Below are 214,612 nucleotides of genomic sequence, written 5' to 3' on the forward strand. Positions count from 1 at the left end.
GAAGATCAAGACGACAGCTGCGTTCCTGCAGCAAGCGGTAACCGACCCTGTCATTGCGAGTGTTGGAGGGGAGTGGACGGTATTAGGCTTGGCGCGTTCGGGCCTTCCAGTACCGGATTCCTATTATTCCAAGTATTCCTCGAATGTCGAGCAAACCTTGAAAGAGAAGGAAGGAAAGCTTCATTCTGTAAAGTATACCGAATATGACCGTGTCATTCTAGCTCTGACGGCTATCGGCAAAGACATCCACAATGTTGCTGGCTTTGACTTATTGAAACCTCTAGCTGATTACGAGACAGTAATCAAGCAAGGCATTAATGGTCCGATCTTTACGCTTGTTGCAATGGACAGTAAGGGCTATTCCATCCCAACCGATAGCAGCGTGAAGACTCAGACGACTAAGGAGTTGCTGATCGATTTTATCCTAAACCGTGAGATTGCAAGCGGCGGCTGGGCGCTTGGAGAAAACCCTGATGAAGCGGATGCGGATATAACGGCGATGGTCCTTCAGGCATTCGCACCGTATTATTCAACTGATACGAAGGTAGAAGCTGCCGTTGACCGCGGACTTGACTGGCTCTCGAAAGCTCAGCAAGCGGATGGAGGTTATGCAAGCGGTGGTGCAGCTAATTCAGAAAGTGCAGCTCAAGTTGTTGTTGCTCTAACGGCACTCGGCTTGGATCCACAGACCGATGACCGTTTTGTAAAAAATGGTCATTCGCTTCTGGATGCATTGCTCAGCTATGCGGCAGTTGGCGGCGGATTTTACCATGTAAAGTCTGGAAATGCGAGTAATGGGGGAGCGCAGCCAGGTGAAGTGGATTTAATGGCAACTGATCAGGCCTTTTATGCGCTGGTCGCTTATGACCGCTTCAAGAGCGGAAATACCCGACTTTATGACATGTCAGACGTACAATAAGCTTGATCTCAGCAAGGGCATTCATATGCCCTTGCTTCGTTATTTTCTTCAATGAAAGGTGGAAATAGGTTGACGAAGAAAAAATGGCTTTCCGCCTTGCTCATTATCGGGATTTTGGCGGTTGCTTACTTCTGGGGAGGGGATTATGCGAAAAACCCTTCTTCCGATTCTACTGGTGTAATTGCTTCAAAGGAAGAATCGCTCATCACTTCGACTCCGATCGAAAGTGCTGATCCGGAGTCGGATTCTGAAGGTACACCAACCGTAAAAGAAACTTCGGAGGCAACAGCAACTCCGAATGAGCAGCAAACCGGAAACAAAGAGGAACCAGCAAATACCAAGCAAGACAGCCATACAGGTAAAGATCCTGTTAAGTCCAACGATGAGCCTAAAGCTTCAGCTTCGCCTTCTTCCACGAACACCCCGGCTGACAGCGAGACTGGAGCCGTGAAGGAGCAAGATCCGACTTCAACAGCGAAGCCTCCAGCAGCTTCATCAGATGAGAACAAGGATAAATATCAGACGGATCCTGTGCCCTCAGGTAAACCTAAGCCTGTTGAACCGCAGGACACCGTTATCGATAAGAAGAAAACATTAACCATTACTTTATCCGTATCGGCGGCAACCATTCTGAACAATTTGGACAGCTTCAACAAAGATAAGCTAGAGGTACTGCCGAAGGATGGCGTCATTTATAAAGCGCAGAAGGTTACCTTTTATGAAGGGGAATCGGTCTTTGATGTGCTGCTACGGGAAATGAAAAAGAACAAGATACATATGGAGTTTGAGATGACGCCTATCTATAACAGCAACTATATAGAAGGCATTAATAATATTTACGAATTTGACTGTGGGGAGCTTAGCGGTTGGATGTATAAAGTGAATGGCTGGTTCCCGAACTACGGAGCAAGTCGGTATGCTTTGAAGGATGGAGATGTAGTGGAGTGGGTATACACGTGCGATCTGGGGCGTGACGTAGGCGGTTATGTGGCTGGAGCGGGTGGCAATTCATGAACAGCGGCTTCGCGACCTTTCATCCATTTGTGAATCTGGTTTATTTTATCGCCGTGCTGCTGTTTGGAATGTGGTTCATGCATCCAGTCTTTCAAGCAATCGCACTAATTAGTGCTATCCTGTATGCCATTGTTCTTCGGGGAAGAGCAGCAGTGAAATTTCAATTGTTCTATATGCTGCCACTATTGCTTGTAATGGCGTTAATTAATCCAGCTTTTAATCACGAAGGTGTTACGATACTGTTCTACCTGAAGAACGGAAATCCGATCACATTAGAATCCATTCAATACGGGATCGCTTCTGCATGTATGTTCGTTACAGTCATTATCTGGTTCTCGTGTTATAACGCGGTGATGACCTCCGATAAGTTTATTTATTTGTTTGGCAGAGTCATACCGGTCTTATCGCTTATTTTCTCAATGGTGCTTCGGTTTGTTCCAAGATACCAGAATCAAATAAAGCGGATTTCATTCGCACAAAGAAGCATCGGCCAAGATATGAGCCAAGGAAACTTTCTGCGCAAAGCAAAGAACGGTCTAACAATTTTATCGATCATGACGACCTGGGCGCTCGAGAATGCAATCGAAACAGCAGATTCCATGAAATCCAGAGGCTACGGGCTGCCGGGAAGAACAAGCTATTCCCTATACCGGTTCGATAATCGGGATAAAGGGTTTCTGATTATTATGTTCATTCTTATCGCTGTTGTCTTGTCAGGACAGGTGAAAGGCGAGAATACGATGCGATTTTTTCCTTCTTTGAAAGTGGCAGAGGTTACTCCATTTAGTATCCTCGTCTACATCGCTTACTCTGGTCTATGTATGCTGCCGGTTACTTATCATATTTTGGAGGCAATAAAGTGGAAATCTATCACATCCAGGATGTAAGCTTCACGTTCCCGATGACGGAGAAGAAAGCGCTTGAAGGCATCAATCTTTCTATTCAAGGCGGAGAGTTTATTACGATAGGTGGAAAATCCGGTAGTGGCAAAAGCACGCTGCTTCGCCAACTGAAGCCTATTTTGTCCCCGCATGGCACAAGGGAAGGTGCACTAACCTATCGTGGAAGACCGTTCGAAGACGTCGACCAGCGAACACAAGCTTCGGATATTGGCTTTGTCCTGCAAAATCCAGATAACGGAATTGTAACGGATAAGGTATGGCATGAGCTGGCTTTTGGACTCGAAAGCTTAGGTCTTGATCAACAAACCATTCGGCTTCGTGTAGCAGAGATGGCAAGCTTCTTTGGGATTCAGACCTGGTTCCATAAGTCAGTAACGGAGCTGTCTGGAGGACAAAAGCAGCTACTCAATCTGGCTTCGATTATGGCGATGCACCCATCCGTACTTCTGCTTGATGAGCCTACCTCCCAGCTTGATCCGATTGCTGCAGCCGATTTTATTGAGACGCTTCGAAAAATCAATCAAGAGCTGGGTACAACCATTATTTTGACCGAGCATCGGCTGGAAGAAGTACTGCCGGTATCCGATAGATTCATCGTTATGGATGAAGGTCGGGTTATCGTCGACGATACTCCAAGGGAAGCTGGAGAAGCCTTATGGCGTATGGGTCATCCGATGTTTACAGCGATGCCTTCGTCCATGCAAATCTATGCTGGAATAACGAAGGACACTCAATTTCCAGTTACGGTAAAAGAGGGGCGTCAGTGGCTGGACCGGTACTTGGAAGACAAATCGTATGTTCAAGAAGAGGTTACGTTGCATCCTCAAACTTTGAATAATACCAATCGGCTGATTGCTCTGAGGTTTAAGGATGTATGGTTCAAGTATGAGAAGAACGGGGTTAACATCATTAAAGACCTGTCATTCGAAGTAGCCGAAGGCCAATTGTACTGCTTGGTTGGTGGAAATGGGACGGGCAAGACAACGGCATTATCGCTAGCTGGTGGTCTTTATCATCCATACCGGGGGAAAGTGTTGCTCGGCGGGAAAAACATTGCATCCATCAAAGGAAAAGAGTTGTTCACAAACAATATTGCCTATCTCCCGCAAAATCCACAGCACCTATTCGTCAAGAAGACCGTCGAACAGGATTTATATGAAGTCTTATCTCGATCGTCAATGTCAAAGGAAGAGAAGGCTAGGAAGATTACCGCAATGGTAGAGTTTCTAGAGCTGGAGCCGCTTTTTTCTATGCATCCATATGATCTGAGCGGGGGAGAGCAGCAGAGAGCGGCGCTTGCAAAGGTGCTTCTTCTGGAGCCGCGTATTCTCCTGCTAGATGAGCCTACTAAAGGGCTCGACAGCTTCTTCAAAGCAAAGCTTGCTTCTTATTTGAAACAGCTGAATGCAAACGGCGTTACCATTCTTATGGTGTCACATGATATTGAGTTTTGTGCAAAATACGGGGATGTGTGTGCATTGTTCTTCAATGGGAGCATTACGACAAGTGGTGCGGCGAAGCCGTTTTTTGCCGGTAATCATTTCTATACAACTGCGGCTAATCGAATGGCACGTCATGTGTGGCGTGAGGGCGTAACGGTGGAGGATGTGATTGCGTTATGCAAGAACACCAGGTAAATAGCATAAACGGATGGAGGAATAAGCGGACCCTAATATCTGCGATCCTCATTCTGCTCGTTATTCCGGCCACTATTATGTTTGGCGTATTTGCTCTTGATGACCGGAAGTATTATTTCATCAGCTTGCTCATCATTCTGTATACGATGCTGCCCTTTGCTTTGGTGTTTGAGAGGAGAAAGCCGCAAGCTCGCGAGCTGATTGTAATTGCTGTACTAACGGCTATTGCCGTTGCTGGACGTGCTGCCTTCTTTATGCTCCCACAGTTTAAACCTGTTGTAGCAATTGTTATTATTGCAGGAGTTAGCTTTGGTCCGGAGGCAGGTTTTCTGGTTGGTGCGACTACGGGGTTCGTCTCTAATTTCTTTTTCGGACAAGGTCCGTGGACGCCTTGGCAAATGTTCTGTTTTGGCATTATTGGATTTCTAGCAGGAATTCTGTTTAGACGTGGATGGCTAAAAACCAATAAGCTGGCTTTATGTACGTTTGGGGGGTTGGCGACTTTTTTCATCTATGGGGGCATCATCAATATCGGTTCATTACTAATGTTCGCACCTGTACTAACGAGAGAAGCTTTAATCGCTACTTATGCCTCTGGCTTCTGGTTTGATATGGTTCATGCCGTGGCAACCGTGATTTTCCTCTATTTTCTCTCTCGGCCGATGATCGAGAAGCTGGACCGGATTAAAGCGAAATATGGATTATATGAATCTAAATGATGTAAAAACCACTCATTACGAGTGGTTTTTTTGTATGGATAGACAAGCTGGGTGTATGGTGAGGAGCACTTGGAAATGTTGACAATGGAAACTGATTTAATTAATATCTAATTAGATACTAGTTAAAATAGTTGGAGGGGACATTAAATGTCGGAACAAGTTACAAACGAATGGTCCAAAAACGAGAAGTTGAAGAACGCCGTCCTGCGGAATTTTTTCAACGAGCAAGGCAGTATAAAGCAGCTTCCATCCCAGTTAAAAAAAAGGTTAATTGTACTCGAGCATCTTGCCAACCAGCTTAATGCCAACATTAAGTACACTGAGAAAGAAATAAACGAATTCATTAGGCCTTTCAATGAAGACTTCGCTACGATACGCAGGGAACTTTTTATACACAAATTTGTAAACCGAAATAATGATATATACGATGTAAACGAACCTGGAGAATGGCGGGATTGGAAAACTCTCAAGTAGCTGCGTGTTCTACTGGATTAATATGGTATTATGGATTGGAGATGACGATTGGGTAGGAGGATTACATGAGTATCATTTTTATTATTGCGTTCGTTGTCATTACTTTAGGCATAATTAGTATTGATGGAAAGTTGAAAAAGCGTTTAGATAATGACGAACGTATCATTGAACGGCTTGAAATAATAATTAATAATCAAAAAGATAAGGAAAAGATGGAGTGAAATAGCTCCATCGTTTTTCTATTGGATTAGTCTTAAGGAGTAATCATGATTAAAATAAATACTTTAGAAACAAAACCCTCAAGTAGATCTGATTTTAAACCAATTGATGAATCGGAGAAAAACACAAAATTTGCTGATTTAATTGTTGATGGGAAATCACTTTGTAACATGTTCATAGAGTATGACATGGTCCCTTCTCTAGGCTGGATGAGTGATGAGACTCAAAGAGAAATGATAGATTATTTTTTACTTAGAAAACGGCATGAAACGATGTGGTATAGATATCCCATAATGGTATGCTCGTGTTGCGGAGATAAAGAATGTGGATTTATCTCAGTTAAAATTGATAGGGAAAGTGATATTATTATTTGGAAAGACTTTTACCTAGAGCCTGATCAGAAAAAAATGAATATTGGGCCATTTTATTTTAAGTGGGATAACTATAAAAAGATCATTAATAGTACCTTTGGAACTGCAGGAATTCAATAATTTGTAATTCAAGGCGAAAGGAATATTTGGATTGAATATTGTAAAAGAATTGAGTGCCTATGGTACTTTCATTCGTTTTGAACTAGGGCTCGCAAATTTGAAGGATGAGGTTTATCGCCGTGAAAGTCTTCGTCGCGCGTATGCTATTTATCGTTCCATTTTCTCTGCTGAGGATGATGTGATTTTTATTCATCGGACTTACTATGGAATAGACGAAAAACGATTCAGTAAAATACGATTAAAGCGTTTTTTTATTACGCGTTTGAAAAATGTGCGATCGTGCACTTGGCCTTATGAGTTTGATGAATCGGATGAGGAGTTCTGCACGAAAGAATGGTCAGTTGAAGTTATAGCAAGAGAAATCCGTATGCCATATGTACTTGAATGTATTGTAAATGATGACTTTATGCGTAAACCGAATTCCGGCGGCCGGGTTTATCTATATAACAAAACAAAAGGCATATTATTTCACATGTATGACGATCGTGGTTGTGATGTTTTTAGTGCCGACAAAGACTCTCTATTACCTTTTTACCATTTACACCGAAAATGGATCCTGGATTATAATCGTTATCAAATTGACCATTTATTTGGTGAAGGACTTGCCGGTATTATTGAAACAGACGATGAACGAAAGGTTCGATCTGAACTTAACGATAAAAAAGTCACTGATTCAAGAATTATTCTTAGGCAAAACAATACTTGTCATATAACACATCATTTTGAGATCCCGTATGTAAACGCCGATAAGTTTGAAAAAGAGATCTCGTTTACAGCGTTTGTGACTCGGCGTATTTCCATAATAAATGACATGGTCACTTTTTTAGCTGCCAAAACGGAGGCCCTAGCTCTAATTGGTTACCAAACACATCTGATGAGTATGTACGGTAAAAAATATGGTACCTATCTAGGTTGGAGCTATGAAAGGCTCCCAGAATCATTTTAGTTACAACTCATGCTTGAAATTAACAAGGAGTAGATTGCTGCGGCAGCTACTCCTTTCTTTATTCAACTAAACTAGTCGCAGTCATAAATAGAGGATATACTGTTAATATATGGAGGTGTTTACGTCGAAAAAGCTCATTCTATTAATCGGAATAAGTATTATAGTCATTCTTTCTGCTGGTTTGTATATTGGTCAACAGTATTTATTTAATCCTATTTTATTTAAAAAAGATGATGTTGTTATTCATGATTGGTCTGATTATCGCTATCCTCTCGTCATGGAAATTTCAAATGTAGATGAAGGCTGGACATCAACGTCCATATCAAATAGGAAAGATATTAAACTTGTCTACAATGAGTTGCGTTCAGCGAAAATAGTAACAGCTAATACAGATGAAACGTCATTTGGCACTCATTTTGCGATTACCATTAAGAGTTCCGGATCCAAAGGCCATATTATCGATCAATTCGATGGTTATATGGATGGATTTGCACGCATTAATAGTGGGAGAAAGATTGAAGTAACAAAAGAACTACGTAAATACATAGAGGATTCCTTTAATTCCAATGAGAATGTAATGAAAGATTCTAGCAAAAAGTTATCCGTTGAGGAAGCGGAAAAACTTATAGCAGCAAGTCAAAATATCGCTCAGTCGAGGGATAAGAACGCTGAGATTAAAGAAATTACTTCCGCTGATATTTGGGATAAAACAAATGTTCAGATGTTTAGGATTGCTGAGGAAACTTTTTTGATAGAAAATCAAAAAGTTATTCATATTGGTAATGGCTTTGGTGGGAATGGGGTTACCAGTGCCGTGCCTTACGATGTCAATAAGGATGGAATAACGGATATTATTTATGCCTACTCATTTGGTTCGGGTATGCATAGATCTCTGATTTCTTGGATGGATTTAAAGAGTTTTGAAGAGCATATGGTTGAAGATAAGCCCAAGAAAACAGAGTTTAGATTGTATGATTTGATATTAAAAAACGAGAAGGATACAACCGTGGTTTATCAAGTCATGAATCCAAGTGAAATCGTAAATACGTATCCTACTGAACAGGAGATTAGTCAAATGTCATTAGAAAAAGATGGGGTTCTGATTTGGGAAAACAACGAATTGTATATGGGGGAAATGGAGAGTTACTCGGCACCGTCACGTTGAATGTATGTATGCAGGCGGCAAACATATCGGACAAAAATTGCTGCAATATATTGAGGATTACTGCCGGCGTTAGTTACTTATATCTATTGGATAAAAAATAAGCCTGTTCCTTTGGAACGGGCTTATTTTATATTTGTAAGTCCATATGAATGAGTCTATTTGCCAATTTCAGTTTTGAATAGGGAACCAATGTTTAAAACTTACAAATTCAATTTAAATTCTCCATGGTTTGTTTGCCGCAAAGCAGATAACATTCTATTGTAAGCGCTGTACTTTAGCCGAGACAGCCAAATTTTAAGGGGGATGTTACATATGCGGAATAGTAAATTTCTGCTCCTGTCTTTCATTCTGATTCTGCTATTTGCTTCAGCATGCAGTAGCAACGGTAGCAGTAACAAGAATAACAGCACAGGAGTTAACAGTACGCCTTCACCTTCGGAATCGGCGGCCAACGAGGCAGCTCCTGAAGCGACTGAGGAGGAGAGCGGAACCCCTGAGATGGATTTCGATATGGGCGGGAAAACGATTAAATGGGTTTCCTGGTATGATGAGTCCATTAAGGAAGATAATCCGGACAACATTCAGCGTAAGCAGAATCTAGATGAACTCATGAAAAAGCATAATTTCAAGATTGAATATGTCACGGTCGATTATGCGGAATACGCGAGTAAGGTTACGGCGTCCCTCCTAGCAGGAGAGCCTATCGGTGAAATCATTCGCATGGCTAGGCCTTGGATGATCCCATCGCTTGCAAAGCAGGATCTGTTCCACCCCGTAGATGAATATACAAAAAATGATAAGGTCTTTATTCAGCAATATACTAACGATTATTCGCAATATGAAGGAAGAGGTTACGGATTCCGCTCTGGAATTAACGGTGCAGCATCAGGAATTTTCTATAACCGTACTCTGATGAATAAATTAGGCATGAAACCGCTTCAGGATTATGTGAATGATAACGACTGGAACTGGGATACTTTCATCCAGGCAGCCAAAGAAGCAAACAAAGATACGGACAATAACGGCAAGCTGGATACATGGGGTCTAAGTACCGCTTCTATTTTGGTACAGGCATTGGCTTCTAATGACGCCAATCTAGTTGCTGGTGATAAACAGAATCTGGAGGATCCTAAAACAAAGGAAACCTTAGAATTTATAGCTAAGCTAGCAACGGAGAATATTGCAAGACCAACTGAAGGCGGAGATTGGACAGAACCTGGGCAATTCTTCCGTCAAGGCAATACTTTGATGTACGCGGGCAGTGATTATGAGATGGATTCCTTCAAAAAGGATATGCCAGATTTGGACATCGGCTTCGTTCCATTTCCCAAAGGGCCAGAGGCTTTGGAATATTATTCTCATCTGACGATTCCGAACTACTTGACCATACCAAAAGTGGTCGATCATCCAGAACAACTGGTCTATATCTACGAGAAAATTAATGATATCGATTCGATTTATGATTATCCGAAGCAAGCATCACTGGAAACATTATTCAGCAACGAGGATGATATCAATAATGCCAAGACAGCAGGGGAGATTATTAATAGAGTAGATGGTACGGATGGTTACCCCAACATGCCCTATTATGAATTAGTTGGAGAAATTCTGGACGGTGTATCGGTATCAACCGTAATTGACAAGTACAAAGTACCATTTCAATCATCTATTGATGAGGTATGGAAGAAATAATGAACGTTTAAAACGACAAAAAAAGCAGGTCCCCTTTACAGATAATGGGGACCTGCATTACTGGTAGTTCTCAAGTACAAAGTTCATTTTCTTGGCATTAGACGGAGAATATCCCTTCAACTCCTTGAATATCTTGCTGAAATAATAGATATCAAGAATTCCGCAGCGCTCTGCGGCTTCCTTTACGGTGAAATCACCGGAAGACAGCATCATCTCTGCATTATTAATCCGGATGCGATTGACATATTCCTTAAACGACAGTCCGGTATTTTGCTTGAATAACTTGCCAAAGTAGACGGGATGAAGCCCTAACCCTCCCGCCAGATCATTAATAGCAATATTTTCAGAATAATGCTCCGTTATATAGGTTGTTAGCTTCTTGATCCGAGGATCAATAGTGTTAGGAATATTTCGGTAAAAATTGCACAATAGACGGTGGAGGATTAATTCAAATATTGCGCGTGCTTGAATTTGATAATAGGGCTGCTTATTCATCCATACATGATTAAATTCATGCAAATAGCTTAGAATTTCTTTCGTGACGGCTCTTTTTGTTAATCCCCTGAAGGGGAGCTGAACATGATTATGAGGATCTGCCCAATAGAAATTAAAGGGATAGGAATGCATTGGAGATTCATTGAATGTATGAGCCTCTCGGATGCTTCCCCCGGGCACATAGATGAGATCTCCTGCCTCAGCGGTGAATTTCTCTCCGTCTATGTAATAATTAGACTTTCCCTCGACAACAAAGGTAAGATCATGGAAACTAATTCTTGATTTTTGAATGGTCCAATTCGGAAAACATCTTCTGTTAACAAACAAAAAGATATTGGGAACAAGATAGGGATGATATTCTAGTTCCATCCTGGTTCGCCTCCTATGCAGATGAAGTAAGCATACTGTCTACAATGAAAGGGAGATCATGTATGATAACGCTAACAGGTTTTGCTGATGAAATATCAACTGATTTGGAAAAACAGCTAAATGTTCTCGAATCGGAACAAATTTGTCATCTTGAGCTTAGAGGAGTATGGGGTAAAAACATTTTGCAGCTTACGGATGAGGAAGCCTTTAAAGTAAAAGCAATATTGCAGGAGAGGGGATTTAAAGTATCATCTATCGGCTCTCCTATTGGAAAAATCAACATAACGGATAGTTTTGAGCCGCATTACGAAGAGGCTAAGAAGGCAATTCGGCTGGCTGCTTTTTTTAATGCCCCATACATCCGTATTTTTTCTTTCTATATTCCTGCAGGTGAACATGTCCACTATCGATCGGAAGTGATTTCCCGTATGCAGAGTCTTGTACAACTGGCGGAGAGAGCGGGCATCGTACTGCTGCATGAGAATGAAAGCCATATTTATGGAGATACCGGAGAACGCTGCCGTGACCTGTTGGAATCCATTGCTTCATCTAATTTGAAAGCAGCGTTTGATCCGGCTAACTTTGTGCAGTGCAAGGTAATGCCCGTATCTGAGGCATATCCGTTATTGGATGAATATATTACTTATATTCATATTAAAGATGCTAAACTGAAGAACGGTTCCGTTGTCCCATCGGGTGAAGGGGACGGACAGATAAAGCAGCTTCTTCAGGTGCTGGATCACAAAGGCTACCATGGGTTCATGTCATTGGAGCCGCATTTGCAAGCCAGTGGTAAGTTTGCCGGATTTAACAGAGCAGAATTATTCATTGTTGCAACAAGAGCGATCAAGCAATTATTAAATGAACAGAATATAGCTTGGTCATAATGTTATAAAACAACAGGTAATCTGCGATAGGATGTTTTGTTTTATTTCTATTATGATATGGTTGCAGTTATAAGATTTCAACATTTTCAGGAAAACCCTATAATTGCTGAGGTGAAAAAGCTATAATTCCGCAGGTGAATGGCTCATTCTAACCCAGGCTATTGATGTTGTTGTGTTCGGAGTCTGGAAGAAAAAGGGTGAAAACTTACTTAAAATTAAAAACAGCGAACGCTTCGTAAAGCGCATCGCTGTTTTTGTGTTACACTTCGATATTGGCAGCAATGCTGTCCTCTCGGCCGTACTCACGGATGAGTGCTGCTACCTCTTGGTGGTGCGGGTTCGGGCCATATGCTTCAAGCGCTGTTTGGTCTTCAAATCTGACACGTAGCACGAGTTGGTAGCCTTTGTTGTTGTCAGAGAAATTAATACCTGCGTTTACTTCTACTACACCAGTCAAGTGTTGTTTCAATGCTTTAAAACGCGCAACGATTTCCTCCAATTGTGTGAGGGTTGTTTGCTCGCCGAATTTTACTAAAATAGTGCGATCGATCATATAAAGTCCTCTCCTTCCCCAAAAATTTATAGCCTTTAGCAATATAGCATGAAAAGTGAAAGCTTTTCCAGTTCATTGTACGAACATCTGTTAGGAACGGCCTAATCTTGAAAAACAGAATAACCATTCGTTTGTTGTTATCGATATAGATTTATTTCAATCTTTTTGGTATAACTGGGCATATGATTTCACTATGTATTGAGCGGAGAATTCAGCATGAGTATGTGGAGTGGGGTAGTCGTAGGATTGTCAATCGCAGCACCTGTAGGGCCAATTGGCGTGTTGTGTATGAAGAGAACGATTAATCAAGGCAGGCGGTATGGCTTCCTATCGGGGCTTGGAGCTGCTTCAGCAGATGCCGTATATGGTCTGATAGCTGCGATTGGATTTACAGCTTTAACGAACTTGCTAGTGGAACAGCAGATGTGGATCCGCTTGATAGGCGGGTTATTCCTTTGTTATTTAGGGTATCAATCGGTAAAGGCATTGCCGAAGACCAGTCAGGAGATTCCGTTAAACAGCGGTTTGCTTCGAGCTTATTTAACGACATTTTTCCTAACCCTAACGAATCCGATGACCATTCTATCGTTTGTAGCTATTTTTGCAGGAATCCAGCACTCGGCGGAAGCGACAACGGGAGACTCGCTGCTGCTTGTCCTTGGCATTTTCTGTGGCTCCTTGCTGTGGTGGCTGCTGCTTGCTGTTGTGATAGGGTCGATCAGACAAGCTTTAAATCAGACGATAATGAGATGGATTAATATTTTGTCCGGTATAGTTCTGTTGTTATTCGGAGTGTGGTCAATTGTGACTGCATTGGAAGTGTAGGAACTCATTGACAGTGGATATATTTTCCGATAATATCGTTATTAGGTATATAATATTAATTTAATTTAAATTAGTAAGTAAATAACGATGTGGGGGACTTATCATGGCTAATTCCAAATGGGCAGTAGACTTTACACACAGCAGTGTAGATTTCACAATCAAGCATATGATGATTGCTAAGGTAAAAGGCACGTTCCACAAATTCGAAGCTGATATTGATGCCGATCCAGCGGATCTGACTACGGCAAACATTAGCTTCAGTATCGATCTTAGCAGCATTGATACCCGTAATGCAGACCGTGATAATCATCTTCGTACGGGTGACTTTTTCGATATTGCACAATTCCCTGCATTGACCTTCAAATCAACGAATATCGTAAAGACCGATGATGATGAATATGATGTAACAGGCGAAGTGAGTTTACATGGCGTTACGCGCCCTGAGACTTTCTCAGTAACCTTTGAAGGTGCGGGCAAAGATCCTTGGGGCAATGAGAAAGCCGGCTTCAGCGGTAAAGGCTCTATCAAACGCAGCGATTACGGCCTGACATATAATGCAGCACTGGAAACAGGCGGCGTATTGATTGGTGACGAAGTGAAAATTTCGATCGAAATCGAAGTCGGAAAACAAGCATAATTTTGAATAAATGACAAGAGGATTCACCTCATATAGAGGTGAATCTTTTCTTTATTTAAGGCGTAAGCGTTACCTATTATGAGCGGTGCTGCCGTTTACGTTTTTCCTGCGAAGATCCTTTGACTTAGGCGCCTTTAAAGTGATATATTTAGCGGAGTTTGTTTTTACGTGTTAAGGAAAGGGATGCAAAACGAGTGACCACAAGCGAAGACATCACGAAACCGAAATTAATACCTACAAAAATTTTAAAATGTAAAAATCCTGACTGTAAAGCATGGATCAGGGACGAAATGGCAGCGGGAGATGCATTATGCCCGATGTGCAAAGGTCCTATGGCCCGAAGCATGAAACACTTGCCGGCTCTACAAAAGAAAGCAAAGCCAAAGCCGCGTAAACCAAAATCGGATTTTTAAGCTTTCAACTATGGGGGAAAAGCCGGACGGCTGCGTACGAGACGCAGCCGTTTGTGCGTTATGGAGGAACGATTAGTGAGTAGTCATTATCCATTTGAGTTTGATCCAAAGCTGCCGTTCATTCAGCAGGCAAGTGATTGGATTGCGGACGTCTTTTATGAACAATTGCCTGAAGCGGGATTCGAGGTTCGCGATGAACAGATCTATATGGCGTTCCAGCTCGAGAGAGCCTATGCCGAGAAACAGACGATCTTCGCAGAGGCTGGCGTTGGCACGGGGAAAACACTTGCTTATTTGCTGTATGCTATCAGCTATGCCCGTTATACAAGAAAACCGGCCATAATTGCCTGTGCCGATGAGTCACTCATTGAGCAGCTTGTGAAGCCCGAAGGGGATATCGCGAAGCTTGCTCGTTATTTGGATTTTACGATTGATGCAAGGCTTGGAAAATCACCTGATCAATATATTTGTTTAAATAAATTGGATGATGCGAGAGCTGCTTTTGATGATGATGTTGAAGCTTTTGATGAAATATTCCGTGGGCTTCCGTCTTTCGTTCATGCCCCGGTAACGATGCAAAGCTTCCATCCTTACGGCAACCGCAAACAATATCCGGAGTTAAATGATGGGCAATGGGCCAAGCTAGGTTGGGATGTATTCCAGGATTGTCTCGTCTGCAGCAGAAGACATCGCTGCGGTCAGACATTGTCGCGTGATCATTATCGCAAAGCGGCCGATCTCATTATTTGTTCGCATGATTTCTATATGGAGCATGTGTGGACGTATGAAGCACGCAAACGTGAGGGACAGCTTCCATTGTTGCCTGAACATAGTTCGGTTGTCTTTGACGAAGGACATCTGCTCGAGACGGCTGCTCAGAAGGCTTTGACTTATAAGCTGAACCATGGAGTGTTCGAGAGTATCATTACTCGACTTCTGCAGGACGAGATCCGGGAATCTCTTGCGCTGGCAGTTGAAGAAGCCATTGTACAAAGTGATCATTTATTCGCACTAATTGCTCGCCAGAGTAAGGCCGTACCGGCATCTAACCGCAAGGAAGTACTCTGGAATGATGAGTTAGTTCGCGAAGTGAATCGTCTGCAGGACATACTTAGCTCGATCGAAGAGGAGCTTGTCTTTGAGAGTGGTCTGTTCACGATCGATGATTATCAGCTTAAGATTGTTGAAGAGCATATCGAAATGATTCAATTCGCTTTATCCTTGTTCAAGAGAGATGAGAAACCGATCAGCTGGGCCTCAGAGGACAAAGATGGTTTCACACTTGTTATCATGCCGAGATGGGTGAAGGAAGTGTTGAAGGAGCAGGTCTTTGCAAAGAAAATGCCAATCGTCTTCTCATCGGCTACCTTATCCGTCGGCGGTGCATTTGATTATATCAAGGACAGCCTAGGGATTGATCAGGCTATGTCGTTCTCTGTTCCATCTCCGTATGAATACGAAGAGCAGATGAAGGTCTTGATGCCAAATGAGTCTGAAGCCGAGATGACATGGGCGGAGAAGATGAGTACAGCAACGAAGCTGCTGGAGCAAAAGGGCGGACGTACCTTGTTCCTATTCCCATCGATGGAGGAGCTGGTGAAATTCCGCGAGCAAGCGTCTGAGCTTGGTTTAACGAATGGCTACCGTATCTTATTCGAGGGTTCTGCTGAGATCAGCCATCTGATCGCAGAATTCCAGAACGACGAGACCAGCGTACTATGCGCGGTTACCTTATGGGAGGGACTGGATATTCCAGGTCCATCTTTGTCACAAGTGATCATGTGGTCGCTGCCATTCCCTCCGAATGATCCGGTCTTCCAAGCTAGACGCAGTGATGCTGCGAATCCATTCGCAGATGTGGACATGCCATACATGCTGCTGCGCTTAAGACAGGGCATAGGCCGACTCATAAGAGCGCGTGAAGATCGTGGCTCGATTGTTATTTTCGGACATGAGCTGAAGGATGAAGTCGTGCGTACGCAGGTGCTGAGTGTATTGCCAGCAGGTGTTTCAATCGAGGATGTCAATCAAATTTAACATTAAAGTGACCAAGAAGAGCCTAGTGCTGTTCTTGGTTTTTTTTGTATCTACTCGAGAGTATATCCGTATTGGGAGTTATTTGGTAAAATGTAGGGGTAAAAACAATTTAGTACGAGGTGTATATGTGCACAGTACATATAAGAAGAATGGGAACGCGTATCGGTATTTAACGGATCATGAAGAAGAAAGGACGATATACATGGTTCAATTGGAAAGAGTTTCTGCTGACCATACTGATTTTCAAGAATTAATAACGCTGCTGGATAAAGATCTATGGAGCAGATATCCAGATACACAGCAGTTTTTTGATGTACATAATAAGGTCAGTCTTGATGCAAAAGCGGTTGTTGCTTATGTAGATGGAATGCCTGTAGGATGCGGCTGTTATCGGGAGATGAGAGACGAACAAACCGTTGAGATCAAGCGGATGTTTGTGAGAGAAACAGCAAGGGGCAAGGGCATAGCTCAATCCATTGTTAGAGAGCTTGAAAAGTGGGCGGTAGAGGAAGGAAAGCAACAGGCATTGCTAGAAACGGGGACTAATCAGCCTGAAGCCATATCGCTGTATAAGAAATTAGGGTATGTACAAATCGCCAACTATGAGCCTTATATTGGCAGTGAAGAAAGTGTGTGTATGGGAAAAGATCTTATTGTTTAATGTCCCCAAGAGAGGAGTAACATCTAATGAGTATCCAGTTATCAGCAACTCTAGCCCAATTTGTGTTTGTAGGAATTCCACTCATCATTCTGGTCACGTACTTCGTTAGAAAAAGGAAGAAGCTGAAGGGTGTAACGCTATGCTTATCACTTACATATCCAATACTCAGAGCCAAGAACAACCTGTTCTTGGCTTCTTTTTTTATTTTCCATTACCTGAACTGCTCAATAAACTTCGTGGCTGCACTGGACAGCGGCATATTCCGCATATTCATCATACCTATGTGAGAAGGAGGGAGCGGGATGTCCAAGTGAATCTCGAACAGGGAGCCTTCCGCAAGCTCCTTCGCTATAAAATCACGCGTTACATACGAAATGCCAAGGCCTCTTCGTGCAAATTCGATCAGCAGATCGACGCTTCCGACCTCAATCTCCGGTTTGATCATATATCCATAATGATTAAAAATCTCTGTTATGGCCATCCGAGCCCGGCTGTTGCGGGAGAACAGGATAATGGGATATTGCAGAAGCGTGCTGAGCGACAGCACTTTATCTTTCAAGTCACTGTATACAGCCCCCGCGACAAAACAGTCCTGAAGCTGGATGCTTTCTTTTACTTCAAGCTGCGGATCGACGATTGGCATACGAACGACCCCTAGATCTATTTTGCCCTCTTTCAGGAAAGTAATTACTTCTGGCGTAGTGCCATGATTTAGATGGAGCTTAATTCCGGGATATTTCTTGATGAAATCCTCAAGATAAGGCAGCAGATAATGCTTGAACAAGGAGTCACTCCCTCCAATTCGAAGCTCACCATTGTCCAAATTTTTAAGGGCGATCATTTTTTCCTCAGCGGAATTGATCAGAATATGAGATTGCTCGATATAGGAGTACAAAATGGTCCCTTCCTGAGTAAGGGAGACGCCTTTGGAGGTCCGATAAAACAGCGTCAGTCCAAAGCTTTCCTCGAGTTGTTTAATGGCATGACTAACACTTGGCTGAGTGAGGTACAGCATCTTGGCAGCCTGAGTCAAGCTTCCTGTTTTGGCTGCCCAATAGAACACTTTGTATAGTTCATAGTTATTGGTCATAGACGTGGTCGATAGCTCCTGTAAAATATATTAATTACTTGTATAGCTCCTAAACGTATTATAGTGGAATTACAGAAAAAAAACAGAACTTTTCGTTCTGCTGGAGGGAGAAGAAACGATGGAACCCGTAACGTATGTGTTATTTGGTGCAACTGGCGACTTAGCTAAACGAAAAATATATCCTGCATTATACAATTTATTCGTTGATGGAAAGCTTCCGGATTCTTTTTCTCTAATAGGTCTTGGAAGAAGAGACTGGTCGGATGAGTATTTCCAGACTAGTGTGGAGCAATCGCTCCGGAATTTCTCTAGACGTGAACTTGTAAATCCGGAACTTGTACAATCATTTATCAGTAAATTCCGCTACTCGGTTCTTGATATCGGCCGTACAGAAGACTATAAGAAATTGCTCGGAATTATTGAAGAACGCGAGAGCACGCTGGGGCTTACGCCAAACCGTCTCTTTTATTTATCGGTAGGTCCAGAATATTTCACAACGATTGCTTCAAATATTGCCGAGAGTGGACTTGGTTCCACAGCAGGCTGGAAACGCCTCGTTATTGAAAAACCATTTGGCCACGATTTGCAGTCAGCTCGGGAATTGAATGAGCAGCTTAGCAAATCGTTCACTGAAGACGAAATATTCCGAATTGATCATTATCTTGGTAAACCAATGGTTCAGAATCTTGAAGTGTTGGAAAGTGCGAACCCGATCATTCAAGCTCTGTGGAGCAATCGATATATAGCTAATGTACAAATTACAGCAAGTGAGACCGTCGGCGTTGAAGAACGGGCGGGCTACTACGATCATGTTGGTGCTGTGAGAGACATGTTCCAGAATCACATGCTTCAAATGCTTATGATGCTCGCGATTCACCTGCCTCATAACAGCAACGCTCAAGAAGTACGGAAGCACAAGAAACAAGTCATGGAGGCACTCATTCCTTTATCGCCATCGGATGTGCGTGCGAATGTCATTCGCGCTCAATACGCAGAAGGTTCCCTTGGAGGCAATCCGGTGAAAGGATATCGTGCTGAGCCGGGTATTGCAGCTACCTCTATGAATGACACTTACATCGCGGCTAAGATTCAAATTGATGATTTCTTCTGGCGGGGAGTACCGTTCTATATCCGGACCGGGAAACGAATGAAGGAGAAATCAACTCGCATTGTGGTGGAATTCAAGGAAGCTTTAAACCAAGCCTCCTCAGTCATTAACGGCGGAGCACCAAATCTTCTTCATATTGAGATCAGCCCGAACGAAGGGATTATGCTGCAGCTCAATACGAAGGAGAACGGCGAGCTGAAGCCAGTTCAAATCCAGCTGCATGAAAGCAGCAAGGAGATCCCGGAAGCTTATGAAAACCTGATTTATGATGCGCTTGTGGGCAACCCTACGTTCTTCGCGCATTGGGATGAGGTGGAACTCGCTTGGGCTTGGGTGCAGCCGATCCTGGATGCTTTCCAGAATAACCAGGTTCCGCTTCACTCCTATGAAGCAGGTTCTAATGGTCCAGCTGAAGCTGATGCTTTATTAGCAGAGGATGGCTTCCATTGGTGGTTTGATACGAAGGATGAATCGAAGGAAAAGCAACAAACGAAACGGAAGGATGAAGAATATGCTTACTAAATTGGACATTGATCAACTATCCGTCGATACGATCCGTACTTTATCGATCGACGCGATTAACGCTGCAAACTCCGGTCACCCTGGTCTCCCGATGGGAGCGGCACCGATGGCTTACGCACTGTGGGGCAAATTGCTCTCCCACAATCCAGCGAATGCCAAATGGTTCAACCGCGACCGGTTTGTATTATCTGCAGGTCACGGTTCGGCCTTGCTTTACAGCCTTCTGCACTTGTCGGGCTACCAAGTATCTATTGATGACTTGAAGCAATTCCGTAAGCTGAACAGCAAGACGCCGGGACATCCGGAATTTGGTCACACAGATGGCGTTGATGCAACAACTGGACCGCTTGGTCAAGGGATTGCGAATGCGGTTGGTATGGCGATGGCGGAAGCTCACTTGGCTGCGAAATATAACCAGGAAGGTTTCCCGGTTGTTGACCATTATACGTATGCGCTTGTTGGAGACGGATGCTTGATGGAAGGGATCTCTTACGAGGCCATGTCTATGGCTGGACACATGAAGCTTGGCAAATTAGTTGTTCTGTATGATTCGAACGATATTTCGCTCGATGGTGATCTTAACTTGTCCTTCGGTGAGAATGTACGGAAGAGAACAGAATCTGCACAATGGGAATACTTACGTGTAGAAGATGGCAATGATCTTGCTGCGATTACGGAAGCAATCTCCAAAGCGAAGCAAAACCAATCCCAACCTACACTCATCGAGGTTCGTACGATCATTGGTTACGGCAGCAAGGGAGCAGGCACGCACAAGGTGCATGGCAATCCACTTGGCAAGGAAGAAGCGATCGCTACGAAAGCCGTTTATGGCTGGCAGTATGAAGAAGAGTTCACTGTTCCTGAAGAGGTAAAAGCTCATTTTGCACAGTTGAAACAAAATGGCAGCGAGAAAGAAGCAGCATGGAATGACCTGGTTGCTTCGTTCAAAGCACAATATCCTTCGCAAGGCAGTGAATTCGAGAAGGTGTTGGATGGTTCATTAACCCTTGAAGCAGCAGACATTCTTACCTTTGATACTTCGAAGCAAATCTCGACTCGTGTAGCAAGTGGTGAAGCGATTAATCATTTTGTGAAAATTGATCCTTCCATCTTCGGAGGTAGTGCCGATCTCTCTCACTCGACGATGACGGATATCCGTGGAGAAGGCAAATTCGCCGTTGATTCCTATGCAGGACGTAACGTTTACTTTGGAGTTCGTGAGCATGCAATGGGTGCTGCCGGCAACGGTATGGCACTGCATGGCGGTGTAAAACCTTTCGTCAGCACGTTCTTCGTATTCAGCGATTACTTACGTCCGTCGATTCGTCTTGCTGCCCTGCAAAAGCTTCCTGTCATTTACGTCTTCACACATGACTCCATTGCAGTAGGCGAAGATGGACCTACCCATGAGCCAGTTGAGCAGCTTGCTGCTTTGCGTACGATTCCTGGACTTACTGTCATTCGACCATCTGACGCTAATGAAACAGCAAGTGCTTGGGCTTATGCTCTGCAACAGCAGAATGGTCCTGTAGCTTTGGTGTTGAGCAGACAAAATCTTCCGATCTACGAAGAAACAAAGGCTAACGTTGAGTCCGTTGCAAAAGGCGCCTATGTCTTGACGGAAACAAACAGCCAGCCGGATGTCATTCTGATTGGTACAGGCTCTGAGGTCTCACTCGCTGTAAACGCGAAAAAAGAACTCGAGCAAGAGAATATTTCCGTTCGTGTCGTTGCAATGCCAAGCCGAGAGCTGTTCGACCGTCAGTCGGAAGAATACAAGCAAAGCGTGCTTCCTGATGCAGTAACGAACCGAATTGCGATTGAAGCGGGTATTTCGTTAGGCTGGGAACGCTACACAGGTAAACAAGGCAAAGTGTTATCGGTTGAAACCTTTGGTGCTTCGGGTTCAAGTGCAGATGTACTGGAATACTTTGGATTCACAACGAAAAACGTAGTAAGCTTGGCAAAAGAATTCAACTAATAATATTAATTGGAGGTTGTTCATATGAAATTTTTCATCGATACAGCAAACTTGGAAGATATTAAAAAAGCTTATAAAGTCGGCGTTTTGTCCGGTGTTACAACAAACCCTTCGCTCGTAGCAAAAGAAGGCGTGAAATTCGAAGATCGTATTGAAGAAATTTTGCTTGCAGTACCAGAAGTAGAATCGGTATCTGCAGAAGTAACACCTGACGCTTTGACAGCAGAAGAGATGATTGCGCAAGCGGATGAATTGATCAAGATCAACAACTACGATAAAAACATTACAATTAAACTGCCAATGACACTGGCTGGACTGGAAGCTTGCCGTTACTTGACACAAAAAGGCGTGAAAACAAACGTAACGCTGATCTTCACTGTTAACCAAGCACTTCTGGCTGCCCGTGCTGGCGCAACTTATGTATCGCCATTCCTTGGACGTCTTGATGATATTTCGGAAGACGGCGTTCAATTGGTAGCGAAAGTTGCTGAACTGTTCCGCGTTCATAACCTGGATGCTCAAATTATCGCGGCATCTGTTCGTCACCCGGACCATGTTACTCGCGTAGCAATGGCAGGAGCACATATCGCAACGATTCCATTCTCGGTTATCGAGCAAATCTCCAAACATCCATTGACGGATCAAGGTATGGAGAAATTCGCAGCTGACTGGAAGAAAACAACACAATTGTAATCCTTACGACATGTAAAAAAACACGCCGATCATATGATCGGCGTATTTTTATATTCTAAGCTATTAATCCACAATGACTTCTTTATTCGGATTATGTAAATATTCAAACATCAGCTGTACCTGCTCCAAGGTATTTCGTTCAACGGATAGCTCAGGCAGTTCGTCTAATCCGAAAAACCCAACAGCACTGGTTTCAACACCAGCTAATGCCTCGCCGCCTATGATCTCGCAAAGAATAAACATTTTATAGACATGGTAAGGGCTTGGCGGGTGGTTGTGAAACTTCTTGTCCAGTACGGCTAGTAAACGAACCGCAGCTGTATCGAAACCGGATTCTTCTTGCGTTTCTTTGACCGCAATCTCTTTCGGAGAGTATCCGATATCGCTCCAACCGCCTGGCATCGACCAAGCGCCGTCCACTTTTTCCCGAACAAGAAGGATCTTATTATCTTGAAAGACAACCGCACGAATATCGACCTTTGGGGTTGTGTATCCATTATCACTTGCGAAGGCAAGGGATATTTTATCATGGCTTATGGAAGTATACTCAGCCAATATTTCAATACTCATCTGCCGTAACGCTTCATAACGTTCAATATCATATACATCTGTCGCATACGTCAGCCCCGTCTGTGCCATTGCTTGCATCTGTTTGGCCCAATCTAACCATTTGAGTTCCATACTGGATATTCCTTCTTTCATCCTGGACTTTAAGTAATTGTAAAAGGGATTAACGAGCTTCTCGTATATTTATATAATAAGGGAAAAGATAGAGAGGAACAAATCATCTGAAGACTCTTTTAGAAGTACTTATCGTATCTTTTAAACTAGGATGCACATCCTTTGGCGGTCCAATTGCACATCTAGGCTACTTCCATAATGAATATATCAAGCGACGGCGTTGGTTAGATGAACAAAGTTATGCTGATTTGGTCGCACTTGCCCAGTTTCTTCCTGGTCCTGCAAGCAGCCAAGTCGGGATAGGTATCGGCTTGCTTCGTGCCGGTTGGCTAGGGGGAGTGGTAGCCTGGATTGGATTTACACTGCCGTCAGTCATTCTATTGCTGTTCTTTGCATTATTCATGCAAGGCTTTGATCTAGGAACTTCCGGCTGGATTCATGGATTGAAGATCGTAGCGGTTGCTATTGTTGCACAAGCTGTACTTAGTATGGGGCAAAAGCTTACGCCTGACCGTAATCGAGTGACAATTGCGATACTTGTAGCAGCAGTCACGTTGTTGTGGCAGACAGCCGTGAGTCAACTGTTCGTTCTCGTCGTAGGAGGGGGAATCGGATATTTCTGGTATCGGCAGAAATCTGGAGCAACCATCCATTCGTTAACGGTTCCTATAAGCAGACGTGCTGGTGCTGCTTGTTTAAGCCTGTTTTTTATTTTACTTGTTGGCTTGCCAATTCTGCGCCACAGTTATGAGGCTGATTGGCTAGCGTTAAGCGAAAGCTTCTATCGGTCGGGATCGCTGGTGTTTGGCGGAGGGCATGTTGTATTACCGCTGTTGGAAAGAGAAGTCGTGCCAACTGGCTGGATCAGTAAAGCCGATTTCTTAACAGGTTACGGTGCGGCGCAGGCTGTGCCCGGCCCTCTATTTACGATAGCAGCCTATCTTGGTGCTATGATTAACGGGGTGAAAGGTGCGATATTGGCAATCGTTGCGATATTTTTGCCAGCATTCCTGCTCATGGCCGGTACGCTGCCTTATTGGAATACGCTAAGGCAACATGAGAGATTACAAGGAGCTCTAATTGGTGTTAATGCGGCAGTTGTTGGCATTTTATTAGCAGCGCTCTATAATCCTCTGTGGTTGAGTGCAATTAATTCATCAAGGGATTTCGTACTGGGCTTATTACTATTCGGCATGCTTGTGTATTGGAAATTACCGCCTTGGATCGTTGTGTTGGTTGGGGCAGCAGGCGGGGAATTATTGACTCTCCTATAAACGAAAAAGGCGTGGAAATGTTCGCATTTCTTACGCCTTTTTCGTTTATGGGATAGAGCTTAATCATGTGTGATTTCATGACTCTCAAGCTCACCCTTCTTATTGAAATAGAGTCGCAGTAAACTGTCATCTACTCCTAAACCTGCACGTCCTAAGTAGTATACAAACTGAGGGGATGGTTCATCAAGCTTTTGCTCGGGTTCTCCTAGTAAATCAATAATCTCTGTATTCGTCATTCCATCTAGTTCATATTTATTAATCAGATTATGCACCATGTTATTTCTTTTCTCAGGTTCCTTTGACCAGGTTTCCTTATCAAACCGAGCACTACATGAACAGAGAATGAGCAGCAAAAGGAAGGATAATAGTAACTTCTTCATTTAGTCGACCTTTCTGAGAGCTCAGCGGCATAAGCCTTTAACTGGTCTCTTGATTTAATAACTTTGTTGGTTTGAGATGATCTTCCTCCTTGTACAGACACCTATCTAAAAGTATATCACCTATAATATGTAATTTCTTGTTGAGATTAAGTTTTCGGTGCATGGGACCAAGAGATGTGATAATCTTGTATTTACTGGAAATTACATGAAATTGATGGAGAGAGGAAGAGTATATGGGTAGGAAAAGAATAACCATATTGGCTGTTGTATCGTTGTTTTTAATCGTCTATGTAAGTTATGGTTTTTGGATTGCGAAGGATGTTAAATCTATTCTGACCGTTGGGATGCAGCCAGATAGCAGTTACGAGAAGTATATGAGTGATCAGGCTTATAACCGACTAAATCCGCTGCGCAATCATATGACAGCTTCATCTTATACCTATAAACCTGAGGATCACAGTGTAGGCCCTGTATTCCTGTTCCACTTCTTCTTTGTTGCAAAATCGTCGACCAAGCAAAGCTTTGAGTTTCATGATGCTTCTCCTACCTTCGGCGGAACAGAAGTTGTAAAGATGACAACGAAGCTTAAACATGGCAGATGGTATGCAACGAAGGTGTACATCGCAGCTTAATTGTTAATCGGAGAGGAAGGGAATCCGTATGAAAATGAGAGGCAGGATGGCAATCTTTCTTGGAATCGGATTTGTTTTATCGGCATTCTTATGCTTGTACCTTGTGCAAGTGGATAAGAACAATCATTATGTCAGTCCACTGATGACATTGACGTTAGTCTTGTTTTGGTTCGCACTAGGTAATGGAATGGTTTATTTGGTGAGGAAGCGAAGGAATAGAGTTTAATATGCAGGAAGGAGAATGTGCTTATGAGCAGCTTGGACATCATCAAAGACAGCTGGAACGAATGGTCAGATACCTGGTATCTGAAATATCGAACAGAGGAAGCGATAGCGAAGATTATAGCATCACCTGCGTCTGCTTTTCATCCTACGACTTATGCCATGATTAACCCCGATTTAATTGGTAAACGTGTGTTGGTTCCTTCAAGTGGAGATAACCATGCTGTCTTTGCCTTTCATCTGATGGGGGCAAAAGTCACCTCCTGCGACATAGCAGAGAAGCAATTAGTAAACGCTTCAAATATTGCAAAGAAACATGGCTGGGATATTGAGTTTCTATGTGAGGATACGATGCAATTGTCTCAGGTGAAAAGCGATGAATATGATTTCGTTTATACATCAAATGGCGTTCATGTATGGATTAATGACTTAGCTTCTATGTACAGCAATATTTATAGAGTGTTGAAGAACAATGGGACATATCTCATGTATGATATTCATCCATTCATGCGGCCATTTGGGATTAAGGCGAAAGAAGCAATTACTGTCCAGAAGCCGTATGATCAAACGGGTCCATTTGGAGACGTTCCTACCTTCAAATGGCGTGTACAGGATATTATGAATGCAATGATAGCTTCTAATTTAAATATCAAGCATATAGAAGAAATGTATGCTGAAAATGGTTGGTTCTGGGTGGATGAATCAACGGATGAAGGAAAGCTTTTGACCGAAGAAGAGGTTGCAAGCTACACCGATTGGCGTATCAATCCTTCGGCTGCTATCCCACAATGGTTGTCAATCAAGGCAGTGAAATAGAGACTAATACAAGTCGCATTAGAAAGGTTCTAGTGCGACTTTGTTTTGATGAAAAGGAGGATTTATATGTTTAATGTTTTTGAAGTTGCGGATACATTAGTGGAGCACATTAAATCCAACTTTCCAGAAGAGATTGCGATTATCGGTTATTACGGTTCTTATGCACAAGGAACGGCGACAGAGCGGTCGGACCTGGATTTCTTTTTCATTCCTGCAAGTTCAGATGGTTATCGCCACAGTGTGCAATTTATCGTGGATAACATCTGCTTTGACTTTTGGCCGATTAGCTGGGAGCGGGCTGAAAAGATGGCTGCCTTTGAAGAATTAAATGTGTCCATTATTGCAGATTGCAAATTATTATACGTTCGTTCGGACGAAGACCGGAATCGCTTCATGAAATTGCGAGAGCAAATCGCAGCCGCGCCATCGCAAGGAATGGCATTTCTTAATAAAGCTGAAGCCCAACTGAAAGATGCTTGTGTCCATCTGAGTAACATGATGAGGGTTCATACCGAGGACAAGTTAACTCAATTCCGTCATGAAGCAAGGGAGATACTTGTTTGCGTGCTGAACAGTGTTTCCTTAATCAATCGGACTTATTTTACAAAAGGCTGGGGTAAGAATACGCAGCAAATGAGAGAGTTTGTACATAAACCGGATCAGCTCGAGGAGTTGATGCAGACCATTATGCAATCTGGTTCATGTACTGTAATCGTTGAATCCTGCGAACAGTTAATTCAGAACACTTCGAGATTGTTGACTCAGCAGAAGGAATCATATGTCGATGGTCCCAACTATTCGGATCGAATGAAGGGCTTTTACGAAGAGATCAAAGGGATATTCGATAAAGTATTAACGGCTTGTGAAAGGAACGATTACACTTCAGCCTATTTTTGGGGAATAGGTGTGCAGGCAGAGATAGCACGTACTCTCTATTTTTCGGAAAAGGGATATTGGCCAATTTCTATTTATTCAGACTTAGAATATATGGATGTTTATAAAAAGTTGGGATTTCCTGACCTAGCCGCACTTCTTGATCCTAGTGACTTACAACCACTCTTCGAAGCTGTAGAACGTTTGGATACCTTGCTAGAGGAGCATCTAAGACAGCATGGTGTTGCTATTAATCGATTCCGAGATGTAGCAGAATTTAAACAGTATCTCAATTCATTCATCGTGTAGAGGAGTATGAGACTATGCTCAAATCACTGTTTGGAGTTTTGCCAACGGATAAACGTATTGCAGGAATTCATAGCATACCTGTTACAGATGAGGGATCAATCGTTATGGTTTGGGATAAATACGAGAAGAACCTGACAACGGTTGGAGGCAGACTGGAGAGTGGGGAGAAGCTTGATGAAGCACTTGACCGCGAGACAGTTGAAGAAGCGGGACTGCTGCTAGAGGCGGAGCGGTTTCCTATTGCCGCATGGTATTGGGAGAGCACAGATACGTATACCGTATTTGTAATCGCGAAGGTGAAACGGTATGTAGAGATGCCGGAAGGCTTCGAGACGACGGGCAGAGTGACGATGAATATCGAAACGGCTCAGCAGCTGGTTTATAAGCTCGAAGGCGAAGGGCTGCGGACAGAACTGCTAGAGATTGTAGAGCATGAGCTTAGAAGTGAATGGAAGTAAATCATAAGAAAAAATAGAAATAAGCAGGAGGTCACATGATTAATAACTATATTTGGGCAGGCAAGAAAGTTAGGCTGCGGCCGGTACAGCCTTCAGACTGGGACAAGTTTCATTATAATGATATGGATTCAGAAAATGCCAGACTATGTGATGAGATACATTTTCCGCGATCAGAAGAAGGGACGAGACAGTGGGCGGAGCATCAAGCTGCGAATACCTATGATGGGGATAATGTTTTCCTCGCAATCGAGACATTAGACGGCACTCACATTGGAAGTATATGTACAAATAACTGTAATCCGAGACACGGGACGTTCAAATACGGAGTATCCATCTTCCGTGAGCATTGGCGTAATGGCTATGCCACCGATGCGGTCATGATCATACTGAAATATTACTTTGAAGAATTACGATATCACAAAGTTAATGCTCATGTTTATGCTTTTAACGATGGATCTATTGCTCTACAGGAGCATCTTGGCTTTGTCCAGGAAGGCAAACTTCGGAACATGATTTATACGATGGGTAAGCAGCATGATGAATATATTTATGGCCTCACAAAGCTTGAATATGAGAAGTTAAAGTAATGGTTAATAAAGGTAAAGGCCGAAGGCTTGTAGAAGATATAGAGGCAGCTTAAATTTGTAATTCGAAGGAGATAGGTCATGAGCTTAAAGATTGAGCCTTTGGATTTGCATCAAGCGGATATATCAGGATCGAAATGGCAGGAAGTTAAGGCGGAGGAGCTCGATATTGATAATGTCAGCTTGGCCAAGACGAGAATTAATAACGTAAACATGCATGCAATGAATTTGAATAATGTAAATATGAGTGAGATTACAATCTCGGATGCGAATTTGACAGGTGTCAGCATTAAAAGCGCTAACTTAAGCCACGCCGTTATTAACTATGTTAATCTATTTGGAACAGAATTTCATAATGTTATTCTTCCAATGGAAGGGGATAGACTTCACAAACCTGACGGGCAATATAAGCCAATAAGTTTCCATAATTGCATTTTACCTTATACTCAATTCAATGGTTGTGATCTGTCCAATGTGGAGTTAACAGACTGTGACATCACGGGCCTTAGAATCAATGGGATCTTAATTTCTGACTTAATCAAAGAGAAATAAAAGGAGGAACTTATGAGCGAACAGGTGATTGCGCAGAAAGAAAAATCTAGAATTACTTTGGGAAAAGCGATCCAAGTTCGCCTAGTGTCTGACCTTGAAAGATCACAGGAGTATTACCGTGACTGCCTTGGATTTTCAGTGGACGGTTGGGGCCATGCCGAGCGTGATGAAGTGTGCTTTATTCTTCAGCAAGCAGTATCGTTGGACGATGTTAGGCCAAATGCTAATTCAGCTAGACGTACGAATTATCCAACAGAATGGGAAGGTCCAGATCGTGGCTGGGATACCTTCCTGCATATCGGATGGGATGAAATAGATATGCTAGTCGATGAAATACGCGCAAAAGGCGCTGTTATCGGACCTGAAGATTTCGAAGGGTCACATGGCGGCTGGGAATTCAAGAATGTTCATATCCTTGATCCTGATGGCTACAATATTGTTCTTGGCGCGATGCGTAAAGTAAACAACGATTAGCTCAAACTAAAGGAGAAAAGTGATGAATCCCATTTCCAATAAAATTAATGGAGTCTTTATTCCCGTCAGCGACATTGAAAATGCCCGGGATTGGTATTCTGACATTTTAGGCCTGCCGGCAAATGGTGAATTGTTTTTTGGTCACATCTATGTTTTGCCAATGGAAGGACCCGATATTGTATTGGACAGCAAGATTTACTCTCCGGAGAATGTATATACGGTGCCAGCTTTTCAATTTCATACGGATGATATTGATAAGGCCTATGCCTATATGAAAACGAAGAATGTAGAATTAGTTACAGGAATTGAAAATGGTCATTGGTTTAATTTTAAAGATCCTGATGGCAATCTGCTAATGGTTTGCAAGTAGGGTATTTGAAATAAATCTGGCTGCTATTTGCAGCCAGATTTATTTATTACGTGATGTAATAGGGGAGAAGAAATGAATAGGTTTTACATTGCTTCCAGTTTCAAAAATATAGAGCAGGTCCGTTTAGTTGCTAAAAGGCTGCAAACTTTAGGTTTTATATTGACCTATGATTGGACCTTAAACTCTGAAATCGATTCACTATCCCAACTCCGTGATTTCGGAAAGGATGAGGTGAGTGCTATAGCCGATGCAGATATCGTAATAGTTTTGATGCCTGCAGGCAAAGGAAGTCACGTAGAATTGGGACTTGCCTTAGGATATAGAAAGAAAATCTATCTGTATTCGCCAACAGAGGAAGTTAATGATCTAATCACGACAAGTACCTTTTATCAATTGGAAGAAGTCATTCAATGTATTGGCACAATAGAGGACTTAATAGAAACGGTCACAAAAAAGCAGGAGGCTACTTGCACGGAGATTAAGCAACTTGTACCGATCCTTCGTATATTTGATGAGGGAAAGGCGAAAGAGTTTTACTTGGACTTTCTTGGGTTTACGCTGGATTGGGAGAATCGATTCGAACCGGGCACGCCGTTGTATATGCAGATCTCCAAAGGTCATGTAAGGCTGCATTTAAGTGAGCATTATGGCGATTCTAGTCCTGGTACAACTATACGGATCGAAATGACGGGAATTAGTGAGCTGCATAAGGAACTGATGGAAAAGAAATATAAATACGCAAGACCTGGTCTCGAGAAGACACCATGGGAGAGTGTAGAGTGCAAAATTAATGATCCATTTGGTAATCGGATATTGTTTTGTGAATTCTAATGAAATAAAGAAATACCTATGAAAGAAAGCCGCCCCAGATGGGACGGCTTTCTTTCGTTTATTGTTTTTCCACCGTTATACTGCCATTATCGGCGGTTAGCTTAACGACTGTTTTACCTTCTCCAATAACAGTATCCTCTTTATACTTGTCGAAGAGATTAACTCTTCCGTTGTCTACATGAGTGAGAAAGGATACGTCAGTTGGTTTGGTCTCGGTTTGTATTAAAATTCTTCCATTGTCTGTTTCAAGCGTGATATTCTGATTAATTTCTTTCGTCAGCACTGTAATGGTACCGTTATTTGTATTCCCATTCAGCACTCCTGTTACATGGTCCAGTGTAATTCTTCCGTTATCAGCTCTGACTTGTACCGTTTGTGATGCCGTATCTGTTAATTCAATATGTCCATTATCTGTTGTTGCCTGTATTGAATTGACAGCAAGCTTCTGAGCCGAGAAATAGCCATTATTATTAACGATTGTTAACTCGTTGTATTGCTTTTCTGGCAGATAAATCTTAAGGTTTAACCTGTACTCATGAAAATTTAAGTTATACCATTTGTTTTGATCGTCATCCAAACTGATAAACAAGGTTGAGTCTACTACATTTGCAGTGAGTTTCGGTGATAAGTTCGCTGTTGTTTTACCGCTCAATTGAATGTCAACATTCGGATCGGCAGTTGGCAATATCTCAATACGGGAATTGTCTGAGTTAATTGTTACGCCTGAGTTGTCTGAATTAATATGGATGGCTTTAACTTGAGAGCCATTAATGGTCTTATGTTCGGAGACCTCTTTAAATTCATTAGCAGATTGGTAAGTGATCAGGCTTCCAACAAGGCCAATTACCAATAATGCTGCGGCGATAGCAGATAGTTTTTTCTTATTAGTCATGTTTCAACCCGCCTTTTACTAAAGAAACATTATATTTCAGATAACTAATCGATGCATTTTTCGCAAGCTTAGTAACGTACAGCATCCCCATCCCAAGGAAGATGCCTAAGCCGCAGGTGGCAAGGGAGAAGAAGAGATCAAATAGTAAAAACGTGCTTGGATGCACTACCGCATTAACGATGACAAGAAGAGGAGAGACTCCTAGTGCCAAGGCGGCAGCCCATCCGGCAACGATGACTCCAGCGACTCCAACTGCAGGACCAAGTACAATAACGAGGTTGAAGAAGCTTAGTCCAATGACAGCCCAAGTTGCCCGAATAATGCTGCCAGCAGACGAGCTTACTGTCGCTCGTTTTACATGATAGTTGGCAAGCAGCTCTTTGGCGATCTGGGAAGGTGAACCTAGTGCATTTGCAATTTCTTCTTCTGATTTCCCTGCCTCTATTGCGAACATAAAATGTTCCTCGTAATCGTGTAGAACATCCGCACGCTCAGCTGCGGGAATTCCTTTCAACTCGTGCTCCAATTGCTGTAAAAATATATGTTTATTCATTGTTCACACCTTCCTTTATCAATTGATTCACGCCACTGGCAAACTCATTCCATTCGGTAATAAGCTCATATAGATAGGTTCTTCCTTTGTCTGTAAGCCTATAGTATTTTCGCGATGGACCTTCTGTGGACTCTTGCAGATAAGTGGTGAAATATTCCTCATTCGTTAAACGGCGGAGGATGGGATAGATGGAGCCTTCGGAGATTTCAATCTGACTGGATATTTTTTGGACTAACTCGTATCCATAGCGGTCTTTCTTGTCTAGCATAACAAGTACACACAGCTCTAGAACTCCTTTTTTAAATTGAACATTCAAATCGTAAGCACCTCGTTTGGTTATTGGCTTTAGTACTATATATTGAACAGTACCTGTTTATGAATATTGATTCGTTGAATACAATATACCATCCAGTACTATTTATTGCAAGGTACCGTGTGATAAATGGGCAAATATGTATGACATAGTCCATGCCCGGTTAACTTCATGTCATATTCCCCCTTATTTCCTGCATACGAATAGTGAGTTGATGTATAGCACTGGGAAAGGGGACTTGGGCGCAAATGGACTGGATAAATGATCAGATTATTCGATTGGCACAATCTTCGCTGCCTCATGGTGCGGAGCTTGTCATGATGGATCATCCTTCGAATGAATATGCCATCTATCCGCAGGATTTGAGCGGAGATGGCGTTCCAGAGCTCACGGTTATCTATCGCTGGGAAAATGAGCTTTATGTTCACATTTTACAATACCGTCATATTGGTTGGATGATTGCGGCAGCGGCAAAAGGGGAAGGTTATGGCGTTGCAGAGCTGACAGCAGCTCCCGTTACAACTCGGATGGTTAATAATCTTATTATTAATTGGCGTACCGGGGAAGAGCAGACAAAAAGAGCCGTCTATGAATGGAGTCCACTTGGCTTCCGTAATGTTGTACCTGACGATCAAGAACTGGAGACAAGGGCAATATCGCTTTATCCGGGATCGGAGAAAACAACCAGCGGAACAAAATGGGGATACATTAATGGAATTGGGACGATGGCTATTCCTGTCCGTTTTAACTACGCGGAGGATTTCCAGACAAATGGGCTTGCCATTGTACAAGTGGATAATGGAAGCGGGTTAATTAATACGACTGGGGCATATTTTGTTAGGCCGAAATACAGCTATATTGCTCCTTTCTCAGAAGGAAGAGCAGTTGTGATCGACGAGAAGGGTCATTATCGACTAATGAATGATTCAGGTGATATTCTCACGAGCAAAGATTACTCCTATATGGCCGATATACATGACGGCAGAGCAATGGTCAACAACCAGCAGGCAGATGGTAAAACGATGTACGGTTATATTGACCGTTCTGGTAAAGAAGTGATTCCACTTCGTTATGAGGATGCCAGCGACTTTGCTAACCACCGCGCTATCGTGAAGGTAAAAGATAATCAATATGCCTTGATTCGTCATGACGGGTCGACTGAGGCGGAATATCATTTTCCATTCGTTGGGGTGCTTGGAGATGGATTATTGCCTTTCCAGCAGACGGTTAATGGGAAATACGGATATATCAATGAGAAGGGCAATGTGCGGATTCAACCGGCATATTCCACCGCTTTTCCTTTCCAGAACGGGCGTGCGATTGTGAATAACGCGGCTGATTTTGGCTCGGAATACGGCTTGATTGATACGAGAGGTAATGTCGTTATTCAAACCATCTACAACGATATTCAAGCTTTAGGCCAGCAGCGTTACGCAGTTGGAAAAGCGATCGACCCGGACCAGCCGTTCCTCGGATCGATGTATGCGATATTTGATGCGGACGGTAAACGGCTGACTGAGTTTGTTTATATGAATGTCATGGAATACAAGAGAGGACTCGCTTCTGCCAGTAACGGTAAAACAACCTTCTTCATTAATACAAGCGGTAACCCTGCTCCTGGCTATCCACAATTTGAGGGAAGCGGCACGCTAAAGCTGGAGGATGATCTCATACAGGTCAATATTGACCAACGTATTAAATACGCGGCTCGTAATGGGCGCATTGTATGGGAACCTAACACGGTGATTCCGCTTCGTCTTCCTTATTACGTGAGGGAGCATAAGTATAAACCAAACAAGGATTATGTCGTCTATTATCCTGCGGTTGAAGGAATTCCTGATCATGCCGCGCAGGAACGGGTGAACGAAACACTTAAAGTGCTGTCCCAAGTGAAGCCGATTCCAGGAGATGAGCAGCTTGGTTATACGTATTCGGGAGATTTTGACGTCACCTTCTTCAAGAAGAACCTGCTTGAAATCGAGATGACAGGATACAATTATCCTGCCGGGGCAGCGCATGGCATGCCAACTCAGGTGTATTCACATATCAATGTCTCGAATGGTGCGATGTATGCCTTGAAGGACTTGTTTAAGCCGGGCAGTAATTATGTAAAAGTACTCAGTGATATTGTAGGCGAACAAATTAAAACAGATCCACAGTATGACTATGTTTTCCCGGATACGTATAAGGGGATAAAGCCGGATCAGCCGTTCTTCGTTACGCAGGATGCGCTGCATTTGTATTTTCAGCCTTATGATATTGGCCCTTACGCTGCGGGATTCCCGACGTTTAAGATACCGTTCGAAGAGATTAAGAGCATCATTGATGAGCGGGGCGACTTCTGGCGAGCGTTCCACCCTTAATAGGCTTGAATGAGGGCTAGTGTGACCCATAACAAATGATACAAGTTCACGAATAAGTACAGCAGGAATAAAACGACAGCTGAGAAATGCATCCATTGACGGCTTTTCAATTGAGGAAAGAGCAGGAGAAAGAGAAGCGGCAGGATCAGCTTAATGCCATAATAAGCAGTGAAATGCCAATCATAAAGCCAAGAAACGAATGGATTCATCTCGGTAATGAGATTTAATCGAATACCAATATCGGTAAAGACAGCGTCGGTAAGGCTGAAAAAGAAGAGCCACATGAGCATGGCACGCATCGGCAGCCGATGGATGACAGACATTCCAACACATCCCGTTCTTGTAAATAATGTTATATAGCAATGATACATTTTGTATCTGATCAAAGCAAGCAAGCGCATGGAGATTCCCTTCCTATAGGGGATTTCGATGCGCTGTTTTTCATTTTGGCGCTGACTAAGTTGTGCTGGTATAATAAGGTGGTAAAAGAAATGTATTAGACACTACTCGGATGGAGCTGAGAAACGTGCAAAGCTCGCCATTATCTTCCTTTCATCCATCGCTTGCGGAATGGTTCGGAGCTAAATTTGGGGATCCGACCGATGTGCAAAAACAAGCATGGAAAGCGATTGCAGCAGGCGAAAATACGCTGATTGCCGCTCCAACGGGGTCGGGCAAAACATTGGCGGCTGTCCTTCCATGCCTTGATGCGATCGCACGAATAAAAGCACAGAAGCATGAGGCCGGAGTTCGGCTTATTTATATTACGCCACTGAAAGCATTAAACAACGATATTCACGATCATCTGGTTGCCTTTATCGAGCAGATCGACAAGCATGCGGCTTCATCGGATAGCAGCTGGCCAGGTCTTCGCAGCGGGGTCCGAACAGGGGATACGACTAACTCAGTTCGATCCACTATGTATCGGAAGCCGCCGGATATTCTGGTCACGACGCCGGAGTCACTCTATATTCTGCTGACCTCCGAGAAGGGAAGGCAGATGCTGAATACGGTCTCCTTCGCCATCATTGATGAGATTCATGATCTGGCAGCAGATAAAAGAGGATCTCATCTTTCTTTATCACTGGAACGGCTGGAGTTATGGTGCGGCCGGCGTATACAACGGATCGGCGTATCGGCAACGCAAAAGCCATTGGAGCGGGTAGCGCGGTTTCTAGGCGGCTGGCAGGAAGCGCCTGCTGGCGCTGAGGAGCAAACAGCAGAACAAGGAGACTTAGAGCTGTTCCGTCATCCGCTTGGGTACCATCCGCGTCCGGTGACAATTGTGGAGAGCCATATGGTTAAAAAGCTTGAAGTCACTTTAACGATGCCTGATCAATCGCAGCCCATGCAGACTCGTGATGCGGTCTGGCTGCCGATTCTGGACAGGCTCTTTGCGCTGATGACCGATTGCCGTTCGGTCATTATCTTCGTCAACAGCCGCCGCCTGTGTGAGCGGCTATGCCTTCGGCTGAACGACCATGCCGGCTATGAGATGGCGAGGTCGCATCATGGCAGCATTGCGAAGGAGCGCAGGCTGGAGGTCGAGCGGATGCTGAAGGCAGGCGAGCTTCGCTGCATCGTGGCCACCTCCTCGCTGGAGCTTGGCATCGATGTTGGGCATATCGAGCTGGTTATTCAGCTCGATTCGCCGATTGAAGCCGCATCCGGCATTCAGCGGATCGGCAGGGCAGGGCATGCCGTCGGCAGCGCCAGCCGCGGCGCCCTTGTTGCCCGGCAGCGAGGCGTGCTGCCGGAAATGGCTGTGCTCGGCAAGCAAATTGCCGAGCGTGACATTGAGCCGATCCGGATCCCAAGGGATCGGCTTGATGTCCTATCGCAGCAGACGATTTCTATCGTCGCTGCGGAGGACATGGCCGTGGGCGATCTGCATCGGCTGATCGCCCGTAGTGACAGCTACCGCAGCTTCCCGATTGGGCGGCTGCGCGGTATGCTCCAGGTGCTGGCGGGCTTTTACCCCTTTGCCAGGCCGCGGCTGGATTGGAACCGCGATACGGATACGCTCGTGAAGCGGAAGAACACGATGATTGGCGCGCTTACTGGCGCAGGAACGATACCCTCCAGCTCGGCTTATCCGGTACATCATGTGGATAGCCGCGTCCATCTTGGGGAGCTGGATGAAGAGTTCGTTCAAGAGAGCCGGGTTGGCGATGTGTTCCAGCTTGGCATGAACGGCTGGATGATACGCCGGATTGATAAGGATCGGGTGTACGTATCTGAGGCGGGTAATCGCTTTAGCGAGATACCGTTTTGGCGTAATGAAGGACTTGGACGTTCCTATTCCCTTGGGAAGAAGGTTGGAGCGTTTATTGCTGAGATCGAGCGGCGTTTGCTTCAAGGGGAAGATGACAAGCTTCTGGCTTGGATCACCGAGAACTACCAGATGGATGACTACACTGGTGAGCAGCTGTTGTCCCTTATTCGTTCCCAGCAAGCTATCTGTGATCTGCCGACGGATAAGCGGATTGTGATCGAGACTTACCGGGATCTCATGAACCAGACCCATGTTATTATGCATAATCCGTTTGGCAGGAGACTTAATCGAACGTGGCTGCTCGCTATCGAGCGGCAATTCGAGCTGCTTCTTCCATACCGGCTGTACGGCAATGCGAAGGATAACGGCATTGAGTTCGTCCTGCCAGAATGGGATTCCTCCTGGCTGCAGACGATCTGGCAGGTTACTCCTTCTAATGTAGAGGCACTGTTGACTGAAGCGATTACCGGGTCACCGCTGCTAGCCATTGCATTCCGGCATATTGCAGAGACTTCGCTGCTGTTATCACGCAGCTTCGGAAGGACGCCTCTGTGGCAGAAAAGACTGCGGAGTGAAGAGCTGCTTCGTGAAGCACTTCCGTATGCTGAGCATTTCCCTTATTTGACGGAAGCGATGAAGGAATGTCTGCATGATTATTTGTCGCTTGAGGATCTTCGCTCGCTATTAACTTCTATTCAAAATGATGAGATAGAAGTTGTGGTTAAGGAGACGGAATATCCTTCGCCGATGGCAACGCAGTTTCTTGCTGATTATGTAAATATGCGGATCTATGAAGGTGATGGACTTGATCCCGCCATTCAGATGCAGCTTATGAATGTAAGCAAGGATTTGGCTGGCCGATTGTTTGGTGAAATGCGTAACTCTATTCCTCAGCAAGTGCTGGAAGCAGAGCGGCAAAGACTGTCGGAGCCGGAGCTTGAGGTGCGCGAAGCTCGAGATGTCGTAAGCCTGCTGAAACGACGTGGTGATTTGGCCGCGGATGAGCTTATTCAATTGGCTGGAACAGAAGCTTTGCAATGGGCGGAGCAGCTTCAGCGAGATGGTGAACTTATAAGCTACTTGCCCTCTGAGGATATGCCTCAGGAGGAGCAGCGGTGGATTTGCAGGGACGAGCAGGAGATCTATTCGAGCTTCCCTGCTACCGATGAAGCTTCGGCTTTCATTATTCGCCGGTTTGCTGACAATCGAATCTCATTTACCGAAATGGAGCTGTGTGAACGGTATCCAAAGCTGACGCTTGCAGAGGCGAGAAGGCTCGTCGATAAGCTGCGAGAAGAAGGCAGCTTGGAGCAGGCGCCATTCGCTGCTTCTCCTGAGGAGCGGATCTGGTCGAGCCGCCGCGCTGCAGAGCGTATGATCCGCTTGTCCATAGGCGAAGCACGCAAGCAGGTGCAGCCTGCATCGCCTATAAGATGGTGCGTTCAGATTGCCCTTCGCCAGCATGCTCTGCAGGGGGCTCAGCTTCGCGGAAGCGAGGGATTAAGGCTTGTGATCGAGCGGCTTCAGGGGATTTATTTGCCGTTATCCCATTGGGAATCCATTATTTTCCCTTCTCGTGTCGCGGATTACAGGAAGGAAGAACTGGATTTGCTCTGCGCAGCTGGTGAGGTGTTGTGGCTTGGCAAAAAGCAGCCGGAGGAGAAGGAGGGAAAGGTCGCTTTCTTCCTTACAGGCAGCCGTTCGATCTATGAACCCTATTTGGCAGAAAGTAGTGAGAAAACGTCTTCACATCCCGAACTGCTGGACATGCTGCAGCGCAGCGGGGCCAGCTTCTTGACACGCCTTGCAAGGGAAACAGGACAACTTCCTACTGAATTGTTATCAAGCTTGCTTGATCTGGCTTGGGAGGGGCAGGCATCCAATGACCAATTTGCGCCGCTTCGATTGTTAACCTTGAAGAAAGGCAAGGATTGGGCTAAGACAGGCTCAGGTCTAGGAAGATGGTATCGGGCCGCAAGCTTGATCGAAGATTTGCCGCTGCAAGAGGTTCCTGCTCCCGGGAATCACAATGCAGATCCACCGGAAATGTACTGGATTCGTCACTTACTGGATACGTACGGAATCGTTACCAAAGAGCTCGCTTCATCGGTTACTCCGTACAGCTGGGATCGCCTCCAGCCCGTACTGCGCAGACTGGAGGAGTGGGGGACACTGACCCGGGGCTTATTTATCGAAGGTGCGGTTACGATGCAGTTTACAACACCGGATATGGCCGATGCTATTCGCAAGCCGCTTCCTGCAGGAGCTAGCAGCAATACGGCTCTCACCTTGCTCTCGGCTGTTGATCCAGCGAATCCGTTTGGCCTCATGATGGAATGGCCGGAGTGTCAAGGCTGTACGTTTGCACGCAAACCGGGACATTTTCTTATTATTCGCGGAGATCAGTGGCTATATTGGATTGAAAACAACGGGAAACGAATCCATTCCATACAGCCGAACGATTCGGACGCCCTCCCTGCTGCAGATGAGTTGAAGTTCATCTTTAAAACACTGCTGCACAGACAGCATCTCACTAAGATAGTGGTTGAACAATGGAACGGCGAAGCCGTTACATTAACCCAAGAAGGTGCGCTGCTGAAGGAAATAGGAGCGGAAAGTGATAAAAAGTCTCTGGTCCTATGGCAAAGTCAATTGAAATAGAAGCAGTCGAACTAGTCAGACGAAAGGGGATCTTCACGTGCGGCATATGATGAAATATGTCAAAAAATACGGACTGCTGTTCATCGTTTCCGTATTGTTAGTCAGCATCGAAGCGCTTGGTGATTTGCTGCAGCCGACCATGATGTCCCATATCGTGGACGAAGGTGTAGCTAATAAACAGATGGATACGGTGCTGCGATTTGGCGGCTGGATGCTGCTTATAACACTTGGAGGCGCGCTTGCGGCCTCTGGCCGCAATATCGTTTCAAGTATCGTGTCCCAGCGTTTTGGTGCGGAGCTGCGCCAAGATTTATTCGAGAAAATACAAGGGCTCAGCTTTGAAAGTGTGGATCGTTATGACCGCGCTTCACTCGTAACAAGACTGACGAATGATGTGACGCAAGTGCAGAACTTCGTCAACGGCATGATGCGTATTTTCGTCAAAGCACCTATGCTCTGTATCGGAGGGTTTGTTATGGCCTTCCGCTTAAATCCTTATTTGTCCATTGTTCTAATGATTGTTATTCCAATTGTCGGTTTAATGATTGTGCTGAATATGAAGGTTGGACTGCCATTATTTCTTAAGGTACAGAACGCTCTTGACCGGCTTAACGGTGTAATGCGCGAATATTTGTCAGGCGTAAGGGTGGTCAAAGCGTTTAATCGGTTTGATCTGGAAATCGGCAAATTTAATGGCATCAACAAACAATATGAATCCCGTGCGATATCCGCTCAGCGGGTGATGGCGGTATTCAGCCCAGGCGTAACGCTGACGATGAATATCGGGATTGTGGCGGTTATCTGGCTGGGAGGCATTCGAGTCAATAGTGGTCACACGCAAGTGGGACATATTATCGCGTTCGTTAACTATATGACACAAATCTTATTCTCGCTGACGACAATGACGATGATCTTCAACATGTTTGTACGGGCAAAGGCATCGACAGGCCGTATCGTAGAAGTGCTTGCTGAAGTTAATACGATGGAAAATCATTCGACGCCAACGCCAACGCCAATGCAGTCAATGCAGTCAAAGCAGTCAAAGCAAGGTAAAGGAGCTATTGAATTTGACAATGTCAGCTTTTCTTATGAAGGGCCGGATGGAGAGCCTGTTCTCAAATCCATTAGTTTTACCTGCCAGTCTGGTGAGACATTAGCCATCATTGGTTCAACAGGTTCAGGTAAAAGCACATTGGTGAACTTGATTCCGCGTTTTTATGATGTTACGGAAGGCTCTGTGAAAATAAACGGCATTAGCATTCGCGATTTGGACACGCATGAGCTTAGGGAGAAGATTGGGATCGTACCGCAAAAGTCTATTTTGTTCACAGGTCCCGTCATCGATAATCTCCGAATTGGTAAACAAGATGCTTCCGTAGATGAGGTAGTTGAAGCGGCCAAAATGGCTTCCGCACATTCCTTCATTTCTGAATTGCCAGAGCAGTACAATACGTTGATCGGCCAAGGCGGCGTAAACTTCTCAGGCGGACAGAAGCAGAGGATCTCGATAGCGAGAGCCCTTATTCGTAAGCCGGAGATTCTCATTTTGGACGATTGTACAAGTGCACTGGACAGCGCAACAGAGGCATCTATCAAACGTGCGATTAATGAATACGCCAAAGATGTCACTTGTCTATTGATCGCTCAGCGGATCTCGTCTGTGAAGGATGCCAATACCATCCTTGTTATGGATGACGGAGAGATTGTAGGCATGGGAAGCCACGACAGTCTGCTGCAGACCTGTCATGTCTACCAAGAAATTTATCGCTCTCAAATCGGCAAGGAGGTGGACAATCATGCCTCAGCCTAATTCAAATCCAGCAGGTAATGGCGGCGGAGCTCCACGTCAGGAAGTAAACGTCCCACCGATGGCTGGACGGCCAGGCGGGCCAGGTGGTCCTGGGTTCGGAGGACGCGGAGGACCTAAGCAAAAACCAAAAAATTTCAAAGGCACCTTGTTTCGGCTATGGGGTTATCTAAGCGGCGAACGCAAACAGCTGGGTATCGTATTTGGTTTCATCCTTATTGATTCGGCTATTATGCTATTAGGTCCATATCTGATTGGTGTAGCGGTTAATGCAATGGTAGGTGGAGATAACGCAGTTGATTTCAAGCTGCTGCATATCGTTCTCATCGCATTGGCAGCCGCTTATGTGGCAGATGCTTCCTTGTCCTTCCTGCAAGGATGGATGATGGCAGGCATCTCCCAGCGGATTGTTAGTCGGCTTCGCCAAACCTTATTCCAGAAGCTGCAGCGACTGCCGCTTGTCTATTTTGACACCCGAAGGCATGGGGAACTGATGAGCCGGCTGTCCAATGACATCGATAACGTCAGTACTTCCGTCTCACAGACAGCTGCGCAGCTCATGAGCGGTTCTATCGCGTTACTTGGCTCACTCATTATGATGCTTGTGCTTAGTCCGCTGCTGACGCTTGCCAGCCTGATAACGGTGCCTCTCGTATTTTTACTCGCTAAGACGATTACGAAACGTACGAGTGCGTTATTTAAGAACCAACAGGCTCAGCTTGGCCGGCTGAATGGTCAAATTGAAGAGACCATTACGGGGTTTCAGGTCGTAAAAGCATTTAACTATGAGGAGCCGTCCATTGCAGATTTCCGCAAGGATAATGATGAGCTGTGCAAAGTAAGTACGAAGGCTCAAATCTGGTCGGGCTTTATGATGCCGCTGCTCAGCGTAATTAGTAATATCGGATTTGCTGCGGTGGCGATCGTAGGTGGTGTAATGGCGGTAAAAGGAATGATTACGGTTGGTGTTATTGCCAGCTTCCTCAGTTACTCCCGCCAATTTGTCCGCCCTATGATGGACCTGGCGAATACTTATAACGTTCTGCAGTCGGGGATCGCAGGGGCTGAACGGGTATTTGAAGTATTGGATGAGAAAGAGGAAGTCGAAGATCGCCCTCATGCAGTCGAGTTAACCAATCCGAAGGGTGAAGTTGTTTTCGAGAATGTTCAGTTTGGTTATCGCAGTGATGTGCAAATCCTGAAAGGGATCAGCTTCAAAGCAGAGGCTGGCAGCAGCACAGCTCTCGTTGGACCAACAGGAGCGGGGAAAACGACGGTCATCAACATGCTCAGCCGTTTTTATGATGTGACGGGAGGACGTATCTTGATTGATGGCCGTGATATCCGGGATTATACAAGAGATAGTCTTCGCCGAAGCTTCGGAATTGTGCTGCAGGATACGTATTTATTTTCAGGCACAGTGAAAGAGAACTTGAAGTACGGCAATCCGAATGCAACAGATGAGGAAGTCCGCAGAGCAGCACGCACGGCGGGAGCAGAAGGCTTCATTCGCCGCTTGCCGCAGCAATACGATACACCTCTGACGGAAAATGGGGGGAATCTAAGCCAAGGACAGCGTCAACTGCTCGCCATCGCAAGAGCGATCCTGGCGGAGCCGTCGATCCTGATTCTGGATGAAGCAACAAGCAGTATCGATACCCGTACAGAGCTTCGGATTCAGGCAGCTATGCTGCAAATGATGGAAGGGCGTACAAGCTTCATTATTGCGCACAGACTGTCCACGATTCAGAATGCCGACACGATTCTTGTCATCGACAAGGGAACCATTGCAGAGCAGGGTTCGCATCATGAATTGATGGAGAAGGAAGGCATTTATTATGGTATGCACCGGAATTTAACGGTATAGGAGAAGAGCAGGACCAACTTAGTTGGAGTGGTCCTGTTCTTTTTTTTGCTATCCTATCACTCTACCGTCATTATTCTATCATTTGTGATCTCTAGTAGAAGTTGATATACTAGACAAATGCTAAACTTCCACTTGTTGGTAGATAAAGGATAGAGCATGGGAGGCTTGTAAGTAATGAATCAATGGGGAATCAAATCAGCAGCTGCGCTGCTGGCGCTAGCTTTGCTGACGAGTAATTTGACGACAGACCAGGCCAATGCCGCAGCTGCTGCAACAACGGCTTCAACCGTTCCAGCAAAAACGACGATTCTATTAGATGATATTGAACTGCCTTTTGACACACCACCTATTATTGTAAAAGGTGTTACCTTTGTACCGTTCCGTACGATTGGTGAGGCACTTGGCCTTCAAAAGGTCGTATGGAGTGATGCTACTCAGACGGTAACTGCAGAAGGTACAAAGCAAGGGAAAGCTATTAAGCTCTCGATGAAAATCGGCAGCAGCACAGCGGTTGTTAACGGCACTAATGTTAAGCTGCCAGCAGCACCTATGATGAAGAACAATCGTGTTCTCATTCCTTTAAGCTTTTTCAGTACGCAATTTGGCGCACAGGTAGGCTGGAGCCAAGCCACCAATACTGTAACGATTAAATCGCCGCAAAAGGCGATCCATCTTCGTACTTTCTATGCTTTATCATCATTTGCAGAACGGGATCTGGTGGATTCCGCTAACTCCGTTGCATTTGGCTGGAGCCGTATTGACCGGGATGGTAATTTCACGCTTGAGGGTTCTGAATATCGCGTGCCGCAGGCAAGCGGGGATGTTACGCCTCAGTCGCTGGTCAGTGATGCATCATCCAAATCGATTAAGCCTTACTTAATGGTGTATTCGCTTGATGGGCAAAATGAATTAACGAATATGATGAGTAACGAGACGCTGCGTACAAATTCCATCAATGGGATTACGAAAGCAATCGCCGATTATGGTTTTGGCGGAGTCGTATTGGACTTCGAAGGGTTAGGTTTTCAACTCGACAAGGTTGAGCAGCAGAAGCTTCTGAATGCCTATGCGAAGCAGTTGAAGGATGCTTTACCTCAAGGTACAGCTTTATCGCTTGTCGTTCATGCACCTAACAGCGCGTACCAAGGGTATGATTACAAGACGCTTGCTTCCATTGCTGATGATCTTATTCTAATGGCGTACAAATATAATCCATCTGGTACAGGTCCTCAGGTGCCAGAGCCTAATAACAAGGTTAATGATGCGATTCAGCAAGCTTTGAAGGCCGGTGTGCCTAAATCCAAGCTGCTGCTTGGTATCGATCTGAGAGCCGAAACACCTCAGTCTATTGATGATAAGCTTGGTCTGGTGAAACGTTATCAGTTAAAAGGTGCAGCACTTTGGCGCTTAGGCTTGTTCCGCCAATACTCTCCGGATCTAATTACAGCAATCAATAAGTCAGTTATTAAACAATAGTTTTATTGTAATCAGCGGTAGAATTGGACGAAGTTCCGACTCTACCGCTGTTTTTTTGGATAAGCCCGAACCCTATTCTGTCCTCCTCATATTAATAGAGTAGAAGAGTTGATAGGGGGGATTCCATGTTAGAAGCAGTCAAAAAGGCTCATGGTCTAGTTGTTGTGCTTAAAACCGTTTCTGGTGAAGAGATCGTTGGCAAAGTTGTTAAAGTAAAAAATGGCGTCGTTGTGCTTAAATTATTTAAAGCAACGATCTATGTTGCTATTAACAAAATTATTGCCGTAGTAATTCGTTAATAGAGCAGACAAAAAAACCGCGTATTACTCGCGGTTTTTTTGTCTGCTTAACAACCCGGATAAGGCAAGATGTCATTAATATCATTAAAGCTGTAGTGGAATGTAGCGAACTGCGTAGCATACATATATTGCATGATATAGACCTCTCCGCCTTGCACCGAACAGATGACACCGGATACGCCTTGCCCGTTGCGAAGAGAGATCCCGACAGGGCGGCCGATCATCATCATTGCTTTTTGCTGGATGGGCATTTGACCTGGCATTAACATTCCAATCAACCTCCTGATTGACTTTGATGGTATAATGTTGGATAGACTGTCAGCATCGTGAAGAATGGAGCTTTGAAGGATGAAGAAATTTAAGAAGTTTTATATCGAAATTACGAGTATCTGTAATTTATCTTGTTCTTTCTGCCCGCCGACGGAGCGCGCGAAAGGTTTCATTAGCGTAGAGGATTTTACAAAACGATTAGAGCAAATTAAGCCGCATACGGACTATATATATTTTCATCTGAAGGGCGAACCGCTGCTTCATCCGAAGATTGACCAGCTCCTCGATATTAGCCATGAACATGGCTTTAAGGTGAATATTACGACGAACGGAACATTGCTTCAGAAAAATAAACATAAGCTTTTGTCGAAGCCAGCCCTACGTCAGATGAATTTCTCCCTTCATAGCTTTGACGGACACGAAGGGTCGACAGATAAAGAAGGATATATTGGCGGAGTGTTATCCTTCGTCCGCGAAGCGATGGATCAGACAAACATGATCGCTTCATTCCGTCTCTGGAATTTATCCCAAGATAATATGACGAATGCAGAGAAGCAGCGGAATCGTGAGATATTAGAAATGATTGAGAAGGAATTTGAGCTCGATTATTTCATCGAAGAGAAGGTTGTTCCAGGCAGCGGGGTCAAAATCGCCGATCGTGTCTACTTGAATCAGGACTATGAGTTCGAATGGCCGGATCTTAGAGCGAAAGAGGATGACGGCAAAGGCTTCTGTTACGGGCTTCGTAATCAGGCTGGAATTCTAATCGACGGGACAGTAGTACCATGTTGCCTGGACGGAGAAGGCGTCATTAATTTGGGCAATATAAATGATCAGCATTTCTCAGATATTGTTGAAGGTGAGCGCGCGAACAATCTGGTAGACGGCTTCTCAAGACGAGAAGCCGTTGAAGAGCTTTGCCGCAAGTGTGGGTACCGCCAGAGATTCGGCAAATAAGAGAACATACGGACAGCCGTGAACGTTATACGTTTACGGCTGTTTTTCTTTTAACACAATGCAAATAGAATTGTAAAATCAAGTACGATACATGGCGTTAAAGATGGGAAACAGTAAGCAATTACAAAACCAAATAGATTCGTTACCGGGAAGAATAGGTAGACATCGTTAAACGTAAAAGCTAACGTCCATCGGTTGTAGCAAAAGCCAGGCAAAGCTCGATCATTGGGATTCCTTGGCCCCATAGAACCAAATTGTGCAAGCTGAAGCCCTTGTGAAAGCGATTGCGGGCGCTGTTGAATGAATGATTGCAGCATGGAAGGATTGCTTTTCAGCATATTGTACAGATTAACCATATCTTGTGGTGGTCTTGCCCCTGGACGTGGATGCTGGACTAATATATTTTGCAGATTGGTTCCTTGTAATTGGGGTGGAACGCCGCCTCCGGATGGTGGCATTGTACCGGGCTGCATAGGAGGGAATGGGGGAAGACCTCCTCCTCCGCCGCCAGGAATACCAGGAGTGAATGGCGGTAAACCGCCAGGTCCAAGAAGGCCGCCTGGACCGCCTGGAACCCCTGGCAATGGAAGGCCTGGCTGGAAGCCGCGGACCGAAGCTTTTTTGGGTGAAGTCTTACGTTTCATGAACCGAATGCACCCTCTCGTCATCATACTTCTTCATCCTATGAAGGTATTTGCCTAAGAGTGATTAGTCCATTAATTCTTTGAAGTAACGTCTTGCACGTTGAGCGGAGTAGATGGCAGGAACACCGGAACAGAGGTAACCAATGGCGCATCCGATTAGCATATACAGCCAGCCATAGCCATGCAGGCCAAACAGCTCGATACCAAGAATGAAGCTTGCAAGTGGTGTGTTAGTAGCCCCGCTGAAGACGGAGATCAGACCGATTCCAGCTAACAATGGGACAGACACAGAGAGCAGCTTCGCTAAGGCGCTGCCAAGCGTGGAGCCAATGATGAATAGTGGAGTGACTTCTCCGCCTTGAAAGCCCGTTCCAAGGGTAAGCGAGGTAAAGATAGTCTTCCAAAGGAAAGCAAACGGTGAAGAAGCCTCCTCGAAGGAGTGTTCTAACAGCGGTAAGCCAAGTCCCAAGTAGTCACGGGATCCGATGATATAGACAAGCGCAATAACAATTAGGCCGCCAACAAAGCTTTTTATCATCGGATTAGGCAGTTTCTTGGCGAACCAGGCTTTCAGACGATGCGTTAGGGTCACAAATAAGAGGGCAGCTAGTCCAAAGAGGACAGATGCGATTACCATTTTGAGCAGCAACATAGCGCTTAGAGCCGGGACATGGCCAATCGAGTAATGATGGTGATGAACACCCCAAGCTAAAGTCGTAAAGTGGCCAACATAACTTGCCAGAAAAATTGGCAGGATCGATTCGAGGGAAATAGCGCCAAGAGCAGCTACTTCTAGGGCAAATATTGCTCCGGCAGCAGGTGTTCCGAAGACTGAGCCAAAGCCGCTGCTTATTCCGCATAGCAGGATGATCTTGCGTTCGGCTGTGCTAAGATGGAATCTTTTGCTTACCAGCTCCGCCAAGCTGCCGCCCATTTGAACGGCGGTTCCTTCCCGCCCTGCCGAGCCGCTGAACAAATGCGTAAAGATAGTCCCAAAGAGGACGAGTGGCGCCATCCGAAATGGGACTGCCGTTTCACCGCCATAAATGCGATCGAGCAGCAAATTGTTTCCTTTTGCTGCGTCTTTGCCATATTGAAGATAAAGCCAGCTTACAAGCGCTCCGCCCAAAGGTAAGAGCCATAGGAGCCAAGTATGAGACAGTGAAGTTGATGTAGCCCATTCGAGAGTGATAAGGAATAAGGCGGATGCCGAGCCCGTACATATTCCAACGATAATGGCGAGTGCTAGTCGTTTGACGTTTATTTTCAGAAAGCTTGCCATGAATGATGAATCTCCTTACTAAAGGAAATATAGCCGAGAACAAGTATTTACTTACTATCGTACATTTTGAAAATAACGTCAATAAGCAGAAGAAATGTTACACTAGAGGAAGAGAACTGGACTGGATGATAAGGATAAAGGAGTCTTCATGAACCATGTTGTTTACAACCTTAGACCAACTGGATAATCAGCTGTGGCCGCTTGCCAAGGAGTTGTATCACCGTTCCTTCCCGAAGGATGGGCGCAAGCCGGATCCGATTATAACCGGGATGTTTACGAGAATGGCTTGTTATCTTCATACTCTGACAGATGGTGGTACTGTGGAGGCGATGGCGTTATCCGGGTTAACTGGCGGCGGGAGAATCCTGCTCATTGATTATATCGCTGTCTCTGAAAGCAGACGAGGAGAAGGAATTGGTTCTCAGCTCATTGAAGCGATTACGGATTGGGCTCATAATGAAAAACAGCTCGATGGGCTTCTTATTGAAGTTGAGTCCGAGCGAACACCAGTGAATGAGCAGCGTATCCGGTTCTGGGAACGGAATGGGTTCACCATTACTGATTATGAGCATCCTTACATTTGGGTGCCTGAGCCATATCGCGCGATGTACAAACAGCTGAATCAAGAGAGTGGCTGGCTTGGAGACGGAAGCGGTAAAAAGCTATTCCGGTACATAACCGCTTTTCATGAAAAAGCGTATTCTAAAAAATGAGTCATTCAAATAAAGGAGGACATTCAGATGGATACCAAATTAAATACAACGTTAAATCGGAAATATATTATAGGGCTGCTGGATGAATTGCTTCGAATCCCAAGCCCAAGCGGCTACTGTATGGCTATTATGAAGCGCCTCGAAGAAGAAGCACAGAAGTTTGGTTATACGATGGAACGAACACCAAAGGGCAATGGCATCATTACCATTCCCGGAAGCGGTCCATCAACGGAAGCCATTGCATACACCGCCCATGTTGATACCCTTGGTGCTATGGTTCGTTCGATTAAGCCCAATGGAATGCTGCGTATTACACCAATCGGCGGATATAACATGCATACCGTCGAAGGCGAGTATTGTCTTGTACATACAAGAGATGGACGTCAATATGAGGGGACGGTCCTGTCGACGAAAACCTCTGTCCATGTCTACCCGGATGCTAGAGAGTGGAAACGGGAAGAAGCCAATATGGAGATCCGGATTGATGAATTAACATCCAGCAAAGAAGAGACGGAGCGGCTGGGCATTGCCCCAGGGGATATTGTATCATGGGATCCACGGGTTCGGATTTTGCTGAACGGCTGGGTGAAATCTCGTCATCTCGATGACAAAGCTAGTGTCGCGGCTTTATTTGGTCTTCTGGAATGGCTGAAGCGTACTGGCAAACAACCGGAGCGAACAGTCAAGCTGATCATTTCAACATATGAGGAAGTTGGTCACGGTAATTCGTATGTGCCTGAGGATGTTACGGAGCTTATTGCGGTTGATATGGGCACCATAGGTGACGATTTGTCCACGACTGAAAGGGATGTCTCGATCTGTGCGAAGGATTCATCTGGCCCCTATGATTATGAAATGACATCAAAACTGATTGAACTTGCTAAGCAGCATCAGCTTCGTTATGCAGTAGATATTTATCCGCAATATGGCTCTGATGCTTCTGCTGCGCTGCGGGGAGGAAGTAATATTCGCGCGGCACTCATTGGTCCAGGTGTGCATGCGTCCCATGCGATGGAACGGACACATACGGAGGCCATCATAAATACGGCAGCCTTGCTACTCGCATATTTGGGACTCTCTGTATCCTAAATTATGATTTATTACTTTTTTGCGCTGCTGACGGCCGCGGTCATTCTGCTTGCGAATAATCCCCGGAGCGAGATGAACCGATGGGCGGCCTTTTTCTTAAGTTCAGCTGCGATTGGCGGATTGACAGATGTATTGATTGACCAAGGTTATAAAGAGCTGGCGAATATCGAGCAGCTGCTAAATCATACGTTAACGCCTTACGGCATTCTGATCTTTAGCTTCGTTTACTCGGAGCTCGTGAAGAACAGCAGGACCAGACTATATCTTAAGCTGGCCCTACTGCTTTTGCCTATATGGATGATGCTGACCACTCCTTTACAGCCAGAGATCATGGTGAATTTCAGGTTCCTGCTGGGCTGGGCTGCACCTTATTACATTACCTCATGTTTGCTGCTGGTCATTTCTCTATGGAAAGAGACGAACCGCCGCAAACGTCGAAACCGGTTTATTGCCACCATTATTATTGTGCCAACTATTCTTGCGGCGCTCTTGTTCATTAATGTAGCTGCTGTTCTTACGCCGGATATTGATGCTTTCCGATACGTCTCTTTGTTTATTATTTATTCACTTTCTGTCGCACTCATTTGCACATTCATTTATGGTGTACTTGGCGTAAAGCTGCGTTTTGAGAAGGATCCACTCGAAGGTACGATGAAGGCAGTCAGTTCAGGAGCAGTTCAGCTTAACCATTCCATTAAGAATGAAATAGGCAAAATCGCCATTAGCTCAGATAACTTAAAGAGAGAGCTGAGTGCTCAACTGCCTGGCACGGGAACGTTATCGCATCTTGAAATCATTGAAGCTGCATCCGAGCATATGCTGGGCATGGTGAACCGGATTCACAGCCAAATGAAAGATATTATCCTTGTAGAAAAGCCTGTTAGACTCGATCAACTGGTCGACAATTGTCTTCGTCTGAATCAAGGGCTGCTCGATCGGAAAGGCATCCAGATTCAAACCATTTATAACGGTGAGCCTGTTGTAAAATGTGATTCCGTACATTTATCGGAAGCAATCAGCAATGTGTTGACCAATGCGGTGGAAGCGATGTATGAAGGCGGGAAGCTGACCATTGAATTAGTACAGGTGAAGAAAATAGTCCAGCTCTCGATACAGGATAATGGCAAAGGGATACCTGCACAGCAATTGGAGCGAGTATTTGAGCCGTTCTTCAGTACGAAGAACCGTGCAGATAACTTTGGGCTTGGACTATCTTACGTATATAACGTCATGAGGAAGAGCGGCGGTTCTGTAGAAGTGATTAGCAAAGTGAATGAAGGAACTACCGTTGTCTTTCATTTTGCAGGTAACAGGAGGATCAAGGGATGACAGTAATCAAAATTTTTCTTGTCGAGGATGATCCAGACTGGATTAAAGCGATGACGGCTTATCTGAACAGCGAACCAGACCTTGAAGTTGTAGGTGCTGCGACTTCCTCTCATGAAGCAATTGAGAAAGCGAGGCAGCTCGAGTTTGATGTGGTCCTGCTGGACATCCAATTGACGGATTATAACGAGGAAGGCATCTATACCGCCATTGAATTGAATGACATTCATCCTGCGAGAATCATTATGTTAACCTCAATGAAAGATGAATCCATCATTATGCAGGCCTTTACAGCGGGAGCCGTTAACTATGTGGAGAAGTCCAACTATAAGGATTTGCCCCATGCCATCCGAAGTGCTCACCAGCATCCTCGTGCAATGGACGCCTTGTTAAAGGATTACGCCAGGCTGAAGCGGGAAGAGCAGCTCAAGGCGCTTACCTCAGCCGAACGCGAAGTGTTCGAGTTAATTGAACAGGGTTATACGCAGCCTCAGATGGAGAAGAAGCTGTACAAGACGGAAAGCACACTCAAAAACCAGGTGAACAAAATGCTGAAGAAGCTTGGCGTAACCAGCAGGAAGCAAGCGGTGGAAAAGGTCCGACGCAGAGGATTGCTTCCGCCAAAGTGATATGAGCTTAGAAATGAATGATATTAATAAACCAGAGAAAAGCGATGCAGGAATTTTTCTTGCATCGCTTTTCTCTGGTTTTAAATGTATCTTTATTTCTTTTTTTCAGTTACTTAAAAAATTATGCTTCCGAAGTAGCTTTCTTTCAGAAAGCTTGTAGAGTTCTAAAAAACTTAGAACTGCCCCGTCTCGCCTCCTCGCACTAGAATGAAAGGGAAAGGAGCGAACAAACAATGAAAAGAAAACCGATTTATGTGGAACTAAAAATGAAGACGGATATGGACCAAATCTGGGCTTGTACACAAAAGGCTGAACTTCATCAGCAATGGGATTTAAGATTTTCAAGTATTACTTATCTGCCCCGCAAGTCAGAGGAAAGTCCACAATCCTTTCGATATCAAACACGTATTGGCTTTGGACTTCATATTAGCGGAAACGGACTGACTAGGTCATCAATTAATGAAGCAACAGGCGTTCGAGTCTCGACGCTTGCGTTTGGTTCTGATCAGCCAATCTCCTTAATCCGGCATGGAGCGGGTTATTGGCAGTATCGTCCGAATCCGCAGGATGACTCTATATCGTTTATTACCAAATACAACTATGAGACAAGGTTTGGCGTGCTTGGTCAATGGTTTGATCGAATCTTGTTCCGTCCGATGTTCGGATGGGCGACCGCATGGAGCTTTGATGCGCTGCGGCTCTGGCTGGAAAATAAAATTCCACCAGCTGTTAGCATACAGCGAGCAATCATTCATTACTTGAGTGTAATCTTGCTTTGCTTCCTCTGGTTATACGAAGGTATCGTGCCGAAATGGATGTACCCAGGTGCGGGTGAGCTCGGCGTGATGCAGAGTATTGGAGTGTTCGCAGGCTATGAGCCGGTACTATTGAAATGGCTCGGAGCATCTGAGATTATATTGGCCCTCTCCCTTGTAGGTTTTCATCGTAAGCGTTCCATCTTTAACTTACAGATCGGTTTGTTGCTTGGACTAGCCACAGGTGCATTTGCTGGTTCTCCATCCTTGCTTGCACAGCCTTTTAACCCGGTAGTCTTAAGTGTTGGAATGATTGGTCTTTGCATCATTGCTCATTTAACTATACGTGATTTGCCAAGAGCGGGACATTGTATTCGGACTATGCCAACAAAACCTAAGGGGGAACAAGAACAATGACCAGATCGATCTACGAACAAGCTTTGGGCTCACAATTTGATAAGCTTCATCCCCGGATCCAGGAGCGTTTTGGATTTAGCAGTAAAGATCAGGCAGCTTCTATCGGGCAAGGTGTCATGGAGAGAATCTGGTTTGCGAAATGGGCGGTTTTGCCGCTTGCCTTAGGTGCATCACGTCATATCATGTTTCCGCAAGGCGGGAGCCATATTCCATTCACCATTGAGAACTATGCCTACCAAGATAAGTTCGGCCGAGAGACGGTAACCTGGATCCGCAAGTTTCAATTCAAACGGACAATCCGTCATTTCGATGCAACGATGATCTACAGCGAGGAGAGACGGCAGATTGTAGATTATCTAGGTAATAAGCAGCATCTGGCTGTGGACCTGGACATCACAGCAGCCAGCAATGGAGGAATCCGAATCCGGTCGGGTGATCAGCGATTTTATGAAGGAATCCTTCAATTTACTTTTCCACCGCAATTAACGGGAATCGCTGAGGTTGTGGAGTGGTATGATGATGAGCTGGGGAAATTCCGCATCAGCGTCCATGTTTCAAATCCTATGTTTGGGAGTGTTTTCCATTATGAAGGAAGCTTTGAAGCACAATTGATTTCACTAAGCCATATTCCACTTGACGCCATGCCTCTTAGACAAGAAAAAAGAGAATAATTATTTAATTTGCAAAAAACGACATTTTTTATAGTTCAAATAGAGGAGAAAATGACTAGATGTCGAATAAAACAAGGATTAAAGCTTCATGTATTCATGAGAAATAGAGGTTGAAGCATGCATAATTCGGTGTTTTTCAAGAGTGTCATTAACTCAAACTCGCTATTTGATTCAATGGGGCTTCTTGGCCAATATTTAAAAGATACGATCGGCTGCGAGCAAATTTGTTTATTTCTAATGGAAGATTCACAGCGCCAGGAGCCTGCAGCGTATTCGTATAATATGCTGCAGTTTGATATAAATCAGCTTCAGCAGATAGCTGTTCAGGCTGATTTTTTTGAGCGTGTACCGGATGGAAGGCCTCTTAGCGAAGACGACAAGTTAGACGAAGCCTGTTTGAAGGAAACGTCATTCCACACGATATATCCCTTCCATATTAATCGCAATTCAACGAATGGTACTCTCCTGCTTTGTTTTCAGTCACAACGATCGTTAACATCTGAAGAGCTTCAAATTTGCCGAATTATCAAATTACATATGGATCAGCTCGTCGACAAGATTTATTTCCGTAAGCAATTTTTGAGACAGCAATCCTACGAAAGCTTGTTTAATACCCTGCGGATGAAAGACAGCTTTACAGTGGACCATTGCTATAACGTCGCCTTTTATTCTTCTTTGTTAGGGGAAAAGGTTGGTCTAAGCTCTAATGATCTCGAGCTGCTGAAGCTGGCTGCTTTATTGCATGATATCGGAAAGCTGGCTATTCCCGATCATATTCTTATGAAGCCGGGACGTTTGACCGATGAGGAGTTTGATGTGATTCGTCAGCATCCTGCTATTGGTTATGAATTATTAAAGGATCTGCCTGAAGTACATGACATTCTTCCAATTGTCAGATGGCATCATGAACGAATAGACGGGAAAGGTTATCCCGATGGCCTAAAGGGGGATGAAATTCCGTTTCTTGTCCGGATTGTCAGCTTAGCGGATGCTTTCGACGCTATGACCTCTACCCGTGTATACCGCAGTTCCCTGCATGTGAAAGAAGTAAGGAAACAGTTGGTGACGAATGCCAATACTCAATTTGACGAACAACTCGTCCACCAGTTTCTTGACATCATCGATGAGCAGATGACGATGAGGACCTTAATCAATGGTGAATAAATCGGAGGGAAACATGTCATTGCGTGAAAAAATTCTCATCGTTGACGATGAACCGCATAATGTACAAATTCTTCGTATATTTTTGAACTCTCTAAACTACAGCATACATACGGCAGAAAACGGCACAGACGCACTTGCGATATATGATGAGGTTCGTCCCGATCTCGTGTTACTAGACGTGATGATGCCAGATATGTCGGGCTTTGATGTTTACAAGCAATGGATGAGACGGGAGGGCTTTGATACCCCAATCATCTTCTTGTCTGCCAATGTACAGAAGAAGGATATTCTTCAAGGCCTGCAGCTTGGAGCTTTCGATTATTTAACGAAGCCATATGATCTTGACCTTCTTGAGATGAAGGTGAACTTTGCTATAGAGCAGAAACAAAAGCTTGATCGGCTGATGACTGCAAAAGCAAAGTTGTCCGAGAGAGCGAATACGGATGCTTTAACAGGACTATATAATCGGATGTATCTAAATGAAGTGCTTCTTGAGTCTTCCTCTCGGTTAAACGATTTCCAGGCTATGCTCATGATCGATATGGATAATTTCAAGTCGATTAATGATACTTTTGGACATCTCGTAGGCGATCAGGTGCTTAGAGCAATCGCATCCATTATTCAGAAGGCGATAACACCAGAAAGTGATCTTGCATTCCGGTTTGGCGGAGATGAGTTTCTGGTCCTGCTGCAACAAGAAGAAGGTGCAGAAGAAATGGCACATGAGATTATTCGCACGGTGAATGAGCTGGCTATCGGCTCTCTGGTTGAACAGGGAGCGAATGCATCGGTCAGCATCGGAATAACGAAGAAAGTGAATAAGCATTCTTTTGAACATATGATAGGTTTTGCCGATCAAGCTTTGCTGCAATCCAAACAAGGTGGTAAAAATCAAATCACGATCTATTAAACGGACAGATAGGTGGATAATTTATGATGGAATTAAAGAGCTTCAAAAAATTGTTTCTGATGACGAAAGTAATCAATTCACAATTTGAGCTTTCTGACATTCTTCAAGTGTTCGTAGATGCGATTGCCAGCGAAATTACCCAAGCAGACTTGGTCGGATTTTTCCTGAAACAGCCCGACGGAACCTTTACTGGTTACAAAGGAAATAAGATGTCCATTGATATTACAGAGCTCTTGATCGACCCGCAGAAGGATGCTTTTGTCCGAGATATTCTGGAAAGAAGAGCTAGTGAATACATCGGAGATACAAGTATTGATGAGCGGATTGATGATGATAAGAAGCTGCTTATGAAGATTCAATCCATTCTTGGTATACCGGTTATTGTGAATGATTCAATCTTTGGCGTTGTATTTGTTCATGATTTCGGTAAGCCGATGAATTTGACGCGTGAGCAGATTGAAGTAACGGAAGCGTTCGTTAATATGGTCAGTGTAGCTATTCATAATATTCAGATGTTCGAAAATACGAAAAATCTCGTTGATAAGCAGCAGCTGCTGCTGGATGCGACAAAAGCATTGTCCAAATCATTGTCTGTCCGTGAAGTATTAAAGACCTGCTTCCATTATATGAAACGGGCAACAGGCTCCGACGAGGTTGGTATTCACCTCTACAACGAGAAGGATCGTACAATTGAGCCTTATCATATTTCCTCTGTCAGCGTAACGGAAGAGGAATGGAAGAATCGACATCGCGAAGAAATCAAACTTAGTATCGATAAAGACAAGCTGTTCTACGAGGTTGTAACGGAGAAAAAAGCGGTAGCTATCTCTGATGTCTATGCGGATCCGCGTCCGGACCACCGGGCTTGTGAGATGTTTAACATCATGAGTCTGCTTATCATCCCATTGGTAGCGAAGGATCGCGTATTTGGTGATGTTGTCATCCCGACTATGAGCGTATGCCGTGAGTATGAGCAGGGCGAGATTGAATTTTGCCAATCCATAGCCGATGTGACTGCGACAGCACTTGCGAATGCCATCCATACAGAGAATCTCGATTATTCTGTTAATGTTCGGTCTATGGAGCTGCAGCAGGCGAATTTTAAGCTGGAGGGTCTTGTGAAAGAGCTGGAATATTTGAATGAGCTGAAGAGCGATTTTATTGCAACGCTATCCCATGAGCTTCGAACACCTATTACGGCGGTAAAAGGCACGGTTGATATTTTGCGTAAAGAAGTACTAGGCAAACTGAATGACTCCCAGCTGGATTTGCTTGAAACGGCAGGGAAATCAATCGAACGCCTGCTTAATCAGGTAAATGAGCTGCTTGATTTCGCGAAGATGGAGAATGGCAAATTCGAACTCAGCTATTCGGAATTTGATTTCGAAGAATTGATTCGTGAAGCTACCCATATTGTGGACTCTCTCATTAATAAGAAGAAGCTGGAGCTTGCTGTAGAGATTCATGCTGGCGGGGATAAGACCATGCGTGCTGACCGTGAGAGGATCCTGCAAATTTTGCTGAATCTACTCTCAAACTCCATAAAATTTACGCCGCAGTGGGGTAAGATCACGATAAAAGCGTATATGGAAGACAACGGCATGACGATCGAGGTTGGCGATAGCGGTATTGGTATACCAATTGAGAAGCAGAAAAATATTTTCACAAAATTCTATCAAGTCAATAATCAAATTAATGGAACAGGGCTTGGCTTAGCTATTTCCAAACAGCTGATTGAAATGCATGGAGGTAAAATATCGTTTGAATCCTCCGAAGGGGAAGGCTCTGTATTCAAAATTACGGTTAATAAATAAGTGATGAGAGAAAAAGGAGAGTAAGATGAGAGCAATCGAAGCTGGATTAAGATTTTTGGTAAATCAAGGGGTCAAATATATTTTCGGAGTCCCGGCGGGCTCTATTAATGCACTGTATGATTGCTTGCATGAACTTCCAGAATTAACATCCATTGTAGCTAAGCATGAGTCAAGTTCAGGTTATATGGCAGCAGCCTATACAAGAATTACAGGTATTCCTTCCGTTTGCGTTGGTTCCAGTGGTCCTGGAGCAACAAATCTGGTAACACCTGCTGCTAATGCATGGCGCGAGAAGCTTCCGGTTATTTTCCTTACAGGTGCTATCCCTACGACAAAATTCGGTAAGGGCGGCGGTCAGGAATTACATGCTGATCCAATCTTCGCTTCCATAACTAAACTAAGCAAGACCGTAACTAATCCAGAAGACTTGCCTCGTGTAATAGCTGAAGCGTATAATACGGCAATTAGTGGAATACCTGGTCCGGTACATATTACGATTCCGATTAATATGCAAATGACAGACATCGGTACTCCTGAAGTGTTATCGGTATCGGCGGTTCAACCCGTTTCACCGGCTCAGGAAGACGTTGAAGCAGCAGCTGATGCAATTGCCCAAGCAGGCCGCCGTGGGGTGTTATTGCTTGGTCATGGCGCCAAGGAGTTTAAAGATACGATGCTGCGATTTGCAGAGCTTACTGGATGGCATGTGGCAACAACGCCACGGGGCAAAGGCGCTTTCCCGGAAAATCATCCGCTTGCACTTGGTGTATATGGTCTGGCGAGTAATGATACTGCCGTTGAATATTTGCGTGGCGATCAGCATGACTTATTAATGATTGTTGGCTCAGCCCTAGGGGAATCAGCGACAAGCAGTTGGGATGAGCGTCTGGTTGACGGCAAACAGCTGATCCACATTGATCACGACAAGCGTGAGCTTGGCAAAAACTTCGAGACGGACTATCCCGTTCATGGCGATATTGAGCTCGTTGTCTGGCAATTGCTTGACAGATTGACTATGGGCATGGGCGAAGAAGGTCTCCAAGAGATTTCTTTGGCATACAAGGAAGCTGCAGCAGCTTCTGTAGAGACTGAGCCGGCTTCAGAGGATTGGAATACTCGGACGGCAATCCGGCAGCTTAATCTTATCGCTCCGGATAATGCCCGTTATTATGTAGATATCGGCGAATTCATGACATACTCGATTCAGAATCTCGTTATCCGTGAAAATCAAGCCTTTGATATCAACATCAACTTTGGCGGGATGGGATCTGGTATCGGCGGTGCTTTAGGTGCGCAGCTTGCAGAGCCTGAACGTCCAACGATTTGTATTACAGGTGACGGCTGCTTCTTTATGCATGGACTCGAAGTATTAACAGCGAAAGAATATCATTTGCCGATTGTGTTTGTTGTTATTAATAATGCACGGCTTGGTATGGTATATCATGGGCATATGATGCAGTACAAACGCTGCTTGGACGATTTCTCACAGCAGAGGACAAGCATTGCAGATGTCGCTAAAGCGCTTGGCATTCGGTACACACAGGCCAATTCGCTGGAGGAGCTTCAGCCTGAACTGGCGAAGTCGTGGTTTGATCAATCGCAAGGGCCAATCGTTATTGAGGTTAATGTCGAGGGGAACGAAATTCCTCCGATGGGCGAGCGGGTTAAGTTTTTACAAGGTGCTACGTATTAAATAGGATGAAGCTGTTCCAAGAAATTGGAGCAGCTTTTTTTATTTTCCAGTCCCTGCGTTTAACTGCAAACCGCATAAAAAGGGAAATGACGTGAAACGTTAAGGGCAACGGAAGGGAGGCTTTTGGCAAATGAGAAGGAAAGAGATATCATCTTTTTATTTCTATATGCTGCATGGCTTACTTATTGCCGTCGTCCTGATCCTTATCCTGACTTTCGCGGAACATCCGGCTGTTGCAGGACAACGGTTCACGAAACCTGCGTCCATTATCGCTCATCGCGGCGCATCTGGGTATGCACCTGAACACACGATTGCCGCGTACCGCAGTGCAATTGACTCCGGGGCGGATTATATCGAGATAGATCTTCAACAGACGAAGGATGGCGAGATCATCGCCATGCATGATGATAGCGTCAATCGTACGACAAATGCAAATGGCAAAGTAGCCGCAATGACCCTTGCTGACATCCAGCAGCTTGATGCAGGCTCTTGGTTCAATAAGCATCATCCGATGTATGCCAGGGATGAGTTTACGAGGCAGCAAGTTCCATCATTACGAGATATATTTACTACTTTTGGCCACGACACACGTTATATTCTTGAGATCAAAGATACAGAATTTAACCCGGGAATTGAGGAAAGGCTGCTTCTTCTAATTGAGCAATTCCGCCTTGAAGACCATGTCATTATCCAGTCGTTTAATTCCAAAAGCTTGAAGAAAATTCATCAATTAAACGATCATATCGTGCTGTACCAACTGATGTGGTATAACACTCCTGCCCGAATCAGCAGTGCTTCGCTTCACAAAATTAAAAAATATGCAAAAGGGATCAGTCCGAATTTTCCAAAGATTAATGCCGCCTATGTTAAAAAAGTTCAAAAATCCGGCCTGCGGATTTACCCGTACACGGTTAATTATCAACTGAACATGGATCGTGCTTTGAATTGGGGAGTAGATGGCATCTTTACCGATTACCCGGACCGATTCCGTGAAGTTCTGCAAAAGAACAGCAGCTTTGTTTATTTGCTTCGTCATACTCTTGCCCAGTGGTTGAACAACTAGCGGCGAGAACGAAATTTAAGCGAGCGCCGAATAAGCATTGGCAGAGCCATGCTGCCGGCGCTTGCGGTTATCATCGAATGGAAGGGAATGACGAGCGCGTAATAAGCAGCTGTACTGATAATGATGTCAATCAGGATGAATTTTTTCACTTCTGCGATCGGTATAACGACTACAATAATATTCTGTTTATTCCCCATCAAAGCTCCTCCAACCATAGTAATCTCTAATTCTCATCCTATTTCAGCCCCACTTTGTCCCATTCGTTTAAACTCCGTTTAAATTCGGAGGGTATGATGATCCCAGTTAAACGAACGAGTGAGGTGCTGAATGTGAAGCAAAATAGTAAAACACTTGTCCTGATCGGCTTGCTGCTTGGCCTTATTTTTGCTGAGATGGATGAGACGGTCGTATCAACCGCTATGCCTACGATCATTAAGGAGCTGCACGGCTTATCATTATACGGCTGGGTTGCTGGCGTGTATATGCTCACCATGACGATTGCGATGCCAATCCTGGGAAGACTTGCGGATGTATTTGGGCGAAAAAAAGTCTACATGAGCTGTATGGCTCTATTCTGTCTAGGTTCCATCATTTGCGGCTCGGCTGACTCGATGGCACAGCTTCTTATCGGCAGAGGAGTTCAAGGCATTGGAGCAGGTGGTTTGATGCCAATCGCTCTGGTTATTATAGGAGAAACCTTCCCACTTGAGCAGCGTGCGAAGGTGCAAAGCCTTATTGGTCCTATGATGATACTCCCACAGCTGATCGGACCTACAATTGGTGGTTATTTTGTCGATAATTTGAATTGGCACTGGTTATTCCTGATCAATATTCCGGTAGCTGTTGTTGCTGTAGCTTTCCTGTTCAAAGGGCTGCATGAGTCTAGAGGGGAAGAGAAACACACGATTGACTGGGCTGGCGCTGGCACACTTGTTGCTGCATTGCTATCGTTCCTGCTTGCCCCCGTATTGATCGACAATCAGGGACTGAGCTGGACTTCACCTATTATTATCGGTCTGTTAGTCTTGTCGGCATTATTAATTACCTTATTCATTCGGATTGAATCCAAAGCGAAGGAGCCAATCATTCCGCTTCATCTGTTCCGTAACCGGAATGTTGTTGTCTTATCGCTTATCGTATTTACTCTTATGTTGGGCTTAATGGGCGGAATTTCGACCTTCCCGTTCTTTGCGCAAAATGTAATGGGCCTGACACCAACGGCAGCTGGTTATCTGATGTTCGCCTTTATGGCTGGAGCTATCCCATCGAGTATTCTTATCGGATTCTTAGTTACTCGAGTTGCTTATCGTAATCTGTTTATTATTTGTTTCATACTGCCGTTAGTAGGAATCTACCTGCTTTCTCAGATCGCTGTAAGTACAACCGTTCTCTACATCATTATTGCTTTCTTTATTATGGGTCTTGGCATGGGGGCACTGTTCGGCAGTGATAACCTGATCGTGCAGGAGTCCGTAGCGAAGGAGCATAGCGGGGTAGCGCTTGGTACGGTGCAGTTGTTCCAGTCACTTGGAGCTACAGTTGGACTTAGTGTACTTGGCAGTGTCCTGGCGAAAAATATTAAAGATGGTGTAAATGACTTATCAAGTGGTATTGATCCGCAAACGGTAGATACCATTCAAACAGGCGGCATACCTGCTGGTTTGTCGTCAGATCTGGTGTTAAAGATCCAAATGGTATTTGCTAATGCCTTTGACCATATCTTTGTTATTGCCTTGGGGTTTGCAGTGGTGTCATTTGTCCTCTGCTGGTTCTTGAAGAAGGAAGTGCTCACAAAGCGTGAGGAAGTAGAAGAAGAGGTAGCTGCCTAGAATGCTTTGAATAACACGATACGAAACGGTCATCTTATTCTCCGATAAGATGGCCGTTTTTTGTGCTGTTGTTACATAATGGCATTCAATCCAGGGCACATTGTAAGTATTGAAAAGCTGGAGGAACTATCAACATGAGCGAGACTACTTTATTCCGTGAACCCAAAAACCGGAAGCTGCTAATAAGCGCCGGATTCAGCTGGCTGTTTGATGCCATGGATGTGGGGCTGGTCTCGTTTATCGCAGCAGCGCTAAGCGTAGACTGGAACCTGAGCGCACAGCAGATCGGACTGCTCGCTGCAATTAATTCTACGGGGATGGCATTTGGCGCAGCTGTATCCGGATCACTCGCCGATCGATATGGCCGAAAAGCTGTTTTACTGTGGACATTGCTTTTGTTTTCCGTGGCAAGCGGGTTGTCCGCACTTGCCCCCAATCTACTCGTACTAAGCATTCTGCGCTTTATTGCCGGGTTTGGATTAGGTGGAGAGCTTCCGGTTGCTTCTACGCTGGTATCGGAATCGGTACCGGAGAAAGTAAGAGGAAAGGCGATTGTCCTTCTGGAAAGTTTCTGGGCAGGTGGCTGGATATTAGCAGCATTAATCTCCTACTTCTTTATTCCGCACTATGGCTGGCGAATGGCGCTTGTTATTGGCGCTGTACCAGCGATATATGCTTTGTTTCTAAGAAGAGCGATCGAGGATTCGCCGCGTTATAAGGAGCAGGCAGGGAAGAAGAAGCTGACCTTTAGTGAACGTATGGCATCGATCTGGTCTGCTAGATATCAACGGGCGACGATTACGCTCTGGATCTTATGGTTTACGGTTGTGTTCTCTTATTATGGGATGTTTCTGTGGTTACCTACCGTGATGGTTATGAAAGGATATACGCTGGTTAAAAGCTTTCAATATGTATTGATCATTACACTAGCACAGCTTCCGGGTTACTTTACTGCCGCCTATCTGATCGAGAAGGTAGGGCGGAAAGGGGTATTAGCCGTCTATCTGCTTATGACTGCCATCTGTGCCATTTGGTTTGGCAATGCTACTACAGCCGGGATGCTGCTGACTGCAGGCATCTTCTTGTCATTCTTTAACCTTGGGGCATGGGGAGCGATGTATGCTTATACACCTGAGTTGTACCCAACAAGCATTCGCTCTACTGGGGTTGGCTTTGCCGCAGCTTTCGGGCGGATTGGCGGAATTATTGGTCCCTATCTGGTTGGGTTGCTGATTGATAAAGGTACATCGATAACCTACGTGTTTGTCGTGTTCTTTATTGCGATTGTGATAGGCGCACTAACGATCTTATTGTTCGGAGTGGAAACCAAGGGAACGGATCCGGACCGCGCATAGTAAGCAGGAAGGAGGGGGAGTTATGACAACAGGTGAATTCGCGCCTCTCTTGCAGGCAAATGTGGAGAGAATGAAGCTAATCATGGGTTACAGCTCGGATTTTATCGTTCGTGAATTGGTCATTTCGAACAATCGGAAGACTGCGATTTTTTATTTAGATGGTATGGTTGACAAGAATGAACTTCAGAATGGTGTTATAACCGCTTTGCTTGATCGAACACCGCTGGATTCAGTTAATCTCAATGTTTTGCGAGAGCATGTCTTGGTTGCTGGAGAGGTGAGCCCGATTCGCACGGTTGAAACTGCCTTGGAGCAGATCTTCTCCGGCAGTTTATTGATTATGCTGGATGGGGATCCGGAAGGACTGGCCGTTGCGATGCCGGGCTGGGAAGATCGTTCAATTACAGAATCGAAGACTCAAGCCGTTGTGCGTGGACCGCAAGATTCCTTCACAGAGACGTTGCGCACCAATACGACATTAGTTCGACGCCGCGTGAAAGACAAGAGAATAAGGCTGATCACGCTTAAAGTCGGCAAAATGACGAAAACGGATGTGGCCGTCATGTATATGGATGGCTTGGCTAATGCTAAGCTGGTTCGCCAGCTTATCGGCCGTTTGCAAGCTTCCAAGCAGGACCGTGTGCTCGAAGGCGAGTACCTGGAAGAAATTTTGCATGAAAAGAAGCAGCGGACAATCTTCCCGACGATCTACAATACAGACCGGCCGGATACGATAGCTGCCGGCATCATGGAAGGGAAGGTTGCGCTGTTCGTCGACGGTACCCCGTTTGTTATACTGACTCCCGCATTATTCATCGATTTTATTCAATCGGCCGAGGATTATTATCAACAGCCTCTGTACAGCATTTTGATTCGGTTGCTTCGATATGTATCACTTGCCATATGTTTACTTGTGCCGTCCGCTTATATCGCACTTACCACGTTCCATCAGGATATGCTGCCGACACAGCTGCTTCTCAGTCTTGCGGCTCAGCGGGAGGGCGTACCTCTGCCGGCTTTTATTGAAGCATTGCTGATGGAGGGAACGTTCGAAATCTTACGAGAAGCGGGCATTCGAATGCCGCGAACGATTGGACAAGCCGTATCCATTGTTGGAACGATTGTAATTGGCCAGGCTGCTGTAGAAGCAAGCATTGTATCGGCCGCAATGGTGATTATTGTAGCGATTACGGCCATAGCCAGCTTTGTCATTCCAGCTTATTCGATGTCAATTCCGATTCGGATCATCCGCTTTTTGTTTATGGCCTTGTCGGCTTCGTTTGGCATTTACGGGCTAACGATCGGCATCATTATACTTGTCGTACATCTTAGCCATCTGCAGTCTTTTGGCATTCCTTATTTAAGTCCAGCAGCACCGTTTCATGCGAGCAATCAGAACGATGCCATTTTCCGTATGCCGTACTGGAGGTCTACGAAAGGACAAACGAAGCAGGATAAGTCATCATGAATGCCTTCACACGGATCGGAGCTGTAATAACGGCCATGCTGATTATGGTTATGTTCTTATCGGGCTGCTGGAATCGGCGGGAACTGAATGCCATCTCCGTTGTGCTTGCTATGGGTATAGATTGGGTGGACAACCAATATGAAATAACAGTCCAAGTATCTGATCCGTCACAGATGTCGGTAAATCGATCTACCGGCCAGCGTTCGCCAGCTATTATTTTCTCGGAGCATGCTCCAACGATCTTTGAAGCGCTTCGCAAAATTACGACGAAAGCTTCCAGAAGAATGTATCTGTCGCATATGCGAATCGTCATTATCAATGAAGAGGTTGCAAAGAGGGGAATTCATACTCCACTCGACTTTTTGTTTCGGGATCATGAGGTCCGCCCGGATTTTTACATGGCGATTGCGAAAGGCTGTTCAGCGAAGGATATTCTTGCTTTTGTTACGCCAATGGAAGTGCTGCCTGCAATGGATCTGTATAAGTCGCTTAAAGTGTCTGAGCATGCTTGGGCCCCTACTTCGGCCGTTAACGTTGTTAATATGATGCAAAAGATGACAAAGGATGGCATTGATCCCGTGCTGACAGGCATTACTATTATTGGCAATCGAAAAAAAGGGATGAAGATGGATAATGTCAAGCAGCCAACTTCTTTGGCAGAGTACAAATATACCGGGATCGGCGTTCTGCTAAATGATCGGATAGTTGGATGGCTTAATGAATCGAATAGCAAGAGCTACAGCTATATTACGAACAATGTGCATAATACCGTGGGCCATATCCCTTGTCCAGACTCGAAGGGGAATTTTGTGATAGAAGTATACAAATCAAAGGCCAAGATAACTCCTTCTATTCAGAACGGGAAACCATTCATTAAGGTTGAATTGCGGAGCGAGGCAAACATTGGAGAGTATCACTGCCAGGCTGAGCTAGCAGATGAACAAGTATTTTACCAGTTGCAGGAAGCGGTAAGAGAAGATCAGAAGAAATCGCTTGAAGATAGCATTGCTTATGTCCAGCAGAGATTTGGAGCGGACATCTTTGGGTTTGGGGAATATTTCCACGAGAAATATCCAAGACAATGGCAAGCGTGGAAGACGGAATGGCCGGAAGTGTTTAAGAATGAGCTGAAGGTTGAGGTTATCGTTAAGAGCGAGCTGCACAAGACCGGTAAAATAATCAATACCATTCACAAGCAGCCATAATAATGAGAGGGGCAGTACGGGTGGTGAACATGATTATTTTGCTGCTATTCCTGATGGGGGCTTATTTGCAATATCGTGCCTTGCTGAAGCGGCGGGCTATCCGTGACATAGCCATCAGCTCTTGTTTTCTGGCTGTTGGCGTATCGCTTGTCTTGCTGAAGCAGTTCGAGGTGAAATTGCCCAGCCCGATGATGGGAATCGATATGATGTTCAAGCCTATTGAGACATTTGTATCCAGGCTGCTTAGCTAGACTAAAGTCATAGAAGGGAGGCATGGCATACATGAATTCCGAGAAGCTTACGAGCCGGCAGATGACGATGTGGTTTATCTTATATCAGCTGGGCAGCGCATTTCTGGTTTTGCCATCCAATCTCGCCTCTATTGCTAAACAAGATGCCTGGATTTCCTTGTTCCTTGTTCTAGTAATTCAATTGCTGATGATTATGGTCTATACAAGAATTGTGAAGCACCTTAATGGTGTTCCGTTTGAGCAGTATATACAGACTCTGTTCGGCAAATGGTTCGGTAAGCTGTTCTTGCTGTTGTTTACTCTAATGTTTCCTTTCCTGATCATGAGCCTTTCCCTGCGAGATCTGGGTGAATATATTACTACGGTCATTATGCCGGAAACTCCGATGGAAGCTATATTTGTCATGATGCTTGGGGCTGTGATTTACGTCGTATACTGCGGTGTTACAAGCATTGGTCGTGCGGCTGAGGTTTTATTTTTCCTCGTGATGGCTCTGCTTGTTTTAGGCTACCTATCATTAATTCCGACGGCAAAGGTTTCTAATTTGCTGCCGGTATTCGAGTTTGGCTGGAAACCGATTGTGCATGCCTCGTTTACTAACATCGCTTTCCCATACATCGAGAGTGTATTGTTCCTCTATTTCACTACTCAGCCGGAGAAATGGAGGAACATCGTTATGAAGAGCTCGCTGTTTTCAGGCGCCTTATTTATGTATGTAACACTGATCGTAATTGCGGTTCTTAGTCAGGGCGTAGTATCAACCTTAACTTTTTCGAGTTATTTTGTCGTACGGACCATAAGCTTCAGCGATTTCTTCGAACGGTTTGAAGTTGCAGTGTCTGTTGTTTGGTTTATTGCGATTTTTTTCCGACTGTCTTTGCTGATGTACGTAAGTGCAAAGGGGCTCGCTGCGGTATTCCAATTGGTGAATTATCGCTCGTTATTAATACCGCTGGGGTTGATGGCGTATGTAATTGCGGGAGTATTATGGCCAAACACGGCTGTAATACTTACAAGCTACCGTATTTGGCCGTATTATGCGATGATCTTTGGGATCATCTGTCCAATCCTGATTTGGATTGCGGGGCAGATCAAGCGGAGTGTGTCCAATTAATTAGCTGCTGCGATGGATTTCAGCTTATCCCATTCTTCGGTATGACAGCGCAATTGCTCTAATACAGCATCCATTCTGCGGATTAGCACAGCTCTTTCTTCAGCATCCATCTCCTGCAAGGATAAAGCAGCTTCATTCGGTAAAGGAGTGAAAGCAGGCAGGGCTGCCAGCAGTTGATTCAATTTCCTATCCATGGCCTCGTAAGGGCTTACTGGTGTAGAAATGGTTTCTTCCGAAACTGCCGGAATCTCGATTGTGGACTCACTTTTGCTTGCTTTCTCACCTTTTGGAGGCTTTGGTTCCGCAGGTTTAGCTTTTTCAGCCTTATTACTCTGTTGGATTGACCAGGTTTCAAGCAATCCAGGACCAGATTTGTATAACAGCTTGTCCTTGGTGGAGGCCGAAATATCTTTGTCCTTGAAAAGCTTAGCGATCTTCTTCACATCACTTGGCGGCATTTCATCCTTGGCCATTATTAACGCCAGCGGATCACGATGCTCCATCGGTAAATCCTTAAGCGGCAGTAATTGATCTTCGGTCAAACGATCCTTGCGAATTTCTGTACCGCCAATAATTAGCTTGCGAACGGCATTGCTGAATTTCAGAAGCTCACATTTATTTTTTATGTAGGATTCCGGTTTACCGAATTTACTTGCCAGAAATTTGACTGAGCGGTTAAACTTCGGATCTGTCATCAGCTTATTAAAGGCTTCAGCTTCCTCAATTGGAGAAAAGCCCTGCCGAGTGAGATTTTCCGCGATTTGCTCCATATAAATATCCTGCTCATCGGTCATGCTCGTCACAATGCAAGGAATAGCTGGCAGGTCAAGGCGTTTGCATGCTTTATATCGACGGTTGCCATAAATGATCTTATAACGTCCGCCTTCAATGGTTCTTACTTTGATGGGAGAGAGAAGACCGATTTCTTCAATATTGCGCATCAGCTCTACAAGTGCTTCTTCGTCGAACTGATAACGCGGCTGGTCCGTATCCTCGTCAATCATGGCTAGGGGAATTTGTACAATGTCCATAACTTGTCTCCTATTCTTCTGTTCTATCTTTCTATTATACCGTAAATATTGCTCCTGTTGCTTTAAAGCTTTAAACTGTTCATTGAAGGGAGCGATGTTCAGATGAAAGTATTGTTTATCGGAGGTACTGGCTTAATCAGCCAGGCGGTATCGAAGCTTGCTGCTGAGAAAGGTATTAAGCTCTATTTGTTTAACCGTGGTAATCGGGAAGCTCTAGTCCCGGAAAGTGCAGAGATTATCGTAGGAGATATCCGCGATAAGGAATCTGCTGCAGCAGCACTAAACGGTTATGAGTTTGATGTTGTTGTCGACTGGATCGCTTTCACACCGGAACATGTACAGACTGATATTGAACTATTCCGGGGACGTACGAAGCAATATATCTTTATCAGTTCTGCATCTGCCTACCAGAAGCCGCTGAAGCATTATATCATAACCGAGCAGGCTACGCCGCTTGAAAATCCATACTGGCAATATTCACGAGATAAAATCGCCTGTGAAGAGCTGCTGATGAAAGAGTATGCGAATGCCGGCTTCCCGGCAACCATTGTCCGCCCTTCGTTTACATACGGCGATACAATGATCCCTGCCTCGCTGAACAGCTGGCCTCATCCATGGTCACTTGTTGCGCGTATGCGTAAAGGGCTGCCAATTATCGTTCATGGAGACGGCCAATCGTTATGGACAATGACGCATAACAGCGATTTTGCAAAAGGTTTTGTAGGCATGCTTGGCCAGCAGTCTGCGATTGGTGAAGCTTATCATATCACTTCAGATGAAGTGCTTACTTGGGACCAGATCTATGATGCGATTGGTGCTGCTGCCGGCGTAAAGCCTAATCTTGTACATATTTCGTCCGAATTCCTTATCTCGTATGATCCAGAGCTTGTTGGAGGATTACTGGGTGACAAAGCCGTCAGCGCTGTGTTCGACAACAGCAAGATCAAGCAGCTGGTACCAGAGTTTGTGGCTACTGTACCTTTTGCAGAAGGCATCAAGCGGACGATTGAATGGTTCGAAGCACACCCGGAGTGTTGTACGGAAGATGAAGAGTGGAATAAGCAAATGGACAATATCATTGCTGCGCACTCATCCGGTTTTAAGAAAGATTAGATAAAAAAGAGGCCGTACGGGACTTAATCTCGTACGGTTTTATTTTTGTTATTAATTTGAATAATTGTTTAGAATGGTTAAAGCCAAACGGAGCGATTCAAATGATTCTGGAGAAGCGTTAGCCGAAGCTTCCGAAGTAGCTTTCTTACAGAAAGCTTTAAGCGTCCGCCTTTGCTCGAGGATTCCGACCACTTCTAACTTGTTCAAGGAATACTCGAGCAACAGCGGTTGGAAGAACATTTGAATGCGTAGTTTATTATTTAACCTTATAAAAATTATTAAAATTAGGCATTGACCGTGTCCGATAGACTTCTGCCCCATATTTTAATGATAGTAGGGGAAGAGGGGGATCGCCTTTGTATAATGAAGCCCTTGTGGAAGTTTCTAGTAACAGCAAGCAAGGCATGAATCAAGTGGCCATAAGTCGAAGTCTTATGAATAAATGGGGATTAATTGCCTCTACAACGATAAAAGTGAATATTGGGCATCTTGCGATACAAGCGAATGTGATCCCGATTAATAGTAATACGCCAAAAATCGTGTTATCCAAGGCGCATAAAGCTAAGCTAGCTATTCCGAAACCATGCAAGCTATATGCTTACTATAATCAAAAATCTATTCGACTCGGGCCGGTCGTTGGCGTAGTTGTCAGCAGCCCGAAATTTGAAGAGGTCAGCAATCATTTTCTGCAGTCCCATACATCAGGACGTCCAATGCTGCTCTATAAGTTCAGGCCGCAGGATATTAAGTGGAGGAGTCGGAAGGTTAGCGGAAGCTTCCTGCAGCGGTCTGGTAAAGGAATGCGGTGGCATAAGGCAACCGCTCCATTCCCGAACGTCATCTACAACCAAATTATCTCTAAAAAATTCTATAGTATGCCGTTGTATAAACGGTTCTTCGAGTATGTCTACCATACGCGAAGTACCATCTTTAATCATAAATACTTCAATAAGGACGACATGTATACGTTTATATCAAATGATCCAGAATTGAAAGCACATTTGCCGCTCTTGCATATCTCTCCGTCCATTCATCAAATCGAGGAACTATTAAAAAACTCAACCTCCGTCTTCCTCAAACCACTTAAAGGAAGCGGTGGCCAGGGCATATATAAAATCAGCCGAAGATCAAGCTCACGTCCATACTATTGCGAAGCCATATTTGGTAAGACGAAGGTCAGTAAGCCATATTCCTCCCTGACGCAATTGATTCGCAATCATATTCCGAAGCTGTCGTCCTACTTGGTCCAACAAGGTGTGGAGCTGAAGCGTTACGGAGAAGATTTCTTTGATTTGCGCGTCCAGCTTAATAAGAATGGCCAGAACGAATGGGTGGTTGCAGCCATCGGGGCTAATATCAATCATCCCAGCAAAATTACGACTCATGGCGGCTGGATTAAGACAGGGGCTTATGTATTAAATGAAGTATTCAGGCAGAGAGCAGGCGTTATCGAGGATAAAATAAAAAAGGTATCGAAACGTATCGGGTATGTGCTGGAAAAAGGATATGGGCATGAGCTCGGTGATCTAGGCATTGATCTTGGCGTTGATCAGGATGGACGTGTATGGATTTTTGAAGCGAATAGCGCTCCGGGCCGACACATATTCAAGCATGAGCTTCTTAAGCCGCTTCACCGAAAATCCGATCATCTTATGATGGACTATTGCCAGTATCTGTTCAAGAAGCAGAACGATAAGTTCTTTCCAAGCATGAGTAGTACACGCTCGGCAAAGCTTCGGAAGCTGAAATGAATTTATATTAAGGCTAAACAGCAAACTACGAATTCGAATGTTCTTCCGATCGCCATTGCTCGGGGATTCCTGTGAATTAACCAAGAAGGTTGGAATCCCGAGCAAAAGCGAACGCTTTAAGCTTTCTGAAAGAAAGCTACATCGTAAGCATAATCTTCGCTTCTCCAGAATCATTCGAATTGCTCCGTCTGCCATTACCCTCTTTATTTTGAGGCGAGGTTGAGTTCCCCTTATGCTAAATCTACTGAGAAATCAGTAAGAGATGAAAAAAGCAAAAAAGCGATGCAGGGAGCATCGCTTTTTTGCTTTTGTGCTTAAGCTCTGATGTAAGATAAAGCAATTCGTTTCACCCGCTCGAGGCCTTCCCACATATCGCCGGGGCCATCGTAGATCAGTACGAAAGCTCCGTTAAATCCGACTGCAGAGACGGCATCCAGACATTTGCGGAGCTCCGTTTCATCCGGGTAGCCGTTCTCATCATATTGAGGCTTCACATGAATGGATACGCTTAATGGTGTTGTGAGTGCAAGCTCCTCATATTTATGAGCGCCATGGAAGTTTCCGAAGTCTGTAATGGTCGAGGCATGCTCACCCCAGGCATCAAACAACTTTTTGCAGCTCGCTCCGGTTGAAGTCAGTGACTTGAAATTTTCTGTTACAACCTTAACTCCAACTGTTCGTCCATAAGCAGACAGCTCTGACAGTCTTGAGGCTGATGCCAAGATTGCCTCGTCATCCGTCGGCAATGCTTCACCAGCTACTACTCGGATTTGCTTGGCACCGCAAAGGGAAGCGATATCAATCCATTCTCGAATTAGCGACAGATCGGCGGTTACACGGCGATCATTTGATGAAGTGATATCACCATAGTCCAGCAGCAGGGTGTCGAAGGACAAGCCAGCTGATTCGAAAGCTTGTTTGACTTCCGCCAAGTATGCCGGTTCCGTTGAAGGGAAGTGGAAGTGGCATACTTCAACTGCCTGATAACCACGCCTTGCCGCTTCTGCTGGGAGCTCAAGCAGCGTGTGAATCAATGGCTGTTCCTGAACAGAAGTGTTGTGCTCGCCCGTTTCTTCATTCCAAATAGTCCAGCGAAGTGGACCTAATTTCCGGTGAAGGCTCCAAGTACTTAATGATAAATAAGACATATGTAATCCCACCTTATCTAAAGATCTCCTTGCCATTATACACCAGAAGACTTACAAAACCTTTAAACATTTTTAGATTGATTAATACTCAAATTTGAGTATAATAGGCGAAGGGTATTCAAATTTGAGTACGGCTAATTGATAAAAGAAGGGAAGTTCTTATGGACGCGAAAAAAAGTAGTGTCAAATTAGTTATTGCGGGCTTGCTGCTTGGTCTGTTCATGTCGGCATTAGATCAGACGATCGTTTCGACCGCTATGACCAAGATTATTGAGAAGCTTGGCGGGATGGATAAATTCGTATGGGTTTATTCCGCTTATATGATCGCGATGGTGGTGGCAACACCAATCTTCGGTAAACTATCCGATATGTACGGACGCAAACGTTTCTTCATCTCAGGTTTAATTTTCTTCCTCATTGGTTCAATCCTGTGTGGTACAGCTACAGATATGAATCAGCTCATTATTTACCGTGCGATCCAAGGTATCGGCGGCGGTGCTATTATGCCAATCGTATTTACGATTATCTTTGATCTGTTCCCAGCGGAGAAACGTGGCAAAATGATGGGTCTGTTTGGTGCCGTATTTGGTATTTCCAGCGTATTTGGCCCAATAATGGGCGGTGCCATTACGGATAATATCAGCTGGCGCTGGATTTTCTACATTAATGTACCGATCGGCATCTTGTCGTTGATCTTCATAATGAGAGGTTATCAGGAATCGAAAAATCACCGAAAGCAAGTCATTGACTGGGCTGGTGCTATTCTTCTGATGGCCGCCGTTCTGCTTCTGATGTTTGGCCTTGAGCTTGGTGGTACAGATGGCTGGGCTTGGGATTCGGCTAAAACGATCTCTCTGCTTGCCGGAGCAGGTATTCTTGCCATCGTGTTCCTCTTTGTTGAGAAAGCGGCCAAAGATCCGATTATTCCGCTTCACTTATTCAAGAAACAGCTGTTCACAAGCAGTATGATGATAAGCATGCTCTATGGCGGCATAATGCTTGCCGTTGCTACTTATATTCCACTGTTCATGCAAGGCGTATTCCATTTGTCCGCGACAAGCACAAGTACGGTTCTTACGCCGATGATGCTTGGTGTTGTAGTCAGCGCACAGGTTGGCGGCCGGATTGCAAATAAATTCCGGTTCCGTGATGTGATGATCGTATCGTCCATCATTCTTATGGTGGGAACCTACCTGCTTGGCTATGTGATGGACACATCGTCCAGCCGCGGTTTGATTACCGTGTTTATGGTCATTGTTGGTCTCGGAATTGGTGTATCCTTCTCCTTGCTAAATATCTCGACGTTGAATTCCGTTCCACCGCAATATAAAGGATCGGCGTCTTCGCTTATTACCTTCTTCCGTACCATTGGTTCTGCTCTCGGCATTACCGTATTTGGTACCATGCAGAAGTCGCATTTCCAAAATTCACTGCAAGATGTACCAAATATGAACCCTGATATGGCTGCTCAAATTAAAGGCGGTCAGGCATTGCTTGATCCAACCGTACAAGCGAAAATGGGTCTGCCAGCAGATTTTATCAACGTATTGATCGGCAATTTGTCCGATTCTATCCTGTTTATTTTCCAATGGAACGTCTTGCTGCCAATTTTAGCTTTCGTATTCGCGATTCTTATGGGCCGTTCGCGTCTCGAATTATCGCCAACACCAAAGGCAGCACCTTCCAGTGATGAGGCTGGCAAGCCGAAACCATCCTACTCAGGGAGATAAGGGATGATGTCAATGAAGCTGTTAATTCTTGGGCTTCTGATGGAAAAAGACAGACATCCCTACGATATCAGACAAACCATCAAGCAGCGGAACTGGAATGAAAGCTTCAGGCTGCGGGATGGCTCCTTGTATTATGCGGTTGATCAACTGCGTGATAAGCAATTGATTGAAGCAGCGGAGATCGTAACGGTGCCGGGTGACAATCGCCCGGATAAGACGATTTACCGCATTACGGAGAGAGGGAGAGCTGCCTTCCATAAGCTGCTGTACGATCAGTTCAGCGAGGTATCTTATCCTCAGCATCCGGTATTTTTATCCTTGCCCTTCGTGCGTCATGGAGAGCAAGAGCAAGTTGTAGAGCTGTTGGTGAAGCAGCTGGACGCTTGCGAGAACCGCATTAAACGAATGGAAGCCGTCCTTGCTTTCAAAGGCGATATCCTTCCAAGAGGATCTGTTATGATGATCCGGGGAATCATGAAGTTTGGTGAGACGGAGAAGGAATGGCTGCTTGAATTAATTGATGAAGCAAAGAGCGGTCAACTGCTGCAAGGTACAACATGGACTCCGGAGCAGATCGAGGAGTATCTTCGAATCCACAGCAAACCGCACAAGTCGGAAGAATAATACAATTAAGGCTAGTGAACCGCACAGTTGTGCGGTTCTTTTGTTTTTCTTTTGTTTTTATTTACCTTATTTGCTCGTATAGGGTCATATTGGCGTAGCTTTTTCGGGTAAGTTACTGATCAAACGATTAGAATGGACGGCATTTGTCGATAATCCTCTTTTTCAGCCAAATTCCAACTCTTTTGTCCGACAAAGAAACAAGAAACCCGCACAGGATATTTGACACGTTTTTCAATTCCTCCTATGTACAATCTAACCTATACCGAAACACAGGTATGTCTGATTTACAAAACGATGGAAGAGGTGTAACGATGCATACAAAACTAAATCGTCAAGTGCTTGTTTATGTACTTTGTATAGCTTTGTTCATGACCTTAGGCACGCGTTTTCTACCTTCAAATAAAGTCTCAGCTGATGTGACAGACAACTTATCGGCAAGTCTTCTGACAATTACGGACGGCAATATTATCATTGGTGAGACCTTGCAGCTGTTCTCACCGCAATTACCGGAAACAACGGATTTGGTTCAGCCAGCCCTGCAAGAAGAAGTGTCGGAGCCTATTACGAATTCCTCCCTCGAAATACATAGCGCGATCGCGCCGCCCTCTGTGCAAGAACCATCGATTCATACATATGAAGTAACCGCGTTTTATCTCAATGTCCGCGAACAGCCGGATGCAAACTCCAATATTATCGAAGTACTTAAGCAAGGTGATACGATCGAGGTTGGTCAAACATTAGATAATGGATGGCTTGCGTTGAAGGATAAAGGCTTTGTCCATGGGCGTTATGCGGAAAAGATGGAAGAGAGTGGGGCCGTAGCCACTGTGGCTGCAGCAGCACCGGAAGTATTAGCGAAAGCGAATACAATAGTGGCAGAATTGCCGCTTAACGATACGTTAAAGATTAAACCGTCACAGACTCCAGAGCCGTCTGATCCAGAGAAACCAACATCCACCGTTGAGTCAGATTCCGGATTGACGGAAGAGCATATCGCCAAGTTATTTGAGAAAACAGCTCTTGCAGACCACGGATTAGAGAAAGCCGTTCTCGACATTGAACAGGAATACGGCATTAACGCGTACTTCACTATAGCGGTTATGAAGCTGGAGAGCGGTAACGGGAAGAGCATACTCGCGAAGAAGAAAAATAATCTGTTTGGTCTTAATGCAATCGACAGTGACAAATATAACAGGGCATTTTCCTTCAAGACGAAGGGAGATAGTGTCCGCAAGTTTGGACAGCTGCTGGCCAAAAACTATGTAGACAAAGGATTTACAACGATAGATAAGATAGCAAGAAAATATTGCCCGGCAAATCCCAAGTGGGCAAGTCTTGTGATGAATATTATGAAGAAGGATTACAAGAAGTTATAAGAACAACTTGCTGGGAGAGAGGAACCTTTTGGCCCATGATTCAATAAGTTATATAGTCAAATGACTATGTAACGGAGGTAACTCAATGGATAATCGTGGATTTGTTCCTTTTGGTGGCGGTGGTTTTGGTGGTGGTGGCTTTCACGGCGGATTCCGTCCTCCATTCCGGCCATTCCCGCATCCGTTCTTCCCAGGCCGTTTCTTGTTCCCGTTCTTCTTCTTCTCGCCATTCTTCTCTCCTTTCATCCGGGAAGATGACCGCAATTACTATTACGCCCATCATCAAGTGCAGGCAGGAGATACGATGGAGCAAATCGCCCATGCGTACAATATTCCAAACACACTCTTAGAAGAAGCTAATCTCCACCTCTCCAGTCCAAAATCACTAAAACATGGCGAAACAGTTGTTATACCACGTATCTCTAATATGTATTGCCACAAAACGTACATGGATCTGCCTGCTAACCAATCACCCGCTCAAAGTAATGCACAGCCAAATGTTCAGCCCAACATGGTAAACCCAAACAGTGTTGGTCCAAACAATGCTAATCCGAATATGGTAAGTCCGAACATGGTTAATCCAAATATGGCTAACCCGAATATGCATATGGGCCACTAAAAACAAATAACGACCACCGCCTTCTTACTCAGGGAAGGGAGGTGGTCGTTATTTGTTAGGAGAGATTTAATTCCTTCAGCTCCCAGGGACTAATCGGACTTGTTCTCACGAAATGAGATTGTACTTGCAGCAGCCGTTTACCACGGGTTATATGCATCGTTTCGGCTTCGAGCTGAACATCAGAGAGCAGCGATTCCTCTTGAGGCAGCTCACGGCCATCTTTCCGCCTGATGGAGCTCCAATCTTGTTTGTGCTGCAGCAGCGCTGCAGACTGCTCCTGGGACAACCCTTCTGTTAGTGTCTGGACCATCTCCGAATCGTCATGATGCAGGGCTTCAATGAGACTTTGACCTAACTGAAGAGGGGAAGAGTCAGCAAAATAATTTCTCAACATTCCCGCGGCTTTATATACCATGAGCTGATGTGGCAAATCCGGAGCATCCGATTTATGCGTGGAGCTGTTCAGGAAATGAATGCAAAAATGTCCCGAAAATCCATTTTCCGGAATCCCGTCTCCACCATGGGGCATCCCATTCATCGAGGCAGCGATTTGTTTGCCGTCTTTCTCAGCTATAATTGCTTTCCGATCCCAGGTCCAGCCCTTGTTATAAATTTGTTTCATTACTTCCGTATCTGCTTTCGTAACCGGCTGGACATCGGCATGATCATGTCCGGCTCTGCGCTGCACACGAAACGTCAAACCTGTCTCCATATCCTTAATCACAAAGATCGACTTGCGGGAAAAGAGCTTCTCTGCCTCTTGCCAATCCAGTAATTTACCGTAATGCTGCTGGTGAAGGGCGTCGGCAGCTTGTTTCAGCTTCATAACCGCCTTGCTGGGCAGTTCAAGCCTCTTCTTGTAGGTTTCGTCCCACAACTGGCCGCTCGTATCGAGACGAAGCAACGGGGCGCCTAAGCGCTGCTCGTTCACATACAGATCGCTAAAGCGTGGTACTTCGCTTGTTAGCTGCCAATTCGGATTTTGAACAGCGTTCATCATATCGGGATCCGTGATGAGCTGATGGTTCTCGAAAAGGGCAGTTGGGCTTGTTCGGACGGATAATACGAGACCTGACTCGTTCTTTGCTTCTGCCAGTAACGCAGACCTCGCATGGAGGATATCCTCCGGTAACCAAGCAAGGCTCATAATGAGCATGATCAGACCGGCAGATAGGCTGCGGCTAAGTCGAATAAACATAATATCCTCCTATTTCAAAATAATTGAAGCGTTAGCGAACCATACTATCCCTTGTCCATTATTATTCACGGCTGTAATAGCGCTTATGTGAAGATAGGAGAAGTGAGGAATGGGATTGAACGGAATATGGATAGCTGGCCTCGCTATCCTGCTGCAGCAGCCAGTAGCGCCAATAACTACTTCTGGCCAATTAACAATTGAACATCAAGGAAAGCAGCTTGCTTCTATAGAAAGGCAAGACTACGGGTTACCGGGGACATCATTCTTGGACATTACGAAATATAACCAGCTGCAAAAAAAGCTGGAGAAAATCGTGAACATTCCACCGGCTAACGCTTATATCGCTGATCGAGGGAATATCGTTCCTGAGAAGCCGGGCTATATGCTCGATCATGATCAATTTGCGAAGCTATTTTACGCTTATTTTTTCAATAATGAGCCCTCTAACATTGTTGTCCCTCTTGCTCAAGTTCATGCAAAGGTGGACAGTGAATTACTTGCCAGCATTAAAGAGAAGCCGATTGGTCATTACGTCACTTACTACAATAGCAACAATAAGAATCGCTCCCATAATATTTCACTTGCGGCTAAGGCTATTTCGAATGTTGTGGTGTTCCCTGGAGAGACCTTCTCGTTTAATCGAATCGTAGGACAGAGAACGGTGGAAAAAGGCTATTTGAGTGCACCGATTATTGTCAGGGGAGAGTTGTCAGAAGGAGTAGGCGGGGGCATATGCCAAGTATCCTCAACCTTGTTTAATGCCATTGACAGCGCTGGTCTGAAGATTGTCCAACGGTATTCTCATAGCCGTCATGTTCCTTATGTGATGCCTGGACGTGATGCAACCGTCAGCTGGGATGGGCCGGATTTCGTATTTCGGAATGAATATAACCAGCCTGTTCTTATTCGAGCATTTGCAGGCAGCGGACGCGTCTTTGTATCCGTTTATTCTTCCGAGCTTATTGAGTATAAGCATCGGGATGTCCCAAGTATGTCGAAGAAATTGCCTGAGGAAATTGTATTCAAATTGCAGCACGTTGATCGTTTTGCAGATGAAGGGATGGAGAGTATGCCATGAGAAGAAGGTTAATGGGACTCCTGCTTAGCATTACTGTTGTTGGTTTACAAGCGTTCACTTCAACAGACGTGGCGGCAGAAGGCGAGCAGGAAGCGCTGCAGGCTGCTTTTATACGGAATAATGATCTGTGGCTTGCCATCGAGGAAGTGCAAAAACCGCTCACAAAAGGGGAATATATCCGCTATCCGAATTGGTCGAGTGATGGCAAATGGCTGACGTTTCTCCGGGATGAGAATAGACCCGAAGTCTGGACATACGAAGCGGCAACAGGCGGTATGCGCAAAATTGGAGAGGGCAATGATACGAAGTGGGATCCACATAGTCATCGGTTAGCGGTATTATCAGGCAGATACCTAAGTGTGGTCTCGGCAGAAAAGCCAACAGATCACTCACAGGATCGAATTATGGACAATGTAGGCGAGTTTTCATGGATTCCGGATGGCAGCGGACTTCTTGTCTCGACGGCCGCAGAACTCATGCCTGACGGTCAATGGTCAGCTGTTGAGCTGTACATCTTGAAACAAGATGCTTCTGGCGCTTGGGTGAAACAGCTGTTTTATCGATTGCCAACCCAATCGGATGATTGGTTCGCCGTACAGACAAGCCCGTTCAAATGGTCACCTGACGGAAGATGGATCGCCTTTATTGCTAAGCCAACAGCTTCGTTGTCTGCGGATGCGAATACACTGGTCTTATTATCTACAGATGGGAAGAGCTTTCTGAAAGCCGGGCAGATGCTTGCTTATACGAACTGGTTCGAGTGGGCTCCAACTAGCGGGCAACTAGCCTTCATCGAGGGGACGGGAAGGGAAGCGACCTCGAATAAGAAGCTGACGATTGTCAAAGACATCGCCTCACTGAACAAACGAGTCATAACTCCTTCCGGATATGCAGATAATGATTTTACATGGGACCGTGATGAAGCGATCATCGTCTCCAGACGGAAAGAAGCGGATTGGTCCAGTGATGAAGAAGATAGAACGCTGCCTATATTAGTGCGTGCAGATCTTCAATCTGGCAAACAAAAAAATCTGACCCGTTCGCTTGATGGATATGGAGATTATGCGCCAACGTTGGCGAAAAATGGGGTTCTCACTTGGATTCAATCTGGACAAGGCTCTGCTGAGGTAAAATATGTTGGAGATCGAGCTAGGCGTCCGTTAACTTGGATTCCCAAGCTGACCGTTGCTTCTGATTATTACGGCAGAATGAATTGGAGCGAAGTGATCGATTATCAATAAAAGAGGAGTGGCCGGACACCTTGACGAGCAAGATGGTCCGGCCATTTGTGCATCATATTACGGATGTCTAGCCTGTAGATGGGCTGTTCGGAACATGACCTTTTTGGTTGCGGTTCCGGTCTGTTGAGCCCGCCACATTATTTTCAGCTTCTAATGAGTTGAATTGCAGTGCATGCATTTTACCTTGGAAAGACCGTCGTTTATTATGCGACATAAATTTCATTCCTCCCTGCGATAGAATGGCGCCTACATCTTGTGGCGAGATTAGATTGCCCGCTGTCCGCACGGAATATCTCGTGAAAAATCTTCTCTTTACACCTTTCTCTGGATAATTTATATTTGAACCTGTCAGCATTTCTTGAAAACGTCTTCATGAGGAGTGGGAGGAAACACATGGAAAACAGCAATAAATTTGCTTGGACTTGGAAGATCAAAGAGGAACTGCTTGAGGAATACATAGCTATGCATCTGGCACCTTGGCCAGAAATTATGGAAGAGCACACACGTGCAGGATTTCGGAATTATTCGATTTTTCAAAATGGCAACCAGTTTTTCTACTGCTTCGAATGTGATGATGTCGAGAAGGCATTTAGCATTATCGCTAAGAGCGAACCATGCAATCGCTGGAATGCAATCACCTCACAAATGGTGGAAGGCTCCTTCGATTTCAAGGAAGCTGAACCGATCAAACCTTTAAGGGAAGTCTTCTACTTGAAATAAATAAGAACCTATATGGACGGCCTGACGCGGGATGCGAAGGGCGGTCCTTTTTCATGCGTTAATGCTTCCGCTTTGCAGAAAGTCGAATTTCGTCGTATTATATAGATTAGAAATCATTCAATGTTATTTTTTAAGGTCTGAGAGGAGCATTCATACAAATGAGCGAGTTGGTTCATTACGGTATTCAATTAACGGCGCAAACGATACATGCTAAGCAGTTCGAGAAGAAGATGAGAGGCTACAACCAAGAGCAGGTTGACGAATTCCTCGATGAGATTATTAAGGACTACAGCCGGATGCAGGAACTGATTGTGAAATTTGAGGCAGACCTGGCGAATATACATAAAGAATTGATGAAGGACAAAGAAGCATTCGATTACTTTATGGTTAAACGCCGCCTTGAAGATCTGGAGCAACGTGTATTTGGTGAAAAAAGAGAGACCCTTCGTCCTCGCGTTATGTAAAAAAGAGCCGCTTAAGATCTATGTCAGTCAACATAGAGCTATAGCGGCTTTTTATTATTTATTTCCTCTGCGAACCTTTAATTGCTTGCCTTTAACCGTTGTATTCTTCATAAGCTCCAGAACAAGCGATCCTTTGCCGTTCAGAATCTCAACATCGGTCACATGGTCGAGAATGGTGATGATCCCAATATCGTCAGCGGTTACCCCTTCAAGCTTAGCTATGGTCCCCACAAAGTCTACAGCTCTAAATTTCTTTTTCTTCCCGCCATTAAAGTTCAGCTTCATAATCTGCTTGTTCAGCTGCTCGCGCCGATCTTTTTTTAGCTCAACCCCAACATTAATTTTGCGTTCAAAATCTTCCCGGCGGCGGTCAACCGCTTCTTCGGAAGGAGCTTTCACTCTCGGAATCGCAAATCCAATATAGTCTTCAATGTCGGCTAGACGTCTGCCGTCGTTAGGTGCGAGGAAGGTAATAGCCGTTCCGTTCTTACCGGCACGACCTGTGCGGCCTGTACGATGGACATAACTTTCCTTCTCAAGCGGGAAATCATAGTTGATAACATGGGTAATGTTCGAAATGTCGATACCTCTGGCCGCAACATCCGTTGCAATGAGGTAACGGAATTGACCTCTTCTGAACGCATTCATCACTTCAAAGCGTTCTTCCTGCTCCAAACCGCCGTGGATACGGTCGCAAGGATAGTCGAGCTCAGCCATCGCCCGGAACAGCTTATCGACATTCTCCTGTGTCCGGCAGAAAATAATACAGCTGTCCGGATTCTCCACAATAAGAACATCTTGCAGCAAGGCCAGCTTGTCAGCTTCTCTCACTTCAATAAGGGAATGTTCAATCGTTGCTGTCGTTAACCCGCTTGCTTGGATCTCGATCTGCGCAGGGTTGTCCATATAACGACGTGACAGCTTGGCTACATCCTCAGGGAAGGTGGCGGAAAATAACATCGTGACCCTGTCACTTGGCAGGGCTTGAATGATCGCTTGAACCTGCTCGATGAATCCCATATTCAGCATTTCATCAGCTTCATCAATCACGAGATAAGCAAGCCGTTCCAATGCAAGTGTGCCGCGCTCAATATGATCGAGAACACGTCCTGGCGTACCAACAACCATATGTGTTCTTTGCTTTAGTTCAGCTTTTTGCATATGAAAAGGGGATTTCCCGTATAGGGCTGTCGCTTTAATTCGCTTGAACCGTCCGATATTCGTGATATCTTCTGTAACCTGAACGGCAAGCTCACGAGTTGGTGTCAAGATTAAAGCCTGCGGCTTATTCTCGTTCCATTCCACAAGTTCGCAGAGCGGAATGCCGTAGGCGGCTGTTTTACCGCTGCCTGTTTGCGATTTGACGACCAGATCTTTTTTCTCAAGTGCAATCGGAATGACCTTCGACTGTACTTCTGTTGGTGTGTCAAAGCCTAAGCTAGTTAATGCCATTGTAATTTCCTTGCTTAATTCTTTAAATGCTGTCATTTTCAACCTCTTCTACACGATTTTCGTTTTACCTATACATACAGATTGCCACCGAACATTCTACATATACTTGTCCATTATACTCGGAATCGCTCCTGATAGTGTTATAATCGTTAGACGAACGGAAGGATGATAGCGATGAGCGTAATTAGGCTGGAAAATGTAACGAAGAAATATGAAGATGCCATGATCTTCCGCGATATTTATTTTCGCTTAAGTCAAGGGGAACGAGTTGGCCTGATCGGACGGAATGGAGCCGGTAAGTCGACGGTATTCAGACTTATTATGGGGAAAGAAGAGCCGACATCGGGGAAGGTAGAGATCGATCCTCAGGTGAGGATTGGATACTTCTCGCAGTTCTCGGAGCTCAGCGGCAGCTTATCCGTCCAGCAGGAGCTGGAGATGTGCTTTGAGCAAGTAGCCCTTATCGAGCGTGAGCTTCAAGAGGTGGCAGAGAAGCTGGGGACGGTCACGGATGACAGCGAGATGGACAAGCTGCTGACGAGGCAGGCGGAGCTGTTTGAGCAAATGGATCATTTGGACGGCTGGAATGTGTCTGTGGAAATTAACACCGTTCTTACGAAGCTGGGCTTTAATGATAATTCGCGTAATCAGCCGGTAGATGAGTTGTCTGGAGGCTGGAGAAACCGCGCGGCGCTGGCCAAAATGCTTATTCAATTGCCGGATGTTGTTCTGCTCGACGAGCCTACGAACTATTTGGATATGGAAGGTATTACGTGGCTGGAGCAATGGCTGTACCGGTTCAAAGGCGCGATGATTCTGGTATCCCATGATCGGGAGTTTATCGACAAAGTGGTTACGAAAACAATCGAGATTGAGAATTATCATTTCCAGGAGTACGACGGCAATTATACCGATTATGTTCGCAAGAAGAAAATGCGCAAGAAGGAGCTGGACCGCCAGTTCGAGTGGGAAGAGGAGCTTCTCCTTATGGAGTCTGAAGCCATCGACAGCCGCAGCAGCAAATCAAAATCAAAAGACCGGCTTTCTCGTCAACTGGCCGACAACAAGAAGCGGATCGAGCCGCATCCTGTTAATGTGCTCATCACCGATATTTACGAGAAGCTGCGTTTTCCAGATAAATTATGTGAAGTGAAGCAAATTAGTCAGACCTATGATGGCAGACAGATTTTCCAACATGTCAGCTTCGATATTCAGAAGGAAGACCGTCTCGTCATCGTTGGTCCTAACGGCAGCGGGAAATCGACAATGATTAAAGTACTGACAGGACAGGAAAAGCCGGAGTCGGGTGAAGTTGTCTGGGAGAGAGGCGTCAGCTACGCTTATTTCAATCGGATGTGGGAAGAGCTTGATCCGAAGGATACGGTCAGCCACGCGGTGAACACGTATGGACTAGGACTTGATGCACCACGGAAAAAGGTAAATAAATTCCTGTCCATGCTTCAATTCTCGGAGATGGATTTAAGCAAATTTATTGGCAATCTGTCTGGTGGACAGAAGGCTCGTGTGGCACTGGCCAAATGTCTTCTCTCTGGTGCTGCTGTCATTATTTTAGATGAGCCAACCAATCATCTGGATTTAACGAGTATTCAGGTGATGGAACAGGCGTTAATTCATTTCCCGGGTGCAGTAATTACGGTCAGTCATGATCGATTCTTTATCGATAAGATCGGGACGAAGATGCTCACCTTCAATCCAGAAGCTGGAGTAATCGAACAGAGTTTATAAGGAAAAGGAATGCAGATCAAGGCACTTGTGTGCGTTGGTCTGCATTTTTTTATGACTAGAGAGAAGTGCAAAGGTTTAAACAGAATGCAAAATATAATTTTGTTTTACACGAAAAAGGCATAGACATACGAACATTCGTACCCTTAAAATAAGAAAGTGTTACATTTTTCCATGTATCTCTAATAAAGGGAGATGACGAATCATATGCAGGATACGATTCACATTCATGAAGGCTGGACGAATGCCAGCCCAGAGGAATCCGGCTTCGACAGACAGAACCTTCGCCGGTTAGATGACCATTATGCCGCAATTATCTCTAACGGTACGATTCAAGCAGCAAGCTATATTATCGCGAGAAAAGGAAAAGTATTCGCTCAGCGATCGCTAGGCAAGCTTCGGAATGAAGCGGATAGTATGGAATTGCTGCCGGACTCTATCCGGAAAGTATATTCCATCACAAAAGTGTTTACGGCCGTGGCGATTCATCAACTGATTGACCGGGGACAGCTTTCATTAATGGATTCCGTAAGCCGTTTTATACCAGAATTTAATAATGATAAACATCGTGCAATTACAATCTTCCAATTACTAACCCATACTTCAGGTTTACAAGGGGATCCCGGCTTTTATCAAGAGCCTTATGGACTTCCGTGGTACGAATGGATGACTCGTGAAGCTAAGAAGGCATATCCGGATGTGAATTGGCTGCAGGTCTTATTGTCTGGCCCATTGCAGCGCATGCCGGGTAAAGAGTGGATTTACTCCTCAAGCGGCTATGTTTTGCTGGGTGAAGTGATCGCGAGAATATCCGGCAAATCGTATGAACAGTACATACATGATGAGATTTTGACGCCGCTTGGCATGACGAGCACGTTCTTTAAAGTGCCGGAAGAGCGAATGGACGAAGTATGCTGTACGAATGTCTGGGAGAAAGAGCAGATCTATAAGCCTCGAGAGCGGACGGTGGATATGCCAAATGTGGCTGGCAACGGTTTGTATTCCTCGCTCGAGGATTTATGGAAGTTTGGTCAGATGATGCTGGACGGCGGTATCGGCAATGGCAGCCGTGTCCTGTCAAAGCGTTCTATTGAGCTCCAAACGAGGAACCATCTCAACAGTATTGCTAATAAAGGCTGGGGAAGCCACCAGAAGGATTTCAAATATGGTCTTGGCTGGTCGGTTGATCATTATGATCTGTCAAGTCCGGGAACGTTCTCGCATGAAGGCTTTGGCCACTGCGGGCTTTATATCGATCCGGTAGAAGATTTGGTTTTTGCTTTCTTCGTTCCAAGTCAAAAAGGATATACGAATGAATCGGTTATCACGCCGCGTGGGATCGTGTGGTCGGGATTGGAATAAATCATATCCATGTAATGGAGGGAAGCCCATGACAACATCGGGTGTATACACGGAATTACAGCCGCAGGAGACCGGATTTGATCCGGATGCGCGGCATCGGCTGGAGCGGCATTTCGAGAAATTGATTGAACAGAAACAAATCCAATGTGCTTCTTATTTAATATCCAGCAACGGGGCAGTCTTTGCCAAAGGCGCATTTGGCCAGTTGCATTACGATAATCCTGATTCTCTGTATAGAGAGGACACTATTCGGAAAATAGCATCGGTAACAAAGCTGTTTACAGCAACTGCGATCTTCCAATTAATTGAGCAAGGCAAGCTGTTTCTTCGCCAGTCCGCAGCGGAATGGATCGAGGAATTCAAGAATCCTACCTATGAGAAGATTCAAATCTGGCATTTGCTGACGCATACCTCTGGTATTCAAGCAGATCCTGGCTACTATAATGAGCCTATTGCAAGAGGCTGGTGGGACTTTATGTTCGCCTTTGAACCGGAGACGGAAGGTCCTGATGCAGTAACCGATCCGGAAGAGCTGGAAAAGCAGCGCCGCAGCCAGTGGATTCGTGCTGTCTTATCCGGACAGCCGTTGTCTGCACCAGGTGAAGAATGGGTCTACTCTTCCGCAGGCTACGCTATTCTTGGTGAAATCGTCACCCGCGCGAGTGGAATTCCATTCGAGCAGTATGTTATGGAGAAAATCGTTCAGCCGCTTGGAATGAATCGGACCTTCTTTGACATTCCGAAGGAGCTTCACAATGAAGTCTGCTGGATTAATGAATATGACCAGAAGCGGGTTACGAAGGAGCAGGACCGCAAATATAGCCCGCCAAGAGCTGGCGGTGGTCTGAATTCAACGCTGGATGATTTGTTCCGATTTGGTCAAATGTTTCTCAACAAGGGTACCTTGGACGGCATCAAAATCTTATCCCGCAAGTCCGTTGAGAAGATGACCTCCAATGTTCTTGGCCGCGATTTTGAAGGCTTTTGCTGGGGCAGCAAGCTCAAAGATTTTACTTATGGACTAGGTGTGTCTCTTATTCGGCAGGATGAATGGCTTCCAGAAGGCTCCTATGGTCATGAAGGCGCTGGTCGCTGCAAGCTGCTCGTTGATCCGCTTCATCATTCCGTTGTTGTTTACTTTGTTCCTTCTAACCTGGATTGGTCTCCAGAGTCGATTAATGGCACGAATTCAATTATCGGCTCCGGCTGGCTGTGAGGCGGCTGACCGCCGTCATTCAAGCGATCGGGTTCGCTACCTACAAGGAGTGGGCGGCGTTTCGATCGCATATGGCGGCTTCGCTGCTTGTGGGTCCCGTGATGTTTCTCGTCCAGGTCTTTATTTGGAAAGCGATCTACGAGGGGCATGACACGTTAAATGGACTAACCTATCAACAGATGCTCACCTATTATGGTGTATCTAGTCTTATTCATTATATTTCGTTTGATTTTGCAGATTGGAATCTGCAGATGCTTGTGCGCAGCGGCAAATTCGTCACCTTTGCACTTCGGCCGCTGCCTCATTGGCTGTTTGCTCTTGCTCAGAAGATTGGTCATCGCTCATTAGCGCTATGGGTGGAAGTGCTGCCTGTACTCCTGCTATTCATCTTTGTCTTCGGCGTCAATCTAAAGCCGGCAGCACCGGGCTGGGCGATCCTCTCCATTGCGCTGAGCTTTTTAATGAATTTCATGGTCAATTACTGTGTTGGACTAACGGCCTTCTGGCTTATCCGTGCGGAAGGAATACGTCGGGTCTTTCTGCTATTGAAAGATATTTGCGCAGGAGTATTTATTCCGCTGTCCTTTTTCCCAGAAGTGCTGCAGAAGATCTTGTTCTTCCTGCCATTCCAGTTCATTACCTATCTTCCGACAAGAGTGTATGGGGGAGAATATGAGCTTGCAGGCATTCATTTATCTCTTGCCCAGGCCGTTGGGCTGCAAGTGGTCGCCGTCGCGCTTACTGCGCTTACGATGGCTCTGATGTATAACGCCGCCATGAGAAGATTCACGGGGGTGGGCGTATGAGAGAGACCTTGCTAGGTGCAGTCATGCGAACGAAGTTTGCGGAGCAAATGGCTTACCGCAGTCATTTTATCATAAGCGTCCTTATGCTTATCGTTGGCGATCTTGTAGTTCCATTGGTTACCTTACTCGTGTACAAGTCGGGAGCCTCTTTCCCGGGCTGGACGATGCATGAAGCGCTGCTCATACAAGCGGTGTTTGCGTTGTCCAAAGGCATTGCCTTTCCATTCTTCTTCGGCATGGTTGGTACAACGCTTGGTCATGTAAGGGAAGGTACTTTTGATCTGCTGCTGCTCCGGCCTCGTCCTGTTATGGTGATGGCGATGATTACTGGCTTTGATCCCGATGACTTCGGCCGGCTGTTTAGTGGAGCAGTCCTTTTCATTTACGCTCTTAGTGGAATGGCTATGCCTGGAGGAGATGCTTGGCTGCAGTTCTTCTTGTTATTCATCGCATCGGTAACGATGCTGTGCGCTGTATCGCTGTTCTTGTCTGGCATGTTGTTCCGGTGGGTGGGAAGCAGCCGTGTGTTTGATATCTTCGACGCCTTCACAAGCTTTGGTATGTACCCGGGGACAATCTTCTCGAAGTCGCTGCAAAATATATTGACTTACGTTCTGCCAATTGGCCTGATCGCCTTTGTTCCTGCAGGAGCGCTGCTTGGGCGAAGTGGTTGGAGTGGATTATGGGCCCTCCTGCCGGCTGCTGCTTTTCTGCTGCTTGGCATGCTTTATTGGAATCGAATGCTAAGAAGCTATACAAGTGCAGGCGGATAACTTAGGTGAGAAAGGAGGAGACAGCGCAGAATGATTGAAGTTCATAATTTGACGAAAACCTATATGACGCATGAACGTGGACATACGCTGCGAGAAGTCACTCGCAATTTGATTAGACGACCAATGAAGGAAATTATGGCTGTTAATGATTTGTCTTTTACCGTGCCACAAGGTGAGATGCTGGCTTTTCTTGGACCTAATGGCGCCGGGAAATCAACGACATTGAAGATGTTAACGGGCGTTCTGCACCCAACTGCAGGGGAAGTAAAGGCACTTGGGCTAGTCCCGTGGAAGCAGCGTCGGCAATATGTTGGCAGAATCGGTGCGGTGTTTGGCCAGAAATCGCAGCTCTTGTGGGACATTCCGCCGGTGGATGCTTTTTATATGAATAAAGCGATCTATGGCGTGCCGGACAGAGAGTATAAGGCAACGTTGGATGAACTGACGGAACTGCTGAACGTAGGTGAAATTATCCGCAAGCCGACTCGGCAGTTGTCACTTGGGGAGCGGATGAAATGTGAGTTCATTATGGCGATGCTTCACCGCCCTGAAATTGTTTTTCTTGATGAGCCAACGATTGGTCTGGATATGATTGCGAAGGAAAATATCCGCGGCTTTATTCGGAGTATGAATAGCCAGGGAGTAACCTTTATTCTGACGACTCATGACCTTGAGGATGTCGAGATGCTGGCGGAGCGTGTGATCGTTATTAACCATGGCGAGATTGTGGTGGATGATTCACTTGCTGTCTTGCGAAGCCGGTTAGGGGATAAGAAGTCGGTTCGTTTAACGACGGAGATAGCGGTACCGGATATCAGGCTGCAGGGGTTGAAAATAACAGAACGAATTGGGCTGCTGGAAATTCAGCTGGAGATCGATACAACGTTGCTTCCTCTCAAGAAGTTTATCAGGGAGTTTAATGAAGTATATGGGATCGTAGATATGGCGATCGAAGCTATACCAATTGAATCCATTATGAAGGAATTATATATGGACGATGCGGCGGTTGAAACAGCTGCGGCGAAGTCCTAGCTTGAAGTGGGCTGCCCTAGTGGGGCAGCCTTTGCTTTAGCAGTTGTTGTTCTTTTTCGGTTTCTTTGGTACGTTTCCTGAGTTATCGGCCAGCTTATCGCCAAATTGATCGAGGCGTGACGGGCTAGCTGCAGGTCCATCATTATCCGGCTTATTGTTGCGTCCAGTCATGGTTGCTCACCTCCAACCTTACTAGGTTGAGCGTACGGGAACCCTTTCATGCATTGTATAATGTTCCTAAGAAATCCTATAGAAATGGGTGTTGACCTTCACGTAACGTTAAGGTGTACAGTAAGGTTGTCGGGAGGTGAGCAGATGGAATATACCGTTCAGAAGCTAGGGCAGCTTGCAGGTGTAAGTACTAGAACGCTGCGGTATTACGATGAGCTAGGCTTATTGAAGCCAGCAAGAGTAAACTCGTCGGGGTATCGTATCTATGGCCAGGTGGAGGTGGATTTGCTGCAGCAAATTTTATTTTTCCGCGAGCTTGGATTAGGGCTTGATTCGATTAAGCAGATTCTGGATAATCCAGCCTTCGATAAAGCTAAGGCGTTGAAGGAACACCGCGAGCAGCTTCTCGACCGTAGACGACAGCTGGATGTTCTCATTCAGAATGTCGGCCAATCCATTGAACATGCGGAGGGGAAAATAACGATGACGGATAAGCAAAAGTTTGAAGGCTTTAAGCAGAAGCTGATTGACGAGAATGAGAAGAAGTATGGCAAGGAAATTCGAGAGAAATATGGCGATGATACGGTGAATGCGTCTAATGCCAAGCTGAGTGGTATGACGCAGGAACAGTACGAGGAAGTTACACAGCTGGCGAATGAGGTTCAATCGACACTAGCTGAAGCATTCCAAACAGGAGATCCTGCAAGCGATATCGCGCAAAAAGCTGCCGATCTGCATAAACGCTGGCTGATGTTTTATTGGAAAGAGTATTCGAAGGAAGCCCATGCCGGGCTTGCCCAAATGTACGTGGACGATGAACGCTTCACTGTATACTATGACGTTGATCAGCCGGGCACTGCAGCCTTTCTGCGCGATGCGATTCATATTTATACGGGAGTGAACCAACCGTAGCCTGACAAGCATGGTCAGATAAGTGAATAACTTGACATCTGTACACCGTAGCCTTGCAGGCATGGTCAGATAGTGAGTAGCATCACATCTGTGCACCGTAGCCCAATGGCTACGGTTTTTTATTGTCTGCGGCATGTTAGAGGAATGCTCCAACATATATTTGAAGTAAGCTCGGAATTCGTCGAACAGTTTGTCCTTTTGAAGAAAGGGGGAGGGGGAGATGCGGTTTCAGCTCGATGAGGAATATGATTTAACCCGAGCAGCAGTACGAGATTACGCAGATGGTGAGCTTTCGGGTGGTGCTCTAGAGCGTGATGAGCAGGAGCAATTTGATCGGAGCTTATTCGATAGTATGGCAGCTATGGGACTCACGGGAATCCCGATATCCGAGCAGTGGGGAGGGGCTGGAAGTGACCTGCTGGCTTATACGATCGTACTGGAGGAAATTTCACGGGTATGTGCTTCAGCCGCCTCCGTTCTTAGAGCGCATACGACAGCGACGTGGACAATCGGCCAATATGGCAGCATGTTAGAAGAAAAATTAATGTCGTTAACTACAGGCGCCAGACTAGGTACCTTTACTTTTACGGGGCAAGATTTGAGGCGCAAAAGAGTGATCCACGGTTCTTATATTCTGAACGGCAAGATTTCATCGGTTGATCAGGCAGGAGCTGCAGATGACTACCTTATCCTTGTGAAACAGGCAAACGGACGGGTATCACTAAGTGTTGTTCCGAAAGAAATCACTGGTCTTTCCGTAGGCACAAAGATGAATAAGCTTGGTCTTCGCAGTGTTCCCACAGCTGAGCTGTGTTTTCAGTCCTGTCATTCTCAATTCATTAATGCAGTTAACAAAGAGTCGGAAGCTCTGTCTATTAGAGCGAACGGAAGACTTATAGTTAATGCCGTTAATGACATGCAGAGTATAGGCTTGGCTGCGCAAGCGACGGGGATTGCTCAAGGGGCATTAGACAGATCTATCGCTTATGCAAAGGAACGAACACAATTCGGCAGGCCGATTGGACGTCAACAAGGTGTGGCTTTCAAGTTAGCGGATATGGCGGCTAATGTTGAGGCATCAAGATGGCTTGTCTATGATGCAGCGTGGTCCATGGATAGAGGGCTCCCGAGCAGTGGGAAAGCGATGATGGCCAAAAGGTTCGCTTTGAAGCAGGCTGTTGCCACAGCCATTGAAGCGGTTCAAATTTTTGGCGGCTATGGATATATGAAGGAGTATCATGTTGAACGTTATTTACGAGATGCGAAGTGTCTCGAAGCAAGCAGCGATGATGAGCTGGAATACGCTGCTATTCTTTCAAGCTTAGAGACGGAATAGGAGGAACTGACGGTATGTCGACTCGTCAGTCAGTCATTGTTGCAGGTGCTAGAACGGCTTTTAGTAAATATGGCGGCCAGTTTAAATCCGTGTCTGCCGCTCAGCTTGGTGCGACAGCGATTGAAGGAGCTTTACAAAGGTCTGGCATTGGCGCAGATCAAGTGGATGGCGTCATTATGGGAATGGTTCTGCAGGCAGGAGCCGGTCAAATCCCTTCACGTCAAGCAGCTAGGCTAGCTGGTTTAAGCTGGGAAGTGCCATCCGAGACCATTAATAAGGTATGTGCATCGGGCTTAAGAGCTATTACGATGGCTGATCAGATCATCCGGTCAGGTGATGCGAAGACCCTTGTAGCAGGTGGGATGGAAAATATGAGCCGTGTTCCTTATGGGGTTCCCTCAGCTAGATGGGGAGCAAGAATGGGGAATACCGTAATGCTTGATCTGATGAATAATGACGGCTTATTTTGTGCCTTTCATCAAGTCCCCATGGGGTCACTTGGCAACCGTGTGGCGGATGAATTCGGCATAGGGAGAGTTGAACAGGATGAATGGGCACTTCGGAGCCATGTTCGTGCAGTTGCAGCTATCCGTAACGGTCGTTTTGCTGAAGAGATTGTACCTATTACCGCAGAGGATGGCACGCCGCTCGCAGTCGACGAATGCCCTCGCCCGGATACAGATGCGGCTAAGCTCGCCAAATTAAAGCCTGCCTTTGATCGTAACGGAACAATTACAGCCGGCAATGCTCCAGGCGTAAATGACGGTGCGGCAGCTGTTACGGTTATGAACGCAGAGGAAGCTGCAAAGCAAGGGTTGAAGCCGCTTGCGACCATACTTGGCCACGCCTCAGCAGGTGCTGAAGCCGCTTATCTCGCTACGGTTCCGGCATTAGCGATTCGTAAGCTCCTGCAGCAAACCGGCGTAAAGCTCGAGCAGATCGATCTTTTTGAAGTGAATGAGGCCTTTGCTTCTGTCTTGCTTATTAGTGGTCAAATGCTTGGATGGGATCCAGAGAAGGTGAATGTGAATGGTGGTGCCATTGCGTTGGGCCATCCAATTGGAGCAAGCGGCGCCCGCATCGTTTTAACCCTCATTCATGAATTGAAGCGGCGGGGTGGAGGACTTGGCATCGCTGGCATATGCAGCGGTGGAGCACAAGGTGACGCGATCCTACTGAAAGTCGAGGGATGAATAAGACCGAGGTGAGGGGTTATGGATCTGTCGAAGCGTATTCAGCAGGTAACCGTACTGGGAGCCGGTCAGATGGGTAGTGGTATTGCTCAGACCTTTGCGCAGCATGGGTATAGTACGGCACTCTATGATATCACCGATTCAGCTGTGCAGCGAGGGATAGGAGCAATCGAAACCTCCCTACAACGGTTGATGAATAAAGGACGCCTGACAGAAGAACAGCGAGATGCTGCTCGGAGTAAGCTTACACCGATCAACACGCTTGACGCTTGCCGGGAATCTGATCTTGTCATTGAAGCAGTGCCGGAACAATTGGAGCTCAAACAAAAGTTATTCCACGAGCTGGACAACATTTGTCCGCCAAATACACTGCTGGCGACTAATACCTCCTCCTTATCGATCACAGCAATTGCAGCAGTGACGAAACGTCCAGAGCAGGTGATCGGTATGCATTTTATGAATCCAGTTCCGATTATGCCGCTTGTGGAAGTGATACGAGGTTTGGCAACGACCGAAGATACACTGCTGACGATCGTGGAATTGGCAGAGTCGCTTGGAAAGACAGCCGTAAAAGTTGAAGACTATCCGGGCTTCATCTCCAACCGGATTCTCATGCCGATGATAAACGAAGCAATCTATGCGGTCTATGAAGGGGTTGCATCACCAGAAGCAATCGATCAGATTATGAAGCTTGGCATGAATCATCCGATGGGGCCGCTTACCTTGGCGGATTTTATTGGCTTAGATACCTGCCTTTCGATTATGGAAACCTTGCATGACGGATTTGGCGATTCAAAGTACCGGCCATGTCCATTGTTGAGAAATTATGTATCAGCCGGGTGGTTAGGGAAGAAAACCGGGAGAGGGTTTTACAACTACGAATAAAGTCGCACCTGAAAGGAGCGATGAACCGTGGAACTCCGGTTTACACAAGAGCAGACAGAATTACAGAAGGAGATCCGACAATTTGCGACTACAGAGATTGCTTCAATGGTTCCCGTAATGGAGGCAGAGGAACGATTCCCTATTGCGATCATTCAACAAATGGCGGAGAAACATTGGCTAGGTATTCCGATTCCAAAGCAGTGGGGCGGAGCAGGCGCTGACTTTATATCCTACATGATTGCGATTAATGAAGTATCCAAGATTAGTGCGGCGGTTGGCGTTATTTTATCGGTGCATACATCAGTCTGTACGTTTCCTATTCTGTATTATGGCTCGGAGGAACAACGGCAGCTTTTCGTTCAAAAGCTTGCGACTGGCGAATGTATCGGTGCGTTTGCTCTAACCGAGCCGCAAGCCGGGTCAGATGCTGCTGCGATTCGCACGTCCGCTGAACGAAAAGGCGATCATTATGAGCTGAACGGATCAAAGCTGTTTATTACAAATGCGGGTGCGGCAGGGGTTTACCTCGTATTTGCAGTGACAGACAGCACCAAGGGAGCAGGCGGGATTTCTGCTTTTATAGTGCCAGGGGACACGGAAGGCTTACAGATCGGAAAGCCAGAGCGGAAAATGGGTCTGCATGGCTCAAATACTTGCGAGCTTCATTTTGAACAGCTGCGGATTCCAATTGCCTATCGGCTGGGGCGTGAAGGGGAAGGCTTCGCAATTGCCAAAGGATCATTGGATGGCGGCCGGATTGGAATCGCTGCTCAAGCACTTGGGATCGCGCAAGCGGCAGTTCAGCTCCTCCAGGAGCAGTTACTGCCTGTTATCCGGCAGCGCTCAGGTAAACAAATATCCAGCCGTTATGCAGAGCTTGCCGAGCTTATGGCAAGAACGGAGGCCGCAAGACTGCTCGTTTATCGAACGGCTTCTATGCGTCAGGAAGGCAGGCCATGTACGAAGGAGGCCTCTATGGCCAAAATGTTCGCATCGGATACTGCAGTTGCCGCATCTGGGGCTGCTGTACGTTTGTTAGGTGCGGAAGGAATATCCAAGCTGCATCCTGCGGAGCGTTTGTTCCGGGATGCCAAGGTTACACAAATCTATGAAGGTACCAATGAAATCCATCGCATTGTCATTAGCAGCAGGCTGATGAGATAAAGAGGGTGATTGTTATGGCGAGTAGTCCCGGACTCAAACTTCGGGAAGCAGTAGCGGCCGAGCAGCCGCTGCAGGTTGCAGGAGCGATTAATGCTTATGCGGCAATGATGGCGGAGCAGGTCGGCTTTCGTGCGCTGTATTTATCTGGCGCGGGAGTAGCGAACGCTTCATTTGGCCTGCCTGATCTTGGCATCACCACCTTACAGGATGTACTTGAAGACATCCGCCGTATTACAAGTGTTACAGAGCTGCCATTGCTTGTAGATATTGATACGGGCTTCGGCGGAGCTTTCCAGATCTCTCGTACGATTAAAGAAATGCAAAGAGCAGGTGTGGCGGCCGTCCATATCGAGGATCAGGTGTCAGAGAAGCGATGTGGACATAGGCCCAATAAAGCAATGGTGAGTACCAGCGAGATGGTTGATCGGATTAAAGCTGCAGTTGATGCGAAGACAGACAGCGGCTTTGTTATTATGGCTCGTACGGATGCGCTAGCCGCAGAGGGAATGGAGGCAGCAGTAGAGCGCGTGCGAAAGTATGTGGAAGCTGGAGCTGATATGATTTTTCCTGAGGCTGTCGGCAGTTTGGTGCAATATAAGCAGTTTGCTGAAGCCGCACAGGTTCCTATTCTCGCGAACATCACGGAGTTTGGTCAAACGCCGCTTTTTACAATTGAACAATTACGTGAAGCTGGTGTGGGGCTTGCGCTTTATCCATTATCAGCGTTTCGGGCGATGAATGCGGCGGCGCTGCGAGTCTACCGTACTATCCGTGAGGAAGGAACCCAGCAGCAGGTTGTGAATCTGATGCAGACTCGGGCAGAGCTGTATGATTTTCTCCGTTATTATGACTATGAGAACAAGCTTGATGAGCTGTTTGGATCGGTGAAGAAGGAGGAGAAGGGGGAGGGGTAAATGTCGGCAGCAAAGCAAGGAGGACTTGCGGAAGTGATCGCCGGACAGACTGGTATCTCAACCGTCGGCAAGGAAGGGAAAGGATTATCCTACCGCGGTTACTCCATATACGATTTAGCGCAAAATGCCACCTTTGAGGAAACCGCCTATTTGCTCTTATACGGAAGATTACCTTCTGCAGAAGAGCTGAATGCTTATACGAAGGAGTTGGCCTCCCATCGGCTTCTCCCTCCAGCTATATATGCCATACTCGAGTTATTGCCGGGTCATACACATCCGATGGATGTTCTAAGGACGGCTTATTCCGCACTGGCATCCTTTGAACCAGAAGAGGAGGGACGCTCTGCCCTCGACATCACTAACCGATTGATTGGCGGCACCTCATCGATCCTGTTGTATTGGTACCACTATCAGCTAAGTGGCAAACGAATAGATACTGAGCTTGGCAACGGTGGTATTGCTGCCCATTTCCTTCAGCTGCTGCATAATCGGGAGCCTGAAGAGGAGCAGCATGTGAAGGCGCTGGATGTCTCGCTCATTTTGTATGCGGAGCATGAATTTAATGCTTCTACTTTTGCTGCGCGGGTAACAGCCTCGACGTTGTCCGATTATTATTCAGCCATTACAACCGGCGTTGGCACGCTGAGGGGCCCCCTGCATGGCGGTGCCAATGAAGCGGCAATGGAGTTGATTGAGCGTTATTCAGATCCGGATGATGCTGAGCAAGGATTATTAGAGGCTCTACAGAAGAAACAGCTCATCATGGGCTTCGGCCACCGTGTATACAGCATCTCTGATCCGCGGTCTGATGTGATTAAGACCTGGTCGCTCACGTTGTCGGAGCAAGCAGGAGACCGGAAGCTGTACGATATTTCAGAACGAATAGAACAGGTGATGCGCCGAGAAAAGAAGCTGTTTCCGAATCTCGATTTCTACAGTGCATCGGCTTACCATCATCTAGGAATTCCTACTTCGTTATTTACTCCCGTTTTTGTCCTGTCCCGAATTACAGGATGGTCTGCTCATATTTTGGAGCAGCGGGCAGGCAATCGGATTATCCGGCCAAGTGCCGATTATATTGGTCCTGATCCACAAGAGTGGCTGCCGATCGGGCAACGTTAGAAAGGCAATAACCCGTGAAGGGGGAATGAAGCAAGTATGTCTGGAGCGATCGACAATAATCGTCCTGATCCCGATCCATTATTGGTCGAGATCGCAGAGTATGTATTGGATAAAGAAATCACAAGCACCGAAGCTTATAACACCGCGAGATTATGCCTAATGGATACATTAGGCTGCGGACTGCTGGCACTTCGTTATCCGGAATGCACCAAGCTGCTTAGCCCTCTAATACCCGGCACCGTAGTGCCAAATGGTTCGAGAGTGCCGGGTACATCCATTCAGACGGATCCAGTAACGGCTGCTTTCCAGATCGGCAGTCTGATCCGCTGGCTTGATTATAATGATACCTGGCTTGCTGCGGAGTGGGGACATCCGTCTGATAACCTCGGAGGGATCCTCGCTGCTGCTGATTACGTAAGCCGTAAGAACATATCGGAAGGTGCTCCTCCGTTAACGATGCGAGATGTACTAACGGCCATGATCAAGGCCCATGAAATTCAGGGTATTTTGGCGCTTGAAAACAGCTTTAATCGGGTGGGGCTAGATCATGTTCTGCTCGTTAAGATTGCTTCAACAGCCGTAGTTACGCATCTTCTTGGCGGCAGTAAAGAAGAGATCATCAATGCCGTATCTCATGCTTGGCTGGACGGTCATGCTTTACGTACTTATCGCCATGCTCCCAATACAGGAACAAGAAAATCATGGGCGGCGGGCGATGCGACCAGCCGTGCGGTGTGGCTTGCCTTTATGGCTTTGCGGGGAGAGATGGGTTATCCTTCTGTATTGTCGGCTCCAACATGGGGCTTCCAGGATGTCTTATTTAAGGGGAAACCACTGCTCAAGTCACGCTCGTTCGAATCCTATGTGATGGAAAATATTTTGTTCAAAATATCCTATCCAGCTGAATTTCATGGACAGACGGCCGTTGAAGCAGCGATCCATCTGCATCCGCTTGTGAAGGACCGCTTGAGTGAGATTGCCTGGATCGACCTGACTACACATGAATCTGCTCTGCGTATTATCGATAAGCGCGGGCCACTTCATAATCCGGCTGACCGTGATCACTGTCTGCAATATATGGTTGCTGTCGGCCTATTGCATGGCAGACTGACAGCAGATCATTATGAGGACTCGGCTGCCAAGGACCCTCGGATTGATGATCTGCGCGGTAAAATGCACACGAAAGAGGAGCCAAGGTATACGGCGGAATACCTTGCAGCAGATAAACGATCCATTGCTAATGCGATTCAAGTTTTTTTCACCGATGGCTCATCGACAGACCAAATCGCAGTAGAATACCCGATCGGCCACCGAAGGCGAAGAGAAGAAGGGATTCCGCTCTTGGTGGAGAAATTTGATGCCAATTTGAGGACGCGGTTTCCAGCGAAACAGGTGGATCAGATCGCAAGTCTTTGCCAAGATCAGCAGGGGTTAGAGGGTATTGCAGTGCAGCAATTTGTCGATCTTTTCGTCATATAACGAGGCGACCTTCAAAAGGTCGTCTTTTTTCGTCTTTTCTTGACATCCTTCATTGAGTTATGGGCACCATACCGCTTATAATATAACGAGAAAAAAGTTTAAAAAGAAAAGGTGCATTCATGAGTATATTAAACGTAGAACGATTAAGCCATGGCTTTGGCGACCGCGCGATTTTTAACGATGTATCATTCCGACTGCTCAAAGGGGAGCATATCGGCCTGATCGGCGCGAACGGCGAAGGCAAATCAACCTTCATGAACATTATTACAGGCAAGCTCCAGCCAGATGACGGCAAGGTGGAGTGGTCCAAACGGATGCGCGTTGGATACCTCGACCAGCATGCGGTACTCAGCAAAGGGCTGACAATGCGCGATGTTCTTAAGGGCGCTTTCCAATATTTGTTTGACATGGAACAAGAGATGAACGATATGTATGGCCGTATGGGCGACGTATCGCCTGAAGAGCTGGAGAAGCTGCTTGAGGATGTTGGTACGATTCAAGATACGCTGACGAACCAGGATTTCTATTTGATCGATGCGAAAATCGACGAAACGGCACGAGGCCTTGGTCTGACTGATGTTGGTCTGGACAAGGATGTTCATGATCTGAGCGGTGGTCAGCGTACGAAGGTATTGCTTGCGAAGCTTCTTCTCGAGAAGCCAGACATTCTGCTCCTTGACGAGCCTACCAACTACCTCGATGAGCAGCATATTGAATGGCTGAAGCGATATCTTCAGGAGTACGAGAATGCCTTCATTCTAATCTCCCATGATATTCCGTTCCTGAACAGTGTTATCAACTTGATCTACCATATGGAAAATCAAGAGCTGACTCGTTATGTAGGCGACTACGATCATTTCCTTGAAGTTCACGAAATGAAGAAGCAGCAGCTGGAATCCGCGTTCAAACGCCAGCAGCAGGAAATTTCCGAGCTGAAGGATTTCGTACAACGTAACAAAGCAAGTGTCGCGACACGTAACATGGCGATGTCGAGACAGAAGAAGCTTGATAAGATGGAAGTTATTGAGCTGGCCAAGGAGAAGCCGAAGCCGCAGTTCAACTTCATGGATGCAAGAGCATCCAGCAAGCTGATCTTTGAGACGAAGGATCTTGTCATCGGTTATGATTCGCCACTGTCGAGACCGCTTGATCTGCGCATGGAGCGCGGTCAGAAGATTGCTCTTGTTGGTGCTAACGGTATCGGTAAAACAACGCTTCTTCGCAGCATCCTTGGTGAGATTCCGGCAATTGAAGGCTCCGTCCAACGGGGCGATATTCTAAGCATCGGGTATTTCCAACAAGAGATAAAAGAGTCGAATAACAATACATGTATCGACGAGATCTGGAACGAATTCCCGTCTTATTCCCAATTCGAAGTCCGTGCTGCACTTGCGAAATGCGGTCTGACAACGAAGCATATCGAGAGCAAAATCACGGTACTGAGCGGCGGCGAGAAGGCGAAAGTACGCCTCTGCAAACTGATCAACCGTGAGACAAACCTTCTTGTACTTGACGAGCCTACAAATCATTTGGACGTTGATGCGAAGGAAGAGCTGGCGCGTGCGCTGAAAGCTTACAAAGGAAGCATACTGCTGATTTCCCACGAACCGGAGTTCTATAACCAAGTGGTTACTGACACATGGAACTGCGAAACGTGGACGACGAAAGTATTTTAAGCCATTTGCGCATAATAGCTATAACTGATCCTGCCTGACAGCTGTTGTCAGGCAGGTTTTTTTATGGAAGCGGGAGCACTCTGGTATACCCCCTACAGGTATTTTTAATGATTGACATATATACGGGTGGGGGGTATACTGAAGCCAATCAGATGATACATTTAGAAATGGATGTGAGAGTATGCCTCCCGTACAATCGAGTGATCAAACTACTTTAGATATAACCGGTATGACCTGTGCTGCCTGTGCGAACCGTATTGAGAAAGGGCTCAATAGATTACCCGGCATTACCTCTGCTACGGTCAACTTCGCGATGGAAACCGCTAGAGTCGAATACGCACCAGGTGAAGTTACGATTGAAGATATAGAGCGGAAAGTCGAACAGCTTGGTTACGCTGCTGTTGAACGGATTGAACGAAATGCAGACGAGCGACAGCCAGATCGTACCGCTCAAATTCGCAAGTTAATCTTTTCTGCGTTGTTGTCTCTGCCTCTAATCTGGAGTATGGTGGGGCACTTCTCCTTTACCTCATGGATGTATGTTCCGGAGCTGTTCATGAATCCTTGGTTTCAGCTAATCCTTGCAACCCCGGTACAACTGTACATTGGCGGTTCGTTCTATGTCAGCGCCTATAAGGCACTGCGGAACGGTGGAGCTAACATGGATGTCCTAATTGCGTTAGGCACGTCGGCCGCCTACTTCTACAGTGTGTATGCAACAATCAAATGGGCAGCAGACGGTGCGTCCATGCATCATGCGCCAGAGCTGTATTTCGAGACCAGCGCCATCCTGATAACGCTTGTACTGCTTGGGAAGCTATTCGAGACACTAGCGAAAGGACGTACTTCCGAAGCGATCAAGTCACTTATGGGGCTTCGTGCAAAGACAGCAACCGTTATTAGAGAAGATCAGGAGATCAGCGTACCCGTAGAGCAAGTATTAAAAGGCGATATCGTTATTGTTCGTCCCGGTGAGAAGATTCCGGTTGATGGGATCGTGGTAGAAGGAAACTCTGCAGTAGACGAAGCGATGCTGACGGGAGAAAGCCTGCCGGTTGAGAAGAAGGCTGGTGAACCGGTGATCGGAGCGACGATTAACGGTAATGGTGTATTGAAGGTCCAAGCGACAAAGGTTGGGGCAGAGACGGCTCTTGCTCAGATCATTCGGGTCGTGGAGGAAGCGCAAGGCTCCAAAGCTCAAATTCAACGGGTCGCAGATGTGATCTCAGGAATCTTTGTCCCTATTGTGACAGGTATAGCGGTTGTCGCTTTCCTGGTTTGGCTGATCTTCATCGAGCCTGGTGATGTGACGTCCGCACTTGAGACAGCTATAGCTATCTTGGTGATTGCCTGCCCATGTGCGCTTGGTTTGGCAACTCCTACCTCGATTATGGCTGGATCAGGCCGTGCAGCTGAGTTAGGTATATTGTTCAAAGGCGGAGAACATCTCGAGCAAACGCATAAGGTGAATGTGATCCTCTTGGATAAGACAGGTACGGTGACGAACGGTAAACCTTCCCTGACCGATATTGTTGTAGAAGGCTGGGAAGAAGAGCAGTTCCTTCATCTTGTCGGCAGTGCCGAGCAGATGTCGGAGCATCCATTAGCGGTAGCCATTACAGATGGGATACGGGAGAGGGGTATCACGCTTACGTCAGTGGATTCGTTCGAAGCGCTGCCGGGCTATGGCATTCGAGCTGTCGTGGAAGGAAAATCCTTGTTAATTGGTACCCGCCGACTGCTGGAAGAGAGCAATATTCTCGCCGATCAAGCTTACTCCAATATGGCTGATCTCGAAGAAGTAGGAAAAACAGCGATGCTTGTTGCTATCAATGGCCAATATGCAGGAATTCTCGCGGCTGCCGACACAATCAAAGACAGCTCTGTATCTGCGGTAAAACGATTGAAGGAGCTTGGGCTTCAGGTCATTATGGTAACTGGTGACAATAAGCGGACTGCTCAAGCTATCGCGAAGCAGGCAGGAATTGATCAAGTGCTGGCAGAAGTATTGCCGGAAGGCAAGGCAGCAGAAGTGAAAAGGCTGCAGCAGCAAGGACATATTGTAGCCATGGTTGGAGACGGCATTAATGATGCGCCGGCACTCGCAACCGCTCATATCGGCATCGCGATAGGGACAGGTACGGATGTGGCGATGGAAGCAGCAGATGTGACATTAATGCGAGGAGATCTGGAGAGTATTCCAGATGCGATCTATATAAGCCGAATGACGATGCGGAATATTAAGCAAAATCTTTTCTGGGCGCTGGGTTATAACACGCTTGGTATCCCAATTGCAGCAATTGGACTGCTTGCTCCATGGGTAGCGGGGGCAGCGATGGCACTCAGCTCGGTTTCCGTCGTCTTGAACGCCTTGCGGCTGCAAAAGCTCCAGGTAAGGAAATAAGGGATAGCTGATCAAACACCACAATTGGATTAGGAGTTGTCCAATACAACCAAAAGCCGTTATAATAAGCTTATAGAAAATTGAAGAAAGTGGTGCAGCATGGGTCGTAAGTGGAATAATATCAAAGAGAAAAAAGCTTCGAAAGATGCGAATACTAGCCGTATTTATGCGAAATTTGGTCTTGAAATTTATGTAGCAGCGAAGAAAGGCGAGCCAAATCCGGAGTCCAATGGCGCTCTGAAGTTCGTCCTTGAACGCGCGAAGACGTATAACGTTCCGAAAGCGATTATTGACCGCGCCATTGAGAAAGCAAAAGGCGGCTCGGATGAGCAATATTTCGAGCTTCGTTATGAAGGTTTTGGTCCAGCTGGTTCGATGATTATTGTCGACGCTCTGACAAACAACGTAAACCGTACAGCTCCTGAAGTACGTTCCGCTTTCAACAAAGCTGGCGGTAACATGGGTGTTAGCGGATCGGTAGCTTATATGTTCGATCAAACGGCTGTTATCGGTGTGGAAGGCAAGTCTTTGGATGATGTACTGGAATTGATGCTGGAAGCTGATGTTGATGTTCGCGATATCGTAGAAGAAGACGAGACTATCATGGTCTACGCAGCACCTGATCAATTTAACGCCGTACAAGAAGCATTCAAGACCGCTGGTATTACGGAATTTGTTGTTGCCGAAGTAACAATGCTAGCACAAAACTTCGTAACACTTCCGGAAGACGCAGTAGCTTCCTTCGAGAAGCTGATTGATGCTCTTGAAGATTTGGAAGACGTTCAACAGGTTTATCATAACGTTGAATTTGAATAGGTAATAAGAGATGACGGTCGCCAATTTGGCGGCCGTTTTTTTGTTGCTGCTAGATTAATAAATAGGTATATCCAAGTATAGTAGGTAACCTCAAACACATCTAATGAAAAACATTTCAGTTCTTTTCATCCTTCTAGAAGTCCTTTAGAATGAGGTTGGCTTCATAACTTACAGTTGAATGGAGGAACAATACAATGAAATATCGGAAACTTGGCGGTACAGGTCTGAAAGTGAGTGAAATCAGCTTAGGCAGCTGGCTTACATATGGTGGTTATGTGGAACGTGAGAATGCGGTTAACGCGATTCGCACAGCTTATGATCTTGGAATTAACTTTTTCGATACAGCAAATGTGTACGAGCGGGGCGGGGCAGAGGTATTAGTCGGAGAAGCGCTCAAAGCTTATCCTCGTGAATCGTATGTGCTTGCAACTAAAGTATTCTGGCCGATGGGTGAAGGTCCCAATGACCGCGGCTTGTCCCGTAAGCATGTGATCGAGCAGGCGAATGCAAGCCTCAAGCGTCTTGGTCATGATTATATCGATATTTTCTACTGTCATCGTCATGACCCAGAGACACCGCTGCATGAAACATTGCGTGCTATGGACGATCTCGTTCGTTCAGGCAAAGTGCTGTATTTGGGTGTAAGTGAATGGCAGGCTTCGCAAATCGCGGAAGCACTTGGTGTAGCAGATCGATATCTGCTTGACCGTATTGTTGTTAACCAACCGATCTATAATATGTTTGAGCGTTATATTGAGAAGGAGATCATTCCGCTCAGCGAGCGTTCCGGTATCGGTCAAGTTGTGTTCTCGCCACTTGCACAAGGTCTCTTGACGGGTAAATATACTTCAACAACAGAATTCCCGGCTGACAGCCGTGCTTCCAAGATTGATTGGATGGGCAAAGGCATCACTGAGGAGAAAATTAACAAAGTACGCCAGCTTGAAGCGATTGCAGCTGAGCTTGAGATCAGTGTGGGCAACTTGGCACTTGCGTGGATTCTCCGCCAGCCGAACGTAGCGAGCGCACTAGTTGGCGCAAGTCGTCCGGAGCAAGTGACCGAGAATGCGAAAGCATCCGGCATTACGCTTAGTGAAGACGTACTTAACCAAATCGAAACAATTCTGAAATAAATCAGGAATTGATCTGAAGGAGCTAGAAGGAATGGCTAAAGTTGTAGTAACCGGTGGCAGCGGGATGCTTGGGCGCTGGATCGTCAAGCATTTTGTCGAACAGGGATATGAAGTATTAAACGTAGATACCCGACATCCGGAAGAAGCGATCTGCAATACGCTCATCGTTAATCTCGAGGACTTGGGTCAGACCTATGGTGCACTTGCAGGGGCTGATGCAGTGGTCCATATGGCTGCGATTCCAAGAGCAGGAATGGTACCGCCAGAGGTTACTTTCCGCAACAATGTCATGGCGACTTATAATGTGCTTGAGGCAGCGGCTGGTCTGGGTATTCAAAAGGTCGTTATCGCTTCCAGCGAATCTTCCTACGGGATCTGCTTCGCAGAGCATCCGTTTGGCCCGCAATATGTACCGATGGATGAAGCTCATCCACAGCTGCCACAGGATAGCTACGGCTTATCCAAAATCGTTAATGAAGCAACGGCTGACATGTTCCACCGCCGTACTGGCATGCAGGTCGTATCGCTGAGGCTCGGCAATGTCATTCCACCGGAATGGTATGAGCGCTTCCCTTCGTTTATTCATAAACCAGAGGAGCGGGAGCGCATCTTGTGGAGCTATATCGATACCCGTGATGTTGCTGAAGCGTGTGAACTTGCCATCAAAGCTGAAGGGCTTGGCTCAGTAGCTATCAACCTTGCTAACGATGAATCGAGTATGGATATGACGAGCCGTGAGCTGATGGCAGCTCGTTACCCGGAAGTGACCGATTTCCGCGCACCACTGGAAGGGTACGAATCACTTCTGAATAGTGATAAAGCAAAGAAACTGCTGGGCTGGCAGCCGAAGTATTTCTGGCGTGAGCAGCTTGGAAAATAAGTAATGAAATGATCGATCAAAGGGCCCTTATCGCATTGCGATAAGGGCCCTTTGAATTTTGCACTTATCGGAATCTCTAAATATGGTAAAATTTATGAGTTATATTTGAAGGGGATGTCACATAATGGACTTTGTTGTTGTTATACAGGTAATTAAAGAGAGAAGAAAGGAGAGTTTATGGAATCTATCCAACAGGAGTTTGCCGAGAGAATCGAAGAATGGGTTGAGGAAGTGCAGAATGGAGATTCGGAGCAATATCGGCCGATTGTGCTGCATTTTCAGAGGAGAATACATCTGTATTGCTTCCATATGCTGGGGAATCCGTCAGAAGCAGAGGATGCGGTACAAGAGGTTTTTCTGAAAGCCTACACCTCTATAGCCACTTATAAACCAACCATATCGTTTTCTGCCTGGCTATATCGGATCGCTCATAATCATTGCCTGAATCTAATTAAGCAACGTAAGAAGCGGCTGCAGCTGTATAACATTATTGTGCGCCTGCAGGTTCATGAGCCTGCCAGCCATGCGGCTAATCTTGCAGAGGAAATACTCGATAGCCTGTCGGTCCATGATCGTCAATTCGTAATTTTGAAAGTCATTGAGGAACGAAGCTTTGCGGAAATCTCGGAGATTACAGGGGATAAAGAGGCGACATTGCGCAAACAATTCGAGCGCCTGCGTAAAAAAATCGTACGATCCTCAGATTGGAATAAGAAGGAGCTGCTAGATGAAAAACAAACGATTTGTACGGAGAGCTGATTCTATTGAACAAATTCACGCCGCTGTCCGTCACCCTGTGGAGATTGATTTCTCTGAGCGAATCATGCAGAAAATTACTGCTCATCATGTATCTGAGCCGGCTGCGCTGTCCACGCATCGAAAGTATAAGCCTAATCGAGTAACCTTATTAGTTTCTATTATCGCAATAAGCTTCGTTGTATTAAGTGGATTCATGTATGCAGCAGTCTCATCAGGGTGGGTCACTCTTAAAGATAAGCAAGGTAACGTTACGCTGACGGTAGAATCGAACTTGCAGAGTCCAGTAGATGAGGAATCTGTAACTCAAATGAAGCTTTCGGAGCGAATTATAAAATTACTCAAACCAGGCGAATCTGCAGTCATTGCATTCGGGGAAGATGCAGGGACAGTTGAGCGCACAGGACTGCCCATTTATACTTCATTGACGTCAAAGCCATTTATCTACAACTCAGTGAGAGAGATCTCATCTGCTTTTATGGAAGAAGTAAATATCATCGCGCCGCCGATTCAAACCATCGGGAAAACTGTTTTAACAAATATAAAATTACAAACCCTTCACGATTCATATTTGCCAAAGAAAGAGAAATGGATCTACGGTAAGGATGAAGCAACCGGATATCCTTACGCTTATCAAAAGATTGAAACACCAATCCATATTTCTGGAGTTATATATGAGTATTCAAATAAGAAGGCAGCTACGTATCAAGTATGGCTTGACAGAGAGGACTTACGATCGGTATCCGTCGATAACCCGTCATCCTCCAATGTTATTACTATCGCAGGGCATGAGATGTACAGGAACTCTATGACGAATCCGAGACAGGAGTCCATCTTTTGGTCCTCACAGGGACAAGTGGGGAGTGACCGCTATAATTACATGGTAAACAGCAGCGATGCATCAGATAAGGAACTAAGATCATTCACAAAGGCTTTTATTAAAGCATACCAGTTGAAATAAAGAGAATCTGGCTGTACCGTATTTGATCGGTGCAGCCAGTTTTTTTGTATAGACGCAATTCCCAGTGGAGGAGTATACTTTATTAGCTTACATAATTGAACAAACTTATGGACATAAGAAGGTGCAGCTGCTTGTGAGTTATGTGTATTTATTCCTGGCAACATTAGCTTGGAGCTTTGTTGGGGTCTTAGTTAAGACAGCATCAACGATGGTAGACAGTTCGATCATCACGTTATGCCGGTTTTTCTTTGGTGTTGTGGTGCTAGCTATCTATCTGCTTATGAAGGATGGCCGGATTCAATTCCGTGCCCGTATGAAATGGCTATGGTTCGGAGCGGCTGGCAAATCAGCGAACTATGTGTTTGAGAATATCGCCCTCATGATCGGCTATTCCTATGGCAATATTCTTGTGCAACCGGTGCAGACAGTCGTGCTCTTGATTTCGGGAAGCGTTATCTTCAAAGAAAAAGTGACAAAGGCTGGATGGCTGTCGGCTGCTTTATGCGTCATCGGCGTTATTGTTGTTGGGTGGAACGGTGTTCCTCTGAATGAGCTGCTGGGCAGCAGTGGATTAACAACATTACTCTTCACCTTGGCAGGTATTGGGGCGGCTATTCATGTCTTAAGTCAACGGATGCTGGTGAAGACGATGGACAATGGGAACATGAACTTCTCGGTCTTCTTATTGGCAACCTTGATGGTATCCATCCCTGTGCCATTCCAGACTCATGGATTTACAGGCCCAATTACATTTGGGGCATGGGGAGCGCTAATTCTCTTAGGGATTATTACAGGACTTAGCTTCTTCTGGTTCGCTGAAGCGATGAAGCGAGTGCCGTTTGCGGTCGTGGCCATTGTGGGCAACAGCTCGGTATTATTCTCCATCCTTTGGGCGTATATTTTCTTCCGTGATCCGATTACAAGCTATATCATTGTAGGTACACTAATCTTCGTAGCAGGCTTCCTGCTTCTTAACTTCTCAGGCCCTAAGAAGAAACCGGTGAAGCAAGAAAGCAGCGCTGAAGCAGCGTTATAACCTGTTGAATGGAGCGAATAACCATGGAACAAACAAGTGACCTTCCAAGCAAATTGAGCAAACCTGCTATACGGGCATTTAATGGAGCGGGCTATGTTAAGCTTGAACAGTTTGCTGAGCTGACCGAAAAAGAAGTGCTGGAGCTGCATGGCGTAGGGCCAACAGCCATTGTCCTGCTTCGCCAAGCATTAGCAGTCAAAGGCTTATCTTTTCGCAAATAAATAGAAGTGCTAGGGGCAGTGATGATGATATCGCTGCTCTTTTTTTATGAGGAAATATATAAGCAACTGTTTCATAATTTGGATTCCTTCGTTATATATTTGTAAGCATGTGACCATGATGGGTAATGGAGGGATCCTAGATGTTCGGTAGCAGTAAAAAATCGGCTAAGCTCCAGCTTCGCATTGCATCGCAGAAAACGATCCGTACAATATGCGGCCGGGAACTGGTCGAAGCAGAAATTAAGACAAATAAACCGATTCCACCTGCCTCACATGGTACGGTTCGATTACTCGGCAAACAACAATAATGCATCTTTAGCCCCTATTAAAAGGGGCTTTTTGTTGTTGGTAGAAAATCTTTCCATCTAGTATACTGAATGAGGATGGGAGGGGAAACCTTGAAAAAATTCGTACAAGCCGTCTTCCGCACAGTCCCGGGACAGATCATCTTCTGGGTTATCGTTAGTATAATGCTTCCCGCCATTCTCGAGGAGCTCTTTGCTCTTAATGACATGTTGTCAATCCCGCTTAAACATCTAGCCGAATGGAAGGCAGACAGCACCCTTGAGGGCCGTCTGAAATTTATTCTATTATTTATTGTATACGCTTCACCAATTGCAGTAATTGCTGGATTTCTTACTTCCAGGCGTAAATCTGGAGAGACTGCAGTGCCACCATATCGATCACGTAATAATTACGAGAGGCTGATCGCTGATGTGAAGGAAACCGTGAACAGCCGAGAAGCGACTAATCAACTGAAAGCTGAGAAAATCAACCTCTTGTTTGATGCCCTGATTGAGGATGTCTGTCATCTCTTTCAGGTTCAACGGTCAGGTGTGCGAGCGGTGCTCGTCATTAACAATCGGGGCAGACATAAGCTGACAAGCTGGCGGTGGGGACGAACCTGTACGCCGGATCAAGATCGGATGGACTATAAGGCGATTGACAAATTTCTCGAAACCGAGCTTACTTATCCAACTTGGGAGCAGGTGAAAAGCCATTTTGATCATACCGATTCCGACACTCTTCTGTTTATTCGTAATAGTGGGAAGCTTGGGCTTGGCTGCCTGATCGCCATTGAGAATTCGATCGATCTTGAGAAGCATATGCAGGAATGGGAGCATATCGTAAGCCCCTTCACGATGCTGGGACATATGGACAAGCTTGTAAGATTTGTCGTAAACTATACATAGAGGAGGCGATTCCAGATGACCTTATTCGATCGACTATTCGGAAGTAAATCGAAGAAAACACCGGTAAAAATCGTTCGAAAAGTGAAGCACTCGGATAAGCCGGCCTTAACAAATGCCAAGCATGGAACGGTCATATTGCGCGGTAAGATTGAAGATGATTATAACTTGGCGAAATAACGATAAGCCCCTTTGCCGCAGTTCAGGCGGAGAGGGGCTATTTTTATGCGATGATTGTAGGAGGAGGTTACTCTATGAACGCAAATGCTAGGCATTTGCCAAAGCCTGTCTATTTCATTATTCTGGCACTCTTCACCATTTACTGCCTCATCATGATCAAGCTGCTGTTTATCCGAGGTAATAACTTATGGCCGACTTATAATTACAACATCATCCCATTCCATACGATCAAATCGCTGGTATACCACAGGGAATATTATAACACCGATACTTGGGTGAAAAATTTATTCGGAAATATCGTCATGTTCATCCCGCTAGGTGTCTTCATTCCTGCGCTCAATCGCAAGCTGCTTAGGCCAGGTGTTTTTCTATTCGTAATCGTCCTTATTCTGTTTCTTGTTGAATCGATTCAATTAATTACAAGAGTAGGGAGCTTCGATATAGACGATATTATCTTAAACACGCTGGGAGCAATGATAGGTCTGGCATTTCTGAAAAGCATTACACCTCGAGTACCGCGATAAAAAAAACCGCGCCATTGGCACGGTTTTTTTGTTTGTCTACAGTAGTTTTATTTCTTCAGAATCCCTTCGAAGAACACTTGGAAGGAGATCAGTAATTGGTCACCAAAGCTTTCCTCCGACATCCCCATAACCCAAGTAAGCATGACGCCCATATAGATCTGCATCGTAATATGAGCCATCGTCAGAGCAGGAATGGTTGTCGTGAATTCACCCGTCTGCTGGCCTTTCTCAAAGATGGGAACCAGACTATCGATAACAAAGCAGAACCCTTCCTTGCTTTCTTCTATGTTCTGATTGTTGGCCAGCATTCCTTGGATCGACAGGAGAAGCTTGCTGTGATTCACAGCCATTGAGTCACCTAAAGTCTTGACTAAAGCAAGAAAGCGGGGAGCGTATGGGCCAGGTTTATCCTTCAGGTTAATTAATTCATCAATAGCGACTAATTTGTCCAGCTTGCCACGGACTTCTTCTTTGGTTTTGAAATAGTTAAAGAAAGTGCCTTTGGCAACGCCGGCAGCTTCTGTGATTTGAGCGACTGTGGTGGCCTCATAGCCATGTTCGGCAAATAGGCACATCGCCGCTTCAAGTATGCGATTTTTTGTCTCGAGTTTTTTCTCTTCTCGGTTCACAGCCATCATCCTCCGTTATTGCCTACAGTATAGCATATCCATTATGGATTTGGGTCCAAACATTTAATGACCGTAAGTATAATATTTTATTGAATATACTCATTTTAGGTTTAGAATTTATGAATGAAAGGGGTTAAAATCTTTATATTTTAACACAAAAATAAAAATGACCGTCGGTACAAAAATAAGTTGACCGTCGGTCATTTTATCGCTATAATCCGAAGTACATGAATCAGGAATGGAGGATATACATGTCACAAACTGCTCAACACGTTGTACCGGATGCGAGTACGTTCACCATAAGGTCGATTATCGCGCCGCTTATCGCTGTCATCGTCGGATTATTTATGGTTATTCTGGATGGGACCGCCATGAATGTAGCCTTAAGCGGCTTCATGAAGGAGTTCGGGAAGGATTTGTCCGTTGTCCAATGGACAACTACGGGGTACGCTTTAGCTCAAGCTGCTGTCATCCCGCTGGCCGGCTGGTTATCAGACCGATTCGGGGCAAAACGAATTTTCCTGGTGTCGGTCGGAATGTTTACAGCAGGCTCGCTGCTATGTGCTTTTGCTGGTAACATCGAAATGCTCATTTTATTCCGCGTCATTCAAGGGCTTGGCGGGGGAATGGTTATGCCGATTGCCTTCGCGATTATTTACAGACTGAGTCCGCCTGAGAAGGTTGGATCAGTTATGGGGATGCTGGGGATCCCGGTTCTGATTGCTCCGGCATTAGGCCCAGTTGTTGCAGGTGCATTGATTGATTATGCTACTTGGCAATGGATCTTCCTGATCAATATTCCATTTGGTATTATCGGCATCTTGGCTGGTCTGCGCACGTTACCTAACTTTGAACGTCAAACCGTTGGCTCGCTAGATATTCCCGGTATTATTTTTGGCCCTCTTGCCTTTGCCGCTTTATCTTACGGGGTAAGTGAAGGAGGAACGAGCTGGACATCCGTTCAGACATTGACGGGATTAATTGTTGGGGTTGTCGCACTTCTCATTTTTATTATCGTAGAGCTTCGAAGCAAGCATCCGTTATTAGAGCTTCGCGTATTCCGCTCCAGAGATTTCAGTAAAGGTATTATTGTTCAGTGGGTCACACAGATTGCACTAATGGGAACCTTCTTCTTAATTCCGATGCTGCTCATCCAAGTGCAAGGTCATACAGCAATGGAGTCCGGACTTATTATGCTTCCACAGGCAATCGCTTCGGCGATCTTCATGCCAATTGGAGGGCAGTTATTTGACCGGATTGGTGCAAGACCGCTGCTTGTTACAGGTCTTAGCATTGTTGGGATTTCAGCGTACTTCTTATCGAATATTTCCGCTGATGATGGCATGTCGTTGATTCTTATCACATCTGGATTGTTTGGTGTAGGAATGGGACTCTCAATGATGCCGATGAATACGTATTTGATTAAGGCATCGCCGCCAAGTCTTGTTGGGCGAGTGACGTCACTGACCTCTGCTACCCAGCAGGTTATGACCTCCTTTGCAATCGCAGGTCTCAGCACGTATTTGACGACTAAGATTAAGGATCATGCGGAGCCGGGTCAAGCGCCAACGCCAACTGCTTTTTACGATTCGTATGGAGAGACCTTCCTGGTCATTGCTGGTGTTGCCATTATAGGTGCTATTCTTGGATTATTGCTGCGGAAACCGGTCAGATCGCCGGAAGACGAGGGCAAAATTGTAGAAGCACCGATTATGATGGGTCATTAATCATTAATCCGAACGAAATAACCATTTATTTCTGAAATGTTCAGGAATAGATGGTTTTTTTCGTTTACAGACGATCTAATCTTATGTTATCTTCTATATATAATGTTTGCTTTACTGCTATAAAGCGTCTACGCGATATCAGACTACGGAGGGTTCAGATGACAGCATTAGATGAACTGCGATCGGCCATTGATAAGACGGATCAACAGATTGTTGCTTTATTAGCTCAGAGGTTTATCTATACGGAAGCGGTCGGCGAGTACAAAGCGGAGCATCAGCTTACTGCGCAGGATCCTAATCGTGAAACTTTGCAATTCAGGAAGATAGCAGAGATCTCTGAACAGTATGGATTAAAGCCTGATTATGCCCTGGATATTTATCGGAAAATTATGGATATCGTCATTTCGAGACATCAAGAGCTGCACTACAAATAATGCTGTCTAAAGGCACCGCGATTGTAACTTCGGTTACGATCGCGGTGCTTTTTTTTGTACATATTTCCATCCATATTGGAGCAAAATGACAGTAACTTAAACGATAGGGAGGGTGTCATATGATCATCCTCGGGATATTGGTTATGATGGTGCTTGGCATATTGCTGATGGCCATGCTGGATGTACTGGTCTTTCAACAGCCTTTTTTTACTGTACTCGTGCAATTGCTTCCGGTATATCCAGATACGTCAACGATCTATATGATTATAGGCGCATTTGTAATTGCAGCATGGGTCAACTTCAAAATGACCGACCGCTTAAAAAAGAAATTTGGAAGCAAATCAAAGAATCAAGGTGGGGAGAAGCGTGATGTTAAGCAAAGTTAACACGGTCGATACCTTTACGTTGCAGCTTGTTTTTTTGCTGAGCACTTCGATTATATTCGGGACGCCAAGTCTTGTCCCGGATTCGTGGCTCGTTGGCATTGTCGCTTTTTTTCCAGCTTGTTTGTTAATTGTTATTTATAGCGCCATGTTAGCGTCACAAGAAGACATGGGACTTTATCCCATGCTGGAGAAAGCTTGGGGCAAGGTGATAGGGAAGGGTTTCGTACTGATTTATTCGACTTATTTCTTATATATTGCAGCTCGTAATATTAGGGATATGATCGAGCTGATTATGAGTACGCTGCTTCGAATGACGCCGGTTCCCCTCCTAACCACCATATTCGTTTTGTTAATTGCTTATACCGTGCTAGGGGGGCTCCATGCGATTGCCCGCTTTGCTTCCTTAATCTTATGGCTCATTCTGTTTATGCTGCTTACACTTGCTGTCTTGCTTATGTTCAGCAGCTCTATCATTCTGGAACAAATGCTGCCGTTTTTATCAAAAGGAATGTGGCCGGTTGTTAAATCGGCATTCAGCTTTTCGATCTGGTTCCCCTACGGAGAGATTATAGTCTTTCTTGTTTTTCAACCGCAGCTGGGCGGGGCAAAAGGGTTCCGGAAAATCACCCTCTATGCCTTCCTTAGCACATGTATCATCCTATCCCTAACTGATCTTATCCAGATTTGGACCTTGGGACTTGAGGATAAAAAATACTCCGTGTTTGCGTTGCTCGATGCAGCGAGATTAATTAATATTGCAAACATCATTACCCGGATGGATGCCATAATCGCTTTGATTATTATTTTTGGCACGCTGTTGAAATGTACGGTCTTTCTCCTTGCCTGCACGGAAGGGGTAGCGCGTGTCTTCAATAGAGAGGCGAAGGATTTCGCTTTTCCACTTGCCGTTGTGGCAGGAGCATTCTCCATTCTCGTTACGCGTAACAGTGCGGAGCATGTTACAGAAGGGTTGAAGTATGTCATTTATACGCTGCATATTCCACTCCAGCTGTTAGTGCCACTCTTGACGCTGCTGCTGATTCGAATCCGTTACCGGAAAGGAGCGACTACATGAATACGGACAATCTCACAAGTGCAGGAGAGGAGCTTAGCAGCTTAGAGAAGGTGAAACAAAGCTTAAAGGATGTATTTGGTCAAACGATAGACCTTGCTGTAGTGTCTGTCCATGTTGGGCAATACGAGGGATTGTTATGCTATTTGACGACGATGACGAGTACGGATTTCATTACGAATAAGATCGTGAAGGAGCTTTCCTTGTCTGAGGACAAGGAGCAGCTTAGCAAAGAGGAGACTTTCCGAGAACTCGAGGAATGCCATTATTCCGGACTTAAGCATGAAACCTTGAACAATATGGATGATGTTTTTTGTAAACTGGTTCTCGGGTATGCGGCTATTTTTATAGATGGATTGCCCCTTGTTCTCGCTGTAGATGTTAGGTCACTAAGTTCCCGTTCCGTCGAAGAGCCTACATCGCAAAATGTAGTCCGAGGCCCCAAAGAGGGGTTTACGGAATCGGCGGATACGAATATGAGCTTGATTAGAAGACGATTCAACAATGTAAAGCTGCGATTTGAAAAATTTGAACTCGGCTATATGACGCATACAGCAGTCTATATCGCTTATCTGGATGGCGAGGTCGAAGAACAGATCTTGGAGCAGGTGCGTGAGCGGCTGAACAGCGCGTATATAGACAGTTTGTTTGATTCCGGACGTATTGAAGATTTACTTCATTCAAAAGGGAAAAGCATGCAATTGTTTCCCACTATCTGTAATAGTGAACGTCCTGATGCCGTCTGCAGCTACATGATTAACAAAAGAATAGCTGTCATTGTAGATGGAAGTCCATTTGTGTTAATTGTTCCATCGATCTTTACAGATTTCTTCAAATCTCCGGAAGACGAATATCAATGGTTTGTTATTGGCTCATTTGCCCGTTATCTGCGCTACTTTGCTTTTATATTGTCTTTAATCGTACCCGGGCTCTATATCGCTGTGACTAGTTATCATCAGGAGTTGATTCCAAGTATTCTGCTTACCAGTATAGCGGCACAGCGAGAAGGAATACCTTTTCCCGCAGGTATAGAGATTCTTCTGATGGAAATTACCTTTGAAATATTGCGTGAAGCAGGTACGAGGATGCCTCGGATTGTTGGTCAGACAATCTCTATTGTAGGAGCCTTGGTGCTTGGGGAAGCTGCCGTCCAAGCAGGTATTGTCTCCAACATTAACGTAATCGTCGTTTCGCTGACGGCTATCTCAGGCTTTGTTGCGCCGATCTACACTTTTGGTGCGAAAGTGAGGTTTTTCCGATTCGGAATGATTATTCTTAGTTCCTTGATTGGGCTGTATGGGCTTGTATTAGGTTGCTGCTTGCTAATGGTACAGTTAACAAGAATTGAATCCTTTGGTGTCCCTTATTTGTCCTTGTTTTCCAAATGGGATAAACGGAGGGTCACATGAACTCGCTGCGCAGCCTGTACATTCTCATGTTATGCCTTTCTTTAATGTTTATGGGCACAGGGTGTTGGGATCAGGTTGAGCTTAACCGTGCTTCTCTAATAACAGGGATGGCTTTGGAACCAGGGCAAAATATGAAATACCGTGTGACCTTCGAAACCGTTAATGCCTTGGAGACCGATCCAAACAAAGGGGGGAAGGGAGGTACACCTACTGCCCTATATACCAAGGAAGGTAATTCTATAGCAGAAGCAACCTCCAGATTAAATGAAAGTCTGGAACGTATGCCGCTGCTTGCCCATATTCGGGTCATTATCATCGACGAGAAGCTTGCAAGAGAGGGAATTAATCAATTCATGGACGTGCTTCAGCGTAACCGATATGTGCGGGAGGATGTTCTTGTACTAGTGGCCAAAGGCTATCCTGCTTCGGATTTCTTGAAGACGGTGTATGCTAGGGGGCAATATGCAAGTTTTAAAATTCAAACACAAGTTGAGACCTATCGTAAAGTATTTGGCGGTATCCCCCGCAGCCATCTCTTTGATATTGCACAGGCACTTCTGACCGAAGGCCGTGTGTTAATGCTAGGGGCGATTACAATATCCGGCGATGTAGAAAAAAGCGAAAGTCTAGATGCGATCAAAACCATCTATCCTGCTGCAGTTGTCAAAACGGCTGGAGCAGCAGTGTTTAGAGGGGACAAGTTGATTGGTTATCTCTCTAATGAACAGACCCGTATGGTTATGCTAGCCAGTGATTATGTCAGTAATACTTTATTTGCCTTGCCTGGTCCAGGTGGTAAACCAACAAGTCCTGGTGCCATTGGCGTACAATTCTACCATATGCACAGCCACATGCATGTCAGCATGGATGGAGACAAGCCAATATTCAAGCTTCATGTTGAAGGAGATGGAAAAATTACGAGTATCGACCGCAATATCAAGCTGACCAAAATACAAGGTTTTAATACGGTTGAACAGTTGACTTCCGAATATGTGAATGAACAGATGCAGGAGACGTTCACTTATGTCCAAAAGAAGTTTGGAGTTGATGTGTTTGGGTTTGGTGAGCATTACTACCGCTATCACTTCCGTAAGTTCAAGCCGCTTGCAAAGGAATGGAACACGCTGTTTTCGAGAGCGGACTTGAATGTGAGGAGTGACTTTACGTTAAGACGTCCTGATCTTAAGACTCAGAAGATTGAGAAGGAAGGAATTGGACCTTGAAAAAGCAAGAAGACCAACAGCACTCAGCTATTGGTCTTCTTTGTTATACAACTAAAAGAGATCACCGGCATTTATGACGAGCATCATAATAGCAGATGCCCAAATGAGAAGAGCCGAGATTTTATTCATCATCTTCATTAGCTTTCCGCTGGAATCCAGCTTCCCAAGAATGCGGCCTGCCGAGGCCAATGATAAGAACCATAGCCAGGAAATGAGAATACAAGCCATCGTAAACAGCCACCTGTCTGCACCACTATAATGTAAGGAACTTGTGCCGATGACTCCGATCGTATCCATGATGGCATGGGGATTAAAGAGGGAGACGGAGACGGCAAGCAGGATCTGCTTACGGGGGGAGAAGCGTTTAGCTTCCTTTACGGTTTGCTGCCCGCCGCCAGAACGCCAGGTCATCCACCCAATGTAAGTTAGAAATAATACACCAGCCACAATAAGAATGGTCTTCAGAATTGGGATGTTTATGATAAGTACGGAGACACCTAGAATAGCCAGCAGGATCAAGATTGTATCGCATAAAGCAGCTGTAATGACGAGAGGCAGTGCCATACGAAATTTGGGCTGAAGTGCACCTTGTGAGAAAATAAACACATTTTGCGCTCCAAGTGGCAGAATAAGGCCAATCGCGAGCAATAATCCGTGGAGGAACGGCAAAGAAAACACAGCCTTTCGTTAGTTGTAAATATGGACTCATTGTATAAGGATCGTCTATAATTGTCTCCATCCAATTGGTTGGTTAACGTACCAACCAATGTTTATTATTCGTAAAATTGGTTGGTACAGCTACCAACCAATGTACCTATTAAGAGGGGGATACGATGAAGTTTGAAACGAACTGGAAGCCGGATCGACAGAGCGGGATCCCCTTATACCGGCAAATAGCTGAATATATGCGGGATAAAATCATAAGTGGAGAGTGGCCGCCGGGAAGCCGTATTCCAACCGAGAGAGCTATTGCACAGGCATGTGATGTGAACCGAAGTACGGTCGTCCAAGCATTCGCAGAGCTCACGGCGGAGGGGATGATTGTGGGGAAAAGCGGAAGCGGGACACTGGTTACTCATGCTATAGAGAATAGGAGCATTCCTAAGCTTCCGGATTGGGAATCGTATGTGAAGACGGGTAATCACAAGCCTAATCATCGTACGATACAAGATATTAATCATGCAGAGTTTCTCCCGAATATAATCCGGCTTGGGACAGGTGAACCTTCACCCGATTTATTCCCGCAAACGCTTGGGCCTATTCTTCAGGAGCTGCCAGCACAAATGAAACATTTTGGCTATACCGAGCCGCGTGGACTTTATGAGCTTCGTGAACAAATAAGCCGGCATATGGGACGTCACGGTGTGAAAGTGTCTCCTGATTCTGTACTCATCGTTTCAGGGGGCTTGCAAGCTCTTCAACTTATCGCACTTGGCCTATTAAAGAATGGCTCCACCTTACTGGCTGAATCGCCTTCATATCTACAGTCCCTTCAAGTCTTCCAATCGGCCGGGATGAGTTTGACTGCTCTGCCGATGGATGCGGATGGGGTGGATATGGATACATTGGAGCAATATGCAAGAAGCGGAAGAGGTACCTTCCTTTATACGATTCCAAGCTTTCATAACCCTACTGGCATTGTGATGTCGGAGCAAAGAAGGCAGGAGATCTATAAGCTAGGTATGCAGTATAAGCTGCCGATTATTGAGGATGATGCCTATCGTGACCTGTGGCTGGATGAATCGTCACCTCAACCGATCAAAGCTCTGGATCAGAACGGTCTTGTGCTCTATATCGGCAGTATGTCGAAGTCACTCAGTCCAGGTCTGCGGATCGGCTGGGTAATAGGACCGGAACAGGTTATACATCGTCTGGCGGATGTGAAGATGCAGTCGGATTACGGGGCAAGTACGTTGTCTCAATGGACGGTCATGCATTTTCTCAAGCAAGGGTTATATGAGGAGCATCTTGTCTCTTTGAGGAAGGAGTTGAAGATCCGGCGTGCGTATATGCTTCAATTGCTGGAGCATCATTTAAGGGCTAAAGCCACTTGGCATATTCCAACCGGAGGTTTTTACATTTGGTTAAGGTTAAATGGTGATCCAGCTATTCCTTCTTTATTCGAAGCCGCACTAAAGGAAGGGGTACTTCTAAACCCCGGTTATTTGTATGACAAAACTGATCAGAATCACCTCAGACTATCCTATTCCTATGCCTCTTTGGAACAAATGGAGAAGGGAATTCGTCTGCTTGCAGAGTTGATTTAAGTTGATTGTAACATAAAGTTCTCATCGTAGTTATGGCAGCATTCCTTAAGGATAAGGGATGCTGTTTTTGTTTTATATTTCCATCTGTAAATCGCAAACTTTTTCACTCCTTAACACGTCTTGAATACATAGTTAATTAATTGATAAGTAAGGGACGGAAGCAGCAATGGAAGACAACATGAACAGTATGAAACGTTATATGCCGGGAATTGACGGATTACGAGCCTTATCGGTACTTGCCGTCATCGCTTACCACTTGAACATGAAGTGGGCGCAAGGTGGATTAATTGGTGTAGCAATTTTCTTCGTTATCTCTGGGTACCTCATTACCGATCAAATCCTTATTCAGAAACAGCGTCACGGTAAGCTTAATTTAAAAGATTTCTGGATAAGAAGAGCACGCAGACTGCTTCCGGCCATGTTCTGCATGCTGCTGTTCGTCGCCATTTGGCTGTTGTTCCTTAATCCCAACCGACTACTACATTTGCAAGGCGACTACTTGTCATCCTTGTTCTATGTTAATAACTGGTGGCTCATTTTCCACCAGGTCTCGTATTTCGAAAGCTTTGGCCCACCGTCCCCAATCGGTCATTTATGGTCCTTGTCGATTGAAGAGCAGTTTTACTTGCTTTGGCCGCTTCTGCTCATGCTAACTCATCGAAGAGGTAAGTTATTTCTCTTTATTCTTATTGGTGCTATCGCGTCCGCTGTTGCTATGGCTTTTCTGTACCAACCTGGTGCAGACCCAAGCCGTGTCTATTACGGAACGGATACCCGAATGTTTGGCCTGTTGATTGGGGCCGCACTTGCTGTGGTATGGCCGAGTCATAAATTGAAACAGGTGGTATCAAGAAGCTCTCGTTATTCCATGAATATCATTGGAGCAGCTGGCTTGCTGGCTCTAATTTACATGATGTACAGCATGAATGAATATGATGCTTGGTTATATCGTGGTGGTTTTCTTCTGTTGTCTGTTATTACGGGTGTGGTTATCGCTGTTCTTGCTCATCCGGCAAGCAGACTTGGTAAAATAATGGGCGTTCGTCCACTCAAGTGGATTGGCGTACGTTCTTACAGCCTTTACATTTGGCATTATCCGGTTATCGTATTAACTTCACCCGCCAATCAAGCAAGCGCTCCCAATGTCTCACTAGTGGTCGTGCAGGTTGCTGCAAGCTTTGTTTTGGCGGCCTTGTCCTATAAGTTTATTGAAGAGCCGCTTCGCCGCGGGTCATTTAGAGAAATATCGCGGAAAGTATTGTCCGTTAGATGGTTTGGTTTGCAGCCGATTGCACTTATGTTGATTATTCCTTTATTACTTACACCAAGCTCTTTCGGAGGATATCTCCTGAAAGCTAAGCCGGCCACTACGCAAATTGTTTCCCAGCCCATCGAACCGGATTATGAGGTGCATCCTGTTACAACTCCTGATGGAAATGAAACGGGTAAGGGCGAAATCATTCATGTTGATCAAGATCAAACAACATCAAATGAACATGCCGCAAAGGATGAGGATCCACCAAAAGAAACACCTCATGAACCTGTTGCGACAGAAACACCGACAGAGGCTTCGACACAAACGCCAGAACCTCCTAAGGAACAGCCGACTGAAACGCCAGTGGATAATGAGACTAAGCCTGATGAGCAGCCGTCAACCGAGACTCCAACAGAGCAGCCTTCAGAACCAGACCATACCGTCCAGCCGCCGCTGGAACACCAGTCGGGCAAAGGTATTACGGTTATTGGTGATTCTGTCATCCTGGATGCTGCACCATTCCTGGAGAAACAGCTTCCCGGCATTGTTATTGATGGTAAAGTTGGCCGGCAAATGCGGCAGGCTCAAGATGTTATCAATCAGATGAAGAAAGACAACAAGCTGGGCAGTACGGTTGTTGTCGAGCTGGGTACGAATGGAGCTTTTACAAGCAAACAATTAAAAGCCTTGATCCTGTCGCTCGATAAGGTTGATCATATCTATCTGGTGAATACAAGAGTGCCTCGTAATTGGCAGGATACCGTAAATAAGATGCTTCCAGAAGTTGCTAAGGAATTCAGCAATGTCACCATAGTAGACTGGTATACGGCAAGTGATGGCAAAGACGACTATTTCTCCAACGATGGCGTTCACTTGAAGAAGGATGGCGCACAATTTTACGCAGCTATGCTTATTGATGCCATTACTAAGTGAATAAATAATGAAGGGTATGCCGGGCTATGTTGAATAGGAAGACCGAACAATTACTGACGAATTGTATTACCGAGAATAAGCAGAATATCTACCGGCTGGCATACAGTTATGTGAAAAATAAAGAAGATGCGCTCGACATTGTACAGGATTCCATCTACAAAGCAATGACGAGTATAGAGCATCTCAAAGATGAGTCAGTAGTGAGAAGCTGGTTTTTCCGCATTGTTGTGAATACATCGCTCGATTTTTTACGTAAGCATAAGAAGATTTATCCGATGGATCAAGAAAAGCTGGAACTGTACGCGCATGGTGCTGTAGACGAGTACATGGACATTGATCTCGTAAGAACGCTTGACGATCTGCCTCCCAAATATCGAGATGTTATCATTCTTCGTTATTTCGAAGATATGAAGATTGAAGAGGTAGCGGAAGTGCTGCACGACAATGTGAATACTGTCAAAACACGGCTGTATCAGGCGCTAAAGCTTCTTCGTGTGAAATTAAAGGATAGGAGATCAAGTAATGACTGATATACTAGATAATCTTCGGAAGGAGTACCAAGCTGTACCGATTCCCGAGGAGCTGGATTTAATCGTTAATCGATCTATTAAGCAAGCCTTGCAAACACGTAGAGTAAAACGGTTGAAGGTAAAGGGGCTTACTGTTGCGGCAGCGATCCTTGTGTTCTTGATTGCCATTAATGCAAGTACAACGGTTGCGAATGCCTTTGCTGCGATACCAGGGGTGGATCGAATTATTAAGGTGCTGACTTTAAAAGAGTTTAAAGTCGAAGATCCTAACTATGACGCCAGCATCAAGGTGCCCGCAATCACCAATATGGAGAACAAAGATTTACAATTAGGGCTGAATAAGAAGTATTTGGCTGAAAATAAAGCGTTGTACGATCAATTCCAAGCCGAGATTGAGGAATTGAAGAAGCAAGGTCTAAACGAGGCTCACATTGCAGTAGACTCGGGCTATGAAGTGAAGACCGATAACGACACGATCTTCTCCATTAGCCGTTACGTCACGCAAATTGCAGCTTCTTCCTCGATGGAATTGAAATTTGATACGATTGATAAGAAGAATCAAATTCTGATTAATTTGCCAATGCTGTTCAAAGACGATCAATATGTGCAGCTGATCAGCGAGAACATTATCGGACAGATGAAGGAACAAATGAAAGGCGACGAGGGTAAAATCTACTGGATCGCCGGCGAAGCAAATGATATTCCGATGGAAGAAGCGTTCTCTACGATTAAGAAAGATCAAAGCTTCTACATTAACAATGACGGCAAGCTTGTTATCGTGTTTAATAAATACGAAGTGGCTCCTGGTTATATGGGTCCAATTGAGTTTATCATCCCAACAGAAGCCATTGAAGGGGTACTCGTCAGCCATAATTATATTAAGTAAACGAACAGAGGGACTTCGGTTCCTCTGTTTTTACTTATTTTGGTGACAAAACGGAGCACAAGATGGTAAAATACAGCCGATAATGACAAAGGGAAGGGACTCGTCCAATGAAACTTCAATCCAATACTATTCTTATTACAGGCGGCGCATCCGGCATCGGCCTGGAGCTGGCCAGCCGTTTACTTCAGCTTAATAACACCGTTATCGTCAGCGGCAGAGATCAGGCCAAGCTGGATAATGCTAAGAAGCAATTCCCGAAGCTTCATACCTTCCAATGTGATGTAACTGATCCAACTGCGATCTCGGATCTGTATAACAAAGTGATTGCTCAATTCCCGAACCTGAATTTCCTTATCAACAATGCTGGTCTAATGCGTAAAATTAACCTGCAAACGAAGGAAGTCGATTTGCTTGATATTAACCGTGAGATTGAGACGAACCTCAGCGGCCCAATTCGGATGGTTAATCAATTCCTTCCGCAACTATTAAAGCAGCCGTCTGCGGCTATTATGAATGTTTCCTCCGCTTTGGCATTTGTTCCATTTGCCATCTCACCGGTTTATGGAGCGACCAAAGCTGGCATACATTCGTACACACAATCTTTGCGAGTTCAATTAAAGAATACGAAGGTTCAAGTATTTGAACTGGCACCGCCATTAACGCAGACCAGCTTGGTGGATGCATTTGAAGGAAATGACATGAAAGGCAGCGTTCCAATGGACGTTGCTAAGCTGGTAGATCATGTGATGAAAGGTCTGGAGCGGGATCAGCTCGAGATCCGTCCAGGTCAAAGCAATCTGCTTAAGCTGATGAGCCGCGTGGCGCCTAATTTTATCTTCAAACAGCTGAGTAAATCAGTAGATGCAATGCTTGCTGATACACGTAAATAGACAAACAAAAAGGCCCCGTGAAGGGCCTTTTTTTTGTTTTAGCTTTCTTTTTTATCGCGATATCCGCCGTGGACTGGAGCACAGCCACTGCTACCACCAAACATACCACAGCTGCAAGCAATAATGACCAACAAGATAAACAAAACAAGAATGAAACCGGAAGAAGCCATAAAGAATAAAACCTCCTAGTAATTTAGAATACACTATATATTATGTATCTATGTTATGAATTGCTTGGACATTTAGCGGGGTGATAGAGGTCCATTTCCATATCTCAGTAAAGGACATTGTCCTAAGTAGGCAAATTTACGGGCTTTGAACGAACAAAAGACCCACGAAGGGGTCTTTTGTTTTTTTATATATTGGAGAGAAATTAAGTTCTGCTTTCATGAAGGTATGGGGCTTTATAATTAGTAGTAACCTTTACCTTGACCTACGCCTCCAACCATTGGGCCGCCACAACCGCCGCCACCCCATCCGCCTACAAAACCACAACCGCAGACGATGATCACCAGCAAGATGAACAACACAAGAATGGAACCAACATTATTAAAACCATGGCCAATTCCTGACATAATTCACAACACCTCCTTACGTCTGGAGTATACTCTAATATATGTATGGGGCAAGAATATGCTTGGGTATTTGCCATAGAGGCATTTGACCAATTCCATATGCCCCTCCGGAACAAGGATCCTGGAATGTCAGAGGTCCCCCTGACTTAAGCGAAAAGAATATTTCTCTAGTCTAGGCGGAATAATTGGTGCTTTAAACAAACAAACAAACAAAAGACCCTCGCAAGGGTCTTTTGTTTTCTATATAAAGAAATTAAGTTAGTCTGCTTTCATGGAGGCGTCATGAAGCTTTGGTATTAGTAGTAACCTTTACCTTGACCTACTCCACCAACTGGTCCGTAGCCGCCGCAGCCACCGCCGCCCCATCCACCTACGAATCCACAGCCGCAGATGATGATTACCAGCAAGATGAACAGCACAAGAATGAAACCAACATGATTACCATGGCCGATTCCTGACATAATTCACAACACCTCCTTATCTGAATTATACGTTAATATATGTGAGGGGGGAGGAAGCGCTTGGGTATTTGTCTCTGAGGCAATTGACCAATTCCATTTGCCCCTCCGTAACAGAGATCATGGAAGATCAGCAGCCTGCGCCGTTACTGGAGAAGGCTGCTTTTTCTATTGGTGTCCCTTATCAAATGTAAACAAATCGAACATGAAAAAGAATAAATTTCGAAAAAGGTCTTGAAAACTACAATTTTCATGTTATATTAAATAACATCAAGTTGAAACGGAGTATGTGAGATTAACTCGCATAGCTCAACGAACTGAATAGATTTGTCCTCTAGGGTTCCGCAGCGGCAACGCCGCTGGTCTGGTCCGAGAGAGGACGCACAGCTAATCGGCTGTGTCCACGGAGGGATAAAAGCCCGGGAGGATATGAACAATATCTTCCCGTGGCTTTTTTATTTTTGTTCAGAGAGAGGGAGGAATTTGGAGATGAAACAAGAAGTTACGCTCCGCCAATCACTTACACTCGTTCAAGTTGTTGCACTTGGGCTCGCATGGATGACGCCGATGATTTACTTCTCGGTATTTGGTATCGCATACGATGCATCGAAAGGCATGATCACAGAAGCTTATTCGCTCTCTATCGTCGCTATCTTTTTCACTGCGTATAGTTACAGCGTTATGGCCAAAATCTTCCCAGGTTCCGGTTCGTCTTACACGTATGTGAAGAAGTCGATGCACCCGATTCCCGGATTTACTGTTGGTTGGGCAATCATGCTTGATTACTTGTTCTCTCCAATTATCGCATGCCTCACGTTCGGCATCTATCTGAATGCGCAGTTCCCGGCGATTCCCGCTTATGTCTGGATCATTGTGCTGAATGTGGTGCTCGCCGTCGTTAACATAGCAGGCATTAAGTTCTCAGCTAGCTTAAGTAAGTTGTTTGTGCTATTCCAAATTATCTTCATTGCGTTGTTCTGCGGATATTTGATTAAAGGGTTGTCTGGTGTACAGGATGTTGTACTTCCGTTCTCAAATATGGATGCGGGACTGCCGACTCTGCTTGCAGGAGCTTCACTCATCTGCTTCTCGTTCCTTGGGTTTGATACGGTATCCACACTGTCAGAAGAGACGATTAATGCGAAAAAGACGATTCCAAGAGCCATTATGCTTATCATCCTGATCGCAAGTGTCTTATACATTGCAACTTCTGTCCTTATTCAAGTTAGCTATCCTAACCTGACGTTTAATAATATGGATTCCGCTGGATTTGAGCTGATGAAAATGGTTGGCGGGGCGACGCTTGGTGCAATCTTCACAACCGTTCTTATTTTCGCGATCTTCACACAAGGCTTAACATCAGTTACAAGTGTTTCACGCCTGATGTATGTACTTGGTCGTGATTCGATTCTTCCGAAAAAATTCTTTGGCTCACTTCATCCGAAATTCCGTACACCAGTCAATAACATCATCCTTGTGTCTATCATTTCATTGCTCGCTCTTGTGATCAGTCTTGATATGGCCGTCAAATTCGTAAGTTTTGGAGCATTGACATCATTTGCTTTCGTCAATATCTCCGTTATTGTAGAATGCTTTATTAAACGGAAACAGCGTTCACTGAAGCAAACGTTCCAGTATCTGGTTTTCCCACTGATCGGGGCATCATTCATTATCTGGTTGATTACCTTGCTGGACACTCAAGCTTTGCTGCTAGGCTGCGTATGGCTCGTGTTTGGTGTCACGTATTATCTGATTCGCACTAGAAGGACGAGAGAAAGCCATACAACAGCTAACACCAATTCGATCTTTCCTGCGTCTGCAGCAATAGAATCAGAACTCAAATAATTTTTTAATGTTATATATATTGACACGGAAAAAGAATCCACTTATACTTGCGATATGTTAGCAAACATTACATCTGAATAAAGGTTCTGCACAGCAAATGAAGTGCTAGAACGACAAAGCTGTCTAGGGTTCCGTTGGCTGTTTCAGCCAAGCCTGGTCCAAGAGACGGCGTATGGCGGAAGCCATATGACACGGAAGGACAAAAGCCTGGGAGATTATTCTCCCGGGCTTTTTTTGTTACCAACATATAAGGGGGAATTGGAATGAGCAGCATTTGGCAAACATCGGTTCGAGCAGGGGAGAAGTGGTCGGGTGTGATTCGAAAAGGGAGACTCATTCGGTTCACTGCATTAGAAGCAGGCGCAAACCTGTCGGCAATGATATTCCATGCGAAGGATTTAACCGAGCGCTACAATATGCCGGATTCGTTAAAAGCACAATATACCGCACACCTGACAAGAGGGAATACGCTGATGAGCGATAACGGACGGGTGCTTGCCAGCATCGTGGAAGACAGCCTTGGCTGGCATGATACGATCAGCGGCTATACAACACGGGCGCTTACAGACCGGAAGTATGGGAAAACGACCTATCAAGAGCTTCGCAATGAATGGCATAGATCAGGTCAAGAAAATTTTGCAGTGGAGTTAACAAGGAATGGCCTTGGTGTACGGGATCTGTCACCGGTCGTGAATCTCTTCTCCAAAGTGTACTGCGATGATGAAGGACAGATGCATTACGCGGCAGAGCATTGCCTTGCAGGTGCAACCGTTGTACTTCGTACCGAGATGGATGTACTGCTGGTTCTGTCCAATACACCAAATCCGCTTGATCCAAGAACGGTATATCCTTCCGTTCCTGTAAACATAGAAGTCTTGGAAGCTGAAGCTGTGAATGATGATGATTATTGCTTGAACTACAGGCCGGAGAACCGTAGAGCGTTCGAGAATACTTGGAGCTATCATCAATTGCTTGGTTTGTAATTATTGACGCTTACGAAGCATGAATTGCTTCACAATTCATTAAGTTGACGCTTACGAAGCATGAATTGCTTCACAATTCATTAAGTTGATGCTTACGAAGCATGAATTGCTTCACAATTCATTTTAGGAGGAATCATCATGGGAAGCTTTAACCGAGTGGAGAGCGAACGTTTGCCGGAGGCAGCGATCTATAATGAAGTGATTTTGGCAGGGGATGGCTGGATGCATGATCTTGAGCCGGGTCAAGTGCTCCGAATTGTTGATTTGGAAGGGAATCAAGCGGCAGATACTTTGTTCTTTGATGCAGAAAATCCGGAAGATCACTATAGTGCGGTTGCGACGATTGCGAATCAGCAAAACATCTACTTAACAACAGGTTCGGTCTTGCTGGCGGAATCCAGCAAAGAGCTGGTGAAGATTGTTGCCGATACTTGCGGGCGTCATGATACAGTAGGCGGTTCCTGTTCCGCACAAAGCAATACGGTCCGTTACGCACATGAGAAGCTTCACATGCATAACTGCCGGGATACCTTCATGCTGCAGCTGGCACAAAGAGGTGAGCCATACGGTAAACGGGACTTGGCTCCTAATGTGAACTTTTTCATGAACGTGCCGGTAACGCCAGAAGGCGGTTTGAAGTTTGATGACGGTGTCTCCTCACCAGGAGCTTATGTAGAAATGCAGTCGATCGGCCGTACAGCGGTACTTATCAGCAATTGTCCACAGCTTAATAATCCATGCAATGCTTATAATCCTACACCGGTTCGTGTCCTGATCTGGAACAGCTAATCATCTTGGGAGAAGAGGAGAGTTTCATATGTTTAATAAAGTACTGATTGCTAATCGGGGTGCCATTGCGGTTCGAATCGAGAGGACGCTTCGTAAGATGGGAATTGCCTCCGTTGCTGTATATACGAAAGCCGATCAAGACAGCCTGCATGTAGATCTGGCGGATGAAGCGGTTCTTCTAGGAGAAGGTCCTGCGAAAGAGAGTTATCTGAATGCGGATCTCATCCTGCAGATTGCCAAAGAAACAGGTGCTCAAGCGATTCATCCTGGTTATGGCTTTTTGAGCGAAAATGCAGATTTTGCACGGGCATGTCGAGAGAACGGTATTGTGTTTATTGGACCTACTCCTGAGCAAATGGAAGCATTCGGCTTGAAGCATTCCGCACGTGAGCTTGCGGAGAGAGCGAATGTACCACTGCTGCCAGGTACGCCTCTGTTGACTGAGCTGGAGGAAGCCGCTCACCATGCATCGGAAATTGGATATCCCGTTATTCTGAAAAGTACAGCAGGCGGCGGCGGGATCGGCATGCGAGTATGCGCAGATGAAGATGCGCTGCGCGCTGCCTTCGACAACGTGCGTCACCTTGCTGAAGCCAACTTCAAGAACGGCGGTATGTTCCTTGAAAAATATATTGCCAAAGCACGCCATGTTGAAGTGCAAATCTTTGGTAACGAATTTGGCGAAGTTGTTGCTCTTGGTGAACGTGATTGTTCCGTACAACGCCGGAACCAAAAGGTAGTCGAGGAAAGTCCGGCACCTCAATTCCCAGCAGAGGTTCGGGCAGAAATCCTTGCTTGTGCGAAGCGACTGGCAGCAGAAGCTGGTTATCGCAGTGCCGGAACCGTTGAGTTCCTGTATGATCCGTCCAGCTGCAAGTTCTATTTCCTCGAAGTAAACACTCGTCTGCAGGTCGAACACGGCGTTACTGAGGAAGTACTTGGTCTTGATCTGGTGGAGTGGATGGTGAAGGAAGCGGCAGGTGAGCTTCGTGCACTGGAATCGCTCGTGGGTACGCCAAAAGGACATAGTATCCAAGCTCGTATTTATGCAGAAGACTGTCTTCAGCAATTCCGTCCTAGTGCGGGCCAACTGGATCAAGCTTTGTTCTCGTCTGAAGCTCGTAACGAGACTTGGGTTCGCGATGGGATTACAATTACGACGCTTTATGATCCGATGCTGGCAAAAGTCATCGTTCATGGCGAGAATCGAGAAGATGCAATTGGTAAGCTGAAGCAGGCGCTGCAAGAGACTCGTTTTTATGGGATTACTACAAATCTGCAGTATGTTCAAGCACTGCTTGATGAAGAACAATTCACGGCAGGAGATGTATTCACCCAACTTCTTAATAACTTTGCACCTTCAGAATCGGCTATTGAGGTTCTTGATGGCGGTATCCAATCAACGGTTCAAGATTATCCGGGCCGAGTAGGTCATTGGGATGTTGGCGTACCGCCATGCGGACCAATGGATCCACTCGCATTCCGTATCGGGAACAAACTGCTGGGCAATGCCGATCAAGCTAGTGGCCTTGAGCTGACACTTCGCGGTGGTTCTTATAAATTCAGAGAAAGTATGCTGTTCTGTATAACTGGTGCAGATATGCAGCCTACTTTGGATGACGTGTCCATCCCGATGTACACAACGGTAAAAGCAGAACGCGGACAAGTGCTCAGCTTTGGAGAATCAGAAGCAGGCTTGCGTACTTATTTACTGATCGAAGGCGGGTTTGATATGCCGCTTATTCTTGGCAGTGCATCAACTTTTACGCTTGGTGGATTTGGCGGACATGGTGGACGTGCAATCCGTACAGGTGACGTGCTTGGTGTGAATCGCCATCAAGGAGCGGATCTGATTCAAGTGCAGCCTTCGCTGCCTAGTCAATTACAGCCAGCCATTACTCGTGAATGGACAATTGGTGTTATTCCAGGGCCGCATTGCACAAACGAATTCCTCAAACCTGAATACTTGGAACAGCTTGCGAATACAAGTTTTGAAGTGCATTTTAACAGCTCTAGAACTGGTGTACGTCTTATTGGTCCAGCTCCTCTTTGGGAGAGAGAGGATGGAGGAGAAGCAGGTCTTCATCCATCAAATATTCATGATAATGCGTATGCGATCGGAACGCTTGATCTGACAGGTGATATGCCCATCCTGCTCGGACCGGATGGCCCTAGCCTTGGTGGTTTTGTATGTCCGGTTACGACGGCATCGGCAGAATTCTGGAAGCTTGGTCAACTGCATCCGGGCGATAAAGTCCGATTCCAACTCGTCACGCTGGAGGAAGCAGAAGAGCTTCGTAAACAGCAGGAAGAGCTGCTGGATGCGATTCAAGAAGGGGATTGCTCAGCAATCGAAGCGGTAGTATTACCAGTGGTGCATTTTTCTGTATCGCCAGAATATCCGGTACTATACCGTGAAGCTGAAGGGCGTAAGTTCCCGATAACGATCCGCTGCAGCGGTGATGAGAACCTTCTTGTCGAGTATGGCTCATTAGAACTGGATTTGCTTTTGCGCTTCCAGGTTCATGCTCTTATAGAAGCAATTCGTGAGAATGGTACCATTCCTGTGCTTGATCTGACGCCAGGTGTACGCTCTGTTCAAGTGCATATCGATGCTTCGAGAATGACCGTTCGGGAAGCAGCAAAGCAATTGCTCGCGATTGACAGCAACTTGCCGCCGCTTGAATCGATTCGTGTACCTTCCCGTATCGTCCGCCTTCCGTTATCTTGGGATGATCCAGCTACTCAGCTGGCAATTGACCGTTATCAGCAAAATGTTCGTCCAGATGCGCCTTGGTGCCCAAGCAACCTGGAGTTTATCCGCCGTGTGAACGGACTTGAGAGTATTGATGATGTGCAGCGAATTGTCTTTGATGCCAGTTATCTTGTACTTGGCCTCGGTGATGTTTATCTTGGAGCACCACTTGCAACTCCAATCGATCCGCGTCATCGCCTTGTTACAACAAAGTACAATCCGGCACGGACTTGGACTCCGGAAAATGCAGTTGGCATTGGCGGCGCTTATATGTGCGTATACGGCATGGAAGGTCCTGGCGGCTACCAATTCGTAGGCCGCACGATTCAAATGTGGAACAAACTTCGTTCCACAGAAAGCTTCAAATCCGGTAAGCCATGGCTGCTCCGGTTCTTTGATCAAATTCAATTTTACCCGGTATCGGCAGAGGAATTGCTCCAGCTTCGTGAAGACTTCCCGCGTGGACGGTTCGAAGCGGACATTACGGAGACGACCTTTGATCTTGGTGAATATTTGCAGTTCCTGGGTTCCATTGAGGAAAGCACTGGTCAATTCCGCAGCCAGCAGCAGCAGTCCTTCAATGAGGAGCGCGAGCGCTGGAAGGAGCTTGGTCTTGCAGAGTACGTATCTGAGCAGGATTCGTCGAAGCCAGTAAGTGACGAAGAGCTTCCGTCTGATGTGGATGCGATGAAATGCTCCATGCCGGGCAGCGTCTGGAAAGTACTCGTGAATCCAGGTGACACGATTAAGAAGGGCGATACCCTTATTATTGTAGAGTCGATGAAAATGGAGTTTTCGCAAAATGCACCATTCGACGGTGTGATTCATTCCGTACATGTTAAGCCAGGTGACAGTGTAAATGGCGGCCAACTCATTGTTGGCATCTCGAAACAATCGGAGAGGGAGTTGACAAGCGTATGAATGATAACCAACTGCGAATAACGATCTCTACGCTGCGTGAGCGCTATTTGAACGGAACATTGACGCCAGAGCAAGTTATCCAAACCATCATTGATCGTGCTCAAGCTGATGAGGATAAGCATATCTGGATTACACCGCCATCATTAGCTTTTATCAAGCGTTATCTGGATCGACTTGATCAGCTTGATCGTACACAATTGCCGCTTTGGGGTATCCCGTTTGCGGTAAAAGATAATATCGATGTGGCCGGAATGCCAACGACAGCAGGCTGTGAGGATTTCTCTTATCTCCCAGCTGATCATGCTGCTGTAGTAGAACGTCTAATAGAAGCAGGAGCTATTCCTGTTGGCAAAACAAATCTCGACCAGTTCGCAACTGGACTGGTCGGGACGCGAAGCCCGTACGGCGAGACACATAATTCGCTTCGGCCAGAGCTGATCAGCGGTGGTTCAAGCTCCGGCTCCGCTGTTGCTGTTGCTTTAGGTCAGGCAGCATTTTCGCTAGGTACGGATACAGCTGGATCGGGAAGAGTACCTGCTGCACTTAATAATCTAGTTGGTCTGAAGCCAAGTGTTGGGGCATGGTCCATTAAAGGGGTTGTACCAGCTTGCGAAAGCTTGGACTGTGTGACAGTATTTACCCATAATCTGGAGGATGCGGAGCTGGTCGATCAAGTGGTGCGAGGCTTACAAGCTAATGATCCATGGTCTAAAGAAATCTCGGCGGGTGAACATAAGCTGCCTGTGAAAATCCTGTTGCCTGAAGGCCCGCTTGATTTCTATGGCCCGTTTGCGGGCAGTTATAAAGCTGCATGGGAGCAGGCAGTTGTTGATCTCAAGGCTTTAAAGCTTCCAATCGAATATGTAGAAGTAGAGCTGTTCCAAGCTGCAGCAGCGTTGTTGTATGAAGGACCTTGGGTTGCAGAGCGATGGGCTGCACTAGGCTCGTTTATTGAAGCGAATCCTGGCGTTACTTTCCCGGTAACTGAACAAGTACTTCGAGGCGCTACAAAGCCGGAATTCGATGCTTCATCCGTATTCAAGGCTTTCCATAAGCTGCAGGGCTATAAGCTCGCGGCGAGCAAGCTTTTGCAAAATTCGGTACTTGTGATGCCTACAGCGGGCGGCACTTGGACACGTGAGCAGGTTGCGGCTGACCCGATAGGGACGAATAGCGCCATGGGCAAATATACGAATCATTGTAATTTGCTGGATCTATGTGCACTCGCTGTTCAATCGGGCGAAGCTGAGAAGGATTTGCCATTTGGGATAACCTTATTTGCCTCGTCAGGAGGAGAGGGGATGCTCTTCGAATTAGCAGAAACAATCCGTTCTTTGAAGGAGAAGCAGCCTTCTACTCTCGTAGCTGTGTGTGGTCTGCACATGCGTGGTCTGCCGCTGGAGCGCCAAATGCTCGAGCATGGGGCTGCGTTTGTCCGTGAAGACTATACATCCGCGACCTACAAGCTGATGAAGCTTCAAACCGTGCCGCCAAAACCTGGCTTGTTAAAACAGACGCATGGCGGAGCATCCATTACTGTTGAAGTATGGGAGATGCCGCTCGCTGCATTTGGTTCCTTCACGGCTGCTATTCCCGGACCGCTTGGCATTGGTAAATTGGAACTCAAGGATGGTACAATCATCCCCGGCTTTATATGTGAAGCGTACGGAGCAGTCGGTGCAGAAGACATCACCTCTTACGGCGGCTGGAGAAAAGCGATTGAAGCCTTGAACGCGGTGCTGTAACACGGTTTTTCCGTGTTACACTACGTGGGTGTTCCGCCAACTTGGTTGACACCAATAAATTCCAAGACTTATACTTTTAAATAGACAGACGCACGATCCTCGAGGGAAAGTGCGTCTTTTTTTTGGACAATAGTCACGACCGGCCGCTTGAGCAGATAATAGAGTTGATACAAACGGATGAGACATACAGAATCCACTAAAAAAGCGAGGTGCACGTTAGTGAGAGGATTGGAAGTTATAAACGCATTCAAAGATCGACTGGATATCTATCCTATGGAGCAATTACGCTATAGCAGCGCACCCGGAGTATGGTCGATGGGCCAGGTTTATTCTCATATCGTTGATGTGGCACTAGAATATCTGGATAAAATCGAACAATGCACAAGCTCGAGCGTTGAGCAGCCTTTAGGCAAAACAGAGACTGGTGAAGAGCTCATCGAGCGCGGAGGGTTTCCGCCTATTAAGATCAAATTACCGCCAGGCATGGAATACAGTCCTAATAATGAAAAAAACAAAGCCGAGCATATCCGTGATTTGGAAGATCTGCTCAGCAAGATGAGAGAATGGGATGCTCGAATCCAACTTATTAATCCCAACTATAAAATAAGACATGGGGGCTTCGGCTGGCTGAATGCTAGGGAATGGTTCGATTTGATTGAAATGCATACCCGTCATCATTTGCGTCAGCAACAGGAGTTAGAGCAGGCTTGGAAGAAAATTAAGCTTTCTTGAGTTCAATGCGATTACCTTCTGGATCAATGATGACGCCAATCGTTCCCCAACTATGAATATGAACGTCTACCGTAACTCTTCTGTCTAACAGCTCCTGCACAGCCTGCTCAAAATCTATCACATCAAACCGCAGAACGGTTGGATTCTGAGCTCTCGACTTTTCTGCTGACGAGCTCACGCCGCCTCGCTCAACCATAAGATAGCTTCCGCCAAAGTCGAATACGGTAAGATTAGTCTGTCGCTCGCGAATATGTAATCCTATATGTGCGGCATAGAAGTCTACGGCAGTCTCGTAATTTTCCGTGAATAAAATAATACCGGATTCTTGGATTCTCATCTATGATTCCTCCTATTAAAAATAAGCTTACTCTGCACAAAGAGTAAGCTTATTTTAGTTACATGACCACTACGATTTTGCCGCGAACATGTCTTTGTGATAGACGGGTTAACTCTGCTGGAATTTCTTCCAGGCTGATTTTTTTCTCCACGATGGCGTTTAATTTGCGATCAGAGATGAGCTGCATGAATTCTTCTGTCATCGTTCCAAGTTCACGTTCAGCACGAACATCACCGGATAAATGAGCACCGCCAATCATCATTTTATGAACCGAGAAAGTTTTGTAGGATGGCTGGAAGTCGGCTACGGTCTCAGGAGCGCCGGCGATACAGGCTAGTTGGCCGTTAAAAGAAAGCATAGTCAGATCTGCTTGGGCTGTTACCCGATTGAGTGAATTTAAGATGTAATCAACGCCTAAGCCATTTGTCGCTTCCATGACTCTTGCTGCTACATCTTCGGTATTGTAGTCAATAACAACATCAGCGCCAAGCTGTTTTACATAGTCCGTATTGGCTGTCGATGCCGTTGTAATGATTGGAGATGCTCCAAGCAGCTTTGCCAGTTGGATGGCATACCCGCCAACGCCGCCGGCACCGGCATGAATAAGAATGGAACGTCCAGCTTTCACATTCAGCTTCTCTAGTAAGGCTTGATAGGCAGTTAGTCCAGCACAAGGGAAGGCGGCAGCTTCCTCGAAGGTTACGCCGCTTGGGATACGACCAGCCGTATGAGCTTTCGTTATGCCATATTCGGCATATGTACCTGGTTTCATAAAGCTTCCATGATAAGCGACATGATCACCGATAACAAAGCCCGTAACACCTTCTCCAACAGCATCCACAATCCCCGCCGCATCAAGACCAGGAATGAAAGGATATTGCCAAGCCGGATTGCCGTTTGCCGTCATTTTATAATCTGCAGGGTTTAGGCTTGCTGCCTTGATCTGCACCCGAATTTCACCTAGCCCAGGCTCAGGAATAGGCATGTCCGCCATTGTGAATGTATCGGGGGCCCCTGGGGCATGAATGACCATTGCTCTCATTTTGAGAAAACCTCCATTTTTTGTATGCTTGATATCAGAATATCATTAATCTGTTAGGCTTGAGAACAACAATATTCATTTTTGTTTTCTGGGTAACATCCGTTAAAATAGAATTATTCAAAGTCAGATGGAGGAATGAAAGGTGCAGATTGGTGAAATTAGCGAGATTTATCGCTATCCGATTAAATCGTTTGCCGGCGAAAAGCTGGAGGACTGTGTTATTGAAGAGTATGGCTTACAAGGGGATCGTTTTGTCACCTTTTACGATGAGACCAAGAAAGAATGGTACAAGTACATAACGGCTAGAAATATTCCTAATCTGCTTAACTATAAAGCAGAATTTAAAGATGGAGACATTCAAGTAACTTCGCCTGACGGCAGAGTATTTGGCTGGGATGAAGATTTATTAGAAGAGATCCAAAGCCAGACCTCCACAACTCTTACGATGTCTAAACGGAAGGAACCCCACCCTGAGGCTAAAAATTCACAACTGTTGTCGGTTGACGGGGCAAGTATCCTGATCATTACGGACTCTTCCTTAAACAAGCTGCAGGAGACATGGGGGAAGGAGCTGGATGATCGTCGATTTCGTGCGAATTTCGTCATTACGGTAAGTGATGATATGTTTACAGAAGGAGATTGGATTGGACGAAAGCTCTCCATTGGTGACACACAGCTGCAAGTGGACAGCTTCTGTGAGCGTTGTGTACTAATTACGATGGATCCCGATACGCAGGTGAAGGATCCAACTTTGCTCAGAAAAGTGAATGAGGAGTTTAATCTGCATTTTGGCGTTTATGCTTCCGTGCTCCAACCTGGTTCCGTTAAATTGGGAGACAAGGTGCTGTTAGACTAAATCAACGTTGAAGAAAAAGAAACCACGATATTCTGTGGTTTCTTTTTCTTCGTTATTGGATGTACTTCCCATAATCAGGGATAGCAATTTGATCAAATTCTTGAACCAATCTCTGCAGGCTTTCAGACAGGAGTTGACCTGTCATTGGCATCCCATGTCCAGTAACAGCTGTCTCTGGCCTCAAAGCCTCCAATTTTTTAACCGACTCCCAGGCTGATTCCCAATCCGTAGTCAAATAGCGGGGAGGTCCGCTAATCTCAAGATCCTGAGTAATAACGCTCCAAAGCGATTCTTGCTTGACGGTAACAAAAGCATCACCTGCAAGCAGGGTGCGGTCGCTTTCTCTAAATAGAGACACATGACCGGGGGTATGTCCAGGTGTGTGAATCCATCGCCAGCCTGCCATAATGGGAATCGATCCATCCGATGGAAGCTCGATTACATGATCGCTTAGCTGGATAGCATCGTTAGGAAATAAGGGTGAGAGTTTTGCGACTAATCCACCTTCTACCGTAGCATCAGGTGTGGGGTAATTGCGCTGCCCAGTCAAATACGGAAGCTCAAGTGGATGGGCATAAACAGGGATATCCCAATGCCTGATCAATTCGATAATCGAACCAACATGATCAAAATGCCCATGTGTCAGTACAATGCCGCTTGGTTTGTTTTCTAATCCAAATCGTTCCTCCGCAGCTGAGATAATATCATCAGCCGAATGGGGCATACCAGCATCAACCAGCACCCAGTCTTTTTCTCCCGGTTGGCCAATGAAACAGATATTTACAATTTGAATGGTCTGGCAAAATAGATCAGGTAAAACTTCTTGTCCCAAGCCGCTCTTAATAGAGGTGACCGGAAGGAAATGATAATCTTCACCATATGACATTTCTTCATTCATGCAGGAACCCTCCCTTTCATTTCAATTTACATGTCGGTAATTTGTCCTACTCGGCAAGGAATCATCAGCACAGAATGAAATATTGTCCTTGAGCGCAAGCTATTAGCGCTTAAGCCAATTAAAGGAGGGTTCGACTTGTATTTCTATAAACAAGATTTGATTAACATGATTGTGCCGGACAAGCCAGACCCTGCTGCAGCAAAGGTTTTGCAGGAAGCGCTAGGCGGGCATTATGGCGAGATGCGTACGATGATGCAGTATTTTTTCCAAAGCACGAACTTCAGAGGGAAAGCAACGCAGTATCGTGATCTGATCAGAGGCGTATTTCTTGAGGAGATCAGCCATGTCGAGCTGGTACAGACAACCATTAATCAGCTGTTAACTGGTTCAGGAGAAGAAAATCCGGGTAATGCTGGTGTAGATGGTGCTCCGCTTGATGAGGCTGTCAAACATGCTAATCCCCATCATTATATCGTTGGAGCTCAAGGCTCTCTTCCTGTTGATGCCGGAGGTAACCCATGGATGGGAAATTACGTTTATAATCATGGGAATCTGATAGCAGATCTATTGGATAATCTGGTGCTTGAATCAACAGGTGTTCTGCAGAAATCCCGGATTTATGAAATGAGCTCCAACAAAGCTTTCCGCGAAACCATAGCCTTCCTTATCGTACGTGATAATGCGCATCAGAATGCTTTTGCTAAAGCGCTTGAAACACTTGGCGTCAACTGGGGGAATCTGTTCCCAGTGCCTAATTATGATATTAATAAATATCCGGAATGCCGGAAATACGTTGAGATGGGCTTCCATAACGCACAATTCAACTTCCGGCTTGATGACACCAGAATTGCAGAAATCTACAGCGGCAAATCTCCAAGCCGGAATGGTGGAGAGCTTCAAGTTATACCGCCGCCAGATGGATATCCAGTGCCTTATAATCCGGAACTTCCGAACGAACACGCTCCCGGTCTAACAGACATGGGGAGATAGATCATAATAAAAAGGATCGAGCGCGATTTGCGGTTGATCCTTTTGTATATGCCTTTTAATAGGTGAGAACATGGAGGGGGATCACGCTTGGAAGTCTTTATTGCTGTACTCATTATGCTTATCCTGATTGGCGTCTCTAACGTCATCTATCGTTTTATTCCGTTCGTGCCAGTGCCGCTGATCCAAATTGCTCTTGGTGCGGTTATGACGATTCTTCCACTTGGCATTCATCTGCATCTTGAACCGGAATTGTTCTTCATCTTGTTCATAGCGCCATTATTGTATAACGATGGGAAGCATACTCCTCGGGATGAGCTGTGGCGGCTTCGTGCGCCAATATTGCTGCTGTCCGTCGGGCTTGTCTTCGCTACCGTATTTGTGGTGGGCTACACTATTCATTGGATGATTCCGTCTATTCCGCTCGCGGCGGCTTTTGGTCTTGCTGCAATCTTATCTCCAACGGATGCCGTTGCAGTAGGTGCATTAGCCGGACGTATTCAACTGCCCAAAAGCTTAATGAGGCTGCTCGAGGGAGAAGCCTTGATGAACGATGCGTCCGGTCTTGTCGCTTTCAAATTTGCGGTTGCTGCAGCGATGACGGGCATATTCTCCTTGCATAAAGCAACGCTCAGCTTTCTTGTCATCGCTGTTGGCGGGCTGCTGGTGGGTGCTGTCATTGCCTTCATAATCATCCTTATCCGTCAACTGCTTAGAAGGGCAGGGCTTGAGGATGAAACGATGCATATGCTGCTGCAGATAGTAACCCCATTTATCCTTTACCTTGTTGCAGAAGAGCTTGGGGTCTCCGGCATTCTTGCAGCTGTAGCTGGCGGAATTGTGCATGCGGTAGAAGATGACCGGGCGGATCAATCTATGCCGAAGCTGAGATCCGTATCGTTGAGTACTTGGTCAGTCATCTTGTTCATCTTGAACGGCCTTGTATTTGTTATTCTAGGTATTCAAATCCCTGATGTTACTTCGGTTATTTTCAAAGATCCGGGCTTTAACAATTATGTAGTCATTTGGTATGCGATCATTATCTTTGCTCTGCTTCTGGTGCTGCGCTTTGTATGGACGTTTTTGTTCACTTGGTTTGGAGCTTCCAGCAGAGAAACGTTAAGCTTCAAGGTCATTGTATTGACGACAGTCTCAGGAGTACGAGGTGCGGTCACGCTTGCGGGTGCTTTTTCCATCCCCTTGCTGCTCAACAATGGTAGTCCGTTCCCACAACGTGATTTAATCATTTTCCTGGCGGCCTTTATTATCCTGTTGTCTTTGCTCACAGCAAGTATTCTGCTGCCACTTATCGCGAAGAAACGGGTCATTGCCAACGAAGCCGAGAGAAGCCATGAAGAACGAGAATGGCAGATGAAGGTGATGGGCGCAGCAGTAAAGCATTTGGAGCATGTCAGTAATGAAACAAATGAGGCAGCAGTGGAATCCGTCATTGCCGAATATCGCCGGATGATTTTGCAGATCGACATGAAAGATAATCCGAACAAGCAGCTTTCCCGAGGCAAGAGAGAAGAATTAGAGATGCGGATGCTCGCGCTGGGAATTGAACGTAACTACGTCCATAAGCAATTGGAGAAAGGGTTAATTAGCCCCAAGCATGCTCATTTCTATAATAAAATGCTGGATCAAATCGAACTGATTCTCGCCAACCGGCTACATCTTAGTAAGATGGTGATCAAAGGCTTATTAAGCAAGATTAAAGCTTTACTTACGGGCAATAACAAGGCCGCTTATACAGAGGCAGATATCTACGCCTTAAGAGGACTGAAATTGCAATGCTCGGAAGCTGTCCTTGAAGAGATGCAAGCCCGCTGTATGCCAGAGGTCAAGAATGATCCAAGCGAATTCGTGATCGCTTACTATAATCAGATCGTCAACAGGATGAAGACGATGCCGATTCACTCTAGGAACAAGTCGAATGACTTTAATGAAGCAAGGAAGGAGCTCCACTGGGTTGCTATCCAAGCTGAACGGGAGGAAGTTCAAGTTTTATATGAAAAAGGAACGATCGACCGTGAGTTAGCCGCCTTATTACGGCGTCATATTCGTGATCGAGAGGCTGCTATGTACGAGGAGGATGAAATCGGTTAATCTTAATGAGTGTGCAGTTGATTGCACAGTATAACCCAGAAGGAGAGGACCACCATGACACAAACCTTTCATATTGTTGGCCTAACAGGGAGCTTGCGGAAAGCTTCGATGAATAAAACCTTACTCAAAAATGCGGCGTTGTTTCTTCCTGAAAATTTTACATACACCTACGCAGATCTGGGAGATCTGCCGCTCTATAATCAGGATCTTGAGGAGGATTTGCCCGAGTCGGTTAAGCAATTTGCTGAGCTGTGCAGCTCCGCTGACGGCATTCTGATTAGCACGCCTGAATATAACGGACTGATTACTGGCGTGCTCAAAAATGCACTCGACTGGGTATCCAGAAAAAATATAGGTGCACCACTAGCGACAAAACCTGTTGCGATTATGGGCGCTACAACCGGACCTGGCGGAACTGCCCGTGCGCAGACGAACTTGCGTCAACTGCTGTTTGCTTTGGATATGGATTCCGTCAATCGCCCAGAATTGAAGCTGTCCCAGGCGCATATGAAGTTCGATGATGAAGGCAGATTGAGTGATTTTGCAACACTTCAAGTGCTGCAGCAACTAGTTGATAAATTCGTTCAAAAAGTAGAAAAGTCCAAGGCGTAGTCGAAGAAGATGAGTAGTGAAATCTATCTAAGACCGTTAGACCTTGCGGATGCTCCAGCAATGCTCGAAATGAAAACGCGTAATCGAAGCTTTTTCCAGCCGTTTGAACCGATTAGAAGTGAAGGGCACTATACCCTTGAAGAACAAGAGAATGAGATTAAGAACGGTATAACGAGTTCAGATCAAGATCAAGCTTATATTTTCGGAGTCTATCTCACTCAATCGGATCAGCTGATTGGGCGCATTGCGATCACGAGTGTGTCCCGAGGGGTATTCCAGAATGCATATCTCGGTTACTTTATTGACCAAGCCTACAATGGGCGAGGTTATGCAACAGCTGCCGTTACATTGGTAGTACGCAAAGCATTCGAGAAGTTAAGTCTTCATCGCATTCAAGCAGGCGTTATGCCAAGGAACGAAAGATCCATTAGGGTTTTGGAAAAGGCTGGATTCAGGCGTGAGGGTCTCGCCCAACGTTATTTGAAAATAAATGGTCAATGGGAAGACCATCTGTTATTTGCCATTACTGCGGAAGATTGATTGAAAAAAGTAAACGGCCTTGGAGCGATGAAGCGCTCCAAGGCCGTTTACTTTTTTCATTAAGTCTCATACAGGACTTGTCCAGTTAGAGATAGATCATAACCCGAGATCGAGCGGAGCTCATTCTGGAAGGCGGTGGAACACAAGATGTTCATGACAGCTGAGATCCATTCCATATTTTCAGGCTTTTTAAGCAAGACAAGATCATATTGCTCTTGAATTAATGGAATAAAATCCACGTTGCCAACGATGGCGGCTGCCTTCTCAATGCCAACCCCAACATCCGCTTCACCTGCAGCAACTTTGCCGGCTACTCCGAGGTGGTTGCTCTCCTCCAGATCATAGCCAATCAATTGATTGGCATGAATACGGTGCAGACGAAGCTGTTCATCGAGCAGGACTCTCGCGCCGGAGCCTTTCTCTCGGTTCACGAACCGCAATCCTGGTCGGCCAAGACCTTCCCAGCCATTTAATTGATGTGGATTCCCGCGTTCCACATATAGCCCGGCCCGTCGTTTAATCAGATTCACAACCATGTAAGAGGAACCGGTCAGTAATCTGCGGATATAAGGAAGATTATATTCACCGGTGTCTCCGTCTAATAGATGAGTGCTGACAATATCGGATTCTCCCTTGTACATGGAGATCAAGCTGTCGAGGCTGCCAACATAAGAGCGTAATGGCCTGACCGATGGGATATGCTTTTCCATGTGCTTAGCTAACAAGTCCAGACTAATATCTTGACCCGTTATAACGATCGGGCGGATACCGGAAATCGTATAGGGCTGAGAGGTCTTTGCCGTTTCGCTATAGCTGCCGGTAGGTTCAATAGTTCGGGCTGACTTCTTTGTTTGCTGCTTATAGGCTTCCAGATCGGAGGCATCTACCCGCATCTGCTTGCCAACACGGTAGGACGGGAGATCACCTTTCTTAATCAGATCATAGACCGTAAGTTTGGACACCTTTAGAATCTGTGCGATCTCTTCGGTCGTATAAGAGATATCTTCGGCCATTTGGTATTCTCCTTCATCTGCTGTTAAGCCATATTGTAACATAAGTTACCTTAGGGCGTGGATTCGCAGTTGTTGTCTGATTACCAGTTGTCTCCGCCTGAAGAACCACTTGGCGGACTATAAGAATCTCCACCGGAAGAAGGGGGAGAGGGGGAAGAACTAATCGATTCCTGCTGACGTCGATGTTCCTCTTCTTGCCGGCGTCGTTCATCCTCTTGTCTCTGCTCTTCACGCATAATGTTATCGTATTCGAATTGCATTTGATTAATATTGTTATCGGCATCATCAATTAGATTCATGGCTTCCATATAAAGTCCAAGCATAATCAGGTTATCAATTTGACTCATATTGGATTGATAACTGCTGCTATGGCTGCTGGATACGGAGCGGTGTCTCGTACGGGCAGATACCGATTCATAACGGTTCTGGATTTCTCTTATACGACGTTCTGCTTGTTGTTTCTCCTGTACAACCCGCTCGACATCACTGACAAATGTGTTTACATTGCGATCAATCGATTGCTGCAGACTCTCTGCGTCATCAAGCGAAATTTGATTTGAGGAAAGATGATGATCCAACCTTTCTTTGTCCTTAAGAATGATGTCGCTGGCGTTATTAAGCATGCTCCCAGGACCGTTTCGAGGAGAGAGGCTCTGCGCAGTTAATAGGGTGTCGGCTGTTTGGAACTTTCTCCAAGTATCCGAATGTGCCTGTTGAATGCCAGCGAGATGCTGCAGGGAGCGGTCATAGGCAAGCATGCAGTCCTCCATCGCTAGCGTTGCCTGCTCCGAAAGTGTGATCATGCTATCTAATTGTTCACGTGCTGCTTTATAGCGTTGCTCATCTATGGCAAGTGTTGTTGTTTCGGAATAGGAGACAACATCCTTATAGGTTTGTTCAGCATCCTCATATTTCGGCTGCATGAACGTCCAAACGGACGGGTGAAACTTGCTTTTCATTTTTCGGAGCTCTTCTTGGAAGGCTTCCTCATTAAGAGGGAAGGAATGGACAAATTTTTTCATCCTCTCCATATCTTGCACGACCGAAGCTCGGAGTTCTAACCTTTGAGGAACCATCTGACGTGCTATTTCTAATGCACCACGAATGTTAGCTAACCGATCGGATGCGTCCTTCAGATCTCCATTTTCTAGAGAAACGATAAGCTGCTTGTGTTCAGCAGCCGCGTAAGCTGTCCGCTCGAACGGGTTAAACTCAACGAGCTGTAATTGATTTTGTTGCATTTGTGCTTTAATCGAAGCTTCCAATTCGTTGATCTTAGCTAACCCTGACTTTTGCTCCGCAATAAAGTCCGGCAGCTCATCCAACAGTAGGTTGTGTAAAGTGGTCTGCTCATGCTGAGGTATCAGCAGCTCCGCAGCATCAATGAGTTCAGATAACTGCTGCTTGTAGACCGCATCCGTTTTCTCCTTGTTCACTTCGATTTCGTTTCTCATCATCCTTAGGGACAATTGATAGACATTTGCCAGTTCACTTACACGTCCGCTAAGTGCCTGAATAGCAGCTTGCATTTCTTTTACGACTTGGTTGTTTGTCTGATCCAGCTCTGCCAGTTCATTGGCGCTTTGACTGCGCTGCTTTGCATGATTATTCTGATCGCTGACTGTCTTTGCGAAATGATCGAGATCTGCAGTACCTTTCCTAGTTACAATTCCGATCTGTAGATTCTTGATTGATACAATCAGTTGTTGTACGGTCTGAGCTTGCTGGTCTATAGCACGAGACAAAGGGAGAAGCTTCACTTCAGCAGAAGGTGGAGCTCCATATAATTGTACAAGGGGCTTTAATGTCTCTTGTGCACGGAAAAGTTCTACTGAAGTATCCTCGGCCATCGTAAGCACATTACGCTTGAAAGTAGTCCGTTTTTTGAATCGAATCAATACATAAAGTCCTGTTGCAAGGATGACAAGGCTGATGATAACAATGATGCTAATAAGGGAAAATCGGCTGGCATTCACAGGTTCCCTTTGCGAAAGATCGGGTATAACTTGCAGTGGTGAATGCTGTGATGGTGGCGCTACTAACAGTGGATCTGGAGTTGCCGGTTGAATTGGAGATTCCACTTCAGGTTCAGGCAAAGCATTCATTGAGCTGACCATTTGTAACAAGCCAGATCCGAAATCACCTTGTTTGGCCATTGGTGTGAAGTTTTTACCTAGAAATCGATCGATCGATTGACGGGTTGTATACTCGCTGCCAGCGTAGTCGATCGGCAAAGCATCAAGTTTCTTCTGAAGCGGGACATTCATGAAATAGAGCTGAATGCGACGGTCTGTTTTGGAAAGAAGAACAACAATATCATCCGCTTGAAGTGACCATGTATCGTAGACATTCTTTGCATAAACATCAGATTCTTCTCCATCCAAAGAATCGATTGTAAGAATGTAGAACATATAAGGCGCACCTGATACAGCTGCCTGCTCTAATTCCTTGAGCTGTTCAGATGGGATCATGCCAGCAGTATCGTAAATATGGCTTGTTCCCTTCTCTGGTAAACTTGCTGCACTTACCGTCCCAGCAAACACGTATAAGAATAAGAAAATCATAAGTAATAGCGTTTTCTTCATCCGTATCCTCCTGAACTATTTTTCTCGTTATATTGTATCATCTTTCAATTCACTCCACATATTCCCAAATGAGATTAAACTGTTGAGTTCTTAAGAATATCTCAGGGGAGATTATCTCACACGAAATTCTTATCTACTAGTTACATTTCATTAGATGTTATGATATAAGTAAATATAAATAGATATATCCAGATATAATTTGGAGGAGATGGAATGGTTCAAAGGGTAAGGAATTATGCAATTTTGTTAGGTCTAGTTATGGTGGTGCTCGTGATGGCTGGATGCGGGAAGGCAAATGGGGATGAGAACAACGCTGCTCAAAGCCAAGTTGAACTCACCATATCTGCGGCAGCCAGCCTAACGGATGCGCTAACGGAAATCCAGAAGACTTACGAAGAAGAGCATTCAGCAATCAAATTGCAATTCAACTTTGGTGCTTCAGGAGCGCTTCAGCAGCAGATTGAGCAGGGAGCCCCAGCGGATTTGTTCCTGTCCGCAGCAGCTAAGAACTTGAAAGCACTTGTTGATAAGCAAATGATCGATACAGACCAACAGATCAATCTATTAAGCAATGAACTTGTCGTAGTGGTTCCGTCAGACAGTACATCCGCAATCACATCAGTTGCAGACTTACCCAAAGCGGAATTCCCTCATATCGCGATTGGTATTCCGGAAAGTGTGCCGGCAGGCAATTATGCGAAAGAAACATTAACAAACGCGAACCTTTGGGATTCTCTCCAATCCAAAGCAGTGCAAGCCAAAGACGTGCGTCAAGTGCTGCAATATGTAGAGACTGGCAACGCTGATGCAGGGTTTGTCTACAAGACCGATGCGTTAACATCGGATAAAGTGAAGATTGCTTTTACTGTTGATCCAGCTACATACACACCTATTCAATATCCGATTGGGATTGTCAAAGCAACGAAACACAGCAAAGAAGCTGAAGAGTTTTATACCTATCTGCAATCGCAGGAGGCACTTGATGTATTTGTGAAATACGGGTTCTCTGTACCAGAGAGCAGATAGGTTCATTCTGAACGGGGAAGATTCCCGTTCTTTTTTATCTCGTTTTACAAAGAAAGGAAATCAAATTAAACTGGAGATGAGAGAATAAGTTAATGCTTACGAGGCATGAATTATCGCAAAGAACGCGATCATTCTTTTTAGGAGGTAACGATGCGGAAAGTTTTTGTATCTATTATTCTATTATTTGTGCTTGCCGTCCTGATCTTATCCGTTTCACATCGAAAAGAGGATGGTTTCCGGATCATTGTCAGTAACAATCTGGATCAATCCATATCTCATTTGGTTTTAACCTACCCCAATGGTTCTAAGGAGTTTGAGATGGAGCCGCATTCTGTCAAAACGATTCATGTTCATCCTAAGAAATTTGGAGAAGGCTCTATTAATCTTATTTATAATGAGGGGCAAGTTCATCAAGAAATGATGGTGTTCGGATATATCGAGAGCGGTTATAACGGACGAGCTGAAATCAGCATTGATTCCGTTTCAGTAAATGGAGAGCTCCAAGTAACCGTACAAGAGAAAACTAATCTTTACTGAATGAAAGAGGGTTCCACAGACTCCTTTACATATTTAAGAAGGGACCATCTCAAAAGGGGCTGCTCGCTTGAGAAATGGCTCGCCTAAGTGTGAATTCTTATGAAAATAGCAGTGCAAGGGCTATCCCTGCACTGCTATTTTTTTGTTTTTTATATCTCTTACAGCTTATACACGCGAGTGGTAATTCTGACCGCGTCATGACACGAACGAGATGATTTCGGGGATACCCCTGGCAATCGGAAGAACATTTAAAGCGCAGGCTGCTGTTTAGCCCAGATAAAAAGGGGTGACCCATCGTCATTTTCATGATTTAGGGGACATCTCCTTTTTTTGGTTAATTTTAAGGAAAGCTAGGCAAAATAAGGTTGCGATGTAACTCTATCCTTTCAGAGAGGTGTGCGAATGACTTTATCTCAAGTTATGCGTCAAATGATGATTAAGGATTCAGAATCAAATCCAAATAATGATTTGTCGGCTGATCCTCCTAATCAGGACAACCAACCGCCAACACTTGCACACACGCTAGAAGAATTCAAAGATTGCAGTGATGTGACGCATGAATCATTTCCTGAGCATCAAGTGGAGCTTATCTACTTCGACCAATTGGTGGATAAGGAAAAATTAAGCCGTCATATTTTATCACCGTTATTAACGGGTACTGAGCAGGAAGTATCAAAGATGCTGCAGCATCTAAAACCTTATTACACGAATAACAGCAAAGATTTGATCGTGAACATTTTGGCCGGTGGCGTAGGCGTGTTTCATGGTCCTAATGCTTTCGTCTTTAACGTCTACAGCCCCGAGAATCGAGCGATCAGCCAGTCCGAGACAGAGACGGTAATTACGGGTCCTCATGATGCCTTTACCGAGCAGATTAATACTAGCCTGGCTATGATCCGTGCAAGACTAAGGAGCTCACATCTGAAAGTGATCAAGCTGTCTGTTGGTGAAATTACGAAGACAGATGTTTATTTGCTGTATATGAAAGATATTGCCAATATGCGATTTGTTGATGAAGCCAAGAAGCGTATTAAAAAAATTGAAGTTGATGCCATTCTCGATACGAATATGATCATTCAATATATGGATGACAATAAATATTCGATTTTCCCTCAATTTCTAACTTCCGAGCGTCCGGATGCGATTGTGTCCAAGCTTGTTGCCGGTCGTGTGGTTGGTATGGTAGACGGGAGTCCGTCAGCTTTCACAGCACCAACATCTTTCTTTGAATTTTTCTCATCCTCGGATGATTATTATCAGCGGTGGATTCTTGGCAGTGCGATTCGACTTCTGCGTTTCCTTGCATTTGTTATTACGATCAGCTTTACGGCTATGTATGTATCTGTTACGACCTTCCATTATGAAATGATCCCAGAGAATCTGATTCTTACCCTAACAGAATCGCGGAGCAGGGTGCCATTTCCGCCATTATATGAAGCATTGCTGATGGAAGTGACGATTGAATTGCTGAGGGAAGCTGGGGCAAGACTGCCAACTAAGATTGGTCAAACCATCGGTATCGTAGGTGGTATCGTAATCGGACAAGCGGCTGTGCAAGCAGGTTTAACGAGTAACATTCTCATTATTGCAGTGGCCTTGTCAGCGATTGCATCCTTTGTCATTCCGAGCTATGTAATGAGTGCATCGATTCGATTAATTCGGTTTGGTCTCATTTTACTAGCTGGTGTATTTGGTAATCTTGGATTGGTGTTTGGGATCTCTGCGATTGTGATCCACTTGAGCGGCCTGACCAGCTTGGGATCGTCATATTTGAATCCTGTCGCACCATTCGAGCCAAAAGACTGGAAGGATATCTTTATACGTGCTCCATTCAGCTCGCTTCGCGATAGGCCAACACAAAGTGATACTTCCAATAAGGTACGGAATAAGACCAGGCGGTGAATACATGCAGACTTCAGAAAAGCTATCTCCCTTCCATATGACGATCTTTATATTTATGATCCAATCCGGTGTCATGGCCCTCATTCTTCCGCAACTGCTTGCTGAGACCTTTGGGACGAATGGCTGGATAACGGTTCTTGGATTTGGCCTCTTGGCTTCTTTAAATATATTGCTGATTGGTGTGGTCTATAGACTGGGGAAGGGGAAATCGATCTTTCAAATTCTGGAGCATTCGATCCCGAAATTTATGCTGGTTCCCGTGTATCTCGCACTAGCAGTTGTTTGGTCTATACTTGGCTGTATGGCGGGGAAGGAATATATATTAATATTTCAGATGTATGCTTTCCCAACAACAAGTCCAATGGAATTTAAATTCATTTTGGATATATTAGTGTTCTGGTTATTAACGAAGGGGCTATATAATATCGCTAAAGCTTCCACTGTATTCTTTTGGCTCTTTGCTTGGCTTGTCCTGCTTCTGTTTTTCTTTTACTCCGATTTTAGCTGGTCACGATTAACACCTTACTTGTTTAAGGACGGGAAATATGGATTATTGGAAAGCTTTGATATTTATTCTTCATTCGTTGGATATGAGGTAATTCTTCTCATGTTCGCCTATACCAATCAGAAGACCAAGCTAATTAAGTCCGCCTTATTAGGCAATACGATGACAACACTGAATTACTTCTATCTCTCTTTGATTACTTTTGGCGTTTATAGTCTGGAACAATTAAAGAATAAAGCCTTTCCAGTGCTGGAGTTGCTGGCGTATATACAGTTTCCTTTTGTAGAGCGGATGGAAAATTTGCTATTTGGATTTATTCTGTTTACCGTACTGTTCTCAATCGTGATCTATCAATGGTGTGCCCTTGAGATGCTGAAGCAGATTTTCCCTAAGATAAAGATAAACTTTCTAGCTTTTATGCTTGTGTTGTTTACATTCGTCATTGCTTATATCCCGAAAACGATAAATGATGTAGGGGATTGGCTAAGTATATTAAGTTTGATCGAGTGCGGGGTTGCGGTCGGACTGCCTCTTGTGCTGATTATTGTTCTCCTATTCCAAAAGATCGGAAGCAGGCCAGCTCATGAATAGAATACTGTTATTCTTACTCGCGCTTATTACGCTAATTGTACTCTCGGGCTGTGATTATCGTATCCTGGAACGAATTGGTTTTACGTATGCAGCTAGCTACGATAGCGTAGAAGATAACCAGATTGAAGTTGGGATCAGCATTCCAAGAGCTGATCCAACCGTTAAGATAGTGAGAGAAGTACATTCCGCAATCGGTAAAAGTTCTAAGGATGTGAGACTTAAATTTGCCCAGCAAACAGATCTATTACTTGTCAATGGCCAAATTCGGGTGCTGCTTTATTCAGAAGCGCTTGCACGTAAAAGTCTCTCTGAACAAATAAGAGGTATAGTAAGGGATACCTCGATTTCTCCCCTGATTAAAATCGTAATAGTAAATGGTAATGCGAAGGATTTGCTCTTCAAGAATTATAAGCAGCATTCGTCTACAGATAAGTACATCGATCGATTATTAGATAAGGAAAGCTCCAATCATCAAATTCCCAAAACAACGTTGTATGAATTCGAGCGCGATTTCTATGATGATGGTGTGGATCCTATTGCACCTATTATTAAAGATGAGGGGGAGAATATTACAACGGATGGTGTTGCATTATTTCGGGATTATAATTATGTAGGCAAAATAAGCAGCCAAGACGCCTTGATTTTCTGTGTCTTGAGAGGGAATTTCAAGAAAGGATCGATGAGTCTCGATTTAAATAGTAAATCGGACAGTGAAAGCAGCGACGGTTCACAGAGCAACATTATGTTCACTTCAACGGTTAGTAGTAAAAAGGTATATGTTGAGCATAAAGCAAATGAACCCATTCATATCGTAATTAAAGCGATGATTAAAGGGTCCGTTCATGAATATACTGGAGAGTTAAAATTAAGCGATGATGCTGATCGGCACACGATAGAAAATAAGGTCTCACAGCTGTTATCTGAACGTGCGAATCGAATAGTAAAGCAGTTGCAGCAAAAGAAGGCAGACAGCTTAGGAATCGGCATGCATGTTCGCAACAGTATGTCCTATAAGGAATGGAAAGATTTAAATTGGCGTGAAGCATTCCCTCAGGTAAAGGTGGATTGTCAGCTGCATTTCGCAGCGAAGGATTATGGGAAAGTGAGATAGCAGAAGGAATGGATGCTTTGAATTTTAACCACAAACAAGCCCAAACAGCATGATGACTGTTGCGGGCTTGTTTGTGGTTTTCGATTATTTCTTTGATGACCTTGCAAGGCTGTTTGAATGATTTGAGCTGCCTTCTGCTCTCGTGCAGCCAGTTCTTCGAGACGCTGTGCATTTTGCTGTTCTTGTTGAAGCAGCATCTGATAATTCTGACTTGCTTGCTGGGTTTGGTTCACCAGTTGTTGAATGATCTGCTCACACTGATGAAGGGATTGGCTTGCTTGGTTATTAGTAAATTGCATGTTGTGAATTCCTCTTCTGTTTTAAAGAACGCATATAGAATGCCTACATGATCGATAAATATTCGGGTTGGAACGATTCATAAATTAGCTCGAAGAAGTTCATTCTAATAAGCGGTGTAATTAATTCCGACTGGTTCACTTGGAGGAAGTCATGGAGAAGAAGAAGCAACGAGATCTAGCTTCAATTGCAACAATACCTTTAACGATGACTTTAGCCAATTCCATCCTTATTCCCGTTCTTCCTTCTATGCAAAAAGCGATGGGCATCAGCGCAGTACAATCAAGCTTATTGATTACGGCATATGCGGTAATTGCCATTCTGTTTATTCCAATCACGGGTTATTTGTCAGACCGGGTTGGGCGGAAAAAGGTTATATTACCCGGATTGTTACTTGTCGCCGCAGCTGGTGCCTTTTGCGGATGGGCAGCAGTTGCCTTTGATAAACCGTATGCCTTAGTGATGACCGGAAGATTGTTTCAAGGATTAGGCGCAGCAGCTTGCTTTCCTGTAGTATTACCCCTTGTTGGTGATTTGTTCAAGAAAGAGGAGGATGTCAGCAGTGGTCTTGGCCTTGTAGAGACAGCTAACACCTTTGGTAAAGTACTAGCTCCGATTATTGGATCTGCCTTAGCCATGTGGACCTGGTATATGCCATTTTGGTTCATACCGGTGTTTAGTATGATTTCCTTTGTACTTGTTGCCGTTTGGGTCAAAGCCCCTAAAGATAAGAAGCCGGCTGTACCCTTTGGTCAGTTCGTCCACTCCGTTGTCGCTTTATTTCATGAGAAGGGCAGATGGCTTTGGGGTGTGTATATTTCGGGCGGCATCAATATGTTCGCGATATTTGCATCCTTATTTTATCTCTCTGAAACATTGGAGGAACGAGGGAGCCATGGCATCCTGAAGGGCTGTCTTGTTGCGATTCCACTAGCTGCTTTATGTTCCACCTCATGGGCTATAGGCAAATGGATTGGCCAGAACAAGAAGTTAATGAAATGGATTAGTGTCATTGGCTTTGTTGAAGCGGCGGGCTGCCTGATCTTTTTGGCCTTGGGTAGAACAGATACGCTTTGGGTCATCATCTCGATCCTATTTGCAGCCTCAATTGGACTTGGAGCTGCGCTGCCAAGCCTTGATGCGCTGCTGACGGAAGGAATCGAGAAAGAACAGCGGGGAACCGTCACATCATTCTACAGCAGTATCCGGTTTCTAGGAGTAGCGGCCGGACCACCAGTTGCTGCATTATTAATCGAAAATTCCAAGACGTCACTATTCTGGGTGTTGACCATCTGCTGCACTGCTGCTGCTCTAATTGCTCTATTCACGATAAAGCCTAAGCAAGGTTGACGGTAATTTCGTTATATCTGATCGGGTCTTCTCATACCCTCTAAAATGATGGTACCAGAGGAGGGATCCGTGCGTGGCACAGTCTGAATGGTATGAGCATCGCTTCTGGCTGCAAATTATGGGTGATCATGCCCGATTTATATTTAACACCTTATCACCAGTTGAGACGAATGATATCAAGCTCGCGGGTTATTACATTGCTGCCTATGATCAATTGCTTGATTATGCAAGACAATCTTCATCTGAAGCAGATTGTCACTCGATCAGCAAGCAAGCTTGTGAGCTGACAAGCGAATTCCGGGCTTTCAAGCTGGATCTGCTTGAGAGAGCGATACTGGGCAAAGCGAAGATTATGCTTACCCCTACCTTTCTAAATCATATGGTGAATGAGTTAGAGGAATATTTGAGAATTCTGCATGAATTAGTCGCAGGCAAACCGGTGCCTCAGTTTGATGCCCTGCATCATGATTTCTTATGGCTGCCGGATGCGGCAGGGCACGCAGCAGCGATCGGAAGCGACTTGGATATGGTTGAGAAGTCACTCATCAAACGAACGGAACAATTCGAATGGCATTTTGAGCAGCTGTATTTGAAAAGTGTGGAGCTTGCCGGATACATGAGGACAGAGCTGAAAGACTTCCCAGCGTTCCGCAGGCTTCATAAGGAAATCGACATGGAGATGAAGCTGTTTGTTGGTTTTCTGAAGGAGCTGGAGGAGCTTGAATTATCGGATGAAGTGCTGGATCGAATCAGTCCATTGATGCCGGATCATATGTTGAGGGAAGAATGTTACTACCTGACCAAGCTTGCGCAGCTGGGACTGGTTCCGAATTCGAATTGCCAGGCGGATAAACCGCGTATTCAATCTTGATTGCAGATGAGATTAATTGAAGGCAGCAGAACTGTCCTATACGGGATAGTTCTTTTTGTGTTCAGCTTGCAGATAGGTATCAGGATAGCGATAATGAAGTTATCATGGTCGAAGGACAATAGGAGTTGACCGGTTATGTTTCTACGAAGCGTGGAAATCAGGCGGGATGAAGACCTGGATGAGGGGGCATATCCATTCTCAATTCCAGCGATTAAGACGATGGACAAGCTGCATTTTCATACAAACGTGACGTTTCTGGTTGGGGAAAATGGGTCAGGGAAATCAACGCTGCTTGAAGCTATAGCGTATCAATGCGGGTTTCATACAGCAGGTGGAAGCAGGAATAACGAATATGAGGTTGATTCTTCAGCTGCGATATTAGGAAATGCCATTCGACTATCCTGGATGCCTAAGGTAACGAACGGATTCTTTCTGCGTGCGGAAACTTTTTATCACTTTGCCTCTTATATTGATACACTGGATGCAGATACTTTACGAAATTATGGAGGGCGCTCCTTACATCAGCAATCACACGGGGAAGCATTTCTGTCTTTGTTTAAGCATCGTTTTGGGAAAAAAGCGATCTACCTGCTTGATGAGCCAGAGGCCGCATTGTCACCTGCTCGTCAACTAGCCTTAATGCGTGTGATTAAGGATTTATCAGATGAGGCTCAGTTTATTATCGCCACTCATTCTCCCATTTTGCTAGGGTATCCGGATGCTCGAATCCTGAATTTTGATGACCGGCCGGTGGATGAGATCCGTTATGAAGATACCCTTCATTATATAGTGACAAGAAGATTTCTGGAGAATAGGAAAGTAGTGTTGGCTGAATTGTTTGAGGATTAAGGGGTAAAAAGGAGGTGCAGCGATGGAAGATCAGTGGAGGATCGCGGAGCATGATCCGGAGTGGCGATTGTTATTTCTAGAGATCGGCTCTAAATTAAGAGCAGCTCTTGGGGAATTAGCGATTCGAATTGATCATATAGGGTCAACCTCCGTTGAGGGGCTAGATGCCAAGCCGATTATTGATATTCAAGTTTCGGTGATGGATATTGAGGAGTTAATCAGCTATAAGTCTGAGATAGAACAAATAGGCTTTGTGTTCAGGGGTGAGAATGAGGATAAATCGAAACGATATTTCCGTGAAGCACCAGGTGCGCGAAGAACTCATCTCCATGTGAGAGAAGCTGGCGGCTTCGCTAAACAGCTTAATCTGCTGTTTCGTGATTATTTGCGCCAGCATCCGGAGGACTGCCGTAGATATGGGCAGGAGAAGCATCGGTTATTTGAACGTTACAAGCATGAACGGATCAAGTATGTAGAAGGAAAAGGTCCGATTGTATGGGACATTGTACATAAGGCTCATCTCTGGTCACAGGAAACAGGCTGGCGGCCTGGTGATTCGGATGCTTAGAGGGGGAGAAATTTTTTGACGCTTCAACAACTAAAGTACATTATTGAAGTCGCGAACCGCGGCTCAATTAATGAAGCAGCCAAGCGGCTGTTTATTTCGCAGCCAACGCTGTCGAATGCCATCAAAGACTTGGAAGAAGAGCTGCAGCTCGCGATATTCGAGCGCTCCAATAAAGGTATTTCCCTCTCCAAGGAGGGTGTCGAATTCCTAAGCTACGCCCGTCAAGTTGTGGAGCAGGCGGAGCTGCTGGAGAGCAGGTATCTGAACGCGAAGCCGTCACCGCAGCATTTTTCCGTGTCGACTCAGCATTATGCCTTTGCCGTGAATGCATTTGTTAGCCTGGTGCAGGAATATGGACAGGAAGAATATGAGCTATCCTTACGCGAGACGAAGACTTACGAGATCATCGAAGATGTGAAGAGCTTGCGAAGTGAGATTGGTATTCTATATCTGAACGAATTTAACGGAAAAGTGATCAACAAGCTGTTGAAGGATTCGAACCTGCAGTTTACCAGTCTATTCACCGCGAAACCTCATATTTTTATCAGCATTAAAAATCCATTGGCCAAGCAAAAGAAGGTTACCATTGACCAGCTCGATGAGTATCCGTATCTATCCTTTGATCAGGGGGAGTATAACTCCTTCCATTTTGCCGAGGAAATTCTAAGTACGTTATCCCATAAAAAAAGCATCCGTGTAAACGATCGCGCGACCTTATTTAATTTGTTGATTGGCTTAAATGGTTATACGATCTCAACCGGCGTACTAAGTGCGGATCTGAACGGGAATGAGATTATTCCGATTCCGCTTGATACCGAGGAGACGATTAATGTGGGATGGATAGCCCATCGGAGTACAGCCCTATCCAAGCTGGGATCAACCTACATTGATGCGCTGCATCAAGCAATCGCACCTTCCTAGACAAATCAGGGGGATGGAAGCGGGACACGATACTTATTTCAAAGCCTCCTAGCTGTACATCAGCTGAGGGGCTTTTTATTGTGAAATTGACTCGGACTCGATTATTTCCTGAAAGGCATTGAGAATGAATGACCGCTAGCACGTACAAACTATACTCAACTATATTTACATGGCGAAGAAACAATGACTTTAGTAAGGTGTGATAATGATCTTGACTATTTATAAATCTTCTCCTGATAGAATTTTGAATTAGAGATGTTATTGTTATTTTCAACTCAGTATATAGAAAAATTAAAGCTGCTCAACAAGCAACGTCTTAAATAGAAAGCCATTTGCATGATTCATTAACGAACAAGCAGCTCTATGCCCTCATGGAGATTGAAAAAAGTTTAGTTTAAAAGCCAATAAAAAGTCGGTTCCTAGTGTGTAAAGGATTCGGCTTTTTTAATCTGAATTTCAGCATTAGCTGTAAATGTTTCGAGAAAAATGCAGGGTATGCTGTATGGTTGTCGTCTAACTTTATGGAGACTGCAAGGGGGGAGTGTTCTGAAGGAAGAAAAATGGATTAAAGATGTGCTTTCCGGCAGGCACGAATCCTATGCTTACCTAGTGAAGGAATACCAGAGCAAGGTTTATCATGTTTGTTTGAAAATGACAAGAGAAGAAGAATCTGCCAAAGAATTGGCTCATGTTGTTTTAACCAAGGCCTTTTATTCATTGTCCTCCTACAGGGAGGAAGCGGCATTCGGAACATGGTTATATCGTATTGCAGTTCGGACTTGTTTGGACTGGAGGAAAGGGAAGCAGCGTGAATGGAATCACCGTACAGCCGCCGCCGAGCTAGCATCGGATCAAGTAACTGATGAGACTCCTGAGAAGCTCCTCTTGGACAAGGAAATGAAGTCGGAGCTGATACAGCTGGTAAGAGAGTTGAAGGAACCATACAAATCGGTCATCTATTTGTATTTTTTTCGCGGACTGTCCTATAGAGAAATTGCTGAACAGACGGGTGCTGCAGAAAAAACAATTGAATCGCAATTGTACAGAGCTAAACAAATTCTTCGCAAGAAAAAGGAGAGCTTCCGATGAAATGTAATTCGGTACAGATGAACCTAACATCGTACATAGCGAATTCACTGCATCCAATTAGAATGAAGGAAATCGAAACGCACTTAGAGGAATGTGAAGAGTGTAGAGAATGGTATCTGGAATTGCATGAGCTGGAACGTATGTGGAATGATCCTGCTCTTCCGGTACTTGAAGAAGATCTGTCCGTTGCTATTATGGCTGCCATCAGCAATAGACCTAATCCTTACAGACGGCGCAATCGCTTCAATCCGCTGCTCAAAATGGCATTAGCATCTTCCTGCGCACTTATCTTGTTTATATGCAATGGAGCAGATTTGTTTGATACTGCCGTATCCAATATCGGAATGTATAATGAGCAATTCGCACAATCAATATCAAATGTGTTTCACAACTTATCAGGCAACTCATAAGAAAAGGAGTGTCCGAAATGGATCGCAAAAAAATGAGTATTACATTTGTTTTATCCCTGATTCCAGGTTTAGGGCATTATTATTTGGGCTTTAATCAAACGGGATTGAAGTTCATGATTGGTGCTTTTACCTGTATCAGTTTGATTCCTACTTTCCCTATGGTTTTCCCATTTGCCCTTGCTACGATATGGTTCTATCAAATATTCGATGCCTTGCAGAAAGCTTCATGGCTGAATAAGAATCTTGATTTGCAGCAAAGCCCGATATGGACGAATCCCACCTCGATGTTTGAAGAAATTGAACGTGAACGAACAGTACCTTCCTTATGGATTGGTATAGGAATTGTAGTTGCTGGTTTGCTTGTTATCATAGTGACCCTATTCCCTGAGCTGCGAGAATGGATATTAGAGCCGAAAAATGGAAGTTTGCTAGTAGCGGCCTTCTTAATTTTATATGGGGGAGCTTTAATCGTCAGACATTTGCTGGATAAGAAAGGTGGGTCCAGATGAGTGCCTATGCTGACCGCATCTTTCGATCATTTTGGATGGTATGGGAACGGGGATTTGACGCCTTCTGCCACATTAGCAGCAGGCATGTTGCTGACTTTGGTATCTGCAAACTGCTCATCAAACCCCATAAAGGGACTAGTATTCAGTGCGATGATGGCAGTTGGATTCATCATGGCGACTGGGTTGGTGAATTGCATATTAACAATCACAAGTTAAATAACATGCTGCAACTTAAAAGTCCGGAACGAGTTGCCCTTGAGACCGCAAGGCTGGGGCGTCGTGCCCTTCGGGACATCAGCCATAGTTTGTTTATTGGAGATTATAAACTAGACATCAAAGCCTTAATTGGCATTACAATGCTGCATCGAGGGATTATTCACGGGGCCGGCTTTGAGCTGCATCCATTGCAAGTTGGTTGGTTTCAAAAAATAAGTACATGGTATCTCCGGCTACTCATGCGAGCGATTCATCCACTTGGCAAAAATCGCGTTCGCGGCGAACAGACGAAATTATATCCGATGCAATTAATTATGCCCGTAGAGTCATTATTCAGAAGATACCCTCCCGGCAAGGCTGCCCAGACTTATGTCTAGTGAAACGTCGGGCCGTGGCCCGGTTTTATACTCTTTCGAGCTTGTTAAGATGGGACTACCATTTATAGTTCGAAGATTTTATTAGAAAGCAGGATGTTATCATGGCAAAATATTTGTATCGGCTGGGCTTCTGGTCCGCACAACGAGCCCGTTTCATAATTGGTTTATGGGCACTTATTCTCATCACGGCAATCTGCTTAGGCACGTTATTTGCAGGTCCGGTCAGCGACTCCTTCGCCATTCCGGGAACAGACTCCCAAAAAGCGCTCGACTTATTAAATAAAGAGTTCCCACAGGCAAATGGAGGTGATGTCCGACTCATTTTCGCTATGCCTGAAGGCAAGCAATTAACAGACCAGACGACGCAGCAGACTGTTAACAAGATGCTGGACCAAGTAGCTAAGGATAAGGCAATTATCAACATTATTAGTCCTTACAAGTCCGGGGCGTTTAGTGAGGACAACAGGATCGGATACGCTGATGTCACTTATCAAGCACCCGCGGAGGAAGTATCTGAAGAATCCAAGACTCATCTACTTCAAAGCTTAGCGCTAACTCGCAATTCTGGTATACAAACCGAGACAGGAGGGTCTGTTGATATAATCGAGGAGTCGGGTGCCGGCGCTTCTGAAATCATTGGTATTATAATCGCCTTCATTGTGCTCGTCATCACGTTCCGTTCTTTCCGCGTGGCGGGGCTGCCGATTATATCGGCACTCGTCGGTGTTGGCATCGGAGTCATGGGCGTTAATTTTGGCGCCAACTTTTTTGACATGGATTCTGAGGGTACGATATTGGCTCTGATGCTAGGATTGGCCGTGGGCATCGACTACTCGCTCTTTATTATTTCTCGTCACCGTCAGCAACTCGAGAATGGAATGGAAATCAAGGAATCCATCGCACTTGCGACAGCGACAGCAGGAAGTGCCGTTATTTTTGCAGGCTTAACCGTTATTATCGCGCTTGTTTCCTTCACGATCGTAGGCATCCCATTCTTTAGTGTCATGGGCTTGGCCGCATCGTTTACTGTGTTCACCTCGGTGTTGATTGCCATCACGCTGATTCCAGCGATCTTGTCGCTCGTTGGCGTCCGCATCTGTTATAAAGTCCGGACCCGAAAGCCGCATATCCGGAAAAGCAAGCCATTCGCCTATCGGTGGGGACAATTTGTTGCGAAGTTCCCGATCCCAATCCTTTTAGTTGGCATGATCGGGCTTGGTGCACTTGCCCTGCCTGCCATGAACATGAAGCTAGGCTTGCCGGACGACGGCATGAGCTCAACCGATACCTCCGCACGACGCGGTTACGATTTGTTGTCTGAAGGTTTTGGCCCTGGCTTCAACGGCCCGCTGGCTATTGCCATTCGATCCACGAATGGAGCACAGGTGAGAGAGGCCGCTATTAAGATTGCGGGCAACCTTGGGGAAATGGAGAACGTCGCTGCCACTTCACCGCCTGTGCTTAACGAAGCCGGCAATTTGGCCATCGTCAGCGTGACGCCGAAGACAGGACCTAACGACGAACTTACGCACGATCTGGTGCAATCGATACGAGAGCGCGGCAACCAGCTCAAATCCGAAGCTCAGTTCCAATTGATGGTTACAGGCATCACCGCCATTAATATCGACATGTCCGACCGGATGAGTGCAGCGTTCCCTCTCTTCGGATCGATCATCATCGTACTCGCGTTCATCTTGCTGCTACTCGTATTCCGCTCGGTGCTCGTGCCTGTTAAAGCTGTTCTTGGCTTCGTACTGTCGCTGCTAGCGTCACTTGGAGTTGTTGTATCGGTCTTCCAATACGGTCACTTGGCTGACTTGTTTGGCGTTGCGGCCGAAGGTCCGATCGTAAACTTCCTGCCTGTGCTGCTTACCGGCGTTTTGTTCGGACTTGCGATGGATTACGAGGTCTTCCTCGTCTCGCGTATGCGGGAAGAATATACACATACGAAGCAAGCGCGGCCATCCGTCGTGTCCGGACTCGGTCATAGCGGAAGGGTTGTGACGGCGGCGGGACTAATCATGATCTTTGTTTTTGGCGGCTTTATTTTAACGCCGGATCCAAAAATCAAAGCGATAGGACTATCGCTCACTTTAGGCATCCTCATTGATGCTTTCGTTGTACGAATGACGCTCGTTCCTGCAATCATGACCTTGTTAGGCAAATATTCTTGGTATTTGCCGCAATGGCTGAAGCGTATTCTGCCTAACGTAGATATCGAAGGTGAGTCAATCCTTAAAGAATTGGAATCCAAGAGGGACTAATATAAAAGGGAAGAATCAGGTGCGTCCTGTTTCTTCCCTTTTCATTTGCCATTTGAAAGCTTATTCGCCAATCTAATGGGTCGAGTTATTTTTAACGTACTTTTACCGTTTGTCTGGTATACTAAACAATTATTTCGAATGTAGCGGCGGTGAGCGTTAGGAGCGCATCACCCAGCTGCAAGTGCAATCGGAGGAGTGCAATCACTGCCGGCGGCTGCTTGAATCCCGGGTTAATGTGGCAAGTTCCCTGACGGAGCTGAACCAGAGCATGGTATCGTTCCAACCGGACGGCAGCATCACTGGCAGCATTGAAGCCGCCAGCAGCAGAAACAGCCAAATAATAGCGTGGAATAAGCGGAAACGGCATTAGGATAACGCTCACTTCAGAATAACCCCCGATCATCTTGATCGGGGGTTATTGTATTTGGTCAAAAGTACATCACAAAATAATACAATTTGTTAGCTAAAACAAATCTATTTTTACCTAACAAAAGTTATGCTATGATAACGCTTATACAGCTAATTTAGCAAAGGATGTGCCTAAACTATGGTCAATAAAGTTACGATGCAGCAAATCGCCGATCATCTTGGGGTTTCAAAATTCGCAGTATCTAAAGCGCTTTCGGGGAAGCCGGGTGGTGTTAGTACAGAAACAAGGGACAAAATTGTAAGCGTTGCTACTCAACTTGGTTATTTTGTCAATAAACAAACGAAGACTACCTCGAAACGAAATAAACCTGCATCGGTTAATACCAATACACGAGATACCGTTATTTTGCTTGTACCGAAAGTGAGGTATCAAACGCGGGATTCCTATTTCTGGGGACGTATTATTGACGGCATTACGGAGGAGCTCGCCGACCGCGACATCAGCGCTCTAGTTGTAACGGAGTATTTCAAGGACAACTTCTCGAATCTCATTAATCCAAGTGGCGTGTTAGGCATTATTGGCGTCGGTTTTATTGCTTCCAAGATGCTGCTCGAAATTCGGAATCTTGGCATTCCATTTGTTCTCGTTGATCATGAGGACCCGCTTATTCCTTCGGATGTTCTATTCATGAATAATGTGGAATGTACAAGACGTGTCACCAATTATTTGATCGGCTGCGGCCATAGCAAGCTGCAATTCGTCGGCAACACCCGCTATGCGCGAAGCTTCATTGACCGATACAACGGTTACCGTACAACGATGGAGGAGCATGGGCTGGCGCTGAATCAGGAGGAAGGCTTTCTTTCCTTTGAAGGTGAGAATCGGAGTGAAATGACCGAGGCGCTGGAAGCCATTGTGAAACAACTTATTAATGAACATCGGCTTCCGACCGCCTTTGTCTGCGCGAACGATTCAATAGCCATCTGTATGATGACCGTACTGGGCAAGCTGTCGGTGCAGGTTCCGGAGCAATGCTCCGTTACAGGCTTTGATAATATTCAGGATGCGGAATGGGCTAAACCAGCGCTGAGCACGGTTAATGTTCAGAAGGAAGCGCTCGGCCGTCGGGCTGTGGAGATGCTTCTTAGAAGATTAGACCATCCTGACAATCTGCAGGAAAAAGTATTGCTCGCAGGAGAATTCATTATACGCGAATCGACAGCGCTTCCGAAAGGCGGCTAACCGGACAGTCGGTTAAAGGAGATGACAACATGAGTAAATGGGGTTCCCGCTTGCGAATATGGACGGAATGGCCATCTACACGGATGGAAGCGAAGCTTTTAATCGTTTTTGTTCTGCTTATTCTGCTTCCCATTGCTTTACTTACTTTATTATCTGCGCAGCGATACACGCAAACGATCGAGTCGAACACGGTATCTTATGCTTCGGAACTTACAGATAAGATGATAAGCAAGCTTGACGACTACACGGTGGATATGAAAAAAATCTCGATTATCCCGTCTTATTTGGATGAAATCCAAGCAGGTTTGAAGCTATCCAACGACTACTATGAGAAGGAGCATGAAGTTAAGGGGACTTTAACCGACACTTTGGCTGCGGATGACACGGTCAAGCTTAAAATCCAGCGTAAAATCGAGAGTAGTATTTATTTTATGAACAATATAAAAGAGGGTACGAGCAATATCTATCTATTTGATCGTTACGGAAATCCCTATTATGTGATAAAGAGTGGAGGTGTACGGTCGAATCTGAGCGACTATTACGGGAATTGGCAGCAAATTGCTCATGAAGCGCATGGCAAACCTGTCCTTGTCAGCACACAGGAAGTGACCACGGTTAACCGCAAACAGTATGTGTTTACAGTGGTTCGGGAAATTATTGATAAATCATATAACCCTATTGGGCTTATCGCCGTTGATGCTAACATTTCGGTTATTACTAATATTGTTCAGGATTTGGATGCGACGACGCATGGTACAACGCTTATCTTGGATGAGCAGAATAGCGTCATCTACGACAGTGAGCAAAAATACTTATTGCAAAATTTATCGGATAATGAGCTGCTGAAGCAGATAACCGGCAAAGAAGGCAGCTTCCATATCGGTAAAAAGGATCAATCACAGCTGGTTATATACCGTAAATCAGAGGAATCCGGTTGGCTGATGCTAATCTCTATACCTGAGAAGCAACTCATGTATGAAGCGATGAGAACCCGCAATTATACGACGGCAGCGGCCATTTTCACGATGTGTCTGGCGTTCGTCATCTCATTAATCACCATTTTTGCATTAACCAAACCGCTGCGCTCGCTTGTTAAGCTGATGAAGCAGGTTCAGTCCGGCAAGCTGGATGTGATGTTCCCCATCAGGCGGCGTGATGAGGTAGGCATGGTCGGTAATGCTTTTAATCGGATGATGGGGCGCATCGTATCTTTGATTGAGGATATTTACCGGATCGAGCAGCGCAAAAATCAGATTGAACTGGAAAGCTTGCAACGCCAAATCAATCCTCATTTTATCTACAACACACTCGAGTCCATTCGGATGACTGCCGTCATCAATGATGATCCGGAAGTAGGCCAGATGGTGCAGCTGCTTGGGCAGCAGCTTCGCTACAGCATTCATGCGGGAAGCGAGACGGTACAAGCCGAGCAGGAATGGGAGCACTTAAGAATGTATATGCAGCTTCTAAGCTATCGTTATGGAACTCGCTATTCCTTAAAACTGCCTGAGGATTCTGCGGTAGGGAAAATTGAAGTCATGAAGCTGCTTTTCCAGCCAATCGTTGAAAATGCGATTAATCATGCGTACGACGAGCAGACGGGGGATTTGGTTATTTCAATCGGTTATATGCAAGCTGGAGGAGATCAATATTTTGTCGTCAAAGACGAGGGCAGCGGCATGGACGAGACAGCGCTGCTACGGCTGAGAAGTATGCTTGATGCGGAGCAAATGCCGGAATGGGAAGGCCGAGGTATTGGTCTGAGGAATGTGAACGAGCGGCTCAAATTACGCTATGGCCCAGCTTATGGAATTACGGTTGACAGTGCAATAGATGAAGGAACGACAGTATCCATTAAACTTCCGATCACTCCAAAACAAGGGGGAATAACTTTATGAACATTATTGTAGTGGATGACGAGGAACGGATTAGACTCGGATTGTGCAAGCTGATCGAACAAGCAGGCGATAACTATGTCATCATCGGCTCCTATGGCAGCGGCCAGGAGCTACTAAATGAACTTGAACACCTGGAGCCGGATTTAATTATTACGGATATTAAAATGCCGCAAATGACCGGACTTCAGCTCATTGATAAAATAGTCCGTACGCGGAAAAAGGTGAAATTCGCCGTCTTAAGCGGCTTCAATGATTTCGAATTTGCGAGAGAGGCGATGCGCTATGAGGTTAAGGAGTATTTGCTTAAACCCGTTAATTTAGAAGAACTGAATCGTATGCTTGCGAAGATAGAGGCGAGTGTGCAGCAGGAGAATAGCCGCAGACGGCTGGAATCGGAGGATTTGCTCAGTTTGCTGCTGTTTGCTGATGATAGGCAAATGCCAGCCACACTCAAGGATGAGGTAAGCAGCGAGCTTGACCGCAGCCGTTTGTTTGCTAAGCATTATGCTGTGCTGTTAATAGGTGCTGAGCCGACGATTACGGATGAGCAGCTTGAGAAATTCACGGCAGATTGGCAGCGTGAATGCAAAATTGTAAGAAACGATAGTCAGCGAAAAGCAATGGTGATCGCAGTTGGTGAGAATGACCATGTGAATACGGTACGAGAACTTGCCGTGACGCTGCTGCAGCGAATGCCCAGCTTTACGAAAGCGAAAATCGGAATTAGTGGTGTTTTTTGCGGGAGTATCTGGCTTCAACAGGCTTATCGCGAAGCCTCGACAGCTTTTCAACATGCTTGGTATAATACCGAGCTGCGCTGGTGTTCGGGAATGAATAACCAATCGACACATAAGGAAGAGCGTTATCGCTTGCTTCGTATTATCGATAAGGAGGTTTTGCCAGCCCTTCAGGTATGCGACTTTGCATTGGCGAAACGTGCTTTCGAAAGCTGGCTGACGGAATGCGCAAAGTACCGTTTGAATTGGGAAGAGCTGAGAGAAGTATGCTCAGATCTGGATGTGCTTATAAGTGAGGAAATTAAGCAATGGCTTGGTCAGCAGCAGTCGATTAGTGAGCCGATTAAGATGATTGCTCCTGAGAGCTTCGAGGACTGGCGTTCATTTGCCGATCAGCTGCGCGAGGATATGAACAATCGGTTTTTCACGCTTGAGCAGGGACGTTCTGAGAATAAAGCGATTGAAACCATTAAAGCCTATCTTCAGAAGCATTATACCGAAGAAATTGAACTGCAGCGTCTGGCTGATCTCGTCTATTTGACGCCAAGCTATCTGAGCAAGCTGTTTAAAATCGAAACAGGCGAGACGATAACCGACTATTTGACCACGGAGAGAATTGAACAGGCAAAACGGCTGCTTCGCGATGAGCAGGGCTTGAAAACGTACATGGTCGGCGAAAGGGTAGGCTATGCGGATCCGGCTTATTTTACTAAAGTGTTCAAAAAAATGACCGGTAAAACGCCAAAAGAATACCGTGATATTGTTAGGTGATTCTTGTTAGGTGAAAGTTATGTTAATTAAAGACAATAAAGAATAACAAAGACCATTAAAATAATAGAGCCAATCGCCTATAATTCGGTGTAAGCGTTAACAAGCCGGCGTGTAGTCATCCAACAGAAAGCGAGGGAGCCTATTGTTTAATTTCAGCTTCAAAACACAGCGTTATCTTATTTTATTCGGGTTTTTAACGATTCCCGTCCTGCTATCACTGACATTCTCGTATTATCCAGCAATCTCCTTGCTCTATTACAGCTTAACCGATTGGACTGGACTAGGCTGGGATATGAATTTCATTGGCCTCGACAATTACAAGGAAATATTCACGAAACCGGAAGTATTCGGCGCATTGAAGAACAATCTCTATTATTTTATCGGTGGACTTGTCCAGGTTGCGTTATCGCTGTACTTCGCGGTTATTCTGACCGGAAAGCTGCGCGGTCGCAACGGATTCCGGGCGATGCTGTTCATCCCTTACGTGCTGCATAGTGTTGCAACTGTAATCATGTTTAAAAACCTGTATCACATGGAATACGGTTCACTTAATGTGCTGCTAGGCTCGATTGGATTGGAATCATGGCAGCAGAGCTGGCTTGGCAACAAGCATCTCGTGAATTTCTCACTTGCTTTTATCTCGATGTGGAAGTACATGGGCCTCAACATGGTTATATTTATCGGAGCGCTGCAATCCATTCCAAGTGACTTGTATGAAGCAGCTTCGATCGACGGGGCAAACAGCAGACAGAAATTCAGGTTCATTACCTTGCCGAGTATTCGAAAAGTCATGGAGCTGATGCTCATTCTCACCTTGACTGGTGCGCTCGAAGCATTCGATATTCCATATGTCATGCTGCTTGGTGCAAATGATACATCAACCTTCGTCATTAAGACGGTTGATACGGCGTTCAAATATCAGAACTTCGGTCTCGCATCCGCAATGGCAGTGGTGCTGCTCATCATGGTATTAATCTTCATCGTTATTCAACGCAAGCTGCTGTTCAGAGAGGAGAGATAACGAGATGAGACGAGAAGAATCTTTCTCCTTTACGATTTTCAAATATGTGACGCTGGCCATGGCTTTATTCGTCGTATTTTTCCCCTTGTATTCCGTATTTGTTGGTGCATTCAAGACGCAGATCGAATATTACCAATCCGGGCTTAGACTGCCTGCTAATCTATTCAACTTTGATAACTTTAGCAAGGTCATTGACATCGGCAAGCTTGGGCTCGGCTTTAAAAATATTTTCATCATTCTCGTCATTGCGGTTGCAGGCAATATCATGTTCGGAACGATGGTCGCTTATGCAATCGGAAGATTTGATTTCAAGCTGAAAAAACCAATTATGGGAATGTATCTGATTGCCCAGGTTATTCCGATGGTAACGACCCAAGTTGCTACGTTTAGTGTGATCAAATCACTGCATCTGTACAATACGATGGGTGGTCCTATCATTTTGTATTTGGGAGCAGATGTCCTTCAAATCGTGATTTACTTGCAGTTTGTGAATAGCATTCCGAAGGATTTGGACGAGAGCGCAATGATCGAGGGTGCCTCCTTGTTCCGAATCTACCGTTCTATTATTTTCCCGTTACTAGGACCTGCCACAGCAACTCTTGTCATCTTGAAGACTATTGCCATTTATAACGATTTCTACACCCCGTACTTATACATGCCAAGCCAAAAACTAAAGGTCGTGTCGACAGCTATCTACTCGTTTGTTGGACCTAATGCTGCTCAATTAAATGTGATATCGGCAGGTATTCTTATCATTTTCATTCCTACACTACTGCTGTTCCTGTTCCTCCAGCGTTATATTTTCGCGGGAGTAACGAATGGCGCAGTGAAGTAGTTGAATGGACAAGATCGGACCAAACAGAAGTCATTTAGAAGGAGTGCATCAACGTTGAAACAGTGGAATGAATATGTGAATGGAATGACATGGGGCTGGACAGGGGTTCGTGGCACTTGGGCGAGTCCGGAAGCGGAACACTCCATGTCAGAGATGACAAAGCTGAATGTAAATTGGGTTGCGATAGCTCTTGCTGCCGACCAGGAAACACCGCAGTCCACAATCATTCCTTATTGGAACGAACCAACCGTAACGGATGGTGAAGTGTTATGGGCCGTCCGAGAAGCGAAGCGTCATGGGTTGAAAATATGCTTGAAACCGGTCGTCAACTGTGCGAACGGGACTTGGCGGGCTCACATTAATTTCTTTGATGATGAGGTGCCTGGTGAACCAAGCTGGGCGGAGTGGTTCAAGTCTTACACTACATTTATCATGCATTATGCTGCAATTGCAGAAGCGGAAAGCTGTGAGATGCTGTGCATCGGCTGCGAAATGGTGCAGACCGACAAACGTGATAAGGAATGGCGCGCTTTAATTGCTGAGGTTCGCAAAATCTACAGTGGTCTTATTACGTATAATTGCGACAAATATCAGGAGGAACGTGTCACCTGGTGGGATGCGGTCGATATTATTTCCTCCAGCGGCTATTATCCTATTGATCAATGGGAAACCCAGCTGGACCGTATCGAAGCTGCCGTGAAGCCTTGGAACAAACCGTTCTTCTTCATGGAGGCTGGTTGTCCTAGCCGTGAAGGCTCGCCTGTTAGGCCAAATGATTGGTCACTTCCTGGCAGCCCGTCCGAGCTTGAACAAAAGCGTTATTATGAAGCCATGTTCGCTGCTTGCTCGAAGCGTGAATGGATGCAGGGCTATATGCTGTGGGATTGGCCGGCACGATTGTATAAGACTGAGGAAGCGGTAAGCAACGATGATTACTGCATGTATGGCAAAATCGCGGCTGCAGTCATAAGCGAGCATTATCATTTCTTGGCATCCAAGAAATAGTAGTCTTTTACTGTCTATTAACCTAACAAAACAAAAATTGTTAGCATAATTCATGACATGAAAAACAAAAAAACTTCATGTGAATTTGTTTTTAGAGCGGATATGATGGATATGTAAGCGATACCATAACGAGCAGCAAACGAAATGGAAGCTGTGTAAAACTAAATTTCAGGGGGTAACAACGATGGAAAAAAGATTAGCAGTCACATTGGTTCTTGCTTTAACAGTAGTCCTCACTGCAGCTTGTGGAGGCAACAATGAAGGTAATAACAATGCAGCAACGGCTACGAATTCTACCGGTAACAATGCTACAGCTTCTAACGACGCTGGTGCGACAAATGCTGGTGCAACAGAGTCAGACGCTCCAAGCGATCTGAGCGGAACCATTAAAGTACTTACGCAAAGAACGGACTATGTCAATGATGGAACCTTCGATAAGTATGCAGCTGCGTTCAAGGAAAAGTATCCAAACGCGAAAATAGAATTTGAAGGTCTTACTAACTACGCAACGGACATTCAAGTCCGCTTGACGACTGGCGAAGCCGGCGACGTTCTGATGATCCCTGCAGGTCTTGCTACTTCCGAATACAGCAAATATTTCGAACCACTTCCGGATGAATGGTTCGATAACGTATACTTCGCGGACAACACTTTGTCTGACGGCAAACGTTACGGTCTGTCGACAGGTGTTAACACGCAAGGTATCGTATATAACAAAAAAGCATTTGCAGCAGCAGGTATTGATAAAGTGCCCACAACGCTCGATGAGCTTTATGCAGATGCTGCTAAGCTGAAAGCAGCGAACATCACACCGCTGTATATGAACTATGGCGCACAATGGCCGATGGGCAACTGGGGTGATGGTTCTGCTTGGTACCTAAACGGCGATCCGCAATTCGCAACGAAACAAGTATCCGAGGAAGCACCGTTCCAAGTAAATAACGCTTGGGGCACACTCGCAACCATTGGCCGCACTTTTGTTGAAAAGGGTTATGTAGAGAAGGACTTGTACACGAACAATTGGGAAATGTCCAAAGGCGAAGTAGCAAGCGGCAAAGCAGCCATGTACTTCCTTGGTAACTGGGTAATCCCACAAATTATTGGTGCTGGTGCAGCATCAGAAGATATCGGCTTCTTCCCACTTCCTTATGATAACAGTGGTAAGTACAACGCACCGCTTGGTTCTGACTATTTCGTAGCTGTAAGTAAAGACAGCAAAAACAAGGAGCTCGCTAAGGCTTGGGTTGAGTTCTATGTAAAAGAATCCGGTTACGTTGAAGATTCCGGCTTTATGCCAATCGACAAATCGGCGAAATCATCTATTCCACAATTGGCAGAGTTCCAAGCTCTAAATCCAACGCTGATTGAAAGTGAAGCAACAGATCCTAAATACAATGAAATTGCGAACAAAGCGCAAATCGGCATCGGTACTGGCGACTACGTTCAAGAGTACATTGTAGCTGATGATCTCAAAGCGGCATTTGATAAATTAAATAAAAAATGGAAAGATGCAAAAACAGCTTTGGGCTACTAAACCAATAGTTAACACCTCCTCGCTTCGGGATTATACCGGAGCGGGGCTTTTTATTATTAATATGTCGAAAGGAGAAGCGCTATAGCCAATAGCTATAACCAGATATAGTATTTTACAGTTACGCTATAGCTCCGAAACCATGATATCTTGTTTGTAACAAACAAATGGTAAGGGGTTGTTGCACATGGCAAAGAGCAGTGTATTGGGGTATCCTCGGATTGGTGAGAATCGGGAATGGAAAAAAGCGCTGGAGGCATTCTGGTCCGGCAAGCTTGAGGAGTCGGAACTGCATAAGCAGCTTCAAGAGATTCGGTTGAATCATCTTCGCAAGCAGCAGGAGAAGGGAATCAATCTAATCGCAGTTAATGATTTCAGCTATTATGATCAAGTACTGGATACGGCTGCTATGTTCGGGATCATTCCGAAGCGGTTTAACTATACAGGTGGTGCGGTTCCTCTATCGGCCTATTATGGTGTTGCAAGAGGAACAAAGGATGCAGCAGCAAGTGAAATGACGAAGTGGTTCAATACGAACTATCACTATATCGTTCCTGAGCTGTATGGCGCAGAGCCGGTGCTGACTGAGAACAAGCCGCTTGCAGCTTATCGCGAGGCCAAAGAGAAGCTTGGAATTGATGGTAAGCCAGTCATCTTAGGACCATTCACGTTCCTGAAGCTGTCGAAAGGCTATGGCAAGTCGGAGATCGACACATGGCTGTCCATTCTAGTTAAGTTGTATGCGGAAGTGCTGAAGGAGCTTGAAGAAGAAGGCGTTCAGTGGGTCCAAATCGATGAGCCAGCCCTTGTCACTAAGCTGAGCAGAGATGATGTGACTAGACTTCAAACGGTATATGGCAAGTTGGCGGAAGCTGTACCTTCTCTCAATATTCTGCTGCAGACGTATTTCGAATCCGTCGAAAACTATAAGGAAATTATTAATCTGCCTGTACAGGGGATTGGCCTGGATTTCGTACACGGACTTCAAGGCAACCTGGCATCTATTCGTGAATTTGGTTTCCCTAAAGATAAAGTGCTTGGCGCAGGTGTTATTGATGGTCGTGGCATTTGGAAGGCATCACTTGGCGATAAGCTAGAACTACTGAAAGAGCTGCAAGGTTATGCTGCATCAGACAAACTGCTTATTCAATCCTCCTGCAGCCTGCTGCATGTACCAGTAACGGTTAAGGGAGAAACGAAGCTGCAGCCGGAGCTTACGAACGCCCTTGCCTTTGCTGATGAAAAGCTGGATGAGCTTATCTTATTGACACGTGCATTAAATGAAGGTTATGCTTCCATCTCTACGGAGCTTGAACAATGTGATAATGCGCTTCAGGCGCTCGAACAATCTGAAGCAAGGAACCGAAAAGCTGTGCAAGAGGCAGTGGCCGTTATTCAAGGGGAAGATGCTTCTCGTCAGTCCTACTTTGAAAGCCGTCAGCTTGCCCAACAGCAGAAATGGCAGCTTCCTTTGTTCCCAACAACAACAATCGGAAGCTTCCCGCAATCAGCGGAAGTACGTAAAGCCCGTCAGTCCTGGCGGAAAGGCGAATGGAGCAGCGAGCAGTATTCGGTCTTCATTAAAGAACAAATCGACAGCTGGATTAAGCATCAAGAAGAGATTGGGCTGGATGTCCTTGTACATGGTGAATTTGAGCGGACGGATATGGTTGAATTTTTTGGTGAGAAGCTTGATGGTTTCGCCTTTACTCAAAATGGCTGGGTACAATCGTATGGTTCCCGTTGTGTGAAGCCTCCGGTAATCTATGGAGACGTCGAATTTACGGAAGCGATGACTGTAGAAGAAACCGTATATGCCCAATCTAAGACTGCTAGACCGGTAAAAGGGATGCTCACAGGCCCAATTACCATTATGAACTGGTCGTTCGTTCGGGATGATCTGGCAAGAGAGCAGATAGCCTATCAATTGGCTTATGCCCTGCGTCAAGAAGTAGAGGCATTGGAGAAAGCCGGAATTGGAATGATTCAGGTGGATGAGCCTGCTGTACGGGAAGGCCTGCCGTTGAAGGAGAATGAACAAGCGGACTACTTGGCATGGGCAGTAAAAGCATTCAAAGTAACGACATGTACCGTTCAAGATACAACCCAAATCCATACTCATATGTGCTATTGCGAGTTCCATGACATGATCGATTCGATAGAAGCGATGGATGCGGATGTGATCTCTATTGAAACCTCGCGAAGCCATGGTGAGCTGATTCAAAGCTTCGAACAGAATACGTATAAACTTGGCATTGGTCTTGGCGTATACGATATCCATAGCCCTCGTGTACCAGACATTGAAGAAATGACAGGAATGATTGACCGCGCCCTGCAAGTACTGGATCCAAAGCTGTTCTGGATTAACCCCGACTGCGGACTAAAAACACGAGGCAAGGAAGAGACCATTGCCTCCTTGCGCAACATGGTCGCAGCAACCAAGATTGCCCGTGACAAACATTTAGTAAACGTGTAAAGACCAAAAGACTGTACCAAAAGTCATCGTGGATGGCTGTTGGTGCAGTTTTTATTATAGGCTTTGGGTTGAATAGTCTTATCCAATAATTATAAGATGGATTTAAAAATCTATATCCAAAATGCATTTATTTCTAGTAAGGGTGAGAGTCGTAAGTTTCCATCTCTTGATAATGTTTGTTTAGGACTGCTTGAGGAAGGACATTTTTGCAATGCTTTTAAAATAGTATGGTCAGATATGATACGACTTTTATCGCAAAACTCATTGTTTGATCATAATGGAGTTTTAGAAAACGAGATGTTCCAAACGTTATTTTGAAAAAGAAGCTTTGGTCTCGAATATTTTAGATCGTTGGAATAGAGGGGAATAGAGGAATATAATAAATGAAGTTATCGAGTTACATATACTTTCGAGTTATAAGATAGGCAAGAGGAGAGAGAAATGGATCAACATCAACAAGTGGAAGACTTATTAAGCGAGTGGTATAAAGCTGCTTTTACCATATTGGATGTCCGACATGTGTGTATGAAGCCACAGGAGGCGCTGCGTAATTACCGTTTACCGGCGAACAGCTTTCTGTTTGCTTGCCGTGGAGCTGCATTCGTGGAGCTTGATGGTGAGCCGTACATTACGAACAATTTCCAGCTGCTTCATGGCGCAAAGGGCAGTTCACTGGAAATTATGGCTTCGGAAGATCTATTCGTCTATTATCTGATCCTATATAAGTCAGCGGGGAGCGGGAGTGCGTTCCAACAGCAGTTTGGTTATGAGCCGGGTGATCCGCTTTCCATGTATGCAAAAGTGGAGCTTCTCGACAAGCAGTGGCAAGAATCAGGTATGCTTGCTAGATTACAGGCCAAATCAATCTTCTTAGACTTTGTGACCGAGTTGCTAAAGCAGCTTCAGGAGCAGAATGTGCCGCTATCCAGTCATGTCGGAAAGGTCCTTCGCTACATACACGAACATTATGCAGAGCCGATTACGCTGAGTCATCTGGCAGAGCTGCTGGCCTGCAGCCAAAGGCATTTGACCCGCTTGTTCAAGCAGCAGACCGGCTTCAGTCCGATCGACTATTTGGTAACCTATCGAATGGAAAAGGCTAAGAAGCTGTTGTCCCGTACCGATGCTTCCTTACAGCAAATAGCAGCGAGTGTAGGCTATCCGGATGTATACTTTTTCAGCCGAATGTTCAAGAGAAACACAGGCCAGTCACCTATTCGATTCAAAGAAGAAGTAAAGCGGAGCAAGCTGAGTCCAAATAGTCCATTAAAGCAGTCCAGATATCCTATTGCCGCAAGACGCCGCGGTAGACATACTGGCAATGAGAATAATGATCATTATCAATATGTAGGCGTAGGAGGATATCCAATGAAAAAAGGTACAAAACATGCAACTGCTCTAATACTACTGCTTGGCTTGACGTTGCTTGTGTCCGCATGTGGAGGCACGAACAATTCCAATACGGGAAGCGGAAATAACGCAGCAGCAAATGTCAACTCAACACAACAAGAGCAGGCGACTGAGCGCGTCTTGAGAGACGGACTTGGTCATGAGGTGAAAGTACCGGCTAGTCCGCAGCGGGTCCTGGCAACTTATCTGGAAGATCATCTGATCATACTTGGTGTTATGCCGGTTGCTCAATGGTCGGTAGGAGAAGGTAATGTACAGCAGTATCTCCAGGATAAGCTGAAAGACATCCCAACTATTCCTTCTGAGCTTCCGTTCGAGACAGTGATGAGCTTCAAACCGGACCTGATTATAATGGACAATGCTGAGATGGTAGAAGGCGATAAGTACGACAAGTATTCTGCAATTGCACCAACTTTTACAGTCGGGAACGGCAAAAATAATGACTGGCGTCAGGAATTGCTGACTGTCGGTGACGTCTTGAATAAGCGAGAAGAGGCTGAGAAGGCGCTGGCGGATTATGAGCGGAAGGCGAAGGATGCAAAAGAGAAACTGCAGCTAGCTGTGAGCACAAAGTCTGCAGCAGCTCTCTGGGTAACGGCAAAGAGTGTCTATGTCGTTAATCAGAACTTATCCAGCGGCGACGTCCTGTATAATGACCTCGGCTTTACGGTTCCAGCAGTCGTTCAGGAAATTTCCGCTTTATCCGAGTCGAACTGGAGCACTCTTTCACTGGAGAAGCTCGCGGAGCTTGGAGCGGACTATCTCTTTATCGTGAACACAAGAGGTGTATCCAAGGAAGAGTTATTAAAGGATCCGATCTGGGCAGCTATCCCTGCTGTCAAAGCCGGACAAGTATATGAGTTCGACAACAGCAGCAGCTGGTTGTATACCGGTGCGATTGCGAATGGGCAAATGATCGACGATGTGTTGGAGAGCATTATAAAATAATGTAATTGCAAATCAGCCTCAAGGCGCGACTTTCGCGACTTGAGGTTGTTCATTTGAAGGTGGAAAATGTTAGATTCCCTGTTCATATAGAAGATGATATCATTGACTATATTCAAGAAGGAGGAGATGACTTGCCTTCATTTTTTTCCCGGAATGGCACAGAAGAGTTTATACCCTACACCTCTGCACACACAGTTATGCTTACCGCTCTAGTTGTTTCCTCGCTTCTATTATATTTCTTCCGATCGGGAGTCCGTAACCACAATCTTGTCAGAACGATAATCAAGTACAGTATACTCCTGGGTCTCTTGGTTCCACAGATTGTCATCTATTATTGGTATGCTGTTCAAGGTTTATGGAACGTAAAATACACGCTTCCGCTCGAGCTCTGTGGTATATCACAATTTCTTGCCATTATTATGCTGTTTACACTGAGTAGATTGCTGTATCAGATCGTATTCTTCGCGGGCATTGGTGGCGCGATTCAAGCGATGTTTACGCCAGATTTAGATTATCCTTTTCCGCATTTTCGATTTTTTCACTTCTTCATTGTACATATTGCAATTATCCTTGCCCCTCTCTATATGACGTGGATCGAAAACTTTCATCCGACCTGGAAGTCCATTTGGATTACAATGATCTTTCTGAACATTCTTCTTGTAGTTGTTGGTGGTACTGATTATTGGCTGGACGCCAATTACATGTTCCTTATGCATAAGCCAGAAGGAGCCTCTCTATTAGATTTGTTAGGTCCATACCCTTATTATTTGGCAGTAGAAGAAGTTATTGCATTTGTAATATTCACGATAATGTACCTGCCCTTTATCCGGTGGAGAAGACGACAGGAGTTATAACGAAGATGTTGGCAGACTTGGAGGAATGGGGAATGTCTTTTATTAAAGGAATAGAATTATGCCGTCGATTTCATATGGAAATCGTTGAACCTGTAATGAAGGACCATTATTCTTTCTTGTCGTACTCATCGGCTCTAATTGGTCCCGGCAGCGAAGTGCTTGGATATGATACGGAAATGTCGACTGATCACGATTGGGTGCCGCGGGTGTATCTTTTCCTTAACGAACAAGATATCCGGTATTCTAATCAAATATTTTCAACACTCCATGAGCAATCACCGGAAAGGTTCTACGGCTTCCCTGTTGATATAAAGAAGAGTGTAATTACAACAATGTCGAGGTTCATCGAAGGTTACCTTGGTATAAACAAAGATGAACGAATAGAACCAGTAGATTGGTTAACGTTTCCTGCGCAGTCACTTCTCGAAATTACACAGGGGGAAGTATTTAGGGACGACAATGGTCAACTTTACACCTTACGCAAACAATTCGAATATTACCCCCACGATATTTGGTTGTATCTTATGGCATCAAATTGGCAGCGAATCGGTCAAGAAGAACATCTGATGCTTCGCTCGGGTTTTATAGGTGACGAACTTGGATCAGCTATTATCGCCTCACGCCTTGTCCGTGATATTATGAATCTCTGTTTTCTCATGGAGCGGCAATATGCACCATACCCAAAATGGTTTGGTACGGCATTCAAACATTTGAAATGTGCAGATCAAATCATGCCTCATCTTTGGATTGCTCAAACGGCAGCTACATGGAGAGAACGCGAGCATGCTTTGAACAAAGCTTACAAGTATCTATCAAATATGCACAACGCACTAGGACTCACTGAAAAGATTCCTGATGAGGTTTCAACCTTTTATGATCGTCCCTTTAAGGTTATGCATGGTGAAGCAATTGCTAGCCTTATCGCAAATCAGATTGTGGAATTAGACATTCAACAGTTATCTGTAAAACGTCTAATTGGTAACATAGACCAGATTACAGACAGCACGGATTTTAGAAAAATGAATCAGTGGTCTGACGGAGAATGCGCTAGAAAAGCTTTTAAAAATATATTTAAACCTAGTGTGAACTAAAATAGATCAATAGAGGTGAGGGTATGGATATTTATCGTTTTGATAATCAGGTAGGAAAACAAATCTCTGCTTATGGCAGTGTAAATCTGATTATGTCTAAAATAGCTCAAACTGCAGGCAATTTTCATGTTGGATGTATGCATTTATCCGATGATGGGATTGTTGGGGGACATGTTGCTACAATAGAACAGCTCTTTCTAGTTATGAGCGGGAACGTAGAAGTTCGTTCAGCTACTGATGAGCCCTGGACTAAATTATGCCAAGGGGAAGCCGTATTTTGGAGACAAGGGGATTGGCACGAAACGAGAACAACCCTAGGGGCTATGGCACTGGTAATAGAGTGTGAAGGGCTTGATCCTAATGGAATGGTTTTGAAATCTGAATTGAACGAGACAATATAACTTAATAAACAAGCGGTAGTCGGTCAGTAATGGCAGGCTACCTTTTTTCACAATAAGAGATAGTTTAGTTGTATAGTATCTGGGATATGCAACATTAATGTGGTATGATTTCCCTTATTCTATTATTGAGAGGGATCCCCATGCTAAAGCAGATTTTGATAGTATGTATATGCACTTTCATTATTCACTTTTCAGAAACACTAACTTACTCATTGCGTTTGGCTGGTGTTCGTTTAGGGAAATTAGCTGTTGCCATATCTTTAACCGGAATTATTGTATTGATCTCAAGAACTGCGAATATGCTTCAAGCACCACTTACGGGAAAAATTGTTGATGTATCAAAGCACTCACCAGGCGACTTAGTCATGCAGTTTCGTTTGGTACTTGCATATGCCTCCTTCGGTACACTTGCTGCAATAATATTGTTTCCATCAGCAGTTTTTTTGTCAAAGAGAATTATAACTAACTTAGAGCTCAATGGTTCACTACCTCAATTATTTATATCCTCAGTTTCTATACGGAAAGTAAAGAATGTCCGTTTCCATTTACGAGTTCCAAGGATGGAAATGCTATCTCGTCTACGTATAGGAGGCATTCCTAAAAGACTATTTTTATTAAATATCCTTGTTACGGCTATTTATACAGTTGGAGTACTAGCAGCATTGCTGGCAGCAACTTATAGCACGGGGTCTTCAATTGCAGCATCACAGTCATCAGGACTAATTAATGGTATGGCTACAATTCTTCTAACCATATTAATAGATCCTCAAATTGGACTGCTCACCGATAAAGTACTAAAAGGAGAAAAAGAAATTGCTGCCTTAAACAAAGTATTTGGACTTTTAATGATTTCACGTTTACTAGGGACAATTTTGGCACAGTTAATTTTGGTTCCATCTGCTCATTGGATTAATTGGATGGTTCAGTATATATAACTTCGTGGCAAGTGTTTAAACAAATATTTCAATTACCAATTAATCTCCCTGCAAACTAGCTTTCGTTTGGCTTATAGTGATTACAGGTTTATTTTCACTTGTTTAAGGAGCCAAATTGATGGGGAAAGCTAATTTGTTCTTAGAGTATATTGAAAACTCATATGATAATCATCCGAGAGTAATCACTATCTTATCTGATGACATTATTGTTGCAGATCAAATAGATATAGCTGAAAATATGAATTTTTCTTTAACAGGAACAACTATTGAAGTTGTCATTGAGAGCATTGTAAATAAAGGTATGAAGTATCGCCTATTTTACTACTTGATCACTATTCTGGAAGCGATATTTAGTGGTTATGGTTCAGAGAGTATTTTCAGAACAAAGGAAAAGTATGTGTTGAAGCTAAAACTTACAGGACAAGAAGCGAACATATCTGTAAAGTTCGATGACATCAATACTAAAAATCCATTCTCTATTCGAAAGTCGAGTAATGTGGAAGTAGTCAGCTGTGGCAAAGCAAAAAAATAAATAGTAGGAAAGAGTGGTTTTGAAATGGAATGCCCTTGGTGCAACAAAGAAGTGGAGATTGTAAAAGGAAGATGTCCAAACTGCCGGAATAAACTGTATGAGGTCACAGAAGAGGATTTTACATCGGATCTTCATAATGAAACTACCTCTAATACGGAAGAATTAAGCGTTATTGAAGTTATTGAAGATAATTTCAAGTGTTCGAAATGTAACGGGAATGATTGTACTGTCAAAGAAATCGCAATGACTGGTGCGGGTTTGAGTAAGTTGCTTGATATCCAGCACAATCATTATTTGTTCGTTTCATGTATGAATTGTGGCTCTGTGGAGATCTATGACCCGAATGTCCTAGAAGGACAGAAGGTAGGGAAATTGGGATCCATAATAGATGTTTTGTTTGGGAGTTAATATACTAATGTCTCTTATTTAGTACATCCATCAGGGGATTTTTAGTACATAAGGAGAAGTAATATTGAGTAAAAAAGTCAGTATGTTCATTATCATCTTGCTAGCTATTACTTTGAGCTATTATTTCATTATGTCCTACACACCAAAAAATACAGTTATTAAAGTTTTAGATGCTTCAATAAAGGGAGAATCGATTCAGTCATTAGACCTGAGCAATATTGTTACATTAAAATCATTCTGGTCTAGCGTTAATGAAACAAAAGGATTTGAATATTCAATAAAAAGAATAGAAGCTGGATGGAATGAGAGAGTTTTTTTAGTTTACATAGAAAGATATAATTATGATCAAGAGAATAGATTGACCAGTATAATTCACGGAGCCCTTACTTTTCAATTGTCTCGATCTTTAAATAAATGGTCGATTAATGATATTAAAGTTATCAATGATTTGACCGTAACTTGATACAGTTCTTATTGAATGAATTGGGGGGCAATAGATGGGGAAGCAAGCATTAGAGCTGTATAAGGAATTTATTGATGATCTGGTAGAACTTCGTCAAAGTGAGTATCCTCGATGGATAACGGGGATTGGCTTGCCGAAAACGGTAGAGAATGAGAAGATCAATAAAGTCTTGAGTGAATTGACGAGAGAACAAAAAGAAGTAGTAGCACTACTTGCCGAATCAGCTCGAAACAGCGGGATTCATGATGTACTTGTCTACCTTACGGATCAGATCAATCTTGAAGGGCTCGAAATCGTTAAGAACGGCATCAAGATGGCGATTGAACCATTTGACTCCGGTATGCATTATGACTGGGTATGCCGAGGAGAAGGAGATTCCTGGCCGAATCAGAATAGTTGACAAACCAGTTGCTTAAATGGATGAAACAAAGTGCGTCAATATTCGTTATATAGAATAAATTAAGTTACGGAGGTGTTCTAATGGATCTATTGAAAGGCATTGGAAAGCTGGCTGGTGATGTTACAGGCAGAGTACTTGGAGGTACTGTGCGTGTTGCTGGGGAACTTGTTCACAGCGATTACATTAAAGAGATCGGCAATGATGTGGAAAGAGTGACGGCAAAGACAGGTGAACTAGCAGGCCAAGCAGCAAGCGGTGTATGGGATGTTGGCGCCGGTATAATTACGGCGGATAAGCAGCAGGCGAAGACGGGAATTGATGATCTTGGAGATGCGGTCACGACTACTGTTAGAGGTGCTGGCCAAGGAATCGAATACGTGGTCGAAAGCGGAAAAGATGTTGTGGCAGGCATTAAGGAAAAAGATAAGCAGCTGATTAAAGACGGCGCCAAGAAACTTGGTAAAGCAGCTGCAGTATCCATTATTGCTGTCGGTGTAATCGACATAGTTGATGGTCCGGACGGAATGGATACGTCAGAGACAACCTAATAACCTAATGAAAACATCAAAATGGCAGCTGACGGCTGCCGTTTTTTTTATCGGATGTATCTTAACTAGTACCGGAATTCGGTGTCTCGTTTTGGCAACTCAAGCATCACTTGATAGTCAATCAGGTAAGTAATAGATAAACTAATAGTATTCTGATAAAGAGGTGATAATTGTGTTTGATATGTCAAAAGTAGGTCGGAATATTGCTGATTTTAGGAAAAGGTCTGGGATGTCTCAAATGAGTCTGGCTGACCGACTTAGCATCAGTTACCAAGCTGTGAGTAATTGGGAAAGAGGCGATACGATGCCTGATATTTCTAAACTTCCTCAACTAGCGCATATTTTTGACGTTAGCATCGATGAGATACTTGATGAAAGTAAGGGAACACAACTGTTGAAAAACCTGTTAAATGATACAACCCAGGATTATTTACAGAAGCAAGAGATATCGCTAAAAGACATTTCTGCAATTGCACCTCTGCTTAGTAGCGAACAAGTTCAAGAGATAATAGAACACGCACAGGCTAATATGAACATAGGCAATCTAATGTTTGTAGCCCCTTATGTCAGCGAGGAATTCATGAATCAGCTCGTAAAACAGGTTGTTGGAATAGAAAGCATTGGAGCAGCTGAACTGTTGGCAATTGCTCCTTATATAAGCAAGGATGTGTTAGATGAGTGTGCAACGAAACTCTTTCAATTGGGAGGTAACGGCGCTGCTGAACTGGCAGCCATCGCCCCATACATAAGTCAGGATGTGATAGACGTTTGCTCACAAAAAATTTTTAATGCTGAAAATGGTGGTGCAGCCGAACTGCTGGCGATCTCCTCATTTATGAGTAAGCCTGCCATTGACGCATGTGCTAAAGAAATTATTGAACGAGGAGGGAAAGGGAAACTTATTTTTATAGCCTCGGTCATGAGTAAGAATGCAATCGACGAAGTACAAAAAATGAGTATGTTAGAAGAACACTAAAAACAGAAAAAGCAGCCAATAATGAACGGCATCCCTTTTGTTAGTCGTGAGAAATAACTCGGATGCAGTACACATTAATCGGCTGCTTTTTTTGATGTCGTATCATAAGAACATTACCTCATTCAACACGGTATCTTCTTCATTTAGGCTTTCCAAGCCGTAATTACAACATTACCCATCACTTTGGAGAAGTTGCTCATCAGGCGTTCGTTTTTCATCATCATGGCAACTACATCTGGTTTCGTGAATAGCTCGTGATCGATTACCCGTAAAGGGTCGTTATCGCTCACCAGTTGTTTCATTTGTGAAAAATGAGACACGGAGGACTTATGAAAACTTGATTTGCCCATCAGCTTCATCCATTCTGAAACGGTTCGCAGATGTTGAAGTCCGTAAAACGATTGGAGTTTTTTCTTTTGCACCGTGGTTAATTGTATGGCAAATGCCAGCTCGCGATCGTATAGGACTCCTTTTGGCTTCAGCACACGCCAGTATTCGCGTATAGCGGAGCTTCCTTGGGTAAAAGCCGTAACCGATTCCGTAAAAACGGCATCAAACGTCTCATCCGGAAAAGGCATGGAAGCGGCATCCGCTTGTACGATGCGGACAGGAAATTCGCTTATCTTTGCACGGTAAATCGCTTTTTGAATCATATCTTCATTCCGATCTATTGCTGTCACGTTGCACCCTAAGCTGGCTAAATAACACGCAGTCCGGCCTGTTCCGCATCCCACCTCCAGCACTTTTGTGCCGCGCGGAAAGCCGATTTGCCCGATTAATTCTTTGGTTGCTTGGAAACCTCCGGGATGAGCACTTCCTTCGCCGAGCCGGGCTAATAATGTATGATAATCCAACGCCTTCTCACCTCTTCCGATATTCTATGCATACTCTTTGTTATGACTGCACCCATTCTTCACTGCTTTTTGTATGCTTGCGCCGTCATCTTTCTATCTCTCTTTTTTCCAAATAGTAGACAATCGTACAAACCTTATAGCCGTTTTTTTCATATTCTAAGATATACAAGCATCAAGTTAGGAGGAATGAGGTTATGCAGGAAGTTTATCCGGTGAGCCATAAGACGATCTATCCGTACATTGGACGGAGGGTCAGTGCGATCACATATGACGGAAGTCATTTTATCGGAACAATTAAGGGAATAAAAGACGGTAAGTTAATGCTGGAGGACTGTATTTTTGATAAGAAGCCTGTAACTCTGTCGTCCGTTCGGAAAGGAAAGCAATCAAAAAAACAAATTCGTTCCAAGCATAAAGCTAGACTGTCCAGTTATTATGACGGTTACGGTGGAGGCTATGACGGTTATGGTGGAGGCTATGACGGTTATGGTGGAGGTTATGGCGGTTACGGTGGAGGTTGTGGCGGATTCGGCGGCGATTGCTTCTTTTTCCCATTAGCAATCTTTGCATCGCTTTTCATTTTGCCTTTCTTCTTTATTTAATGGCGTTGACACGATTACAAATTGTGAAAAGAGGAATCGCTATTGGCATCCAGGAAACCTCCTAAAAAAAGAGCAACTGAGGGAAGAGTTCATGCGGTCAAAAAAGCTAAACGTTTGGTTGGGCAGCCCGTTTGTGTATTGTTATATGATGGCAGCTGTTATGTCGGAACGATTCATGCCATTCATGACCATAAACTAATCCTTTCTGAATCCAGAAACTGTGGGAGCGTGAATCTTTCTGATCGTTCCAAGACACCTGAAGTCCAAGTATCGGGACTGCTCGATACCTTGATAGGGGGAATTGGCGCGCTCACTTCTTTTGGTTCAATGGCATCCGGCTTATTCAAGCCAATGTTTTCCGGCCCATCAGTTCAATCTGAGGCGGGAATTCTAACAAATGAAAGTGATTCGGAAGGTAAATCTGCAGGGCCTGGGGCGGTAGGTGGAGAACAGCAGAATGGGTTTTTCGGATCTGTTAAACAAATGCTGCCGAAAGTCCAAGTCGGCCTTAATATGGTGAAGACGATTATGCCTCTAATGAATATGTTCAAAATTTGACGTTTTAATGAAAAAGAGATGGTGCCACTGCGACACCATCCTTACATATGATGAATCAAGCAATCCCAAAATTGCTCTACTCCTGCGGAATCGCACTTTCATCCATAAAGCCGATTTCCCATTGATGACCGTCTAGGTCTAGGAAGCTTCTCTGATACATGAAGCCGAGATCTTGTGTGTCGTTTGCAATATTGCCACCTGCATCAATCGCGCTGTTAACTAACTTGTCCACTTTTTCACGGCTCTCGACCATTAATGCAATTAAGACTTCAGTCGTTTTGGATGCGTCAGAAATCTCTTTCTTGATGAAGGTCTTGAAATACTCTTCAACTAACAACATGGAGTAAATGTTTTCCCCGATGACCATACAAGTTGCATTGTCATCAGTGAAGTTCGGGTTGAATTCAAAGCCTACTTTGGTGAAAAATTCCACAGATTTCTTCAGGTCTTTTACTGGTAGATTAACAAACATACTTTTGGCTGTTTCTGCCATTCTGATCACCTCACGTATACAGTAGCATTATGATAAATTGGATGTCAAACTATGATCTATACACCAAAAAACGAAGGTAGGGTCAAAGGCAGGATGTCCATTTTAAAGGAATAGAACAAAAGTTATATGAAGACCAACTCAGGTGAGTCATTATGCACTTTCCTATGTTGGTAAGAACGATGTAAAATATAGGTTGATGTAACCGTTTTCGTTTATAAATGATAGAAATGAGGTCTGAATAGGTATGTTGGGAATCTCTGTTATGACTTTCAATTTGCGATATCCAGAAATCAATGACGGTTCCGATTAATTGCCGGAACGAATTGACCGGGCGACTACCGTTATTAAAAAACATCAACCTATGCTAATCGGCACTCAGGAAGGTTATCACTCGATGCTCAAAGATTTGGAGACTCGTTTGAATGAATACGATTGGGTCGGGCGAGGTAGATTTGGAGAACATGAGAATGAGCACAATGCTATTTTTTATAACCGCGACGAACTAACACTAGAAGATAACGGGCAGTTTTGGCTGTCAGAAACACCTGAGGTGGAAGCTTCGATTAGCTGGAATAGTGCGTTTCCGAGAATCTGCACGTGGGCACGTTTCTTTCATCGGAAGTCCAATAAATCATTCTATCTTTACAACACCCATCTGGACCATCATAGCCAAGAAGCGAAAGATCATGGAGTCCAGATAATTAGGGAATATATAGCTAAACAGCGCGCTTTGGATGGACTTCCGGCTTTGCTTACAGGAGATTTTAATTCGTATCCTGGTGAATTCCCGATTCGTTTATTACGTGGCGAGATTGAGGTTAACGACAAGAAAAATGATTTGACAGACGCATACTCCTTAATCAATGGGAATCCCGGTCTGACGTTCCATAGCTTTAAAGGGGGAGATTCGGGAGAGCCGATCGACTTTATTTTTGCTTCTGCGGAATGCGAAATCTTGTCGGTGCTGATCGATCGTTGCCAAATAAACGGAGGATATCCATCGGACCATTATCCGGTTGTGGCGAAAGTCCAATTCTAGTAGATCAACAGTTACATAATAGCGATAACTTAGAAGAGGCCATCCCGCAATATGGGATGGCCTAAAACTTTAAAGCTGACAAGAGTTATTTCTTAACCACAGGTACCCAAAATTCGCCGTAGAAAGTGCCATTGCTGTTATCTTTGCGATAGGTCGCATTTGGACCGCCGATGTAAGCATAGTCAGCAATTGTGGACAAGACTTCGCCAAAAGCAAGGTACGTCAACTGATCAAACAAAGTTTCCTTGTCGCCATTTCCTGCGACCACGATGTACTCGCTCTCTGGAAACTCGATCATGCGTGTTGCGTCAGACACTAACTTTCCAGCTTCTACTGCGAAATAATTCCACGGCTTGCCTTGATAAACCTCGTTCACTGACCATTCACGATCATCTTTTGCAGCGTCTTTGAGCTTAGCAAATCGTCCATCAGCCTTGAGTCTGCCCCAAAACTCGGATTTTTCCTTTTGCAAAGCTGTCATGTCTTGAAAATTGGACTGGATTGAAAATCCATATGCTGTCAATGTGAATGATTTTTTGTGTTCAATTGTGTATTCTGCCATATGAGCTCCTTTCAAATTTTACAAAGATTAGGCCTCGACTTTTTTTACACGCAACCACATTTCGCCGTAGAATTCATCGTTTTCAGCTGCTTTGACGAAAGTTGAGTTGCCAGGACCTACGTATTTGTAGTCTGTAATTTCTTGCAGCATGCCGCCGAAAACTTTGCCTGTGATTGCATCAGCAAGGCTGTCTTTGTCAGAGCCTGTGCCAGGCACAACGAGGTAGTCGCCAGCGAGGAATTCGAGGACGACCGCGTCTTCCACATTGAAATCACCCATCACGCCGAAGCCGCGCCAAGCCTTGCCATCGATCACATAATTGATTTGATATTGTTGCCCGTCAGCCAGAGCGAGAAGTTCAGCAAGCTTGCCATTTTCAGTGATTTCAGCTTTTTTCGCTGCCGTTTTTGCTGCATTGCCTGCCCAGTCGTTGAAGTCCTCAAATGATACACCAAAAGCAGTCATTTTGTAGTTTTCTGAGATCGTTTTGATTGAGTAGTTAGACATTTTATTATCTCCTTTGTGTGTTTACTTTTACAAGATTGATTCTATTTGCCGAATGTATCAAAAAGTGATACTTTTTTGATACAATAAAATTATGAAAAAAACAGAACGAGTAAACCTAATTATGCGCTACATCAATAACCGCGCACATTTTACGATTGCCGAGATTCAGCGGGAGTTCAAGATTTCCCGCGCGACGGCGATCCGCGACATTAATGAGATTCAAGCGATGGGTTTTCCAATGACGACCGAGCTGGGGCGTGGTGGAGGCTACAATGTCCTGCAAAATCAGTATTTGCCCGCAGCACGGTTCACCCCAGATGAGCTTAAGGCGATTTTTATCAGTTTTATCGCCTCTAAAAATTCACAGCTTCCTTATTTGCAAAATCGCCGCTCTATCACTGAAAAACTCATCGGCATTGCATCGCAAACGCAACAAGATGAGCTAATCGAGCTGAATAATATCTTGCTGTTTGAAAATACAAATCCGGCTAATCCGAATCTGTTGGAGCTCGATGATGCAGCGCCTGCGGAACTAAACCAGTTAATTTCGCTTGCGGTGCGAGATAAGCATCTACGCGTGACGTATGAACCAAGTCCTGGCTGGCCGCAGTTGCTTGACGTTTTGTTGCTGCATATTTTTAACTCGAACGCTCAGTGGCTAGTCGAGGTTTATGATTTTGATACGGATGAGTTTCGTTATTTACCTGTTGATTTGCTGCGGGATTCAGCAATTTCTGAGCATGTGCTGAAGTACTCTGAGCAAGAGATTATAAGCAAAAAAAGGATGGGAGCACGTCAATCCAATCTTGTTATGAAGCTCGATACGACTGGGATTCAACGCTTTAAACGTATGCACCCGCCGGGGATTATTTTGTCCTTTACTGGAATGTTTCAATCGAGTGGGGTTTTTAATGTTCAGTTGGATGTGACCGATGTTGAGGTGCTGGCTTATTACGCGGATTGGCTTTTGTTTTTGGGAAAAGGGGTCGTGTTTGAGCGTATTCCTGAGGAGCTTCGCTTGATCCTCGAGGATCGTTTGACCAACTTAAAATTTTCTTGAGTGTAACAATAACCACTGCGTGGATGAAACTGGTAATAGTGCAACAGTTGTTGCGTAGTCTTCGTCAAATAGTAGAGGACAGTAGTCATCGTTTGGAAGGAATTAGTAATTGTTGATAGAATAAATACGAAGACGATCAGGTAATAAATTTGTATACATAAGGAGATAAAACTATGGAAAATAACAAATTACTAAGAATGGACAATGTTGGCATCGTTGTAGAATCCCTTGATAACGCAATCGCGTTCTTTGAGGAGATTGGCTTGAAGCTCGAAGGTCGAGCTACTGTTGAAGGTGAGTGGGCTGGTCGTGTAACCGGGCTGGGTTCACAGTGTGTAGAGATTGCTATGATGGTTACTCCAGATGGCCACAGCCGAATTGAACTTTCGCGATTTCTCACGCCACCAACTATCTCAGATCACCGAACTGCACCTGTCAATGCCCTCGGTTATCTACGTGTCATGTTCACTGTTGAAAACATTGACGAAATGGTATCCAGACTCACTAAGATTGGTGCTCAGCTCGTTGGCGAAGTGGTTCAGTACGAGAACTCGTATCGGCTCTGCTACATTCGTGGAAATGAAGGAATTCTAGTCGGTTTGGCGGAACAACTCGGTAATAAATAAGTGACGTTTAAAAGAAGATATAACTTAACCAGACAACTGCTGACAATACATCGGCAGTTGTCTTTAATTGAACTATTAGCAAACCAGCACGATGTTTTAGAATGAGCAAAAAGAAGAAAATAAGAATTAAAAAGCAACCGCCAAAGACGTTAATAACTCTTGCCGCTCTAATCTTGCCACCTCATCATCATGTAAAGCTGCTCGACGCTTTAGGAGTTCATATGTCTCGCTCCACTCGTCAGGATATCTTGTCCATTGAATTCGCTTATTCAGCTCTCCAAGACTATGCTCTACTCTATTTCTAAACTGTTTCCATACCATCTTAGCTTTGTAATAGTCACCGTTATTACGATCAGCATTCACTAAGTCAAAACAGAGTTTGTCTTTTTTGGAAATCTCCATACTTATTTCATCCACTTTAAAAAGAATTTCTTTTTTGAGTTTAGCGTCATTTTCTATAGTTGCGATCATTTCGGCCATAATAGCAATTATTTTGTGAGTATTGGGAGCTGAACGATTAGTACTTTCAGCGAGTTGGGTAGTCATAGATTTTCCCTCCTAGTAACGGGTTTAGTTTTTATTATGTGCTGTTACCATTCCGGTTTTATATAATACTGTTCGTAAGAGGGGGCTTTTTTTAGTCACTAAGCGTTGTACTGCTTAATTAACGGGAAATTAACTGGAGGGATAGTAGTTTGAGAAAGATTGCAACAATACTTCTTTTTGTATTAACTATGACGAGCTGTGGTTTGTTTGAATCTGAACATGAAACTCCTATTGAGATGGTGGCATTTGGTGCTCTCTCTGATGAAGAATCGAAATTAATAGTAGCAAGCCCTAAAGATTCTAATGTAAAGATAGTATCCGTGAATGATGAAATAAAATCTGTCATTGATAAAAACTATAATAAAGAAGAAGTCTACGCAGTTACTTTTAATCACACTGAAACTAGTTCTTCGGGGAACCTTATCGTTTTTATTGCTTTGGACAAAAAAACAGTTGTTGGTAAAAGTAAAGAAAGACTAATTAATAAATAATTATTGTTAAGCTATCGTAAGAAAGTTAGTGCCATACACGTAGCAGCTGCTCCCTGTTTTTATTAAGCGAAGGGTAGAATAGTTAAACTAAAACTCTTCCCTAAATTTGGAATTAAATTTGATATAATCTAATGGGAACTAGTTTTTATGGCTGTCCGCTTTTCAACTAAGAAGCAAGTCAGAATAGTCATTTATAAATCAAATTTGAATTATACCAAGGAGACAAGAGAGCTCGAGCAAGCAAACGAAGAAAATGGAGGGGAATATGAATATAGAACTTGAAACACTGCTTTATGTTTTAGGCCAACGGTTCAAGACGAATATCATCTCCGCTGACTACCAAACTTTGTCGCTCCAAGGCGGAACTGTGGGAAATGTGCAATTGATAACGGGAATTGCCGAAACCAAGGATGGCGAAAAGTTACCGTACCGTTTAGTGCTGAAAATCCAGAAAAAATGGGAGCGTTACGGCGATCCGGGTTCATGGCGTCGGGAATATGATCTCTATTTGTCTGACTTGGGAGCGACATTCACGGAAGCTTTACGCTGGCCGTCATGTTATCATGCCGAAATGAATGCTGAAGAAAACGAATACCAGTTGTGGCTGGAATATATCGATGGCGTAACCGGTTTAGACTTGACCGGTGACATGTATGAACAGGCGGCGCTTGAGTTAGGACGCTTTCAAGGCAAGCTGTATACGGAGCAGCCCGCTGTGCTGAAGAGCCAGGCTAACCTGAGCCGTGCAGATTTCATGAAAAATACGTATATGCATTACCGGTCTTGGCCGGTCGTCTACGACTATATACGCTCAGAGGAGTGCGAATTCCCACAGCATGTGCGGGAAATGCTCGTCGACATCGATGAACAAGCAGAAGAGATATTCGCCCGCATCGAAAAATTGCCCCTTGTGCTATGTCACCGGGACTTTTGGGTAGCTAACCTAATCTATGTTGACGGGAAAGTTGCACTCATCGACTGGGATACCAGCGGATGGGGCTACCTGGGTGAGGATCTCGCAAGCCTGATTGCGGATGAAGCGGATATCGATCATATGGTCGAACACTTCCAGAGATGCGTCCCCGCGTATTACAAAGGCTTTTCGGAGTATGTGGATGTATCCCGTATCACCGATCATTGTGTCTGGGAGATAATCCTTCTCGTATTCGGATACAGGTTTGTAGAGTGGTATCTCCATACAGAAGCTAATGACGAGAAGACAAAGTGTATCCAAACTCTTCAAAAAATATATGAAATGAAGACCAACCCTGGTTGGTCACATCATGTAACTTAGCCTGGACTAACGGAAGAAATACGTAATTTAAAACAAGAAACAGGCAGCAGATCAAGAATCCGCTGCCTGTTTCTTGTTGAAGTAAAGGGTAGGACCTTTTAGAACCCATAAATGGAATTTGTGGTAAAATCTTCTGTAAGAGAGTTTTTTTGTTTCAATACAAGGGTTCATATTAAACTAACCTGAGATCGGCGGCTTTAAAGATTAAAAAGGTGTAATTGTAGGGAGATTAGCTAATTATGAGGAGAGTCTATTTCATTTTACTTATTATGGTTATTTTATTTTTGTCGGCTTGTCAATCATCAGAACAATTAAAGCCGATAAAAGAAGAAACAATCGAGTTCGACATAAACACAGCAATTGAAATGGTTGAGAAGAAAGAAAAAATGATTATTGATTTAGCGTTGTGGGAAAAGGTGTCAAAACTGGAGTATAAGGAATTAGAGAAGTCTTTTACCGAAGAGTTTGGAGCACATGCTAAGGATATTCTATCTATGTTATTTATCAATAATATGGATTCCGATCCCGAATCAGATAGGTATGTACAACATAACATATTATACCCAACTGTCTTTCATAAAGGAATAACTATAACAGATGCAGTCATTTATAAGAGCTATTTCGAAAATGAGTTTTTTAATCAAACTAGTTTAACCATTAAGGAAGAATATGTTGGTGACAATGAGAAGTTAAAGAATTGGAAAAGAGAATACATTTTTACTCCAAACAAAAACGGAGAGTGGGAATTAAATGGATTCTCTGGAGTGCTGAATTTTTCAGGAGAAGATTATAATATGAATTATTTAGAGTTGGACTTGGAATCGCGTTATAAATAGACGGCGGAATTGACGGTAATTCAACAATAGTTGAGAAAGCATTTATGTATTATCGGACGACACTGGACCACATAGTGCAAAAATGAGAGACCTTTTAAGAGTTCATTGAACTTTTGAGAGGTCTCTCATTTTTTTTGTTGTAGTCGTATTAATTTCGCAAACTGTTCGGCGTAAGATTTAAATGTCTAGATTGTGGAAGGGATGCTTCAATCCAATTCTTGATCTAAAGCAGCATTCACTAAACGACGAACTTCATCAGTTGATTTGGTTTCCATTAATTGAATTCTTAGTTCGTTTGCGCCTCTAAATCCACGAACATAGATTTTGAAAAAGCGAAGAAGCGGTTTAAATGAACGTGGCAGGATTTCTGAATATTTATCGTGAAGATCCAACTGTAAAAGAAGTAAATGGAGAAAATCCTTCGCACTATGTTCTTTAGGTTCTTTTTCAAAAGCAAATGGATTGGTGAAGATACCGCGGCCTATCATGACTCCATCAACGCCGTATTGCTCCACTAATTTCAATCCTGTTGAGCGGTCAGGAATATCTCCATTAATCGTTAATAGCGTATTTGGAGCAATTTCATCGCGTAATTTTTTTATTTCAGGGATTAGTTCCCAATGCGCATCTACTTTGCTCATTTCTTTTTTTGTACGAAGATGGATGGAAAGATTTGCGATATCTTGTTTCAATATATGGGTTAACCAACCGCGCCACTCATCAACCTCAGAGTAACCCAATCTTGTTTTAACACTAACTGGTAATCCACCTGCTTTGGCTGCTTGAATAATTTCTGCAGCAACTTCAGGATGTTGTATTAATCCAGCACCTTTTCCATTGGATGCGACGTTTTGTACAGGGCATCCCATATTTAAATCGATACCACGAAAACCAAGCTTTTTCATATCAACACTCATCTGCTCAAACAATGCTGGCTTATTGCCCCAAAGATGAGCTACGATCGGTTGCTCATCTTCTGTGAACGTTAACCGACCACGAGTGCTTTCTATTCCTACAGGGTTACAATAACTATCTGTACTTGTGAATTCTGTGAAAAATACGTCGGGTTTTGCAGCTGTACTAACGACGTGACGAAATACAACATCTGTGACATCTTCCATTGGAGCTAATATAAAAAATGGCTTCGGCAAATCAAGCCAAAAATTTTCGTTACTCATATAATCTCCTTCTTTTGCAGCATTTAAAATGATTAGGCTATTGTAAAGTCCTTTACCCATCATACATAGTATCATTTTTTTTCGTTTAATGCACAAAATAAACTGTGTGAGCGTGCATATGAAGTGAAGAGAATGTTTAAAATCATGTATATAAAAGAAAGAAAAATATCAAAAATGATTGTTTTTAACCATATTCTTAATCGTCTAATTTGAATAAAAAAACAACGAAGATAGTTACGGGAATGGTTTTGGCCAGATGAAGAGATTATGAAATAAATTCGAAGATGAACTCTTCTGTAGAATTGAATCCATTGTTACCTCTGTGATAAACACTGCTAGAGAGGCAGGATAGTTTAATCTCGTTGAAGGAATTGGTTGTCAAGAGTGACGGAGAATCGGGTGGCAAGGACATATATAATGAAAGTCGCATAAACTGCGGCTTATTTATTTTATGTATAGAAGTTCTTGTCGTGAGCTCAAGACAAGAACTTCTATACAATCCCGAGAACCAAAAAAAACACACGAGTTATTAAGCGAACGGGCAGTTTAGAGCAAAAAATTATTTTTTGCAACGTATATATCTTGATTCCATAATTAGGTAGTTGACGTCATTACAATTAGAACTCATAAGGAGTGGTTATTTTGAAAGGGAAGTTTTATGAAATTGTTGGTGTAATATTTGTTATCTTCTCGGGTATTTTTTATACTGCAGAGCGTTTTGCAAATTGGATTTCCAGTGGATTATCCGCACAAGGAGTAGCAACTTTCTCTGGTAATGGAAGTTTGAGTAGCCCCTGGGTAGGTCTAAAAGAAAATGTTTTCGTTATGCCCTTTCTCGTAATTGGGATTATTATATTTTTATATGGACTCTTCAAAAATTATATTAAGCAGGGACATTGAGCGCTAACTGGAGACTATAGTTCAATCAATAAAGCTGCAGTAGATCTGAGGCTCAGCTGCAGCTTTTGTTGAAGTAAAGGGCAGGATTGTGTAATGATTTCGCAATTATTCATGGAGATATCTATAGGAGGGCGTCCAAGTAAATCGATCTAAACTCTGAATTGAATGATTTATTTTTCAATAAAATCAAAGTAATTTCCTTTTGCTACATTCGATAAAACGCCGAGTCCCTAGAGATTAAAAGGGATTTGGCGTTTTTTAACTGTGAAGATTAGGACCTGGTGCTTCTGCTTTGGCATGTCCAATTTGGCGATTCTTGATGTTATGCTTAGTCCCTAAGTACATGCTGTGATTAGCCGTCTGGTAGGCTAGTATAGCCTAGAGTATCGAGGGATCGTCCATACCTAGGATGGTCCTGTTAAATGCGCAGCCGATCATCTTTTTCTCGACATGAGCAGCTTCATCATAAGCAGCAGCGGAGCTGCGAATTTGCGGCGCGTTTTTTTAAAATCGTCATCATGTTTGACATACATCCCTGAACGGATCGCCCGGTTGAGTTCGGCTTGGCGTATTTTGTACAGCAGCTCGGTAGTATGGTAATTATGGTACGGCATAAGAACATCCCCTTTATTCGAGTCTTTGTTTACCTACGTTCCGTGATGTACGAATCAACCATTTCTCAAGTGTGCCGTGGAGTATGGTTCCCCCTCTACTTGCTTGCTCTGAGATGACTTTCTACATCCATAGTAAGCGAGTTATAATGATAAGAATAATATATGTTTTTCTTTGACTTATATATTTAATATATGTGTTCTGAAAAAGGGGATTTTAACGCTGAACTTACATGCCGATAAATCACAAGCCTATAACTACTACGAGGAAGAAGAAGTTAAAAGTAAAGAGATATTTTATTACACTGACTAAGCAAAAAGATTATGAAAATTAAATATATGTTATTAAGCTAAATGAGGAACGATAACTGAAAAATGAAACCAAAGCAGCCGGCCAGAAGATCGGCTGCTTAGCGTAACTAAAAGGCAGATTCATACAGTAATGATAAAGCTAAATTTTACAATAAAAGGAGAATAAACAAGCAAGCAAATGATTAAACCTATTCAAATCGAGCTTGACTATAGCGCAAAAATGGTGCTGGACGTGCAAATTCCATCCTACTTAGTTGAAGCAGAGCTCATTGGGTCGCATGACCTGCCGCCACTTAAAGACACGGTGGATTCCTTGCAGCAATGCGATGAAACGTTCTATGGCTACTTTGACGACAACACGATGCAGCTGCTTGGCGCGATTTCCTATAAAATTGAAGACGCAGTCCTGGATATTCACCGCCTCATCGTCCATCCCGACAGTTTCAGACGCGGAATCGCAAACGCTTTGCTCACACACATTCAAACGCTTGAAACCGATTGCACTAAAATCATCGTTTCAACCGGATCGGCAAATGTTCCTGCGAAACAGCTTTACTCGAAACATCATTTCCATGCAATCGGCGATATCGAAGTAGCTCCCAATCTTTCCATCACTTCATTCGAAAGAATGATCGTGCGTTAATCTACATTAGCGTCACTGCTCGAAATGGAACATTCACAGTGTCCAGTTAGTTTTGTAGAAAGCTAACGAAGAACGTTAGTTGAGAACAACAAAATGGCAGCTGATCCAAATGATCAGTTGCCATTTTTATTGAAGTAAAGGGCAGTTTAACGCAATAAAATGAAGGATATTCATCTACATTTTGTGGAATAATTATCCATAAACGATAAGAAGGGGGAGGTTGAGATGTCTACAAATGTTTCCAGGGTTCTGGGGGCTTTGACCATACTAATGGGCATGCTTTACTTTCCATTCGTTATAGAGAAACTGTGGTACATTGAGTCTGCACATCGAGGACTGCTGTGGTGTGGAATTCAGTTGTTAATTGGCGTAATTTTATTCGATAAAAGGTGTACTCGATTTCGATATCCTATTTTGCTTTTTAATTTATTTTACCAGTTAATTTGGAGCCTCTTAATCATAAATCAGTTAATAGTAATCTCGTCTAATTATATTCAATACTATTCTTATCTTCTTCATGTTTTCTTATTTTTGGGTTCAGGATGGTCGTGCTGGAAGTTAAAAAAAGAATTATCTCCATTACATTAACGAGGAACTATAGCTCAATACAATGACGGCTGCTGACTTAATAGTTAGTTGCCGTTTTTATTGAAGTAACGGGCAGTATAACGCAATAAATGGAAATTCATGACGTCTAAATATTAGAAATTAATTTCGAATGAACTTTCACTAGATTCAGAACTTTATTAAAGGAGCATTTTATTAAAGGAGCATTATGTATTGAATAAAAAATTACTAATCACATTATTCATTGTTAGTCTTTTTCTTAACTTTTTAGCTGGTTTTAGTATCTATAAGCTAGATAAAAAGAAAGATGAAATGACAAAAAACTTTTATGAAAGATCTACTGACTTTGTTGGTAATTTAAAGGCGGCAGTTGCTTCGCTTGAATTAGTGAAAAAGGATAGAGATATGGAAGATAATATATCTTCGATACTAACTACGTATTCAAACCTAGTGGCATCATCAAGATCAAGCGTCTTTTTTGATTTAAGTGTTCAAGAGAAATATGGATTAAATAGTCACTTCTCTACAACTATCGGTATTTATGAACAAGAGATGCATGATATTTATATTAAGGCATTAGATAATAAGCTTACTATTGGAGACTGGGAACAAACTAAAAATATCGAAGTCGAAAGGAATCAACTATGAACGCTATAGAAGCTATAGTTCAGAATTTAAATGAGATTCGACGCAGAAGCATGATTATTTGGGGAAGTATTCCGCATGAGTTTTTGGACTGGAGACCGGATTCGGAAGCAATGAGCATAAAAGAGATGATCCGCCATGTCCTGGATAGTGAACATTATTACCATCTTGCCTTGTTGAATGAGGGAAGTCTAACCGCTTATGAATCCCCTTATGAGGCTCGTACTTTTACAACGCTCCAAGAGGAACTAAACTTTTCAGAAACCTATCGGAATGAATTTATGGATACAGTAAAATCCTATACACAAGAGGATTTAACAAGAATCCAAATTGATAGAAAAGACGTAGGTTACATTCGATCATTAGGCGACATGCTTTTGAGAATTGCTTATCATGAAGCAGTCCATTCAGGTCAACTTTTAGATTATTTAAGATTAGCCGGATTAAAGCGGCCAAAGGTATGGGATTGAAGTTTAAGAAAGATAGATTGAGCTAACTGGGAACTATAGTTCACTCAATAAAGCTGCAGTAGATCTGAGGATCAGCTGCAGCTTTTGTTGAGCTAAGGGCAGGATAGTTCCAATAAGTGGTAGTGCTGAAATACAATCTGGTGGTGTTTTATGGACGATTTGTTCAAGATAATTCACGATCCAAATAAAGATATTTATCAGAAACTTGATGATCAAATTGATGCTTTTTGGCAGTGGTCTAAGACAATAAAGCATGAATTCGAGTGGGAAACAACATATCACAACTGGGAACTACTAAATACGATATTCGATATTTTAATCGACACCACAACTTATTATCATTGGGATCAAAGAACAATAAATAATTTGTTATATATTATCGGGAGGGACAATGAGTGTGAATTCCTGGTTCATAAATTGACCGATACCCCGGAAAGTTTACTGTTTCTTGGAAAGCAGGGAGTATCATACCCTGATGCTGAAACCAAATGGCAGCTGGCACATTACCTTTCGAACATCGCATTGATATTGCCGGAAGCAGAAGAGATTATTGTTAAGTATTATGAAGACTCAGACGAGTATGTAAAAAGAAGAGCACTTTTGGCACTAGGTATTATTGATTCAAGTTATGCAGAACAATTTGCACTTGAATCTTGGAAGACAGGAATGAAGTATCGAAAACTTGCTGCATTAGAAGTTTTGAAACGGATTAACTCCTCACATTACTCAATTTTATCAGTAAGTATGGATGAACAAAATTGAGCTAACGGGAAACGAAAGTTCCATCAATACAGCGGCAGCCGATCGAGGATCAGCTGCCGCTTTTATTAAAGTAACGGGCAGTATAACGCAATATAAAAAGCTTGGCGCTTGAATCCAAGCTTAATTCAACGGTAATAATTCAATAAATGAGGTAGCAGTTTAAAGTCTTTTTGAGGATGCATTTTATTGTCTTTACTTCTCCATTAACGTTAACTTTGAATATAATATCGTCTTCTCCAAGGGGAAGCGAGCTGCTGCGCCGTGCGGATATGAGGCTGTCGTTTGGCCGCATGACGCTGCCGTAACAGCTGATGCGGCTGGTGCTGGTGGAGGCAGATTTATCGCGCGTTGCGGATCAATCGGGGGGAACCCTACCATAAGTAACGGCGAAATTTTATTATCACGATAATCCAAGGGGTGTAATTAGTGATGTAACGAAGTGTAAAGGTGACAATTAATTCTTTACCGATCATTCACAATATGTTATATTGATGGCGGGAGGGAACAGAATGGCGAGAAGCAAGGAGTTTGAAGAGAACGCGGTATTGGATAAAGCGATGAGACTCTTCTGGGAACAGGGTTACGAGAAGACGTCCATGACCGATCTGGTCGAGCATATGGGAATCCATCGCAGAAGCTTGTATGACACATTTGGCGATAAACATCAGCTGTTTCTGAAAGCCATGGATCGGTTTGGCGATAAAATCAACGCTGTGCTTGCAGGTGCAGTTAAACGCTCCAAGTCTGCAGCGGAAGCTCTTCAGTTTATTTTTGACTTCATGATTGATGGAGAAGAAGACTCGCCTTCCGGATGCTTAATGGTGAATTCAGCTGTAGAATTGGCAGCGCGCGATGCCGTAGTTGATACCAAGACTACTGAAGCGTTCAATACATTAGAGAAGCTGCTCGAGGAAATTATTCATTGGGGACAGCGGGACGGTGAATTCACCTCTAATAGCAATGCCGGGGAACTGGCGGAATATCTGCATAATGTATGTGTGGGGTTAAGGGCAATGGCAAGAACCTCAGTTGCCAAAGAAAAACTTCACCGCATAGCCATTACATCGATTAAACTTATAGAAGGATAATGGTTTTTTTTCTTTAAATTAGAACGATTGTTCCCGAACTCGCGAGTCTCCTCTTTGCCTAAAGCTTTTCTTCCCATCGTAATAATTACTTGCACTTTTTTTAGAATGATCGTTCTTAAATGTGAACCCGAAACAAATAACAAGAAGCTGAGCCAGCAAGGAATAGAACTGCTGCATTCAAAAAAAAGATGAAGATAAGGAAGGATGGATAAACAATGTCAAACCAAAAGATGATGAGAGCGATCGGATATTACGAACCGGGGGAAGGAGTACCGCCGTTTCAGGAGGTTGAAGTGGAGAGACCGAAAGCGTCAGGAAGGGATTTGCTCGTAGCAGTGAAGGCAGTATCCGTCAATCCGTCGGATTGGCGGTCACACAAGGACAAAAAACCGGACGATTCGTCGCTTACGATAGCCGGTCGGGATGTAGCCGGCGTGGTAGTCGAGGCAGGACCGGATTGCAATATATTCAAAGTCGGTGACGAAGTTTATTATTCTGGATCCATCATTCGCCCGGGCGGATTCAGCGAGTTTCACCTGGTCGACGAACGGATTGTCGGCAAAAAGCCTAAGAGCCTCGATTTCGCGCAGGCAGCGGCTTTACCGTTAACAACCATTACAGCGTGGGAAGCTTATTATGAACGATTGGGTATTTCCAAAAATCCATCGGATAATGAGGGCAAAAGTATCTTGATCATCGGGGCTGCGGGGGGCGTCGGATCGATCGCGACTCAACTGGCCAAGCTTGCCGGTCTAACGGTCATCGCTACGGCCTCGCGTCCTGAATCGATCAAATGGACGAAAGAACATGGTGCCGATCATGTTATCGATCATCATCTACCGCTTGAACCTCAACTAAAGGAGCTTGGCCTGGTCGGCGTTCCGTATATTTTTGTTTTGAATAATCCGGATCAGCATTTGAATGAGATGAAGAAGGTGATTTTGCCGCAGGGGAAAATCTGCTCGATTTTGCCATTCGAACAGCCGGCTGAACTTGGTGAATTGTTTATAAAAAGCGTGACGTTTGCTTGGGAATTGATGTACACTCGTTCGGCATTTCAGACGGACGATATGATTGAACAGCACCGACTGCTTAATGAAGTGTCCAATCTTGTGGATGCAGGGAAAGTACGTACAACGATGAAAGAGCTTATCAAACCAATTAATTCCGAAAACCTGAAGGAAGCATTTCACAAGAGCCTGTCAGGCAGCACAATCGGTAAAATCGTATTAGAAGGATTTGAATAAAAGCGCTGGGCAGACAGCAACTGGCATCATCGATCGTTCAAGGGAACTGTTTTAAACCTATAAGATGGAGGCCACATGATGAGAGCAATGGTAATTGAAAAATACGGGAAATATCCGCTTCAGTTAGCGGATATTCCAAAGCCCGCAGTAGACGATCACGAGGTGCTGGTGGAAATCCATGCGACTAGCGTGAACCCCCTCGATCTTCTTGTGCGGGATGGTAAATTACGTGTCCTGCTGAAATACGATATGCCCCATGTATTAGGATATGATTTTTCGGGCGTTGTCATTCAAGCGGGACGGAAGGTTACCAGATTCAAGGTCGGGGATGAAGTATTCGGCCGACCAAGCAAGGGCGGAGCCTTCGCTGAATTTATCTCCGTGAATGAAGACGATATCGCCATAAAGCCTCGCAACCTTACCTTTGAGGAAGCGGCATCCATTCCATTGGTCGGGCTTACCTCTTATCAAGTATTGCATGAAAAATTGAAACTAAAGGCCGGGCAGAAGGTATTGATCCAAGCTGGTTCAGGCGGAGTCGGTACTTTTGCTATCCAACTTGCCAAAGTGATGGGACTTTATGTCGCAACAACGACAAGTGAAGCTGGAGCCCAATTGGTCGAGTCGCTTGGAGCCGATCGAATCATCAATTACAAAACAGAACAATTCGATACATTGTTACAAGGGTATGATGCCGTTTTTGATACCAAAGGCGGAGAGACTCTAGAGAAGGCCTTTAAAATTGTCAAAGAGCAAGGCCAAATCGTATCCGTCGTAGGGCCGCCCAATGCGCGCTTCGGAAAAGAGGAGAGAGTTGGCTTCGTCAAAACAAATGTACTTCGGTTGGTTGCCCGGAAGATTACCAAGTTAGAGAAAAAATATAAGGTCAAGTACAGCTTCCTGTTTATGAAACCAAGCGGCAGACAACTGGAGATCCTTTCTGAATGGATTGAATCCGAGAAAATAAAGCCTGTTATTGATCGAGTATTTCCTTTTGAAGACACTCAAAAAGCAATGGAGTACTCCGAATCTGGCAGAGCAAAAGGGAAGATAATCGTAAAGATAAAGTGATCGCATAACAAAACAGACAATAAAAGGAGCATATAAAAATGATTATTTCTGAACAAGTTGCATTTGTCACCGGTGCGAACCGGGGTTTGGGCCGTCATCTTGCCCTTGAACTTCTATCCAGAGGGGCTAAGGTGTATGCTGGTGCAAGAAATCCGGAGTCCGTTAACATTCCAGGTGTGATACCTGTAAAGCTTGATATTACTAACCCGCAAGAGGTAGCTGAAGCTGCTATGGTCGCTAAGGACGTTACGCTTCTGATCAACAATGCAGGCACTTCTACAGGCGCTTCTTTGCTTGACGGCGATCTCGACAAAATACAATTGGAATTTAATACCCACTTCTTTGGCACACTATCCATGATTCGTGCGTTCGCGCCTATTCTCACCAATAATGGGGGAGGATCAATCCTGAATATTCTTTCTGCATTATCATGGTTCAGTATAGGGGGTAATGAAGGTGCTTATACGGCTGCAAAGGCAGCAGAGTGGGCACTGACGAACGAGTTGCGCTTAAAGTTGTATCCTCAAAATGTGAGAGTAGTTGGCTTGCATGTGGGCTTTATGGACACAGACATGACGGCCGGCGTTGAAGCTCCGAAGGCCGACCCTGCCGAAATTGCAAAACTGGCTATTGATGGAATAGAGGCCAACAGCTTTGAGATTCTTGCCGATGAACTGAGCCGCAAGCTCCAAAGTGCTCTCGCTGGTGGTGTAGCTGCGGTATACCCACAGCTTACATGAGCCTAACTGTACTAATATCTTCTCTGGCGGTGGAAGGTTTCTAAACACATTTGATGCCCGTGTTCCTGTTGGGACACGGGCTTATTTGTGACAACCATAGAAGGCACCCAAAAAGGTGTCCCTGAAAATTCGCCGTTAGAGTGATACGGTGAACCGTATCATAAATAAGGGCAAGTTTTTTTGTGAAACGGAAGAAACCGTACAAACGAATTTAAATGGTACTGGAAAAGGTTGAGTGACTACCAACAGAGGAGGAAATGCTTTTGTACAACCATTTAGAACTGATGAACATTCAAGCGGAAGTTCTTTACGTTCATGATCGTGCTTCGTTCGGCAGTCCAGGAGGCTTTCCGCTGGGATCGATCGATCGTAGTTGAACAGTACATTGCAGGAGACGAACTTACGTTTTAAAAGATCATTTTCTGGCGCTTTTATGTCATTTGGGATTTGAACTTGCCGTTACAAGCAGCGCAACTGAACTGTATCATGGCTAGATCATTAAGCTAAACATTCCTGTAGAGCCTAAGAAATGGGCTTTGTAAAAAAAGGAGCGCCTCGTTATGATGGGTTTGTCGACAACACATCAAGGAGGCGCTCTTACTATGAAGTTTAAGCAATCAGATGCTCAAAATCAACGCATTCAACAAATTACCACCTCGCATCTTGTCATAGGAATCGACATGGCCAAAGAAACGCATGTGGCACAAGCTACGAACTTCCGAGGAATCGTGGTTTCCAAACGACATCTCTCATTCTCAAATAGCATTGAAGGCTTTGAAAAATTGAACCGTTGGATGACAGAGTTACTGCAAAAACAACGATTAAAGAGGCTCATAATCGGTATGGAGCCAACCGGTCATTACTGGTTTAACCTAGCCAACTGGTTATCAGATAAGGGGTTACACGTGGTTATGGTGAATCCAGCCACAACAAAGAGAAACAAAGAAAACCGAGATAATAGCCCATCAAAGAATGACCCTAAAGATGCTCTTACTATCGCAGACTCAGTTAGCCGGGGCTTCTATTACGAGTACACACGTCAATCATTATTGTTCCAACGGCTGAAGACAATAATGAGTGATCGGGAATTCTGGGTGACTAATAGCGTACGGCTGCAGAACCGGATTGTACGTTGGCTGGACATTCGGTTTCCCGAATATCCTTCCGTATTCAAAGACTGGACTTGTAAGCGATCATTGGCAACTCTCAAAACCTTTCCATGCCCACAGGATCTCGAGAACTATAGAGTAGCGGATGTCATTGACGCCTGGAGAGTGCATATGCAGCGAGCTGGTGGCTCAACAGGGATCGAGAAGGCTGCACAACTTATCGCACGAGCAAAATGTAGTGTCGGAGAACAAGCCGCTGCAGAGGAAGCAAAAGCAGATTTAAGACGGCTCATTGAAGAATTTGAGCGTGTAACTACGATGCTTGAACAGATTGAAATGGACATCGAAGTACTGCTTTCAGAGATTCCTATGGCGCAGCAACTTCGTACCATAAAGGGACTTGGGAAGATCTTCACTGCGGCTATTTTAGCTGGTACTGGGGACCTGAGGCAATATGCGCATGGACGTCAGGTAATGCGTAAGGCTGGTCTGAATCTGGCTGAAAGTTCATCTGGCAGGCGTAAAGGTAAAATTGTTCTTTCAAAGCGAGGAGACTCTGCCTTGCGAAAATATCTCTATCTCGCAACTGTTCAACTCGTTTGGAATAACCCTATTTTCCGCCATCTGCATGAGCATAATATACAAGAAAAGAAGATGAAAAAGCAGCAATCCATATTTAAGCTCATAGGGAAGTTGGCAAGAATTCTAGTCGGTATTGTTCAACGAGGAGAAAAGTTCATGCCAGAGAAAACCGTCTTGACCTGGTCAGAAGCAGCTTAAATTAAGAAGTAATCACGTATATTGACTCATTCGCGGGATTTCACAAAGAAAGCACGGAGGACCGAGTTCGTTCTCCATAAGGGCTACGACCCATCCGCTAAACGCTATCGGTCTCCACACCTTGGACAGGTATAACGAAGGAATGTAAGGGCATTGACCCGTTGAGTTGTGGGAGGGTGAACCTCCAAGGATCGTGTGGGGTATGCGTGCAGTAGAAACAGTCTGGGGAATATTTCCTGAGTCTTCCTCTATTTCCGCATGCCCAGCCAACCACCTCATACGGCATCAACTGCGTTGTCTCCTGAGATGGACATGATCCAAGGTGACGAAATCCTGCGAATGAGTGAGTATATGTGAGATAAACCTTTAAAAACGAGGGACGGATAACGCTAGTTGAATATATCAGTTTAAAATCTTCTATCTGAAGCAAACTAGAAATAAATGCTTCATTAGGAGGTTTTGTTAATGATTATAAGCGAGCTCTGGCGTCACTATGAATCTGATAAACGAATCCAAGGGTTTAGTCCTAACACACTAAAGGCATACGCCTTACAGCTTAAAATGCTGGTTAGAGACCTTGGGGATTTAGATATTTCTGAAATAACTTTAACTCTATTAAAACAATACCTTGCCAAGCAGTCTGAGCGATTAAAACCAAGCAGCCTTGGTCACCGCATCCGTTTTGTACGTTCTATATTCCGCTTTGCCTATGAAGAAACATATATCCTATCTAACCCTTCATTAAAACTTCGTGAACCAAAAATGGTCAAACGAATTCCAAAATTTTTAATGGAGGAAGATGTTATTCACCTAAAGATCTCCTGTCAGTCACTAAGGGAAAGAGCATTGCTTGAGTTTTTATATAGCTCAGGCTGCCGAATTGGAGAAGTTGAGAAGATAAACATTGAGGATCTGAACTGGGAAAACTGTTCAGCCATTGTAAACGGCAAAGGATCAAAACAAAGAGAGGTTTACTTCACAACAGAGTGTAAGGTATGGTTAAAGAAGTATCTAGACAGTCGATCAGACTCATGTAAGGCTTTATTTGTAACGGATACACATCCTATAAAAAGAATGGCTATCCCAACGCTTAGGTGGGTATTAGGCCTATGTTCGGTTGCCGTTTCTCAACTAAAGGGCAGTTAAGTTGAAGAAGTTTTGGGGAATATACTTAAAACATAACGTTCTCGCGAACGGCTTTCGCGATTTGACGAGAAGAGTAAATTCGCTGTGTATACGCGTAAATAATAATGACTTTGGTGAGCATTTTGGGATGGTAGCTGTCTCGTCCTCCGCCGGGATAAGCATCACTGAAAATCCGGTCGTCCAAGCGGTTGACCGCTCCATTGACAACACGAACAAGATGATGTGGAGGGATGTCGTCCTCCATGCCCATTGGCATGAAGTTGGTCCATGGTATATTGAATGTACAAAGAAACCTCTCCTTTGTTGTATGGTTGGGTGGTACCTCCATTTTACCAAGGAAAGGTTTCTTTTTATTTTACAAAATGAAGAAGGGGCTTTCTTGAGTCATCTATGACTTTTGGGACAGCCACATGCAGAGATTATTACCGGATATTTCTCTTTCGATGACAACGTTTTTTTCGTAGGCGGTTTTTACAATTCCGAAACTTCTTCTTTCTTTTCATTTTGCGGTTTACGATTATTGGCCCTGCTGGTCCCTCAGGTCCTGACGGCCCTTGTGGACCGGGTCCCCCTTGTGGTCCCTGTGGCCCTCGTGGTCCAGGTGCCCCTTGCGGACCAGGCAGTCCTTGTGGTCCCTGTGGTCCGGGTTCCCCTTGCGGACCAGGCAGCCCTTGTGGTCCCTGTGGTCCGGGTTCCCCTTGCGGACCAGGCGGACCCGGTATAACAACTTCCCCTATTTTTGCTACAAACGCATCTTCATCGCCGTTATAGGAGGTATCGAAAGCACCAGGGGTGGTTGGAAAATTAATGGAATTGGTGAACCCTGTCACATAGGCATTTCCGAATGCATCCACCGCGATGTCTATACCTGCATCAATCCCGCTTCCCCCGAGATAAGAGGAAAATAGTAAGTCCGAGCCCGTTAAACTAATGCGAGTCACAAACGCATCCACAGCGCCGTCCAAGGTGGTATCGAAAGCTCCGGGGGTGGTGGGAAAATCGCTTGATTGGGTGGAACCTGTCACATAGGCGTTGCCAAATGGATCCACCGCGATACTTTCACCCAGATCAAAACTACTTCCCCCAAGATAGGTGGAATATACGAGCCCCGTCCCGGTCAGATTCAGTTTCGTCACAAACGCATCCTCAGTGCCGCCCAAGGTGGTATCGAAAGCTCCGGGGGTGGTGGGAAAATCGCTTGATTGGGTGGAACCTGTCACATAGGCGTTACCGGATGCATCCACCGCGATGCCTTGAGCTAGATCACCGCCGCTCCCCCCAAGATAGGTGGAGTAGACGAGGGCCGTCCCGGTCAGATTGAGTTTCGTTACAAACGCATCGACAAAACCGCTCATGGTGGTATCGAAAGCTCCGGGGGTTGTAGGAAAATCGCTTGAAAAAGTGAATCCTGTCACATAGGCGTTACCGGATGCATCCACCGCAATGCTTCGACCTTGTTCAAGCCCGGTCCCCCCGAGATAGGTGGAATAGACGAGGGCCGTCCCGGTCGGATTCAGTTTCGTCACGAAAACATCGTCAACACCGTTAAAGGTAGTATCGAAAGCTCCGGCGGTGACGGGAAAATTGGTGGAATTGGTGGTTCCTGTCACATAGGCGTTACCGGATGCATCCACCGCGATGCTTTGACCCTGGTCACCTGCATCACCTAGGCCTCCCCCGAGATAGGTGGAATAGATGAGCGCCGTCCCGGTCGGATTCAGTTTGGTCACAAACGCATCGCCGCCACCGTTGTAAGTGGTTTGGAAAGCTCCGGGTGTGACGGGAAAATCAGTGGAGAAGGTGACTCCTATCACATAGGCGTTACCGGATGCATCCACTGTGATGCCGAAACCTTGATCCAACGAGTTCCCCCCGAGATAGGTGGAATAGACGAGCGCCGTCCCCGTCGGATTCAATTTCGTTACAAACGCATCCTGAACGAAGTCCAAGGTGGTATCGAAAGCTCCGGGGGTTGTGGGAAAATCGGTGGAAAAGGTGGATCCGGTCATATAGGCGTTACCGGATGCATCAACCGCGATGCTTTGACCTCGATCATTCCCGCTTCCCCCGAGATAGGTGGAGTAGAGGAGAATCGGATCAATCACCAAGGAAAGCCTGGAATCAAACTCCTCCGTCATCTCAAATCCGATGGTCTTGCTTCCGTCCGCTTCCGATCGGATCACAAAACGGCAGCCTACCGGCTTTCGCAAGTGATCCACATCTTGATACGCGAACGGTTTGAGGTCCGTGAAGGTTCCGAAAGGCGTTTCTATTAACAAATTCCCTACATCATCCAGACGGAGGTCATTTGCACCCTCACAAACGAGCCCGATATCGGCCACACGGCCACCTGGCTGCAGGATCACATCATATTTGAGCTTCCCTTCATGCCCTTGAAACACGACATCAATGCCAGGCCATACCTGCCGGTACGCGACTTCCCGGAACAGCGGAAGATTCGTGTAATGCTGTTGTGGATCGCTGCCGCACAAGTAGTTGATATTCCCGGTTTCCGGTGCGGATCCTTCCGCTGTCACGCCAGAACTGGCATTGATAAACCGCCAGGCCAGGGTGACGCCCCTCATTCGCCGTTCTTTTCCTTGCTCTGTATGATCCGGCAAGAACCTATCGGTCCCGGCTTTGCGAAACGATGATGGGAGAGAATCGATTTCATAAAAGGTCATTCTTACTTGATCTGGAGTAAAGACGCATCGAAAGCCTTTGCCTTGTGCATAGAACGAAATCCGGTCATCCTCTTGCCCGAGATTGGGAACGAACGCAAGTGGAAGCTTCCCGTACGCTTCCAATACGCACTGATTTTTCTCTTCCTTGAGCTGCAAAGGTATTCTCCTTTCGAACAATTGTTACATATCGATGTACCCTATGTATCCTATGTATCTCGTGTATTTGAAGGGTAGTTAGGTACCCAGATCTTGTCTGGATAGATACCCATTTTCCAAAAAAACAGGCGATGGCTTACGGACGAGCATTGAGGTAGAACGAACCAAAATCGAGGTTCTTGCATATATAAATTAAAGGCCGCCCTATATAGTCATTGACTAATAGGACAGCCTCTTTCTTGCGGAAATCGGATAACCGGGCGGAAAAAGCAATTGGGGACTATTTCCTGATAGTCCTCTATTTCCGCATGCCCAGCCCGCCACCTCAACTGGGTTCATCTGTCCTCTATCCTAAGATTGATCTAATCTAAGGTGTTGAAATCCTGCGAATGAGTGAGTATATGTGAGATAAATCCTTAAAACCGAGGGACGGGAGACGATAGTTGAATAGTCAAACCGATGAAGTTGCCGGCGCACGATAGGCAACTTTGTTACGTTATTGGCAGCAGCTTACGGAGAAACTTCCCAGTCACTGCGTATATATTTTTATCGATTACAGGGTTAATAATGGCAGTCGGTTCTAATTAATTTAAAAGCGAGTGGATGTCGATGGAAAGAGGGTTATTAAGCAATGAAACCTAATAGGCAGAATATGTATTGGTTTTTAGCCGGTGTAGGTAGTAGCACAATTATCCTGTTCATGCAGGAGGGCTTCACAAGGCTCACTTAGGTGCTGCTCTGTTGGCTGCTGTGCTAGTGATATTGGGAAGTGGTAGTTTTAGAATAGCCATTAAGGATAAGTTTAACCCTTTACAATTCAGCTTTGGATTGCTTTTAATGTTTGTTGGATTCACTATTGTTGGAAAAATAATATAGTATGGACATACCTATAGATTAAAAGTATCCGCTCTCCGGGGACATGCTGAATGAGCTGGCCTCATACGCTACTTATATTAACTGTAAGCTCGAGCAGCTGGACTTGAAGGCGGTCGCCGACATCCATAAACGCGGCAGGAAGGTCATGGCGTGGACGGTGCGGACCGAGAAGGAAATGAAGAAAGCGAAGAGGCTTGGGGTAGACGGAATTATTACCGATTATCCGGCTTGAATGGAACGCGAGACGGGACTGACCCGAAGTCTGGCCAGACTCGGGCTGCGGCCCGTTTGCTTGCACAAGAACATATATACATAAAAAAGTCGCATAAACTGCGGCTTTTTATTTTGATTTCTCTTAGCCTTTCTTTGGATATTAACGTTTCTTCCCATGCAGTGAGCAGCCGGGTCAATAAAGACCGGCTGCTGACGTTTCTCAACTGCGGGCAGAGGGTGATTTGGGTATAGACTATAGAGCTGTATGAGTAGATGCAGTGAGAGACGAGTAAGTGATTGTAGCGGTAGTTGCAGCGGAAAGAATAATATTACTGACAAAAATGCGTAAGGTGTAAACATGCATCCCAGGTGTTAGTGAAGCAGCAAAATACGTAATCGGAATAGTGCGATCGATGGAAAATAGCCCAAGTGGAGTTACTGCAAGTAGATCAGAACTCAGTACCGATGCCACAGGAACACCATCTTGAAGTAAGGTTACACTGTATAAAGGATTCAAAGCAACAGCGAGCACTGCTGAGAAACCAAGGGTTACAGATATCAAACCGTCAACAATGACTTGGTTAGCAGAGGCAGTAACAGGGACAGCAATTGTAGCGGCTATGGCAGTTCCTGTAGTTGGAATTGGAGTAGGCGCTGTAGGCACTGTTCCTTGAACGCCAGTAGCAGCAGAGCCCGGCCCAGCAGGTCCGGTAGGCCCAGTAGGCCCGGTAGGCCCGGTGAGACCTGTTAGACCGGTTAGTCCGGTATGACCAGTTTCACTCAAAATAAACATCTCCTTTCATAATTTATCTATTATACTATTCTAGAATTAATAAATTGATTGGATTTTTTATATCAGTGCATTTCACCATTTTGAGGTCATTACGAAGGAACGTAAGTTGAAAATAGTAAAGTAGTCTGTCGGCTGCTATCAAGGTTGAAGGTAAATGGGACATCAATAGAAAAGAGATATAGTTGGTTGTTCAACTAACGGGAGACTATAGTTCAATTAATAAGGCTGCAACAGATCGGAGGATCTGTTGCAGCCTTTGTTGAAGTAAAGGGGATTATAGTTTGGAAGCCTAAACCATGTTAGAATGTCGGTGACATTAAATTGCAGAGGAGTAAAACTATGCTGGAGCTAGTAAAGAACGTGCTCGAAGACATGGATAAACAGCTTACTCGTATTATGAAGAGCTTGGATCACCTCGATGATGATTTGATTTGGAAAAAGCTGAAGGTTTCGACAAATAGTATCGGAAATCTTTGCTTACATTTAGCAGGAAACGAATATCAAAATTTTGTAAGTGCAATCGGTAACAAACCGTTCATTCGGGAACGCTCTCGACGAGAATTTGACTCCGAAGGGGGTATTACTAGAGATAAATTAAAGAATCTTCTTTTGAAAACACGATCCGAATCAACAAGTACATTATCGCTCCTATCGGAGGAGGATTTAAAAAGAGAAGTCATAGTCCGGTATACTCTAGAGGATTGGAATAAGATGCATCGAGTTAACGCGTCGGAAGGCGAAACTTACGATGTAAGAGTCGTTAGAATTCTGCTTATTCAGGTTGCTACTCACTATGGTTATCATGCGGGACAAATTGTGCTGCTCTCCAAATTACTGAAAGATATTAAAGAAAACATAACCGGACAATACCATTAATCATTTAACTATCGGGGAAATTTAGCATAATAAGACAGAGAAGCATCCGTTCACTATGAACGGATGCTGTTTGCATTATTAAAGGGCAAGACGCAACTTCCAATCAAAGGAAAAGTATATAGTTATATAGCGATGACTTTTACTTAGTTCTTTGTTTTGGAGGGAAGGGTATCCGCAAAGCGGGGAACGCGAATTCTGCTCTAGTGGTCAGCTTTTAATCAGATATCGATCGGAGAGCGGATTTTTTTCTACGACAACAATTGGTCAAATTGAGGTGATGGCATGCAAATAGACTGGCATTATTCCTGGAATGTAGCAGATGCTGCTGCAGGATTACTAAGTTGGCTCGTTGTGCTTGGTCTGGTTATCCGCCAACGCAAAAAGCAAGTGACTAGGCGCCCAATCTGGAAGATACTTCTCGTGACACTTGCCGGCTTTTTTTCGTTTTCATTCAAAATTCCTTTATTCGGGCAAATCGTAAATATCGCCTTATTGCCGCTTGGTCTCTGGGCTGCGTATCTCTTTTTACGAAAGCGGTCCTGGACGGATTATCGTAAATTTGCTTGGATTGGCTTCACGGCAAACTACTTGTTCCTGGTGACAGCTCTGCTTGCTGGATTCATTCATGGTTCCTTATACGACCGCAATGACCCTTCCACTTACTTGGCCCATTTGGAGAAAGCGACGCTTGTTGACATTCATCCGTCAGCAAGGGAGGCAACCTTCGAGAAAGAGCTGTTCTCGAGCTCGTTGTCAGAGGTAAAGGCATCCGATATGTCGGGTACGCTGGACTGGTACCGTGAATCAAAATTAGAGGACGGCACTCAGTATCAGCAAGAACGTTTCCCTTATGCACTGCTCGGAGCAGAAGCTCGCTGGGGGAGCGGTCTATATGCCTCAGCTTACTTGGAAGCTGATGGAAAGGGGTTATTACTCGCTACAAAGGATCGGTATTACTACTACCGTTCAGAGAAGCTGATGTTGAGAATGGAGGTAAGAGAATGAGAGGAAGAAGACTGCTAATAGTCGTAATCCTAATAATTGCGGCTGCGGTGATCGTCTTCTTCCGTACTTATGACGGTAAGCCGGGACCGCTTCCGAGTGTGGACGAAATTATAGCGGAGTTAAACGAGTACGACTCTGAAGCCAACGCGGCAATCGTGCTCAACAATGTTAAGCTGACCGAACAACAAGTTTTTATCCCATTTGTTTCTAGTCAAGGTATTCACGGGATGGGATTCCTGAAATGGGAGAAGCGGAAGTGGAGCGTGGCAAGAGTTGATATGAGCGGCAGGCCCGAAGTAAGAGTCACCGATCATTCCAATCCATCCGGTCGTTATGTGGTGTGGAATAATAATCCTCTTGAGAAAGTGAAGGAATTCCGCTTCTACCTTATTCGGGATAGAAATGCCGGTATGTCGAATGGAGTATATTACTATGTACCGCGCGTGCAAATGGAAATGCTCGTCAATGTAACGGAGCATCCATACGGAGCAATGCCGTTTCCAGATGAATGGGCAGGCATTATGCGCGAGGATGATAAGCTGGGCAAGGCGCCTGCCGCCAATATCATGGATAATATATTCTCGCAGTCTTATTCTCAGCCATCCACGATATATGTTGGGTATCTTCCCGTCTACGTCAATGACGCATCTAAGCTCGGAAGCTCCTCCAAAAGCGGTGATGAGGATACGGAGTTTTTGATGATTATGAACGAGTCGGATTTGGAGAGGCCACAAAGTGATTGACTCACTAGATACTGCCAACTAAGCGAGTAAAACTATGTCTACAATCTACGTGTTTGAAGAGTGTATCATTGAGTTAACTGGGAACAATAGTTCAACACAAAAAACCGGCAGCAGAAGTAAAGGGCAAGTTAGTTCCAATATGTGGTACCATAAAGTTAGCTGTAATTTGTTTCGGGGGCTGGTAGTTAAAAAGAAGTTGTCCAAGGAGTATATGATTGATTTCTTAGCTATCAGAGAAATTGTTAATGAATTTGACCCAATGGGACTAATCAGGATGGGGGCTCCAGATGACGAGCATGATAGGCTGACTCAAAAAATCATTCGTAACTTATACGACCACAACATAGATAAAATAAAGGATTTACTCATTGATTGTTACGATGAGTATGGTTCCAGTGGTAGAGATATTAAAGAAGAGTATCAGGAGAGTTTTAACAGGAAAATTCAAACTACGTATAACCGAATTGAAGCTTGGTACCACAATAAAAATAAGACCCATTGACTTAAACTACCATGAAAGAACGTATTAACTTTGATGATCTGTGGTGCAGATAACAGATGCATGGATGGCTAACGGGGAACTATAGTTCAATTAATAAGGCTGCAACAGATCGGAGGATCTGTTGCAGCCTTTGTTGAAGTAAAGAGGGAGTTTAGCGTAACAAATTATGATTCAAAACGTCTATAAAGTAATTTCAAATAATTAGGGGCTATTAATACAGTGTATTGAGGTGATTCTGAAATAAAATAAAGAATATAGAGTCTTACATGAGGAGGCCAAGGATTGAAGAAATATATACTCCATATTGTAGCAAGTGCGGTGTGCATTATATTGCCTATTGGTTACGTGTTTGGTATTTGGGACGGCAGAATAACTGAGCCTTTATTACCACAATGGATATCAATTATTACATGTTTTCTAATTGGTATTGGAAATTTGCCCGTAGCGATTATCCGTTATAGAAAAAGCATTAAGTCGGAACAAATGGATAGTAAGGAAGAATAGTTAATTTACACTGCTTTTGGATTGTTTTTTGTTCTTATTTAATTATGCTTCTTAAGCTAAACAATCCTGTAGAGCTTAAGAAATAGGCTTTGTAAAAAAAGGAGCTCCTCGGTATGATGGGTTTGTCGAGAACACATCAGGGAGGAGCTCTTACTATGAAGTTTAAGGAAATAGATGCACAAAATCAACGGGTTGAACAAATTACTACCTCGCATCTCGTAATAGGGATCGATATGGCGAAAGAAATACCTGTCGCACAAGCTACAAATTTCCGCGGAATAGTGGTTTCGAAACGCCATCTCTCATTTTCCAATAGTATTGAAGGGTTTGAAAAACTGAGCCGCTGGATGAGTGAACTACAGCAGAAATATCGATTGAATAGGCTCATTATCGGC

General features: G+C 44.8%; 212 protein-coding genes, 3 pseudogenes and 2 riboswitches (1 of these 217 cut by a window edge). Of the genes and pseudogenes, 174 read left to right on the top strand and 41 right to left on the bottom strand.

Translation table 11 applies throughout. The annotated features are described in order from the left end of the window. The 11 genes from AC0YNT_RS06875 to AC0YNT_RS06925 all read left to right on the top strand — a co-directional run. Positions 1 to 919, top strand: partial view of an S-layer homology domain-containing protein gene (locus AC0YNT_RS06875; RefSeq protein WP_475803883.1) — the final stretch only. It extends 3,044 nt beyond the left edge of the window; the window shows 919 of its 3,963 coding nt (coding positions 3,045-3,963); its start codon lies off the left edge, out of view; the stop codon is at positions 917 to 919. A gap of 69 nt (positions 920 to 988) precedes the next feature. Beyond that, a complete protein-coding gene (locus AC0YNT_RS06880; protein ID WP_475803884.1) occupies positions 989 to 1,933 on the top strand; it encodes a DUF4430 domain-containing protein in 945 nt (314 codons plus the stop codon). Continuing rightward, positions 1,930 to 2,820: an energy-coupling factor transporter transmembrane component T gene (locus AC0YNT_RS06885; RefSeq protein ID WP_475803885.1), complete on the top strand. Its 891-nt coding sequence runs from the start codon at positions 1,930 to 1,932 to the stop codon at positions 2,818 to 2,820. The genes AC0YNT_RS06880 and AC0YNT_RS06885 overlap by 4 nt, the downstream gene beginning before the upstream one ends. After that, complete coding sequence (locus AC0YNT_RS06890) at positions 2,793 to 4,472, top strand: ABC transporter ATP-binding protein (RefSeq protein ID WP_475803886.1); 1,680 nt, start codon at positions 2,793 to 2,795, stop codon at positions 4,470 to 4,472. Before AC0YNT_RS06885 ends, AC0YNT_RS06890 begins: the two co-directional genes overlap by 28 nt. After that, complete coding sequence (locus tag AC0YNT_RS06895; protein ID WP_475803887.1) at positions 4,454 to 5,191, top strand: ECF transporter S component; 738 nt, start codon at positions 4,454 to 4,456, stop codon at positions 5,189 to 5,191. Before AC0YNT_RS06890 ends, AC0YNT_RS06895 begins: the two co-directional genes overlap by 19 nt. Before the next feature lie 147 nt (positions 5,192 to 5,338). Continuing rightward, on the top strand, positions 5,339 to 5,665 hold the full coding sequence (locus AC0YNT_RS06900; protein WP_475803888.1) for a DUF2087 domain-containing protein: 327 nt from the start codon (positions 5,339 to 5,341) through the stop codon (positions 5,663 to 5,665). Between the two features lie 65 nt (positions 5,666 to 5,730). Then, positions 5,731 to 5,886: a hypothetical protein gene (locus tag AC0YNT_RS06905; RefSeq protein ID WP_475803889.1), complete on the top strand. Its 156-nt coding sequence runs from the start codon at positions 5,731 to 5,733 to the stop codon at positions 5,884 to 5,886. Between the two features lie 45 nt (positions 5,887 to 5,931). Further along, positions 5,932 to 6,375 carry an oxidoreductase gene (locus AC0YNT_RS06910; protein WP_475803890.1) on the top strand — a complete coding sequence of 148 codons (444 nt, stop codon included), beginning with the start codon at positions 5,932 to 5,934 and terminating at the stop codon, positions 6,373 to 6,375. Between the two features lie 31 nt (positions 6,376 to 6,406). After that, a complete protein-coding gene (locus AC0YNT_RS06915; RefSeq protein ID WP_475803891.1) occupies positions 6,407 to 7,321 on the top strand; it encodes a DUF3885 domain-containing protein in 915 nt (304 codons plus the stop codon). A gap of 109 nt (positions 7,322 to 7,430) precedes the next feature. Beyond that, positions 7,431 to 8,486 carry a hypothetical protein gene (locus AC0YNT_RS06920; RefSeq protein WP_475803892.1) on the top strand — a complete coding sequence of 352 codons (1,056 nt, stop codon included), beginning with the start codon at positions 7,431 to 7,433 and terminating at the stop codon, positions 8,484 to 8,486. A gap of 312 nt (positions 8,487 to 8,798) precedes the next feature. Beyond that, complete coding sequence (locus tag AC0YNT_RS06925; RefSeq protein WP_475803893.1) at positions 8,799 to 10,178, top strand: ABC transporter substrate-binding protein; 1,380 nt, start codon at positions 8,799 to 8,801, stop codon at positions 10,176 to 10,178. 57 nt (positions 10,179 to 10,235) lie between these two features. Here AC0YNT_RS06925 and AC0YNT_RS06930 read toward each other — a convergent pair whose 3' ends face one another. Beyond that, entirely contained in the window at positions 10,236 to 11,042 is an 807-nt protein-coding gene (locus tag AC0YNT_RS06930; RefSeq protein ID WP_475803894.1) for a helix-turn-helix transcriptional regulator, read from the bottom strand. 62 nt (positions 11,043 to 11,104) lie between these two features. Here AC0YNT_RS06930 and AC0YNT_RS06935 point away from each other — a divergent pair, with 62 nt between their 5' ends. After that, the gene (locus AC0YNT_RS06935; RefSeq protein ID WP_475803895.1) at positions 11,105 to 11,929 is read left to right on the top strand and encodes a sugar phosphate isomerase/epimerase family protein; all 825 of its coding nucleotides are present in this window, start codon (positions 11,105 to 11,107) and stop codon (positions 11,927 to 11,929) included. A gap of 259 nt (positions 11,930 to 12,188) precedes the next feature. Here AC0YNT_RS06935 and AC0YNT_RS06940 read toward each other — a convergent pair whose 3' ends face one another. Continuing rightward, on the bottom strand, positions 12,189 to 12,482 hold the full coding sequence (locus tag AC0YNT_RS06940) for a Dabb family protein (RefSeq protein ID WP_475803896.1): 294 nt from the start codon (positions 12,480 to 12,482) through the stop codon (positions 12,189 to 12,191). A gap of 216 nt (positions 12,483 to 12,698) precedes the next feature. On the opposite strand from AC0YNT_RS06940, the gene AC0YNT_RS06945 reads away from it, so the two are divergent. The 5 genes from AC0YNT_RS06945 to AC0YNT_RS06965 all read left to right on the top strand — a co-directional run bounded on the left by AC0YNT_RS06945 (position 12,699) and on the right by AC0YNT_RS06965 (position 17,055). Then, a complete protein-coding gene (locus tag AC0YNT_RS06945; RefSeq protein ID WP_475803897.1) occupies positions 12,699 to 13,307 on the top strand; it encodes a LysE family translocator in 609 nt (202 codons plus the stop codon). Positions 13,308 to 13,410: 103 nt separating this feature from the next. Continuing rightward, a complete protein-coding gene (locus AC0YNT_RS06950) occupies positions 13,411 to 13,944 on the top strand; it encodes a YceI family protein (RefSeq protein ID WP_475803898.1) in 534 nt (177 codons plus the stop codon). Positions 13,945 to 14,138: 194 nt separating this feature from the next. After that, positions 14,139 to 14,357 (top strand): cold-inducible protein YdjO-related protein, encoded by a 219-nt coding sequence (locus AC0YNT_RS06955; protein ID WP_475803899.1) that lies wholly within the window; start codon positions 14,139 to 14,141, stop codon positions 14,355 to 14,357. Between the two features lie 75 nt (positions 14,358 to 14,432). Beyond that, positions 14,433 to 16,394 carry an ATP-dependent DNA helicase gene (locus AC0YNT_RS06960; protein WP_475803900.1) on the top strand — a complete coding sequence of 654 codons (1,962 nt, stop codon included), beginning with the start codon at positions 14,433 to 14,435 and terminating at the stop codon, positions 16,392 to 16,394. A 202-nt stretch (positions 16,395 to 16,596) separates the two neighbouring features. Further along, a complete protein-coding gene (locus AC0YNT_RS06965; protein WP_475803901.1) occupies positions 16,597 to 17,055 on the top strand; it encodes a GNAT family N-acetyltransferase in 459 nt (152 codons plus the stop codon). 211 nt (positions 17,056 to 17,266) lie between these two features. Here AC0YNT_RS06965 and AC0YNT_RS06970 read toward each other — a convergent pair whose 3' ends face one another. Next, positions 17,267 to 18,145, bottom strand: coding sequence for a LysR family transcriptional regulator (locus tag AC0YNT_RS06970; protein ID WP_475803902.1), 879 nt, complete (start codon positions 18,143 to 18,145; stop codon positions 17,267 to 17,269). Positions 18,146 to 18,263: 118 nt separating this feature from the next. Between AC0YNT_RS06970 and zwf the strand changes: the two genes are divergently transcribed. From zwf to fsa, 3 genes are read left to right on the top strand one after another with little or no spacing between them, the layout of a single operon-like run. Continuing rightward, the gene (gene zwf / locus AC0YNT_RS06975; RefSeq protein WP_475803903.1) at positions 18,264 to 19,775 is read left to right on the top strand and encodes a glucose-6-phosphate dehydrogenase; all 1,512 of its coding nucleotides are present in this window, start codon (positions 18,264 to 18,266) and stop codon (positions 19,773 to 19,775) included. After that, a complete protein-coding gene (gene tkt, locus AC0YNT_RS06980; protein ID WP_475804087.1) occupies positions 19,756 to 21,756 on the top strand; it encodes a transketolase in 2,001 nt (666 codons plus the stop codon). Before zwf ends, tkt begins: the two co-directional genes overlap by 20 nt. A gap of 24 nt (positions 21,757 to 21,780) precedes the next feature. Continuing rightward, entirely contained in the window at positions 21,781 to 22,449 is a 669-nt protein-coding gene (gene fsa, locus AC0YNT_RS06985; RefSeq protein ID WP_441888029.1) for a fructose-6-phosphate aldolase, read from the top strand. A 63-nt stretch (positions 22,450 to 22,512) separates the two neighbouring features. Here the strand turns inward: fsa and AC0YNT_RS06990 are convergent, their stop codons facing one another. Then, on the bottom strand, positions 22,513 to 23,130 hold the full coding sequence (locus AC0YNT_RS06990; protein WP_475803904.1) for an NUDIX hydrolase: 618 nt from the start codon (positions 23,128 to 23,130) through the stop codon (positions 22,513 to 22,515). A gap of 107 nt (positions 23,131 to 23,237) precedes the next feature. On the opposite strand from AC0YNT_RS06990, the gene AC0YNT_RS06995 reads away from it, so the two are divergent. Then, on the top strand, positions 23,238 to 24,404 hold the full coding sequence (locus tag AC0YNT_RS06995) for a chromate transporter (protein ID WP_475804088.1): 1,167 nt from the start codon (positions 23,238 to 23,240) through the stop codon (positions 24,402 to 24,404). Positions 24,405 to 24,463: 59 nt separating this feature from the next. Here the strand turns inward: AC0YNT_RS06995 and AC0YNT_RS07000 are convergent, their stop codons facing one another. Beyond that, positions 24,464 to 24,784 carry a hypothetical protein gene (locus AC0YNT_RS07000; RefSeq protein ID WP_475803905.1) on the bottom strand — a complete coding sequence of 107 codons (321 nt, stop codon included), beginning with the start codon at positions 24,782 to 24,784 and terminating at the stop codon, positions 24,464 to 24,466. A gap of 233 nt (positions 24,785 to 25,017) precedes the next feature. Here AC0YNT_RS07000 and AC0YNT_RS07005 point away from each other — a divergent pair, with 233 nt between their 5' ends. From AC0YNT_RS07005 to AC0YNT_RS07045, 9 genes are all read left to right on the top strand, one after another. Continuing rightward, positions 25,018 to 25,416 carry a hypothetical protein gene (locus tag AC0YNT_RS07005; RefSeq protein WP_475803906.1) on the top strand — a complete coding sequence of 133 codons (399 nt, stop codon included), beginning with the start codon at positions 25,018 to 25,020 and terminating at the stop codon, positions 25,414 to 25,416. A 249-nt stretch (positions 25,417 to 25,665) separates the two neighbouring features. Next, the gene (locus AC0YNT_RS07010) at positions 25,666 to 26,454 is read left to right on the top strand and encodes a class I SAM-dependent methyltransferase (protein ID WP_475803907.1); all 789 of its coding nucleotides are present in this window, start codon (positions 25,666 to 25,668) and stop codon (positions 26,452 to 26,454) included. Positions 26,455 to 26,520: 66 nt separating this feature from the next. Further along, positions 26,521 to 27,636 carry a nucleotidyltransferase domain-containing protein gene (locus AC0YNT_RS07015; RefSeq protein WP_475803908.1) on the top strand — a complete coding sequence of 372 codons (1,116 nt, stop codon included), beginning with the start codon at positions 26,521 to 26,523 and terminating at the stop codon, positions 27,634 to 27,636. Positions 27,637 to 27,650: 14 nt separating this feature from the next. Further along, the gene (locus AC0YNT_RS07020) at positions 27,651 to 28,094 is read left to right on the top strand and encodes an NUDIX domain-containing protein (RefSeq protein ID WP_475803909.1); all 444 of its coding nucleotides are present in this window, start codon (positions 27,651 to 27,653) and stop codon (positions 28,092 to 28,094) included. A gap of 35 nt (positions 28,095 to 28,129) precedes the next feature. After that, entirely contained in the window at positions 28,130 to 28,681 is a 552-nt protein-coding gene (locus tag AC0YNT_RS07025; protein ID WP_475803910.1) for a GNAT family N-acetyltransferase, read from the top strand. Positions 28,682 to 28,759: 78 nt separating this feature from the next. Then, a complete protein-coding gene (locus tag AC0YNT_RS07030; protein WP_475803911.1) occupies positions 28,760 to 29,230 on the top strand; it encodes a pentapeptide repeat-containing protein in 471 nt (156 codons plus the stop codon). A gap of 12 nt (positions 29,231 to 29,242) precedes the next feature. Further along, the gene (locus AC0YNT_RS07035) at positions 29,243 to 29,704 is read left to right on the top strand and encodes a VOC family protein (RefSeq protein WP_475803912.1); all 462 of its coding nucleotides are present in this window, start codon (positions 29,243 to 29,245) and stop codon (positions 29,702 to 29,704) included. Positions 29,705 to 29,726: 22 nt separating this feature from the next. After that, on the top strand, positions 29,727 to 30,074 hold the full coding sequence (locus tag AC0YNT_RS07040; protein WP_475803913.1) for a VOC family protein: 348 nt from the start codon (positions 29,727 to 29,729) through the stop codon (positions 30,072 to 30,074). A 477-nt stretch (positions 30,075 to 30,551) separates the two neighbouring features. Continuing rightward, on the top strand, positions 30,552 to 30,905 hold the full coding sequence (locus tag AC0YNT_RS07045) for a glyoxalase superfamily protein (protein WP_475804089.1): 354 nt from the start codon (positions 30,552 to 30,554) through the stop codon (positions 30,903 to 30,905). 58 nt (positions 30,906 to 30,963) lie between these two features. Here AC0YNT_RS07045 and AC0YNT_RS07050 read toward each other — a convergent pair whose 3' ends face one another. The 3 genes from AC0YNT_RS07050 to AC0YNT_RS07060 are packed head-to-tail and all read right to left on the bottom strand — an operon-like array spanning position 30,964 to position 32,666. Further along, positions 30,964 to 31,797 (bottom strand): DUF4097 family beta strand repeat-containing protein, encoded by an 834-nt coding sequence (locus AC0YNT_RS07050; RefSeq protein ID WP_475803914.1) that lies wholly within the window; start codon positions 31,795 to 31,797, stop codon positions 30,964 to 30,966. Continuing rightward, a complete protein-coding gene (locus AC0YNT_RS07055) occupies positions 31,790 to 32,350 on the bottom strand; it encodes an HAAS signaling domain-containing protein (RefSeq protein WP_475803915.1) in 561 nt (186 codons plus the stop codon). Before AC0YNT_RS07055 ends, AC0YNT_RS07050 begins: the two co-directional genes overlap by 8 nt. Then, entirely contained in the window at positions 32,343 to 32,666 is a 324-nt protein-coding gene (locus AC0YNT_RS07060) for a PadR family transcriptional regulator (RefSeq protein WP_475803916.1), read from the bottom strand. Before AC0YNT_RS07060 ends, AC0YNT_RS07055 begins: the two co-directional genes overlap by 8 nt. Positions 32,667 to 32,911: 245 nt before the next feature. Between AC0YNT_RS07060 and AC0YNT_RS07065 the strand changes: the two genes are divergently transcribed. Next, on the top strand, positions 32,912 to 35,026 hold the full coding sequence (locus AC0YNT_RS07065; RefSeq protein ID WP_475803917.1) for a WG repeat-containing protein: 2,115 nt from the start codon (positions 32,912 to 32,914) through the stop codon (positions 35,024 to 35,026). Here the strand turns inward: AC0YNT_RS07065 and AC0YNT_RS07070 are convergent. Next, positions 35,023 to 35,349 carry a DUF5658 family protein gene (locus AC0YNT_RS07070; RefSeq protein ID WP_475803918.1) on the bottom strand — a complete coding sequence of 109 codons (327 nt, stop codon included), beginning with the start codon at positions 35,347 to 35,349 and terminating at the stop codon, positions 35,023 to 35,025. The genes AC0YNT_RS07065 and AC0YNT_RS07070 overlap by 4 nt on opposite strands. Positions 35,350 to 35,552: 203 nt before the next feature. Here AC0YNT_RS07070 and AC0YNT_RS07075 point away from each other — a divergent pair, with 203 nt between their 5' ends. The 5 genes from AC0YNT_RS07075 to AC0YNT_RS07095 all read left to right on the top strand — a co-directional run bounded on the left by AC0YNT_RS07075 (position 35,553) and on the right by AC0YNT_RS07095 (position 45,411). Continuing rightward, entirely contained in the window at positions 35,553 to 39,962 is a 4,410-nt protein-coding gene (locus AC0YNT_RS07075) for a DEAD/DEAH box helicase (protein ID WP_475803919.1), read from the top strand. Positions 39,963 to 39,999: 37 nt separating this feature from the next. Further along, a complete protein-coding gene (locus AC0YNT_RS07080) occupies positions 40,000 to 41,772 on the top strand; it encodes an ABC transporter ATP-binding protein (protein ID WP_475803920.1) in 1,773 nt (590 codons plus the stop codon). Continuing rightward, positions 41,759 to 43,636, top strand: coding sequence for an ABC transporter ATP-binding protein (locus AC0YNT_RS07085; RefSeq protein ID WP_475803921.1), 1,878 nt, complete (start codon positions 41,759 to 41,761; stop codon positions 43,634 to 43,636). The genes AC0YNT_RS07080 and AC0YNT_RS07085 overlap by 14 nt, the downstream gene beginning before the upstream one ends. Positions 43,637 to 43,810: 174 nt before the next feature. Beyond that, positions 43,811 to 45,112 carry a stalk domain-containing protein gene (locus tag AC0YNT_RS07090; protein ID WP_475803922.1) on the top strand — a complete coding sequence of 434 codons (1,302 nt, stop codon included), beginning with the start codon at positions 43,811 to 43,813 and terminating at the stop codon, positions 45,110 to 45,112. A 125-nt stretch (positions 45,113 to 45,237) separates the two neighbouring features. After that, on the top strand, positions 45,238 to 45,411 hold the full coding sequence (locus AC0YNT_RS07095) for a DUF2642 domain-containing protein (protein WP_475803923.1): 174 nt from the start codon (positions 45,238 to 45,240) through the stop codon (positions 45,409 to 45,411). A 47-nt stretch (positions 45,412 to 45,458) separates the two neighbouring features. Here the strand turns inward: AC0YNT_RS07095 and AC0YNT_RS07100 are convergent, their stop codons facing one another. Further along, the gene (locus tag AC0YNT_RS07100) at positions 45,459 to 45,680 is read right to left on the bottom strand and encodes a hypothetical protein (RefSeq protein ID WP_475803924.1); all 222 of its coding nucleotides are present in this window, start codon (positions 45,678 to 45,680) and stop codon (positions 45,459 to 45,461) included. Positions 45,681 to 45,759: 79 nt separating this feature from the next. On the opposite strand from AC0YNT_RS07100, the gene AC0YNT_RS07105 reads away from it, so the two are divergent. Further along, positions 45,760 to 46,638, top strand: coding sequence for a radical SAM/SPASM domain-containing protein (locus AC0YNT_RS07105; RefSeq protein ID WP_441888049.1), 879 nt, complete (start codon positions 45,760 to 45,762; stop codon positions 46,636 to 46,638). 50 nt (positions 46,639 to 46,688) lie between these two features. Here AC0YNT_RS07105 and AC0YNT_RS07110 read toward each other — a convergent pair whose 3' ends face one another. Both AC0YNT_RS07110 and AC0YNT_RS07115 read right to left on the bottom strand, forming a co-directional pair. Then, a complete protein-coding gene (locus AC0YNT_RS07110; RefSeq protein ID WP_475803925.1) occupies positions 46,689 to 47,282 on the bottom strand; it encodes a hypothetical protein in 594 nt (197 codons plus the stop codon). A 64-nt stretch (positions 47,283 to 47,346) separates the two neighbouring features. After that, positions 47,347 to 48,564, bottom strand: a complete 1,218-nt coding sequence (locus AC0YNT_RS07115) for a chloride channel protein (protein WP_475803926.1) — start codon at positions 48,562 to 48,564, stop codon at positions 47,347 to 47,349. Positions 48,565 to 48,719: 155 nt separating this feature from the next. Between AC0YNT_RS07115 and AC0YNT_RS07120 the strand changes: the two genes are divergently transcribed. The 11 genes from AC0YNT_RS07120 (at position 48,720) to AC0YNT_RS07170 (ending at position 60,808) form a co-directional block, all read left to right on the top strand. Continuing rightward, positions 48,720 to 49,277: a GNAT family N-acetyltransferase gene (locus AC0YNT_RS07120; protein WP_475803927.1), complete on the top strand. Its 558-nt coding sequence runs from the start codon at positions 48,720 to 48,722 to the stop codon at positions 49,275 to 49,277. A 27-nt stretch (positions 49,278 to 49,304) separates the two neighbouring features. Next, positions 49,305 to 50,366, top strand: a complete 1,062-nt coding sequence (locus AC0YNT_RS07125) for a M42 family metallopeptidase (protein WP_475803928.1) — start codon at positions 49,305 to 49,307, stop codon at positions 50,364 to 50,366. A gap of 3 nt (positions 50,367 to 50,369) precedes the next feature. Next, positions 50,370 to 51,695, top strand: coding sequence for a sensor histidine kinase (locus AC0YNT_RS07130; protein ID WP_475803929.1), 1,326 nt, complete (start codon positions 50,370 to 50,372; stop codon positions 51,693 to 51,695). Beyond that, positions 51,692 to 52,321, top strand: coding sequence for a response regulator (locus AC0YNT_RS07135; RefSeq protein WP_475803930.1), 630 nt, complete (start codon positions 51,692 to 51,694; stop codon positions 52,319 to 52,321). The genes AC0YNT_RS07130 and AC0YNT_RS07135 overlap by 4 nt, the downstream gene beginning before the upstream one ends. A gap of 233 nt (positions 52,322 to 52,554) precedes the next feature. Next, a complete protein-coding gene (locus AC0YNT_RS07140) occupies positions 52,555 to 53,493 on the top strand; it encodes a DoxX-like family protein (protein ID WP_475803931.1) in 939 nt (312 codons plus the stop codon). After that, positions 53,490 to 54,164: a DUF4166 domain-containing protein gene (locus AC0YNT_RS07145; RefSeq protein WP_475803932.1), complete on the top strand. Its 675-nt coding sequence runs from the start codon at positions 53,490 to 53,492 to the stop codon at positions 54,162 to 54,164. Before AC0YNT_RS07140 ends, AC0YNT_RS07145 begins: the two co-directional genes overlap by 4 nt. 117 nt (positions 54,165 to 54,281) lie before the next feature. Then, a complete protein-coding gene (locus AC0YNT_RS07150; RefSeq protein WP_475803933.1) occupies positions 54,282 to 55,328 on the top strand; it encodes an HD-GYP domain-containing protein in 1,047 nt (348 codons plus the stop codon). A gap of 13 nt (positions 55,329 to 55,341) precedes the next feature. Continuing rightward, on the top strand, positions 55,342 to 56,238 hold the full coding sequence (locus AC0YNT_RS07155) for a GGDEF domain-containing response regulator (protein WP_475803934.1): 897 nt from the start codon (positions 55,342 to 55,344) through the stop codon (positions 56,236 to 56,238). A gap of 23 nt (positions 56,239 to 56,261) precedes the next feature. Beyond that, positions 56,262 to 58,052 carry a GAF domain-containing sensor histidine kinase gene (locus AC0YNT_RS07160; RefSeq protein WP_475803935.1) on the top strand — a complete coding sequence of 597 codons (1,791 nt, stop codon included), beginning with the start codon at positions 56,262 to 56,264 and terminating at the stop codon, positions 58,050 to 58,052. Positions 58,053 to 58,077: 25 nt separating this feature from the next. Beyond that, positions 58,078 to 59,745, top strand: coding sequence for a thiamine pyrophosphate-binding protein (locus tag AC0YNT_RS07165; RefSeq protein ID WP_475803936.1), 1,668 nt, complete (start codon positions 58,078 to 58,080; stop codon positions 59,743 to 59,745). A 130-nt stretch (positions 59,746 to 59,875) separates the two neighbouring features. After that, positions 59,876 to 60,808: a glycerophosphodiester phosphodiesterase gene (locus AC0YNT_RS07170; protein ID WP_475803937.1), complete on the top strand. Its 933-nt coding sequence runs from the start codon at positions 59,876 to 59,878 to the stop codon at positions 60,806 to 60,808. On the opposite strand, the gene AC0YNT_RS07175 is transcribed toward AC0YNT_RS07170, so the two are convergent. Further along, positions 60,805 to 61,005, bottom strand: a complete 201-nt coding sequence (locus AC0YNT_RS07175; protein ID WP_167274126.1) for a hypothetical protein — start codon at positions 61,003 to 61,005, stop codon at positions 60,805 to 60,807. The two genes, AC0YNT_RS07170 and AC0YNT_RS07175, sit on opposite strands and share 4 nt — an antisense overlap. Positions 61,006 to 61,098: 93 nt before the next feature. Here AC0YNT_RS07175 and AC0YNT_RS07180 point away from each other — a divergent pair, with 93 nt between their 5' ends. From AC0YNT_RS07180 to AC0YNT_RS07205, 6 genes are all read left to right on the top strand, one after another. After that, positions 61,099 to 62,637: an MDR family MFS transporter gene (locus tag AC0YNT_RS07180; RefSeq protein ID WP_475803938.1), complete on the top strand. Its 1,539-nt coding sequence runs from the start codon at positions 61,099 to 61,101 to the stop codon at positions 62,635 to 62,637. 134 nt (positions 62,638 to 62,771) lie between these two features. Continuing rightward, positions 62,772 to 63,992, top strand: coding sequence for an MFS transporter (locus AC0YNT_RS07185; protein ID WP_475803939.1), 1,221 nt, complete (start codon positions 62,772 to 62,774; stop codon positions 63,990 to 63,992). Between the two features lie 22 nt (positions 63,993 to 64,014). Beyond that, complete coding sequence (locus tag AC0YNT_RS07190; protein WP_475803940.1) at positions 64,015 to 65,460, top strand: spore germination protein; 1,446 nt, start codon at positions 64,015 to 64,017, stop codon at positions 65,458 to 65,460. After that, a complete protein-coding gene (locus AC0YNT_RS07195; protein ID WP_475803941.1) occupies positions 65,457 to 66,665 on the top strand; it encodes a Ger(x)C family spore germination protein in 1,209 nt (402 codons plus the stop codon). The genes AC0YNT_RS07190 and AC0YNT_RS07195 overlap by 4 nt, the downstream gene beginning before the upstream one ends. 2 nt (positions 66,666 to 66,667) lie before the next feature. Next, positions 66,668 to 66,916 carry a hypothetical protein gene (locus AC0YNT_RS07200; protein WP_475803942.1) on the top strand — a complete coding sequence of 83 codons (249 nt, stop codon included), beginning with the start codon at positions 66,668 to 66,670 and terminating at the stop codon, positions 66,914 to 66,916. A gap of 31 nt (positions 66,917 to 66,947) precedes the next feature. Next, positions 66,948 to 68,030 (top strand): GerAB/ArcD/ProY family transporter, encoded by a 1,083-nt coding sequence (locus AC0YNT_RS07205; protein ID WP_475803943.1) that lies wholly within the window; start codon positions 66,948 to 66,950, stop codon positions 68,028 to 68,030. Here AC0YNT_RS07205 and AC0YNT_RS07210 read toward each other — a convergent pair. Beyond that, positions 68,027 to 69,061 (bottom strand): ParB/RepB/Spo0J family partition protein, encoded by a 1,035-nt coding sequence (locus tag AC0YNT_RS07210; RefSeq protein WP_475803944.1) that lies wholly within the window; start codon positions 69,059 to 69,061, stop codon positions 68,027 to 68,029. The genes AC0YNT_RS07205 and AC0YNT_RS07210 overlap by 4 nt on opposite strands. Positions 69,062 to 69,163: 102 nt before the next feature. On the opposite strand from AC0YNT_RS07210, the gene AC0YNT_RS07215 reads away from it, so the two are divergent. Both AC0YNT_RS07215 and AC0YNT_RS07220 read left to right on the top strand, forming a co-directional pair. Beyond that, positions 69,164 to 70,174 (top strand): SDR family oxidoreductase, encoded by a 1,011-nt coding sequence (locus AC0YNT_RS07215; protein ID WP_475803945.1) that lies wholly within the window; start codon positions 69,164 to 69,166, stop codon positions 70,172 to 70,174. Positions 70,175 to 70,530: 356 nt separating this feature from the next. Then, the gene (locus AC0YNT_RS07220; protein WP_475803946.1) at positions 70,531 to 71,925 is read left to right on the top strand and encodes a YheC/YheD family endospore coat-associated protein; all 1,395 of its coding nucleotides are present in this window, start codon (positions 70,531 to 70,533) and stop codon (positions 71,923 to 71,925) included. A gap of 314 nt (positions 71,926 to 72,239) precedes the next feature. Here AC0YNT_RS07220 and AC0YNT_RS07225 read toward each other — a convergent pair whose 3' ends face one another. Then, positions 72,240 to 73,073, bottom strand: a complete 834-nt coding sequence (locus AC0YNT_RS07225) for a sugar phosphate isomerase/epimerase family protein (protein ID WP_475803947.1) — start codon at positions 73,071 to 73,073, stop codon at positions 72,240 to 72,242. Positions 73,074 to 73,234: 161 nt separating this feature from the next. On the opposite strand from AC0YNT_RS07225, the gene AC0YNT_RS07230 reads away from it, so the two are divergent. The 4 genes from AC0YNT_RS07230 (at position 73,235) to AC0YNT_RS07245 (ending at position 77,422) form a co-directional block, all read left to right on the top strand. Beyond that, entirely contained in the window at positions 73,235 to 74,803 is a 1,569-nt protein-coding gene (locus AC0YNT_RS07230) for an MDR family MFS transporter (protein ID WP_475803948.1), read from the top strand. A 12-nt stretch (positions 74,804 to 74,815) separates the two neighbouring features. Beyond that, the gene (locus tag AC0YNT_RS07235) at positions 74,816 to 75,427 is read left to right on the top strand and encodes a PadR family transcriptional regulator (protein WP_475803949.1); all 612 of its coding nucleotides are present in this window, start codon (positions 74,816 to 74,818) and stop codon (positions 75,425 to 75,427) included. A gap of 311 nt (positions 75,428 to 75,738) precedes the next feature. After that, complete coding sequence (locus AC0YNT_RS07240; RefSeq protein WP_475803950.1) at positions 75,739 to 76,803, top strand: SH3 domain-containing protein; 1,065 nt, start codon at positions 75,739 to 75,741, stop codon at positions 76,801 to 76,803. A gap of 85 nt (positions 76,804 to 76,888) precedes the next feature. Next, the gene (locus AC0YNT_RS07245; protein ID WP_475803951.1) at positions 76,889 to 77,422 is read left to right on the top strand and encodes a LysM peptidoglycan-binding domain-containing protein; all 534 of its coding nucleotides are present in this window, start codon (positions 76,889 to 76,891) and stop codon (positions 77,420 to 77,422) included. Between the two features lie 55 nt (positions 77,423 to 77,477). On the opposite strand, the gene AC0YNT_RS07250 is transcribed toward AC0YNT_RS07245, so the two are convergent. After that, the gene (locus tag AC0YNT_RS07250) at positions 77,478 to 78,620 is read right to left on the bottom strand and encodes a hypothetical protein (RefSeq protein WP_475803952.1); all 1,143 of its coding nucleotides are present in this window, start codon (positions 78,618 to 78,620) and stop codon (positions 77,478 to 77,480) included. Between the two features lie 109 nt (positions 78,621 to 78,729). Here AC0YNT_RS07250 and AC0YNT_RS07255 point away from each other — a divergent pair, with 109 nt between their 5' ends. Beyond that, entirely contained in the window at positions 78,730 to 79,698 is a 969-nt protein-coding gene (locus tag AC0YNT_RS07255) for a VanW family protein (protein WP_475803953.1), read from the top strand. After that, the gene (locus AC0YNT_RS07260) at positions 79,695 to 80,939 is read left to right on the top strand and encodes a hypothetical protein (RefSeq protein ID WP_475803954.1); all 1,245 of its coding nucleotides are present in this window, start codon (positions 79,695 to 79,697) and stop codon (positions 80,937 to 80,939) included. Before AC0YNT_RS07255 ends, AC0YNT_RS07260 begins: the two co-directional genes overlap by 4 nt. A 67-nt stretch (positions 80,940 to 81,006) precedes the next feature. Here AC0YNT_RS07260 and AC0YNT_RS07265 read toward each other — a convergent pair whose 3' ends face one another. Then, positions 81,007 to 81,153: a hypothetical protein gene (locus tag AC0YNT_RS07265; protein WP_165930719.1), complete on the bottom strand. Its 147-nt coding sequence runs from the start codon at positions 81,151 to 81,153 to the stop codon at positions 81,007 to 81,009. Positions 81,154 to 81,332: 179 nt separating this feature from the next. On the opposite strand from AC0YNT_RS07265, the gene AC0YNT_RS07270 reads away from it, so the two are divergent. Then, complete coding sequence (locus tag AC0YNT_RS07270; RefSeq protein ID WP_475803955.1) at positions 81,333 to 81,659, top strand: L-rhamnose mutarotase; 327 nt, start codon at positions 81,333 to 81,335, stop codon at positions 81,657 to 81,659. 158 nt (positions 81,660 to 81,817) lie between these two features. After that, complete coding sequence (locus tag AC0YNT_RS07275; protein WP_167274183.1) at positions 81,818 to 82,123, top strand: DivIVA domain-containing protein; 306 nt, start codon at positions 81,818 to 81,820, stop codon at positions 82,121 to 82,123. A 54-nt stretch (positions 82,124 to 82,177) separates the two neighbouring features. On the opposite strand, the gene AC0YNT_RS07280 is transcribed toward AC0YNT_RS07275, so the two are convergent. Next, complete coding sequence (locus tag AC0YNT_RS07280; RefSeq protein ID WP_475803956.1) at positions 82,178 to 83,611, bottom strand: DEAD/DEAH box helicase; 1,434 nt, start codon at positions 83,609 to 83,611, stop codon at positions 82,178 to 82,180. 138 nt (positions 83,612 to 83,749) lie between these two features. Between AC0YNT_RS07280 and AC0YNT_RS07285 the strand changes: the two genes are divergently transcribed. The 6 genes from AC0YNT_RS07285 to AC0YNT_RS07310 all read left to right on the top strand — a co-directional run bounded on the left by AC0YNT_RS07285 (position 83,750) and on the right by AC0YNT_RS07310 (position 90,507). After that, positions 83,750 to 85,321 (top strand): ABC-F family ATP-binding cassette domain-containing protein, encoded by a 1,572-nt coding sequence (locus AC0YNT_RS07285; RefSeq protein ID WP_475803957.1) that lies wholly within the window; start codon positions 83,750 to 83,752, stop codon positions 85,319 to 85,321. 204 nt (positions 85,322 to 85,525) lie between these two features. Beyond that, the gene (locus AC0YNT_RS07290) at positions 85,526 to 86,680 is read left to right on the top strand and encodes a serine hydrolase domain-containing protein (RefSeq protein ID WP_475803958.1); all 1,155 of its coding nucleotides are present in this window, start codon (positions 85,526 to 85,528) and stop codon (positions 86,678 to 86,680) included. A 28-nt stretch (positions 86,681 to 86,708) separates the two neighbouring features. Then, positions 86,709 to 87,896 (top strand): serine hydrolase domain-containing protein, encoded by a 1,188-nt coding sequence (locus tag AC0YNT_RS07295; RefSeq protein WP_475803959.1) that lies wholly within the window; start codon positions 86,709 to 86,711, stop codon positions 87,894 to 87,896. Next, positions 87,893 to 88,702, top strand: a complete 810-nt coding sequence (locus AC0YNT_RS07300; RefSeq protein WP_475803960.1) for an ABC transporter permease — start codon at positions 87,893 to 87,895, stop codon at positions 88,700 to 88,702. Before AC0YNT_RS07295 ends, AC0YNT_RS07300 begins: the two co-directional genes overlap by 4 nt. Further along, complete coding sequence (locus AC0YNT_RS07305) at positions 88,699 to 89,475, top strand: ABC transporter permease (RefSeq protein ID WP_475803961.1); 777 nt, start codon at positions 88,699 to 88,701, stop codon at positions 89,473 to 89,475. The genes AC0YNT_RS07300 and AC0YNT_RS07305 overlap by 4 nt, the downstream gene beginning before the upstream one ends. A gap of 30 nt (positions 89,476 to 89,505) precedes the next feature. After that, entirely contained in the window at positions 89,506 to 90,507 is a 1,002-nt protein-coding gene (locus AC0YNT_RS07310; RefSeq protein ID WP_475803962.1) for an ABC transporter ATP-binding protein, read from the top strand. A 36-nt stretch (positions 90,508 to 90,543) separates the two neighbouring features. Here AC0YNT_RS07310 and AC0YNT_RS07315 read toward each other — a convergent pair whose 3' ends face one another. Then, complete coding sequence (locus AC0YNT_RS07315) at positions 90,544 to 90,678, bottom strand: hypothetical protein (protein WP_279590320.1); 135 nt, start codon at positions 90,676 to 90,678, stop codon at positions 90,544 to 90,546. A 144-nt stretch (positions 90,679 to 90,822) separates the two neighbouring features. Here AC0YNT_RS07315 and AC0YNT_RS07320 point away from each other — a divergent pair, with 144 nt between their 5' ends. The 21 genes from AC0YNT_RS07320 to AC0YNT_RS07420 all read left to right on the top strand — a co-directional run bounded on the left by AC0YNT_RS07320 (position 90,823) and on the right by AC0YNT_RS07420 (position 111,460). Next, positions 90,823 to 91,590 (top strand): MerR family transcriptional regulator, encoded by a 768-nt coding sequence (locus AC0YNT_RS07320; protein ID WP_475803963.1) that lies wholly within the window; start codon positions 90,823 to 90,825, stop codon positions 91,588 to 91,590. Positions 91,591 to 91,810: 220 nt separating this feature from the next. Further along, positions 91,811 to 92,926: an acyl-CoA dehydrogenase family protein gene (locus tag AC0YNT_RS07325; RefSeq protein WP_475803964.1), complete on the top strand. Its 1,116-nt coding sequence runs from the start codon at positions 91,811 to 91,813 to the stop codon at positions 92,924 to 92,926. 14 nt (positions 92,927 to 92,940) lie between these two features. Continuing rightward, complete coding sequence (locus AC0YNT_RS07330) at positions 92,941 to 94,119, top strand: acetyl-CoA C-acetyltransferase (RefSeq protein WP_475803965.1); 1,179 nt, start codon at positions 92,941 to 92,943, stop codon at positions 94,117 to 94,119. 21 nt (positions 94,120 to 94,140) lie between these two features. Then, entirely contained in the window at positions 94,141 to 95,004 is an 864-nt protein-coding gene (locus tag AC0YNT_RS07335; RefSeq protein ID WP_475803966.1) for a 3-hydroxybutyryl-CoA dehydrogenase, read from the top strand. A 27-nt stretch (positions 95,005 to 95,031) separates the two neighbouring features. Further along, positions 95,032 to 96,168 carry an acyl-CoA dehydrogenase family protein gene (locus AC0YNT_RS07340; RefSeq protein ID WP_475803967.1) on the top strand — a complete coding sequence of 379 codons (1,137 nt, stop codon included), beginning with the start codon at positions 95,032 to 95,034 and terminating at the stop codon, positions 96,166 to 96,168. Positions 96,169 to 96,182: 14 nt separating this feature from the next. Beyond that, the gene (gene prpB, locus AC0YNT_RS07345; RefSeq protein WP_475803968.1) at positions 96,183 to 97,082 is read left to right on the top strand and encodes a methylisocitrate lyase; all 900 of its coding nucleotides are present in this window, start codon (positions 96,183 to 96,185) and stop codon (positions 97,080 to 97,082) included. Further along, entirely contained in the window at positions 97,083 to 98,204 is a 1,122-nt protein-coding gene (locus AC0YNT_RS07350; RefSeq protein ID WP_475803969.1) for a citrate synthase/methylcitrate synthase, read from the top strand. Between the two features lie 36 nt (positions 98,205 to 98,240). Then, positions 98,241 to 99,683 carry a bifunctional 2-methylcitrate dehydratase/aconitate hydratase gene (locus AC0YNT_RS07355; RefSeq protein WP_475803970.1) on the top strand — a complete coding sequence of 481 codons (1,443 nt, stop codon included), beginning with the start codon at positions 98,241 to 98,243 and terminating at the stop codon, positions 99,681 to 99,683. A gap of 119 nt (positions 99,684 to 99,802) precedes the next feature. Next, on the top strand, positions 99,803 to 101,359 hold the full coding sequence (locus AC0YNT_RS07360; RefSeq protein WP_475803971.1) for an ABC-F family ATP-binding cassette domain-containing protein: 1,557 nt from the start codon (positions 99,803 to 99,805) through the stop codon (positions 101,357 to 101,359). 181 nt (positions 101,360 to 101,540) lie between these two features. Continuing rightward, entirely contained in the window at positions 101,541 to 103,763 is a 2,223-nt protein-coding gene (locus tag AC0YNT_RS07365) for a heavy metal translocating P-type ATPase (RefSeq protein ID WP_475803972.1), read from the top strand. Between the two features lie 99 nt (positions 103,764 to 103,862). Then, complete coding sequence (locus AC0YNT_RS07370) at positions 103,863 to 104,579, top strand: YebC/PmpR family DNA-binding transcriptional regulator (RefSeq protein ID WP_475803973.1); 717 nt, start codon at positions 103,863 to 103,865, stop codon at positions 104,577 to 104,579. A gap of 194 nt (positions 104,580 to 104,773) precedes the next feature. Further along, positions 104,774 to 105,712, top strand: coding sequence for an aldo/keto reductase family protein (locus AC0YNT_RS07375; RefSeq protein ID WP_475803974.1), 939 nt, complete (start codon positions 104,774 to 104,776; stop codon positions 105,710 to 105,712). A 31-nt stretch (positions 105,713 to 105,743) separates the two neighbouring features. Continuing rightward, positions 105,744 to 106,592 (top strand): NAD-dependent epimerase/dehydratase family protein, encoded by an 849-nt coding sequence (locus AC0YNT_RS07380; protein WP_167274246.1) that lies wholly within the window; start codon positions 105,744 to 105,746, stop codon positions 106,590 to 106,592. Positions 106,593 to 106,769: 177 nt separating this feature from the next. After that, the gene (locus tag AC0YNT_RS07385) at positions 106,770 to 107,351 is read left to right on the top strand and encodes an RNA polymerase sigma factor (RefSeq protein ID WP_475803975.1); all 582 of its coding nucleotides are present in this window, start codon (positions 106,770 to 106,772) and stop codon (positions 107,349 to 107,351) included. After that, on the top strand, positions 107,320 to 108,309 hold the full coding sequence (locus AC0YNT_RS07390; RefSeq protein WP_475803976.1) for a hypothetical protein: 990 nt from the start codon (positions 107,320 to 107,322) through the stop codon (positions 108,307 to 108,309). The genes AC0YNT_RS07385 and AC0YNT_RS07390 overlap by 32 nt, the downstream gene beginning before the upstream one ends. Positions 108,310 to 108,442: 133 nt before the next feature. Beyond that, complete coding sequence (locus tag AC0YNT_RS07395) at positions 108,443 to 109,345, top strand: DMT family transporter (RefSeq protein ID WP_475803977.1); 903 nt, start codon at positions 108,443 to 108,445, stop codon at positions 109,343 to 109,345. A 23-nt stretch (positions 109,346 to 109,368) separates the two neighbouring features. Beyond that, on the top strand, positions 109,369 to 109,566 hold the full coding sequence (locus AC0YNT_RS07400; RefSeq protein ID WP_475803978.1) for a helix-hairpin-helix domain-containing protein: 198 nt from the start codon (positions 109,369 to 109,371) through the stop codon (positions 109,564 to 109,566). A 140-nt stretch (positions 109,567 to 109,706) separates the two neighbouring features. Further along, a complete protein-coding gene (locus AC0YNT_RS07405) occupies positions 109,707 to 109,874 on the top strand; it encodes a hypothetical protein (RefSeq protein WP_167274264.1) in 168 nt (55 codons plus the stop codon). A gap of 90 nt (positions 109,875 to 109,964) precedes the next feature. After that, positions 109,965 to 110,759 carry a hypothetical protein gene (locus AC0YNT_RS07410; RefSeq protein WP_475803979.1) on the top strand — a complete coding sequence of 265 codons (795 nt, stop codon included), beginning with the start codon at positions 109,965 to 109,967 and terminating at the stop codon, positions 110,757 to 110,759. A gap of 15 nt (positions 110,760 to 110,774) precedes the next feature. Then, on the top strand, positions 110,775 to 110,936 hold the full coding sequence (locus AC0YNT_RS07415; protein WP_167274271.1) for a hypothetical protein: 162 nt from the start codon (positions 110,775 to 110,777) through the stop codon (positions 110,934 to 110,936). Positions 110,937 to 111,010: 74 nt separating this feature from the next. Then, positions 111,011 to 111,460: a VanZ family protein gene (locus tag AC0YNT_RS07420; RefSeq protein WP_475803980.1), complete on the top strand. Its 450-nt coding sequence runs from the start codon at positions 111,011 to 111,013 to the stop codon at positions 111,458 to 111,460. A 47-nt stretch (positions 111,461 to 111,507) separates the two neighbouring features. Here the strand turns inward: AC0YNT_RS07420 and AC0YNT_RS07425 are convergent, their stop codons facing one another. Further along, a complete protein-coding gene (locus AC0YNT_RS07425; RefSeq protein ID WP_475803981.1) occupies positions 111,508 to 112,089 on the bottom strand; it encodes a TetR/AcrR family transcriptional regulator in 582 nt (193 codons plus the stop codon). A gap of 251 nt (positions 112,090 to 112,340) precedes the next feature. Between AC0YNT_RS07425 and AC0YNT_RS07430 the strand changes: the two genes are divergently transcribed. The 6 genes from AC0YNT_RS07430 to AC0YNT_RS07455 all read left to right on the top strand — a co-directional run bounded on the left by AC0YNT_RS07430 (position 112,341) and on the right by AC0YNT_RS07455 (position 118,340). Continuing rightward, a complete protein-coding gene (locus AC0YNT_RS07430; RefSeq protein ID WP_475803982.1) occupies positions 112,341 to 113,816 on the top strand; it encodes a DHA2 family efflux MFS transporter permease subunit in 1,476 nt (491 codons plus the stop codon). Positions 113,817 to 113,974: 158 nt separating this feature from the next. Next, the gene (locus tag AC0YNT_RS07435; protein ID WP_167274285.1) at positions 113,975 to 114,250 is read left to right on the top strand and encodes a chorismate mutase; all 276 of its coding nucleotides are present in this window, start codon (positions 113,975 to 113,977) and stop codon (positions 114,248 to 114,250) included. A gap of 119 nt (positions 114,251 to 114,369) precedes the next feature. After that, positions 114,370 to 114,636 carry a hypothetical protein gene (locus tag AC0YNT_RS07440; RefSeq protein ID WP_475803983.1) on the top strand — a complete coding sequence of 89 codons (267 nt, stop codon included), beginning with the start codon at positions 114,370 to 114,372 and terminating at the stop codon, positions 114,634 to 114,636. After that, positions 114,620 to 115,711 carry a GerAB/ArcD/ProY family transporter gene (locus AC0YNT_RS07445; RefSeq protein WP_475804090.1) on the top strand — a complete coding sequence of 364 codons (1,092 nt, stop codon included), beginning with the start codon at positions 114,620 to 114,622 and terminating at the stop codon, positions 115,709 to 115,711. The genes AC0YNT_RS07440 and AC0YNT_RS07445 overlap by 17 nt, the downstream gene beginning before the upstream one ends. Next, on the top strand, positions 115,708 to 117,117 hold the full coding sequence (locus AC0YNT_RS07450; RefSeq protein ID WP_475803984.1) for a spore germination protein: 1,410 nt from the start codon (positions 115,708 to 115,710) through the stop codon (positions 117,115 to 117,117). Before AC0YNT_RS07445 ends, AC0YNT_RS07450 begins: the two co-directional genes overlap by 4 nt. Then, positions 117,114 to 118,340, top strand: coding sequence for a Ger(x)C family spore germination protein (locus AC0YNT_RS07455; protein WP_475803985.1), 1,227 nt, complete (start codon positions 117,114 to 117,116; stop codon positions 118,338 to 118,340). The genes AC0YNT_RS07450 and AC0YNT_RS07455 overlap by 4 nt, the downstream gene beginning before the upstream one ends. 51 nt (positions 118,341 to 118,391) lie before the next feature. Here the strand turns inward: AC0YNT_RS07455 and AC0YNT_RS07460 are convergent, their stop codons facing one another. Beyond that, positions 118,392 to 119,009, bottom strand: coding sequence for a LysE/ArgO family amino acid transporter (locus AC0YNT_RS07460; protein ID WP_475803986.1), 618 nt, complete (start codon positions 119,007 to 119,009; stop codon positions 118,392 to 118,394). Between the two features lie 164 nt (positions 119,010 to 119,173). Between AC0YNT_RS07460 and pdxR the strand changes: the two genes are divergently transcribed. From pdxR to AC0YNT_RS07485, 5 genes are all read left to right on the top strand, one after another. Continuing rightward, entirely contained in the window at positions 119,174 to 120,607 is a 1,434-nt protein-coding gene (gene pdxR / locus AC0YNT_RS07465; RefSeq protein WP_475803987.1) for a MocR-like pyridoxine biosynthesis transcription factor PdxR, read from the top strand. Between the two features lie 166 nt (positions 120,608 to 120,773). Beyond that, positions 120,774 to 122,795, top strand: a complete 2,022-nt coding sequence (locus AC0YNT_RS07470) for an acyltransferase family protein (RefSeq protein WP_475803988.1) — start codon at positions 120,774 to 120,776, stop codon at positions 122,793 to 122,795. A gap of 26 nt (positions 122,796 to 122,821) precedes the next feature. Next, positions 122,822 to 123,325 carry a sigma-70 family RNA polymerase sigma factor gene (locus tag AC0YNT_RS07475; RefSeq protein WP_475803989.1) on the top strand — a complete coding sequence of 168 codons (504 nt, stop codon included), beginning with the start codon at positions 122,822 to 122,824 and terminating at the stop codon, positions 123,323 to 123,325. Next, positions 123,318 to 124,211, top strand: coding sequence for an anti-sigma-V factor RsiV (rsiV, locus tag AC0YNT_RS07480; protein WP_475803990.1), 894 nt, complete (start codon positions 123,318 to 123,320; stop codon positions 124,209 to 124,211). Before AC0YNT_RS07475 ends, rsiV begins: the two co-directional genes overlap by 8 nt. A gap of 107 nt (positions 124,212 to 124,318) precedes the next feature. Then, positions 124,319 to 125,101: an SDR family oxidoreductase gene (locus tag AC0YNT_RS07485; RefSeq protein WP_475803991.1), complete on the top strand. Its 783-nt coding sequence runs from the start codon at positions 124,319 to 124,321 to the stop codon at positions 125,099 to 125,101. A gap of 38 nt (positions 125,102 to 125,139) precedes the next feature. On the opposite strand, the gene yjcZ is transcribed toward AC0YNT_RS07485, so the two are convergent. The 3 genes from yjcZ to AC0YNT_RS07500 form a co-directional block, all read right to left on the bottom strand. After that, positions 125,140 to 125,271 (bottom strand): sporulation protein YjcZ, encoded by a 132-nt coding sequence (gene yjcZ / locus AC0YNT_RS07490; RefSeq protein WP_167274323.1) that lies wholly within the window; start codon positions 125,269 to 125,271, stop codon positions 125,140 to 125,142. A gap of 240 nt (positions 125,272 to 125,511) precedes the next feature. Next, complete coding sequence (locus AC0YNT_RS07495) at positions 125,512 to 125,676, bottom strand: hypothetical protein (protein WP_167274326.1); 165 nt, start codon at positions 125,674 to 125,676, stop codon at positions 125,512 to 125,514. 296 nt (positions 125,677 to 125,972) lie between these two features. Beyond that, positions 125,973 to 126,137 carry a hypothetical protein gene (locus AC0YNT_RS07500; RefSeq protein ID WP_475803992.1) on the bottom strand — a complete coding sequence of 55 codons (165 nt, stop codon included), beginning with the start codon at positions 126,135 to 126,137 and terminating at the stop codon, positions 125,973 to 125,975. 320 nt (positions 126,138 to 126,457) lie between these two features. Then, positions 126,458 to 126,562, top strand: a riboswitch (guanidine-I (ykkC/yxkD leader). A 61-nt stretch (positions 126,563 to 126,623) separates the two neighbouring features. Between AC0YNT_RS07500 and AC0YNT_RS07505 the strand changes: the two genes are divergently transcribed. The 6 genes from AC0YNT_RS07505 (at position 126,624) to AC0YNT_RS07530 (ending at position 135,904) form a co-directional block, all read left to right on the top strand. After that, positions 126,624 to 127,979 carry an APC family permease gene (locus tag AC0YNT_RS07505; protein WP_475803993.1) on the top strand — a complete coding sequence of 452 codons (1,356 nt, stop codon included), beginning with the start codon at positions 126,624 to 126,626 and terminating at the stop codon, positions 127,977 to 127,979. A 112-nt stretch (positions 127,980 to 128,091) separates the two neighbouring features. After that, a riboswitch (guanidine-I (ykkC/yxkD leader) is annotated at positions 128,092 to 128,195 on the top strand. Positions 128,196 to 128,242: 47 nt separating this feature from the next. Further along, positions 128,243 to 128,962 carry an urea amidolyase associated protein UAAP1 gene (locus AC0YNT_RS07510; RefSeq protein ID WP_475803994.1) on the top strand — a complete coding sequence of 240 codons (720 nt, stop codon included), beginning with the start codon at positions 128,243 to 128,245 and terminating at the stop codon, positions 128,960 to 128,962. Positions 128,963 to 129,100: 138 nt separating this feature from the next. After that, the gene (locus AC0YNT_RS07515; RefSeq protein WP_475803995.1) at positions 129,101 to 129,751 is read left to right on the top strand and encodes an urea amidolyase associated protein UAAP2; all 651 of its coding nucleotides are present in this window, start codon (positions 129,101 to 129,103) and stop codon (positions 129,749 to 129,751) included. Positions 129,752 to 129,779: 28 nt separating this feature from the next. Next, positions 129,780 to 133,427 (top strand): urea carboxylase, encoded by a 3,648-nt coding sequence (gene uca / locus AC0YNT_RS07520; protein ID WP_475803996.1) that lies wholly within the window; start codon positions 129,780 to 129,782, stop codon positions 133,425 to 133,427. Next, on the top strand, positions 133,424 to 135,172 hold the full coding sequence (atzF, locus tag AC0YNT_RS07525; protein ID WP_475803997.1) for an allophanate hydrolase: 1,749 nt from the start codon (positions 133,424 to 133,426) through the stop codon (positions 135,170 to 135,172). The genes uca and atzF overlap by 4 nt, the downstream gene beginning before the upstream one ends. A gap of 273 nt (positions 135,173 to 135,445) precedes the next feature. Beyond that, positions 135,446 to 135,904 carry a DinB family protein gene (locus tag AC0YNT_RS07530; RefSeq protein WP_475803998.1) on the top strand — a complete coding sequence of 153 codons (459 nt, stop codon included), beginning with the start codon at positions 135,446 to 135,448 and terminating at the stop codon, positions 135,902 to 135,904. Here the strand turns inward: AC0YNT_RS07530 and AC0YNT_RS07535 are convergent. Further along, positions 135,891 to 136,241 (bottom strand): VOC family protein, encoded by a 351-nt coding sequence (locus AC0YNT_RS07535; RefSeq protein WP_475803999.1) that lies wholly within the window; start codon positions 136,239 to 136,241, stop codon positions 135,891 to 135,893. The genes AC0YNT_RS07530 and AC0YNT_RS07535 overlap by 14 nt on opposite strands. 58 nt (positions 136,242 to 136,299) lie before the next feature. Next, on the bottom strand, positions 136,300 to 137,283 hold the full coding sequence (locus AC0YNT_RS07540; protein WP_475804000.1) for a zinc-binding dehydrogenase: 984 nt from the start codon (positions 137,281 to 137,283) through the stop codon (positions 136,300 to 136,302). A 142-nt stretch (positions 137,284 to 137,425) separates the two neighbouring features. On the opposite strand from AC0YNT_RS07540, the gene AC0YNT_RS07545 reads away from it, so the two are divergent. Continuing rightward, positions 137,426 to 138,139 (top strand): MOSC domain-containing protein, encoded by a 714-nt coding sequence (locus AC0YNT_RS07545; protein WP_475804001.1) that lies wholly within the window; start codon positions 137,426 to 137,428, stop codon positions 138,137 to 138,139. A gap of 52 nt (positions 138,140 to 138,191) precedes the next feature. Here AC0YNT_RS07545 and AC0YNT_RS07550 read toward each other — a convergent pair whose 3' ends face one another. Beyond that, positions 138,192 to 139,037, bottom strand: a complete 846-nt coding sequence (locus AC0YNT_RS07550) for an MBL fold metallo-hydrolase (RefSeq protein WP_475804002.1) — start codon at positions 139,035 to 139,037, stop codon at positions 138,192 to 138,194. Positions 139,038 to 139,172: 135 nt separating this feature from the next. Between AC0YNT_RS07550 and AC0YNT_RS07555 the strand changes: the two genes are divergently transcribed. The 4 genes from AC0YNT_RS07555 to AC0YNT_RS07570 all read left to right on the top strand — a co-directional run bounded on the left by AC0YNT_RS07555 (position 139,173) and on the right by AC0YNT_RS07570 (position 143,285). Continuing rightward, entirely contained in the window at positions 139,173 to 140,027 is an 855-nt protein-coding gene (locus tag AC0YNT_RS07555; RefSeq protein ID WP_475804003.1) for a manganese catalase family protein, read from the top strand. 87 nt (positions 140,028 to 140,114) lie between these two features. Further along, entirely contained in the window at positions 140,115 to 142,133 is a 2,019-nt protein-coding gene (locus AC0YNT_RS07560; protein WP_475804004.1) for a Na+/H+ antiporter, read from the top strand. Positions 142,134 to 142,187: 54 nt separating this feature from the next. Next, complete coding sequence (locus AC0YNT_RS07565) at positions 142,188 to 142,745, top strand: NADPH-dependent FMN reductase (RefSeq protein ID WP_475804005.1); 558 nt, start codon at positions 142,188 to 142,190, stop codon at positions 142,743 to 142,745. Between the two features lie 9 nt (positions 142,746 to 142,754). Beyond that, positions 142,755 to 143,285 carry a GNAT family N-acetyltransferase gene (locus tag AC0YNT_RS07570; protein WP_475804006.1) on the top strand — a complete coding sequence of 177 codons (531 nt, stop codon included), beginning with the start codon at positions 142,755 to 142,757 and terminating at the stop codon, positions 143,283 to 143,285. 59 nt (positions 143,286 to 143,344) lie between these two features. Here AC0YNT_RS07570 and AC0YNT_RS07575 read toward each other — a convergent pair whose 3' ends face one another. Both AC0YNT_RS07575 and AC0YNT_RS07580 read right to left on the bottom strand, forming a co-directional pair. Continuing rightward, positions 143,345 to 144,298, bottom strand: coding sequence for a substrate-binding domain-containing protein (locus AC0YNT_RS07575; RefSeq protein WP_475804007.1), 954 nt, complete (start codon positions 144,296 to 144,298; stop codon positions 143,345 to 143,347). An 80-nt stretch (positions 144,299 to 144,378) separates the two neighbouring features. After that, positions 144,379 to 146,883 carry a TPM domain-containing protein gene (locus tag AC0YNT_RS07580; RefSeq protein WP_475804008.1) on the bottom strand — a complete coding sequence of 835 codons (2,505 nt, stop codon included), beginning with the start codon at positions 146,881 to 146,883 and terminating at the stop codon, positions 144,379 to 144,381. A 273-nt stretch (positions 146,884 to 147,156) separates the two neighbouring features. On the opposite strand from AC0YNT_RS07580, the gene modA reads away from it, so the two are divergent. The 5 genes from modA (at position 147,157) to AC0YNT_RS07605 (ending at position 152,555) form a co-directional block, all read left to right on the top strand. Continuing rightward, the gene (gene modA, locus AC0YNT_RS07585) at positions 147,157 to 147,909 is read left to right on the top strand and encodes a molybdate ABC transporter substrate-binding protein (RefSeq protein WP_475804091.1); all 753 of its coding nucleotides are present in this window, start codon (positions 147,157 to 147,159) and stop codon (positions 147,907 to 147,909) included. Between the two features lie 150 nt (positions 147,910 to 148,059). Further along, positions 148,060 to 148,446, top strand: coding sequence for a hypothetical protein (locus tag AC0YNT_RS07590; protein ID WP_475804009.1), 387 nt, complete (start codon positions 148,060 to 148,062; stop codon positions 148,444 to 148,446). A gap of 402 nt (positions 148,447 to 148,848) precedes the next feature. Continuing rightward, on the top strand, positions 148,849 to 150,348 hold the full coding sequence (locus AC0YNT_RS07595; RefSeq protein ID WP_475804010.1) for a spore germination protein: 1,500 nt from the start codon (positions 148,849 to 148,851) through the stop codon (positions 150,346 to 150,348). A 4-nt stretch (positions 150,349 to 150,352) separates the two neighbouring features. Beyond that, positions 150,353 to 151,444, top strand: a complete 1,092-nt coding sequence (locus tag AC0YNT_RS07600) for a GerAB/ArcD/ProY family transporter (RefSeq protein ID WP_475804011.1) — start codon at positions 150,353 to 150,355, stop codon at positions 151,442 to 151,444. After that, the gene (locus AC0YNT_RS07605; RefSeq protein ID WP_475804012.1) at positions 151,437 to 152,555 is read left to right on the top strand and encodes a Ger(x)C family spore germination protein; all 1,119 of its coding nucleotides are present in this window, start codon (positions 151,437 to 151,439) and stop codon (positions 152,553 to 152,555) included. The genes AC0YNT_RS07600 and AC0YNT_RS07605 overlap by 8 nt, the downstream gene beginning before the upstream one ends. Here AC0YNT_RS07605 and AC0YNT_RS07610 read toward each other — a convergent pair. Beyond that, positions 152,537 to 152,854 (bottom strand): hypothetical protein, encoded by a 318-nt coding sequence (locus AC0YNT_RS07610; RefSeq protein ID WP_475804013.1) that lies wholly within the window; start codon positions 152,852 to 152,854, stop codon positions 152,537 to 152,539. The genes AC0YNT_RS07605 and AC0YNT_RS07610 overlap by 19 nt on opposite strands. Before the next feature lie 151 nt (positions 152,855 to 153,005). Here AC0YNT_RS07610 and AC0YNT_RS07615 point away from each other — a divergent pair, with 151 nt between their 5' ends. The 10 genes from AC0YNT_RS07615 to AC0YNT_RS07660 all read left to right on the top strand — a co-directional run bounded on the left by AC0YNT_RS07615 (position 153,006) and on the right by AC0YNT_RS07660 (position 162,276). Further along, positions 153,006 to 154,202: an MFS transporter gene (locus AC0YNT_RS07615; protein WP_475804014.1), complete on the top strand. Its 1,197-nt coding sequence runs from the start codon at positions 153,006 to 153,008 to the stop codon at positions 154,200 to 154,202. A 73-nt stretch (positions 154,203 to 154,275) separates the two neighbouring features. Next, the gene (locus AC0YNT_RS07620; RefSeq protein ID WP_475804015.1) at positions 154,276 to 155,073 is read left to right on the top strand and encodes a DUF2935 domain-containing protein; all 798 of its coding nucleotides are present in this window, start codon (positions 154,276 to 154,278) and stop codon (positions 155,071 to 155,073) included. A gap of 135 nt (positions 155,074 to 155,208) precedes the next feature. Further along, complete coding sequence (locus tag AC0YNT_RS07625; RefSeq protein WP_475804016.1) at positions 155,209 to 155,922, top strand: AAA family ATPase; 714 nt, start codon at positions 155,209 to 155,211, stop codon at positions 155,920 to 155,922. A 22-nt stretch (positions 155,923 to 155,944) separates the two neighbouring features. Next, positions 155,945 to 156,490 (top strand): GrpB family protein, encoded by a 546-nt coding sequence (locus AC0YNT_RS07630; protein WP_475804017.1) that lies wholly within the window; start codon positions 155,945 to 155,947, stop codon positions 156,488 to 156,490. Between the two features lie 15 nt (positions 156,491 to 156,505). After that, entirely contained in the window at positions 156,506 to 157,411 is a 906-nt protein-coding gene (locus AC0YNT_RS07635; RefSeq protein ID WP_167274433.1) for a LysR family transcriptional regulator, read from the top strand. A gap of 495 nt (positions 157,412 to 157,906) precedes the next feature. Further along, positions 157,907 to 158,500, top strand: coding sequence for an RNA polymerase sigma factor (locus tag AC0YNT_RS07640; protein ID WP_475804018.1), 594 nt, complete (start codon positions 157,907 to 157,909; stop codon positions 158,498 to 158,500). Further along, positions 158,497 to 158,910, top strand: a complete 414-nt coding sequence (locus tag AC0YNT_RS07645) for a zf-HC2 domain-containing protein (protein ID WP_475804019.1) — start codon at positions 158,497 to 158,499, stop codon at positions 158,908 to 158,910. Before AC0YNT_RS07640 ends, AC0YNT_RS07645 begins: the two co-directional genes overlap by 4 nt. Positions 158,911 to 158,927: 17 nt before the next feature. Further along, positions 158,928 to 159,419, top strand: coding sequence for a hypothetical protein (locus AC0YNT_RS07650; RefSeq protein WP_475804020.1), 492 nt, complete (start codon positions 158,928 to 158,930; stop codon positions 159,417 to 159,419). Next, a complete protein-coding gene (locus tag AC0YNT_RS07655; protein ID WP_475804021.1) occupies positions 159,416 to 160,012 on the top strand; it encodes a YkoP family protein in 597 nt (198 codons plus the stop codon). Before AC0YNT_RS07650 ends, AC0YNT_RS07655 begins: the two co-directional genes overlap by 4 nt. Before the next feature lie 101 nt (positions 160,013 to 160,113). Beyond that, the gene (locus AC0YNT_RS07660; RefSeq protein WP_475804022.1) at positions 160,114 to 162,276 is read left to right on the top strand and encodes an MMPL family transporter; all 2,163 of its coding nucleotides are present in this window, start codon (positions 160,114 to 160,116) and stop codon (positions 162,274 to 162,276) included. A 121-nt stretch (positions 162,277 to 162,397) separates the two neighbouring features. On the opposite strand, the gene AC0YNT_RS07665 is transcribed toward AC0YNT_RS07660, so the two are convergent. After that, the gene (locus tag AC0YNT_RS07665; RefSeq protein ID WP_475804023.1) at positions 162,398 to 162,658 is read right to left on the bottom strand and encodes a hypothetical protein; all 261 of its coding nucleotides are present in this window, start codon (positions 162,656 to 162,658) and stop codon (positions 162,398 to 162,400) included. Between the two features lie 165 nt (positions 162,659 to 162,823). Here AC0YNT_RS07665 and AC0YNT_RS07670 point away from each other — a divergent pair, with 165 nt between their 5' ends. The 19 genes from AC0YNT_RS07670 (at position 162,824) to AC0YNT_RS07760 (ending at position 183,128) form a co-directional block, all read left to right on the top strand. Beyond that, a complete protein-coding gene (locus AC0YNT_RS07670; RefSeq protein ID WP_475804024.1) occupies positions 162,824 to 163,888 on the top strand; it encodes a LacI family DNA-binding transcriptional regulator in 1,065 nt (354 codons plus the stop codon). Between the two features lie 29 nt (positions 163,889 to 163,917). Then, positions 163,918 to 165,786: a sensor histidine kinase gene (locus AC0YNT_RS07675; protein ID WP_475804025.1), complete on the top strand. Its 1,869-nt coding sequence runs from the start codon at positions 163,918 to 163,920 to the stop codon at positions 165,784 to 165,786. Continuing rightward, positions 165,783 to 167,294 (top strand): response regulator transcription factor, encoded by a 1,512-nt coding sequence (locus AC0YNT_RS07680; protein ID WP_475804026.1) that lies wholly within the window; start codon positions 165,783 to 165,785, stop codon positions 167,292 to 167,294. The genes AC0YNT_RS07675 and AC0YNT_RS07680 overlap by 4 nt, the downstream gene beginning before the upstream one ends. A 142-nt stretch (positions 167,295 to 167,436) precedes the next feature. Next, on the top strand, positions 167,437 to 168,315 hold the full coding sequence (locus AC0YNT_RS07685) for a carbohydrate ABC transporter permease (protein ID WP_475804027.1): 879 nt from the start codon (positions 167,437 to 167,439) through the stop codon (positions 168,313 to 168,315). Between the two features lie 4 nt (positions 168,316 to 168,319). Beyond that, positions 168,320 to 169,150: a carbohydrate ABC transporter permease gene (locus AC0YNT_RS07690; RefSeq protein WP_167274453.1), complete on the top strand. Its 831-nt coding sequence runs from the start codon at positions 168,320 to 168,322 to the stop codon at positions 169,148 to 169,150. Positions 169,151 to 169,234: 84 nt separating this feature from the next. Then, a complete protein-coding gene (locus tag AC0YNT_RS07695) occupies positions 169,235 to 170,155 on the top strand; it encodes a glycoside hydrolase family 113 (protein WP_475804092.1) in 921 nt (306 codons plus the stop codon). Positions 170,156 to 170,339: 184 nt separating this feature from the next. Further along, the gene (locus tag AC0YNT_RS07700; RefSeq protein WP_475804028.1) at positions 170,340 to 171,689 is read left to right on the top strand and encodes an ABC transporter substrate-binding protein; all 1,350 of its coding nucleotides are present in this window, start codon (positions 170,340 to 170,342) and stop codon (positions 171,687 to 171,689) included. A 184-nt stretch (positions 171,690 to 171,873) separates the two neighbouring features. After that, positions 171,874 to 174,162: a 5-methyltetrahydropteroyltriglutamate--homocysteine S-methyltransferase gene (gene metE, locus AC0YNT_RS07705; protein ID WP_475804029.1), complete on the top strand. Its 2,289-nt coding sequence runs from the start codon at positions 171,874 to 171,876 to the stop codon at positions 174,160 to 174,162. A 441-nt stretch (positions 174,163 to 174,603) separates the two neighbouring features. Then, positions 174,604 to 176,520, top strand: coding sequence for an iron-hydroxamate ABC transporter substrate-binding protein (locus AC0YNT_RS07710; RefSeq protein ID WP_475804030.1), 1,917 nt, complete (start codon positions 174,604 to 174,606; stop codon positions 176,518 to 176,520). Positions 176,521 to 176,651: 131 nt separating this feature from the next. After that, entirely contained in the window at positions 176,652 to 177,374 is a 723-nt protein-coding gene (locus AC0YNT_RS07715) for a YwaF family protein (protein ID WP_475804031.1), read from the top strand. A gap of 5 nt (positions 177,375 to 177,379) precedes the next feature. Next, the gene (locus tag AC0YNT_RS07720) at positions 177,380 to 178,465 is read left to right on the top strand and encodes a DUF4037 domain-containing protein (protein ID WP_475804032.1); all 1,086 of its coding nucleotides are present in this window, start codon (positions 177,380 to 177,382) and stop codon (positions 178,463 to 178,465) included. A gap of 23 nt (positions 178,466 to 178,488) precedes the next feature. Continuing rightward, the gene (locus AC0YNT_RS07725) at positions 178,489 to 178,866 is read left to right on the top strand and encodes a cupin domain-containing protein (protein WP_475804033.1); all 378 of its coding nucleotides are present in this window, start codon (positions 178,489 to 178,491) and stop codon (positions 178,864 to 178,866) included. A 140-nt stretch (positions 178,867 to 179,006) separates the two neighbouring features. Continuing rightward, on the top strand, positions 179,007 to 179,801 hold the full coding sequence (locus tag AC0YNT_RS07730) for a lipid II flippase Amj family protein (RefSeq protein WP_475804034.1): 795 nt from the start codon (positions 179,007 to 179,009) through the stop codon (positions 179,799 to 179,801). A 118-nt stretch (positions 179,802 to 179,919) separates the two neighbouring features. Further along, positions 179,920 to 180,333 carry a hypothetical protein gene (locus tag AC0YNT_RS07735; protein ID WP_475804035.1) on the top strand — a complete coding sequence of 138 codons (414 nt, stop codon included), beginning with the start codon at positions 179,920 to 179,922 and terminating at the stop codon, positions 180,331 to 180,333. 24 nt (positions 180,334 to 180,357) lie between these two features. After that, entirely contained in the window at positions 180,358 to 180,741 is a 384-nt protein-coding gene (locus AC0YNT_RS07740) for a zinc ribbon domain-containing protein (RefSeq protein ID WP_475804036.1), read from the top strand. A 64-nt stretch (positions 180,742 to 180,805) separates the two neighbouring features. After that, on the top strand, positions 180,806 to 181,204 hold the full coding sequence (locus AC0YNT_RS07745; protein WP_475804037.1) for a hypothetical protein: 399 nt from the start codon (positions 180,806 to 180,808) through the stop codon (positions 181,202 to 181,204). Positions 181,205 to 181,238: 34 nt separating this feature from the next. Continuing rightward, entirely contained in the window at positions 181,239 to 181,604 is a 366-nt protein-coding gene (locus AC0YNT_RS07750; protein ID WP_475804038.1) for a DUF6547 family protein, read from the top strand. Between the two features lie 80 nt (positions 181,605 to 181,684). After that, on the top strand, positions 181,685 to 182,152 hold the full coding sequence (locus AC0YNT_RS07755; RefSeq protein WP_475804039.1) for a hypothetical protein: 468 nt from the start codon (positions 181,685 to 181,687) through the stop codon (positions 182,150 to 182,152). 181 nt (positions 182,153 to 182,333) lie between these two features. After that, the gene (locus AC0YNT_RS07760) at positions 182,334 to 183,128 is read left to right on the top strand and encodes a helix-turn-helix domain-containing protein (RefSeq protein WP_475804093.1); all 795 of its coding nucleotides are present in this window, start codon (positions 182,334 to 182,336) and stop codon (positions 183,126 to 183,128) included. A gap of 143 nt (positions 183,129 to 183,271) precedes the next feature. Here the strand turns inward: AC0YNT_RS07760 and AC0YNT_RS07765 are convergent, their stop codons facing one another. Continuing rightward, entirely contained in the window at positions 183,272 to 183,982 is a 711-nt protein-coding gene (locus AC0YNT_RS07765; RefSeq protein ID WP_475804040.1) for a class I SAM-dependent methyltransferase, read from the bottom strand. A gap of 194 nt (positions 183,983 to 184,176) precedes the next feature. On the opposite strand from AC0YNT_RS07765, the gene AC0YNT_RS07770 reads away from it, so the two are divergent. Together AC0YNT_RS07770 and AC0YNT_RS07775 are read left to right on the top strand one after the other, a co-directional pair. Further along, positions 184,177 to 184,584 (top strand): LSm family protein, encoded by a 408-nt coding sequence (locus AC0YNT_RS07770; protein WP_475804041.1) that lies wholly within the window; start codon positions 184,177 to 184,179, stop codon positions 184,582 to 184,584. 42 nt (positions 184,585 to 184,626) lie between these two features. Then, complete coding sequence (locus AC0YNT_RS07775; RefSeq protein ID WP_475804042.1) at positions 184,627 to 185,142, top strand: hypothetical protein; 516 nt, start codon at positions 184,627 to 184,629, stop codon at positions 185,140 to 185,142. A 76-nt stretch (positions 185,143 to 185,218) separates the two neighbouring features. Here AC0YNT_RS07775 and AC0YNT_RS07780 read toward each other — a convergent pair whose 3' ends face one another. After that, the gene (locus AC0YNT_RS07780) at positions 185,219 to 185,635 is read right to left on the bottom strand and encodes a VOC family protein (RefSeq protein ID WP_475804043.1); all 417 of its coding nucleotides are present in this window, start codon (positions 185,633 to 185,635) and stop codon (positions 185,219 to 185,221) included. 310 nt (positions 185,636 to 185,945) lie between these two features. Here AC0YNT_RS07780 and AC0YNT_RS07785 point away from each other — a divergent pair, with 310 nt between their 5' ends. Next, positions 185,946 to 186,674, top strand: coding sequence for an endonuclease/exonuclease/phosphatase family protein (locus AC0YNT_RS07785; RefSeq protein WP_475804044.1), 729 nt, complete (start codon positions 185,946 to 185,948; stop codon positions 186,672 to 186,674). An 85-nt stretch (positions 186,675 to 186,759) separates the two neighbouring features. On the opposite strand, the gene AC0YNT_RS07790 is transcribed toward AC0YNT_RS07785, so the two are convergent. Then, a complete protein-coding gene (locus AC0YNT_RS07790; protein WP_475804045.1) occupies positions 186,760 to 187,236 on the bottom strand; it encodes a GyrI-like domain-containing protein in 477 nt (158 codons plus the stop codon). A gap of 27 nt (positions 187,237 to 187,263) precedes the next feature. Beyond that, positions 187,264 to 187,743, bottom strand: a complete 480-nt coding sequence (locus AC0YNT_RS07795) for a hypothetical protein (protein WP_475804046.1) — start codon at positions 187,741 to 187,743, stop codon at positions 187,264 to 187,266. Between the two features lie 91 nt (positions 187,744 to 187,834). Between AC0YNT_RS07795 and AC0YNT_RS07800 the strand changes: the two genes are divergently transcribed. Continuing rightward, positions 187,835 to 188,803 carry a helix-turn-helix transcriptional regulator gene (locus AC0YNT_RS07800; protein ID WP_475804047.1) on the top strand — a complete coding sequence of 323 codons (969 nt, stop codon included), beginning with the start codon at positions 187,835 to 187,837 and terminating at the stop codon, positions 188,801 to 188,803. A gap of 173 nt (positions 188,804 to 188,976) precedes the next feature. Next, a complete protein-coding gene (locus AC0YNT_RS07805) occupies positions 188,977 to 189,429 on the top strand; it encodes a VOC family protein (RefSeq protein ID WP_475804048.1) in 453 nt (150 codons plus the stop codon). Between the two features lie 126 nt (positions 189,430 to 189,555). Here AC0YNT_RS07805 and AC0YNT_RS07810 read toward each other — a convergent pair whose 3' ends face one another. After that, a complete protein-coding gene (locus AC0YNT_RS07810) occupies positions 189,556 to 189,975 on the bottom strand; it encodes a hypothetical protein (RefSeq protein ID WP_475804049.1) in 420 nt (139 codons plus the stop codon). A 149-nt stretch (positions 189,976 to 190,124) separates the two neighbouring features. On the opposite strand from AC0YNT_RS07810, the gene AC0YNT_RS07815 reads away from it, so the two are divergent. The 3 genes from AC0YNT_RS07815 (at position 190,125) to AC0YNT_RS07825 (ending at position 192,596) form a co-directional block, all read left to right on the top strand. Beyond that, positions 190,125 to 190,466, top strand: a complete 342-nt coding sequence (locus tag AC0YNT_RS07815) for a hypothetical protein (RefSeq protein WP_475804050.1) — start codon at positions 190,125 to 190,127, stop codon at positions 190,464 to 190,466. A gap of 265 nt (positions 190,467 to 190,731) precedes the next feature. Further along, positions 190,732 to 191,760, top strand: a complete 1,029-nt coding sequence (locus tag AC0YNT_RS07820) for an aminoglycoside phosphotransferase family protein (protein WP_475804051.1) — start codon at positions 190,732 to 190,734, stop codon at positions 191,758 to 191,760. 239 nt (positions 191,761 to 191,999) lie between these two features. Continuing rightward, positions 192,000 to 192,596 carry an outer membrane protein assembly factor BamD gene (locus tag AC0YNT_RS07825; RefSeq protein WP_475804052.1) on the top strand — a complete coding sequence of 199 codons (597 nt, stop codon included), beginning with the start codon at positions 192,000 to 192,002 and terminating at the stop codon, positions 192,594 to 192,596. Positions 192,597 to 192,802: 206 nt separating this feature from the next. Here the strand turns inward: AC0YNT_RS07825 and AC0YNT_RS07830 are convergent, their stop codons facing one another. Continuing rightward, positions 192,803 to 193,774: a tRNA dihydrouridine synthase gene (locus tag AC0YNT_RS07830; protein ID WP_475804053.1), complete on the bottom strand. Its 972-nt coding sequence runs from the start codon at positions 193,772 to 193,774 to the stop codon at positions 192,803 to 192,805. 642 nt (positions 193,775 to 194,416) lie between these two features. On the opposite strand from AC0YNT_RS07830, the gene AC0YNT_RS07835 reads away from it, so the two are divergent. Further along, on the top strand, positions 194,417 to 194,674 hold the full coding sequence (locus AC0YNT_RS07835) for a hypothetical protein (RefSeq protein ID WP_475804054.1): 258 nt from the start codon (positions 194,417 to 194,419) through the stop codon (positions 194,672 to 194,674). A 434-nt stretch (positions 194,675 to 195,108) separates the two neighbouring features. Here the strand turns inward: AC0YNT_RS07835 and AC0YNT_RS07840 are convergent, their stop codons facing one another. Further along, entirely contained in the window at positions 195,109 to 195,288 is a 180-nt protein-coding gene (locus AC0YNT_RS07840) for a hypothetical protein (protein ID WP_475804055.1), read from the bottom strand. Between the two features lie 487 nt (positions 195,289 to 195,775). On the opposite strand from AC0YNT_RS07840, the gene AC0YNT_RS07845 reads away from it, so the two are divergent. The 11 genes and pseudogenes from AC0YNT_RS07845 to AC0YNT_RS07895 all read left to right on the top strand — a co-directional run bounded on the left by AC0YNT_RS07845 (position 195,776) and on the right by AC0YNT_RS07895 (position 205,865). Next, positions 195,776 to 196,240 carry a GNAT family N-acetyltransferase gene (locus AC0YNT_RS07845; RefSeq protein WP_475804056.1) on the top strand — a complete coding sequence of 155 codons (465 nt, stop codon included), beginning with the start codon at positions 195,776 to 195,778 and terminating at the stop codon, positions 196,238 to 196,240. A 780-nt stretch (positions 196,241 to 197,020) separates the two neighbouring features. Further along, positions 197,021 to 197,455, top strand: coding sequence for a hypothetical protein (locus tag AC0YNT_RS07850; protein WP_475804057.1), 435 nt, complete (start codon positions 197,021 to 197,023; stop codon positions 197,453 to 197,455). Next, positions 197,452 to 197,922 (top strand): DinB family protein, encoded by a 471-nt coding sequence (locus tag AC0YNT_RS07855; protein WP_167278038.1) that lies wholly within the window; start codon positions 197,452 to 197,454, stop codon positions 197,920 to 197,922. The genes AC0YNT_RS07850 and AC0YNT_RS07855 overlap by 4 nt, the downstream gene beginning before the upstream one ends. Before the next feature lie 150 nt (positions 197,923 to 198,072). Further along, on the top strand, positions 198,073 to 198,684 hold the full coding sequence (locus AC0YNT_RS07860) for a HEAT repeat domain-containing protein (RefSeq protein ID WP_475804058.1): 612 nt from the start codon (positions 198,073 to 198,075) through the stop codon (positions 198,682 to 198,684). A gap of 251 nt (positions 198,685 to 198,935) precedes the next feature. Beyond that, a pseudogene (locus AC0YNT_RS07865) lies at positions 198,936 to 199,068 on the top strand (23S rRNA (pseudouridine(1915)-N(3))-methyltransferase RlmH); the annotation flags it as partial. A 125-nt stretch (positions 199,069 to 199,193) separates the two neighbouring features. Further along, entirely contained in the window at positions 199,194 to 199,772 is a 579-nt protein-coding gene (locus AC0YNT_RS07870) for a TetR/AcrR family transcriptional regulator (protein ID WP_475804059.1), read from the top strand. A 215-nt stretch (positions 199,773 to 199,987) separates the two neighbouring features. After that, entirely contained in the window at positions 199,988 to 201,019 is a 1,032-nt protein-coding gene (locus AC0YNT_RS07875) for a zinc-binding alcohol dehydrogenase family protein (RefSeq protein ID WP_475804060.1), read from the top strand. Positions 201,020 to 201,097: 78 nt separating this feature from the next. Then, the gene (locus AC0YNT_RS07880) at positions 201,098 to 202,090 is read left to right on the top strand and encodes an NADP-dependent oxidoreductase (RefSeq protein WP_475804094.1); all 993 of its coding nucleotides are present in this window, start codon (positions 201,098 to 201,100) and stop codon (positions 202,088 to 202,090) included. A 38-nt stretch (positions 202,091 to 202,128) separates the two neighbouring features. Next, positions 202,129 to 202,830, top strand: coding sequence for an SDR family oxidoreductase (locus AC0YNT_RS07885; RefSeq protein ID WP_475804061.1), 702 nt, complete (start codon positions 202,129 to 202,131; stop codon positions 202,828 to 202,830). Positions 202,831 to 203,432: 602 nt separating this feature from the next. Then, entirely contained in the window at positions 203,433 to 204,719 is a 1,287-nt protein-coding gene (locus tag AC0YNT_RS07890) for an IS110 family RNA-guided transposase (RefSeq protein WP_475804062.1), read from the top strand. A gap of 465 nt (positions 204,720 to 205,184) precedes the next feature. After that, positions 205,185 to 205,865, top strand: a complete 681-nt coding sequence (locus AC0YNT_RS07895) for a tyrosine-type recombinase/integrase (protein WP_475804063.1) — start codon at positions 205,185 to 205,187, stop codon at positions 205,863 to 205,865. A gap of 28 nt (positions 205,866 to 205,893) precedes the next feature. Here AC0YNT_RS07895 and AC0YNT_RS07900 read toward each other — a convergent pair. Continuing rightward, positions 205,894 to 206,152, bottom strand: a pseudogene (locus AC0YNT_RS07900) (transposase); the annotation flags it as partial. A gap of 135 nt (positions 206,153 to 206,287) precedes the next feature. Then, complete coding sequence (locus AC0YNT_RS07905) at positions 206,288 to 208,705, bottom strand: SBBP repeat-containing protein (RefSeq protein WP_475804064.1); 2,418 nt, start codon at positions 208,703 to 208,705, stop codon at positions 206,288 to 206,290. 919 nt (positions 208,706 to 209,624) lie between these two features. Here AC0YNT_RS07905 and AC0YNT_RS07910 point away from each other — a divergent pair. Beyond that, a complete protein-coding gene (locus AC0YNT_RS07910; RefSeq protein ID WP_475804065.1) occupies positions 209,625 to 209,813 on the top strand; it encodes a glycerophosphodiester phosphodiesterase in 189 nt (62 codons plus the stop codon). Between the two features lie 234 nt (positions 209,814 to 210,047). Here the strand turns inward: AC0YNT_RS07910 and AC0YNT_RS07915 are convergent, their stop codons facing one another. Continuing rightward, positions 210,048 to 210,578, bottom strand: coding sequence for a hypothetical protein (locus tag AC0YNT_RS07915; RefSeq protein ID WP_475804066.1), 531 nt, complete (start codon positions 210,576 to 210,578; stop codon positions 210,048 to 210,050). A gap of 348 nt (positions 210,579 to 210,926) precedes the next feature. On the opposite strand from AC0YNT_RS07915, the gene AC0YNT_RS07920 reads away from it, so the two are divergent. The 6 genes and pseudogenes from AC0YNT_RS07920 to AC0YNT_RS07945 form a co-directional block, all read left to right on the top strand. Further along, positions 210,927 to 211,463, top strand: coding sequence for a DinB family protein (locus tag AC0YNT_RS07920; protein WP_475804067.1), 537 nt, complete (start codon positions 210,927 to 210,929; stop codon positions 211,461 to 211,463). Between the two features lie 282 nt (positions 211,464 to 211,745). Further along, positions 211,746 to 212,468, top strand: a complete 723-nt coding sequence (locus AC0YNT_RS07925; protein ID WP_475804068.1) for a hypothetical protein — start codon at positions 211,746 to 211,748, stop codon at positions 212,466 to 212,468. Continuing rightward, positions 212,465 to 213,211, top strand: a complete 747-nt coding sequence (locus AC0YNT_RS07930) for a hypothetical protein (RefSeq protein WP_475804069.1) — start codon at positions 212,465 to 212,467, stop codon at positions 213,209 to 213,211. The genes AC0YNT_RS07925 and AC0YNT_RS07930 overlap by 4 nt, the downstream gene beginning before the upstream one ends. 34 nt (positions 213,212 to 213,245) lie before the next feature. Further along, positions 213,246 to 213,713, top strand: a complete 468-nt coding sequence (locus AC0YNT_RS07935; protein ID WP_475804070.1) for a hypothetical protein — start codon at positions 213,246 to 213,248, stop codon at positions 213,711 to 213,713. 282 nt (positions 213,714 to 213,995) lie between these two features. Next, the gene (locus AC0YNT_RS07940; protein WP_475804071.1) at positions 213,996 to 214,217 is read left to right on the top strand and encodes a hypothetical protein; all 222 of its coding nucleotides are present in this window, start codon (positions 213,996 to 213,998) and stop codon (positions 214,215 to 214,217) included. A 155-nt stretch (positions 214,218 to 214,372) separates the two neighbouring features. Continuing rightward, a pseudogene (locus AC0YNT_RS07945) lies at positions 214,373 to 214,612 on the top strand (IS110 family RNA-guided transposase); the annotation flags it as partial.

This window comes from Paenibacillus sp. J22R56 (assembly GCF_056269375.1).

What these genes read in the sequence shown, in the direction of transcription:
- AC0YNT_RS07845 (WP_475804056.1), top strand. Translation starts at nt 195,776, where the DNA reads ATGATTAAACCTATTCAAATCGAGCTTGACTATAGCGCAAAAATGGTG.
- AC0YNT_RS07875 (WP_475804060.1), top strand. Translation starts at nt 199,988, where the DNA reads ATGTCAAACCAAAAGATGATGAGAGCGATCGGATATTACGAACCGGGG.
- AC0YNT_RS07245 (WP_475803951.1), top strand. Translation starts at nt 76,889, where the DNA reads ATGGATAATCGTGGATTTGTTCCTTTTGGTGGCGGTGGTTTTGGTGGT.
- AC0YNT_RS07625 (WP_475804016.1), top strand. Translation starts at nt 155,209, where the DNA reads ATGTTTCTACGAAGCGTGGAAATCAGGCGGGATGAAGACCTGGATGAG.
- AC0YNT_RS07255 (WP_475803953.1), top strand. Translation starts at nt 78,730, where the DNA reads ATGGGATTGAACGGAATATGGATAGCTGGCCTCGCTATCCTGCTGCAG.
- AC0YNT_RS07285 (WP_475803957.1), top strand. Translation starts at nt 83,750, where the DNA reads ATGAGCGTAATTAGGCTGGAAAATGTAACGAAGAAATATGAAGATGCC.
- AC0YNT_RS07275 (WP_167274183.1), top strand. Translation starts at nt 81,818, where the DNA reads ATGAGCGAGTTGGTTCATTACGGTATTCAATTAACGGCGCAAACGATA.
- AC0YNT_RS07200 (WP_475803942.1), top strand. Translation starts at nt 66,668, where the DNA reads ATGAGAGGGGCAGTACGGGTGGTGAACATGATTATTTTGCTGCTATTC.
- AC0YNT_RS07270 (WP_475803955.1), top strand. Translation starts at nt 81,333, where the DNA reads ATGGAAAACAGCAATAAATTTGCTTGGACTTGGAAGATCAAAGAGGAA.
- AC0YNT_RS06885 (WP_475803885.1), top strand. Translation starts at nt 1,930, where the DNA reads ATGAACAGCGGCTTCGCGACCTTTCATCCATTTGTGAATCTGGTTTAT.
- AC0YNT_RS07755 (WP_475804039.1), top strand. Translation starts at nt 181,685, where the DNA reads ATGGATCTATTGAAAGGCATTGGAAAGCTGGCTGGTGATGTTACAGGC.
- AC0YNT_RS07655 (WP_475804021.1), top strand. Translation starts at nt 159,416, where the DNA reads ATGAGTGCCTATGCTGACCGCATCTTTCGATCATTTTGGATGGTATGG.
- AC0YNT_RS07190 (WP_475803940.1), top strand. Translation starts at nt 64,015, where the DNA reads ATGACAACAGGTGAATTCGCGCCTCTCTTGCAGGCAAATGTGGAGAGA.
- AC0YNT_RS06910 (WP_475803890.1), top strand. Translation starts at nt 5,932, where the DNA reads ATGATTAAAATAAATACTTTAGAAACAAAACCCTCAAGTAGATCTGAT.
- AC0YNT_RS07015 (WP_475803908.1), top strand. Translation starts at nt 26,521, where the DNA reads ATGTTTAATGTTTTTGAAGTTGCGGATACATTAGTGGAGCACATTAAA.
- AC0YNT_RS07910 (WP_475804065.1), top strand. Translation starts at nt 209,625, where the DNA reads ATGCTGAATGAGCTGGCCTCATACGCTACTTATATTAACTGTAAGCTC.
- AC0YNT_RS07360 (WP_475803971.1), top strand. Translation starts at nt 99,803, where the DNA reads ATGAGTATATTAAACGTAGAACGATTAAGCCATGGCTTTGGCGACCGC.
- AC0YNT_RS07250 (WP_475803952.1), bottom strand. Translation starts at nt 78,620, where the DNA reads ATGTTTATTCGACTTAGCCGCAGCCTATCTGCCGGTCTGATCATGCTC.
- AC0YNT_RS07670 (WP_475804024.1), top strand. Translation starts at nt 162,824, where the DNA reads ATGGTCAATAAAGTTACGATGCAGCAAATCGCCGATCATCTTGGGGTT.
- AC0YNT_RS07760 (WP_475804093.1), top strand. Translation starts at nt 182,334, where the DNA reads ATGTCAAAAGTAGGTCGGAATATTGCTGATTTTAGGAAAAGGTCTGGG.
- AC0YNT_RS07240 (WP_475803950.1), top strand. Translation starts at nt 75,739, where the DNA reads ATGCATACAAAACTAAATCGTCAAGTGCTTGTTTATGTACTTTGTATA.
- AC0YNT_RS07140 (WP_475803931.1), top strand. Translation starts at nt 52,555, where the DNA reads ATGAAAAGAAAACCGATTTATGTGGAACTAAAAATGAAGACGGATATG.
- AC0YNT_RS07085 (WP_475803921.1), top strand. Translation starts at nt 41,759, where the DNA reads ATGCCTCAGCCTAATTCAAATCCAGCAGGTAATGGCGGCGGAGCTCCA.
- AC0YNT_RS07225 (WP_475803947.1), bottom strand. Translation starts at nt 73,073, where the DNA reads ATGTCTTATTTATCATTAAGTACTTGGAGCCTTCACCGGAAATTAGGT.
- AC0YNT_RS07720 (WP_475804032.1), top strand. Translation starts at nt 177,380, where the DNA reads ATGTTGGCAGACTTGGAGGAATGGGGAATGTCTTTTATTAAAGGAATA.
- AC0YNT_RS07020 (WP_475803909.1), top strand. Translation starts at nt 27,651, where the DNA reads ATGCTCAAATCACTGTTTGGAGTTTTGCCAACGGATAAACGTATTGCA.
- AC0YNT_RS07630 (WP_475804017.1), top strand. Translation starts at nt 155,945, where the DNA reads ATGGAAGATCAGTGGAGGATCGCGGAGCATGATCCGGAGTGGCGATTG.
- AC0YNT_RS07825 (WP_475804052.1), top strand. Translation starts at nt 192,000, where the DNA reads ATGAGGAGAGTCTATTTCATTTTACTTATTATGGTTATTTTATTTTTG.
- AC0YNT_RS07855 (WP_167278038.1), top strand. Translation starts at nt 197,452, where the DNA reads ATGAACGCTATAGAAGCTATAGTTCAGAATTTAAATGAGATTCGACGC.
- AC0YNT_RS07690 (WP_167274453.1), top strand. Translation starts at nt 168,320, where the DNA reads ATGAGACGAGAAGAATCTTTCTCCTTTACGATTTTCAAATATGTGACG.
- AC0YNT_RS07580 (WP_475804008.1), bottom strand. Translation starts at nt 146,883, where the DNA reads ATGAAGAAAACGCTATTACTTATGATTTTCTTATTCTTATACGTGTTT.
- AC0YNT_RS06905 (WP_475803889.1), top strand. Translation starts at nt 5,731, where the DNA reads ATGAGTATCATTTTTATTATTGCGTTCGTTGTCATTACTTTAGGCATA.
- AC0YNT_RS07795 (WP_475804046.1), bottom strand. Translation starts at nt 187,743, where the DNA reads ATGTCTAACTACTCAATCAAAACGATCTCAGAAAACTACAAAATGACT.
- AC0YNT_RS07000 (WP_475803905.1), bottom strand. Translation starts at nt 24,784, where the DNA reads ATGAAGAAGTTACTATTATCCTTCCTTTTGCTGCTCATTCTCTGTTCA.
- AC0YNT_RS07725 (WP_475804033.1), top strand. Translation starts at nt 178,489, where the DNA reads ATGGATATTTATCGTTTTGATAATCAGGTAGGAAAACAAATCTCTGCT.
- AC0YNT_RS06965 (WP_475803901.1), top strand. Translation starts at nt 16,597, where the DNA reads ATGGTTCAATTGGAAAGAGTTTCTGCTGACCATACTGATTTTCAAGAA.
- AC0YNT_RS07295 (WP_475803959.1), top strand. Translation starts at nt 86,709, where the DNA reads ATGACAACATCGGGTGTATACACGGAATTACAGCCGCAGGAGACCGGA.
- AC0YNT_RS07320 (WP_475803963.1), top strand. Translation starts at nt 90,823, where the DNA reads ATGGAATATACCGTTCAGAAGCTAGGGCAGCTTGCAGGTGTAAGTACT.
- AC0YNT_RS07185 (WP_475803939.1), top strand. Translation starts at nt 62,772, where the DNA reads ATGAGCGAGACTACTTTATTCCGTGAACCCAAAAACCGGAAGCTGCTA.
- AC0YNT_RS07680 (WP_475804026.1), top strand. Translation starts at nt 165,783, where the DNA reads ATGAACATTATTGTAGTGGATGACGAGGAACGGATTAGACTCGGATTG.
- AC0YNT_RS07155 (WP_475803934.1), top strand. Translation starts at nt 55,342, where the DNA reads ATGTCATTGCGTGAAAAAATTCTCATCGTTGACGATGAACCGCATAAT.
- AC0YNT_RS07120 (WP_475803927.1), top strand. Translation starts at nt 48,720, where the DNA reads ATGTTGTTTACAACCTTAGACCAACTGGATAATCAGCTGTGGCCGCTT.
- AC0YNT_RS07130 (WP_475803929.1), top strand. Translation starts at nt 50,370, where the DNA reads ATGATTTATTACTTTTTTGCGCTGCTGACGGCCGCGGTCATTCTGCTT.
- AC0YNT_RS07165 (WP_475803936.1), top strand. Translation starts at nt 58,078, where the DNA reads ATGAGAGCAATCGAAGCTGGATTAAGATTTTTGGTAAATCAAGGGGTC.
- AC0YNT_RS07125 (WP_475803928.1), top strand. Translation starts at nt 49,305, where the DNA reads ATGGATACCAAATTAAATACAACGTTAAATCGGAAATATATTATAGGG.
- AC0YNT_RS07280 (WP_475803956.1), bottom strand. Translation starts at nt 83,611, where the DNA reads ATGACAGCATTTAAAGAATTAAGCAAGGAAATTACAATGGCATTAACT.
- AC0YNT_RS07710 (WP_475804030.1), top strand. Translation starts at nt 174,604, where the DNA reads ATGGATCAACATCAACAAGTGGAAGACTTATTAAGCGAGTGGTATAAA.
- AC0YNT_RS07100 (WP_475803924.1), bottom strand. Translation starts at nt 45,680, where the DNA reads ATGTTAATGCCAGGTCAAATGCCCATCCAGCAAAAAGCAATGATGATG.
- AC0YNT_RS07920 (WP_475804067.1), top strand. Translation starts at nt 210,927, where the DNA reads ATGCTGGAGCTAGTAAAGAACGTGCTCGAAGACATGGATAAACAGCTT.
- AC0YNT_RS07090 (WP_475803922.1), top strand. Translation starts at nt 43,811, where the DNA reads ATGAATCAATGGGGAATCAAATCAGCAGCTGCGCTGCTGGCGCTAGCT.
- AC0YNT_RS07095 (WP_475803923.1), top strand. Translation starts at nt 45,238, where the DNA reads ATGTTAGAAGCAGTCAAAAAGGCTCATGGTCTAGTTGTTGTGCTTAAA.
- AC0YNT_RS07455 (WP_475803985.1), top strand. Translation starts at nt 117,114, where the DNA reads ATGAACTCGCTGCGCAGCCTGTACATTCTCATGTTATGCCTTTCTTTA.
- AC0YNT_RS06970 (WP_475803902.1), bottom strand. Translation starts at nt 18,145, where the DNA reads ATGACCAATAACTATGAACTATACAAAGTGTTCTATTGGGCAGCCAAA.
- AC0YNT_RS07470 (WP_475803988.1), top strand. Translation starts at nt 120,774, where the DNA reads ATGGAAGACAACATGAACAGTATGAAACGTTATATGCCGGGAATTGAC.
- AC0YNT_RS07235 (WP_475803949.1), top strand. Translation starts at nt 74,816, where the DNA reads ATGAAGCTGTTAATTCTTGGGCTTCTGATGGAAAAAGACAGACATCCC.
- AC0YNT_RS07830 (WP_475804053.1), bottom strand. Translation starts at nt 193,774, where the DNA reads ATGAGTAACGAAAATTTTTGGCTTGATTTGCCGAAGCCATTTTTTATA.
- AC0YNT_RS07575 (WP_475804007.1), bottom strand. Translation starts at nt 144,298, where the DNA reads ATGGCCGAAGATATCTCTTATACGACCGAAGAGATCGCACAGATTCTA.
- AC0YNT_RS07440 (WP_475803983.1), top strand. Translation starts at nt 114,370, where the DNA reads ATGATCATCCTCGGGATATTGGTTATGATGGTGCTTGGCATATTGCTG.
- AC0YNT_RS07605 (WP_475804012.1), top strand. Translation starts at nt 151,437, where the DNA reads ATGAATAGAATACTGTTATTCTTACTCGCGCTTATTACGCTAATTGTA.
- AC0YNT_RS06920 (WP_475803892.1), top strand. Translation starts at nt 7,431, where the DNA reads ATGGAGGTGTTTACGTCGAAAAAGCTCATTCTATTAATCGGAATAAGT.
- AC0YNT_RS06950 (WP_475803898.1), top strand. Translation starts at nt 13,411, where the DNA reads ATGGCTAATTCCAAATGGGCAGTAGACTTTACACACAGCAGTGTAGAT.
- AC0YNT_RS07305 (WP_475803961.1), top strand. Translation starts at nt 88,699, where the DNA reads ATGAGAGAGACCTTGCTAGGTGCAGTCATGCGAACGAAGTTTGCGGAG.
- AC0YNT_RS07880 (WP_475804094.1), top strand. Translation starts at nt 201,098, where the DNA reads ATGAGAGCAATGGTAATTGAAAAATACGGGAAATATCCGCTTCAGTTA.
- AC0YNT_RS07805 (WP_475804048.1), top strand. Translation starts at nt 188,977, where the DNA reads ATGGAAAATAACAAATTACTAAGAATGGACAATGTTGGCATCGTTGTA.
- AC0YNT_RS07750 (WP_475804038.1), top strand. Translation starts at nt 181,239, where the DNA reads ATGGGGAAGCAAGCATTAGAGCTGTATAAGGAATTTATTGATGATCTG.
- AC0YNT_RS07550 (WP_475804002.1), bottom strand. Translation starts at nt 139,037, where the DNA reads ATGAATGAAGAAATGTCATATGGTGAAGATTATCATTTCCTTCCGGTC.
- AC0YNT_RS07150 (WP_475803933.1), top strand. Translation starts at nt 54,282, where the DNA reads ATGCATAATTCGGTGTTTTTCAAGAGTGTCATTAACTCAAACTCGCTA.
- AC0YNT_RS07145 (WP_475803932.1), top strand. Translation starts at nt 53,490, where the DNA reads ATGACCAGATCGATCTACGAACAAGCTTTGGGCTCACAATTTGATAAG.
- AC0YNT_RS07175 (WP_167274126.1), bottom strand. Translation starts at nt 61,005, where the DNA reads ATGGGGAATAAACAGAATATTATTGTAGTCGTTATACCGATCGCAGAA.
- AC0YNT_RS06925 (WP_475803893.1), top strand. Translation starts at nt 8,799, where the DNA reads ATGCGGAATAGTAAATTTCTGCTCCTGTCTTTCATTCTGATTCTGCTA.
- AC0YNT_RS07105 (WP_441888049.1), top strand. Translation starts at nt 45,760, where the DNA reads ATGAAGAAATTTAAGAAGTTTTATATCGAAATTACGAGTATCTGTAAT.
- AC0YNT_RS07495 (WP_167274326.1), bottom strand. Translation starts at nt 125,676, where the DNA reads ATGTCAGGAATTGGCCATGGTTTTAATAATGTTGGTTCCATTCTTGTG.
- AC0YNT_RS07390 (WP_475803976.1), top strand. Translation starts at nt 107,320, where the DNA reads ATGAAAAACAAACGATTTGTACGGAGAGCTGATTCTATTGAACAAATT.
- AC0YNT_RS06895 (WP_475803887.1), top strand. Translation starts at nt 4,454, where the DNA reads ATGCAAGAACACCAGGTAAATAGCATAAACGGATGGAGGAATAAGCGG.
- modA (WP_475804091.1), top strand. Translation starts at nt 147,157, where the DNA reads ATGGCTGGATGCGGGAAGGCAAATGGGGATGAGAACAACGCTGCTCAA.
- AC0YNT_RS07595 (WP_475804010.1), top strand. Translation starts at nt 148,849, where the DNA reads ATGACTTTATCTCAAGTTATGCGTCAAATGATGATTAAGGATTCAGAA.
- AC0YNT_RS07290 (WP_475803958.1), top strand. Translation starts at nt 85,526, where the DNA reads ATGCAGGATACGATTCACATTCATGAAGGCTGGACGAATGCCAGCCCA.
- AC0YNT_RS07475 (WP_475803989.1), top strand. Translation starts at nt 122,822, where the DNA reads ATGTTGAATAGGAAGACCGAACAATTACTGACGAATTGTATTACCGAG.
- AC0YNT_RS07890 (WP_475804062.1), top strand. Translation starts at nt 203,433, where the DNA reads ATGAAGTTTAAGCAATCAGATGCTCAAAATCAACGCATTCAACAAATT.
- AC0YNT_RS07600 (WP_475804011.1), top strand. Translation starts at nt 150,353, where the DNA reads ATGCAGACTTCAGAAAAGCTATCTCCCTTCCATATGACGATCTTTATA.
- uca (WP_475803996.1), top strand. Translation starts at nt 129,780, where the DNA reads ATGTTTAATAAAGTACTGATTGCTAATCGGGGTGCCATTGCGGTTCGA.
- AC0YNT_RS07070 (WP_475803918.1), bottom strand. Translation starts at nt 35,349, where the DNA reads ATGTCTGTCATCCATCGGCTGCCGATGCGTGCCATGCTCATGTGGCTC.
- AC0YNT_RS07590 (WP_475804009.1), top strand. Translation starts at nt 148,060, where the DNA reads ATGCGGAAAGTTTTTGTATCTATTATTCTATTATTTGTGCTTGCCGTC.
- AC0YNT_RS07325 (WP_475803964.1), top strand. Translation starts at nt 91,811, where the DNA reads ATGCGGTTTCAGCTCGATGAGGAATATGATTTAACCCGAGCAGCAGTA.
- pdxR (WP_475803987.1), top strand. Translation starts at nt 119,174, where the DNA reads ATGAAGTTTGAAACGAACTGGAAGCCGGATCGACAGAGCGGGATCCCC.
- AC0YNT_RS07930 (WP_475804069.1), top strand. Translation starts at nt 212,465, where the DNA reads ATGAGAGGAAGAAGACTGCTAATAGTCGTAATCCTAATAATTGCGGCT.
- AC0YNT_RS07770 (WP_475804041.1), top strand. Translation starts at nt 184,177, where the DNA reads ATGCAGGAAGTTTATCCGGTGAGCCATAAGACGATCTATCCGTACATT.
- AC0YNT_RS07215 (WP_475803945.1), top strand. Translation starts at nt 69,164, where the DNA reads ATGAAAGTATTGTTTATCGGAGGTACTGGCTTAATCAGCCAGGCGGTA.
- AC0YNT_RS07405 (WP_167274264.1), top strand. Translation starts at nt 109,707, where the DNA reads ATGTTCGGTAGCAGTAAAAAATCGGCTAAGCTCCAGCTTCGCATTGCA.
- AC0YNT_RS07810 (WP_475804049.1), bottom strand. Translation starts at nt 189,975, where the DNA reads ATGACTACCCAACTCGCTGAAAGTACTAATCGTTCAGCTCCCAATACT.
- AC0YNT_RS07485 (WP_475803991.1), top strand. Translation starts at nt 124,319, where the DNA reads ATGAAACTTCAATCCAATACTATTCTTATTACAGGCGGCGCATCCGGC.
- AC0YNT_RS07645 (WP_475804019.1), top strand. Translation starts at nt 158,497, where the DNA reads ATGAAATGTAATTCGGTACAGATGAACCTAACATCGTACATAGCGAAT.
- AC0YNT_RS07515 (WP_475803995.1), top strand. Translation starts at nt 129,101, where the DNA reads ATGGGAAGCTTTAACCGAGTGGAGAGCGAACGTTTGCCGGAGGCAGCG.
- AC0YNT_RS07005 (WP_475803906.1), top strand. Translation starts at nt 25,018, where the DNA reads ATGGGTAGGAAAAGAATAACCATATTGGCTGTTGTATCGTTGTTTTTA.
- AC0YNT_RS07025 (WP_475803910.1), top strand. Translation starts at nt 28,130, where the DNA reads ATGATTAATAACTATATTTGGGCAGGCAAGAAAGTTAGGCTGCGGCCG.
- AC0YNT_RS07420 (WP_475803980.1), top strand. Translation starts at nt 111,011, where the DNA reads ATGAACGCAAATGCTAGGCATTTGCCAAAGCCTGTCTATTTCATTATT.
- AC0YNT_RS07115 (WP_475803926.1), bottom strand. Translation starts at nt 48,564, where the DNA reads ATGGCAAGCTTTCTGAAAATAAACGTCAAACGACTAGCACTCGCCATT.
- AC0YNT_RS07355 (WP_475803970.1), top strand. Translation starts at nt 98,241, where the DNA reads ATGTCTGGAGCGATCGACAATAATCGTCCTGATCCCGATCCATTATTG.
- AC0YNT_RS07335 (WP_475803966.1), top strand. Translation starts at nt 94,141, where the DNA reads ATGGATCTGTCGAAGCGTATTCAGCAGGTAACCGTACTGGGAGCCGGT.
- AC0YNT_RS07615 (WP_475804014.1), top strand. Translation starts at nt 153,006, where the DNA reads ATGGAGAAGAAGAAGCAACGAGATCTAGCTTCAATTGCAACAATACCT.
- AC0YNT_RS07230 (WP_475803948.1), top strand. Translation starts at nt 73,235, where the DNA reads ATGGACGCGAAAAAAAGTAGTGTCAAATTAGTTATTGCGGGCTTGCTG.
- AC0YNT_RS07050 (WP_475803914.1), bottom strand. Translation starts at nt 31,797, where the DNA reads ATGACTAATAAGAAAAAACTATCTGCTATCGCCGCAGCATTATTGGTA.
- AC0YNT_RS07505 (WP_475803993.1), top strand. Translation starts at nt 126,624, where the DNA reads ATGAAACAAGAAGTTACGCTCCGCCAATCACTTACACTCGTTCAAGTT.
- AC0YNT_RS06930 (WP_475803894.1), bottom strand. Translation starts at nt 11,042, where the DNA reads ATGGAACTAGAATATCATCCCTATCTTGTTCCCAATATCTTTTTGTTT.
- AC0YNT_RS07450 (WP_475803984.1), top strand. Translation starts at nt 115,708, where the DNA reads ATGAATACGGACAATCTCACAAGTGCAGGAGAGGAGCTTAGCAGCTTA.
- AC0YNT_RS07510 (WP_475803994.1), top strand. Translation starts at nt 128,243, where the DNA reads ATGAGCAGCATTTGGCAAACATCGGTTCGAGCAGGGGAGAAGTGGTCG.
- AC0YNT_RS07885 (WP_475804061.1), top strand. Translation starts at nt 202,129, where the DNA reads ATGATTATTTCTGAACAAGTTGCATTTGTCACCGGTGCGAACCGGGGT.
- AC0YNT_RS07570 (WP_475804006.1), top strand. Translation starts at nt 142,755, where the DNA reads ATGAGTAGTGAAATCTATCTAAGACCGTTAGACCTTGCGGATGCTCCA.
- AC0YNT_RS07695 (WP_475804092.1), top strand. Translation starts at nt 169,235, where the DNA reads ATGACATGGGGCTGGACAGGGGTTCGTGGCACTTGGGCGAGTCCGGAA.
- AC0YNT_RS07820 (WP_475804051.1), top strand. Translation starts at nt 190,732, where the DNA reads ATGAATATAGAACTTGAAACACTGCTTTATGTTTTAGGCCAACGGTTC.
- AC0YNT_RS07310 (WP_475803962.1), top strand. Translation starts at nt 89,506, where the DNA reads ATGATTGAAGTTCATAATTTGACGAAAACCTATATGACGCATGAACGT.
- AC0YNT_RS07110 (WP_475803925.1), bottom strand. Translation starts at nt 47,282, where the DNA reads ATGAAACGTAAGACTTCACCCAAAAAAGCTTCGGTCCGCGGCTTCCAG.
- AC0YNT_RS07160 (WP_475803935.1), top strand. Translation starts at nt 56,262, where the DNA reads ATGATGGAATTAAAGAGCTTCAAAAAATTGTTTCTGATGACGAAAGTA.
- atzF (WP_475803997.1), top strand. Translation starts at nt 133,424, where the DNA reads ATGAATGATAACCAACTGCGAATAACGATCTCTACGCTGCGTGAGCGC.
- AC0YNT_RS07565 (WP_475804005.1), top strand. Translation starts at nt 142,188, where the DNA reads ATGACACAAACCTTTCATATTGTTGGCCTAACAGGGAGCTTGCGGAAA.
- metE (WP_475804029.1), top strand. Translation starts at nt 171,874, where the DNA reads ATGGCAAAGAGCAGTGTATTGGGGTATCCTCGGATTGGTGAGAATCGG.
- prpB (WP_475803968.1), top strand. Translation starts at nt 96,183, where the DNA reads ATGGCGAGTAGTCCCGGACTCAAACTTCGGGAAGCAGTAGCGGCCGAG.
- AC0YNT_RS07205 (WP_475803943.1), top strand. Translation starts at nt 66,948, where the DNA reads ATGAATTCCGAGAAGCTTACGAGCCGGCAGATGACGATGTGGTTTATC.
- AC0YNT_RS07180 (WP_475803938.1), top strand. Translation starts at nt 61,099, where the DNA reads ATGATGATCCCAGTTAAACGAACGAGTGAGGTGCTGAATGTGAAGCAA.
- AC0YNT_RS06935 (WP_475803895.1), top strand. Translation starts at nt 11,105, where the DNA reads ATGATAACGCTAACAGGTTTTGCTGATGAAATATCAACTGATTTGGAA.
- AC0YNT_RS07210 (WP_475803944.1), bottom strand. Translation starts at nt 69,061, where the DNA reads ATGGACATTGTACAAATTCCCCTAGCCATGATTGACGAGGATACGGAC.
- AC0YNT_RS07530 (WP_475803998.1), top strand. Translation starts at nt 135,446, where the DNA reads ATGGAGCAATTACGCTATAGCAGCGCACCCGGAGTATGGTCGATGGGC.
- fsa (WP_441888029.1), top strand. Translation starts at nt 21,781, where the DNA reads ATGAAATTTTTCATCGATACAGCAAACTTGGAAGATATTAAAAAAGCT.
- rsiV (WP_475803990.1), top strand. Translation starts at nt 123,318, where the DNA reads ATGACTGATATACTAGATAATCTTCGGAAGGAGTACCAAGCTGTACCG.
- AC0YNT_RS07265 (WP_165930719.1), bottom strand. Translation starts at nt 81,153, where the DNA reads ATGTCGCATAATAAACGACGGTCTTTCCAAGGTAAAATGCATGCACTG.
- AC0YNT_RS07925 (WP_475804068.1), top strand. Translation starts at nt 211,746, where the DNA reads ATGCAAATAGACTGGCATTATTCCTGGAATGTAGCAGATGCTGCTGCA.
- AC0YNT_RS07035 (WP_475803912.1), top strand. Translation starts at nt 29,243, where the DNA reads ATGAGCGAACAGGTGATTGCGCAGAAAGAAAAATCTAGAATTACTTTG.
- AC0YNT_RS07540 (WP_475804000.1), bottom strand. Translation starts at nt 137,283, where the DNA reads ATGAGAGCAATGGTCATTCATGCCCCAGGGGCCCCCGATACATTCACA.
- AC0YNT_RS06900 (WP_475803888.1), top strand. Translation starts at nt 5,339, where the DNA reads ATGTCGGAACAAGTTACAAACGAATGGTCCAAAAACGAGAAGTTGAAG.
- AC0YNT_RS07315 (WP_279590320.1), bottom strand. Translation starts at nt 90,678, where the DNA reads ATGACTGGACGCAACAATAAGCCGGATAATGATGGACCTGCAGCTAGC.
- yjcZ (WP_167274323.1), bottom strand. Translation starts at nt 125,271, where the DNA reads ATGGCTTCTTCCGGTTTCATTCTTGTTTTGTTTATCTTGTTGGTCATT.
- AC0YNT_RS06945 (WP_475803897.1), top strand. Translation starts at nt 12,699, where the DNA reads ATGAGTATGTGGAGTGGGGTAGTCGTAGGATTGTCAATCGCAGCACCT.
- AC0YNT_RS07800 (WP_475804047.1), top strand. Translation starts at nt 187,835, where the DNA reads ATGAAAAAAACAGAACGAGTAAACCTAATTATGCGCTACATCAATAAC.
- AC0YNT_RS07385 (WP_475803975.1), top strand. Translation starts at nt 106,770, where the DNA reads ATGGAATCTATCCAACAGGAGTTTGCCGAGAGAATCGAAGAATGGGTT.
- zwf (WP_475803903.1), top strand. Translation starts at nt 18,264, where the DNA reads ATGGAACCCGTAACGTATGTGTTATTTGGTGCAACTGGCGACTTAGCT.
- AC0YNT_RS07010 (WP_475803907.1), top strand. Translation starts at nt 25,666, where the DNA reads ATGAGCAGCTTGGACATCATCAAAGACAGCTGGAACGAATGGTCAGAT.
- AC0YNT_RS07700 (WP_475804028.1), top strand. Translation starts at nt 170,340, where the DNA reads ATGGAAAAAAGATTAGCAGTCACATTGGTTCTTGCTTTAACAGTAGTC.
- AC0YNT_RS07375 (WP_475803974.1), top strand. Translation starts at nt 104,774, where the DNA reads ATGAAATATCGGAAACTTGGCGGTACAGGTCTGAAAGTGAGTGAAATC.
- AC0YNT_RS07610 (WP_475804013.1), bottom strand. Translation starts at nt 152,854, where the DNA reads ATGCAATTTACTAATAACCAAGCAAGCCAATCCCTTCATCAGTGTGAG.
- AC0YNT_RS07350 (WP_475803969.1), top strand. Translation starts at nt 97,083, where the DNA reads ATGTCGGCAGCAAAGCAAGGAGGACTTGCGGAAGTGATCGCCGGACAG.
- AC0YNT_RS07195 (WP_475803941.1), top strand. Translation starts at nt 65,457, where the DNA reads ATGAATGCCTTCACACGGATCGGAGCTGTAATAACGGCCATGCTGATT.
- AC0YNT_RS07790 (WP_475804045.1), bottom strand. Translation starts at nt 187,236, where the DNA reads ATGGCAGAATACACAATTGAACACAAAAAATCATTCACATTGACAGCA.
- AC0YNT_RS07535 (WP_475803999.1), bottom strand. Translation starts at nt 136,241, where the DNA reads ATGAGAATCCAAGAATCCGGTATTATTTTATTCACGGAAAATTACGAG.
- AC0YNT_RS07640 (WP_475804018.1), top strand. Translation starts at nt 157,907, where the DNA reads ATGCTGTATGGTTGTCGTCTAACTTTATGGAGACTGCAAGGGGGGAGT.
- AC0YNT_RS07935 (WP_475804070.1), top strand. Translation starts at nt 213,246, where the DNA reads ATGTCTACAATCTACGTGTTTGAAGAGTGTATCATTGAGTTAACTGGG.
- AC0YNT_RS07135 (WP_475803930.1), top strand. Translation starts at nt 51,692, where the DNA reads ATGACAGTAATCAAAATTTTTCTTGTCGAGGATGATCCAGACTGGATT.
- AC0YNT_RS07365 (WP_475803972.1), top strand. Translation starts at nt 101,541, where the DNA reads ATGCCTCCCGTACAATCGAGTGATCAAACTACTTTAGATATAACCGGT.
- AC0YNT_RS07730 (WP_475804034.1), top strand. Translation starts at nt 179,007, where the DNA reads ATGCTAAAGCAGATTTTGATAGTATGTATATGCACTTTCATTATTCAC.
- AC0YNT_RS07040 (WP_475803913.1), top strand. Translation starts at nt 29,727, where the DNA reads ATGAATCCCATTTCCAATAAAATTAATGGAGTCTTTATTCCCGTCAGC.
- AC0YNT_RS07500 (WP_475803992.1), bottom strand. Translation starts at nt 126,137, where the DNA reads ATGTCAGGAATCGGCCATGGTAATCATGTTGGTTTCATTCTTGTGCTG.
- AC0YNT_RS07740 (WP_475804036.1), top strand. Translation starts at nt 180,358, where the DNA reads ATGGAATGCCCTTGGTGCAACAAAGAAGTGGAGATTGTAAAAGGAAGA.
- AC0YNT_RS07445 (WP_475804090.1), top strand. Translation starts at nt 114,620, where the DNA reads ATGTTAAGCAAAGTTAACACGGTCGATACCTTTACGTTGCAGCTTGTT.
- AC0YNT_RS07260 (WP_475803954.1), top strand. Translation starts at nt 79,695, where the DNA reads ATGAGAAGAAGGTTAATGGGACTCCTGCTTAGCATTACTGTTGTTGGT.
- AC0YNT_RS07430 (WP_475803982.1), top strand. Translation starts at nt 112,341, where the DNA reads ATGTCACAAACTGCTCAACACGTTGTACCGGATGCGAGTACGTTCACC.
- tkt (WP_475804087.1), top strand. Translation starts at nt 19,756, where the DNA reads ATGAAGAATATGCTTACTAAATTGGACATTGATCAACTATCCGTCGAT.
- AC0YNT_RS07370 (WP_475803973.1), top strand. Translation starts at nt 103,863, where the DNA reads ATGGGTCGTAAGTGGAATAATATCAAAGAGAAAAAAGCTTCGAAAGAT.
- AC0YNT_RS06940 (WP_475803896.1), bottom strand. Translation starts at nt 12,482, where the DNA reads ATGATCGATCGCACTATTTTAGTAAAATTCGGCGAGCAAACAACCCTC.
- AC0YNT_RS07380 (WP_167274246.1), top strand. Translation starts at nt 105,744, where the DNA reads ATGGCTAAAGTTGTAGTAACCGGTGGCAGCGGGATGCTTGGGCGCTGG.
- AC0YNT_RS07065 (WP_475803917.1), top strand. Translation starts at nt 32,912, where the DNA reads ATGGACTGGATAAATGATCAGATTATTCGATTGGCACAATCTTCGCTG.
- AC0YNT_RS07675 (WP_475804025.1), top strand. Translation starts at nt 163,918, where the DNA reads ATGAGTAAATGGGGTTCCCGCTTGCGAATATGGACGGAATGGCCATCT.
- AC0YNT_RS07415 (WP_167274271.1), top strand. Translation starts at nt 110,775, where the DNA reads ATGACCTTATTCGATCGACTATTCGGAAGTAAATCGAAGAAAACACCG.
- AC0YNT_RS07330 (WP_475803965.1), top strand. Translation starts at nt 92,941, where the DNA reads ATGTCGACTCGTCAGTCAGTCATTGTTGCAGGTGCTAGAACGGCTTTT.
- AC0YNT_RS07400 (WP_475803978.1), top strand. Translation starts at nt 109,369, where the DNA reads ATGGAACAAACAAGTGACCTTCCAAGCAAATTGAGCAAACCTGCTATA.
- AC0YNT_RS07780 (WP_475804043.1), bottom strand. Translation starts at nt 185,635, where the DNA reads ATGGCAGAAACAGCCAAAAGTATGTTTGTTAATCTACCAGTAAAAGAC.
- AC0YNT_RS07650 (WP_475804020.1), top strand. Translation starts at nt 158,928, where the DNA reads ATGGATCGCAAAAAAATGAGTATTACATTTGTTTTATCCCTGATTCCA.
- AC0YNT_RS07870 (WP_475804059.1), top strand. Translation starts at nt 199,194, where the DNA reads ATGGCGAGAAGCAAGGAGTTTGAAGAGAACGCGGTATTGGATAAAGCG.
- AC0YNT_RS07055 (WP_475803915.1), bottom strand. Translation starts at nt 32,350, where the DNA reads ATGAATAAACATATATTTTTACAGCAATTGGAGCACGAGTTGAAAGGA.
- AC0YNT_RS07170 (WP_475803937.1), top strand. Translation starts at nt 59,876, where the DNA reads ATGAGAAGGAAAGAGATATCATCTTTTTATTTCTATATGCTGCATGGC.
- AC0YNT_RS07660 (WP_475804022.1), top strand. Translation starts at nt 160,114, where the DNA reads ATGGCAAAATATTTGTATCGGCTGGGCTTCTGGTCCGCACAACGAGCC.
- AC0YNT_RS07860 (WP_475804058.1), top strand. Translation starts at nt 198,073, where the DNA reads ATGGACGATTTGTTCAAGATAATTCACGATCCAAATAAAGATATTTAT.
- AC0YNT_RS07435 (WP_167274285.1), top strand. Translation starts at nt 113,975, where the DNA reads ATGACAGCATTAGATGAACTGCGATCGGCCATTGATAAGACGGATCAA.
- AC0YNT_RS07735 (WP_475804035.1), top strand. Translation starts at nt 179,920, where the DNA reads ATGGGGAAAGCTAATTTGTTCTTAGAGTATATTGAAAACTCATATGAT.
- AC0YNT_RS06990 (WP_475803904.1), bottom strand. Translation starts at nt 23,130, where the DNA reads ATGGAACTCAAATGGTTAGATTGGGCCAAACAGATGCAAGCAATGGCA.
- AC0YNT_RS07030 (WP_475803911.1), top strand. Translation starts at nt 28,760, where the DNA reads ATGAGCTTAAAGATTGAGCCTTTGGATTTGCATCAAGCGGATATATCA.
- AC0YNT_RS07895 (WP_475804063.1), top strand. Translation starts at nt 205,185, where the DNA reads ATGATTATAAGCGAGCTCTGGCGTCACTATGAATCTGATAAACGAATC.
- AC0YNT_RS07840 (WP_475804055.1), bottom strand. Translation starts at nt 195,288, where the DNA reads ATGCCGTACCATAATTACCATACTACCGAGCTGCTGTACAAAATACGC.